The following is a 230,686-nucleotide window of genomic DNA, read 5'->3' as shown; positions in this document are numbered from 1 at the left end:
GGAGGGGCGGACCGCGTGTCCTCGCCGAGTTCGCGGGACGTCATCCGGCGGAGCGCCCGGCGCGGAGCCGTTGGCGCCGGCAGGCTGTCGGTCAGTGGGTGGGCGGCCCACTTCGGCTGTTCCAGATCGCCCGGCCGGGGCACGCGGAACGCGATGCTCAGGGAGTCCATCAGCGGCGTAATCCTCAAGGCGCTGGAGATGGCCGGAAACAGCTGCGGCGAGTAGACGAGGGTACCCCCGCGGCGCACTCGCTCGAGAAGGGCGTGGACCTCGACCGGGCTCGGTACGACGGCGGGCGAGAGCAGCACGAGCGCCCCCGGGACCGGATCGGCGTCGGCCAGCGGCGTGAGCCGGGGCGCGGTCGGGCGGCCGAACCGTTCGAGCCCGCGGGCGAACGCGGCCACGCCGTCCGGCGTCGTGCGGAAGGAACTCCGCCGCACGTCGAGCGCCGTGCGGCCCGCCGGCCGGGCGAGATACGCGGCGAGCCCCGCCACGAGCGCGATCGCGCCGACCCAGGCGAATGTCCTGAACCTGCCGCCGCTCACGATGAACCGAACTCCTCGTTCGGCGCGGATGGCGGGCAACCGGCGTCCCGCGCCAGATCCTCCAGGGCGGCGTAGCCTGCGGACGTGGGCGTGTCCTGACCGAAGGAAAGTCCCTGGAAATGACGGATGAAGTGGCGGCCGGCGGCGGTTTCCATCTCGAGGGCGTAGTCCCCGGGCGTCTTCGACGGGTGGAACGCGACCGTGCCGTTCCCATCGAGAGTGAGGAGGAGCCCCTGGTAGAGCGCGCTGGCCGCAGGCCGGAACTCCCCCGCGCCGGCGCGCGTCCGGGCGAGGCCGAGCCACTCGCGCGCCGAGGTGGGTACGCCGTCGTCCTCCCGACCCTCGTCCCCCCTCTCCCGCGTCCCCTGCACCCACTGCGGCCCGTGACGCAGCGCTACCGTCCCCAGCCCGATGAGCGCGGCCAGGACGACGACGATGGCCAGCACTTCCATGAGGCCGCCGCCCTCGTCGAACAGGAAGCGGCGCAGCCAGTCCCACGCATCGGAAAGCGCGTTGGCGATCCATTCGAGGATCCGCTGTCGGGGCGGCAGGGGCGGAGAGAGGAAGTCCGGCTGGGCGAGGATCTCCCTTAGCGCGTCGGACATTTCCCCCGGCGAGGGCAGGGGTTCGGCGGCGGATGACGGCTCCTGCCCGGCCTGGAAGACAGCGGGACCGGGGAGTCGGGTCACGGTCCGTCCGTCGCCATCGTGGCCGCGGCCGTCTCCAGATCAGCGGCCTCCAGGCGCACTCGCCGATCGTGGTAGAGGAGGAACAGCGTGGCCACCGCGAACGGCGTGATCAGCGATCCGAACAGCAGATCGAGCGTATTCTGCAGCGCCATGACGCCCGCGCTGACGGTGCCCGCCGTTGCGGGCGACGTGAACATTTCGAGGCCTCCGAAGAGCGCGAAGATCCCGAAGGAGGGACCGTCGCGGATGATCAGCACGACGAGCATGATCCCGAGGATCCGGAGCCGGGCCCCCTTGCTGAGCTTCAGCGAGCGGCGTACCGCCTCCGCGGCGGTCCGACCCTCCATGAGCACGGCCGGAAAGATCGCGAACGAGGTCCAGAACCAGAGCCCCAGGACCGCGAGCGCGGCCGAGAGCCCCACGATTCCGAAGAAAACCGCCGCTACGACGGCGTTACCCGACGCGGCGATCCCGATCCCCCCCAGAACGATGACCGGGATCATGGCGAGCGCGCTTCCGAGGAAAACGATGAGCAGGGCGAGCAGGTGCCCTCCGGCGGCGCTGGGGAAGGGCCTGAGCACGCCCCTGTACGCGTTCTCCAGCGACGCCGAACGCCCCTCCAGCCGTGCGCAGATGGCAACGGCGACGGCCAGCGTCGCGATCCACGAAATGGCCGCCGCCGGCAGCAGGATCGCGAACTCGAGTCCGAGGTCGCCGAAGGCGGGGTTCCCCGAGGAATCGACGCCCGTGCTGGGCACCCCGACCGCGAGCCCCATGGCATAGCCGGGGAGAGAGCCGACGAGGGCGATCAGGAAGTAGAGTCCGAAGTCGCGCCGGTAGAACTGGATCGCACCGTCCAGTATCTCGCCGAATCCCAAGGGTCTCTGTGGTATCACGGGCTACTCCAGAATCCGGTCCTCGATGATGTGGGTGGCCGTCTCCCATTCGTCCAGCGGCGCGGACCACTCGCGGTCACGGATGCGGCGCAGGTAGGTGATCTGCGCCAGGTGGTAAAGATAGTGCTGGGCGATATGGAGGACGGTCGCCCCCAACCGCAAGGTCCTTTCTCCGTCCGGAGACGTACGCTCGGCCACGAGGTCCGCGTCGCTCTCGCAGGCGTGCACCTCGGCGATGATCTGTTCCTGGATCGTACGCATGCGCGCGGCGATCTCCTCCGCCGGCCCGGGGGCGTCTTCGTGGATCCCGGGCGTGATGCCCAGTTGCTTCAGGAACCAGACGTCCACGCGATACATGTGGCGGCAGATCTTCCCGATCCCGCGCATCCCGTCCGCGGGCTGCCAGTCGAGATCCTCCCGCGAGATCCCGTCGAGCACGGTGAACAGGGGTTTACGCGCGGCCTCGAAGACCTCGATGGTGTGGGCGATCCGAGTCCTCATCCTTACGGGTTTCCTTTCGGTTGCAGTGCCTCGGCGATGAACTCGACCGCGCGGGGGATGGCCCCGGCCAGGGAGAGGAAATCGTGCCCGCCTCCCTCGTAGATGAACGCCTCGAAGTCGGGGGCGGTGCGGCCGAGCGCCGCCATCGTTCGCATCAGCGACTCCGCTTGGCTCACAGGCACGACGAAATCGGCCGTGCCGTGATGCACCTGGACCGCGGGGAGATCGGACGCGAAGAGGACGGAGGAGCGACGCACGAGCTCGAGGCGTGCCTCGGAGGTGGACAGCGTGCCCCGGACCAGCGGCTGCACGACGGTGGAGTCGAGGTGGACGAGGCCGGTCAGGTCCCAGGGGCCGTCGAGCGCGGTCTTCCACGCGACAACCCTGATCCAGTCATCGAAAAAGTCCGTCGGCCCGAAGAACGCGACGATCCGTTCCACCCGCTCGTCCCGCGCGCCCGCGAGCAGGGCGACGCCGGCCCCCCGGCTCCCGCCGACGATATGGATGGCGTCCGGCCGGGCCTCCGGCGTCGTCTCGAACGCGACGTTGGCGAGCGCGAGCGCGTCGTCGACGTCGTAGTCCCAGTGACCCGACGGACCCTCCGACACCCAGCTCCGGCCCGCGTGGCGGAGAGGCTCGCTGCGGAATGAGGGAATCACGTAGACGAAGCGACGGCTCAGCTCTCCGAGGGCCAGCGTCACGATCTGGATGTCGTCGACCGAGACTCCGCTGTCACCCCCGTGAGTGTACATCAGCAGGGGCAGGGTCTCGGGCGCCGCGCCGTCCGGCACGATGATGGCGCCGAAGTGACGGGCGCCCGCCACGACGTGCGAGACGATTCGCAGCGTAGCGGTCGACTCGCCGAGTGCGAACTCCTCGGTCAGTTCGACCGAGATCTGCGCCGCCGAGACGTCGCGCCGCGCCCAGTCGGCTCGCACGGTCGCCACCTCCGACGCCGACACGGGTGCGAACAGCGCATCGAGTTCGGCATCGAGGTCGATCGCCTCGACGCGCACGGTGACGCCGGCCCGGCCAGCCGTAACCGCGAGGCGCTGGGGGCCGGGAGTGGCCCCGAGCGTCCACGTCGTCGTCGCCTCGCCGCCTGCGTCCGCGACGGTCGAAGCCGGATCCGTGCTTCCGTGGCCGGGCTCTGGCTGGAAGGTGACGGTGCTGCCACGGACCGGACGCCCCTCGGCGTCAAGAACCCGTACGGCGATGGTTTCGGCCGGGGGCCGCGCGGGAACTCCGCGCTGATCCGCGCCCGCAAGGACGACGATGGATGCCGGACCCGTCTCGGTGGGCGCGGCAGTATCGGCTTCTCCGCAAGCAGCGGCCATGACGGCCAGGAGGACGAGCCGCCGCGGATCGAGCCGTCGCCCCCGGTTCACTGCGGACCTCCGGGGGCGCTGGGGCATGCTTCGGGTGTGAGGCTGACGTGCGCCCGTCGGACCGGGGCTGGCCACGCGATTTCGACGAGTTCTCCCTGGTCGATTTCCTCGAAGCCACGTTCGGACCGGGCCAACGTCACGATCCGCGTGCGCGACTCGTGCGACTCGCCCCCGGACGCCCTGGCTTCGACCCTCATGGGGTGCGCGAGCGGCAGGCGGGTGACGACCCGGCTGTCCGCGGGAAGGCCGGCCGCGCTCCAGTCGAGCGTCGCTTCGATCCTGCCATCGCCGTGAATGTCGAGCGTCTTGTCGAGGCGGGGGAGACCCGGTTCGGACTCGAGGCGGAGACGGATCCGGCCGGACTCGGAGCCGGGCTCGAGACCCGGTACGCCGGCGAGCCGGAACGGGTGGGGCCGCCAATCCACGATGACGGACCATTCACCCGTTTCGGGGCCGGTGAGCGGTGCGAGGGCGGCCTCCTGCAGCAGGGCCAGAGCGACACGGTCCGGCGCGGGTGCGATTGGCGCTTCGGATTCGCGGTGGTGGACCGAGGCGATGCCATGGTTCCGGTTTCGCGCCCGAGGGGTCACGCCTCCGTCTCTCTCTCTCGTCACGGCGGATTCCGTTGGATCCCTGTGGTAGGCCTCGAGGCGGCGGGAGAGGACGTCGACGTAGTTCACGCCGTCCACGAAGACCGTGAGAATCTCGGTCGCGCCGCCGCGTGCGGGGCTGATCACGGCGGAACTCCGGGCCGAATGAATCCAGATCTCGTCATGGCCGTCCAGGTCGAAGTCGAGAATCTCGAACGCGATGTCTTCTTCCTCGCGCAGTTGCTGTTCGGCCGCGGCGAGTTCGCGCCAGACCGCCCGGCGCAGGTGGGGAAGGTAGACCCCGCCGAACACGCCGTGCCAATACGCGTCGTTGCACTGCGCCCGCGCGATGGCACGGCGGGCCCCGGCGGCGTCTCCGCGATCCCGGCAGATCGCGGAGAGTCGGAGCGCCGTCTTGTGCATGCGGTTCGACTCCGGGTAGCGGCGAAGGAAGCCCTTCCAGTGCCCGCCGCGGATCAGCGGGCCGGGATCGGCATCGCTGGGGGCGGCGCCCGAAGTCGTCGCGGTGAGCCGGGCGAGGCGTCGAGCGGCGTGGTGGGGGAGCGTCCATTCCTCCATCTCTCGGTACGCGCCCGTTGCGGGGTAGACGAGCCCGCGGCTCGGACCGGCAGTCGCGTCGCTGGTTGTGACCAGCTCCAGTTCGCCCCGCCCGCGCGCCGCGCCCAGCGCATCGAGGAACGCTTCCAGCCAGCCGTCGCCGTAGACCCATTCGCGGGTGTCCGGCCACCCTCCGAACTTCTCGCCGTCGTCTCCGAGCACGATCTGGCGCTGCCCGGCCCGCCCCCGCCTGGCGATGAACTGCTCGATCTCCTCCACGGGCCGGAACGGGATCAGGTATCGGAGCCGCTCGTCGATCGGAAGGAGGCGGAGCCGCTCCCCGCCGCTCTCCGTCGTGAAGACGCCGTCCAGTTCCTCGCGCTCGAGTCCGCAGGCGAGGAAGTGACGGTCGTCGAGGAGGGTGTATTCGACGCCCGCCCGCGCCAGATCGGCGGCGAGATCGGGTTCCCACACGCGCTCCGTGAGCCAGAGGCCCGGGGCCTCCACCCCGAACCGGCGGCGGAGATCCGCCCGCATCCACTCGACCTGTTCCACGCGGTCCGCCGTGGAGAGCGCCGCGAGGATGGGCTCGTAGCGTCCGGAGGATAGGAACTCGATGTGGCCTTCCGCCGCCCGCTCCCCGAGGTCATCGAGGAAGTCCGGGGCGTGGCGCTCGATCCAGTCGAGGAGGGGACCGGAGAGGTGAAGCGAGATGGGGTAGGCGCCGTGCCGGTGGATCGCGTCGAGGAGAGGCCGGTACACGCCGGTCAGGTGATCCTCGAACACATGGTCGAAGTTCCCGACCGGCTGGTGAAGGTGAATCGCGAACGCGAAGCGGAGCGGGCTTCGGCTCACGCGTCCCCCGGGACGGGGCTGCCGGCGTCCGATTCGAACTCGCGCGCGTACACGACGGCGGCGTTCCCGACGTCGGCGTCGTTGGCCGGGGCCTTCGCGAGGTCCGCGACGAGGGCAGCCTCCAGAGCCTGCGCGCGTTCCGGCGCGAGCCGACGCAGGCGGTCGAGAGCGTGCGCGGCGTAGCCGAGCACCTGCTTCGCCTCGAGGCCCGCGATATCGTCGAAGAACCAGGCGCAGGACGTGAACATCGCCGCCCGGTCGCGGGCGACCTCGAGCAGCGCCAGCGCTTCGTCCCGGCGTTCTCCGCCGCCAGTTCCCGCGCCGGCGGCTCGCGCGGCGAAGTCCTCCAGCCCCGGCGGCGCGCCCAGAACTTCGCCAAGTGTCTCCATGGCCCGATCCGGGTCCGGCAACCGGCCCGGCGCCAACTCCACGTACGCCTCATCGAGTCCGGCCGCGAGCGACTGAAGCGCCTCGCGGAGCGGCCCCCGCCAGCGCTGTTGCAAGTCGAGGTGAGGCGCCATCCGGCAACCGCACTCACCGCGCCAGCGCTCCACCCCGTGCGCACAACTCCAGGAGGTGGGCTCCTGCAGGGTCACGGGCGGAACTTCACCGGCGGCGCCGAGCGCCGCGGCGAAGTTCCCGATATTCACTTCTCCGCTCTCGCCGGCCCGCGAGATCACCCGCATGAGCGTGCGGTCGGCGCCCCGATGGTGGTGCCCGAACGTCTCGCCATCCGTCGCCAGCGCGACGAAGGGAGTCTCACGGCCCGCAGCCGACCGCAGCGCCTCGAACCACGCGTCACTACCGTCGAGCAGCGCCCCGAACGCCACGCCGTGCGACAGTCCGCCGTCGTAGATGAAGACCGCGATCTCGCGGCCACCGGCGAGGCGGACCCGCCCAACGCATCCGGCCGGAACCTCCGCGACCTGGTGCGGAGCCAGGACCGTGAAGACCACCCCCTGCGCCGCCAGCACGTCGAGGGTCTCCATGTCGACGGCCGTCTCGGGGAGCCACATGCCCTCGGCGCACCGCCCGAAGCGCCGCTCGAAGTCCCGCAGCCCCCAGCGCACCTCCGTCTCCTTCTCGCGGCGGGAGGCGAGCGGCAGGATGATGTGGTGGTAGGGCTGCGCGATCGCGTTGCCGTGCCCCAGCCGCGCACGGCTCGCCCGGTCTCCGCGGACGAAGCCCTCGTGAACATCCGGGCGTTCCCCCTCGAGCCAGCGCGCGAGCGTCGGGCCGAGGTCGAAGCTCAGCCAGTCGAACGCCCCCGCCCGCGCCAGGGGCTCGTAACATTCCGCGGCGATCCGTTCGTTCCAGTTCTCGAACGGGGCCGCGCTCGGCTCGCGACGGACCCGGCCTGTCCACGGGTCCTCCCGCGGCGGCTGGTAGAAATGGCCGTGAAGGACCACCGTGGCGCGATCCACGGCCGACGAGAAGTTCAGTCGCCCGGAGCGTGCGCGGCCAACGCCCGCCGGTACACGTCCAGATAGCGGCCCGCGCTGGTCGCCCAGCCGAAATCGCGGGTCATCGCCTGGACCACGTGCTCGTTCCACGCCTCCGGACCCCCAGCGTACAGCGTGGCGGCCCGCCCGAGCGCGACCTCGAGGTCTTCCGATGTGTACCCGTCGAACAGGAAGCCCGTGACCTGATCCTCGATCGTGTCGGCCAGCCCCCCGACGCGCCGGGCGACCGGGAGCACGCCGTAAAGCTGCGCCCGCATCTGCGTAAGGCCGCAGGGTTCGTAGAGCGACGGCATCAGGAGGAGGTCGATTCCCGCCAGGAGGCGGTGCTCCTTGGGTTCGGCGAACTCGGTGTCCACGGCGATCCGGTCGGGATGCCGCCCGGCCAACTCGCGCAGCGCCGTTTCGTACCGTTCCTCGCCCTGGCCGAGAAAGATGAACTGCCCTTCGGCCCGCTCCAGCGGCCCGCCGTCGATGAGGAGGTCCAGCCCCTTCTGCCCGACGAGCCGCGCGGTCATCCCGTACAGCGGTTCGCGCGGCGCTTCGGTCAGCGAGTACTCCTGTTGCAGCGCCCGCTTGCACACGGCTTTCCCGGCCAGATCCGTGCTCGAGAACGTGGCGGCGATCTCATCGTCCGTCTCGGGATCCCAGACTTCCAGGTCGACTCCGTTCAGGATTCCGAGGAAACGGTCGCCCATCTCGATGAACGAGCCGTGGAGCCCGAACCCGCCGGTGGCGGTGCGAAGCTCGTGCGCATGCGTGGGACTCACGGTGGTCGCGTAGTCCGCGAATACGAGCCCCCCCTTGAGCAGGTTCACGTGGCCGTAGAATTCCATGAGCCGCCAGTGAAACAGTTCGCGCGGAAGCCCGATCTCCTCGAGCACTTCAGGCCCCTGAAGTCCCTGGTAGCCGGCGTTGTGAATGGAAAGGACGGCCGCCATGCGGTCGTGCGCCTCGCGTCCCGCGAACCGCGTTCGCAGGAAGACGGGGGCGAGGGCCGCATGCCAGTCGTGCGCGTGGACGACGACGGGCACGTTGGCGAGTTCCGGCAGAATCCGGAGCGCCGCGAGGTTGTAGAGCGCGAAGCGCAACGGGTTGTCCCCGTAGTCGGACCCGCCTTCCCCGTAGATCCCGTCCCGGTCGAAGCACCCGGGATGATCGACGAAAAGCACGCGCGGGTTCCGGCGCGGGCCGGGATGCTGGAGAATCCGGACTTCCTCCACGCGACGTCCCACGCGCACCCGGAAGCTGTCCGCAATCGGCTCCAGGTCGGGAAAGGCCTCGCGCACCGATCGGTAGAGCGGCATGAAGACCGTGACGGGCGTGCCCTGGGCGGCCTGGAAGGTCGCGATGCCGCGCACCGCCTCCGCGAGGCCGCCGGTGCGGGCGTACGGCCAGTACTCGGCGACGAGATGCACGACGGCAAGTTCCTCCGGGGGCTTGATCCCGGCCGGCGGTCGTGTCGGCGCTGGCTTGGCGATTGCAGGCATGCGGCTCATACTTCGTCGCGAGGTGGCGAACGGTGTGGCTGCAAGGGACCGCGCCCGGTCCGGGAGGGACACGCAGCGCAGAGGTGGCAGATCGAACACAAAAAAACTAGCGGCCCGCCCGGACCTCTCCAAACCCCGGGGCGCGATCCTTCGTTCCCGCTTGAGGCTTCCGACTTCGAGGCGTTCCACGCGGGACGGGAGTTCGCGCTCCACGGCCTCCTCGGTGCGCACCCGTGCGAGCGCGGCGGGGACGCGGGTACACGGTTCGCCGTATGGGCTCCGCGCGCCCGCGGCGTCAGCGTCGTGGGCTCGTTCAACGCGTGGGACGGAGTGACGCATCCCATGTCCCCGGTGGGCGACGCTGGCGTGTGGGAACGCTTCCTCCCCGGCGTCGGCCCCGGCGACCTGTACAAGTTTCGGGTGCGTCCCGGGGCGGATGGCGCGCCGGGCGGACTCTCCCACGCGGTGGACAAGGCCGATCCGCTCGGACGCGCCGCCGAAGTCAGGCCTGGCACCGCGTCACGCGTCGTGTCGGCCGCTCCGCATGACTGGACGGATGCCCCGTGGGTCGAGACTCGCCCGGCACGCGCGGCTCCCGAAGTTCCCATCTCCATCTACGAGGTCCATCCCGGTTCCTGGCGCCGGAACGCGGACGGCTCGTGGCTCGGGTATCGCGCGCTCGCGCGAGAGCTGCTGCCCTATGCCGCCGACCTCGGGTTCTCGCACGTTGAACTCCTCCCTGTCATGGAACATCCGTATGACGGAAGCTGGGGGTATCAGACGGTCGGGTACTTCGCCCCCACCTCCCGCTACGGATCTCCGGAAGACTTCGCGCATTTCGTGGATGAGGCGCATCGCCTGGGGCTCGGCGTCGTGCTCGACTGGGTGCCGGGCCACTTCGGCCCCGATCTCCACGGCCTGCGGACGTTCGACGGCGCGCCCCTCTACGAGGCGGGGGAGGAATCGCGGGCCCTTCATCCGGACTGGGGCACGCTCGCCTTCGATTTCGGCCGGCCGGAGGTCGTCTCCTTCCTCCTCTCGAGCGCGCGCTACTGGATCGAGCACTACCACGTGGACGGCCTGCGCGTCGATGCCGTGGCGTCGATGCTCCACCTCGACTATTCCCGTGACGAGGGAGAGTGGGAGCCGAACGAACTCGGGGGACGGGAGAACCTCGGCGCGATCGCCTTCCTCAAGCGGCTTTCGGAGATGGTCCACGGCGACTTTCCGGGGGTCCTCCTGTTCGCGGAGGAGAGCAGTGCGTGGCCCGGCGTGACGACGCCCGTGGCTGAGGGCGGGCTCGGCTTCGACTTCAAGTGGAACATGGGGTGGATGAACGACACGCTCCGGGTGCTGGCCGCTCCGCCCGAGCGGCGGCCGCGCCTCCACCGGCGCCTCACGTTCTCGCTCCACTATGCGCACATGGAGCGGCATCTTCTTCCCCTGTCGCATGATGAAGTCGTTCACCTCAAGCGTTCTCTCGTAGAGAAGATGCCGGGGACAGACGAGGAGAAGTTCGCCGGCCTGCGGCTCCTCCTCGGCTACATGTGGACGCACCCCGGAGCCAAGCTCCTCTTCATGGGAGGCGAGATCGGCGAGCGGCGGGAGTGGAACGAGGATCGTGCGCTCGATTGGAGTCTTCCGGATGCGGCGGCGAACCCGGCGCACCGCGGGCTCCGGCGCTGGGTGCGCGCGCTGAACCGTCTCTACGCCAGCGAGCCCGCCCTGCACGCCCTCGATCACGCCCCGGAAGGGTTCGAGTGGCTGGATGTGCACGACGCGCAGCGCAGCGTGCTAAGCTACATGCGGTGGCGGCCGGGGTGGGAGGGGGGCGTCATCGTGGTGGGGAATTTCTCCGCCACCGCGTGGCCGGGGTATCGGGTCGCCCTGCCCGAAGCCGGGCCGTACCGCGTCCTGTTGGACAGCGGCGACCCGGAGTTCGGGGGGAGCGGGTGCACCGCGCTTCCGGCCCGCGCGGAGGAGGTTCCCCGCCACGGGCGTCCCGCCTCGCTCGCGGTCGATCTCCCGCCGCTGGGTTTCCTCGTGCTCCAGCGCTCGGAAGCGACGGAGGAGTCGGACCCGGGCAGCTAGGCCGCGTAGAGTTGCAGCCGCGTCGCGAACTCGCCGGCGATCGTCTCCAGCGCGTCCAGGTCCGGGTGGCGGAGGAAGATCATCCCGTCGGAAACGAGCGTGGCCTGCCAGTTCCGCCGTGGCGACCCGACGGGGAGCAGATCCAGGCTGCACACCCGCTCGCCGTACTCCTGCAGCAGGGGGCCGAGTCCCTCGATGCGCTGGATCCGGCCCTGTCCGCGGGCCCGCTTCACGATCCAGCAGGCGTTGTACTTCCGTTCCACCGGCTGCGACCACGTCGCGTGCACGACGCCTTCGGCCCAGCCGCGATAGGTGTCGATGTCGCTCGCGAAGTTGATGAGGTCGACCGTCCGCACGCCGGGAGGCCGCGCGGCGATTTCGCCGAACACCGCCTCCCCGTCCGCCGTCCGGTACCACTCCATGTGCGTGTAGCCCGTCTCGAACCCGAGCGCGGCGAGCACGGCGAACCCCATCTCCCGTCCGGGGGCGAGGTCCTCCGCCTCCACGTCGCGCAGCGCGTACGTGATGGGGCTGAGCCACTCGTGGGTCTTCGACTCGAGCGCGCGGGGCCAGTAGCGGCAGATGTTGTAGTGCGCGACGACGCCTCCCACCGTGACCGTGTCGAAGGTCATGTCCTCGCCCTCGATGAACTCCTCGACCGTGACCTGGGGGACGTGCCGGAGGGCGGGAAGGACCCGCTCCAGATCCCGCGCCGAATCGACCCGGTGGGTGTCGGCCGAGCCGGCGCCGGCGACGGGCTTTACGATGAGCGGGAAGCCGACGCGCTCCGCGACCTCGCGGCATTCGGCGCTGCTCGTGGCCCGCCCGTGTCGGGGCGTCCGGATCCCGGCGCCGTCGAGGACGTCCTTCATCACTTCCTTGTCGCGGAAGGGCAGCGTCTGCTCGACGGTCGGCCCCGGGAGTTCCAGCATCTCCCGCAGCCGCGCGGCGAGGATCATGAAGGGTTCCCACAGACACTCCACGCGGTCGATCCGGGTCTTCGCGGCAAACGCGGCGACCTGCCGCATCACGTCCGCTTCATCCGCCAGCGATCTCACCTGCAGGTGGTCGGACAGGCTCGTCCGGGCGACCTCGGGCAGCGCAGCCGCAGGCTGATCGCCGAGGCCGATGACCGTGGCGCCCACTTCCGCGAGCCCGCGCGTGAAATACGTCATCTCGGCCGGGTAGCCCGGCGAAATCATCAATACGTTCATGGTTCCGTTGAGTTGTTCCGTTACGTGGCGAGTTCCACCCGTACGCGGGTGATGATCCGCCCCAGCGCCTCCTCGACGACCTCGGTGCGCGTATGGCGGACGATGATGTAGCCCTCTCCCTCGTAGGACGCGCTCTGCGCCTGTCCCGCGCGGGGGAGGCGCCACTCGACGCAGAGGGGCCCGAGGTCGTTCGCGATCTCCTCGATGCCGGCCACCCGTCGCACGGAGCCCCGGCCCTGCCCCCGGAGATAGGCAGCGCCGGCCGCGTAGGGGCGTGGCGGCGGATCGAATTCGTCGAAGACCAGGAGGTGGGCCCAGGCGCGGTAGAGGTCGAAGTCGTGCGCCTGCGAGATCAGCGTCACGAACTGGGCGCCCGGCGGCCGGGCCCCGACTTCGGAGACCGCCACCGAACCGTCGGGGCGCCGGAACCACTCCATGTGGCTCAGCCCCGTCTCCATCCCGAGCGCATCGAGCGCGGGGCCGGCGACGCGCCGGATCTCCTCGTACCGGGGCGAATCGACCTCGCGCGGGAGGAGGACGCACCACTGGATCCACGGCTCGCGCAGCACCTCGAGCGGCGAAGGCAGGTAGTGGTTGATCGAATGCCAGACGACGCGTCCCCCGACCGAGACCGCGTCGAAGGAGTGTTCCTCACCCACGACGAACTCCTCGACGAGCGTCGGCCGTTCGGCGCTCGGCCGCGACATCGCGAGTGCCGTGCGCAACTGGGCCGGCGTTTCGACGCGGAACGTGCCGCGGGCGCCGGAACCGGCCGGCGGCTTCACGATGAGCGGGAAGCCCGTCGCCTCCGAGAAGGCCGTCGCCTCGTCACCGTCCCGGACCAGGGCGTGCCGGGCGCAGGGCAGACCGTGCGCTCGGAGCACGTCCTTCATGCGGGACTTGTCGCGGAAGTTGTCCGCGGCTCCCGCGCCCATCCCCGGGATGCCGAGCGCATCACGCAGTTCCCCGAGCGGCACCTGAAGCTCCTCGAGCGCGCCCAGCAGACGGTCGATCCCCCCGAGCTCGGTGGAGAGCCTCCGCAGCCCGATGTGGATGCCCTCCGCCGACAGCGCGTCCTCGACCCGCACGTGCGCCGCGATGCTCCGCCGCAGGGAGGCGGGCGTTCGCTCGAGCGGTTCCTGCGTCACGACCCCGAGGCGCACGCCGGCGAGCCCCGCGGCGGCCTCCAGAAAGCGCAGCGTGGTAGGGAGATAGAACGGGGCGACGAATGCGACGTTCGGCATGGATCTTCCAGGTTGCCGCGGCGGGCCGGACGGCCGCCGCCGGACGGGCTGGCGTTCGAGCGCAGGGACTGTACTATGTCGGGCCCCCAAAGTGAAGTTTTTCCCACGAGTCGCTGGCGAAGTAATGCACGTCGTATTCGTCGAACCCCTGTTTCCCGGAAACCAGAAGGACTTCGTGCGCGGTCTGCACGAAGTCGGCGCCGACGTGTCCGCGGTGGGCGAAGCCCCGCTCGAGGCGCTCGGCTCCGACCTGCACGGGTGGCTCACCTGCTACGAGCAGGTCGGCTCCGTGTGCGACGAGGGCGCGCTCGCCCACGCGGTTCATGAGATCCACCGGCGGCGGCCCGTGGATCGCCTCGAGGCGACGGTCGAAGCGCACATCCTCCCGGTCGCCCGCGTGCGGGAAGCCGCTGGACTGGCCGGGACGTCGGTGAGGACCGCGCACCTTTGCCGCGACAAGCCGGCGATGAAGGACGCCCTTCGCGCCGCCGGGATCGCGACGGCGCAGTCGATGGGGGGAGGCGATGCGGAGGAGATCGCGGGTTTCGGCCGGAGGGTCGGTTATCCGCTCATCGTCAAGCCTCGCGCCGGGGCCGGCGCCTCGGGCACGTACCGCGTAGACGATGAGGCGCAACTCGCGGCGCTGCTTCCGCGCCTCGGCGTCGGGCACGGAGCCGAGGTCGCCGTCGAGGAGTTCGTGGACGGACACGAGGCCTTCTACGACACGCTGACGGTGGGCGGCGCGGTGGTCCACGATTTCATGACCCACTACTACCCGAACGTGCTCGAGGCCATGCGGACGCGGGAGGTGTCGCCCCAGTTCATCGCGACGAACCGGATCGACACCGCCGACGCCTACGCGGAAGTCCGGGAACTCGGACGGCGGGTCATCGCTGCGCTCGAGATCGAGACCTCCGCCACCCACATGGAATGGTTCTTCGGCGAGAAGGGACTCAAGTTCTCCGAGATCGGCTGCCGCCCGCCCGGCGTGAGGGCCTGGGACCTGTACGGCGCGGCGAACGAGATGGATGTGTACCGCGAGTGGGCGGCCTGCATCGTGCACGGCCGAAAGCTGCAGGACGCATCGCGCCGGTACTCCGCCGGGATCGTGACGCTGCGGCCCGACAACGATGGACGGATCGCGGGGTATGAGGGTCTGGATAAGGTGGAAGCCCGCTTCGGGGAGTGGATCATCGACACGCACCTGCCGCCGCCCGGTACGCCCACCCAGCCGGTGGAAGCCGGATACATGGCGAACGCCTGGCTCCGGCTGCGGCACCCGGACTACGACGAACTGCGTCGAATGCTCGACGCGGTCGGACGCTGGGTGAGAGTGCGCGCCGCATGAGGGTGTCGAGGAGGCATCGGGCCGCCGCCGACGCCGGATCCCGGTCGCCGCTCGTCCTTCTGGGTCCGCGCGGGGGCGGCCTCGCGCTCCGGGACGTGGTGCGGGAACTGGAGGCCGGGGGCGCGTTGTCGCCGGGCGCGCGCATCGCGGCCATCACGGCCGGGTGGCGGGACCGGGAGGCGAACGAAGGACTCATCGATCCCCGCCTCGCGGACCGCATCGTGGATCTCGAACTCTACCGGCGCTCCGACCGGATCGCCGAGGCGGACACGGAACTCGCGCGGGCGCACCGCGAGACACGGGATCGGCTGAAGGCCCTGCGACGCGCCTACAACCTGCGCCTCCACGGTCTCATCGAGGCACACCGGCGGCTGGCCGAACTGCGGGCGGACGCGTCGGTACTCGAGACCGAGCGCGGCGAAGCCCTCGAGGCCATTCGGCACCTGGATGCGCGACACCTGGACCGCGTGACCGAGATCCGGTCGGAGTTCGAGCGCCGCACGGCCCTCCCGGAGCGCGACGCGGTGCGGTCGCAACGGCGCGAGGTGGCCGCGCGGCTCGGGGGCACCGAGGCGATCGTGTTGGAGGGCGGGCACGTCGGGAACCTGCTGAGCCGCCTGCGCCTGTTCGGGGGACGGAAGCTCCTCGACGGACGCCCCGTGATCGGCCGGTCGGCCGGCGCCATGGTGCTGACGGAGCGCGTCGTGCTCTTTCACGATCGTCCGCCGTGGGGCGAGGGCCATCCCGAGGTCTTCGACGCGGGGCTCGGGATCGCCGAAGGGCTCGTCGCCCTGCCGCACGCTTCCGCGCGCCTCGCGCTGGACGATCGGACGCGGGGAGCGCGGCTCGCGGCCCGCTTCTCTCCCGACTCCTGCGTCCTCCTCGACCCCGGCCATCGAATCGATCGGGCCGGCGACGGCTGGAGCGGCGGCGAAAGTCTCGAGCGCCTCGACGCGGCGGGCCGGCGCGTCCCCTTCCGTACGGCGGCGTAGTCCGGCCATGCGGTTCGACCCCCACGCCCGGGTCCGGCGGCAAGACGAGTCCATGCCGCGTTCGTCCGCGATCGCGGCGCTCGAGAAGCGGCTCGCGTCCGGTTCCGGCGGGGTGGATTCAGTGGACGCGTTTCTCGATGCGAACGAGTTCCCGCTCGCCGAGCCTCCCCTCTACACCTTCGTGTATCGGGGCCACGCCGACGCCGTCCGGCTTCGACACTGGGTGCACGGACTCCAGACCTCGGCGCCCTTCCGCCGCCTGGAGGGAACGGACCTCTGGTGCTACACGCTCGAACTCCCCGACGAGTCACGGGTGGAGTACAAGATCGAAGTGGTCGCCCGTGGCCGCGTGGAGTGGATCGAGGACCCTCTGAACCCCCAGCGCGCCCGCGATCCGTTCGGCGCGAACTCCGTCGTGCAGGCGCGGGGCTACGAGATCCCCGACTGGGCTCGCGAGAGCGGGGAGGTCCGGCGCGGCGAGATGGACGAACTGGCGGTCGAGAGCGAGACGTTCGGGTCCGCGCGGCACGTGACCGTGTACCGTCCGGCGGAGTTCCGCGCCAACCGGCGCTACCCGCTGCTCATCGTGCACGACGGTGGGGACTACGTCGAGTACGCCGGCCTGAGGCAGGTGCTCGACCAACTGATCGATCGCTTCGAAATCCCCCGGATGATCGTCGCGCTCACGCATCCGGGCGACCGGATGTCGGAATACTCGGCGGATCCGGCGCACGCGCGGTTCGTCGCCGAGGAGCTGCTTCCGCGCCTCGAAAGCGACTATCCGCTCCTCCCGGACCCCGGGTCGCGCGGCCTCATGGGCGCGAGTCTGGGCGCCGTCGCCTCCTTCCACGCCGCGCTCGAACACCCCGGCCGCTTCGGCCGCATGCTGCTGCAGTCGGGCTCTTTTCTGTTCACGGACATCGGCGCCAACGAGAGCGGACCCGTTTTCGACCGCATCGTCGACATGATGAACGCGTACCGGGAGGCTCCGACCGCCATCGCCGAGAAGGCGTTCGTTTCGGTGGGCGTCTACGAACCGCTCGTCTCGGAGAATCGCGCCCTGATCCCCGCCCTCCGTCGCGGCGGCACGGACGTGCGCTTCGTCGAGTCGCGCGACGGCCACAACTGGGAGAACTGGCGCGACCGCCTGCGCGAGGGGCTGTCGTGGCTCTTCCCGGGTCCGCTCTGGATGGTCTACGAATGACGGTCGCCGAGGCGTCCTCGGGCGAGGTCACGCGCCGCATCGGCCTCTCGCTCGGCGCGGACCTCTGCTGGCCCGTTGCCTACCGCGCGATCCTCGAACGACTGGATCCCCGAATCCCCTCGTCCGGCGGCACGATCCGGTTCCATCTCGAGGATGTCACGATCGAGCCCTTCGACCTGCAGCAGAAAGGGAAGTACGACGTCGTCATCGACCGCCTCACGCACTGGTATTTTCCGACGCGGGAGTGGATCAAGAAGTCCGTGATCATGGACGGGCTCTACGTGTTCAACAATCCGTGGAGCGTCCAGTCGATGGAGAAGCACTCCAGCTACTGCGCGATGATGAGGCTGGGTCTCCCGGTTCCGCGCACGTGGCTCATCCCGCCCAAGTCCTACGACCCGCAGGACGATCTGGCGGTCACGCTGAAGCGCTACGCGCGGCTCTTCGACCTTCCCTCCGTGGCGCGCGATCTGGGCTATCCCGTGTTCATGAAGCCGTACGACGGCGGCGGCTGGCGCGGCGTGTCGCGGATCGACGACGATGATGCGCTCGGCGCCGCCTACGACGAGAGCGGCAAGTTCGTGATGCACCTCCAGCAGGGGGTGGAGCACGACCGTTTCGTCCGCTGCATCGGGCTGGGGCCCCAGACGCGTGCCGTCCTCTACGACCCCGGCGCCCCCGCGCACGACCGTTACACCGTCGAACGCGACCGCCTGGAGCCGGCCGATGCCGCCGCGATCCGGGACACGACGCTCACGATCAACGCGTTCTTCGGGTGGGACTTCAACTCGTGCGAGGTGTTGCGCAGCGGCGTCCGGTGGATGCCGATCGATTTCGCGAACCCCTGTCCGGATTCGCAGGTCACGTCGCTCCACTACCACTTCCCGTGGCTCATCAAGGCGAATCTCCGCTGGTCCCTCTTCTGCGCGGCGACTCGGCGCAGGATGCGCATCAACCTCGACTGGCAGCCGTTCTTCGATGCGTGCCATCCCGGGATGTCGGTGGGCGAGAGGGTTCGAGCCTGCGCCGAGATCGCGGAGGCCAGGTTCGAGACCGACCGCTTCGTGGAGTTCTGCGAGACGCATCTCGCGGAACTGGACGAAGTGGCCGACGAGTTCTTCGGCAGCGAGTCGGCCCACGACGCGGTGCGCGCGAAGGTGGCCTCGCTCTACCCCGATCACGAGGTCGAGGAGTTCACCGCCCTCTTCTTCGACCGCATACAGGCGGCCCGCCGGGAGGAACCCCCTGGCGCCGTGCAGATTCTCGCCTCATGAAACTCAACACCAGCTGGTGGTCGCATCGTCTCGACCAGGAGGTCAACGTCGCGCGCTGGGGCGAAGTCGGCGTGCCCTTCCTCATGTTCCCCACCGCCGGGGGGGATGCGGAGGAGATCGAGCGCTTCCTCGTCATCGACACGGTGGCGGACTATCTGACGGACGGCCGGATCAAGGTCTATTCGTGCGACAGCGTGGCGGGCCGCGTCATGCTCGGACGGGAGGGCACTCCCGAACACCGCATGGCGGTCCTGAACCGGTTTCAGGAGTTCGTCTACCGCGAGTTCCTCCCCATGATCCGGGAGGACTGCAACGACCCCGGGATCGAGGTCATCGTGGCGGGCTCCTCCATCGGAGCGTTCAACGCCCTCGCCATGCTGTGCCGGTTTCCCGATGCCTTCTCGCACGCCGTGTGCATGAGCGGCACGTACGATCTCCAGCGCTTTCTGAAACACGACACCGGGGTCGAAGCGAAGGCGACGGAAGACTTCCACCGCGCCTCGCCCGTGCACCATCTGCCGCAGCTCACGGGCGATACGCTCGACCGGCTGCGTCAGCGTTTCGTCCTCCTGGCTTCGGGGCGCGGGCGGGCAGAGGACATCGGAGAGTCCTGGCGCGCGGCTTCGCTCCTGGGGCGGAAGGGCGTGCCGAACCGGATGGACGACTGGGGCGAGGAGTGGCACCACGACTGGCCCACGTGGCGCAACATGCTCCTCCGCTACCTCGACGAGCTGCTCCCGGCTCCCTAGCCTCCGCTGCGTCGGGGTCAGTCGCCGCCGCGCAGCGACGGGACGTAGAAGTCCCGCGCGTAATCTCGCACCATGCGGCCCGCCGTGAAGCGCGCGCCGGCCACCTCGATCGCGCGCCGCGCATGGGCGACCCAGCCCGCCGGAGCGTCATCCGCGGACCCTGCCCCGGGCCGCTCGTAGTAGAGGGGGATGATGTCCTCCTCCAGGAGCCGGAAGAGGTGCTCGGCGTCGTGCTCATCCACTTCCTCCTCGCTCGCGTCGGCGGGCGCGGGCGGGATGATCCACCCGTTATCTCCCTCGAACCCCTCCTCCCACCAGCCGTCCGCGGTCGCGAGTTGGGGAACGCCGTTCAGGGCGGCCTTCATTCCGCTCGTCCCGCTCGCTTCCAGCGGGATCCGGGGGAGGTTGAGCCACAGATCGACGCCCTCGACGAGACCATGCGCCGCATGGAGTCCGTAGTTCTCGAGGAAGGCGACCCTCCCCTCGAACTCCGGATCTCGGGTATGCTCGTACACGCGCTGTAGGATGCGCTTGCCGTCGTCGTCCCGCGGATGCGCCTTCCCGGCAAAGATCAGTTGCACGGGACGGGCGGTGTCCGAGAGAAGCGCGAGGAGGCGGTCGCGGTCGCGGAAGATGAGGTCCGCGCGCTTGTAGGTGGCGAAGCGCCGCGCGAATCCGATCGTGAGCGGCCCGGGGCTCATGAGCGTGCCGGCTCCGGCGAGGTGCGCCGACTCCGGCCAGTGGCCGGGCCACCTGCGCCTGGCCTCGTCCCGCATGAGATCGAGGAGCCGGAGTTTCAGCCGCTGTCGCACCCGCCACAGCGCCTCCGCGGGAACGTCGCGCACCGCGCGCCACATGGCTTCGTCGCCCGGCCAGTGCCGCCACTCGCCGGGCAGCCACTCGTCCAGGAGGTCGGCGATGTCGTCGCTCATCCACGTGGCGAGGTGGACCCCGTTCGTCACGTGCCGGATCGGGACCTCTCCGGCCGCCCGGTCCTCCCAGAGGCCGCGCCAGATCTCCCGGCTCACCCGACCGTGCCGGGCGGAAACGCCGTTGACTCGCCGCGACAGCCGGATCGCCGCCGCCGTCATGTGGAACCGGTCCTGCGCCTCGTCGTCCGGATGGAGACCGAGTCCCAGCAACTCGTCGCGGTGAGGAATCTCTTCCCAGAACGTCTCGCCGATCCATTCGCGCATCTGCGCGTGGGAGAACACGTCGTGGCCCGCCGAGACGGGCGTATGCGTGGTGAAGACGGTCGACGCGCGGACCCGGGACACCGCGTCCTCGAAGGACCGGCCGTCCCGCATCAGCCGACGCACACGTTCCACCATCATGAACGCCGCGTGGCCCTCGTTCGCGTGCCATGCCCCGGGCTCGATCCCGAGCGCGGCGAGCACGCGCACGCCGCCGACGCCGAGGATGGCCTCCTGCCGCAGCCGGTGGTCCGCGCCGCCCGCGTACAACTGGTGGGAGAGCCCCCGGTCCGCGGGATCGTTCTCCTCGAGGTCCGTGTCGAGGAGGTACAGCGAGACGCGACCGACGCGAAGCCTCCAGACCCCGATACGGATGCGGCGCCCGCCGCCGCGGATCGAAGCGAGCCACGGGACGCCATCCGTGCCCCGCAGCCGCTCCAGCGGCGTCAGGTCGGGGTCGAGCGGGTCGTCCGCATCTTCCTGCCAGCCGTCCGGTCCAAGCGTCTGGTCGAAGTAGCCGTGCGCGTACATCAGCCCGACGCCGACGAGGGGGACTCCCAGTTCCGACGCGGCCTTGAGATGATCCCCCGCGAGCACGCCGAGTCCCCCGGAGTAGATGGGGATGGACTCGTGCAACGCGAATTCCGCGCAGAAGTACGCCACGGGGCTCTCGGCGAACTCCGGGTAGCTCCGGACGAACCAGGTGGACGCCGGGCCCGTCCCGCCGCCCCGCAGGCTGTCCAGCGCGTGGCACGCCGCGTCGTACGGGCGCAGGAAACCGTCGTCAGCGGCCAGTTCATGTAATCGCGCGTCCCCAACGGTTCGCAGCAGCGCCACGGGGTTGTGCCGCGTGCGGCGCCAGAGCGGCGGATCGATGGCCCGGAAGAGGGCCGGGGCCTCCGGGTTCCACGTCCACGAGAGGTCGTTCGCGAGTTCCCACAGCCGTCCGAGGCGGTCGGGGATTCTGTCGTCTGGACCCACGTCCGTCCTTGTCTCCTTGCTTCTACGGGGGTTCTCGTCGCGGCCGAAGGTTGGGGCGCAGCGGGGCTCTGGTGTCGTATCCCGGAGCGCGAACGAAGTTACCGCACCGGGCCATGCGGGACATACCCGCGAGCGCCCCCTGCCGGACCCGCGCCTGCCCACTCCGCGACGGCCACCCGTTGCAGCGTCAGCGGCTGGAGGCCAAACTCAGCCGGCCTCTCACGACACCGGCACACTCGTCGCTAACGGGGACAACGCATGGACTTCGCCACAATCGTAGACTGGCTCGACCGGAACGTCGCGCAGTTCGGGATCACGATCGGGGGAGAGCGCCTGACGCTTCAGGTTCTGCTCCTCCTCGGCATCGGGACCTACCTCACGCTCCGGCTCGGCCTGCCGCAGATCCGCAAGTTCGCGCACGGCGTCGCCGTGGCCACGGGCCGATACGACGATCCGAACGATCCAGGCGACGTGTCGCACTTCCAGGCGCTGACCACCGCGCTCAGTGCCACGGTGGGCATCGGGAACATCGCCGGCGCCGCGATCGCCATTCACCTCGGGGGTCCGGGGGCGCTCTTCTGGATGTGGATGACCGCCTTCCTCGGCATGGCGACGAAGTACAGCGAAGTCACGCTGGCGCAGAAGTACCGCGAGGTCGACGAGTCGTCGGCGAAATACAGCGGGACGGTGTCGGGCGGACCGATGTACTACATCGAGAAGGGACTCGGCCCGCGCTGGAAGCCGGTGGCGGCGTTCTTCGCGGTCATGCTGGGACTGACGGCGTTCATGACAGGGAACGCCAACCAGGCCAATACGGTCGCGGACGCCATGCTGGCCGAGTTCGGGATCGCGAAGTGGATCACCGGCCTCACGACCTCGACGATCGTCGCGCTCGTGATCCTGGGCGGCATCAAGCGCATCGGCCGCGTGACCAGCATCCTGGCTCCGTTCATGGCGATCGTCTACGTGACCGCCGCCATGATCATCATCATCCTGAACCTCGACCAGGTGCCGGGGACCTTCGCGCTCATCTTCAGCGAGGCCTTCAATCCGACCGCCGGCGTGGCGGGCACCGGCGTCGGCGCCTTCCTCGTGACGCTCATGTGGGGGGTGCGGCGCGGGCTGTTCTCGAACGAGGCGGGGCAGGGGTCCGCGCCGATCGCGCACGCGGCGGCGAAGACGGACGAACCGGTCTCGGAGGGCGTCGTCGCGCTGCTCGAGCCGTTCATCGACACGATCGTCATCGTCACGATGACCGCACTCGTCGTGATCATGACCGGCGCGTGGAACTCGCAGGTCCCGACCGCGATCCAGCTCGAAGGCGGGGACATCAGCTACGTGGTGCTCGACGAGGGCGGAAGCTCGGTGCCTACCGAGCCCACGGGGACGATCCGCTACACGATCGGACGGCCGGGCGTGACGAGCGAGCCGCACCTCGCGTGGCACGAGGTCTCCGTGCCGCAGTTGTTCGAGGATGAGGCGCAGACGCAGCCGTTCAGCGGGGCCGTCGATCCGGCGCGGGCGGTCGCGATCGCCGACGACGGGCGGGAACTGGCCGTCCTCTACGGGCAGGCCTACGAGACGGGCGCGCCGCTGACGCAGATGGGATTCCAGCGCGGCCTGTCGCCGCTCGGCGACTGGGGCCACTACATCGTGATCTTCTCCGTCTTCCTGTTCGCGATCTCGACGGCGATCTCATGGAGCTACTACGGCGACCGCTGCGCGAACTACCTGTTCGGGCCGAACGCGATCATTCCGTACAAGCTCGTATTCGTCGCGATGCACTTCGTCGGAGCGGTGCTGCCGCTCGCGGTGGTGTGGTCGCTTGGGGACATCTTCCTGGCCATCGTCATCATCCCGAACCTGATCGCGCTGATCTTCCTCGCGCCTCAGATCAAGGAGATGACGGAGTCCTACTTCACCCGCAGCCCGTGGGAGAGGCACCGCAGGCACTAGCACAGTCCGGGTTGGCGGCCGCGGGCGGTCAGCGCTCCGCGGCCAGCCTCCCGGCCTCGCCGTCCGAGCGCGGCGGGGCCGTGCCGCCCAGGCCCTGAAGCGCGGCGCCTTCGCTTCGCAGACGCCGTACTCCCTCCACGTACTCGGAGAAGCTGATCCGGCCCGCGACGTAGCGGCGCTGGAGTCGGGCGAAGATCCGGCTCTCCGCCCTCGCCGCGGCCTCGGTCGGCGCGGCGGTATCCGCCGCGGGCGCTCCCAGGCGAGAGCGCGGGGTCCGGATGGCGCGCGGCCTTCGGACCCGGACGACGCCGGTCACGTCGCGGACAAGGCTCTTCACATCGGCCGCGCACTGTCGCAGGAGACCGGGCCAGGCTTTCAACACGGTGGCCACCGCACGGTTCACCGCGCGACCCACGCCGAGGAGGACGCGGTGGAAGTCGCCCCGGTTCCAGTCGCCCGCGCGCACGCGCCTGCGGTAGATCACGGCCGCGATGCCTCCCAGGAAGACGATCTCGAACATCGCTCAACCCTCCCGTGAGGCCGCGGCCCCGGGTTCCGGCCACGCGCTCTCGATCTCGCGCGCCGCGCGGTCCAGGATCGACTTCACTCTTGCGAGCGTCTCGGGATCGCCCTGTCCCCCCGTCGCGCGCTCAAAGCTCACCTGGGCGAGGTGGATGAACGAGCGCGTCACATCGCGCATCGCGGATCCCGCGAAGCGCTCGCCCATGTTGACGAAGCGGCCGAAGATGTCGCGGGTGCGGGAGCGGTGCTCCTCGAGGAAGTCGCGCCCCGCGGACGTCAGCCGGTAGACGCGCTTCCCGTCTTCCTGCGTCGACGACACGTACCCCTGGTCCTCGAGCAACTGCAGGGTGGGGTAGACGGAGCCCGGACTCGGCGTGTAGAGGCCGCCGGACTCCTCTTCCAGCCGCCGCATCAGTTCGTAGCCGTGCATGGGTTCGTCCGAGAGGAGGCGGAGGAGGACGAACTTCAGCTCCCCCTTCCGGACGACGCGCCGGTTGCCCCCGAATCCCGCGCCGAAACGAAAAACGCCGGGGCCGCAGCAGTTTGCCCAGGCGCCGAATCCATCCTTGCTCGTGAACATCTACCCCCCCTGCTTCCGACCGGTCTCGATATATCGAAATAGTACCCGATATATCGGAACGATGCAAGGAGGCGGATGCGGCGACGTGTTATCCCGCGTCGCGGTGGAAGTGGTGTACGCTCCCCTGGGATTTCCCGAACACGACGACGTCGGCCAGGTTGATGCGGGGCGGGGCGTTCACGACGTAGGACACGACCTCGGCGACATCCGCCCCGGTGAGCGGCTCCACACCCTCGTACACGGCGCGCGCGCGGTCCTCGTCGCCCTTGAAGCGCACGAGCGCGAACTCGGTTTCGACGAGACCCGGATGGACGCCCGACACGCGGACGCCCGTGCCGAGGACATCGAGGTTCGTCCCCTCGGTGATCGCCTGCACGGCGTACTTCGTGGCGGCGTAGACGGCCCCGCGGGGATAGACCTGTCGGCCGGTGATGCTTCCGATGTTGACGACCTGCCCCGAATCGCGCTCGACCATCGCGGGGAGGAAGGCCCGCGTCACGTAGAGGAGTCCCTTCACGTTCGTGTCGATCATCCGGTCCCAGTCGTCGACATCGGCATCGTGAACGAGCGCCATGCCCCCGGCGAGACCGGCGTTGTTGACGAGGATGTCGGGGGCGCCGAGTGCGGCGATGAGCCGCTCCGCCTCCCCGCGGACCGCGTCCTGGTCGCGGATGTCGACGACGCCGACATCCACGGCGACCCCGCTCTGCGCCGCGATCTCTTCCGCGAGGCGAGCGAGCCGCTCCACCCTGCGCGCCCACAGCACGACGTTCGCGCCGTCGCCGGCCAGCCGGCGCGCGATGGCCTCGCCGATTCCCGAACTCGCTCCCGTGACGAGCGCGAGCTGTCCGGCGATGCGGGCGGTCACGGTCTCGCGCCTCCCGTGGCCGGGGTCCCTCGCAGGTGCGCGTCCATGAATTCGGCGGACCGCTCGAAGGCGGTGACCCAGTTGCGGTGCAGGAGGAAGCCGTGGACTTCGTCGGGGAAGACGAGTTGTTCGACCTCGACGCCCCGCCTTCGAAGCGACTCGATGAGGTCCACCGACTCCGAGAACGGCACGTTGCGGTCGTCGTCTCCGTGGATCAGCAGCACCGGCGAGCGCCAGCCGTCGATCCACGCCATCGGCGAGGATTCGAACGCGAGCCGGGCGAAGGCCTCGCGCGTCTCCGGCTGGTAGGACGGCACGAAATTCCGGATGACCATGTTCCAGTCGTGGACGCCGTGAATGTCGACGCCCGCGGCAAAGAGATCCGAATTCCGCGCGAGGCCGAGCGCCGTAAGGTAGCCGCCGTAGGAACCGCCCCACAGCCCGACCCGGCTCGCGTCCACGTCATCCCGTTCCGCGAGGAAGCGGGCCGCGGCGACGACATCGCGGTACTCGCTGGCGCCGCGGGCGCCGTAGTTCAGCGCCTCCCGGAACTCGAGCCCGTAGCCGGTACCGCTGCGATAGTTCACCGAAAGGACGACGTAGCCGCGGCTCGCCAGGTATTGGTTCAGCGCGTACGCGTTGTGGTAGTACCGCATGTAGTGCCAGCCGAGAAGCATCTGCCGCCTCGACCCGCCGTGGAAGAAGACCGCCGCTGGATGGCGTCCGCCCTCCACCGATACGGGCGGAAGGAAGAGTTGCCCGTGGATCAGGATTCCGTCTTCCGACTCGAACGTCACCTGCTGCGGCTCCACGAGGCTTTCGAACGGAAAGGCATCGGGCATGAATCCGTCCACGAAGGGACGCCGCTCGCCCCCCGCGTCCACCTCGGCGTGGGCCGGCGTTCGGCCGTCGGCGGCCAGGTATGCGAGCACCCCGTCGCGAGTGACCGCGGGGTTCCACTCGATGCCGTTTCCCGACGTCAGCGCCGCGGGCTCACCCTCGGCGGAGACCCGCCAGATGTGTCGCCGATCGATGTCGTCCGCATTAGAGGCGTAATAGACGGATTCTCCATCGGGGGACGGGAGTACGGACTCGACCTCGAACTCGCCCGGCGTGAGGTGCGTGGCGGGACCTCCCGCGACGGGGACCGAATAAAGCTGATGCCAGCCCTCGCGTTCCCACGGGAATACGAGCCGGTCCGACGCAAGCCAGATCAGCGAAGGCCCGGTCATGGCCTGGAACGCGCTCCCGCGGCCAGGTAGCGCCCGCCACACGTCGCGTGCCTCACCCGTGGCGGGGTCGGCCACCCGGATCGACCACGGCAGGGCACTGCGGAGCGGGGAGAAGGGCAACTGCGCCCCCTCGTTCGGGACGCGGATGAACGCGATGGCCGTCCCGTCCGGCGACCACGTGGGGCTGCCGTCGCGATCCAGGCTCGGATCGAGATAGCGGACCGATCCCTCGTCCAGCGAGAAGATGCCGACGAACGCGTGATCTCCGCGGTTGCTGACGAAGGCGAGCCGGCCCCCGTCGGGGGACCACGCCAGCGACCCCGCGCTCCCGCGGATGCGGAGCAGCGGGCCGGGGGGCGCCGAGCCATCGAGCGTGAGCGTGAAGATCTGGCCGCGGTTGAGGAAGGCGAGCGTGCGTCCGTCCGGCGCGATGGTCGGGGAACTCCCTTCGGCGAGCGGCCGCGAGGTCCCGTCGAGCCCCGCGACCCACACCATCTGCGTCGCGGGTTCGGGGTCGGAGCGCGGGTTCGGTATCTCGCCCGACCGGTTCGGCCCGCCTCCGCGCACGAAGATGAGCTGACGCCCGTCCGGCGTGAACCGGAGTTGGGACAGATCCTGGCCATCGTCCTCGGTCCAGTTCGTGAGCCGGCGGCCCACATACTCCGGGCCCTCCGCGACCCAGAGGTTGCGAACGCCCCGGTCGTATCGGACCCAGGCGAAGGCGGCCCCGGCCGGTGCGGCGATGAGATCCGTGGCGAAGGGGGCGGAGAGGATGTCCTCGACGGAATACGGGCTCTGGGCCGAGGCGGTGGATGGAGCAAGGGGGGCGAGGAGCCCCAGGATGCCGGCCGCCCACAGCCGGCCACGGGATGCCGAAACCGGCGGGCTCACGTCATCCGCTCCGGCGCAGGACATAGAAACACCGGTTCGCCGAGGGATTTCTGACAAGGCTCTCCACCGCATATCCCCTCCTGAGATAGGCCAGGAACGCGTCCCGCACCGTTTCGCGCCACCGAACGAGCGACCCGTCGGGTGGCAGCGATTCCACATCCGCCGGAACTTCGACAAACACCTCGTCGCCGCCGGGGAGTCCGCCGTCCGCCGTGCCTTGCTCTCCCGGCCGGGACACGACGCAGGCCGGATCCGGAAGCGGCACGTGGAGCCGCCGGGCCGAGCGCCGGGCCCCGTCATCGAGGGCCCGGCGGGTCTCTGGGCCGTCGAGATCCCAGCGCACGATGAACCGGTCGGTTTCGCCGCCGCCATGCAAGGGGCTCCCCGTATCGGCGCCGTACATGTTCGGTGCGTAGCGAAGCACCGTCGCGCCGAGCCGGTTCAGGTTCAAGTGCGCGTTGCGCGCGACCATTGGGTCGTACGTCCAGAAGATGGTCCGGATGCCGTCGGACCGGACAGACTCCCGCTGAAAGAGCTTCAAGTCGCGGCCCAGGCCCCGCCCGCGCGCGGACGGTTCGACGGCCAGCATGTGCGACCAGTGGGATGGGACATCTTCGAACCGTCCCAGAAGGGAATAGACGAAGCCGATCATGCGTCCGTCCTCGAACGCCCCTCCCGTAAAGCCGCCGATCTTCTGCGAAACCTGGAGGACGGAGGCGGGCACGATGTCGGAAAACCCCTTCCCCCACGTCATCTCCTGAAGCCGAACGCACGTACGCCACTCCTCGAGCGTCGCGAGCGCGCGAAACTCCGTCACGCCGGAACGCGGACGCCGCCGGCGGCGATCGTCTCGCTCCGCCGCGTGAGCGCTTTCACGCGCTCGATGTCCACGTCCACGCCGAGCCCCGGCCGGTCGCGCGGCACCGTCACGAAGCCGTCCGCGCTCATCGTCCATTCAGGGGTGACGATGTCGCGTTCCCAGTAGCGGGCGCTCGGCGACAGGTCGCCGGGAAGCCGGAAGTTCGGCATCGAAGCCAGCGCGACGTTGTACGCCCGCCCGATCCCGCTCTCGAGCATCCCCCCGCACCAGACCGGAACCCCGGCTCGTGCCGAGATGTCGTGGATCTCACGGGAGTTCAGGAATCCGCCAACCCGACCCGGCTTGATGTTCACGATCCGCCCGCTGCCGAGCGCGAGCATGTCCTCGCACGACGCCGGGTCCACGATCGACTCATCGAGGCAGACGGGCGTCGCGAGCCGTTCCTGGAGCCGGGCGTGGCGCACGAGGTCGCCGGCCGCCAGCGGCTGCTCGATCATGATCAGGCCGAAGGCGTCGAGTTCCGCGAGGCGGTCCGCGTCGTCCAGCGTGTACGCGGCGTTCGCGTCGACGGCGAGGTCACGGTCGGGCCCCAGCGCCTCGCGCACCGCCCCGACGTACTCGATGTCCTTCTCCGGACTGATCTTGAGCTTGACCTTGCCGTAGCCCTCGTCGACCGCCTGCCGCGCCTTCTCGACGAGCGCGGCGGGCGAGGGCTGGAGGCCGAGCGAGATGCCCGTCGCCACCCGACCGCGGGTCCCTCCGACGAGTTCGGACAGGGGGACGCCTCTCACTTCGGCGCTCAGGCCCCAGATCCCCATCTCGATCGCCGCCTTGGCCATCGGGTGCCCTTGAACGCCTTCATCGAGGAGGGGCCTGACCGTCTCCGGGCCCTCGAGTTCCCGCCCCAGCACCCGCGGCAGGAGCCAGCGCCGCAGCGCCAGCCGCGCGGTGTCCACGGTCTCGGGAGAATAGTTCGGCTGCTCCCCGCACACGCATTCCGACCAGGCCGTGGCGCCGCTCGCGTCTCGGAGTTCGAGCAGGAGGATCCGGCGGTTCTCGACCCAGCCGGATGAGATGATAAACCGCTCCCGGAGCGGGAGTTCGATCTCCCGAAGCGTCACTTTCGTCAGGTACAGAGGACTCGTCGGCAAGGCGTTCGTCTCCGCGGGGCGGGGGAGGTGGGACGTTAGCCGTTGCGACACCGGTCACGCCAGAATCCGGGGCGGACGGGATCGGTCGGATGGAGGAACCGGTCAGATGGAGAGGTAGTGGCTCACCTTGACGATAAAGACGTTCTCGGCCGGCGCCAGCCACAGCCCCTCGAGGTCCCGGTTGAGGTCGAAGTTGCCGAGCAGGACGCTTTCCCGGCGCGCATGCTGCCAGACGAGGAAGAGCTCGGAACCCGGACGGTACTCCCAACGGAACACCGCGTTGCCTCGCAACGAACGGATGTTGAAATCGCGGTCGCGCGTCGAGTAGTCCAGCGTGCCGTCGCCGTCGAAGTCGAAATAGCGCGAACCGTTGAAGGCGCACGTCGTCCCGCCCGTGCAGCCGGTGACGTCGCCGTTGAAGCGGTAGGCCCGTCCCTCGGCGTATTCGAGGAAGTCGAACGATCCGGGAGCTTCGAGCTGCCGGTAGCCGAGATAGTCGCCCGCCGACAGGAGCGGCTGCGCGTAGAGCTGGAGGCTGAGGTCGGGCGTGAAGGACACGTTCAACCGGGTCTCCATCGAGAACCCCGTCCGCTGGAGATCCCCGAACAGGTATCGCGTGCCGTACGTCGGCTCGTAGTCCATAACCGTCGACCGGGTCACGTACTGCGCGGCGTCCCGCCTGTTCGTGTAGTTCGGGCCCAGCGAGAACCGCCAGTTGGGGAGCGGCCGGTAGGAGATGTTCAGGCCCGTGTTGAAGTCGTGTCCCCGCCCCTGCGCCGCGACGCGGTACGAGAAACGCGGCGACACGTGAAACGACCGGCTCCGGTCCGTATTCGCGTCTACCCGGACGTTGAACTCCGCGGGCTCGGTCATGAGCGGGCCCCCGCGCGTCTGCGTGTCGGACTGGGACTCGGGCGAGTACGAGAAGTTGAGGTTGAAGGCCCAGTTGTTGAGGAACGTGAACCTTCCGCTCATCCACGCGGCGCCCGTGTCGTAGGACCGGCGGAAGTGGTCCGGCCCCCGCACCTTCTCGAGCAGCGAATGACGGAAATTGTGGTACGTGAAGAGGCTGATGTTGTAGTTGCGGAACAGATTGCCCGGTCTGATCTCCCGGTACCCGATCCGACCTCCCACGTCGAGCCGTTCGCCCGTGGTGAGGAAACCGAAGTCGTTGACCTCGAAGCCGGGGGTTTGCTGGCCCACCCATGTGCCCCACGTCCAGTGCTCGCCCTCCTTCTCGAGCTGCACGCGCCAGTCGCTCCCGAACATGGACGTGGCCGTGGAGTCGACCGCGAGGTAGGTGGCGTCGGGGCGCTGGTAGTAGTGGGTTGGATTGCGCTGCAGCCGGATCAGCGCCTCATTCGACCCCTGCACGAGGCTGCCCGAGTAGAAGCCCCACAGGCGGTAGTCGCGGCCGCGGCGTCCGCCCCACTGGTGTTCGAAATCGAGCCCGAAGCTGAACGCCTCCGAGGGGAGGAAGTCGAACGATCCGTCCCCGGGCAGTTCCCGCTTCAGCCCGGTGCCGATGACGCCGACCTTGCTCGCGCCCCCGCGAAAGTCCTGCTGCAGCCTCACGACCGCATGCTCGGCCTGGGGTTCGGCGACGAACCGTCCCAGCGAATCGGCCTGCGCGAAGTACGCCTGCCCCATCTCACGTCCGGTCACGGCCGCCAGCGCGCCGACGGAGAGACCGCTCCGCGTCCGGCCCGTGAGCTTCGCCGCCCCCAGGATCGACGTCAGGTGGGGCTCGGCGTGGAAGTCCGCGTCCCAGGGCCCGGACCCCCGCGGCTCCCGCCCGATCCGCCGGCTGAAGAAGAGCGCCTTGCCGCCGCCCATGCGGCCGCCGCGCGAGCCGGCGAAGGTGAAGATCTGCGCGTCGCGCACGAAGAAGGGGCGCTTCTCGGGGAAGAACGTCTCGAAGGCCGTGAGGTTGATGACCTCGGGATCCACCTCGACCTGCCCGAAGTCGGGGTAGACCGTCGCATCGAGGCTGAAGGCGGAGCCGATCCCCATGCTCATGTCGAGGCCGCCGCGCGGCTCCATCTCGGTGCCGTCGAACAGCGGGTTTCCCGCCGCCGCCGGGGCGGTGTGGTACTGGGACACGGCGAAAGGCCGAACCTCGAACCTCCGGCTCGACCGCGGGAGCTGCAATCCGTCGATCGTGCCGAACTGGCTCACCCGCCCCCGGGCCGTGCGCGACTGCAGGGCGAAGTAGTCCGTCTCGTTCGTCTCGAGCCGCCGCCGCTCGAAGTTGATTCCCCAGGTCTGCATGCCGGGACGCGCTTCGTAGCGGATCTGGGAGAGCGGGATCCGCATCTCCACGGTCCACCCCCGGTCGTCGACCTGCACGGCGGAGTCCCAGATCGCATCCCAGTTCACGTCCTCCTGGGTGTCGCCGAACAGGTACCGGTCCGTCTCCGCGCCCGCGGCGCTGACCTCGAACTCGTAGCCGGTCAGCCCGTCCCGATTCGGATCGAGGGAGAGTTTGAAGGAATCGAAGGAACCGCGCTCATCCCGACGGGTGAGGCGCGCCCGGATCACGTTCGGGTCGCTTTCGTACATCCGCGCGGCGACGTAGATCGCCGCGTCGTCGAACACGACCCGCACCTCGGTCGGCTCGGACGGCTCCGCGCCCTCCAGGGGCACGCCCTGGACGAAATCGGTGATGATGGGGGCCGGCTGCCACGCCTGATCGTCGAGGCGCCCGTCGATCGAGAGCGCCCCCTCGCGACGCACCGCGTCCACGGCCGCCGGCGCCACGCCGCCCCGGAAGACGGTCGCTTCGGGCCCTTCGGGCGGCGAGAGTCCCTCCTGCTGCCCGGAAAGCCCCCACCCCGCCCCGTCTATCGCGAGAGCCGCGAGGACGAACGCCGCGCGGCCCGCTCCATGTCTGCATCCCATATCAGCCGAAACACACCCCGCCGTCAGGTTGTTTAAGCGGACGCGCCCAAAGTTTCCCATTTTGTCGCGCGCGCGCTAGTTTCGATCTTCCGGAACGTACCGGACGTGGTGATTTGAGGCGGATTGCAGCCACGTAAAACAATCGCTAAAGAGCCACGCCCCGGGCGCGATTCTTTAGCGGCCGGGCTTTTTTTGGGGTGAACGCCGTGTCCGAAGGGCGAAGAAAGCGCGTCGCACAGATTCGGGAAGCGCTCGACCGGCGCATTCTCCTGATGGATGGCGGCACGGGAACGATGATCCAGCGGCTGGGCCTCGATGAGGCGGCCTATCGCGCGGGTCCGCTCGCGGATCATCCGCAGCCCCTGTTCGGGAACCACGACGTGTTGTGCCTCACCCGTCCCGACGACATCGAGTCCCTGCACCGCAGCTACCTGGAGGCCGGGGCCGATTTCATCACGACGAACACGTTCAACGCGCAGGCGATATCCCAGACGGACTACGGCATCTCGCCGGAGCACGGCAACGAGCGGCTGATCCACGAACTCAACGTGGCGGCCGCGCGGCTCGCGCGCCGGGCGGCCGACGACTTCACGCGCGACGCTCCGTCCCGCCCCCGCTTCGTGCTCGGGAGCCTCGGCCCGACGAACCGGACGGCGTCCCTTTCGCCGGACGTGGAGAACCCCGCCTTTCGCGCCGTCACGTTCGACGAACTGGCCGCGGCGTACCGCGCCCAGGCGGAGGGGCTGCTGGAGGGCGGCGCCGACGTGCTGCTCGTCGAGACCGTGTTCGATACGCTCAACGCGAAGGCCGCGATCTACGGGATCCTCGAACTCGGCGCGGAGCTTGGCGAGGCGCTCCCCATCGCCGTGTCGGGGACGATTACGGACCTGTCCGGGCGCACGCTCTCGGGGCAGACGGTCGAGGCGTTCTGGCTCTCGATCCGCCACGCGGACCCCCTCTTCGTCGGCCTCAACTGCGCGCTCGGAGCCGAAGAACTCGAGCCCTACGTCGCGGAACTCTCCGCCGTGGCCGACGTCCCCGTGAGCTGCCATCCGAACGCGGGGCTCCCGAACGAGTTCGGGGGCTACGACGACACGCCCGCCCAGGTGTCGGACCTGCTGGGCAATTTCGCCGACCGCGGACTCCTCAACGTCGTCGGCGGCTGCTGTGGGACGGAGCCGGACCACATCCGGGCCATCGCCGAGCGCATGGAGGGCGTGCCGGCACGACAGGTGCCCGTGATCGAGCCGCTGCCCCGGTTCTCGGGACTCGAGCCGCTCGCGATCCGGCCCGACACGCTGTTCGTGAACATCGGCGAGCGCACGAACGTCACGGGTTCGGCCCGCTTCGCGCGTCTGATCCGGGAGGACGACTTCGACGAGGCGGTCGAGGTCGCGCGCGACCAGGTCGTCAACGGGGCGCAGCTTCTCGACGTGAACATGGACGAGGGTCTCCTCGACTCCGAGGCCGCCATGACGCGCTTCCTGAACCTGATTGCGGCGGAACCGGACATCGCCCGCGTACCGACCGTCATCGACTCCTCGCGCTGGGAGGTCATCGAGGCGGGGCTGAAGTGCACCCAGGGAAGGGCGGTCGTGAACTCGATTTCGCTCAAGGAGGGGGAGGAGGCGTTTCTCGAGCAGGCGGCCCTCATCCGCCGCTACGGGGCCGGCGTCATCGTCATGGCCTTCGACGAGCGGGGGCAGGCGGACACGGTGGACCGCAAGCTCGAGATCTGTGCCCGCGCCTACCGCCTCCTGCTCGGCGCCGGCTTCCGTCCGGGGGAGGTCATCTTCGACCCCAACGTCTTCGCGGTGGGGACGGGCATCGCGGAACACGACGAGTACGGGGTCGCCTTCATCGAGGCCGTCCGCCGGATCAAGAGCGAACTCCAGGGCGCGATGACGAGCGGCGGAGTCAGCAATATCTCCTTCTCCTACCGGGGGAACGACGCCGTGCGGGAGGCGATGCACACCGCCTTCCTGTACCACGCGATCGCGGCCGGACTCGACATGGGGATCGTGAACGCGGGGCGGCTTCCGCTCTACGACGACATCGACCCGGAACTGCTCGAAGCGGTGGAGGACGTCCTGCTCGCCCGCCGGCCCGACGCTACCGAGCGGCTGACGGATCTCGCGGGCCGGATCCGGGACGAAGGGGTCGAGACCCGGGTGGACGACGCCTGGCGCTCGGAGGGCGTCGAGGCGCGGCTCGAGCACGCCCTCGTGGAGGGGATCGTCGAGCACATTGAGGAGGACGCCGAGGAGGCCCGTCTCCTGTACGGCAAGGCGCTCGAGGTCATCGAGGGGCCGCTCATGGCCGGGATGAACCGCGTCGGCGACCTGTTCGGCAGCGGGCGCATGTTCCTGCCGCAGGTCGTGAAGTCCGCCCGGGTCATGAAGCGGGCCGTCGCCTTCCTCGTCCCCCACCTGGAGGCGGAAAAGGCGGCAAACGCGACCTCGGCCGGAGCGGCCCGGAAGGGGAAGGGGACGATCCTCCTCGCGACGGTGAAGGGGGACGTCCACGACATCGGGAAAAACATCGTCGGGGTCGTGCTGCAGTGTAACGGCTACGACACCGTGGATCTCGGCGTGATGGTGCCGCCCGACCGCATCCTCTCGGAGGCGCGGACCCGCGGCGTGGACGTGATCGGGCTCAGCGGCCTGATCACGCCGTCGCTGGACGAGATGGTGCGGGTGGCGAGCGAGATGGAGCGGCAGGAGTTCGAGGTGCCTCTCCTGATCGGAGGTGCGACGACCTCGCGGAAGCACACCGCGGTCAAGATCGAGGAACGGTACTCCGGAGCGACCGTGCATGTGCTCGACGCTTCGCGGGCGGTCGGGGTCGTGGGAAAACTGCTCGGCGACGACGGCGGGGCGGACTTCGTGGAGCGGACGCGCGCCGAGTACCGGCGCGTGCGCGACGAGTACCGGGATGGGCGGCGCCCGCTGGCCACGCTCGAGCGCGCCCGCGCGAACCGGCTCTCGATCGATGCGGCGTTGGCGGTGCCGCCGCCGCGGGAACCCGGCGTGCACGTGTACGATCCGTTCCCGCTGGAGGAACTCGTCGACTACATCGACTGGACGCCCTTCTTCCAGACCTGGGAGATGAAGGGGCGCTTCCCCGGGCTGCTCGACCATCCCGAGCGCGGGCCCGCGGCGCGCTCGCTGTACGACGATGCCCGGCGGCTGCTCGACGAGATCATCCGCGACGGGTCCCTGACGGCGCGCGCGGTTGCGGGGCTGTATCCGGCCAGCGCGCGCGGGGACGACCTCGTCCTCTTCTCCCCGGATGGCGGCGGCCTCGAGTTGCTCCGGGTTCCGCACCTCCGGCAGCAGATGGACCGCTCCTCAGGCGCGAACGTCAGCCTGGCCGACTTCGTCCTGCCCGAGACGGCCGGCGCCACGGACTGGAGCGGCGCCTTCGCCGTGACGGCGGGGATCGGCCTCGAGGCGCTCTGTGCCCGCTTCGAGGCGGCGATGGACGACTACGGGAGCCTGCTTGCGAAATCGCTCGCCGACCGGCTGGCGGAGGCGCTGGCCGAACGCCTGCACGAGATCGTGCGCGTCGATCTCTGGGGGTACGCGTCGGACGAGGCGCTGGACAACGAAGCCCGGATCGCGGAGCGCTACGCCGGGATCCGTCCGGCCCCCGGCTATCCGGCGTGTCCCGATCACTCGCAGAAGGCGCTCCTCTTCGACCTGCTCGACGTGGAGCGTCGGCTCGGGATCACGCTCACGGAGAACTACGCCATGCACCCCGCGGCATCGGTGTCCGGCTGGTACTTCGCGCGGCCGGAAGCCCGGTACTTCGGTCTGGGCCGCATCGGGCTCGACCAGGTGGAGGACTACGCCGCGCGCAGCGGGATCTCCGTGGCCGAGGCGGAGCGGCGCCTCTCGCCCAACCTCGCCTACGACCGCGATCCGGTCCTGGAGGCGACCGCATGAGCGACCGGCTGCGGGAGTGGATCGAGGGAGACGGGGTCCATCTGATCGATGGCGCCATGGGGACGGTGCTCTACGAGAGCGGCGTGTTCGTGAACCAGTGCTACGACGAACTGAACCTCACGGAGCCCGACCGGGTGCTGGGCGTCCACGCCGACTACGTGCGGGCCGGGGCGCAACTCATCGAGACCAACACCTTCGGCGCGAACCCCGTCAAGCTCGAGCCGTTCGGCCTCGAACCGTCCGCGCACGAGATCAACGTGGCGGCGGCGCGCCTGGCCCGGCAGACGGCCGGCGGGCGCGCCGAGGTCCTCGGGGCCATCGGTCCGCTTGGCATCCGCATCGAACCGTGGGGCCCCACGTCGGTGGATGAGGCGGCCGACCTCTTCGGGAGACAGGTCGCCGGGCTCGCGGAGGGCGGCGTCGACGGTTTCATGCTCGAGACGTTCTCCGACCTCGACGAACTCCTGCAGGCGGTGCGGGCGGTGCGGAAGGTCGCGGGGGCGGCGCCGGTCTTCGCGCAGATGACGTTCGGAGACGCGGGCCACACGGAGTACGGTGCCACGATCGAAGCCGCGGCAGCCGCGCTGGAGCTGGCCGGCGCGGACGTCATCGGCCTCAACTGTTCGGTCGGTCCCTCCTCCATGCTGTTCGGGGTAGAGCGCATGGTGGCGGCCACGTCGCGGCCGGTGTCGGCGTTGCCCAACGCGGGGCTGCCCCGCGACATCGGCGACCGGAAGATCTATCTCGCGAGTCCCGAGTACATGGCCCGTTATTCCCGACGCATGGCGGCGGCGGGCGCGCGCTTCGTCGGAGGCTGCTGCGGCACGTCGCCCGAACACACGCGCCTCACCGCGACGCTGCTCGGGACCGACGGCCCAGGGCCGGCTCGCGTGTCGGTCTCCGCTCCGAGCGAGGCCGCCGGCCGGTCGGCGACCGAGCCGCCGCCGCTCGCTGGCCGCTCCGCACTCGGACGCCGTCTCGCGCTCGGCGAGTTCGTCGGGGCGGTTGAGTTGACGCCGCCCCACGGGTGGGATCCGAGTGATCTGGTGGCGGGAGCCGGCCGGCCCCGCGACGCCGGCGTGCACGCCGTCCACATCGTTGACGGCCCGGCGCACCGGAGCCGCATCGCCTCGCTCCCCGCCGCCATCGTCATCGAGCGCGAACTCGGCATGGAGACCGTCCCGCACTACAGCTGCCGCGACCGCAACATGCTCGGCATGCTGAGCGACCTCCTCGGCGCCGCCGCGGCCGGCGTCCGCAATGTCTTCCTCATCACGGGCGACCCACCGCGCGGCGGCCCCTACGACACGGGTGGCGTATACGATATCGACAGCATAGGACTCACGAACATCGTCCGGCAGTTGAACCTCGGGCTCGATCCGGGGGGGAGTTCGATCGGCGCCCCGACCTCGTTCGTGAAGGGGGTCGCCGCGAATCCGGGCGCCGTCGACCCGGAGGAGGAGATCCGGCGTTTCGCCTGGAAGGCCGAGGCGGGCGCGGATTTTGCCGTCACGCAGCCCATCTTCGATCCGGAGAAGTTCCTCGCCTTCGCGCGCGAGATCGAAGGCTTCGGTGTGCCGCTCCTCGTGGGTCTCTGGCCTCCGCTATCGCTGGAGAACGCCGAGTTCCTGGCGCACGAGGTGCCCGGAGTCGACGTACCGCTCGACTTGCTGGAACGCATGGCGGGCGCGCAGGCGCGAGGCGCCGAGGCGGCCGCGCGCGAAGGCGTCGCCGCCGCGCGCGCGGTGCTGCAAGCGGTGCGGCCTCATGCCGCGGGCGCCCTCATCAGCACCCCCGGAAACGACGTCGACCGCGCCGCCGCCGTGTTGCGCGACGCCTGATTCTCAGGTAGCGCGGAGGCGGCTCGCCAACGCGTTAGCGAGAGCTTCGCTGCCAGCGCAGGTCGGATCGCTCTCCTCCGACGCGTGGCGCGCCCGTCAGCCGGCCCCGTCGAGCGCCTGCAGCTTGGCGCGCGCGTCGCGGGCGGGTTCGAACGCTTCGTCGGCGGGTTCCCAGGCCGCGAGGGCGCTGCGCAGGTGTTCCACGGCGCCGGACATGTCCCCGCGTGCTTCGAGTACCCGCGCCATCTCGAGGTGGGCGTGCGGGTCCGCGGGTCGCAGGCGGAGCGCCTCCCTCAGTTCCGCTTCGGCTTCCTCCAGCCGGCCCGCCTTTCGGAGCGCGGATCCGGCCTGGCGGTGCATGTTCCGGTCGCCATCCAGGGCCATCGACTCCCGGTAGTTGAGGACGGCCGACTCGTAGTCGCCGGCGAGTTCGTCGATCCGGCCCAGATCGCCGGTCAGCATGGCGCGCTGCAACCCGACGTCGAGGGTCTCCATCGCGTCGAGAGCGGCGTCGTAGGCGGCCCGGGCCCGGCTCACGTCTTCCGCGCCGAGCGCGACGTGAATCCTGAAGTGGGGGACCGAGAAGTCGGCGATGGGCGGCTGAAGCGTGGCCTCCAGTTCCTCGAACAGGGCCTCGGCGTCGTCCTGCCGCCCGGCGTCGACGTAGAGGTCGATGAGTTCAAGCCGATCCTCCGCCATCAGCGCGGGCGTCATCACGGCAGCGAGCGCGTCGAACCGGGCGTCCGCCGTCCGGATCGCGTCTTCCATCTGCCCGCGGAAGCGGTAGTACGCGACCATCCCCTCCAGCGCCTCGGCCCGCTGCAGCGCGCCGCGCGCCAGGTCGAGCGCCCGGTCGTGTCCCGCCAAGGCCTCATCAAACCGCCCCACAACGAGATCGAGCGACGCGAGTCGACTCGCCAGTTCCGGTCGGACCGGTTCGATGATGATCGCCCGCTCCAGGTATTCCCGTGCGGTATCGTGCGCCCCGCTACGCCGCTCGAGCCCGGCCAGGGCCACGTAGCCAGTGTGATCCTCCGGGAACCGTTCCACGTATCGCGCGAGCGTCTCCCGCGCCTCGTCCTGCCTCCCGAGTTCGAGTTGAGCGTCGGCGATCTGTCTGAGAAGCGAGTGCTCGGCGGGGCTCACGCGGTACAGCCTTTCCAGCGTCCGGATCAGCCCCTCGAGGTCCCCGCGCAGCAGTTGAACGAAGCTGTAGTTGCGGAGCGCGTTTGGATCCTCCGGATGGAGTTCGACCCACATCTCGACGACAGCCCACGCCTTCTCCGGCTGCTGCGTGAGGAAGTAGTAGTCCGATTTCACGAGGAAGTGGAAGCGCTCCGGCAGCCGGTACAGGTGGTCGACCGCCGCCTGGATCGCGGGAACGGCCTCCGCGGGACGGTTGCTGGCCAGCAGCATGACGGCGAGCTGGTGCTGAGCCAGCGTGAACGTCGGATCGAGTTCGGCCGCGGCGCGCACTTCCCTGAGCGCGGCCCCCAGGTCCGGCGGCTCAACGAGTACTGCCGCCGTGCCACGCCCGTAGGCTTCCCATGCGGCGTCGGTCGCGGTCAACCGCTCACGCGCGGGGAGGTCTTCGACGCCGTCTCGATCCGGAATACCGAGACCCTCGGCGAGCGCGACGGACATCTCGTCGACGAGCCCCAGGATATCCGGCCCTTCGTGCACCGTCGCGCTGATCTGCGAGCCGCTCGCCGTCTCGTGCAGGGTCAGCGTGATGCGGTAGCCTCCCTCTCCGCGCTCGATCCCGCCGCTGGCGATGAAGGCCGCGTAAACCTCCTCCGAGACCTCGCGTTTGAGCGCCAGCGGTACGTCGAGCAGGCTGGGGAAGCCGCGTTCCCACAGGCGCGTGGTGAACAGGGCGGCAGGAATCGGTTCGAAGAACTCGTCCGCGCTCAGGTCCACCTGCATGGCCATCGGCGCCATGTAGGCGAGCCACGTCTCGTCCTCGCCCAGACCAGGACCGATGTCGAAAGGGAAGATCGCCGTCCGCTTCCGAAACTCGGCCTTCGGTATGACGCGCTCGAGGGTCTCTCCGTCCTCCGTTTCGACGGTCACGGACGTGGTCGCCGCCCCGAGGTCCCGTCCCCCGAAGACGAGCACGAGGACGACGAGCGCGACGACCAGATTGGCGGGAATCCCGATCTTCTCGAGCAGCGGAACCTCGTCCCGCCCCTGCCGGCCGTGGAACCAGGCGAGCAGGAGCACGCTCGGGAAGAGGAGCAGCACCAGGAGCAGCGCCACGCGCGTCCAATGCGGTGAGAGGAGGAATTCGTCGACCAGGAAGTTGACGACCTCCACGAATCCCCACGAGGCGCCGGCGTAGATGGCGAGAACATGGGGAACGCGACGTTCGAAGAGGTCCTTCGCCAGCCCCACCATGGACAGTCTCCTCGCGGAGGATACTCGGCCGGCAGCCACCGTCCGAGGTTCCGCAGTTTGTGTGCTCGAACGGTGCCCACGCAACTTGCGGCGCCCCCCGACCTTCCGAGGTCGCGGTATGCCCTGCGGTTGGACAAAGGAACGGAATCGATATGCTGGCTGAAGTACGTCCTCCAGCGGTGCGCCGGCTGCCTGGGCTGACGGCGTCGTGAACCGGCCGTCGCTTCAAGAGATCGCGGCGCAGGTGCGGCGCGGCGAAGGGCGCGCGCGCCGCGAGGCGGAGGCGGCGATCCGGCGCCAGGCGGCAAGCGATCTGGACGCGTACGTCGCCTTCGATCCCGCGGCGATCCGGGAGCGGGCCGCCACCGTCGACCAGGTAGCCTCGAGAGGTGAAGATCCCGGTCCCCTCGCCGGTGTCATGGTGTCCGTAAAGGATCTTTATGCACTCGACGGATATCCGCTGTCCGCCGGCACGAAGCGGCCGCTTCCGGCGTGGTCCGAGGGCTTCCTGGTCCGATCCCTCCGGCGCCGAGGGGCCGTGTTCACCGGCAAGACCCACACGGTGGAGTTCGCCTTCGGCGCCGTGGGTCTCAACCCCAACACGGGGACGCCCGTCAATCCGTGGGATCCCGATGAACACCGGGCCCCGGGGGGGTCGTCCGCTGGCGCCGGGGTGAGCCTCTGGGAGGGTTCGGCGCGCATCGCCCTCGGCTCCGACACGGGCGGCTCCATCCGCATCCCCGCCTCGGCGACCGGCGTGGTCGGCATGCGGCCGACGACCGGCCGCTGGCCGACCACCGGCGTCGTCCCCCTCAGCACGACGCTCGACACGGTCGGGTTGCTCACCCACACCGTGGGGGACCTTCGGCATGCCTTCCTCTCCCTCGACCCTCCGGCGGGATCCGACCGCGAGCCCGCGGGATCCCTGTCCGAGGGGGTATCCGGACTGCGGATCGGGGTCCCGGCATCCCGCCTGTGGACTGGCGCGGAGCCCGATATCGCGGCCGTCGTTCGGGGCGCGCTCGCCGAGCTCGAGGCCGCCGGTGCGACGCTCCTCGACATCGACGTGCCCGAACTCGACGAAGCAGGGGAGCGCTACTTCGACGGCCGGATCGTGCAGCCGGAGTTCCTGGGGTTTCTGGAACGTGAACTGCCGGAGTGGATTCCGCTGCTGCACTCGATCATCGGCAAGCGGCTGGGGGCGGCGGGCGACGTGCGGGCGGTCGACTACCTGGCCGCCCTTGACGCGCGCCGCCACCTGTCCGCGCGGGCCCACGCCCGACTGATCGCGGAGCGCGTGGACCTCCTGGCGACGCCCACCCTGCCGATCGCGCCGCCGCCGCTTGCTGCCCTGTCGCGCCTCGGCGCGTACCGCGACGCGAACCGGCTCATGCTTTCCGGCACGTGCCCGGCCAGCATGCTCGACATGTGCGCGATCTCGCTCCCGGCCGGGCTGGACGGAGAGGGCATGCCCGTCGGTCTGCAGCTGATGGGACCCTCCGGCGGGGACCTGAGGCTCCTCGCGCAGGCGGCCGCCGCGGAGGCGGTCCTCGGGACGAACCTGACGCGACTGGGAACGCCGCCGCGGGTCCCCTCATAGCGGATCCGAACGCTACGGGGCCCCGGAATCCTGCGGGGCCGGACCCTACTGGGCCGGATCGGACGCCCTGGGATAGGACCCCAGGATCTTGAAGGACGACGCGCGCTCCCTGATCCGGTCCAGGGCTTCCCCTACGAAGGGGTCCATACGGTGCCCCTCGAAATCGATGAGGAAGATGTACCGTCCCAGGCTGCTCTTCTCGGGGCGCGATTCGATCTTCAGCATGTTGATGCGCCGGTTCGCCAGCTCGCCGAGCGCCTGGTAGAGCGTGCCCGGACCGTCCGCCGCGAAGTCGAAGCAGATCGAGGTCTTGTCCTTCCCCGTCGGCTCGTGATCCCTGGGCGCCAGCACGACGAACCGGGTGCGGTTCCCCGGGACGTCCTCGATGTGGCCTTCCCGCACGAAGGCGTGGAGAACCTCGGCCGCGCGCCAACTCGATATGGCCGCCGCTCCCGGCCCTTCGATCTGCATGTCCTCCACGGCCCTCACCGTGCTCAGCGAGGCCATGGTTGCCGCATTCGGAAGTTTGCGCGCCAGGTAGTCCCGGCACTGGGCGATCGCCTGCGGATGGGAATAGACGATCCGTACTTCGTCGAAGTCGACGCCGCCCTCCGTCAGCAGACAAAGGTGGATCGGAAGGACGACTTCACGCCGGATCCGAAGGTCCGTCCGGTGGACGAGGAGGTCGGTCGTCGAGGTGACGGGGCCTTCCGTGCTGTTCTCCAGCGGGACGAGCGCCTCGTCGATCTCCTTTTCCTCCGCCGCACGCACGACGCTCTCGATGTCCCCGAACGGCACGTGACGCGCCATCGGATCGTAACGCCGCGCCGCCTGCTCGCTGAACGTTCCGGGAGGCCCGAGGTAGCCGACCCTGGTCCGTCCGCTCCCCGTTCCCCAGATCTCCGCGGCAACCTTCCGCGCACCACCACGCATCGCATTCATCCGGCAAGGTACACCGGTCACAAGGCCGGCGTGACCCGTGCGCCCCTGGATCGTCTTTGGAGGGAAGGGGAGCGGGTTCCCGTGAGGGGCGCATGACGCGAACCGCAGGGAAAGGTACTGCTGCAATGAACCGACTCGTCGCTACGATCATCGCCGCCTCGTTGTCCGCGGGCTGCGCCAGTTACCATGCAGTCGTGAAGACCGGCGTTGAACCCGGGCCCCGCAAGGTCGAGGACAAGTGGGCGGACAGTTGGGCCGGCGGTCTCGTGGCGCCGGACGCCGTGGACGCCGAGCCAGGGTGCGGCGAGGACGGCGTGGCTCTCATAGAGACAAAAATCTCCTTCCTGAACCAGCTGGTTTCGACGCTCACGCTCGGCATCTACTCGCCCATGGAGATCATTGTGACGTGCGGGAGCGCCGAAGAGACGGGCGAGACGCAGCCGGAGGATGGCTCGGACGGAGGCTGACGGGCCGCCTTCCGCTGCCCCCGAAGCGGCGTCTATCTTCGACGGACGATCAACCGTCGTCGTCGACTACGCCCCGGAGCCACGCCATGAACCGCATCCCGCGTCTGTTCTCTTCACCGCTGGCACTCTCTCTCCTCATACCGTTCGCCGGTCCCGGCGGCCCCGTCCCGCTGGAGGCGCAGGAGGCCGCCCCCGGGGCGGTGACGCTCGATTCCGCGTTCCTGGCGGGATACCGCTGGCGCAACCTGGGTCCCGACCGGGGCGGGCGTTCCATCGCTACGAGCGGGGTCGTGGGGCGTCCGCTGGAGGGCTACTTCGGCGCCACCGGAGGGGGACTGTGGAAGACGACGGACGGGGGCGAGAACTGGTTCCCGGTCACGGACTTCAAGATCACGTCGGCGTCGGTCGGGGCGGTCGCCGTTTCCGAGACCGATCCGGACCTCGTCTTCATCGGCATGGGCGAGACCTGCATCCGCGGCAACATCATGCCGGGGGACGGCGTGTACCGGAGCCGGGACGCGGGCGAGACGTGGGAGCACGTTGGCTTCTCCGAATCCGACGCCATCGCGAACATTCGCATCCATCCCACGGATCCGAACATCGTCTATGTCGCGTCGTTCGGGAAATACAGCGTGCCGAGCGAGGAGCGCGGCCTCTTCCGGAGCACGGATGGGGGCGATACGTGGGAGCGCATCCTCTTCCGCGACGAGCGCACGGGCGCCGTGGACATCGCCCTCGACCGCAACAACCCGGACGTGATCTACGTGGCGCTGTGGGAGGCCTTCCGCAAGGAATACACGATGTCCTCCGGGGGGCCCGGAAGCGGGATGTTCAAGAGCACCGACGGGGGCGACACGTGGACGGAGATCACCCGGAACCCCGGCATGCCGGAGTCGGGGGTCGTGGGGAAGATCGGGCTGGCGGTCTCGAGCGCGGATTCGGAGCGCGTGTACGCCATGTTCGAGCACGCGGACGGGGGGCTGTTCCGCAGCGACAACGGCGGCGACACGTGGGAGTTGGTGAACGATGAACGCCGCATCCGGCAGCGCGCCTTCTACTACACGCACGTGTTCGCCGACCACCACGACCCCGACGTCGTGTACGTGCAGAACACCTCGCTCTTCCACTCGATCGATGGAGGCGAGACCTACGAGGTCATCAACAACGGGACGCACGGGGACTTCCACGACTTCTGGATCAGCCCGGAGGATCCCGCGCACCTCATCGTGGCCAACGACGGCGGCGGCGCGGTCAGCTTCGACACGGGGCAGCACTGGACGGACCAGGAGTTCTCGACCGCCCAGTTCTACCACGGCGTAGCGACGGCCCACGTGCCCTTCCACGTCTGCGGTTCGCAGCAGGACAACAGTACGCTGTGCCTGCCCTCGGCCTGGAACGCGAACCGGTTCGGCTTCGGCGAGGCGCCCGGGTTCGGCGGCGGGCAGCCCGCGAGCATCACCGAGGGTTCGATGGAGGTCGCGTACCGCGCCGGGGGCGGGGAACCGGGCTACATCGCGCCGGACCCGAAGGATATCGACGTCTTCTTCTCGGGAACGAACAACGGACGCTACCTCGACCGCTACAACCGCCGCCTCGGCACGTCGCGAGAGGTGAATCCCTATCCCTGGTTCTACTCGGGCGAGCCCGCGAGCGAGATGGTGGAGCGCTGGCAGTGGACGTTCCCCATCATCTTCTCCCCCATCGACCCGAACGTTCTCTACACATCGTCGAACCGGCTCTGGAGGACGACGAACGGGGGCGACGACTGGGAGGCGATCAGCGGCGACCTCACCCGCGCCGACCCCATGACGCTGGGCCATTCCGGCGGACCGATCACCGGGGACATGAACGGGCCGGAGGTCTATGCGACGATCTTCTCGGTCGGGCCGGGCAAGGTGGACATCGACGTGATCTGGACGGGGTCGGACGACGGCCTCGTACACGTGACGCGCGACGGCGGCGCGACGTGGACGAACGTGACGCCGCCGGACATGCCGGACTTCGGCCGCGTGAGTCAGATCGACGCGTCGGCGTTCGAGGCGGGTCGTGCGTACGTCTCCGTGCGGAAGCCGCTCCTCAACGACGTCTCGCCCTACATCTGGAAGACGGACGACTACGGGAGGACGTGGACGAAGATCGTGGACGGGATCCGCGATGACGCCTACGTGCACGCGGTGCGCGAGGACCCGAACCGGGAGGGGTTGCTGTACGCCGGGACGCAGCACGGCATGTACGTGTCGTACGACGACGGGGCGAACTGGCAGGCGTTGAACCCGGGGTTCCCGGACCTGCCGGTCTCGGACGTCATCGTGGAGCACAACGAACTGGCGATCGCGAGCCACGGCCGCGGGTTCTGGGTGCTCGACAACCTCGCGCCGCTGCGTCAGGCGCGCCCCGGGCTGACGGAGGAGGCGGTCGCGCTGTTCGATCCGGCCACCGCGTACCGCTCCGCCAACGGCGTGACGCTGTCCTGGTGGTTCCGGGAGGCGCCGGAGGAGGCCCGGCTCGAGATTCTCGACGCATCGGGCGCCGTGCTGCGCACCTACGAGCCGGCCGCGCCTCCGGACCCGGCCGCGGAGGAAGATTCGACGGCCGTGGAGGGAGAGGCGCCGCCGACCCCGGCCCGCGACCGCTGGGCCGGACCTTCGATGCCGGCCGAAGCGGGGCTCAACATGCTGCAGTGGGATCTGCGGACCGCGCCCGCCGCGACCTTCCCCGGCATGATCCTGTGGGGCGTGCGTACGATGTCGCCCGCCGTGCCGCCGGGGACGTACACGGTGCGGCTGACCGCGGACGGCGACGTGCAAGCGACGGAGGTCGAGGTCGCCCGGCACCCGTGGATCGAGGACGTGACGGACGCCGATCTGCAGGAGCAGTTCGAGTTCGGGATGCGGATCCGGGCGCGGGTGGACGAGGCGAACTCGGCCGTGATCGCGATCCGGCGCGTGAAGTCGCAACTCGACGACCGGCTTGAAGCCTCGGACGACGCCGCGCTCGCGGAAGCGGCGGAGGCCCTGCGAACGGCGGCTTCCGCGGTGGAGGGCGACATCTACCAGGTGCGGAACCGCAGCAACCAGGATCCGCTGAACTTCCCGATCCGGGTGAACAACCGGCTCGCGAACCTGCTCTCGATGTCGGAGCGGGGCGATGGCCGGCCCGGGAGCGGCATGTACGAGGTGTTCGAGATCATGGTGGCCGAACTCGAGGGCTACACGACGCGACTCGACGAGGTATGGCGCGTGGAGTTGGCCGCGGTGAACCGCGAGCTGGAACGTCTGGGACTCGCCCCGGTGGATCCGGCCGACGAGACGGTCGAGCTCGTCTCCTGAAACGACTGAAGGCCAACGGCTGAAGGCCCGGGAAGGCGTTCCGGCGGGAACGTCCTCCCGGGCCTCCGTTCAAGCCGTCCGGACGTGTTCGTTCAGCCGGCCTCGGGGAGCTGGCTCACGAACTCGATCATGCGCTGCTGCTGGTCTTCGTCGGGCAGACGCCCCATCCCGCCGCCGAGGTTGTCCACCATGTGCTCCGCGCGGCTCGTAGCCGGGGTCACGACGGTCACGGCGGGGTGCGCGGCGGCGAACTTGATGAAGAACTGGGCCCAGGAATGGGCGTCGAACTCGCTCGCCCACTCCGGCACTTCGCGGTCGCCCACGCGCGACCACAGCCGGGAGCGTCCGAAGGGCACGTAGACGAGCACGCCGATCTTCCGCTCGGCCGCGAGCGGCAGGATCTCCTCGGCGGCGCTCACGTTGTCCACCGCGTAGTCGATGCCGATGAAGTCGAGGGGATAATCCTGCATGGACTGAATGAGCGCCGGGTACTGCCGCTTGCTCGTGGAGGTGATCCCGATATAGCGGACGCGCCCGGCCGCCTTCAGTTCCTCGAGGATCCCGACCTGCACCGGCGGATCTCCCAGGTTGTGGACCTGGATGCAGTCGATGACGGGGACGCCGAAGTATTCGAACGAGCGCTCGATCTGGGCCCGTGCAGCGTCCGGATCCGCGGAGCCCCCGCCCCGCCCGGCCACGTTCACCTTCGTCGCCCAGAAGATGCGGTCGGAGATCCCGAGCCTCCGGCAGATGTCTCCCGCCGCCCTCTCGGACGCCCCACGCCCGTAGCTGGGTGCGGTGTCGAACACCGAGCCGCCGCCGTCCACCAGCGCCTGCATGACGCCTTCGATCTGCGTGTGGTCGTCGCTGAGCGCCACGCGCTGAAAGGTTGCCGAACTCCCGAGGCCGACGATCGGCAGTTCCTCCCCGGTGGAGGGGATGGGCCGCGTGATCATCTCCTGGCTCGCGAACGCGCGCAGGATGCGGGGGTTGAGAGAGAGAGCCGCGCCCGCGGCGGCGGTGGAACGGAGCCAGTCGCGTCGAGTGAACATCTTCGGATCTTCCTCGTGCTGGGGTTGTGACCGAGGCACCAAACGTGCCCGTACCGCGCCGACGGTCGGGTAACACTTCACGCGGCTCAACCGCTGTCCCGCCTCGGGCGGCGTCTGGGGCATCGCCCCGGCGGCGGTTCTTCCGAAGCGAGCGGTGTACGTTTCAGCCTGCTCCGGCCTCCAGGGCGGCGACCTCGGCCATGATACGGTCGAACTGGGTGGCGGCGCGCTGCGGAGCGAGGTTGCACAGGTAGACGTGCGCAGCCCCCTGACGCCGGAGGGCGACGATGGTCTCTGCGCAGTGCCGCTCCGGAGTAACCCCGGCTTCAAAGGCCGAAGCCACCGCTTCAACCGGTACGGGGAAGAAGCGGGAAAGCCGCTCCAGTACCGTCCGGCGGCCGTTCCGGTAGTAGAAGACGCCGAACGAGCCGGGAATTTCCAGGCCCTCCCGCTCCGCACCCGCCAGCCAGCGCCCCACGAGCGGAAGGTCATGATGGGAAACCACTTGCGTGAGATAGTAGTCCGCCTCGAACTCCGGGTCCGTGGCGAAACCGATCTGCTCCGCGAGCGGGCGGTGGAGGTTGACCCAGCCACCGAGCGACAACCCCTTCGCCCGTTCCCGAAGCTGGCGCCGAAGCATGTAACCGTGCGGGACGCAACGGTCGGCTCCGCGCACGCGGTCGCCCCCCGTCACCGTAAGACTCTCGACGCCGCGGGCTCGCGCCCGGTCGCCGTAGCGCAGGCAGTAGTCGAGCGGGTGGAGACAGGTGAGGAAAGGCACCACCCGCCAGGGTTCGACCTCGGTTGCGAGGTTGGCCGTGAGGTGCTGGAGGTTCTCCTCCTCCTCCTCGCCCACCGCGCTGTCCGTGAGCATGAGGAAAGCGTCGCGCGCCGCGACACCTCTAATGGCGTGGGAGAGGTCGATCCACATGTCCATCGCGCCGCCGCGCGTGAGTCCGCTTCGCGGCGGCCGGAGTTCGATCGTCAGCGTCGGCTCTTCCCCACGCAGCCGCTTCACGAACCGGCTGGAGCCCGGTTCCCGGGAGGTGCGCTGGGGAGGTGTCGTGTCGCTCACGCCGGAAGATCTCGCCTGGTTCGTCGCGTGGCCCCATGGAACGGGGTTCGGAACGAAGGAGGATGCGGCGCCGGAGTTCCGTTGCAAAGGCGGCGGCCGAGGGTTCCGTTTCGGCGGGTCCCATGCACCGCGACCGGAGGAGTCCGGGTGACGGAAGAAACGACGAACGAAACGATCATCGCCGACAAGGCGTTGGCGGAGGACATCCTCACGCTCCTCGCGCGCACGCCCGGCACCGTGCGAGTGCTGCTCGAGGATCTGCCGCCGGATCTCCTGCACGCGGACGAAGGTGAGGGGACGTTCAGCCCGTTCAGCGTTCTGGGACACCTCATCCAGGGCGAAATCGACGACTGGATTCCGCGGACGCGCTGGATTCTCGAACACGGACGCGACCGGGCATTCCCGCCGTTCGATCGGTTCGCGCACGTCGAACGAACCCGCGACCGCTCGCTGGACGAGCTGCTCACCGAGTTCGAGACGCTGCGCGAGACCGGACTCGCGGTGCTGCGGGAGGTGGTTGAGGGCGAGGCCGATCTCGACGCGGGGGGACTTCACCCGGAACTGGGCGAGGTCACGCTGCGGCAGCTGCTCACCACCTGGGCCGTCCACGACCTGAATCACATCGCCCAGATCACGCGCGTGGTCGCCCACCAGTTCGAGGACGAGGTCGGGCCATGGAAGGCGTACCTCCCCATCCTCCAACACGACCGGTAGGCACATGGCGCCGGCCGAGCGATACGCCTTCGGCGGAAGCCAGCCGTTCCAGCGGGGCGGCTACGTCGGTCGGTCCCGTTGCTCCGCTTCGGCTGCTCGGACGGCGGCGGCGAGGGAGTCCGTGTAGGGCGGGCGGTGGATGCCGCGTTCCGTCACGATGCCGGTCACGAGTTCGCGGGGCGTGATGTCGAAGGCGGGGCTGTACACGCCGGCCTCCTCGGGGGCGAGGAGAGGGCCGAAGCCCCGGCGGACCTCGTCCGGGTCCCGGTGCTCGATCGGGATGTCCGCCCCGGTGGGCGTCCCGAGATCCACGGTGGAGGTCGGCGCGAGGACGTAGAACGGAACTCCGTGGCGGTGGGCCAGCACGGCCAGGGGATAGGTGCCGATCTTGTTCGCGACATCGCCATTGGCGGCGATGCGGTCGGAGCCGACGAAGGCGATGTCCGGCGGGTCCGAGGCAAAGAGCGACCCGGCCATGTTGTCGGCGAGCACAGTGACCTCGATGCCGGCGCGCGAAAGCTCCCACGCCGTGAGGCGGCTCCCCTGGAGGAGGGGGCGGGTCTCGTCGGCGAAGACGCGGACCCGGCGACCGGTCTCGGCCGCGACGTAGACCGGGGCGAGGGCCGTCCCGATGCCTCCCGTCGCGAGCGACCCCGCGTTGCAATGCGTGATCACGGACTCGCCGCCCGCAAGCAGCGCCGCCGCGTGCTCGCCGATCGCGCGGCACATGCGGCGATCCTCCTCGTGGATGGCGTCGGCCTCCGCCGCCAGCGCCGCGGCCAGTGTTTTCGCGTCGCCGTTGGCCGCCTCCAGCCGGGCACGCAGGCGTCGGACCGCCCACGCGAGGTTGACTGCCGTTGGCCGCGCGTTCGCGAGCCGTTCGGCCCAGCCGGCGAACCGGCTCCGCAAGTTGTCCGCCGAGACCCCTTCGGCGGCGGACTGCCGCGCCAGGGCGGCCAGACCGATGGCGGCCGTGATCCCGATGAGCGGCGCCCCCCGCACGCGCAGGCTGCGGATCGCCTCGATGAAGTCTTCGAGGGTCGAGAGTTCCTTCTCCTCGTGGACGCCGGGAAGGAGCGTCTGGTCGAGGATCAGCGCGCTCAGACCCCCGGGGGCCCAGCGGATCGTTTCCGGCACCGAAAACTCGCGCTCGTTCATGCCGCGCAACCTATCCGGCGGCGGGAAAGGCGCTACCTTGACTGCCACGGGACATCCCGCAGGGATCGAATGCAGTCCAGGAGGAATCATGACGTCGTCACGAGAACACAGGGTCGTCAGCACCGCGGTCGCCTTCCGGCTCGCCGCCGCCGCGCTCGCGCTCGCCATCCTCGCCCCCGCTGCACCGCTGGCCGGGCAGGAACGGGACCCGGATCACTTCGGCCCGGCGGACGTATTCGAACTCGAAGTCGCCGGCGATCCCCGGATCTCGCCCGACGGCTCCCGGGTCGTCTACGTGCGGTCCTCGATGGACATCATGACGGACCGTCAGCGCAGCAACCTGTGGATCGTCGACTACGACGGTTCGAACCACCGTCCGCTCCTCACCGGACAGACGAACTTCTCCTCTCCGCGCTGGTCACCGGACGGCACGAGGCTCCTCTACGTCGCGAGCGACGAGCACGGGAAGTCGCAGCTCTACCTGCGCTGGATGGACACCGGACAGACGGCCCTGCTCACGCAGTTGGAGCGAGGCCCGGGCGGGCTGTCCTGGTCCCCCGACGGGAGTATGATCGCCTTCAGCATGTTCGTCCCGGACACGCCGCCGCCCTTCGCGCAGATGCCGGCGAAGCCGGAAGGCGCGACGTGGGCGCCGCCCGCCACGACGTACGAGCGGCTCTACTACCGTTCCGACAGCCAGGGTTTCCTTCCGGTCGGGTACTCCCACGTCTTCGTACTTCCCGCGGAGGGAGGGACGCCGCGGCAGGTCACGCACGGCCCCTACAACCACGGGGGGACGCCCGAGTGGACGCCCGATTCGCAGCACCTGCTGATCTCGGCCACCCGGCGCGACGACTGGGAGTACGTGCGGGATTCCGAGATCTTCGAGTTCTCCGTCGCGGACGGGGCCGTCCGGCAACTCACGGACCGGCGCGGGCCTGACTCCGGCCCCGTGGTGTCACCCGACGGCGGGATGATCGCTTACACCGGCTACGACGACCGCTTCCTCGGGCACCAGGTGTCGAAGCTGTACGTGATGAACCGGGACGGATCCGGCTCGCGCCTCATCGCCGACGACCTCGACCGCTCGATCGGGAACGTGCACTGGGCAAGTGATGGGGCGGGGCTGTTCTTCCAGTATGACACCGAGGGGAACACGCGGCTCGCCCACGTCGACCTCGACGGGACCGTGACGGATGTCGTCTCCAGCGTTCAGGGGCTGTCGATCGGCCGTCCCTACGGAGGCGGCACCTTCTCCACCTCCGGGAACGACCGTTTCGCCTTCACCTACGGGACGCCGGACCACCCCGCGGACCTCGCGGTCACGAATCGCGGCGGCGATTGGCAGCGCCTCACGCATCTGAACGAAGACCTCTTCGCGCAGAAGGCGATCGGGGAGACGGAGGAGGTCTGGTACAAGTCCTCGCACGACGGACTCGACATCCAGGGCTGGATCGTGAAGCCGCCGGACTTCGACCCGAACCGCAAGTATCCGCTCCTGCTTGAGATCCACGGCGGGCCGTTCGCCAACTACGGCGACCGCTTCAGCGCCGAAGTCCAGCTCTTTGCGACAGCGGGGTACGTCGTCCTCTACACGAACCCGCGCGGCAGCACGAGCTACGGCGAGGACTTCGGGAACGAGATCCACCACGCGTATCCGAGCTACGACTTCGACGACCTGATGTCCGGGGTCGATGAGGTGATTTCGCGCGGATACATCGACGAGGATCAGCTCTTCGTCACCGGAGGGTCCGGCGGCGGAGTGCTGACGGCGTGGATCGTGACCCACACGGACCGCTTCGCCGCGGCCGCGTCGCAGAAGCCGGTCATCAACTGGTATTCGTGGGTTCTGACCGCGGACATGGGAGGCAGCGGAGGCATCAACTACTGGTTCCCGGGCGCGCCGTGGGACAACCTCGAGCACTACATGGAACGGTCGCCGGTTCACCACATCGCGAACGTGACGACGCCGACGATGCTCATCACGGGCGAGGTCGACTGGCGGACGCCGATGTCGGAGTCCGAGCAGTTCTACCAGGCGCTGAGGATCCGGAAGGTGCCGTCGGTGCTCGTGCGAATTCCCGAGGCGAACCACAGCATCGGCGCGCGTCCGAGCGGGCTGATCAGCAAGGTGCAGCACATCCTCGCCTGGTTCGAGCGCTACCGGACGAGCGGGACGACGACACAGTGAGGACGCGATGAGCCACGACCGGTCCGGCAGGTCGGACAGGGAACTCGGGCTCGACCGGGAGATCACGCGCCGCGACTTCGTCCAGTTGGCGGGGGCGGGGATCGCGGGCTCCGCGCTCCTCGGGTGCGGGACCGAGGCCCCCGGAGGCGGCAGCGGCATTGCGGTTCCGGGGATGGCTTCGGAGCCGTGGTCCGACGCGCTGGGGCCCGACTGGTACGGGCCGGGCGGAGTAGGGGACTACGCGCCCTCGCACGGAAACACGCCGGAGGTCGTCCGCTCGGCGCACTGGGTCCGCGACGGGCGGGCTCCGGGCGGGGGGGTGACGGACACCGGGGAGCGCTTCGACGTCGTGATCGTCGGAGGCGGGCTCGCGGGTCTCTCCGCCGCCCACCACTTCAAGCGGCACCGGCCGGCGGGGCGCTGTCTCGTCCTCGACAATCACCCTGTGTTCGGCGGCGAGGCGAAGCGCAACGACATCATGGTCGACGGCGTGCGCCTGGCCGGACCGCAGGGGTCCAACGACTTCGGTATACGCCCGCCCACCGGAGAGCCCGACGACTACTTCACGACGCTGGGCATCCCGCGCGAGTTCGAGTACGCCCCGGACGCGGGCCAGGTGAAGGCCCCGCTCGAGAACTACGGCTTCATGCACTGGGTCCAGGACCAGTTCTCCATCGGGCACTACTTCGGGGGGACGCGGCGAGGCGGGCGTCCCGGCTGGTCGGGCGGGTCGGGAGGCTGGGTCAACGGACTCTTCGGGGACACCTCCCGCGCGCCCTGGACGCCGGACGTACGGGAGGGCTTCGAGCGCTGGCGGAACGCGCGGGTCACGGATCACGTGCCCCCCGACGCCCCCGGGGGACCGGACAACCCCGGGCCGTGGCTCGACGGCATGACGCTCAAGGCCTACTACCAGGACGTGCTCGGCCTGCCGCCCGAAGTAACGGCGTACGTGGATCCGATCCTCGCCAGCATCATCGGGCTCGGCTGCGACGCGATCTCCGCCTGGTGGGGGATGCACTTCGATCTGCCCGGCTTCGGGCTGCCGTCCCGCTACGACGGCATGACCTTCCACTCCTTCCCCGGCGGGAACGCGGGGATCGCCCGCTATTTCGTGAAGGACGTCGTGCCGGACGGGATCGCCGGCGAGCGCACGCTGGGGGATGTCTTGAACGGGGCGATCGACTTCGGCGCCCTCGACCGGCCGGACCAGCCCGTGCGGCTGCGGCTGGGGTGCACTGCGATCGACGTGCGCCACGCGGGAACGGGCGATGGCCGCGTGCGCGTCACGTACGTGCACGGGGATCGCGCGTACTCCGTCGAGGCCGATGGAGTCGTGCTCGCGAGCGGGGGGTGGATGAACCGCTACATCGCGGCCGACCTGCCGGACGGGCACCGCGCGGCCTACGAGCACTTCCGCCACGGCCCGATCCTCGTCGCGAACGTGGCGCTCCGGAACTGGCGCTTCCTCGACCGCCTCGGGATCGCCGGCTGCTTCTACGAGGGCGACCTCGGCTTCTCGTGCAACATCCGGCGGCCCATGTACGCGGGCGACTACCGGCCGGTCCACGCGCCGGACCACCCGACGATGCTGACCTTCTACATCACCTTCGAGGCACCGGGTCCATCACCGGTCGATCAGGGGCTGGCGGGCCGCACGGAGATGCTGAGCACTTCCTTCACGGAATACGAGAGACGGCTGCGGGCCCAGATGGTGGAGCTTTTTGCGGAGGGTGGCTTCGATCCGGCGGAAGATATCGCCGGCCTCGTCCTCAACCGCTGGGGGCACGCCTACGTGGCGCCGGGTCCCGGCTTCTTCTTCGGGCGCGACGGGGCCCCGGCCCCGCCGGATGTGATTCGCGAGCCCTTCGGCCGCGTCGCGATCGGACATTCCGAACTGCGCGGGCACCAGAACTGGACCGGCGCGTCCGCCGAGGGTCGTCGAGCCGTCGAAGCCGTCCTCGATCTCATCTGATGCCACCGCGATGCAACGGGTAAAGCTGCGGGCGGGCTCCCGCGGCCTGTGGTCGCTCGCGCTTTGCGCGCTGGCGGGCTGTGCGTCGTCGGCCGTCCCGTCCATCGAGTACGAGATCCTGGGGACGTTCCCGCACGATCCCGCCGCGTACACGCAGGGCCTCCTCTTCCACGACGGAGCGCTCCTCGAGAGCACCGGCCGCTACGGCGAATCGAGTGTGCGACGCGTCGACGTGCCGACGGGCGAAATCCTGGCGAGCGTCGCGGTGGATTCGGCGCTCTTCGGGGAGGGACTCGCCCGAGTGGACTCCGAACTCGTGCAGCTCACCTGGAAGTCCGGCCGGGCCTTCGTCTACGATCTCGAGACCCTGCAGGTGCTCCGGGAGTTCACCTACGAGGGCGAGGGTTGGGGACTCTGCTACGACGGGGAGTCGCTCTGGATGTCCGACGGGTCGAACGCGCTCGAGCGGCGGAATCCGCAGGATTTCACGGTTCTCGCGACCGTCGAGGTCACGCGCGCGGGGTCACGGCAGGGTCGGCTGAACGAACTGGAGTGCGTGGACGACTGGATCTACGCCAACGTCTACCAGACGGACGTCATCGTCCGCATCGACAAGGCCACCGGCGAAATCCTCGGCGAAATCGACCTTTCGAGCGTCCCCCTCAGCGCCCGCCGCCCCGGCGACCCGGAAGCGGTGCTCAACGGCATCGCCTACGTCCCGGAGACCGGCGTCTTCCTCGTGACCGGCAAACTCTGGCCCAACCTGATCGCCCTACGGCTCGACGACTAGCAGGGCCGGGGCACCGACCGGACGCACCCGGTTTCGTCTCGCCCGTGTCGCTACAGGGCGCCGGCGAAGCGCTCGCCGAGGCTCTGGAGGCGAGCCACCGGTTCGTTGCTGAACACGAGGCGGAGTTGGTACTCCGCGTCCGGGCCGCCCCAGGCGTCCATGGGTGTGGCGGCGACGCCCGCGCGGGCGAGGAGCCGCTCGGAAAGCTCCCGGGCCGTAAGGCCGAGGGGCCGGGTGTTGACGAGCAGCGACCAGCCGCCCGCGGCGGGCCGGACCGGGTAGTCCCGAAGCGCCTCCAGCACCGCGTCGCGCCGGCGCTCCCAGCGCTTCACGCTGGCGGCCACATCCTCCGCTTCGTCGGCCGCGGTGAGCGCCGCCAGCGCGCCGGGCTGCCCGATTCCGACCCCCGTCACGACGTTGTAGATCCCCACCTTCGCGACAGCGGCCATGACGGCGGCCGGCCCGACGATCCAGCCGGTCCGCCAGCCGATCATGCGGTGCTCCTTCGAGACCGAGCCGACCGTGAGCGTGCGCTCCCGCATGCCGGGGAGGCCGGCCGGGTGCAGGTAGGAGCGGCCGTCGTAGAGGATGCGCTCCATCGCCGCGTTGTAGAGGAGCCACAGGTCGTGGCGCTCGCACAGTTCCGCGACGACGGCCCAGTCGTCGGCGCCGAGCACGCCGCCGGACGGCATCGACGGGTTCATGATGAAGAGCGCCCGGCTCCGGTCGCCGACGCACCCGGCGAGGGCGTCGAGGTCGAGTCGCCAGCCTCCCGCGGGATCGTACCGCCAGGGCGCGAGCCGGGGGCGCGCGCCGGCCAGCCGCGCGCGCTGGAGCATGCCGGCGTAGGTGGGGTCGGTGACGATCACCTCGTCGCCCGGGTCCACCGTGGCCAGCAGGGCGTTGAACAGGCCCTCCGTGCCGCCCGCGGTGATCACGCATTCGCGGGCAGGATCGTAGTCCCGTCCGGAGAGCCGGGCGACGTGCCGGGCGGCCGCCGCGCGGAGGTCGGCCCGGCCCGTGAAGGGCAGGTAGCTGTTGGCGGCCGGCGATTCGAGCGCGGCGCGGGTGGCGGCCACGGCCGCCGCGGGCGGGCGCAGGTCGGTGTCGAGGTTTTCGAGCCGGAGGATGTCGGGATCGCCCGCCGCCGCCCGCGCCACCCCGTCGATGTCGAAGCCCGGAATGTCGGCCAGCCGCCCGGGCGGTGGACGCGCGCTGCCCTCCGCGCCGCTCACCCGCCCATCCTCCGCTGCAGGGCATCGAGTGCCGCCATGAGGTCGGGCTCGTCCGACAACACGCCCAGCAGCGGGTCGGCGTCCAGTTCCCGCGCCCTCTCGGGCATCGTCCGAATCGTGAAGTCCTCCATGGAGAGCCCCTCTCCCACTTCGGCCCAGCCCAGTGGCGCCGACACCGTCGCCCCGGCCCTCGGACGGACAGAATACGGCGCCACCACGAGCCGCCCTCGGCCGTTCTGCACGTAGTCGATGTAGATCTTGCCGTCCCGCCCCGCCGGGTTCCGCACGATCGTGGCCCGGTCGGGAATCTCGGCCGCCACCGCCTTCGCGAGAAGGAGCGCGAGCGTGCGCGACTGCTCGTAGTCGAGTTGCCCGCCGAGCGGGATCATCACGTGGATCCCCGAGGACCCGCTCGTCTTCGGATAGCTCGGCAGCCCGATCTCCTCGCACATGTCACCGATCGTGCGCGCGACCTCCACGACATCCTCGAAGGGGGCGTACGCCTCCTCCCCGTCCCGCTTGTGTTTGGGGTCGAGGTCGAGGAGGCACCAGTCCGGGCGGTCCAGGCTCCCGATGCGGCTCGCCCACACGTGGAGCGGAATGGCCCCGAGATTCGCGACGAACACCAGCGTGGCGGGGTCGTCGGCGATGAAGTAGTGGATGTCGCGTTCGGAACCGTCGCTCCAGATCGCCTCCGTGCGCACCCACTCGGGCTGGAACCCGGGTGCGTTCTTCTGGAAGAAGGATTTTCCGTCGACCCCGTCCGGATACCGCGTCAGCACGAGCGGCCGGTCCTTCAGAAACTTCAGCAGCCACGGCGCGATGTCCCGGTAGTACGCGATCAGATCGCCCTTCGTGTATCCCTCCTCCGGCCAGAAAATCTTGTCGAGATTCGAAAGCGGCAGTTCCTCGACCGGCGGGGGCGAAGTGTCGACCCGCACCGGATCCGCGAGCGCCGCGCGCGGATCCCGCGGAAGCCGGCAGTCCGTGGGGAGCACGTGCTCCTCGTCCTCGGCCCCGGTCCGTTCCCCCGGCGCCGGAACGCGGCGCAGGAACACGGAGTGCCGGAGAAGGCCGCCCTCCGTGACTTCCTTGTAGCGGACTTCGGCGACGAGGCGGGGTTCGACCCAGGTGTGATCGTCTCCCGCGGGAGCGGGGGTCACGAACGCGGGGGCGTCCGACTTCAGGTCGTCGAGCCGGGTCCGGAGGTCGGCCAGAGTCTTGTCGTCGAAGCCCGTCCCGACGCGGCCGACGTAGTGGAGCGCGAGGTCATCGTCGCCCGCCGGCGCTCCCGAAGCGGAGTCGGCGGGGCCGTAGGCGCCGAGGTGGAGGGCCCCGAAGCCCGTCCGCGACCCGGCGGGACTCGTGAAGCCGACGATGACGAAGCGGTTCCGGCGGGCCGCGTGGATCTTCATCCAGTCGGGCGAACGGCCGCCGCTGTACCGGGACTCGGCGCGCTTGGCCATGATCCCCTCCAGACCCATGCCCTGAACCTGCCGGAGCAGGGCCTCCCCGCAGCCCTCGAAGTGTTCGCTGAAGCGGATCGGACCCGCTTCCGGCACCACGTCGCGCAGGAAGCGACGCCGCTCCGAGAGCGGGAGATCGCGCAGATCGCGGTCGTCGAATGCGAGCAGGTCGAAGGCATAGAAACTCGCCGGCGCCTCGAAGGAGGCGCGCCGGATATCGTGCGGACGCGAGAGCCGGGCGCGCTTCTGAAGGTGCCGGAAGCTGGGGTAGCCGGCGGCGTCGTGGACGACGACTTCGCCATCGAGGACGATTCGCCGGAAAGGGAGCTTGCGCAGGGCGCGCGCGATATCCGGGAAGGTCGGGAGCGCGTCGTGTCCGTTCCGGGTCAGAAGGCTCCCATCGCCCGCGACGGCCGAGGCCAGCATGCGGTAGCCGTCCAGCTTGAGTTCGAAGTGCCACGCGGGGTCGTCGAACGCGTCTTCGCGCGGCTGGGCGAGCATGAACTCCACCTCCGAAGGGTCGACCGGCCGCTCCGGCGCGCCCGCCGCCTCGAGAGCCGCGGCCACGTCGTTCCCCGGATACCAGCCCTCCTCCCGCCGCGCCATCTGCTCGACGGTGAGGCCGGACAGGATGGAACTCTCGGGAAGCGACCCATCCTCGAGAATCGGGTGTCCGCCGCGCCGCTCGCGGATGAGCAGCCATTCCCTGCCGGTCTCTCCCTTCGCGAGCCGCACGAGCGTCCACACGCCCTTGAGTTTGTGGCCCCGAAGCTCGAACAGGAGCTTGCCCTTTTCGAGTCCCTCCTCCGGATCTTCGAGCATGAGGCAGCGGCCGATATCCCATACGATCATCTCGCCGCCGCCGTACTCGCCGGCCGGAATCACGCCCTCGAACTCGATGTATTCGACCGGGTGGTCCTCGACGTGCATCGCGAGCTTCTTGTCGGCGGGATCGGCCGAGATGCCCTTCGGCACCGCCCAGGAGACGAGGACGCCGCCGATCTCCAGCCGCAGGTCGTAGTGCCGTCGGGTCGCCGCGTGCAACTGGACGACGAACACGCCGACGCCCGTCCCGGGCGCCCCGCCGAAGGGCTCCGGCGTGCGCTCGGAAGCTCGCTTGTCCCGGTACTCCTCGAGTTTCCCTCGGGGCATACTCGCGGCGCTGCCTCCCGACGTGGTCCGGCAGCCCGATTTTCGGTGCCGGTGTGCATGATCCGTCCCGAAACCTATAATTCGTCCCCCCGGTCCGGCATCAGACCCGGGGTTCGGCCGGGCGCCGGCATCGCGCCGGCGGTTCGGCGCGCACACGGAGAAGACACAGGATGGCTCCTCGACCCATCGCGACGGCGACGATCTCGTTCGGGCTCGTTTCGATCCCGTGCCAGCTCTATTCGTCCGCCGAGAACTCGCAGAAAGTTCGCTTCAACTTCCTCTCCCCCGAAGGCGCTCGCGTGAAGCAGCAGTACGTGGACGCCAAGACGGGAGAGCCGGTCGAGCGCCGGGATCTCATCAAGGGCTACCAGTTCGCGAAGGACCAGTACGTGACGTTCAAGCCGGAGGAACTGAAGGCGCTGGAGGCGGAGGCGACGCAGGCGATCGAGATCGTCGAATTCGTGCCGGTGGACCAGGTCGAGCGGGCGTATATCGGGAAGACGTACTACCTGGGACCCGCGCGCGGAGGGGACAAGGCCTACAGCCTCCTCGGAGCCGCGATGAAGAAGACGGGCTGGGCCGCGCTCGCGAAGTATGCGGCGCGGGGCAAGCAGTATCTCGTCCTCGTGCGGCCAGTCGGGGATCACCTCGTCCTGGAGCAACTCCACTACGCGCACGAGGTGCGGGACATCTCGGACGTACCGTCCGGAGAGGGCGAGGTCGTCGATGCGGAACTCGGTCTCGCGGTGCAGCTGATCGAGCAGATCGCCTCGGAGGATTTCGATCCGTCCAAGTACGAGGATGAGGTCGGACAGCGCATGCTCGAAGCGGTCGAGCGGAAGGTCGCCGACGGAACCGAGATCACCGCGCCCGTGGAGGAGGAGACGACGGCGCAGGTCATCGACCTCATGGCCGCCCTCCGGGCGAGCGTTTCCGGCGCCGACGAGACGGAGGCCGGGGCCGACGACCAGTCGGCGAGCGAGCCGCAGAAGAAGAAAGCCGCGGGGTCTTAGCCGGACTCAACGAGAAGAAGACCACCCAAGGAGAATCCGATGCGGGTTCGATCCGTCGCGCTGTTCGCGTCCATCCTTCTGTTGCCGGTGTGGCAGGGTTCCGGCAACCCTCCGCCCTCCGCCCCGACCGTCGACGATCTGCGGGCCGGCGTCCCGGACCGGATCGCCGCCTTCGATGCGGCCGACACGGAGACGCTGCGGGTCCCCGGGCTCGAGGCCGGCGTCGAGATTCTCAAGGATCTGTGGGGCGTCAGCCACATCTACGCCGAGACGGAGCACGACCTCTTCTTCGCGCAGGGATACAGCGCCGCTCGCGACCGCCTCTTCCAGTTCGAACTCTGGCGCCGCCAGGCCACGGGCACGGTCTCCGAGATCCTCGGTCCCCGGGAACTGGAACGGGACCGCGGCGCGCGGCTGTTCCGCTTCCGCGGCGACCTGGAAGCGGAACTGAACCACTACCACCCGCGCGGCGCGGAGATCATTCGGGCCTTCACGGACGGGATCAATGCGTACATCGCCGAGACGGAGCGCGACCCGGACCTGCTCCCGGTCGAGTTCGAGATGCTGGGCATCCGTCCGCAGCCGTGGACGCCCGACGTCGTCATCTCCCGCCACCAGGGCCTGCTCATGAACATCGGGCAGGAACTCGATCTCGGAATCGCCGTCGCGGCGGTGGGGGCGGAGAAGGTGAAGGAGGTCTCCTACTTCCATCCCGGTGAACCGGATATCGATCTCGACCCGGCGGTCGACGGATCGCTCCTGCGGCGCGAGATCCTCGACGTGTACCGGGCCTTCCGCGGACCCGTCCGGTTCCAGCCGGAGGACATCGATCCCCGCTTCCGTGCCACGGCGTCCGACGCGGAGGCCTTCGCTCTGCGGACGCTCCGGGAGGAAGCCGAGGCCGAGGCGTACGAAGCGGAGCGCCTCGAGGCGGAACGGATGGGGACGGGGAGCAACAACTGGGTCGTGGCGGGGAGCCGCACGCTGAGCGGACACGCGATCATGGCGAACGATCCGCACCGGGTGCAGGCGGCGCCCTCCTTGCGCTACCTGGTCCACCTCGTGGGGCCGGGCTGGAACGTGATCGGCGGGGGCGAGCCGGTCCTCCCGGGCATCTCGATCGGACACAACGGATACGGGGCGTGGGGCCTCACCGTCTTCCAGACCGACGCGGAGGACCTCTACGTCTACCGGACGCATCCGGAGGACCCGGACCGCTACCTGTACCGCGGCGACTGGGAGGCGATGCGCGTGATCGACGACGAGATCCCGGTCGAAGGGCGGGGGCCGGAGCGGGTGCGGCACAAGTACACGCGGCACGGACCCGTCGTGTACGAGGACCGCGGCAACGGCCTCGCCTACGCGGTGCGCGCGGGATGGATGGAGATCGGCGGCGCGCCCTACCTCGCCAGCCTGCGCATGAACCAGGCGAAGACGTGGGAGGAATTCCGGGACGCCTGCAATTACTCGAACATCCCCGGCGAGAACATGGTGTGGGCCGATGTGGACGGGAACATCGGCTGGCAGTCCGTGGGGATCGCGCCGATCCGCCGCAACTGGTCTGGCCTCGTCCCGGTGCCCGGGGACGGCCGCTACGAGTGGGACGGCTACCTCGAGATCGTGCACAAGCCACACGTGTTCAACCCGGACAAAGGGTTCTGGTCGACGGCGAACCAGAATCTCGTTCCGCCCGGCTACGAGCACCGCGACGCGGTGGGCTGGAGCTGGAGCGACCCCTTTCGGAGCGCGCGCATCGACGAAGTCCTCGCGACGGGAAGGCGCTTCACGATGGCGGAGATGATGCAGTTGGCGACGGACTACGTGTCGCTCCCGGCGCGCTCCCTGGTGCCGATGCTGCGCGGCGTGGACCTGCCCGCAGCGGCGGAGGCGGCCCGAGGCGAGTTGCTCGACTGGGATTTCGCGCTGGCCCCGGAGTCCCGCGAAGCCGCGATCTACGTGTCGTGGGAGCGTGAGATCCAGAGGCAGATGGTACCGCTCGTCGTTCCGGCCGAAGTCCGCGCGTCGCTCGGACGCCTGTCGATGAAGAAGATCATCGATTGGCTCGGCTCGCCGCCCGCGTGGTTCGCAGCGCTCGGAGACGGGGACCCCGTGGCGGGCCGCGACGTCTTCCTTGCCCGCACGCTGGCCGACGCCCTGGAGGGGCTGGAGGATCGCTTCGGCGGCGACCCCTGGCGCTACGGCGACGTGCGCTTCAAGCACGCCCGGTTCCGGCACCCGCTATCCGGAATCGTGAACGCCGACATGCGGGCGCGCCTCGAGGTGGGGCCGCTCCCGCGCGGCGGCAACGGCTTTACCGTGAACCAGACGGGAGGCGGGGACAATCAGACCTCGGGCCCCTCCTTCCGGATCATCGCGGAGGCGGGGGATTGGGACACGGCCGTGTTCACGAACACGCCGGGGCAGGGCGGAGATCCCGACGACCCCATGTACCGGAACCTGTTCGAGGGCTGGGCGAAGGACCGCTTCTTCCCCCTCTACTACTCCCGCGAGCGCGTGGAAGCGGCCGTCGCCGACCGCCTGATGCTGACGCCGAACTAGCGGCAGCAGATCGAACCGCCGCGCCCCGCTATCGGATTCGCAGGGCCCACACCGATATGTGTCGCGGAGTCCGGCCACCGCCGGGAGAAGAGACCTTGAAGCTCGTCGGGGCCAGGGCCCCCTTCGGACTCCAGCGAAGCAATGCGCCGGAGCCGGCACGCACGCTCCAATTGTGTTCGTGCGCCGACGCCGTCGAGGCGTACGGGCGGAGCCAGTTTTCCTCCGAGAACCGCCGCCAGATGTCCGCAAGATCCCAGGACCACAACCAGTTCGCGCCGTGCAGATCCATCCACAGCGACATGTAGAAGGCGGCCAACAAGTGCTCGACCCGCGTCTCGGCGACCTCCTCCAAAGAGGCATACCCGACATGGGGTGACTGCGTCAGACGGTGCATCAGCGCCTGTTCGCCTCCGGTGTAGTCGCCGCCGTACCGGTCCATGACGTACCGCAGGAGCATCGACGGTACATCGTATTGGGCTCTCGTGCTGCGGCACGGCCCGTCGTTGCCCTGCGACCGGCGCCCGACCCACGAACACTGTTCCGGGGCCCCCGACACCCGCCGGCCACGAGAGTAGCCGGGGTCCCAGCCGAAGAACCGGGCCAGCCCGCCGACCCACTCCGCATACCAGGCCTTCCCGCTGTTGTAGGCGTCCCACCCCCGGTCCGAGGTCGATTCGTGTCCGAAGAGCCGGTAGGCGACGAGCTGCTCGGCCAGCGTGGCCCCGCCTTCGGCCTCCCAGGTCGTCTTGTAACCTGCTCCGTTGAACACGTAGGCGCCCCTTTGCACGATGTGTGTTACTTCGTGTGTCAACAGGGACGGGTAGTAATCCAGTACCTCCTGCCTGGTCCACGCACGCCCGTGTACGCCGCTGGAGTCGGGAACGACACCGTAGAAGATCTCCGCTTCGTTGCTCGTCCATGCGGTCGATGCATAAAGGTCTCCCACCCAGACGAACCCGCCGATCCGCGTTGCATTGACATCCTTCGTCATGAGGACCAGGAAACGCTCGTTGCCGTCGACATCGGAGAGCCCGCCGAAGTACGCGTCATGCACCGGCTTCGTGTGCGACGTGTAGAACGCATCGAGCGTGGTCAGCTCGGAGGCCGTGAGCCCGCCGGGTGGATTGGCGAGATCCTCCAGCCAGATCCCGTTGGCACCCCTGAGACGGACGACGGCCCTCACCGTGTCGCGTTCGCTGCAATCGCCAAAGCAGCCGCCGAACAACGTCACCGTGTCACCGGTGGAGTACTGTCGTCCGTCCGCCGCGGTCGGCGATGCGATGGGGGTCCCCGGCCCCAGGCTGCGGAGCAGCTCGTCCTCCCTCTCCATAAAATGGTTGTGCACTTCCCAGTCTCGGCGTGAAGCCGGTTGGTGCGGATCGGATCCGGTGCCTCGGTCGGCCCCGGCCCCGGCGGTGCCCGGCGCGAACCCGTCCGGAATCGGACCCGCGAAGGCGACCCCTTCGCGGGCGGCGCGTTGAGCGCCTTCCTGCCTGGAAGCGGCGGCGGACACGCCGAGGCTCGTGAACACGTCCAGATCGCCGGGAATGCCGGAAACGGTGACCGGCGACAGGGACGACGGCTCATCGGCGGTCGACACCACCCCGATCAGCCACTCACCGCCCGTCGAGTCCCCCGGCAGCAGCAGGCATCCGTTACCGGCGTACGTATAGCGGTACCAACCGGGGTCGAGGTCGATGCGCTCGCGATCCGTCGGCGTCACGCTCACCGGCCGGGCGTCGCTCAAGCCCAGAACCGTCACGTCAAGTTCGGCCTTTCGCGGCGGAAGGCAGTCGCCGCGCGGGACGCGGATGGTGAGTTGCGTTGCGCTCGCAGCGGTCACCGGGGCGGGGACGCCGTCGACGAGGACGAGATTGTTCGCGATGGAAGTCGCGAATCCCCGTCCATGGATCGTCGCCTCCTCTCCCTCGAGCAGGACGGCGGGTTCCACCGTCCCGATCTCGACCCCGTCCACGGTGACCGAGAAGCTCTGGCTGACGCTCAGACCGCCGTGGTCGGTACCCGTGACCGTCACCTCCGACTTACCCCTCGCCACGGCGGTCACCGTGAGCCCGACGCCGGCGACGTGCACGGACGCCACGGTCTCATCCGAACTCGTCGCGGTGTAGGCGAGCGCCTCGCCGTCCGGGTCCCGCACATACCGTGTGAGAAGCACGGTCTCCGAAGCGCCCGACGCCAGATCCAGTGCGGGGACCGCCGTGACTTCGGGCGCCCGGTTGGGGACCGTCACGGCGAAACTCTGCGTCGCAGTCAGGCCTCCCGGGTCGACGGCGGTGACCGTGACATCCGCGACACCGGTCCGCGCGGCAACCAGCGTGAGTTCGCTGCCCGTGGCGGCGACGGTGACCACCTGACGGTTTGACGTGGTCGGGGTGTACGCGAGCGCAGTCCCGTCCGGGTCACTGAAGAATTCGTCCAGCGACATGGTCGCCGACTCCCCCGCCACTATCTCGCGCGGCGGGATCGTCCCCTCCGCGACCGGTGCCCGGTTGGCGGCGAGGGGCGCGGACGTCGGCAGGGCATCACCGCAGGCGCCGAACCATGTGGCCACCGCCAGCGTCAATGCGCCTGCGCAGGCGCTCCGCGTGCCGTCGTGTGGTGAGGCCGACGTCGATGATCTGCCCGCCTTGGGCAAGCGAACTCCCATCCTCCGGCGTTCCTTGGGCTGGAGGGGTGGAAACAGCTTTCAATAAGAAAATTTAGGTGAAGTCGAAGTGTGGCGCGCCACCAAAATGGGGGGGTAGATGTTCGGTTCTGGCGCCTGGCGGGGTCTCTGGATCGCCCGATACCGGTGCCGAACTAGCGCTCGAGGTAGAAGCCGATGAGGCCCTGGTGCCGGGGCGGGTCGGCGCCGAGCTGACGGAGCATCGTCGTCACCTGGCCCCGGTGGTAGGTGGCGTGATTGACGACGTGCTGCAGCATGTGCCAGAAGACGGCGTGCATCGGTTCGCCATCGAAGAACCGGTAGTCCATCACGCGGTGGATGTCCTCGGGGCCGAGTTCCGCGACGAAACGGCGGACCCGCGCCTCTTCTTCCAGCCAGCGCGCGCGAATGTCGCCTGCGGTCTCGAAGTCGGCGGCAGGCAGGTGCTCCGTCGGGAAGTGTCCCCGCCAGCGTGAGCACCAGACCCATTCGGCCGATACGACGTGGGCGAGCGTGTCGCGGATGGAGCCGAAGCTGCTCCCCAGGTCCCGGCGGAAATCTTCGGGCGCGATCCGCTCGACGGCATCGAGCGTCCCGTCGCGGGCCCAGTAGTGGAAGTCGAGAAGTGTGATCAGCGCATCGCGGGTCATGGGAGGAGTCTACTCGCCGCGACCGCCGGCTGCATCTCCCGGACGCACAGCCGGAAGTCCGTCTCGCGTTTGCAGCGGGCGCGGCGCTTCGGCTAGATTCCATGGCTGTTCCGCAGACGCCTCCGCCGGAGGCCGACAACCAGCGTGTGGGGAAGACATGAAAGCAGGCATACATCCGGAGTACGCACCCGCGAAGATCACCTGTGCGTGCGGCCGGGAGACCGAGACCGCGTCGACGGTGGGCGAGATCCACGTCGAGATCTGTTCGCACTGCCACCCCTTCTTCACGGGGCGGCAGAAGCTCGTTGACACGGCGGGACGCGTGGAACGGTTCATCGCCAAGTACGGCGATGGGAACACCCGCAGCGAGGAGAAGGACGCGGTGGAGAAGGAAGAGGCCGCGGAAGAGGAGGCAGTGGCGGCGGATGCCTGAGCCGGAGGCGTCCGGCGCTCGACACCGCATTTCAAGTGACGGGGTTCCTCGCGGACCCCGTTTTCATGTAGGGAACGAATGATGTCGGATCGGGACACGCTCGAGGATCGCCTGCGCGACGCCGCCGAGCGGCACGAGACGCTGGCGCGCCGGATGGCGGAGCCCGAAGTGCTGTCGGATATGGCGCTCCTGCGCGACCTGGCGCGCGAACACTCGGCGCTGGAGCCGGTGGCGCACGCGGCGACGCGCCACTTCAAGCTCCTCGACGATCTGCGCCAGGCGCGGGAAGTCGCGGTGGAGTCCGAGGGCGAGTTGGCCGAAATGGCCGCGGCCGAGGTTGCCGAGCTGGAGGCGGAGCGCGAGGCGGCGCGGGAAGAACTCCGCCGGCTCCTGGTTCCGAAGGACCCGCTCGACGACCGGCCCGCCGTGGTGGAGATCCGCGCCGGAACGGGCGGGGACGAAGCCGCGCTCTTCGCGGCGGACCTGTACCGGATGTACGCGCGCTTCGCCGCGGAGTCCGGCTGGGACGTGGAACTCATCAGTACGAGCGAGGGCGCGCTCGGGGGACTCAAGGAAATCGTCTTTGTCGTGCGCGGATCCGATGCCTATGGCCGCCTCCGCTACGAGTCCGGGGTCCACCGCGTCCAGCGTGTGCCCGAAACTGAAAGCCAGGGTCGGCTGCATACCTCCGCCGCGACGGTGGCCGTCCTCCCCGAAGCGGAGGAAGTGGACATCGAGATCGACCCGGCCGACCTCAAGATTGACGTGTTTCGCTCCTCGGGGCCCGGCGGGCAGTCCGTGAACACGACCGACTCCGCGGTGCGGGTCACGCACCGGCCGACCGGGCTCGTGGTGTCGTGCCAGGACGAGAAATCGCAGCACAAGAACAAGGCGCGGGCGCTGAAGGTGCTTCGGAGCCGGCTGCTCGACCGGCTGGTCGCCGAACAGGAGGCGGAGCGGGCCCGTGAGCGGCGCACGCAGGTGGGGACGGGTGACCGCTCCATGAAGATCCGGACGTACAACTTCCCCCAGAACCGCGTGACGGATCACCGCATCCACTTCACCACCCACCGCCTGGAGGCCATCCTCGCCGGCGACCTGGGAGAGGTTGTGGAGGCGCTGCGACTGGCCGGGACGGAGGAGCGGATGGCGGCGGGGGGCGGATGATCGATCCGCCGCCGGGCGGGGCGGCGCGACGCCCGGCGGGTCCGACGCGCCGAGAGATCGTGGAGGGCGTTCGGCGCGAGCTCGAGTTGGCCGGACTGGAGGCGCCGCGCGTAGAGGCCGAGCGACTCGTGGCCGCGGCGCTCTCGCTGTCCGTGAGCGAGCTTGGCGTCTCGGGCGGGGAACGCATCGATCCCGGCGGCGCCGCGGCTGTGGCGCGCGCCGTTTCCCGCCGTCTCGAAGGGCAACCGCTCCAGCACATCGAGGGCACAGTCGATTTCCGGCGCGTCCGCCTCGTGTCGGATGGCCGCGCTCTCATCCCGCGACCGGAGACCGAGCAGCTCCTCGACCTCGTCGCCGCCTGGCGCCGTGACCGGAGCGCACCCGTCGACGCACTCGATATCGGCGTCGGATCGGGCGCCATCGCGATCGCGCTCCTCGACGAGGGCATCGCCGCCCGCGTCGTCGGGCTCGACGTATCGGCGGACGCGCTCGACCTGGCCCGCGAGAACGCCCGCCGCGCGGACGCCGACGGACTCGAACTGCGCCTCTGCCCGCCCGACATCTGGTCCGCGCTCGAGACCGGCGAAACCTTCGACCTCATCATCTCCAACCCGCCTTACGTCACGACCTCGGAGTGGAACGGCCTCGATTCCGTCGTCCGGGACCACGAGCCCCGCGTCGCACTGGACGGCGGGGAGGACGGACTGGACGTGATTCGAACCGTCGTGTCCGGCGCCGCGGCCGGTCTCCGGGAAGGCGGCGCTCTCTTCCTTGAGATCGGGACGTCTCAGGGTTCCGCGGTGATGACGCTGCTCGAGGCGGAGCCGAGTCTCGCGGACCGCCGGGTGCGCATCGATCTCGCCGGCCGACCGCGATTCGCATCGGCGCGGAGGCGCAGCTCCGGCTAGCAATGTCCCCCGGTCGTTCAAGTCGCGTCGGGGTCGGGGCCGGGTTATACTCGGGCGTCGAATCGTCTGCCCGGGCCCGCGGATGGCGAACGGGGAGGGCACGGGAGATTCGCACCTCCGCCCGCTGTCGGCGTGACCTGCCGGCCCGGGGTGCTTCCTGATTCCGTTTCGAGCCGGAGACATGGACGAGCGAGACCGCATGCTGGAGAAGGCGCAGGAGGTAGGGCGGATCATCTCCCAGTTGCCCGAATACGCCTACCTGCGCGCGGCCCGCCGCGAGATCGACGAGGATCGCGACGCGACGGAGCTGCTCAACCGGATGCGCGACCTGCAGAGCGCGCTCATGGAAGCGGTCGGCCGCGGCGAGCAGCCGAGCGAGGAGCAGGAACGGGAGTTCGCGGAACTGCAGGAGAAGGTCCAGACGAACGCCCGCTACCAGGCCCTCATCTCCTCCCAGGCGAACTTCGAGAAGCTCATGGAGCGGGTGGATCGAGCGATCGGGGAGGGAGTCCGCAAGGGGGAGGAAAGCCGGATCATCCTCCCGACATGAAGGCGGTTCGCGACCTGGGGGAGCGCGCGTTGCGCGCGATCTTCGAGCCGGCCATGGCGTGGCTCACGAGACGCCGCGTCCACCCCAACGTCATCAGCACGCTCGGTTTCGTCATCACCTGCAGTTCGGGGTATTTCTTTCATCAGCATCATGTGAGCACGGCCGGCTTCCTCGTCCTCCTCGGCGGGGTGTTCGACCTGTTCGATGGCACGGTCGCCCGCCGCACGGGCCTGGCGTCGTCCTTCGGCGCTTTCTACGACTCGACGCTCGACCGGCTGTCCGAGATCGTCGTGTACCTGGGACTCCTCTCGCTGTACAACGACTACCGTCTCGAGCTGGGCGACGTGGGGATGATCTACTGGATCGTACTCGCGCTCGCCGGTTCGCTGATGATCAGCTACACGCGCGCCCGGGCCGAGGCACTCGGCATCGCCTGCTACGTCGGGCTCATGCAGCGCCCGGAGCGGGTCATCCTGATCGGCTTCGCCGCGCTGATCTTCGGCGAGACGACCATGTTCGGACACCAGGGTCTCGTACTCAGGGTCGTGATCATCGTTCTCGCGATTCTCACCAACCTGACCGCCTTCCAGCGGATCTGGTGGGTGTACCGGAATACGCGGCCCGACGGCGAGCCGCCCGGGAAGTCGAACTGAACCAGACACGGAGTGAACCGGCATCGTGGATTCGGATAGATCACCTGCAACCATTGCCTCCGCGGAAGGAACGCTCGGCGTTCTTCTCGTAGGGCTCGGAGCGGTCTCGACGACTTTCATCGCGGGCGTGGAAGCGGCACGCCGCGGGCAGAACCGGCCCATCGGATCGCTCACCCAGATGAATACGATCCGGCTCGGCAAGCGGACCGAGAATCGCACCCCGTTCATCCGCGACTTCGTGCCGCTGGCCGAACTGGACGACCTCGTCTTCGGCGCCTGGGACCCGATTCCCGACAACGCCTACGAGTCGGCCAAGGTGTGCGGCGTCCTCCGGCCGGAGGACATCGATCCGCTTGCCGACTTCATGCGGGGAATCGAACCGATGCCGGCCGCCTTCGACCGCGCCTACGTAAAGAAGCTCGACGGCTCGAACGTGAAGACGGGCGCGAACAAGCGGGAACTCGCCGAACAACTCCGAGAGGACATCCGCCGTTTCAAGGCGGAGAACGGCTGCGACCGCCTCGTGATGGTGTGGGCGGCTTCGACCGAGATCTTCATGAAAACGAGTCCGGTGCACGACAGCCCGGACTCCTTCGAGCGCGCGATGGAGGAGAACCACCCCGACATCGCTCCCTCCATGCTCTATGCGTGGGCCGCGCTCATGGAGGGCGTGCCATTCGCGAACGGGGCGCCGAATCTGACCTGCGACATCCCGGCGCTTCTCGCGCTCGCGGCCGAGCGGGGCGTCGCGATCGCCGGGAAGGACTTCAAGACCGGCCAGACGCTGATGAAGACGATTCTGGCTCCGGGTCTCAAGGCGCGCATGCTCGGCCTCAACGGCTGGTTCTCGACGAATATCCTCGGCAACCGGGACGGCGAGGTGCTCGACGATCCGGAGAGTTTCAAGACGAAGGAGGAGTCGAAGCTCGGGGCCCTCGAATATATCCTGCAGCCGGACATGTACCCGGACCTCTATGGAGACATGTATCACAAGGTCCGCATCAACTACTATCCGCCGCGCGGTGACAACAAGGAGGGCTGGGACAATCTCGACATATTCGGCTGGATGGGGTACGGAATGCAGATCAAGATCGATTTTCTGTGCCGCGACTCCATCCTGGCCGCGCCCATCGTTCTGGATCTGGCGCTCTTTCTCGACCTCGCGGCGCGCTCCGGACTGTCGGGAGTCCAGGAATGGCTGTCCTTCTACTTCAAGGCGCCGCAGACGGCTCCGGACCTGTATCCGGAACACGATATTTTCATCCAGCATTGGAAGCTCAAGAACACGTTGCGCTGGCTGAGGGGGGAGGAACAGATCACCCATCTCGGCGTGGAGTACTACGACTGAATGAAGGGGTGCTTCCTCGTATTCGAGGGACCCGAGGGAGCGGGGAAATCGCTCCAGCTCGAACGGCTGGCCGAACGGCTGGCCGCATCCGGGGTGCCTCACACGGTGACGCGCGAACCCGGCGGCACGGCGGCCGCGGAAGCGATCCGTAGCGTCCTCCTGGACCGGCCGGAACTGCGACTCGACGGGGTCGCCGAACTCCTGCTCTTTTCGGCGTCCCGCCGAGCCCATGTCGAGGACGTGATCCGGCCCGCGCTGGAGCGTGGCGAGTTCGTCCTCTGCGACCGCTTCGAGCTTTCCACCCGGGTCTACCAGGGCTGGGCGCGCGGAGTCGCCGCGAAGACGGTCGAACAGGTCACCCGCGCCGCGACCGGCGGTCTCGTTCCGGATCTATACCTCGTGCTCGACGTACCGGTGAAGGTGGGGCTGGGTCGCCAATGGCAGGATCAGGAAGACCCCGGCCAATTGGCCTTCTTCGGCCCCGCTCCCGATCGAATCGAACTCGAGAAGCGATCGTTCCGCGAACGCGTGCGGGAGGGGTACCGACAGTTCGCGGCGGAAGAGAAGAGGATCGTGCTCGTCGACGGCTCGGGGACCCCGGATGAAGTGGAGGGTCGGGTTCTGAGGCTTCTGGAGGAGAGATTCCCGGATCGTTTCTGAGCGCGAACTTTCCTCTTTGGCGGCACGGTGTGACATTGACGGTAGCGGCGGAGTGCCGCTCGAACGCGGCCCGACGCGGCCGCCACCACGGAGGCTGCATGAGACTGGAGCGATCCTGGACGACGGGAGTGCTGGTCGGCGCCATCGCCCTGGCGACCGGAGGCTGGCTGATAAATCAGAGCGGGGCCGCGAGCGGTGGCGAAAGCCGCCGGCTCCTGGATGAAATCCACCGTCTGATCTCCGCCCGCTTCGTTGACGAGATCCCGCCGGAGGAGTTGTACCAGATGGCGATCGACGGGATGCTCGAGAATCTGGGCGACCCGTATACGACCTTCCTTGAACCTCGGGATTCCGAGGATCTGCGTCTCACCACCACGGGCAACTACGGTGGACTCGGCGTCCGGATCGACGTGAAGGACGACTGGATCACGGTCGTTCAGGTGCTCCCCAACTCGCCGGCGCTCCGGGAAGGACTCGAGGTCGGCGACCGCATCATCGAGGTCGAGGGCGAATCCGCCGAGGGCTGGTCGGTGGACAAGGCCGTAGACACGCTGCGGGGGGAGAAGGGGGCGCCGGTCAACATCACCATTGCGAGGGTAGGCGTGGACCTGCCGCTCGCGATTCGCATCGTGCGCGACGTCATCCAGGTGGCGCAGGCGCAGGGCTTCATCCTGGACGACGATATCGGATACGTGACGCTGCGCGGCTTCAGCCGTGAGGCGAAGGAGGAACTGATCGCGACGCTGGACCGCCTCGTCAGTGAGGGGGCCGGCGGACTGATCCTGGACCTTCGGCGGAACCCCGGCGGCCTGCTGCCTGCGGGAATCGATGTCACGGATCTCTTTCTGGAGCGCGGCAGGCCCGTGGTGGAAACGCGTTCTCGACTGGAGGAACAGAATTACCTGTTCCGCGCCTCCACCGAGGATCGCTACGCGGATATTCCTGTCGTCGTCGTCGTGGATGGCCTGAGCGCGAGCGCGTCGGAGATCGTTGCCGGCGCCCTGCAGGATCACGACCGGGCGGTCGTGGTGGGCACGACGACGTTCGGCAAGGGTTCCGTGCAGACGCTGTACGGGCTCTCCGGGAACAACAGCATGAAGGTGACCACGGCCCGCTGGTATACTCCGGCGGGGCGCTCCATCACGAAGGACTTCGACCGCGAGAGCGCGCTCCGCAACCTGGCGGCGAGCGCCGTCGCGATTTCCGGCGAACCGATCGCGGCGCGGTCGGAGCCGGGAGACCGGGAGGAGTTCAGGACGACGGGCGGCCGGACGGTGTACGGAGGCGGCGGGATTACGCCGGACCTGATCGTCTACCGCGACACGCTCTCCACCGAGGAACAGGAACTGCGCCGCCTCGCGACGCGCTCGGGGGCGATTCCGCGGAACATCGTCTTCCGATGGGCCGTCGAGTATTCGAACGAGCACGATTTCAACGAGGGTTTCTCCGTCACGCAGGGGATGCGTGAAGAAGTCTGGACGGCGCTCGTGGAAGCGGGAGCCGAGGTCGAGAGGGAACTCTTCGACGAGTCGCAGACCTACGTCGATTGGCTCATCGCGGATGAGCTGGCCGGCGCGGAGTTCGGCGAGGTGCCGCAGCTCCGCAGCCGAGCGGTGCGTGACGCGCAGATAGGGGTCGCAATGGGCCTTCTGAGGGAGGCGGATTCGCCGGAAGCGCTGCTCACCGTGGCGGCGCGTGTCGCCGAGGAGCGGGGTGCGGACGGCGCGCAGAGCGAGGAGTCCGGCGGGGACCGCTAGCAGCCCGTGGCAAACCCCGCGTCAGCGCCGAGAGCGGTGAAGCGCTGGATTCAAAGATGTGAGGAGACGAGTTATGAGAGAGCGCACGCGACGATCGGCCGTGATTGCGACCACGATGGCTCTGATGGCGGCAATGGCGTGCGCCAGCAACCCTCGCCCCGGAACGTACACCCGGCTCATCATCACCGGCAGCGAGATCCGTGACGCCGGGTATCGGTCGGCCTACGAGGCGCTCACCCATCACCGGGAACTGATCATCTTCGAAGACCGGATCGGCTTCAGGGGTGGGAACGACAGCGCCGGTCTGTTCGGACGGCAGACGCAGGATTACTACGTGCCGCTGCTGGTCGTGGATGGCGACTTCAACCTGAATGACGCGGTCACCACGCTGCGACGGATTCCCGCGGAGGAAATCGTGTCGATCCGGCTGTACCACCAGAGCATGGTTCCGCCCCGCTACCGCCGGCCGGGCGCGGAGGGCGGAGTGATCGAGGTCAACACCCGCTAGTGCGGTGTCACTAGACGGCGGGTCGGTACGCGCCTGAACCCCCGCCTCCTCGTCTTCGGCCGCCTGCCCGAGCCGGGCCACGTCAAGACGCGCCTGTACCCCGAGCTGACCGGGGAGGGGAGCGCCGTCCTGTACGAGGCGTTCCTCGATGACGCCATGAAGCTCGCGCCGGACGGAGTCGCCGTGGAGTTGTGGGTTCCCGATCGTCCCGGAGCGATGGAGCGACTGGGCTCCCGGTATCCCGCGGCTCGCGTCCGCCTGCAATCCGGAGGATCGCTCGGAGACCGGCTTGAGATGGCGTTTTCCTGCACCTTCGACGAGGGCGTGGAGCGCGCGGTTGCGATCGGAAGCGACCATCCAACCCTGCCGCCCCGTTTCGTCGTGCGGGCATTCGAGGCACTGGCGGATAGCCCGATGGCGCTTGGCCCGAGCCTGGATGGCGGATACTACGCGATTGGACTGCACGGGTCGGCGTGGCCGGGCGCCCGCGGTCTCTTCGCCGGGGCTCCGTGGTCGACGTCGGGGCTGTTCGCCTGGACCCGGGCGCACGCCGCGTCGCTGCGGCTCGATTGCGTGGAACTGCCGCCCTGGTACGATGTGGACCGTCCGGCCGACCTGGCGCGCATGGCCGGCGATTTGACCGAAGGGAGCGCGACGGCCGGCGTCTGGGCCCGGCTCGCGCGGCCGACGGCGGAACCGGAGGGGTGATGGAACCGATCCGCGTCACGGTGGATCGGGCCGGCACGCGGGAATCGTCGCACCTCGTGTACGGCATCGTACACGAAGCCGGTTCCCCGGGTCGCCGCCACGCCTTCGGCGACCCGCCGCTGACGGCCTTCTGGCGTTCTTCGATGAAACCGCTCCAGATCCTTCCAGTGGTCCGAGACGGCGTGCTCGAGCGCCTCGGGCTCGGGGCGGAGGCGCTGGCGCTGGCTTGCGCTTCCCATCATGGCACCGCACGGCACCTGGAGGTTGTGCAGTCCGTGATCGACGCGGCGGAGCTGGCGCCGGAGATGTTCACCTGCGGGCCGCATCGACCGTTCGACGACGGGGCGGCACGAGGGATGGATCGGGCGGGACGCCTGCCGGGACGGATCCACAACAACTGTTCGGGTCAGCATGCGGCGTTGCTGGCGCTGTGTGTCGCCCGCGGCTGGCCCGTGGCGGGCTACCACGAACCGGAGCACCCGCTGCAGCGGGCGATTCGCCGTGAGCTCACGGCGTGGCTGGGTGAAGACTGCGAACGCCTGCCGTGGGCGACGGATGGCTGTGGCCTGCCGACGCCGGCCCTTTCTCTGCGGGATATGGCGCGGGTGTTCGCGGAGTTCGGCGCCTCGCCGGAGGCAGCCGTGCGGTCGGTTGTGACGGCGATGACGACGTACCCGACATTGGTTTCGGGTCCCACGGCGCTCTCCGCGAACCTGATGCAGGCGAGCTCGGGCCGGATTCTGGCCAAGGAAGGGGCGGAGGGAGTTTTCTGCCTCGCGAGCGCCGAGGGGGGGTGGGGCGCGGCCTTCAAGGTGATGGATGGGGCCACACGGCCGCTGGGGCCGGCGGTCGTGCACGCGCTTGCGACGCTGTCGCTGCTGGCGCCGGCGGAGCTCGGGCAGCTGGAGAGCTTCGCGCATCCGGTGGTCCGGAACACGTGCGGAAACGAGGTCGGCGTGCTGTCGGTGGAGGGGGAATCTTGTTCGTCGATGTAGCGAGAATACACGTAACCGGAGGGGCGGGCGGCGCCGGTGCCGTCGCCTTTCGGCGGGAGAAGGGCGTGCCCCGCGGGGGGCCGGCCGGCGGTCGCGGCGGGAACGGCGGCGGCGTGATCCTCGTCGCGGATCGCCGGCTCGACACGTTGCTCGACTACTCGTACCGCGCGCACTACAAGGCCGGGCGCGCCGGACACGGGGAGGGGAAAAACCGGGACGGCGCCTCGGGAGAAGACCTGCGGTTACCGGTACCCCCCGGCACGCTCGTGCGCGATGTCGAGACGGGAGAGCGGATCGGCGAGCTGCTCGAGGAGGGCGATGAACTCGTCGTGGCCCGCGGCGGCCGCGGGGGAAGGGGCAACGCGAGCTTTGCTTCGCCCACGCGCCAGACGCCGCGTGAATGGGAAGCCGGGGAGTGGGGGGAGGAACGGCACATCGAACTCGAACTCAAACTCATCGCCGACGTGGGTCTGGTAGGGGAGCCCAACGCGGGAAAATCGACGCTCCTCGCCCGCGTAACGGCGGCGAAGCCGCGGATCGCGGACTACCCGTTCACCACGCTGACACCCAACCTGGGGGTCGTGGGGCTGAGCGGGCATCGCTCGTTCGTGATGGCGGATATCCCGGGCATCATCGAAGGGGCGCACGAGGGGCGCGGTCTGGGCACGCAGTTCCTTCGGCACATCGAACGTACGCGCACGCTCGCGCTCCTCGTGCCGGTGGACGGCGAAGATCCGCAGGCGACGTACGATCAGCTGCGCGAGGAACTGCGGGCGCATGACGCGGCGCTGGCCGGCATCTCGCACTGCGTTCTCCTGACGAAGGCCGATCTGAATCCCGCTGCGCCGGGACCGCCGGTATCGGTCGATGCTCCGGGAAGCTGGGGCCAGTTCACGATCTCGGCCGTGACAGGGGCCGGCCTCGACCGCGCGCTCGAGGGTCTTTGGAGGCGTGTGCGGAGGGAGAAGGAGGCTGCGGCGGAGGAGGCCGAAGCGGACCCGTTCGGAGGCAGCGAAGCGTGGCGCCCGTGACGGAGAAGCGTTCGGCGGAGAGGCGAGCAGTGGAGGGGGAACTGGCGGCGCTCGTTGTCCTGACCCGTGCCCCCGGCATCGGGCTGCGCAGCGTCCGGCGTTTGATCGACCGCCATGGCGGAGCGTCGGAGGCGCTCACGGCGGCGCGGCGCGCCGCCCCGGCGGACTTGCGCGCGCTCCGCCGGGGCCAGCGGGTTCCGACTGCGAGGACGGTCCGCGCGCTCGGCCCCGACGGCGAGAAGGCGGCGCGGTCGCTGCTGCGAGAAGCGAGGGCGAAGGGGCTCCGCCTGGCGGGGTACACCGACTGCGGCGAGGCCGCATATCCCGAGGGGCTGCGCGATCTCCCCGATCCACCCCCCGTTCTCTTCAAGCGTGGCGCCGGGGCGCTGGACTCCGAGCGGACGATCGCCGTCGTCGGGACGCGGGCGTCGTCGTCCTACGGGTTGCGCACGGCATACGCCCTGGGAAGGGAACTCGGACGCTGGGGCTGGACGGTGGTGAGCGGCATGGCGCGCGGCATCGATGCGGCGGCCCACGCCGGCGCCCTCGACGCCGGTGGGCGGACCATCGGCGTTCTCGGAACCGGGCACGATCGCGAATACCCGGCGGACAACCGGGAGCTGTACCGGCGGATGCGTTCGCACGGCGTCCTGCTGAGCGAGTTCGAGCCGGGGGCGCCGCCGACGCGTTCGGCATTCCCGCGCCGCAACCGGGTGATCGCCGCCCTCGCCCGTGGCGTCATCGTCGTGGAAGCGGGCGGAAAGAGCGGGGCTCTGAACACGGCGGACCATGCCCTGGACCTGGGACGCGAAGTCCTCGCGGTGCCCGGGCGGATCGATGATCCGGGCGCGGCCGGGTGCCTTCGCCTCCTGCGCCAGGGCGCCGGGCTCGTGGCCGGCGTGCAGGACGTTTTCGACGCCCTGGGCTGGCTGTGTATCGAGTCGCAGGCCCCGCGATCGGCGGAAGGATCCGCCCGGGCGGTGGATGAGCCCTCCGGCGACACGCGTCTGCTCGGAGCGCTTTCGCGAGGACCCCGCTCGCCGGATGAACTTGCCGTCGGTCTCGAGATGCCCGTCACGAAGGTGCTTGGCGGACTGGGGCGGCTGGAACTCGAAGGGTGGGTCGAGCGCCGGCCGGGAGGAAACTTCGCCGCTGTCCGGCGGCGTGGCGGTCCCTGATGTCCGGCGAGCGCCCGCCACGCTCCCTGTACGTACACTTTCCGTTCTGCGCGCATCGCTGCCACTACTGCGATTTCTCCGTCCAGCGCGCCTCGGACCCGCCGGTGTCCCGCTGGCTCACTGCGATCGAGGTGGAACTCGCCTGGTGGTTCGAGCGCAACGGTTGGGATCCGGGAGACAGGCTCGACACGATCTTCGTGGGAGGCGGGACGCCTTCACTCATGGGGTCCGCTGGAATGGAGGGGCTGGCGTCGCGGATTTCCGCCTGGTTCCGGATCGACCCCGCGCACACGGAATGGACAGCCGAGGCGAACCCGGCGTCCTTCGATGCCCGTCTCGGCGCAAGCTGGCGGGCCACGGGCGTAAACCGGCTGAGTCTCGGCGTGCAGGCCCTCGACGATGCGGTTCTGACGTGGCTGGGCCGGCTTCACGACCGGCGCCGGGCCACGGAAGCCGTCGCGGAGGCGAGGGACGCAGGGTTCGAACGCGTGAGCGTGGACCTCATCTTCGGCCTTCCCCCGGAAGTGAGGCGGGACCTCGCGGCGGAAGTGGAAGCCGCGGCCGCGCTCGACGTGTCTCACCTGAGTCTCTATGGCTTGACCGTGGAGCCTCGCACGCCGCTGGCCGAGTGGATTCGCCTTGGCCGGGTGGGAGCGCCGGACGAGGAGCGCTACGCCGACGAGTACCGGCTTCTGTCGCGCGACCTGCGCGCGGCCGGATACGAGCAGTACGAGGTGTCGAACTTCGCCCGGCCGGGAGATCAGTGCCGCCACAACTGGTCGTACTGGAACCGAACATCGTATCTTGCCCTCGGCCCGTCCGCGCATGGATTTCTCCCACCGATCCGCAGTTGGAACGTCTTCCGCTGGGACCGGTATGAACGCGCGCTACAGGCGGGTCGCGGCCCGCTCGAAGGTTGGGAACGCGTGGGGCCGGAAGAGGAGGAACTGGAACGGATCTGGCTGGGTCTTCGTACGAATCGCGGATTGGCGCCCGATTTCGTGCAGAAGGTTTCGTCGGACGGACTTCGCCTCGACGATTGGGTCGCGGCCGGATGGATGGAAGAGCGGAACGGACGCTGGATGGCGACGATCGAAGGCTGGCTCCGCCTGGACGCGATCGCCGCCGAACTCGCCGGGGCTGAGAACGCATGACCCTGCCAACACTGACAGAGCGCGAACGGGCCGTCCTCGCGGCGGTCATCGACTCCTTCGTCCGCACGGCCGCCCCGGCCGGCTCGCGAAGGATCGGGAAGGAGTACGCGCTAGGCGTGTCGCCGGCGACGATCCGCAACACGATGGCGGACCTCGAGGGCAAGGGCCTCCTCACCCACCCCTACACCTCCGCCGGACGGCTTCCGACGGACCTCGCCTACCGCTACTACGTCGATGCGCTCATGCGCTGGGGCAGCATCCGCAAGCGGGATCAGGCAAAGATCGAACGCGAGCTGGGGGACTCGGACACCGGCGGTGTGGAAGACCTCATGGGCAAAGCGGCGCGCGTCCTCAGCCTCCTGACGGGGGAACTCGGCCTCGCGGTGGGGCCGACGCTCGCCACGGCCACGCTCGAGCGTCTCGAACTCGTACCGCTTTCGAGCGAGAAGGTGCTCCTGGTGTTCACGATCGAGTCCGGCGTGGTTCGCACCGTGTACGTGGACGTGGCGACGCGGGTACCGCGGGCGACGCTCCAGGCGGTGTCGCAGGCGCTGAACGAACGGTTGGCGGGCAGCGCCATCTCGGAGATTCAGGCGACGCTGCGCGAGCGGCTCGGCGACCTGAGTTTCGACAACCGCGGCGCCCAGGAACTGATGAACATCTTCGTGCACAGCGGTCCGGACATCTTCGAGTGGGCCCGCCGCGAGCGCGAGATCCATCTCGGGAGCGCCGCGGCGCTGACCGAACAGCCGGAGTTCACGACGAGCCGGCGCCTGCGCGAACTCCTGCTCCTCACGGAGCGCCGGGAGTTGCTTGCCTCCGTGCTGGGGGATCGCGGTGAATCGGATGGTCCCCACGTCACGATCGGAGCCGAGCACGGCCAGCCGGAGCTCGAGGATCTGACCATCGTCACGGCCAACTATGCCGTCGGAAGCCTGCAAGGCACGGTCGGCGTGATCGGGCCAACGCGCATGCCGTACGACAAGGTCGTCTCCATCGTCGACTGGACCTCGGATCTTCTCACGCGGCTGACTCCGTGAACGGGCACCGCGACTACTACGATCTGCTCGGCGTCTCCCGGGATGCGGATGCGGACGAACTGAAGAGAGCGTACCGGCGCCTCGCCATGGAGTACCATCCGGACCGCAATTCCGCGTCCGACGCGGAGGAGCGGTTCAAGGAGGTGACGGAGGCGTGGGAAGTGCTCCGCGACCCGGGGAAGCGGCAGCTGTACGACCAGTACGGCGAGGCCGGGGTGCGGCGCGGAGGTGGCGGCGAGGCGCCATTCTCCGGGTTCAACAACTTCTCCGACGCGTTCGACGTGTTCATGCGGGAGTTCGGAGGCGGTGGTTTCGGCGACCTTTTCGGAGACGCGCGATCTCCGAACCAGCCGCGTCGCGGCTCGACCCTCAAGGTCTCCGCCACGATCACGCTGGAAGAGGCGGCGGAGGGGGCACGGCGCTCCCTCCGCGTTTCTGCTCTGGGTCGGTGCGAGCGCTGCGATGCGACGGGGGCCGAACCGGGGAGCACGGCCTCGACGTGCGGAACGTGCCAGGGCGCCGGCGAGATTCGCATGGTTCAGCGGTCGATGCTGGGACAATTCGTCTCGGTGCGTCCCTGCTCCGCCTGCGGCGGCGAGGGCACCTGGATCGCGGACGAGTGCCGCGACTGCCGTCGAACCGGGCGCGTGCGCGTCGACCGGTCCGTCGACATCGAAATCCCCGCGGGTATTTCGTCCGACGACTACCTGAAGCTGCGCGGGCGCGGCAATGCGGGTCCGCGCGGCGGACCGGCGGGGGACCTCATCGTACAGGTGGAGGTCGAGCCGCACGACCGCTTCGAGCGCAGGGGAGATGACCTGCTCCTCGATCTGCCCGTCACGTTCTCGCAGGCGGCGCTGGGCGACGAACTCGACGTGCCCACGATCCTCGGACAGGCCCGGCTGAAAGTGCCGGCGGGAATCCAGGCGGGGCAGGTGCTGAGACTTCGTGGCCAGGGGATGCCGCGTTTGCGGGCGGCGGGCCACGGCGACCAGTTGGTGCGGGTACACACCTGGACGCCCAGCGAACTGTCCCGGCGTCAGCGCGACATCCTCGAATCGCTGCGGGAGGTCGAGGATGCGCCGCCCGAGCCGCGCCGGGGCGAGGATCCGAGCTTCTGGGAGCGAGTAAAAGCCGCGTTTACGGCGTAGCGGACCCCGACGCAACGGCCGCGGCGGGCTGCCGCGCCATCCGCTCCGCGAGGCTCGCGAGGAGCTGATCGAAGGGGACTGCGAACTTCTCCACGCCCTCCGCCAGAAGCTGATCCGTGACCTCGTCCAGATCGATCCCGACGGCCGCCAACTCCGCCATCGTGCGACGCGCCTCGTCGACGCCCCCGGTCAAGGTGCCCGCCGCGCGCCCGTGATCCCTGAAGGCGTCGATCGTCTTCTCAGGCAGCGTGTTGACAGTCAGGTCGCCGATGAGCGGCTCCACGTACATCACGTCGGAATACGCGGGGTTCTTTGTGCTCGTGCTCGCCCACAGCATGCGTTGCGGACGGGCGCCGAGCGCTGCCAGACGGGCCCAGCGGTCGGTCGCCAGCCGCCGCTGGAAGCCGACATACGCGAGTTTCGCGTTGGCGATCGCCGCCTTGCCGAGGAGGGCCTCGCAGCGAGCGGAGTCACCCCCCGCGGCATCGGCCAGCGCGCCGAGCTTCCGGTCCGTCAGCGCGTCGATCCGGCTCACGAAGAAGCTCGCCACCGAGGCGACGTCGTCGACGGAACGTCCTGCTTCGATCCGCTGCTCCAGCGCCTCGGAGTGTGCGTCGGCCACCGCCTCGTACGCGGCGATGGAGAAGAGGAGCGTCACGTTCACGTTCACGCCCTCGAACAGCGCCTGCCGGATGGCCGGAACTCCGGCCGGAGTCCCCGGGATCTTGATGAGGACGTTCTCGCGCGCCACCTCATCGTGGAGGCGGCGGGCCTCCCGCACCGTGCCCTCCGTATCGTTCGCCAGGTGGGGAGAGACCTCGAGGGAGACGTACCCGTCGACCCCTCCGGTGCTCTCCCAAACGCCCCGCAGGACATCGCAGGCGCCCTGGACGTCCGCGATCGTGAGCCGGTCGTAGACGTCTTCGACGCCGAGACCCCGGGCGGTGAAGCGGGCGATGTCTTCATCGTACTGCGCGCTGCCCGTGATGGCGTTGTGGAAGATTGCGGGGTTCGAAGTGACCCCTCTCAACCCTTCGGTCTCCACCCGGCGGGCCAGCTCTCCGTCGACCAGCATCCCGCGCGTCAGGTTGTCGAGCCAGTAGCTCTGGCCGTGCTCCTGGAGCTGAAGCAGCGCGCTCATCTCTCTCCCCTCCCCAGCGTGTGTCTCAGGTGTCCGATTTCAGGTGTCGGGCTTCGATGTCCAGAACTTTCTCGAGCCGGCGTCGATGCCTCGGCTCGGCCGAGAAATCCGCGGTCAGGAACGCGTCCGTGATCGCGCGAGCGAGGGCGATCCCGATCACGCGTTCCCCCATGCAGAGGACGTTCATGTCGTCGTGATCGACCCCCTGCGTCGCCGAATACGTGTCGTGGCAGACGCCCGCCCGCACGCCCGGCACCTTGTTCGCGGCGATACAGACGCCCACGGCGGATCCGCAGATGACGATGCCGCGCTCGACGTCGCCGCGTGCCACCCGCTCGGCGACGGCGACGGCGAAGTCGGGATAGTCGACGGAGTCCGTACCGTGCGTGCCGACGTCGACGATTTCGTGCCCCGCTTCGCGAAGCTCCGCGGCGAGAGTGTCCTTGTAGCCTACGCCCGCGTGGTCCGCCCCGACCGCGAGCTTCACCGCGGGCCCTCCGCCGCGAGCGCCTCCAGGGCTCGCGCGACGACGGCCTCCGCGGTGAAGCCGAAGCGGGCGAAGTTGTCCGCCGCCGACGCGGACTGGCCGAAGCGGTCGATCCCGACGACGGCGCCGTCCCGTCCCACCCATTCCGTCCACCCGAGCGTAGCTCCGGCTTCGATCGCGACCCGCGGCGCGCCTGGGGGAAGGACCTCGTCCCGATAGGACGCCGACTGCAAGCGGAAGAGTTCCCAGCTCGGGAACGAGACTACTCGGGCCGACACCCCTCCGGCCTCGAGGACTTCCGCCGCTTCGACCGCCACCTGCAGTTCCGAACCGGTGCCGAGGAGCACGACCTGAAGGGGGCCGGGCTCCGGCCTGAGGACGTAGGCGCCCCGTGCCACCCCATCGCGGGCGGCGCCGGCCTCGCGGGCGAGATGGGGGACCTTCTGGCGCGTGAGCACGAGAATCGTGGGCCCCGCGCCGCGCTCGATCGCCACGCGCCACGCCTGGACGGTCTCTTCCGGATCGGCGGGGCGCAGCACGACGACGCCGGGCATCGCCCGGAAGGAGGCGAGATGCTCGATCGGCTGGTGTGTCGGCCCGTCGGCCCCGAGGCCGATCGAGTCGTGCGTCATCACGTAGATGTTGGGCAGTCCCATCAGGGCGGCGAGCCGCATCGACGGCCGCGCGTAGTCCGTGAAGGTGAAGAAAGTGGCGATGTACGGCCGGACGCCGCCGTGGAGGACGAGTCCGTTCGCGACGGAAGCCATCGCGTGCTCGCGGATGCCCCACCGTAGGTTGCGGCCCTCGGGCGCGTCCCTCGAGAAGTTCGGCGAGTCGATCAACGTGTTGTTCGAGCCCGACAGGTCGGCGCTTCCGCCGATGAGTTCGGGGAGGCGGGGAGCCAGCGCGGTCAGGATCCGGCCCGAGGCGGCCCTGGTGGCGATCGGATCGTCGTCAGGGCCGAAGACCGGCAGGTCCTCATCCCACGTCGACGGCAGGTCCGACCGGACGCGGCGTTCGAGTTCCGCCGCAAGCTCCGGGTGCTCGGCGCGGTATCGCTCGAAGCGCTCACCCCACTCCGCGGCGAGCGCTTCGCCGTGTGCGACCCGCCGACCCATGTGGCTCCGGACGGCGTCCGGCACGAGAAACGGAGGTTCCGTCGGCCAGCCGTACACCTCCTTGGTGAGCCGGACCTCTTCCTCGCCCAGCGGCGCACCGTGCGCGGCGGCCGTGTCCTGCTTGTTGGGGGCGCCGTAGCCGATATGCGAGCGGACGATGATCAGGGACGGGCGGCCCTCCTCGCTCCGCGCCTCTTCGATCGCCGCGTCGAGCGCCGCCAGGTCGTTCGCGTCCCCGACGGAATGCACGTGCCACCCCAATGACTCGAATCGCCCGCGAACATCCTCCGAAAAGGCGAGATCGATGTCGCCATCGATCGTGATCCGGTTGTCGTCGTAGAGCCAGAGGAGCTTGCCGAGGCCCAGATGTCCGGCCAGCGAGGCGGCTTCGTAGGAGACGCCCTCCATGAGGTCGCCGTCGCTGCAGATGACGTACGTTCGGTGATCGACGATCGCGTGGCCCGGCCGATTGAACACCGCCGCGAGATGCGCCTCGGCGATCGCCATCCCGACGGAGTTCGCGACGCCCTGGCCCAAGGGGCCGGTCGTCGTCTCGACGCCGGCGACGTGGCCGTACTCGGGGTGGCCCGCGGTGCAGCTCCCCGCCCGCCGGAAATTGCGGATTTCCTCCAGGGGAAGATCGAATCCGGTGAGGTGGAGAACGGCGTACTGGAGGATCGCCGCGTGGCCGGCGGAGAGCACGAACCGGTCCCGGCCGAACCAGCCGGGGTCCCGCGGGCTGTACCGCATGTGGCGCATCCAGAGGGTGTACGCCACGGGTGCGAGCGCCATCGCGGTGCCGGGATGCCCGGAGCCGGCCCGCTGGACGGCGTCCATGGCGAGCGTGCGAATCGTGTCGATGGAACGGGATTCTACGGAAGGACCCGCGCTCGGAGCGGCGGACCCGGGAACGGCTTCGGCGGTCTTTGTCTCGTTCAATAGCCCCCTCGCGCGAGTTGAATCGCCCTTGGCTGGCCCAATGCCGGGAAGCCGGAGGCCGCGCGAGACAAATCATGATGGGCGGGCCGCTTCGGCGGAGCGAACATAAGGGTGCGAGGCCGTGCCGCAAAAGCCTTCGCCGCGAAGCGTGCGGAGGCTGGTGGCGATAGCCCGCCGACGACGGATACGTTGCCCCTCGTGAGCGATCAGATGTTCTTCGCCGACGGTCTTGCGGGCCTGGAACCCGGCGCCCGGACCGAACTCGCGAGCGACGAGGCAGGCCATGTCCGTGCCGCCCGGATCCGCCCCGGTCATCGTCTCGTGGTCATCGACGGCGCCGGAAGCCGCTGGGAGGCGGAACTCGTCGCGCTGGACCGGCGCCGCGCAAGCTGTCGGCTGCTCGTTCCCCTTCTGCCGGAACCCGCGCTCCCGCTCCACCTCTGGGCCCCCGTGGCGAATCGCGATCGTTCACTGTGGCTCGTGGAGAAGGTCGTGGAACTGGGCGCCGCGACGATAACGTGGATGGAGTGGGAGCGGTCGCGCTCCGTGGCCGATGCCGGTCGCTCCAAGGGCTTTCTGCGGCGGGCGGAGAACCGCGCCAGGGCGGCGCTGAAGCAATCGGGCCGCAGTTGGCTCCCTCGGCTGGAAGGCCCCGTGGCGCCGGAGGAGGCGTTCGACCGCCACGACGGAGCCGGGTGGCTCGCGGACGCGGAGGGGCGGCCCCGGCTCGCCGACGAGGTCGCCCGCGGCCGGGAGGGGCGATGCGCCGGTAGCAGACTGACGGTCGCGGTCGGGCCCGAGGGCGGCCTCACGGGTCCGGAGCGGCGTCGCTGCCTGGAAGCGGGTTTCGAACTCGTTTCCCTGAGCCTGGCGAACCTGAGGTTCGAGACGGCCGCGGTGGTCGCCGTCGCGGCGGCGGCGGCCATGCTGGCGGACGACGAAAACGAGGCAGACGACGAGAGGGCGACATGACGGACTGCGTGTTCTGCGGCATCGCTTCGGGGGCGATCCCGGCGGCGATCGTCGCCGAGGCGAACGACTGGGTCGCGTTCCGGGATCTCGAACCTCAGGCGCCCGTGCACGTGCTCGTCGTCCCGCGGGCGCACGTGTCGAGCCTCGCGGCCCTGTCGGAGGGGCCGCGAGGCACGCAACTCCTTCGAGCGTGCACGGCCGTCGCCGACTCGGAGGGGCTGGACGGCGGGTACCGCGTCGTTACGAATGTCGGCGAAGACGGCGGCCAGGCCGTGCCCCACCTGCACTTTCACGTGCTGGGCGGTCGCCGCATGGGCTGGCCGCCGGGGTAATCGCCGTGGATCACGCGCTCAGGGTGATCGAGTTCGACCGCGTGCTGGCGGCGGTCGGCGATCGCGCCGTGTCGGAAGCCGGCCGCTCGGCCGTGCACGGACTCCGGCCGCTCTCCGATGCGGCATCCGCGGTCCGCGCGCTCGCGGCGGTGCATGAACTTCGGGAGCTGCTCGAGAGCGGCGACGGATGGGCGCTGGATCCGATCGCGCCGCTCGACGGCGCCCTCCGGCGGCTCGCGATCGAGGACGCAGCCCTGGAGCCGCCTCAATTGCTCGCGTGCGGGAGCGTCATGGCTGTGGCCCGCGCCGTGCGGCGGTTGGAAACGGGTCTCGCTGCCGATGGTCTCCCGGCGGAGCACGTGAGCCGGTTGTGGGGGGAGGCGGCCCTCGAGAAACGGATTGCGCGCACCTTCGATGCCACGGGTGCGGTCGCGGACGGGGCTTCCCCGGAACTTCGGCGCATCCGCCGCGCGCTTGCGACGCGGCGCGGCCGGCTCGTCGACGAACTCACGCGCTATGCCGGCTCGCTTCCGGAACGCGTCCGCGTGCCCGACGCCTCGGTCACTGTCCGGAACGGCCGCTACTGCATCCCGGTACGCCGCGAGGGGAAGGGGATCGCCGGCGGTCTCGTACACGACGCTTCGGCCAGCCGCCGGACCCTGTTCGTCGAGCCGGCGCGCGCCATCGAGGCGATGAACGAGATCCGCGAGCTGGAACTCGGCGAGGCCCGCGAGGTGGACCGGATTCTGCGGGACCTGTCCTCTGCCGTCCGCGCCCGCGCGCCCGAACTCGCTGCCTCGTACACCGCCCTCGTGGAACTGGACTCGCTACGCGCCCGCGCGCTCTTCGCGGGGGAAATGGATGCGTCGCCCCCGGCCTTCGTCGAGTCGGCGTCCGAGGGGATCCGCATCCGCGGCGCCCGTCATCCTCTTCTCGCCCTCGATGCCGGCGGAGCCGTCCCGTTCGACCTCGATCTCTCGGCGGACGAGCGGGTTCTCCTCGTATCGGGCCCGAACGCGGGTGGGAAGACGGTGTTTCTCAAGACGCTCGGCCTGCTCTCCACGCTGTCGCAGAGCGGGATTCTGCCGCCGCTCGGCGCCGGGAGCCGGATCCCATTCTTCCACCGCTTCTTCGCGGTCATCGGGGACGAACAGTCGATCGATGCGTCGCTCTCCACCTTCGGCGCGCAGGCGCGCAACCTGGCCGAGATCCTGCACGAGGCCGGAGACCGGGACCTCGTCCTCTTCGACGAGATCGGCAGCGCCACGGATCCGGCCGAGGGGGGCGCGCTTGCGGCGGCATCGCTGCGGCGGCTGGCTCGGCAGGCTCGGCTCACGGTGGCCACGACGCACCTCGGCGACCTCAAACGCCTCGGCGACGAGAAGGCCGCGGCGGTGAACGCCTCGCTGGAATTCGATGGAACGCGGCTGGAGCCGACGTACCGCCTCGTGCGGGACCGGCCCGGCCGCAGCTACGCGCTCGTCATCGCGGCGCGCCTGGGGGTCCCCGAAGACGTACTCGCCGCTGCGCGCGACCGGCTCGGGCCGGAGCACGTCTCGGTGGACACGCTCCTCGCCCGGCTCGAGGCTGAACGGACCGAGGTCGAGGATCTCAGGACGCAACTCGAACGCCGGGCCGGGGAGACGGCCGAGCGCGAACGCGACCTCGCGTCCAGGGAGACCGCCCTGGCCGATTCGGAGCGCGCCGCCGCCCGCCGACGGGAGAAGGAGCGGCTCTCGGCGCTGCGCGAGGCGCGAGAGCGGGTGGAGGCGGCCATCTCACGCCTCGAATCCGAATTCGCCGCGGGGGACGAAGTGCGCCGCCGGGAGGCAAAGCGGGCTGCGCGGGGGGAGGTGGAGCGGGCGCTCCGGGCGTCCTCCCGCGCGCTCCGGGCGCTGGGCGGGTCCGCGCCTCCGTCGGATACACGAACGGTGCGCGCCGGCGACGCCGTCCGATGGAATGCGTCCGACCGGCCGGCTCGCCTCGTCGAGATTCGGGAAGATCGCGGCGTCATCGAGGTGGGGGAACTGCGCCTGACGGTACCGCTGCGGGACCTGACTCCCCATTCTGCACCGGAGTCCCGTTCGTCCGGACCGGCGGGGGTCCACGAAGTCGGCGGCCCCCCGCAGCGCCGACCGGATTTCGACGTCGCCGCGGAGGTCGACCTCAGGGGCCTGCGCGTCGACGAGGTGGAGGGAACGCTCAACCCGGCCGTCGACGCGGCCGTGGTCGGCGATCTCCCGTGGCTCAGGATCATTCACGGAAAGGGCACGGGCGCGCTGAGGGAGAGGGTCGGGCAACTGCTCGCCGGGGATCCCCGGATCCGGGTCTTCAGGGCCGGCGAATCGAACGAAGGGGGAACAGGCGTCACAGTCGTGGAATTCGAGTGAGTGCGAGTTGCGCGCGGTGCGCGGGATGATGGAGCAGGCGGGTCGCGGTTTCGGGGTGGGATCGTGGTGAGCGACGGCCTCGTAGAGGACATCCGCGCACGGGCGGACATTCTCGAGGTGGTGGGGGAGTACGTCCAGCTTCGGCGATCGGGGAAGAGCTACCGCGGACCCTGCCCGCTGCACGGCGGAGACGGCCCCAACTTCGCCGTCGACCCGCAGCGCCAGATCTTCAAATGCTTCGTTTGCGGGGAGGGTGGGGACGTCTTTGGCTTCATGATGAAACACCTCGGGTTCGAGTTCCCGGAGGCGGTGCGCCATGTGGGCGCGAGGGTCGGGATAGAGGTGCCCGACCGGGAGGAGCGGCGCGAGGATCCGTATGCGCCGCTGCGCGGCGTCCTCGCCTTCGCGGCCGAGTGGTTCCAGGGCCGGCTGCGCGAACCGGCCGGGGTCGGCGCGCGCGACTATCTCCAGGGGCGCGGACTTTCGCTGGAAGAAGCGCTCGACTTCGGGCTGGGCTACGCGGACGACGAATGGAGGGCGTTCCGTTCCGCCGCGGCCCGACACGGGATCGAGGAGCGGATGCTGCTGGAACTCGGGCTTCTCGCGACGAGCGAGAGAGCGGAGGAGCCGTACGACCGCTTTCGCGGGCGTCTCATGTTCACGATTCATGACCTGCGTGACAGGCCGGTCGGCTTCGGCGGCCGCATCCTCGATGCGACCTCCGATGCGCCCAAGTACATCAACTCGCCCGAATCCCCCGTCTTCCACAAGGGGGAAGAGCTATACGGACTCAACCGGGCCCGGCACGCCATGCGACGCGAGGGCCACGCCGCGATCGCGGAAGGATTCACCGACGTCATCGCGCTGCACCGGGCCGGCCTCGGCTTCGCGGTCGCCGGGCTGGGGACGTCCTTCACGGCGGACCAGGCGCGCCGCATCGGCCGATACGCGAAGCAGGCCTACCTGCTCTACGACAGCGATCTCGCCGGACTGCGCGCGACGTTCAGGACCGGCGACATCCTGTTGGCCGCCGGGGTCCATCCGATGGTCGTGTCGCTCCCATCCGGCGAAGATCCCGATTCCCTCATCCGCCGGGACGGCCCGGCCGCCATCCGGCATCTCCTGGACGATGCGGTGGATCTTCTCGAACGTAAGCTCCAGATCCTTCGCCGCGAGGGATACCTGGACCGCGTGGAGGGGCGGCGCCGCGCGGTGGACGGTCTGCTCAGCACCCTCAGGGCGGTCTCCGATCCGGCGCTCCGCGACATCTACGTGGACCGGGCGGTGGAAGGATTGGGGATACGGCGCGAGACGCTCGTGGATGAGATCGCTCGCCTCGAACGTTCGCGGCCTCGACGCCGTTCCCCGGCCGCCGGACCGGGACGCCCGCGTCGCGGACCATCCCCGGCCTCGCGGACGGAGCGCGATTTTCTTCTTCTGCTCGTTCGTGATCCGAGCCTCACGCGGCAGGCCGTGCGCGTCGGGCTCGCGCCCGATCACATGTCCGACCCGCGGGCACGCGAGCTGTTCGAGATCCTGTCGGCGGCATCGGACGAGGGGGTCGATTCTCCGGACTGGACTTCCGCCTCCGCTGCCGCCGCGGAACTGGCGAAGGCTCTGCGAGAGTCCGACCGGGAGCTTCCGGACGCCGCTCGGGTCTTCGACGCCGTCGTGCGTCGCCTCCTTTATCGGCGGCATCGTGAACGGATCGAGGAGATCGGCCGCGCGATCGAGCTTGCGGAGCCGGAGCAGCAACGTCGATTGTTGGGTGAGAAACAGGAACTCGTGCGCGAACTTCGCGCCGCGGGCGAGTCCGGGGCGTTCATGCCGGCCGCCGAAGGCGAGACGCCTCCAAAACCGACTACGGCCACGCAAGGATGACAGCCGGGGAGAGTATGCAAGCGAGCGATATCGTCGAGGAATTACTCACTCTTCAGGAAATCGATCACAAGATCCTGAAGATAGAAGAGGAACTCGAGAGTCTCGGCCACGAGGTCGCGGGACTCCGGGAAACCGTGGAGACGCTGGAGGCTCAGGTCACGCGGATCCGAGCCGAAGCGGAGGAAGCGGAAGGGCGCGTGCGGCAGTTCCACCGGGCCGTGGAAGCGGGCAGAGCGACGCTCAAGCGCCTGGAGGCGCGTTCCGTCGCCGTCGCGAACATGCAGCAGCATCTCGCGGTTCGGAGTGAAACGGATACGGCCCGGCGCAACCTGCGGGCGGCGGAAGATGATCAGCTCGACGCGATGCAGGATGTGGAGACCGCGCGCGGAGCGTTGAACGCGGCAGAAGCGGAGCTGCGAGAGGCCACCGCGCAACTGGCGGAACGGAGCACGGCCGTGGAAGAGTTGCGGGCGACGCTCGAAGGGGATCTTCAGCACTGCGGTGTCAGCCGGAGAACGCAGGAAAGCCGGCTGGACCGCCGGGCGCTGCAGCTGTACCGCACCGCGGGCGGAGGGGGGCGCCAGGCGGCGCTCGCCGAACTCACGGTCGATGGGGCGTGCGGCCGGTGCTATACGGCGATACCGAAGCAGCGGCAGGCCGAGATCCGGGCGCGGCGGCAGCTCGCCGTGTGTGAGGGTTGCGGGATCATCCTCTACCCGGGGTCTCTCGCCTGAAGCGCCCCGTCGTTTGAGGCTTCGCATCATCGCGGGAGACCTGGGCGGCCGCTTCATCGACGCCCCCCGTGGACGCCGCACCCGTCCGACGGCGGAGCGGGTGCGGGAGTCCTGGTTTTCCGCGCTCGCGGGCGACGTCGCCGGCGCCCGGGTCGCCGATCTCTACGCCGGCTCCGGAGCGCTAGGTATCGAAGCGCTGTCGCGAGGTGCGGCGCACGTCCATTTTGTCGAGTCGGATCGTCGGGCGGTGGCGCTGCTGCGCCGCAATGTCGCGATGCTCGATCTCGCGGACCGATCTCAGGTCGTGCGGGACGATGCCATCGCCTGGGTCGACGGTCTCGATGAACCGGCCGACGTGGCCGGCCCGGGCGCGCCTCTCGATCTGGTCTTCGCGGATCCACCGTACGCGTCCGCCGGCGGCGCGCGGCTGGTCGAGCGCTTCCGGGCCCGTCCGTTCGCCTCGCAACTGTGGGTCGAGCACCGTCCGGACGCCGAATGGGCGACGGCGGCCGACTGGACGAGGGAATACGGTGACACCTGCGTCAGCCGGTTCCGGGCTCCGGCCGACGCGTCAACCCGAACACTCTGACGGGGAACTCGATGAACAATGCCGTCGCCGTGTACCCGGGGTCTTTCGACCCGTTGACGGTCGGACACGAGGACATCGTACGCAGGAGCCTGGGGGTCGTGGACCGGCTGATCGTCGCCGTGGCGGAGACGGCCACCCAGGCAAAGTCGGGACTGTTCGAGATCGAGGAACGCGTCGATCTGATCCGCGAAGTGTTTGCCGACGAACCCCGGATCGAGGCGACGTCGTTCTCCGGCCTGCTCGTGGATTTTGCACGCTCCCGCGAGGCCCGGATCATCGTTCGCGGACTGCGGGCCGTGAGCGACTTCGAGTACGAGTTTCAGATGGCGCTCATGAACCGTTCGCTCTGGCCCGAGGTCGAGGTCCTCTTCATGGCGCCCTCCACGCGTCACACGTTCCTGAGTTCCTCGCTCGTGCGCGAAGTCGGACGTCTGGGCGGCGATGTGACGGACTTCGTGAGCCCGGCCGTGAAGGCCCGCATGGACCGCGCGTTCGGGCGCGAGCATAGGTGACGTCGCCGCCGACCCGACGCGGCTTCATCCACCGGCTGAGGACGCGGGCCGCCGCCCTCGAGCGGCGCATAGGCTTTCCGGAGGCGGACGAGACCCGCACCGCGCTCGCGATTCGCCGGCTGCGGGATGAGGGGTGGGTACGCCCCGTCGAGATCCGCGCCGGCGCCGATGGCCTCGTGAACGCCGCACAACGCCTCGCGGTGGGGGAACTGGACGGCGTCGTGGCGGGGGCCGCGCACCCGACGGCGGACGTCATCCGGGCCGGCCTGCGGGTCGTCGGCCTGGCCGACGGCGTGGAGACCGTCTCGGCCGCTTTCCACATGGTCTTCCCCGCTCCCGGCGAGCGGGTGCTCACGCTCACGGACGCCGCGGTCGTCCCGGCACCCACGCCGGCCCAGATGGCGGAGAGCGCTTCGGCGGCCTGCGGCGCGCACCGAGCCGTTACGGGGGAAGAACCGATCGTTGCGTTTCTCTCGTATTCCACCCTCGGCTCGGCCGCGGGGCCGGCGGTCGAACATGTGCGGGAGGCCATGGACATCTTCAGCCACGGTCGGCCTGAAATCGCGGCGGACGGGGAACTGCAGGCCGATACGGCGCTCGTACCGGACGTCGCGGCGCTGAAAGCTCCGGGATCTCCGGTCGCCGGCCGCGCGAACGTGCTCGTCTTCCCCGGCCTCGACGCCGCGAACATCGCGTACAAACTGCTCGAGCGACTCGCCGGAGCACGCGCGCTGGGCCCTGTCCTTCAGGGGCTGCGGCGACCGCTGAACGACCTCTCCCGCGGCGCGTCCGTCTCCGATATCGTGGATGTCGCTTGCATCACCGCCCTCATGTCACCCGGGAGCGAAGGATGACGTTTTCGATCGAAACGGTGGGAGCCACCACCCTCGTCGCCGTGGACGGCCAGCTCACGATCAACAACCGCGGCGAATTCAAGGAGCGCGTGCTCGCGCGCCTGGCGGATGGGGACACCGACTTCGTGATCGACTTCACCGAGGCCGACTACATCGACTCGTCCGGCCTGGGGGTGCTCGTCAGCCTCTCCAAGCACATCCGCGACGCGGGAGGGCGCCTTACGCTGGCGGGGCTGAACGAGGATCTTCAGCGGCTCTTCGCCCTGACCAGACTCGACTCGCTGTTCGAGATCGCCGAGTCCCGGGCAGCCGCGCTCGGCGAGTCCTGACCGGAGCCGCGGCTCCGGCATGAACGACGGCGACGCGGCCCGCATCCTGGTCCTTTCCAGCCGGCCGGACATTCTCCAGGCCGTGGCGGACGCCGCCGCCGAGATCGATCCGCCGCCCGAGGTGAGAGGCCTCTTCGGGCGCCCCCTGACGGTGCTCCCGACGGATCTCGTCCTCGTGGACATCGCCGAGCCGCGCGCGACGATGGCCTATCTGCACCGGCGCTTCGGCGCGACGTCGGCTCTCGTGGCGCTCATCGAGGGTGCATGGGTCGATCGCCTGGGTTCGGCGCTGGCGGAGGACTGGACCGACTACCTCTTCTATCCTCTCAACGCGGCCGAACTCGGGCTCGTGTGGCAGAAACACACCTCGCCCGCGGAAGCGCCCGACCTGAACCTGGACGTCGATGAGTCGGGGCGCATACGCGTCGTCTTTCCGTCGAGCGTGCGCTACCAGCGCGCCGTGGTGGAGAGGGTCGTCGTGGCATGCCGTCACCTCGCCGACCTGGACGGGGAGACGGCGTTCAGACTCCGGGTCACGCTCGGCGAGGCCGTGGCCAACGCGATCCTCTACGGGAGCGGGGACCGTCCCGGCGCCGTCGTGCGGGTTTCAGCGACAGCGGATGCGGACGGCCTGCGCGTGAAGGTTTCGGACGAGGGTAGCGGATTCGATCCCGATGCCGTGCCGGACCCTGTCTCGGGGGAAGGCATCGGCCGGCCCCGCGGGCGCGGCCTCTTTCTCCTGAGGCAGCTCGCGGATGACGTGACGTTCAACGAGACCGGCAACAGGGTCACGCTCTCGTTTCGGGGGGCGCCGGATCCGCTGGTGAGGATCGAACCTCTCCTGAGACGCTTCGCCGATGTCACCGGTCTGAGATTCCGGCTCGACCGGCGGTTCGAGGACGGTTTGCAGGTGCTGTTCGACAGCTGGGAGAATGACGGGGAGTCGAACGGCCAGCCGGAGGTTCGGGAGACGTGGCCTCTGGGCGATGCGGGACGGCTGCGGCTGATCCACGAGCCGGCGAGCAGCGGCGATGCCGCCGCGACGCTGCTCGCGGGCTGGATCGGCGCCGTGGCGGAGGGCGAACAGTCACGGGAGCGGCTCCTCGCACGACGGTTGCGCCGGGAGCGGGTGCTGGCCGAGCTGGAAATCGCCAGGGACCTGCAACTGAAGCTCCTGCCGCCCCCCGAGGATTTTCGCGATCTCGGACGGATTGCGGCCCGCTGCGATCCGGCGCTCTCTCTCGGCGGCGACTTCTATTACCTCGTCCGGCTCGCCGGCGGCCGTCTGGGGGTCATGCTCGGCGACGTGAGTTCGCACGGTCCCTCCGCCGCAATCATCATGGCCCGCACGCTGAGTGCCGTCGTCCTGGCGACGGGCGTGGAGACCGAACCCGCGGCCGTGCTGGACGCCATGCACGGGCAGCTCCGGGCGGCGCTCGACGCGACCGAGATGTACATGACGCTCTTCTACGGGGTCATCGATCCCGGGCGCGCGGAACTGCACTACGCGAACGCGGGCCACCCGTATGCGTACCTGGTCGGATCCGACGGAATACGCCGTCTCACCGCGCTGGATCCACCGGTCGGCGTGGCCGCGGTCCGGTCGTACCGGCAGACGCGGGTTCCGTGCGCCGGGGAAACGCTGTTGGCGTTCACCGATGGCCTGGCCGAACTCAGCGATCCTCTCGAAACACCGGATGCCCGGGTGCGGAGGCGTATCGACCGCGGGGACTTCGATCCCGAGGTGCTCGTCGCGGCTCTCTTCGCGGACAGCGATGACGAGATGAGACTGGACGACCGGACGGCCGTCGCGGCTTCCCTGTGACCGCCGGGAAGGCTGAACGCTCCCGGCCGAAGCGGGCGCTCGGCCAGAACTTCCTGGTCGACCCGAATATCCAGCGCAAGATCGTACGGGAACTCGACCCGCGGCCCGCGGACATCGTGCTCGAGGTTGGACCGGGGCACGGAGAACTGAGCCAATACCTCGTCGGCCAATGCCGTCGCCTCGTCCTCATCGAAAAGGACCGCAACCTTGCCCGCGGGCTCCGCGCCCGCTGGGGAGAGCGGCCGGACGTGGATGTGGTGGAAGGCGACGCACTTCGCATCGGGCTCTCGGGATTCGTAGGGGACGCTACGGCGGTGCGCGTAGTGTCGAACGTCCCCTACAACATCACGTCGCCTCTCGTCTTCACCTTTCTCGAACTCGATCCGGCCGCTGTCCGTATCGTGCTCACGGTGCAGAGAGAAGTGGCGGAGCGCATCGTCGCGCCGCCGGGCATCAAGGCGTACGGCGCGCTCTCCGTCGGGGTGCAGGCAATTGCCGATGCCTCGCTTGCCTTCCGGGTGGGCCGCCAGGCGTTCCGCCCCGTCCCCGCGGTCGATTCGGCGGTCGTTCGCCTCGAACCGCGGCCGGACGCCGCCGGCGTGGACCGCACGGCGCTCAGGACGCTGACGCGCGCGTGCTTCAACCGCCGCCGGAAGCAGCTGCAGAAGACGCTGCGCACGGCTTCGGAGCTGAGTTTCGCGGGAGATGTGGAGGCAATACTGGCGCAACTCTCGATCGATCCCGCGGTGCGGCCGGAGATGCTGGATCCTCCGACCTTCGTGCGCCTGGCGGCGGCGCTTCGGACGGGACGGGAAGGGGGCGCGTCGCGTTGAGTTGACAACGGGCCGGCCCTATCTTGGTTTGTGAAACCTTTCACAAGGGTGGGCATGAGCGGCAGAATTTCCGATTCGACAGTCCGGCGCCTCTCCCTGTATCTCCGCATGTTGCGCGACCTCGAGCGAGCCGGCGCGGAGTTCGTGTCCAGTTCGCAGCTTGCCGAACCCTCGGGGGCCACCTCGGCCCAGGTCCGGAAAGATCTGAGCCACTTCGGCTCGTTCGGGAAACGTGGGCGCGGATACTCGGTCGACGGGCTCGTGCGGGCGCTCGAGGAGATCCTCGGGCTTTCGCGCAGTTGGAGGCTCGCGTTGGTGGGTGTCGGCAAGATCGGGTCCGCTCTCCTGGGGTATGGCGGGCTTGCGGCGCGCGGATTCGACGTCGTCGCGGCCTTTGACGTCGACGAGACGAAGATCGGCACATTGGCCTACGGGCTCAGGATTCGTCCGATGACGGACCTCGGGCCGGTCATCGCGGAGTGCAGGGCGGAGATCGGGGTCGTCGCGACCCCCACGGAGGTGGCCGCCGAGATCGCCGCGGAACTCGAGCGTGCGGGCGTGGGCGCGATCCTCAACTTCGCGCCGATCGAACTTTCCGAGGTGAACGGCGTGCCGATCCGGACCGTGGACATCGTGCTCGAACTGGAAGGCTTGAGCTACCTGATGTCCGAGGCGGGTCGGCGTACCGGGAGCGATGCGTGACGGGCCTGCACTTCGCGCCCAACGGGGTGCTGGTGCGCAAGGCGTTGCGCCGGCTCGAGGGCGGTCCCCGCTCGTCCGTGGATCTCGCCGCCGACGTTCTCGGAATGCACGGGTGTCCGCCAGCCATGGCCGGCCGGCTGGTCGCGCAGTTGCTCGAGGGAATACCCGAGGTGGCGCGCGATGGGGAGGGCGGCGATGCCTGGCGGCTGGCCGGGGAAGGGCGGCGGAACCCGAAGCCGGCGGCCAAGGGGCTGCACGATCTCCGGTACGCGGTCGTAGACGTTGAGACGAACGGCGGGTTCGCCGAGGGGAACGGCCGGGTGGTGGAGATTGCGATCGTGGACGTGGATCGTGGCGCTATCGGCGGGTGCTATTCGACTCTCGTGGATGCCGGCGTAACGATTCCGCCGTGGATCACGCGCCTCACCGGCATCCGCACGGAGATGACGCACGGAGCACCGAGTTTCTCTCAGATCTGCGACCGGGTGCGCGAGCACCTCCGCGGCCGGGTTTTCGTCGCACATAACGCGGCGTACGATTGGGGTTTCCTGCGCGCCGAGATGCGGCGGGCCGGGGCCGGCCTGCCGCGCGGACCTCGTCTGTGCACGGTCCATCTGGCGCGCCGGCTGATACCGGGGCTCGAGCGTCGAGGCCTGGACTCCGTCGCCGACTACTACGGGATCGAGATCCGCGAACGTCACCGCGCGCGAGGCGACGCGGTCGCGACGGCCCGTATCCTCGTCCGCATGCTCGAGGACGCCGAGCGACGGGGCTGGACGACGTGGCCCGCGCTCCGAAAGGCGCTCGGGCCGGTTCCGCGGCGCGAGCGCGGCAAGCGGCGGGATCGGCGTACCGAACGGCAGGAACCACGCGAACGACGACATGAGTGATGGAACATGAGCGATAGCGACAGAATTCCGGTCATCGTCTCCGCCGCGCGGCTCCCCACGGGCCGCTTCATGGGCGGACTCTCCTCCCTCGCGGCCCCGGACCTGGGCGGCCTCGCGATCTCGGCGGCGGTCGATCGCGCCGGCATCGACCCGGAGGAGATCGATGACGTGATCATGGGGAACGTCGTGCAGGCGGGGGTCGGACAGGCGCCCGCCCGCCAGGCGGCGATCCGGGGCGGGGTGCCCGTGACCGTCCCCGCGGTGACCGTGAACAAGGTCTGCGGTTCCGGCTTGAAGGCCGTCATGCTGGCGGCACAGGCGATAAAGGCCGGTGACGCCCGGGTCGTGGTGGCCGGCGGGATGGAGTCGATGTCGAACGCCCCCTACCTCCTCCGGGGACACCGGGAGGGAGTGAAGTTCGGAGACCGGTCGCTCGTCGACGGCCTCATACATGACGGTCTGTGGTGCGCGTTCGGCACCTGCCACATGGGCGGCCACGCCGAGTACACGGCCCACAAGGCGGGCGTTAGCCGCGAGGACCAGGACGCCTACGCGCTCGGCAGTCACGAGAAGGCGATCCACGCGATCGACGGGGGGGAATTCGCCGAGGAAGTCGTCCCCGTCCACCTCGAGACCCGGAAGGGAACCGTGACGATCGAGGCGGACGAGCCTCCGCGTCGCGGCACGTCGCTGGAGGCGCTCGCGAAGCTGAGGCCCGCCTTCGCGGGGGATGCGCCCCCGGAAGTGACCGAGCCCAGCGTCACGGCCGGAAACGCGCCCGGCCTCAACGACGGAGGCGCGGCCACGGTCGTCGCGTCCGAGGCGTATGCCGCGGCGAACGGCCTCCCGATCCTCGCGCGGATCCGGGCCTATTCCGTGGGGGCGACGGCGCCCCGCGATCTCTTCTTCGCGCCCGTCACCGCCGTGCGGAAGCTCATGACGCTCGACGGCACGGTGGTCAACGACTACGGACTCGTGGAGATGAACGAGGCATTTGCCGTGCAGTGTCTCGCGGACGCCCGCGAACTCGGACTGGATCTCGATCGCGTGAACGTCCGCGGCGGGGCGATCGCACTCGGCCATCCGATCGGGGCTTCGGGCGCGAAGATCCTCACGACCCTCCTGTACGCCATGCGGGACCGTGATGTCGAGCAGGGGATGGCCACCCTCTGTCTCGGCGGGGGCAACGCCGTCGCGCTGAGCGTGGAGCGGCGATGAACGTGAAGCCCGAAGGCTGGGCCTGGGCCGGGAGGCTGGCGGCATTCGCGGGCCTTTTTGTCGCCTTCGGACTCGTGTTCGGGTTCGCGACCGCTGCCATCGCCGGCCTCCCGGATGCCGACGCGACGGAGTCCATCGACTGGTGGAACGTCACGCCCGTGCTGCTTGCGGCGTGCGCGGCCACATGGCTGCTGGCCGTCGGCATCGACCGGCGCCCGCTGTCCGCGCTCGGGTTGAGGCCCGGCCCGCCCGGCCTCGTGGAACTCGGTTCCGGCGTGCTGGCGGGACTGGCGATCATCGGCGCCGCCATTCTTGCCCTGGCGGCACCGGGCTGGGTCTCGTGGACCGCGTCGGCCGCACCGGTCCTTGCGGGCGTGAAGGTGTCGGCCCTTCTGCTGGGCGCCGCGTTCACGGAGGAACTCCTCTTTCGGGGCTATCCCTTCCGCGTCCTTCACCTCCGGTTCGGGCCCGTTCCCGCCCTGGTCGCGACCTCCGTGGCCTTCGGTCTCATGCACGGCGCCAACCCGGGGGTGACTCCGCTGGCGCTCGTCAACCTGACCCTGGCCGGCGTTCTCCTCGGCGTGGCCTACTGGCGTTCGGGCAGCCTGTGGTTCGTCACGGGGCTCCACTTCGGCTGGAACTGGGTGATGGCGGCGAGCGGTCTGCCCGTGAGCGGGCTCGACGTGTCGATCTCCGGCCTCGAAGCCGCCGTCACGGGTCCGGCACTGTGGACGGGCGGCGCCTTCGGGCCGGAGGGTGCGCTGTCGATCACGTTCGTGACCGTACTGGGAACCGTCTGGCTGTGGCGGGTTGCGGGGTCGCGAAGCCGCCCCGGCTCCGGGTTGTCGACGACGACGGGAAGCCCCGGTGACCCGCATGGGAGTCTCGATGCGGGCGGGTGAGGTGTCGCGAGTCGGCGTCGTCGGCGCGGGTACGATGGGAAATGGCATTGCCCACGTCTTCGCGCTTGCCGGCATCGAAGTCCGCCTCGTGGACGTGGCGCCGGAGGTGCTCGACCGGGCGCGGGCCTCCATCGAGCGAAACCTCGCGCGCCAGACCCGCCGGGACCTGATCTCCACCGACGAGGCCGAGGCGGCGCTCGGCCGGATCACGACGGAGCGGTCGCTGACGGCGCTCGAAGACGCGGAAGTCGTCGTGGAGGCCGCGAGCGAGGATCCGGCGCTCAAGTTCCGGCTCTTCGAGGAATTGTCCGCCGTCGTGAGTCCGGAAACGCTGCTTGCGTCGAACACGAGTTCGATCTCGATCACCCGCATCGCCTCACACGCCGCCGACCCGGAGCGCGTGATCGGGATGCACTTCATGAACCCGGTGCCGGTCATGCGTCTCGTCGAGGTCATTCGGGGGCTCGAGACCTCCGACGACGCAGCCGACCTTACCCTCGGCCTCTGCAGGCGGCTCTCGAAGACGGCGGTGCTGGCGAACGACTATCCCGGCTTTGTCGCCAACCGGATCCTGATGCCGATGATCAACGAAGCCGTGTATTGTCTCATGGAGGGAGTGGCGGAGGCCGAGGCGGTGGACACCGTGATGAAGCTCGGCATGAACCATCCCATGGGACCGCTTGCGCTCGCCGACCTCATCGGACTGGACACGTGCCTCGCCATCATGCGCGTCCTGCACACGGAACTCGGCGACTCCAAGTACCGCCCCTGCCCGCTGCTCGCGAAGTACGTCGCCGCCGGATGGCTCGGCCGGAAGACCGGGCGCGGCTTCTACGACTACTCCGCGGCATGATGACCGGCCGCCGCTCCTGGTCTGCCCTCGAACTCTCGTCCGAGGCGGAACAGATTCTCACGCTCGCCCGCCAGTTCGCCGAGGAACGGCTGCAGCCCACGGCGGAAGCCCGCGATGCGAATGAGGAGCGTTTCGATGCCGCGGTCCACCGGGAACTGGGCGAGCTCGGCTTCCTCGCCATGCGGGTGCCGGAGCGGTACGACGGTCTCGGGCTCGATCTCGTCACGTACCTCTACGTGCTGGAGGAACTCGGGTGGGGAGATGCCGGGGTCGCGGTCTCCGTCAGCATTCACAACTCGCTCGCCGTTTCGATCCTCCTCCGCCGGGGAAGCGACGCACAGCGGGAGGAGTGGCTCCCCAGGATGGCCAGTGGACAGGTGCTCGGCGCCTTCTCTCTCTCCGAGGCCGGCGCCGGTACGGATGCCGCGGCGCTCAGGACACAGGCCACGCCCACGGAAGGCGGCTGGATTCTGAACGGCGAGAAGATGTGGGTCACGAACGGCGCGTCCGCCGATGTCATATTGATGTTCGCCAGGACGGATACCGTGGATGACCGGCGCGGATCGCGCGGCATCAGCGCCTTTCTCCTGCCGGCCGGGACGGACGGATTGTCGGTCGGCCGGAAAGAGAGAAAGATGGGACAGCGAGGCTCGGAGACCGTCGCTTTGTCCCTGAAGGATGTGTTTTTGCCGCAAGGACTTATGATAGGAGAGGTGAACCGGGGCTTCAGCTACGCGCTCGAAGGTCTCGAGGCGGGCCGGCTCGGGATCGCGGCCGGGGCTCTGGGCATCGCCTCCGCCGCGGTGGACGCCGCGTTCGAATACGCGGATACGCGGCGCCAGTTCGGGCGCTCGCTGCGGGAGTTTCAGGGGATGGAATTCAAGCTCGGCGACATGGTGACCCGGCTTGAGGCCGCGCGGGGACTGCTCGAGCGTGCGGCCGCCGCCCACACATTGGGAGACCCGCGGGCGCGCCGCCTGTCCAGCGTGGCCAAGTTGTTCGCGAGCGAGACCGCGATGACGAACGCCCGCGAAGCCGTGCAGGTGTTCGGAGGCTACGGCTACTCGCGGGAATATCCCGTGGAACGTCTGTTCCGGGACGCGAAGGTCACCGAGATCTACGAGGGAGCCAACGAAATGCACCGCAGCCTGATCGCGCGGCAACTCTACAGAGAGAGAGGATACGTGTGAGTGCGACGGCGGAACCTGTAGCCATCGGCGCCCTGGACCCACGCCCGCTCCGCGAGACGGACCCCGCGGTGGCGGCCTCGATCGACCGGGAACTCGAGAGACAGCGCACCGGTCTCGAACTGATCGCGAGCGAGAACTTCGTGTCCCGGGGAGTCCTCGAGGCGACCGGCTGCGTGATGACGAACAAGTACGCGGAGGGCTATCCCGGGCGCCGCTACTACGGCGGCTGCGAGTTCGTGGACGAGGTCGAGAACCTCGCCCGTGAGCGGGCGCGCCGGCTGTTCGGGGCGGACCACAGCAACGTGCAGACGCACAGCGGCTCCGGTGCGAACATGACCGCGCTCCAGGCCCTTACCGAACCGGGAGCGACACTGCTCGGGATGGATCTCTCGCATGGGGGGCACCTGACGCACGGTTCGCACGTCAACTTCTCGGGTCTCTGGTACCGCGTCGTTCCCTACGGGGTGCGAGCCTCGGATCGGACGATCGACTACGATGCCCTCCGGGCGACCGCGCTGGACGTGCGTCCTTCCGTCATCATCGCGGGGGCCAGCGCGTACCCCCGACGGATCGATTTCGGGCGTTTCGCGGAGATCGCCGAGGAATGCGGCGCCCGCGTCCTCGTGGACATGGCCCATATCGCGGGTCTTGTGGCGACGGGACACCACCCGTCCCCGGTGCCGCACGCGGATGTCGTGACGACCACGACGCACAAGACGCTGCGCGGGCCGCGGGGAGGACTCATTCTGTGCCGCGAGGAGCACGCGAAAGCGGTTGACAAAGCCGTCTTCCCGGGACTCCAGGGCGGTCCCCTGATGCATGTGATCGCCGCGAAGGCGGTCGCGCTCGGCGAGGCCTTGCGCCCCGAGTTCGGCGAGTACTCGGATCTCGTCGTGTGCAACGCCCGCGCGCTGGGACGGCGGCTCGCCGAACACGGATATGATCTCGTGGCCGGAGGGACGGATACGCACCTCCTCCTCGTGGACCTCCGGACGACGGATCTCACGGGCAGGGATGCGGAGGCTCTTCTGGGTCGGGCGGGCATCACCGTCAACAAGAACACCGTGCCGTTCGAGACCCGCTCGCCGTTCGTGGCGTCCGGCATGAGGATCGGGACGGCGGCGGTTTCGACCCGCTCCATGGGCGAGAACGAAATGGTGAGAATCGCCGACCTCATGGACCGCGCGCTGCGCTCGGAGGGCGATGATGCGACGCTTTCGGCGGTGGACTCCGAGGTCCGGGCGTTGTGCGCGGATTTCCCGCTCTATCCGCAGAATGACGGCGTTCGCGGCGAGAGCGTAGCTTGACGCCAACTTTTTCCCCCGTCTAACTTTGCCGTTCATGTCCTTGCGGGCAGTGCGCATTGGCCGGGGAAGGGGCCTGGTACGAGGTGAGAAGGTGGACACAGCGGCCGTTCTGACGGGCATCAGGAAGGGCAACCCCAGGTATACGGAAGCCGCATACCTGTTTCTGCTCTCCGCCCTCCAGCGCCGGTTGTCCAGCCTCGACCTGCCTCGTCACATCAGCGGCGCTGAAGTCGCCGACGCGGTCCGGGAACTCGCGCTGGAGCGGTTCGGACCTCTGGCTCGAACCGTACTCGAGCATTGGGGTGTGCACGGCACGACGGACATCGGCGAGATCGTCTTCGCGCTGGTTGAATGTGGAGTGCTGATCAAACAACCCGACGATTCGCGAGAGGACTTCGAGGGGCTCTTCAGCTTCGACGAAGCTTTTGAGGACAGCTACCCCTGGAGCGCGTAGGGGGGGAACGGAAGGGGAGGGGGTGAACGCGTGGCCGATTCGGGGTCGTTCACGGAGTGCTTGAGTTGCACGAAGGGGGTCCTGCTCCCGCTTTCGGACTACGGACGCGACGGGGCGCCGATCCGGTACAAGGCATGGGTCTGCTCGAACCCCGACTGCGGGTTCAACATCCGGATCGACAACGGTGAGATCAGCTTCGGACGCAACGTCCAGCAGTCCTACAAGTAACCTTCCCGGCGGAGACTCCGTCGATGCCGCGCGGAGCCCCGCCAGCCGGGCTCCTGCCTTCTCGTCAGCGGACTGGTGGCGTTGTGCCGCCCGGGAGGTGTGGCTCCCCACCGCGGCCGAGATGGCGGAGATCGATCGCGTCGCCGTCGAATCGGGGGCGATACCCGAACGCGCGCTGATCGAAAACGCGGGTCGAGCCCTGGCGCGCCATGTGCACGAACGGTTCCCGGCCGGTCGTGTCGCGGTGCTTGCGGGAAGCGGGCACAACGGCGCCGACGCCCTCGTGGCCGGACGGACCCTTTCCGCCTGGGGCCGATCCGTCGGGTTCGTCCAGTGCGGGAGCCGCGCCCCGGATCCGGATGTCCTCGCGGGGTGGGATCTGAATCTCGAACCGACGGCAGCGCTGGATCGGGAACTCGCCGCGGCGAACGTCGTCATCGACGGCATCCTGGGGACCGGCCTGACGACGGCGCCCCGCCCGCTCCAGGCGGAGATCATCGAGCGCGTGAACGCGTCCCGGGCCGCCGTGGTCTCCGCCGATGGTCCCAGCGGCGTGGACTTTACGACGGGCCGCGTGCCGGGTGCCGCAATTCGGGCCGACCTCACCGTCACATTCGGGTGGCCCAAGATGGGCTTGCTGAGTTTCCCGGCTCGCGAACGCATCGGCGACCTGGTTTCGGTGGAAATCGGCTTTCCGCCGCCGGAGCCGCCGCCGTCGGCCCGGGCCGTGACGGCGGCGTGGGTGGCCAGCCTGCTCGGGGTGCGGCTCGCGGACGGCCATAAGGGGGACGCGGGCTATCTCGCGATCGTCGGCGGCGAGCGGGGTATGGCCGGCGCCGTGGTTCTGGCGGCCCGTGCCGCGATCCGGGCGGGGGTCGGCATCGTGCGCGTCGTGAGTGCCCCGGAGAACCGGAAGGTCGTGCAAACCAGCGTGCCGGAGGCCGTATTCGTGGACTGGTCCGAGTCCGAGGCGGTGCAGGCGGCGCTGAGCTGGGCACGCGCGGTCGCGGTCGGGCCGGGTCTCGGTACGGGGTCGGAGCGAGCAGCGTTGCTGCAAGGCGTGCTGGAGGCTGGGTCCGTCCCCCTGGTCATCGATGCGGACGCTCTGAACGTGCTCTCGGCGGCAGCGGCGGAGGCTGGTGCGCCGCTCGGTCCGCCGGTTCCGCTCCGACCCGTCCTCCTGACACCGCACCCGGGCGAGATGGCCCGGTTGCTCGGAACATCCGTCCGCGAGGTACGCGAGGATGCCCCGGCCGCGGCCCGGCGGCTGGCCGACGCGACGCAGACGACCGTGCTGCTCAAGGGTGCACCGAGCTGGGTGGCGCGGCCCGGGGGTGAGCTGCGCGCGACCACGCTCGTGAGTCCCGCGTTCGCGAGCGGCGGCATGGGCGACGTGCTGACCGGGGTCTGCGGTGCCTGCCTGGCGTCCGGCCTCGGCCCCGCCGACGCGGCGTCGGCCGCCCTGACGCTCACGGCTCTCGCCATTGTGCACGGCGTGGATGAGATCGGCGGATCCGCGGCGGACGTGCCGGATGCGCTGCCGGAGGCGCGCCGTGCGCTGCCAAGGTTGCGATCCGGAGCCTGGCCGGGGGTCAACCTCGCCCTCCCCGCGTTGCCCGCGGCCGCGACCGGAGACCAGGTCGGATGAACGTCACCGGTCCGGCGCTTGCGGAGGGGCCCGAAACCGCGCGCATTCGGGCCTTCCTGGACGGGGCCGGCGCGAACGCCGGCCGCAGGGACCCGGCGGTCGCCATCACGTTGCCGGTGGGGGATGACGCCGCGGCCTTTCGTCCTCCGGATGACATGCAGGTCGTGGTGAGCTGCGACGCGAGCGTGGAGGGGATCCACTTTCGCCGCGAATGGATGACGTGGGAAACGATCGGATACCGTGCGGCCGCGTCGGCGCTGAGCGACCTCGCGGCCATGGCCGCGACCCCCGTCGGCCTCACCGTCGTCGCGGCGCTACCGCCCGAGCTGGATGTCGAAATCGCCGCGGCACTGGGACGCGGCGTGGGAGAGATCGCCGGGCGGGTCGGCGCGGAAGTCCTCGGTGGCGACCTGGTCGCGTCGCCGGGTCCCGCCTTTCTCGACGTCACCGTCCTCGGCTACGCGGCGGCACCGATCACGCGGTGCGGAGCGCGTCCGGGCGACGAGCTGTGGGTGACCGGTGAACTCGGCGCGGCTGCGGCCGCCGTGCGCGATCTGGAGCGGGGACTGGAACCGGACCCTCGGGCGCGTCGGGCCTTCGACCGACCGTGCCCCCGGATCGACGAGATGCTGTGGCTCCGGGACCGGGTCCGAATCCACGCCGCGATCGACCTCTCGGACGGCGTGAACCGGGATGCGCGCCATCTCGCGGCGGCTTCCGGGGTCGCTCTGGAAGTCGAGGCGGACCGCCTCCCGGCCGCCCCCGCTCTCGACGGCTTTCGTCAGGCGCCGGCCGGGGAACGTCTCCTCCTCGCCGGCGGTGAGGATTACGAACTGCTCCTCGCCGTCCCACCCGGAGCCATGCAGGGGACGGAGCGGGCATTTGCCGTCGCGTTCGATCTGCCGCTCACAAGGGTCGGGAGCGCGCGGGAAGGGGAAGGGCTGACCGTGAGCGGGCGGTTGAATCCGGCGCTTCCGACGGGGTTCGATCATTTCGAGGGTGGGCATTGATCAGGACGGCGACCTTCTACGTCACGCTCGTGCTTGCAACGATCTTCTTCGGTGCCATGGCGGCGTTCGTTTCCCTCGTCGGAGGCGGTCGGGCCTGGATGGATCGGGCCAACCGGGGCTGGGCTCGCTCCATGCTCTCGGCCGCGGGCGTGCGCGTCACCGTCCACGGCCTCGAGCACCTCCACCCGTCGGGGGTTCAGATCATCGCCGCGAACCACCAGTCGTACTTCGATATCTGGGCGCTCATCGCGGGCCTTCCCGCGTCTGTGCGCTTCATCGCGAAGCGGGAGTTGGCGAACATTCCGATGCTCTCCGTGGGGATGCGTTCCGCGGGGCACGTGCTCATCGACCGCGACCGGCCCCGCAGCGCGAAGAAAACGCTCCGGGAGGCAGGCGACCGGATGCGGGCCGAGCAGTTGACTCTCGTGCTGTTCCCCGAGGGGACCCGGTCGCGGGACGGCCGACTGGGGCGTTTCCGGCGAGGTTCCTTCGCGCTGGCCCTGGAGACGCGGGCGTCCCTCGTTCCGGCGGCGGTCGAAGGCGGCCAGCATGTCTATCCGCCCGGCGCGAAGCGGGTGCGGCGCGGCCCGATCACCGTGCGGCTGGGGCCGCCGATTCGACTGGAAGGAGCGGAGCCGCCCGACCGGAAGACGCTGATGCTCAAGACCCGCGCCGCCATCGAGGCGATGCTCGCGCAGGGAGAATCGGGCGGCAGCGCGTCCGATTAGCCCGCACGCGACTTGTTCCGCGGCCGCGGGACCCTATTTTCCGGCACGGGTGGAGGAAGACGCGATCGTCCGGATCGCCGGGGGGAGGGGACTCGCCTGCATGTACCGCCCCAGACATCACCGAAGCCGAAGCGTCCCGTGACGGCCATCGTCCGGGTCGTGGGCCGCGAGATCGTCGATTCGCGGGGCAACCCTACGGTCGAAGCCGACGTGCATCTCGAGAGCGGCGCCGTCGGCCGCGCCGCCGTCCCGAGCGGCGCATCGACGGGAGAGCACGAGTCGGTCGAGCTGCGCGACGGCGACCCGGCGCGCTACGACGGCAAAGGCGTGCTACGGGCGGTCGCGCACGTCAACGGGGAGATCGCGTCGGCGGCGCGGGGCCGCGATGCCTCGGACCAGCGCGGGCTCGACTCCGCGCTCATCGCGCTCGACGGCACGCCGAACAAGGGCCGCCTCGGGGCGAACGCGATCCTTGCCGTCTCCATGGCGTCGGCGCGAGCGGCCGCGGCCTCGGCCGGGACGCCCCTGTTCCGACACCTCGGCGCCGGTGATCCGCACCTCCTCCCGGTCCCGATGCTGAACATCCTCAATGGCGGCGTGCACGCGAACAACACCGTCGACATTCAGGAGTTCATGATTCTGCCGCTCGGCGCGCAGAGCTTCTCCGACGGTCTTCGGGTCGGCGTGGAAGTGTTCCACGCGCTGAAACGCCGACTGTCGGACGCGGGGTACGCGACCGCCGTAGGGGACGAGGGTGGGGTGGCTCCGGATCTGTCTTCGAACCGCGAGGCCCTGAACCTCATCATGGCCGCGATCGTCGACGCGGGTTACGAGCCCGGCGCGGAGGTCGCGCTCTCACTCGACTGTGCCGCATCGGAGTTCTACGACGCGAGGGCCGGAGTGTACCGGCTCGAGAGCGCCGGTGAGGCCGGAGAACTCGACGCGCGGGACCTCGTGTCGCTCTACGAGAACTGGCTCGACGCGTATCCCATCGTCTCGATTGAAGACGGGCTCCACGAAGACGACTGGGAGGGCTGGGCGACCCTCACGTCCCGGATCGGAGACCGCGTCCAACTGGTTGGGGACGACCTCTTCGTGACCAACGTCCATCGTCTGGCGCGCGGTATCGAGGCCGGGGTCGGGAACGCGATCCTCATCAAGCTCAATCAGATCGGGACCGTGAGCGAGACGCTGGATGCGATCCGGCTGGCTGCGGAGGCGAACTTCGGCATCGTCATTTCGCACCGTTCGGGGGAGACGGCCGACACGTTCATTGCGGACCTCGCGGTGGCGACGAACGCCGGACAGATCAAGACGGGAAGCGCGTGCCGGTCGGAACGCGTCGCGAAGTACAACCAGCTGCTGCGGATCGAAGAACAGCTCGGCTCGAGCGCGAGCTATCCGGGGTCCGCCGTGTACGGAGGCCGGTGATGGCGGAGGCGGCCAACCGTCGACTCACGCGAGCCATCACGTTCGTTGCCCTCATCGGAGCGGGTTACTACTGGATGGTGGGCGGAGAATACACGAGGGCCGGCCTGATCCGACTCGAGAGGGAGATCGAATCGAGGCGAGCGGAGCTGACGGAACGCAAGGATGAACTCGAGTGGACCCAGGCCTGGGCCGACAGTCTCGTGTCGAACCCCTGGGCGATCGAGCGCGTCGCGCGGGAACGGTACGGGTTCGTCCGGCCCCGAGAGATCCTGGTGCGGTTCGTCGAGTTGGGTGACGTAACAGATCCTCCCGCGCCGCCCCCGCGAGCGAACGTTCCGCCCTGAGCCGCAACGCTTTCCCGGGGCCGGCGGCTTGCCCCGCGCGCCACGACGTGTAGGATAGCGGACCCACAAGCCTGGCAGGGTAGCTCAGCCTGGTAGAGCAAGGGACTCATAAGCCCTGGGTCGGGGGTTCAAATCCCCCCCCTGCCACTCTTTATGGCGGCGCAACATGAACTCGGAGCCGGGCCCGTGCGGGCCCTCGTACGGTTCTCCGGCGAGCTCTCGACCAAGGCGCGCCGGACGCGGTCGCGCTTCCAGAACCGGCTCGCGACCAACTTGCGCGATGCGTTCGACGCCGAAGGGATCGACGTCGTGCTCGAACCCGGCTGGAGCCGTTTCCACATCCAGGGTCCGACCCCGGCCTTTCTCGATCCGCTCCTTCGCACCTTCGGCGTGTCCAGTTGTTCCTTGCTGGCCGGCGAGTGCGAGGCCGACCTCGACACGATCGTCGCCACGGGCACGGACCTCTTCGCCGAGTCCGTGCACGGCCGCAGCTACGCGGTGCGGGCGCGCCGCTCCGGTTCGCACGGCTTTTCCTCCTCCGATATCCAGCAGCGTCTAGGGGCTGCCCTGAACCCCGGCGCTACCGTGGACCTCGGGGATCCGGACGTCACCGTGTTCGTCGAGGTCCGGGATGACAGGGTCTTCTTTCACGAGGACAGGGTCCGCGGACCATCCGGCCTGCCGCTCGGAGTGCAGGGACATGCGCTCGCCCTCATCTCCGGCGGCTTCGATTCGGCCGTAGCCGCCTGGATGGCGCTGCGCCGGGGGATTCGCCTCGACTACATCTTCTGCAATCTCGGCGGGAGCGCCTACGAGCGGATGGTGGTGGAGGTGACGAAGGTGCTGGCGGATCGCTGGAGCTACGGAACGCGGCCCCGGCTGCATGTCCTCGAGTTCGGCCCGGTCGTGGAGGCCATGCGCGCCCGCGCCAAGCCCGCATACCTGCAGGTCGTCCTCAAGCGGATGATGTATCGGGCCGCCGCGAAGATCGGGGAACGCATCGGTGCCGAGGCGATCGTCACGGGCGAGTCGGTGGGGCAGGTCTCTTCTCAGACGCTCCGCAATCTACGCGCGATCGAAAACGCCTCCTCGCTCCTGGTGCTCCGACCCCTGCTCGGGTTCCACAAGGAGGAGATTCTCGACCGGGCGCGGGAGATCGGCACGTACGACCTGTCCGCCCGTGTGCGTGAGTACTGCGACCTCGTGCCGCAGCGCCCGGTCACCGCGTCGTCGCCGGAGGCCGCCGAGGCGCAGGAGTCGGCTGTGGGCTTCGCGGAACTGGGCGAAGCGGTCGCTGGCGCGACGGTGCACAATGTGCGCGCCCTGCGTCCGGAATCGATGGTCGGGGCGTCTCTGTACGTGACCGAGGTGCCCGACGGAGCGGTCATCCTCGACACCCGCCCCCGCGACGCGTTCGAGGCCTGGCACTGGCCGGGGGCGACCCGCCGCGACCTCCCGCAACTCGAGCGGGATTTCGGCGAACTCGAACGCGACACGACCTACGTGCTCTGCTGCACGGAGGGCGTGCGAACGGCCTACCTGGCCGAGATCATGCAGCGTGCGGGATACGAGGCCTACTCCTTCCTCGGCGGGGCGCCCCGCATGCGGCGCGTCGCGCGAGGCCGGGCGGGGATCGACTGATCGCGGCCTTTTTTGACACCCCCGCCCGTGCGGGGCGAGCTTGGGCCGCATGAGCGGGGAGAAGAGCGGCCTGACGGCGGCCCTGGAAGCCGTGCGGCAGGGGGAAGTGCCGACCCATGTCGCCGTCATCATGGACGGGAACGGCCGCTGGGCGAGACAGCGTAGCCTGCCGAGATGGGAGGGCCACCGTGCGGGCATGACGGCGGTGCGCGAGATCATCGAAGGCGCGGTGGAGGCCGGCGTGGCCCACCTCACCCTGTACGCCTTCTCGGATGAAAACTGGTTCCGGCCTTCGACGGAGGTGGAAGCGCTGATGACGCTCCTCCAGGAGTATGTGAGGAGCCAGCGCGAAGCCCTGGTCAGGCACGGCATCCGGGTCACCGTGTTCGGTGACCGGCTGCGGCTTCCCGAGGAGGCCCGGCGGGCGATCTCGGAACTGGAGGCGTCGACGGAGGGCGGGACGGCTCTCGAAGTGCACCTGGCGATCAGCTACGGATCGCGCGCGGAACTCGCGGGTGTGGCGCGAGCGCTTGCACAGCGCTGCCTGGAAGGCGAGCTGGCCCCGGAGGAGATCAACGCCGAACTCTTCGCGGCCGAACTCCTGACGGGGGACTGGCCGGACCCCGACCTTCTGATCCGGACATCGGGGGAGCAGCGCATCTCCAACTTCCTCCTCTGGCAGCTCGCGTACGCGGAACTCTTCGTGACGGACGTTCTGTGGCCCGACTTCACCCGCGAGCACCTTTTCGGGGCCCTCGTCGACTATCGGCGCCGGGAGCGGAGATTCGGGTTGGTGAAGACGTGAAGCGGCCGCGGCCGGCATGAGTCCGAACCTCCGCAAGAGACTCGCGGTCGCGGGTGTCGGCGTCCCCCTCTGCGCGCTGGTGACCTACGCCGGTGGGGCGGTCTTCGTCACCGGGCTGGGCGCGGCGGCCGCGCTCGGGTACCGGGAATTCGCGGCGATGATGCGCGATACCGGGACGCGGGTCCTCGCCCTGCCGGGAGCGGTAGCCGCGTTTCTCTTCCCGTTCGTGGTCTTCGCGGGCGGTCTCGAGGGTGGCGGGTTCTATGCGGCGGGCCTGATGCTCGCGTTCCCCGCGCTCGCGCTCGCGACGGTCGACCTCTCGGAGCGGCCGATCCGGGCCGCCGCCTGCACGACGTTCGGTGTCTTCTACATCGGGGGGCTGCTCGCGCTGAGCCTCCCCCTGCGCGAAGGCGGACTCCTGCTGCAGGCCGATGGCGATGCGAACGCCGGGCGGATGGCCGGCACGCTTCTCTTCCTGTTCCCGGTCGTCATCACGTGGCTTGCCGACACCGCGGCGTACGTCGGCGGGCGAGCTCTCGGGAAACGCCCGCTCGCGCCGCGCGTGAGCCCCAACAAGACGGTGGCGGGGGCCGTGTGCGCGCTGCTGGCGGGCCTCGCCACCGCCGTCCTCTATCCGAGATTCCTCCTTCCGGAGATCTGGTCACTGGACCTGGCGTTCACGCTGGCCTTCGGACTGGTCGTGACGGGGTTTGCGGTCGTCGGCGATCTCGCGGAGTCCGCCCTCAAGCGCGAGTGCGGCGTGAAGGACTCTTCAGGCCTGCTCCCGGGGCACGGGGGCGTGCTGGACCGGCTCGATTCCATTCTGTGGGCGGTCCCGGCCGCGTTCCTCTTCCTCTTTCTCTTCGCGTGAAGCACGTCGCCGTCCTCGGCGCCACGGGGTCCGTCGGCGCGGGCACGCTCGAGGTGATCCGCCGCCACCCGGCGCGGTTTCACGCCGCCGTCCTGACGGCGAACCGTCGCTGGGAGGCGCTCGATGCGCTTGCGCTCGATGGGGATCCCGATTTCGTCGTTCTCGGGACGCCGCCCCCGGACGACTTCGCGCCGCAATGGGCCGGCGAGTGGCGGTTCGGCGCTGAGGCGCTCGCGGCGGCCGCCGGATCGTCGGGAATCGACATCGTTCTCAACGCGATCGTCGGGTTTGCCGGGCTCGACGCGACCTTGGCGGCGCTTCAAGCGGGGAAGCGGCTGGCACTCGCGAACAAGGAGTCGCTCGTGGCGGGTGGAGACCTCGTGATGCGTGCGCTGCGCCGCGGCGGTGGCGAACTCCTGCCGGTCGACAGCGAACACTCCGCGGTCCACCAGTGTCTGGCGGGGCGTCCGGTGTCGGAGGTCGCGCGCGTCACCCTCACGGCTTCGGGCGGTCCCTTCCGCGAGTGGCCGGCGCGACGACTCGCCACCGTAACGCCGGCCGATGCCCTGCGTCATCCCACGTGGTCGATGGGAGCCAAGATCACGATCGACTCCGCCACGCTGGCGAACAAGGCGCTCGAGGTCATCGAGGCGCACACGCTGTTCGACCTCCCCTACGAGAGTATCGAGGTCGTCGTGCACCCCACATCGATCGTCCATTCCGTCGTCGAATTCAAGGACGGTTCCTCGCTTGCGCAACTGGGCCGGCCCTCGATGGAGATTCCGATCCTGTGGGCGCTCGGCTACCCGGACCGCCTGGACGACGCACGTCGGGAGACGGGTTTCGACCCTGTGCGAGATGGTCCGCTGGAGTTCGAACCGGTGCGGGAAGAGGACTTCCCCCTCTTTCGCGCGGGGGTCGCGGCGGGGAAGGCGGGAGGCGAGTTTCCGGTGGCCTTCAACGCGGCCAACGAGGTGGCGGTCGAGAGGTTCCTGGCCGGGGACGTCGGCTTCAGGGAACTCGCCGACGTCGTGCTTCGTACGCTGGAACGGTTCTCGTCCCGCGCCATCGAATCGGTGGAGGATGCACGGCGCGTCGACACCCGGGCGCGCGCCATCGCCCGCGACCCACATGCGGAGTCCAAGTCGGGAGACGCTGAGTGATCGTAACGATTCTGGTAACCGTCATTGTCCTGGGCGTGCTCATTTTTGTGCACGAGCTGGGACATTTCGCCGCCGCGAAGAGCGTCGGGATCGATGTGCCGCGGTTTTCGATCGGCCTGGGCCCGAAGATGGTGGGGTTCCGGCGCGGTGGAACGGAGTATGTGCTCTCATGGATCCCGCTCGGCGGCTACGTCAGAATGGCGGGGATGGCGGACGAGGAAGTGACGTCGACCCTGGAGGGCGGCGGTACCCCGGAAGAGATGGCGCGGAGCGGGGCGGGACCGGGGCCCGGGGATTTCGACGGGAAGCCGCTCTGGGCCCGCGTTCTCGCCATCTCGGCCGGCGTCATCATGAACTGGATGTTCGCGGTCGTCGCCTTCGCCGCGATCGCGATGGGGCGCGGCGTGTTCGAGCCGCGGATCGGCGAGGTCGCGCCGGGGTCGCCGGCGGCGGAGGCGGGACTTCGGAGCGACGACTTGATCTTGCGTGTGGATGGCGCGGCGGTGCACGACCCCGCCCAGGTGACGATGCGGATCGAGCGCCGGGTCGGCGAACCGGTCGACATCGTCGTTGAGCGGGGAGAGGAGCAACTCACTTTTGTCGCGACGCCCGAGGCCGCCGAGCAATACTCGGACCTCACCGGAGAATCGAGGACCGTCGGGCGCGTCGGGATCACCATCGGCGCCGACGGAGGTCGAGCGGGCCCCATCGAGGCGTTGGGGCGCGGGTGGTCGAACGCAACCTACTGGGGCGGCGCGGTCCTTCAGTTCCTCGGAGACCTGGTCACCGGACGAAGTTCGGCGCGAGAGGTCGGCGGCCCCATCCTGATCGGCGAGATTTCCGGCCGCGCCGCGCGCGCGGGATTCTGGGAACTCCTGAGTTTCATGGCGATCATCAGCATCAATCTCGCCATCTTCAATCTGCTGCCGATTCCCGTCCTCGACGGGGGACACCTGCTCTTCCTCGGGATCGAGGCCATCCGCGGCCGGGCGCTCAGCGTCCAGGCGCGCGTGCGGTTCACGACGGTGGGGATGGTCTTCGTCCTCGCCCTCATGGTGTGGGCCGTGGGGAACGACGTGCTGAGGGTGCTTCTGCGATAGGCGGCGGGTGGCGCGCGCAGCGCCGACGTCAGATCGGGAGAGAGAGCTGCTCGGCGTCGGCACGGGCCCTCGCGAGCGCGACCACGTCGTAGCGGGGGCTGGGTTCCTCCTGCGCGGCGGCGTCCAGCAGTCCATCGTATCCCGCCGGCGCGAGGCCTTCCGCCACTCTTTCCAGCGCGAGTTCCCGGTCGTTGCACTCCTGGCTCAGGTGGGCGAGCAGAATCCCGCCCAGGCCGGGGTGCGCGAGTTCGCGCGCGAACTCGGCCGCGTGGCGGTTTGAGAGGTGTCCGCGACTGCCCCCGATCCGCTGCTTGACCCGCCAGGGATAGGAGGCGGCGCGGAGACGGTGTTCGTCGTGGTTCGCTTCCATGACGAGAAAAGCGCACTCCCGGAGCGCCACGCGGACGGGTGTCGTTGGTCTTCCGAGGTCCGTCGCTATCCCCACTCTCAGTCCCGTGGGTCGGTGCAGAACCGTGATGGCCACGGGTTTCGCGGCGTCGTGCGCGGTGGGGGCGGCCTCGATCGCGAGGTCGCCGATATCGAGTCCGGTGAGCGGCAGATCCTCGCATCGCTCCTGCCCGCGCAGGAGGGGAGCGCAGGCGCGGCGGGTAGGCGGGTTCATCGCGAGGCGCCAGCCCCAGCGGCGGGCTCCGATGCCGGCGCCCGCGGCGTGGTCCCGGTGTTCATGCGTGACGACGACGAGGTCGACGGCTTCCGGCTCCACGCCGAGTTCGGCGAGTCGGCGGGCCAGTTGGACCCCGGAGAACCCCGCGTCGACAAGCACGCGGCCGCGGCCGCCCTCGACGAGGAAGGCGTTGCCGCGGCTCCCGGAGCCCAGCGACGCGACGGTGAAGCTCATGAGGCGCGGGCCTCATCCCAGATATCGCCCAGCCAGTCGCGGAGCCCCGGGGTTGCTTCGAGTCCCCGGCGCTCGACGACCCGGGAGGCGGTGGAAAGGAAATCGTCGCGACGGTTCAGTTCCGGGCTCGGGCCTCCTCCCCACGAAAAGGGTTCTACCCACCGAAGCGGCGGCTCCGCTCCGAACAGGCTCGAGCCGGCGCCGACGACCGTGCCGGTCTCGAGTCGAGTGCCGACGCCGGTCTTCACGTGATCGCCGAGCAGGCAGCCGAACTTCAGGAGTCCGGTGTCGCGCCGCGCACCCGGCGGCCCAACCCGGATCGAGCCGTAGGTGTACTTGAGGTCGCTGTTCACCGTGGCCGCGCCCAGGTTCACCCAGCAGCCGAGGTACGCATGTCCGAGGAACCCGTCGTGCGCCTTGTTCGAATAACCCAGCATCGTAACGCGGTCGACTTCGCCCCGCACACGGGAGTGGGGGCCTCCCGAAAAGCGCGAGATGTGGCCGCCGAGGAGCTGCGAGCCGGGTCCCGCGTAGAGCGGCCCGCCGAGGCGCGTGCCGGCGCGGACCTGGACGCCGGGACCGAGTTCGATCGGGCCCTCGCGCGCATCGAACAGCACGCCGGGCTCCACGCGCGCCCCGTCGCCGAGTCGGACCGGGGCGTCGCCGAGGCGCCAGCAGCCGCTCGGCAGTTCCGGCGCCTCCGTGCCGGGGACGTCCGCCAGGTCGGCGGCCAGCTGGTCGGGCCCGGCGGACACGAGGTCCCACGGGTCTCGAAGCCAGGTGCCGGGTACGTCGCGATCCGGCAGCCCGGGCCGGGGGCGGGGAGCGGCGAACCAGTCCGCTCGCGGTAGCTCCGTATCGATGCCCAGGTGGACGCCCGCCAGCCGGTCGGCGACCCAGAGGTTGGCAGGCGTGTCGTTCCACGCCACTCCGAGCGAAGGCACGGCGCGGGCGTTCCAGACGGTACAGGGCGTGGACAGCCTGTCCGCGTCCAGGCAGCGCGGCGCTCCGGGCTCCGCGTATCGGCGCAGCCAGCGGCGCGTCACGTGACCGGCCACGCGCGTTCGCGCGACCCGCTCCAGCCGCTCGCGCAACGTCCAGCGGCCGAAGACGAGTTCTCCGCACGGCCGGGTGAGCGCGAAGGGAGCCCATCCGTCCGCCCGCTCGTCGTCGAACATGACCAGCGTCGTCAACGCGGCGGTTCGGAGGAGGAGGGGTCCGTGTCGATCTTTCCCAGACGAGCGTCGAGTTCCGTCGCCTCTTCGCGCGGCATCACCAGGAGTTCGCCGTTCGCCTCCACGATGACGAGGCCCGAAACCCCGATGACCGTGGCCCGGCGGGACTCCGTCCACACGACGTTGTCCGCCGCGTCAAGGAGACGGGTGGAGCCGACCGAGGCGTTCCCGGCCTCGTCCAGCTCCCGCGAGCGCAGGAGCGCGCTCCACACCCCGACATCGTCCCAGGCGAACCGGGCTTCGACGGCGGCCACGCGTTCGGCTCGCTCCATCACGCAGACATCGATCGCGACCGGCCGGGCCCGCGCGAAGAACCCCTCCGCGTCGCCGCGATCCAGGGCGGGCCACGCTCCCGCGAGTTCGCGGGCGAAGCGTCGGGCGGCCTCGAGCAGATCGGCCGCCCGCCACACGAAGATGCCGGAGTTCCACAGGAAGCGTCCCGACTTCAGGTACTCCCGGGCCGCGGCGGGCTCCGGCTTCTCCACGAAGCGCCGCACTTCCAGTGCGCCGGACGCGGTCTCTCGCCCGGTCTCCAGGTATCCGAATCCGGTCTCGGCGCGGTCCGGTCGCACGCCGACGCAGCAGAGGTATCCTTCCCGGGCCGCCTGGAGCGCTGGCTGCAGCGTCTCCCTGAGCGCCCCCGCGGGCTCGATTCGGTGGTCCGCGTGCATGGAGATCATCAGGGCTCCCGGCTGAGCCCGCTCGATCTCGGAGGCCGCCCAGACGAGGGCCGGTCCTGTCCCTCGCGCCTCGGGTTCGATGAGCGCATCGACGCCCGCCGCGTCCAGGCTCGGGCGCATGAGTTCCGCCAGGCGTGCGGCCGCGACGACCCGGACCCGCGGGGCGCCCACCAGCGCGACGGCACGGGCGAGCGTGTCGTCGATGAGCGGGTCGGGGCCCGCGAGAGGCAGGAGTTGCTTGGGACGGGCCGGGGTCGAGGCGGGCCAGAACCGGCGGCCGATCCCGCCCGCGAGGACCGCGCAGTACGCCTCGAGGTGCACCGACAGAGCCTCCCTCCCGTCCTCCGAACCGCCCTTCGCGTGCGCGGGATCTTCCCGCCGCGGGCCGGCCGCGACGCGGCCAAGCTACGGACGCCGCGGGTGCCGCGCCACGTTGCCGATGCGGCCGGCCGATCCCGCCTCATCCCGGCGATTTTTCTTGCCCGAGTCTCCCCCGGGCGACAGTTTTCGCGCCATGCTCCCCAGACACCGAATCCGCCGGCCCGCACGGCTCGGAGCGCTGGTCCTCGCGCTCGCCGCGACGGCCTGCGACGATCCGTTCGATGCCTTCCTCGGCGATGTTCCGCTCACGCCGACGGAGGTCACGCTGTATGACTACGTAACGGGTCGCCTCGAAGATCCTCCGGCCTTCGACATCGTACTCGCGGTTCCGGCCCGCGTGGACCAGACGCTGAACTGGGATTTCCTCTTTCAGATCCGGGACGGGGCGCCGGAGCTCGTCCCCTTCTCGGCGGTCGCGGACAGCGTAACGGACGCCGGTCTGCAGATCAGCGACGAACGCTTCGATGCCGTGCTCGAGGCCCCGGAGGGTGGGTACACCCTGAACGTGCCCCTCCAGGTGCAGCCGGGAGACGTGCTCATCGCCCGCAGTCGCGTCGACCCGAATAATTTTCTCGCCTGCAGCCGCTATGCGAAGCTTCAGGTTCTCTCCATCGATGCCGAAGAGCGAACGATCACGTTCCGCCACCTGGTGAACCCGAACTGCGGAGATGTCGTTCTCGAGCCGGGGACGCACGGTTCGCTGTGACGCCCCGTCCGTCCGATTCCGCCCCGCATCGACATGCTTGACCTCAAAACCCTCCGCGACGATCCCGACCTCGTCCGCGACGCCATGCGGAAACGCGGCGACGAGCACGCGGCGGGACTCGTGGAGGAGACGTTGCGGGCGGATGAAGTCCGCCGCCGCCTGATCCGGGAGGTGGAAGTCCTCAAGGCCGAGCGGAACACGGCGTCGAAGGCGATCGGCGCCGCGAAGGGCAGGGGTGAGGACGCAACGGCGGAGATCGATGCGATGCGCCGCGTGGCCGTCCGGATCAAGGCCCTCGACGCGGACCTCGCGCGCACCGAGGCGGAGCTGCGCGACCACCTCCTGCAGATTCCGAACATTCCGGACCCCCGCGTGCCACCCGGCGAGGAAGGGGAAGGGCCGACGGTGGCGGAATGGGGCGCGCCGCGGAAAGGCGAGGTGCCGCCGCACTGGGTCCTCGGGGCGACGCACGGCTATACGGATCCCGGCGGTTCCGCGCTGCCCGGAGGACGGACGCCGTCGCTGGATATCGAGCGCGGAGCGAAGATCGCGGGCTCGGGCTTTCCGCTCCTCGTCGGGGGTGGCGCCCGCCTGAGCCGCGCGCTCGTTCAGTTCATGCTGGACCTCCACGTACGCGAGCACGGATACCTGGAGATCCTGCCTCCCCTCGTCGCGTCGCGGGACTCGATGATGGGGACCGGGCACGTCCCCAAGTTCGAGGATGACGCCTACCGGACGGATCCCGACGACCTCTTCCTCGTGCCCACGGCCGAGGTGCCTCTGACGAATCTGCACCGGGGAGAGATCCTGTCCGCGGACGACCTGCCGCTCGCGTACGTGGCGCACACGCCCTGCTTCCGGCGGGAAGCCGGCGCCGCGGGTCGCGATACGCGGGGGCTCCTGCGGGTTCACCAGTTCGACAAGGTGGAAATCGTCCGCATCTGCCGGCCCGAGGAGTCGGAGGCGCAACTGGAGCTTCTGACCCGCCATGCGGAGCGGGTGCTGGAGCTTCTCGAAGTCCCGTACCGCCGGGTCCTGCTTCCGCTGGGAGACCTCGGATTCGCGAACGCGATCACGTACGACCTGGAGATCTGGGCCCCCGGCGTCGAGGCCTGGCTCGAGGTCTCCAGTTGTTCATCGTACGGGGACTTCCAGGCGCGGCGCTCCGATATCCGTTTCCGGCCCGAGAGCGGGGGGCGTCCGGCTCACGTGCATACGCTGAACGGTTCGGCGCTCGCCCTCGCCCGGCTCATCGTGGTGTTGCTCGAGACCGGCTTCCGCGAGGGCGAGGGGATCCTGCTGCCGGAGATTCTCCACCCCTATCTCGGGTTCGAGCGGCTCGAGTTCTGCCGGTGATCCGGCTCTGGAACCGGCGCGGCGGCGCGCTTCTGCTCGCGGTGCTGTCCACGGGCGTCCTCGTCTGGTCCGCGATCTTCTCGCGTCAGCAGGCGGAGGAACGACGGCTCGACGCCGCGGTCCTGGGGCAGTTGACGGCGATCAGCACCGCGGCCGCGGCGGGCAACCTGACGGTCGAGGAACAGAACGAACTCTGGAACCAGGCTTCGCAGCAGGTGATCGCCCAGGTCCGGCGGCTGCAGATCCCGATCGTGATCACCGACACGCTGGGCAACCCGAGCAGCTCCGCGCACCTGCCCGACGACTTCCCGCTCGGCCCGACCAGCGAACCGGACGACCAGGCGCTGCGTGAATTCGTGGCCGAACTCGACGCCCTGCGGCCGCCCTTCGAGGCGCCCGGCCTGCAGATCCACTTCGGCGATCCCGAGTTCACGAGCCGCCTCCGCCTGATCCCGTGGCTGCAGGCGGCGTCGCTTCTCGCCATCCTCGGCAGCGGCGGCTGGCTCCTCTTCCTCTCCTTCCGGGGCGAGCGTGAGCGTATCTGGTCCGCCATGGCCAGGGAATCGGCGCATCAGATGGGGACGCCGCTCAGTTCGCTCGTCGGCTGGCTGGAGGTGCTCGAGGCCCGGCCGCGCCCGCGTGAGTCGGAGGTGGGGCAGCCGGACCTCATCGACGAGATGGCGGCGGACGTGACGCGCCTGCAGAAGGTGTCGCGCCGCTTCGAGCTCATCGGCCACAAGCCGAAGCTCGAGCCCATGTCCATGCGCGCCACGGCGATCCAGCTCCGGCAGTACTTCGAAGCCCGCCTCCCCACGCTCTCCCGCACCGGCAAGATCGAGATCGCGGTGGAGATGGAACCCGAGTCGCCGGAAGTGCTCGGCAACGCGACGCTCCTGGAGTGGGCGTTCGAGAATCTCATCAAGAACGCGATCGACGCGCTGGCCCCGGATGGCGGCCGGATCGTGATTTCCCACCTCGGCCCGAACGGCAAGCGCTCCGTGTTCCGGGTGCTCGATACCGGACCGGGGATCCCCCCCGCGCTCCGGGACAAGATCTTCAACATCGGCGTCACGACGAAGAAGCATGGCTGGGGCGTCGGCCTGTCCCTCGTGCGGCGCATCATCGAAGACATGCACGATGGCTCCATCCGCCTCGAGGACACCGGCCGGGGTGCAAGCTTCCGGATCGAACTCCCGCGTTACCGGCCCGGGAAACGGGGGACGTGAGGGGACTCCGCCTCAACCCGGAGCAGCGGGACGCGGTCGAACACGGCGAAGGGCCGCTGCTGGTCCTCGCCGGCGCGGGCTCCGGGAAGACGCGCGTGCTCACGGCGCGGGCCGCCCGGCTCATCGGGGAGGGGCTGGAGCCGACACGCCTTCTCGCCGTCACCTTCACGAACAAGGCCGCCGGGGAGATGCGGGAACGGATCGAGGGGTTCATCGGCCGTTCCACGCGGGGCCTGTGGATCGGCACGTTCCACTCGGTCGCCGCGCGCATCCTTCGCATCGAGGCCCCGCACACGTCCCGCACGCGTGCCTTCACGATATATGACGAGGATGACTCCAATCGAATGCTGAGGGACGTGATGGAGTCGGTGGGCTACGACCCCAGGCGTTGGGCGCCCCGAGCCCTGCGCGGCCGGATCTCCAGCGCGAAGAACGCGCTCATGGGACCCGCCGAGTACGAGTCCGAGGCCTTCGACCTGCTTTCGGAGGTCGTGGCGAAGGTCTATCCGGCGTACCAGCGCGAACTCGCGCGGCGCAACGCCTACGATTTCGACGACCTCCTCTTCGAGACGGTGCGCCTGCTCGAGACCGTGGACGGCGTGCGGGATCGCTACGCCGCTCGCTTCGCCTACGTGCTCGTGGACGAATACCAGGACACGAACCACGCGCAGTACCGGATGGTGAAGGCGCTGGCCTCCAAACACGGCAACCTGTGCGTCGTGGGGGATGACGATCAGGCGGTGTACGGATGGCGCGGCGCGGACATCCGGAACATCCTCGACTTCGAGGCCGACTTCCGCGGCGCGCATGTCGTGCGGCTGGAGCGCAACTATCGCTCGACGGGATCGATCCTCGAGGTCGCGAACGCCGTCATCTCCCGAAACCTCGCGAGGAAACCGAAGCGGCTGCACACGGAGCGGGAGGCCGGCGATCCGATCGAGGTCGTCCGCTGCGATGACGAGCGGGCCGAGGCCGCGTGGGTCTCGTCGCAGATCGAGGCCGGCCGCGGCACGCGCGGTCTGAACGAGTTTGCGGTGCTGTACCGGACCAACGCCCAGTCGCGGGCATTCGAGGAGGCGTTCCGGCGAGCCGGCATTCCGTACCGGATCGTGGGAGGCGTTCCGTTCTACGAACGTCGCGAGGTGAAGGACGTCATCGCCTACCTGCGCCTTCTCGTGAATCCGGCGGACGACGCCGCGTTCCTGCGGGCCGTGGGGTGGCCTCGGCGCGGGGTCGGCGCGAAGAGTCTGGAGCGCCTGGAAGAGCTCGCCCGCGCCGGCGGTAACGCGGGCGAGACCCTGGAGCCCCTCGCCCTGGTCGCGGCCCGGGCGCGGCACGAGGACGGCCTTCCGAAGATGGCGGCACGCGGCCTGAAGCGGTTCGCCGACGGACTCGCCGACGTGCGGGCTTCGCTCCCCGCCTGCAGCGCCCGGGAAGCGCTCGAGGCATGCGTCGCCACCTTCGGCCTGGCTACGGCGCTGGCGGAGGAGGAGGACGGCGCAGACCGCCTCGAGAACGTGAGCGAACTGTTCGCCGTGGCGGAGGCGTTCGAGCGCGACGATGTGGAGGACGCCGTCGACGAGGCCACGGATCTCGAGCTGTTCCTGCAGTCCGTTTCGCTGCGGTCCGACCTCGATGAGGCGGACTTCGACGGCGAGGCCGTGACGATGATCACGCTGCACAACGCGAAGGGGCTCGAGTTTCCCGTGGTCTTTCTGGCCGGGCTCGAGGAGGGCCTCTTTCCCCTGTCGAGGGCGATGGAGGCGCCGGGCGGTTTAGAAGAGGAGCGGCGGCTGTTCTACGTGGGCGTCACGCGCGCGATGGACCGGTTGAGTCTGACGTACGCGGACCACCGCTGGCGGGCGGGGATGGCGAGCCGCTCGGCCCCCTCGAGCTTCATCGATGAACTCCCGGAGGAACACGTGTTACCGCGGCTTGCCGCGCCGCATTGGAGGCGGCGTCGCGCGCGGGACGGCCGCGGGATGGGCGGCCGTCCGCGGGGAGGAAGGGAGCCGGGTGCGTGGTCACGGGCCGGGGATGCGGCCGGAGGGGCAGGCGCGGTGGAGCCCGACCGCTCCTTCGCCTGGCAGAAGAGCGTGGGGCGTGGATCGGGCCGCGGCGGCGGGTCCGGCCGGGATGGCTCGTCGGGACCTCCCGGCGAACTCGAGTATGACTACGACGACTCACAGGTGCCGCTCGCGCTCGCCCCGGGTGTACGTGTGATACATCCACGCTTCGGGGTCGGCGAGGTGCTGCAGGTGTACGGTTTCGGGAGGGAGGCGAAGGCCGACATCGCGTTCGAGGAGGTCGGCCGGAAGAAAGTCGTCGTCGCGTTCGCCGGGTTACGCCCAGCCTAGCAGTCCGTGCCCCGCGGTCACTCCGCCCCGCGGTCCCCCAGCGCCCGAACCACCCGCTTCGCCGTCGAGACGTTGTCCTTCCCGCGGCGAAGTCCGCGCAGCAGAGAGGCCGTCGTGACGAACGTTTCCTCGGCCTCCTCCTGGACGACCGCGAGCAGCGCCGCGACCTCCACCACACGCTCCTCGACCAGATCGACCATGCGGCCGGTGGATTCGCTCGCGCTCTTCAGCGCCTCTCCCACGCCGTCAGCGTCGTCCCGGAGCCGCGTCGCGATGCGTCGAGCCTGGTCGCTCGCCTGTTCGACGTTGTGCAGCACCGGCTTGAGGCGGTCGCTCAGGTCGGTGACCGTGCCCGAGATCTGTCCCAGCGGCTGCCGGGTTTCGCGCAACAGGCGGATCGTGCGCAGGAGGACGATGAGAATCGCCAGCGCGACGACGAGCCAAACCGCCATGCCGGCGACGACCGCGATCTCGTATGTGGTCACTGCGGCTCCTTCGGACGACGGTCGGAAGGACTACGAAAGAGAGTATAGGCCCCCCTCCGTCCGCCGGCTACTTTGGCGCGGACTGCAAGGCCGGATGCGGGAACGGGCGGGAGGAGGCGTGATGTACTATCGGATCGAGGGTGGAAACGAGCTGAGCGGCGTATTCGCACCGGTCGGCAACAAGAACGCCGCCCTCCCGATTCTCGCCGCCACGCTCCTCACCCGCGAGCCGGTGCGAATCGAGAATGTTCCGCGCATCACCGACGTGGAGACGCTGCTCAACCTCCTCCGCAGTCTCGGCGTCGAGGGCGGCTGGACGGCGCCGGGCGTTCTCGAACTCGACGCCGCCGGCGTGAATCCGCAGGCGATCCCCGATGCGGATCTGGCTGGCCGTATCCGCGGCTCGGTACTGCTCGCGGGTCCCATGCTCGCCCGGCTGGGGACCTGCCAGCTCCCGCATCCCGGGGGGGACTTCATCGGGCGCCGCCGCCTGGACACCCACATGCTTGCACTGAGGGCGCTCGGCGCGACCGTCGATGTCGGAGACCGCTACTTCCTGCGCGCTCCCCGTCTCCGCGGCGCTTCCGTGTTTCTGGATGAGCCTTCCGTGACCGGGACGGAGAACGCCGTGCTTGCGGCGGCGACGGCGATGGGCACGACGGAACTTCGCAACGCCGCCACGGAACCCCACGTGCAGGATCTGTGCCGCTTTCTCGTCGCGCTCGGCGCCCGCATCGACGGCGTCGGGACCTCGCGGCTCGTCATCGAAGGCGTGGAGAACCTGGGAGGCGGGACCTATCGGATCGGGCCGGATCACATTGAGATCGGAAGCGTGATCGGCCTGGCGGCGGCGACCGGCTCGACGCTGGGGATCGCCGGGGTGGACCCGGCCCACTTCGATCCGCTACGCGTCGGATTCCGGCGCCTCGGCCTCGAATTCGCGTGGCGCGACGACCACCTCCTCGTGCACGGCGAGGGAGAACTCGAGATCCAGCCCGACCTCGGCGGCCAGATTCCGAAGATCGACGACGGGCCATGGCCGGCCTTCCCCGCGGATCTGATCAGCATCGCGCTGGTGGCCGCGACCCAATGCCGCGGTACCGTCCTCGTCCACGAGAAAATGTTCGAGTCGCGGATGTTCTTCGTCGACAAGGTGATCGCCATGGGCGCCCGCATCGTCCTCTGCGATCCGCACCGGGCCGTCGTCGTGGGTCCTTCGCCGCTGCGCGGGGCCACGCTCGAGAGCCCCGACATCCGGGCCGGCATGGCGCTCCTCATCGCGGCGCTGGCGGCGGAAGGCACGAGTCGCGTGCACAACATCGGGCAGATCGAGCGTGGCTACGAGCGCATCCACGAACGTCTCGCGTCGCTCGGCGCCCGCATCGAACGCGTGGGGCCGGAAGGCGCATGACCGAGGTCGTGGAGACTTCGAAGGATGGCTTGCTGCGGTTGTCGCAGTGGGAATCGCTCGACCCGAACGTCGTGTGCGGGATCACGACGGCGGAGCGCGGAGACCTGGCGGTCGCGGAGACCTCACCGGAGCGCGTGGCCGCGGTCTACTCGGATCTTGCCCGGGAACTCGGCTTCCGCCGGGTATCGGTGCCGACTCAGGTTCACGGTACGGATCTCCGGGAGATCACAGCCGATCCGGTCCCCGATTCGGGGGTCTGCACCGTCGACCGGGCGGGTCGCGTGGACGGCCAGCTCGTCGACGGGCCCGGCTGGCTCCTTGCCGCGACGGCCGCCGATTGCGTGCCCGTCTATCTGTGGTCGCGCGCACGCGGGCGCGTCGGGCTGATCCACGCGGGGTGGCGCGGGGCGGCGGCGGGCATCCTTCCGCGCGCGATCTCCCGGCTCGTTCGCGGTCCCGACCGCCGCATCCCAAACGCCGTCGGGGATCTCCGCGTCCACCTGGGGCCCGCGATCTGTGGGCGCTGTTACGAGGTCGACACGCCTGTGCTGTCCGCTTTCGGCCTCGGCGGCACGCGCGCGCGGCTCGATCTGAGGGGAATCCTCGCCGCCCAGGCCGCGACGGCCGGAGTCGGACCCGACGCCCTCTCGACCTCCCGCTTCTGCACGTCATGCGGCCCCGGCGACTTTCATTCGCACCGCGCGAGCGGCGGGACGGCGGGACGGATGGCCGCTTTCCTCGGGCTGCGGAGCGACTGAGCCGGCGGCGTCAGCGAGCGGTACGGCCTGTTGCAGCGGGTCGGACCCCGCCGTATGTTCCGGGTCGCATGTCCACATACGTCCGCGCGGGCCGGCGGACGATGGCGTTACTCGAAGTGGGGAAGCTGTACGGGCCCCACTTTTTTTTGCAGTAGGGCGAACCGGATTCGCCGAAAGGGTCGGCGATGCTGGACTCGGCGGACATCGAACGCGCGGTCGAAGCCCTCGGCTTCGAGGTCGTGCAGATGGAGCGGGGCGGAGGCCGTCGTCGGCCGTTGCTCAGGCTCCGGATCGATCGGCCGGGTCCGTCGTCCGCGCGGTCGGGCGTCACCGTCGACGATTGCGTCGCGGTGACCCGGGAACTGCGTGGCGCGCTTGAAGATGGGGCAGTCGAGGACTGGGTGCTCGAAGTGTCGTCGCCGGGAGTGGACCGGCCGCTGATCAAGGCCGCGGACTACGACCGCTTCGCCGGGTCCCGGATTCGCGTGCGGGGTTTCGGTCCCCTCGCCGATCGAGGCCGAAAACTGGAAGGGACGCTGCTCGGGATGGTGGACGGACTTCCCGGGACGTTCGCGCTGGAAATCGAAGGGGATCGTGTGGAGATCCCGCTGGAGCTCGTGGCCTCCGCCCGCCTGGTCTACGACTGGGACGCGGCCGGAGGCGTGGGTGGGAGATAGAGAGAGGCGATGAGCGATCAGATCCCGATCGTCGAAGCGTTCCGCATGATGGCGGCGAACAAGTCGCTGACGGAGCTGGAGTTGCATGATCTCATCCGCGAGGGGATCCATGCGGCGCTCGCCCGTCGTTTCGGCGGTCCGGTCGAAGCGGAAATCGACGTCACCGATGGAGGCGACATCTCGATCGTCGTCCTCAAGGAAGTCGTCGAAGAAGTCGAGGACGCGGCTCGGGAAGTGACGCTCGAGCAGGCTCGCTGGGATGACCCCGATTTCCAGGTCGGCGACCTCATGGAGATTCCCGTCGACTTCAGGGATTTCGGGCGCAGCGCGGTCATGGCCGCCAAGCAGAGGATCATCCAGCGCATCCGCGAGGGAGAACGCGACCGGATCCGCATGGAATTCAACGATCGGGTGGGAGACCTCGTGTCCGGCGAAGTGCAGGCGAGCGAGCGCGGAAAACTCGTCGTCATGCTGAACCGGTCCCGAGAAGCGGAAGCGATCATCCCGTGGCGGGAGCAGAATCCGCGGGAGCGTTTCCGCCAGGGCGAGCCGATCCGTGCCGTGCTGAAGCTGCTGGAGGAAACGCCGCGCGGTCCGCGACTCATCCTGTCGCGGGCGGATCCCCAGTTCGTCGCTTCATTGTTCGCCCTCGAGGTGCCGGAGATCTACCAGAATATCGTTGACATCAAGGAGATCGTCCGAGAGGCGGGCGGGCGCACGAAGGTGGCTGTCGCATCGCGCGATGAGTCCGTGGACCCGGTCGGCGCCTGCGTCGGTCTCAAGGGGTCGCGCGTCCAGGCAGTCGTGTCGGAGTTGAGCGGGGAACGCATCGACATCGTCCCGTGGCACCCGGACCCCGAGATCTTCGCCCGCCGAGCCCTGGCTCCGGCCCGGGTCGCCAAGGTGATCTCGGATCAGGAGCGGCACGTCATTACGGCGATCGTGGACGAGGACCAGTTGTCGCTGGCGATCGGGCGAAACGGGCAGAACGTGCGGTTGGCGTCACAACTTATCGGATGGCAGATCGACCTGTATTCCAGCCGCGACTGGATGGAGCGCGGCGGAGAGGCCGGCCTGTTCGGAGGCGATGAGGAATACGAGATGTCCGACTTCCCCCTCTCGGAACTCGAGGGAATCGCCCCGGCGACGCTTGCGGCGCTCGAGGCGGCCGGGGTCGGCAGCTTTTACGGACTCCTCGACATGGATCGGAGCGATTTCCTTCAGGTTCCGGGCATCGGACCCGACGAGGCGGATACGTTGGAAGCGCTCATCGATGAACTGACCGTCGTGGACGAGGCCCAGGCGGAGGGCGCTGCCGGGAAAGCGGCGGCCGAGGCGTCCACGGAGACCGAGGTCGCGGAGGCTGAGGTCGCGGAGGCTGAGGCCCCGGAGCTGGTGGCCCCGGAGCCGGCATCGGCGGATGCGGCCGATGCGATGAGCACGGCGGCCTCGGGCGAGGGGACCGCCTGAAGCGCGGCGGAGCGCGGGAACGGCCGGGAGGTACGCTGAGCCTGCTCGGGATCGCAACGCGCGCGGGCCGTGTCGCCCTCGGAACCCGGGCCGTGGACATCGCGGCCCGCAGGGGAAGGCTCGCCCTGCTCGTGGTCGCGGGCGACGCATCGCGGCATGCGCTGGGCCGCCTGACGCCACAGGCGCGGCGGGCGGCGCGTGTCACGGTGGCGAGTCGCAGGGCGCTCGGACGGGCGCTTGGACGAAACGACATAGCCGTGGTCGGCGTCACGGATTCGGCGCTGGCGCAGCGGATTCTCGAAGGGGAGCGCGCGCCCTCGCGGCGTGACGACAGCTCCGGGTCGCACGGCGATCCGGAAGGGCAGGTGCCTGGACAATGAAGCGTGTCTTCGAGGTCGCAGAGGAACTGAGACTCGACACGAGTCACCTCATCCAGTTGCTGCGGGAGATGGATGTACCCGTGCGGAGCCACATGTCGAGCGTGGACTCGGCGAGCGTGGCGCGTCTGCATGCGCGGCTCGAACGCGAGCGTCGCGGTGAGGCGGTCACCGGTACCGCGGCCCCCGTGCGGCGACGCCGTCGCCGGCGGAGGGCCGCTCCTGCGTCTCTCACGACCGCGACGCCGGAAGTCGAGGTCGAAGAGGGTGTCGAGCCGGCCCCCGAGACTGCGGAAGAGGACGTTGCCGCCGCCGAGCTGCCCGAAGTCGAATCTCCGGTCGAAGCCGGGATCGAGGTCGAACCTGAGCCCGAGCCGGAAGTCGGGATCGAGGCCCCGCAGGCGGAGGCCGAATTCGAGCCTGAGGCCGAAGTCGCTCCGGAGCCCGCCGAGGCGCCCGAGGTCCCGGCGCCCGAAGCGGCCGGACCTGCCGAGCCGGAAGCGGATGTCGAAGTCAGCGCGCCGACGGAGCCGGAGATCGCCGAACCCGAGGCGGAGCCCGCGGAAGCGGAGGCGGAGGTGCCGCCCGCTCCCACTCGACCGGCGCGTCGACCGAAGCCGGTCCGCCGGGACATGCCGTCGCCGGCGACGTCGCCCGCGCCCTCGGGCCCCAGGGCCTCGGCGGGTCCCGGCGGCAAGGTGCGAATCTCCGCCGAAGGCTACACGGTCGACGGTCGCAAGAAGTCTCGTGGCGGAGACGGGAAGAAGCGGCGGCGCGTGGATCGAAATGCCGTCCAGCAGAATTTCCGCAAGACGCTGGCCGCGATGGGACAGTCCTCGCCGCGAAAGCGGCGTCGCGAAACGCAGCAACAGCAGCGCGAAGCGGAGCGCGAGCAGCGCGAACTCGAACAGCGAACGGAGAAGGCGACGGTTCGGGTCAACGAGTTCCTCACCGTGTCTGAACTCGCCGATCTGATCGAGGTCCCGCCCCAGGCCATCATCACCTCGGCGTTCAAGAACCTCGGCCTCATGGTGACAATCAATCAGCGGCTCGACTTCGGTCAGATCGAACTCATCTGCGAAGAGGCCGGATTCACGGCGATCCGGGAGGAGGGGTTCGAGGCGGATCTCGCGAGCGACGACGAAGACCTGCCCGAGGACGAGAGCCAGTTGGTGCCCCGGCCGCCCATCGTGACCGTGATGGGCCACGTCGACCATGGAAAGACCTCGCTGCTCGACCGAATCCGGAGCACGAACGTGATCGCCGGAGAGGCGGGAGGCATCACGCAGCACATCGGCGCCTATCACGTGGTTCTATCGGAGGGTCGGACGATCACCTTCCTCGACACGCCCGGCCACGAGGCGTTCACGGCGATGCGGGCGCGCGGCGCGGAAGTCACGGACATCGTGATCCTCGTCGTGGCTGCCGACGACTCCGTGATGCCTCAGACGATCGAAGCGATCAGCCACGCCCGGAACGCGTCGGTGCCGATCGTCGTCGCGGTGAACAAGGTCGACCTCCCCTCGGCGGACGTGAATCGGGTCAAGAGGGAACTTCTCGCCCGCGAGGTCGTCCTCGAGGACTTCGGCGGCGAAATCCTCGGCGCGGACGTTTCGGCGAAGACGGGCGAAGGGCTGGACGACCTTCTCGAGAAGGTCCTTCTCCAGGCGGAGATTCTCGAGTTGAAGGCGAACCCGGAAAGAGAAGCCCGCGGTACGGTCGTCGAGGCGCAGCTCGACCGCGGCATGGGTCCGGTCGCGACCGTGCTCGTGGAGCGCGGAACGCTGGAGATCGGCGCCGACTTCGTATGCGGACTCCACGGCGGGCGGGTCCGCGCGCTCCTCGATGAGCGCGGTCGAAAGGTCACGAGCGCCGGTCCGGGGATTCCGGTGCGGGTGCTCGGGATCGAGGGCGTACCGCAGGCGGGCGATTCCCTCGTCGCCCTCTCCGCCGCAAGGGTCCGCGAGATCGTCTCACGGCGCCAGCAACTGGAGCGGGAGAAGGATATCCGCCGCAGGGCGACCGGAACGCGGCTCGAAGATGTCTTCGCCGCGGTCAAGGCAGGCGAGGGCGCGCGTCTGAACGTCGTCATCAAGGGCGATACGGACGGCTCGGTCCAGGCGCTCTCCGACAGCCTGGAGCGGCTGTCGACCGACGAGGTCTCGGTCGAGGTCATCCACCGGGCCGTGGGCGGCATCAACGAGTCCGATATTCTTCTGGCCTCGACCTCGGAGGCGATCATCGTCGGCTTCCACGTCCGACCCGACGCCGGGGCGGCGGCCGCCGCGGAACGCGAGTCGATCGAGATCCGGATCTACAACGTGATCTACGAAGCGGTCGAGGAGATCCGTCTCGCGCTCGAAGGCCTGCTCGCGCCCGAGCAGCGTGAGGTCACGGTCGGCATGGCCGAGATCCGCGAGCTCTTCCGCGTCCCGAAGGCCGGGACGATCGCGGGCTGCTACGTCCAGACCGGCACCATGCGGCGCAACCTCCCGATCCGCCTCCTGCGCGACCAGATCCAGATCTACCAGGGCCGGATCGACAGCCTGAGGCGGTTCAAGGAGGATGTGCGCCAGGTGAGAGATGGGTACGAGTGCGGCATCTCCATCGAGAACTACAACGATATCAAGGTCGGCGATGTGATTGAGTGCTACGAGGTGGTGGAGGTCGCGCGCACCCTCTCCGGAGCACCGGCGGGCTGATCTTCCGCGGGGCATCATGGCCGTCATCGGGGTGGGCCGCTGGGTGTTTCACCTCCCGGGCTGCCGGTCGCTCAAGGCGAAGCGTTCGGTGATCCGCGGTCTGCGTGAGCGCACGATTGTGAAGTTCCGGATTTCCGCCGCCGAGACCGGTCTGCGCGACCGGGCCTCGATGGCCGAGATCACGGCCTGCGTCGTATCGGGCGAACGCCGGCAAGCCGAATCCGTTCTCGGACGCGTCGACCGTTTCCTCAGGTCCGACCCGAGGGCGCATGTCGTCGAGTCGGAGACCGAGTTCCTGTGAAGGCCGGCTGTCCGGTGCGGGGGAGCGCGTGACCCATCGCCACCGGAGCGAACGGCTGGGCGAACTGTTCCGGCGCGAACTCACGCGCCTCCTTCTGGGGTCGCTCAAGGACCCGCGTCTCGATGGCGTGACCGTGACCGACGTGCGGGCGACCAGGGACCTCTCCTTCGCCACCGTCTACATCCGCTCGGACGAGGATGTGTCCGCGGGCATCGAGGGTCTGGAACACGCGGCGGGATTCATACGACGGGAACTCGGCCGGTCGCTCCGGCTGCGCAAGATCCCCGAATTCCGCTTCCTGCCCGACGAAACGCCCGAGCACGCGAGCCGGATCGAGGAACTGCTGCGCCAGGCTCGCGAGGACGAGGGACGGCGTGGCGACTGAAGCCGGCCTGCTCCTGGTCGACAAGCCGGCTGGAGGGACGTCGCACGACATCATCCTTCGGATCCGTCGGAAGCTCGGCGTGCGCCGGATCGGCCACACGGGGACGCTCGACCCGTTCGCGACGGGGCTCCTGCTGTCGCTCGTCGGGTCGTTCACGCGACTCGCCGATCTCTACCACGGACTCCCGAAGTCCTACGATGCGACGATGGCGCTCGGACGGGAGACGGACACGGACGATCTCACGGGGAAGACCGTATCGGAAGACGCCGGCTGGCGGGAGCTGGACGCGGAGGCGATCCGGGCGTCGCTGGCGGCTCGCGAGGGCGTCGGACGACAGGTGCCCTCCGTCTACTCGGCGCGCCGCGCCGGCGGCGAGCGCGCCCACGCGCTGGCCCGCCGGGGAGAGCGTCCCGACCTGGAGGCACGCGAGGTGACCATCCACGAGATCGCGGTCACGGACATCGATCTCCCTCGAGTTCGCTTCCGCGCGCGCGTCTCCACCGGTACGTACGTACGTGCGCTGGCCCGTGATATCGGGCGGGATCTCGGCCCCGGGGCGCACCTGACGGCGCTGCGCCGCACGGCGATCGGCCCCTTCGGGGTCGACGAGGCGACCTCTCCCGACGAGGCGGCGGAAGCGGTGGCTGCGGCGTCCACGGCCTGGCGTCCCGGGATGGCTGCGCTCCCGTGGGTGTGGCGGCGCGAACTGAACGATGGAGAGCGGAACGAGATCCGGTACGGAAGGTCGATCGAGCGCGGAGACGTGCTGCCGCCGTGCGGGAACGCGCCTGATTCGCGGGAGGGCACGGGGAACCCCGTCGCGCTGTACGCCTGCGACGACCTCTTCGCTATCGCCGAGGAGCGCGATGGCCGCCTCCATCCGAAGAAGGTGTTCGCCGCGTGAGCGGGCTCCCCCCGCACGTTCAGGGCACCGTCGTCACGGTGGGGACCTTCGACGGGGTCCACCTCGGACACCAGGCGATCCTGCGCGATGTTCGGCGCCGGGCGCGGGCGCGGAACGGCCGGGCCGTGCTCCTCACCTTCGACCCGCATCCCCTCAATATCGTGCGTCCCGAAGTCGCTCCCCCACTCCTCACGCTGCCGGACGAGAAGAAGGAAATCCTCGCCCAACTTGGCCTGGACTACGTTGCGTTCGTCTCCTTCACGCTCGAATTCTCACGTTACTCTCCCGACAAATTCGTGGAGGACATCGTCGTCCCGCGCTTCCGTCCGGCGGAGGTCGTGATCGGGTATGACCACGGGTTCGGGCGCGGACGTGCGGGAGACATCTCCGTGCTCGAACGGCTGGGCGGAATCCACGGGTTCGAAGTCTCCGTCGTCGAAGGCGTCGAAGCGGACGGATCGCACGTCTCATCCACCCGGGTTCGGCGGGCCGTGTCGGCGGGCGACATGGAGGGCGCCGCCGCCGGCCTCGGCCGCCCGTATTCGTTCCGCGGGACCGTGATCCGGGGACTGGGGCGCGGCCGGACGCTCGGTTTTCCGACCGCCAACCTCACGCATCCCGCTTCCGACAAACTCCTTCCGGCCGAGGGCATCTACGCCGTGCGCGCCACGCTCGGCGCCGACGAGGTCGATGGACTGCTGCACCTCGGCCCGCGGCCGACCTTTGCGGGCTCTCCGCCGGCCATCGAACTCTTCCTTATCGATTTCGAACGTGACATCTACGGCGAGCGCGTGATCGTGGATGTCCTCCACCGGCTGCGCGAGGTGCGGGGCTTCGAGTCGGGAGACGATCTCGCCGCGCAGATGCGCCGCGATCTGGCGGACGGTCGCGACTATTTCAGGAAGGTGCGGGCGTGAACGGCGGATGCACGGTACGAACGGGGCACGCCTGGCGGGTCGTGCTGGCGGTCTGCGCGGGCATCCCGGCACCTTCCCACGCCCAGTCGATCCTGGCGATTGCGGACGAAGCGGGCGAATGCGTGGTTCAACTCCGGGAAGTCGTTCGTCTCGGCGACCCCGGCGACGCCGGAACGATCGGAAGCCGTCCGGAGATCACCCGAACGGCGGCGGGTCGCTACGTGGTGGCGAGCGTGGAGAACCGCGGAGAGCTGCTCGTATTCGATTCGGACGGCGCGTTCCTGGAAACCCTTGGACGGAACGGCGACGGGCCCGGCGAGTATCGCGTCCCGGGGCGCATGCGTCCCGGATCCGATGGCAGCCTGCGGATCCTCGACCTCGTGAACCGCCGCATCACGCATGTGTCCCCGGATGCGGGACTGCTTGAAACGACGGAGATCCGAAGTCTCCACGGGCTCGATTTCGTGACCCTCGCCGCCGGGGAACGCCATGCCGTCTCGGGGTTCGGCCAGATCGACGATCGGCTGAGTGCGACGACGGAAGTGGTCGGCCGCGACGGAGTCACGCTTGCGAGCCTCGGTATCGTGCCCGTCGCCTCGTGGGTCGTGAACTTCTTCCGCGCCCCCATCGCCCTGGACGAGCAGGGCAGGGTGTGGACGACCCGGGCGGGGGAATACGGGTTCGAGGCGTGGGATCCGGAAGGGGGGAGCGAGCCGATGACGCGCCTGGCCGGGGACCCGGAGTGGTTTGACCCCGGGCCGCCACAGCCGGGCGCGCCCATCTCGGCACCGGCACCCTCCATCGTCATCAGTCTTCGTGTCGACCAGGATCTGTTGTGGGCGGGCACCTGGGTCGCCGACGAGGAATGGGAGACCGCGGCCGGTGCAACGCCATCGCCGCTTGAGCTCGACCGTCTCCTCGACACCATCCTGGATGTGATCGATCCTGCCAGCGGGGTACTCATCGCGCGGACCCGCCGCGATGAGGCGCTGCGGGGGACCGGGGATGACGCCCACCTGTTCGGCGTTCGCGAGGACGGCGGAATCGCCCGCGCCGTGGTCTTCGAGCCCGCCCTCGCCGGTCCGGACTGCCCGGCGGCGAACACGCCCGGCATGTGAGTGCCGGAGCGTACCTTTACAGAGACGCGTGCCGATTCTAGTTTTATGGACTGTATGTGAAGCGGCACGGCGGGGCTTCGCCATCTTGCCGATCGCTCCGCGGGCTGAAGCGGGGCGGCGGATCGAGGGATAACAGAGAGACGTGGAAAAGACAAAGAAGCAGGAAATCATAGAGGAGTTCTCGCGTCGCGAGAACGATCAGGGGTCGGCTCCGGTGCAGATCGCACTGCTCACGGCTCGCATCGAGGAGTTGACCGGGCATTTCCGGGACCATCCCAAGGATCATCACAGCCGTCGCGGACTACTGAAGATGGTTGGCCGTCGCCGTCGACTGTTGAACTACCTCCGCCGGACGGATCTCGACCGCTACCGAACGGTCATTGAGGAGCTCGGGCTACGCCATTGAGGCGCCGCTCCGTTCCGCAGACTTCCGCCTCCGCTTCCGCCGGCCCGCATGGTCGGGCCACCGCTTTCCTTCCCTCGTACCACGCCGGATCGCCCCAACCGGGGTGCTGAATCGAAGAAGCTGATGCAAGGCTGAAAAGAAACCATGAGCGTCCGGCCCGGTGAGAGGCCGGCGCGGCGCGCGGAATCCCGCAGCGCCACACTCGAAAGAAGAAGAGAAAAAAGAATGACACACCGAATCGAAACTGAATTCCACGGACGGCCCCTGATCCTGGAGACGGGCAGAATGGCCCGGCAGGCCGATGGCGCCGTCTATGTGCAGTATGGGGAGACCGCAGTGCTCGTCACCGCCACGGCGGACCGCAAGCCCACGCATCTCCCCTTCTTCCCCCTCACGGTCGAATACCGCGAGAAGACCTACGCCGCCGGCAAGTTCCCCGGCGGGTTCATCAAGCGGGAAACCCGGCCCGGCGAGAAGGAGACGATCTCGGCCCGGCAGATCGACCGGCCCCTCCGGCCGCTCTTCCCGGCAGACTACCGGAACGACACCCAGGTCGTCTGTTTCATCATCTCCGCGGACCAGGAGAACGACGCGGACGTCGTCGGCATGCTGGGGGCCTCGACCGCCCTCCTCCTGTCCCCGATCCCGTGGAACGGGCCCATTGCCGGCGTGCGGGTCGCCCGCCGCGAAGGCGAGTGGCTCGTCAACCCGACCTTCGATGACCTCGAGATGTGCGACCTGGAGATCGTCGTCGCCGGCTCCGAGGACTCGATCGTGATGGTCGAGGGCGCCTGTCTCGAAGCCACCGAGGATGAGTTCCTCGAGGCGATGCAGGTCGGGCAGAAGGCCATCGCCGATCTGATCGGGCTCCAGCGCGAGTTGGTTCGGCAGGCGGGCGCCCCGGAGACCTTCGAGTACGAGCCTGTCGGACCCGACCCGGAGGTCGTGGAAAAGGTCACGGAACTGGCGGCCGGGCAGGTGGGCGAAGCGCTCCGGATCGCGGACAAGGAGGAGCGCGGACGCGCCCTGTCCGCCCTCCGCGAAGAGCTCGCGGATCGGCTCGAGGCCGACCACCCGGATTGCTCGGGAGATGTCGGCGCTGCGCTCCGAAAGCTGGAGAAGGAGACGATGCGCCGGCGCATCCTCGAGGATGGGGAGCGCATTGATGGTCGCGGGATGAACGACGTCCGCGACATCACCTGCGACGTCGGTCTCCTGCCGCGAACGCACGGTTCGGCGCTCTTCACTCGAGGGCAGACGCAGGCGCTCGCGGTGACCACGCTCGGGACGGTGAGGGACGAGCAGCGAATCGACTCCGTGGACGTGCGCGAAGAGACCTCGAAGTCCTTCATGCTCCACTACAACTTCCCCGGCTTTTCGACGGGCGAAGTGCGGATGTTCCGGGGTACGAGCCGCCGCGAGACGGGACACGGCATGCTGGCCGAGCGCGCGCTTCAGGCGCTCCTTCCGGCATATGAGGATTTCCCGTACACGATCCGCGTCGTCTCCGACATTCTGGAATCGAACGGGTCGAGTTCGATGGCTTCCGTCTGTGGCGGATCGCTTTCCCTCATGGATGCCGGAGTTCCGATGCGGGCTCCGTGCGCGGGGATCGCGATGGGGCTCATCAAGGAGGGCGACAAGGTTGAGATCCTGACCGATATCCTCGGCGTGGAGGACGCCCTCGGCGACATGGACTTCAAGGTCGCCGGGACCGAGCGCGGGATCACGGCCGTCCAGATGGACATCAAGGCGGACGGACTCTCCGTCGACACGCTGCGGGAAGCCCTCGCCCGGGCGCGCGACGCCCGGCTGCGGATCCTCGCGGCGATGAACGAGACGCTCGAAGCGGCCCGCGAGGAAATGTCGCCGCACGCGCCGCGGATCGTCACGCTGCAGATCAACCCCCAGAAGATCGGCGAGGTCATCGGGCCGAAGGGGAAGACGATCCGGATGATCCAGGAGGAGACGGGCACCGAGGTCAACATCGACGACTCGGGCACGGTCACCATCGCCGCGCCCTCGGGTGCCGGTGCGCAGCATGCGCGCGAGATGGTGGAGGGCATCGTTCAGGAGCCGGAGGTCGGGCGGATCTACCGCGGTGTCGTGAAGAACACGACGGACTTCGGCGCCTTCGTCGAGATCATCCCCGGAGTCGAGGGCCTGTGCCACATCTCGGAGCTCGAGGAAGGCCGCACGGCCAAGACGGAAGACGTGGTGAGCCCCGGCGACGAGGTGAAGGTGAAGCTGCTCGCCGTGGATGACCGCGGCCGGCTCAAGCTCTCCCGGCGCGCGGCCCTCGCCCCCGCCGAGAAGGCCTGATCACGTCGCGTTCCGGCCCGCCTGCGCGCGGGCCGGCTCGGGACCTGCGGCCGCTTGACGACACGGGAGGCCGGCTCGACCGGGAGGTGTACCGAACGTGTCTCCCGGATGGTCCCACCGTGCTCAGCGAGCGCATGGATTCCGTGCGTTCCGTCGCCATCGGCCTCTGGGTGCGGCAGGGCCGCGTTCACGAGGATGCCGAGCACGGCGGCGCGTCCCACCTGCTGGAGCACATGGTCTTCAAGGGGACGCACCGGCGCTCCGCTCGCGATCTCGCCTGGGAGCTGGAACGGCTCGGCGGCACGCTGGACGCGTATACGACCCACGAGTTCACCGCATTCCAGGCGCGCGTGCCGGCGGGGGCGCTCGGCATCGCGCTCGACGTACTGTGCGACCTCGCCTTCTTTCCGCGGCTCTCCGCACAGGACCTGGAGGTGGAGCGCGAGGTCGTGCTGGAAGAGATCGCTTCCGCGGCGGACGTACCGGAGGACATCGTCTTCGAGGAGCACGCGCGCAGCCTCTATGGCGGGCATCCTTATGGCGAACCGATCCTGGGCACCCGCGAGTCGGTGCGGGGACTTTCCGTGTCCGCGCTGGCCGAGGTGCACGCACGCGCGTACCGGCCCGGGAACGTCGTCGTGGCGGCGGCGGGAGCCGTAGCGCACGAGGACCTCGTGGACGGACTGGCGCGCTGGCTCCCCGAGCCCGCCGCCGCCCCCACACTCGCCGATCCGCCGGCGCCGGTCGGCAAATCGGGCTTCCGGCGCATGCGACGCGAGGGCGGCCGGCAGACGCACATCGTGACCGGAGGGCTCTCCGTCCCGTACCGCGACCCCCTCCGCTACGCCATCCATGTGACGGCGACGGCCCTCGGGGGCGGAATGAGTTCACGGCTCTTCCAGAGAATCCGGGAAACGCGTGGTCTCGCCTACGCCGTGTACAGCTTCCACGGGTTCTATGCGCAGGCGGGTCACGTCGGCGCCTACGTCGGGACCCGGCCCGAGACCGCCAGGGATGCGCGTGACGCGCTGGAGCACGAACTGACCCTTCTGGCACGGGAGGGATTGACGCGCCAGGAGCTGGACGACACTCGCAGTCAGTTGAAGGGGCAGTTTCTGATCTCGCTCGAATCGCCCGCAAGTCGAATGAACCGGCTTGCGGGAGTCGCCCTGTACGACCACGAGTATCGCACCCTGGACGAGGTGGCGGCGAGAATCGACGCGGTCGACCGTGCGCAGTGTCTCGAAGCCGCCGCATACTTCTCACCCGAACGGCTCGCAACGCTCGAGTTGGCGCCCGGTCCCCGCGGGAGTGAATGAAGATGATCGTTGGCGTACCGAAGGAGATAAAGACGGACGAGAATCGAGTGGCCCTCGTTCCGGCCGGCGCGACCGCGCTCGTCGCGGCCGGACACACCGTGTGCGTCGAACGCAACGCCGGGCTGCGCAGCGGCTTTCCGGACGAGATGTACGTCGCCGCGGGCGCGCAGGTGCTCGGGACGGCGGACGAAGTATGGGACCGGGCCGAACTCGTCGTGAAAGTCAAGGAACCCATCGAATCCGAATACGCCCGGATGCGGACCGGCCAGGTCATCTTCACGTACTTCCACTTCGCGGCGGACGAGCGCCTCACGCACCGTACGCTGAAGAGCGAGTGCGTCGCGATCGCCTACGAGACGGTCCAGCTTCCGACCGGCGAACTCCCGCTCCTCACGCCGATGTCCGAAGTGGCGGGGCGCATGGCGATCCAGCAGGCGGCCAAGAACCTGGAGCGGATCGCGGGCGGGTACGGGATCCTTCTCGGCGGCGTGCCGGGGGTCCTTCCCGCCGAAGTCGTTATCCTCGGGGGAGGGGTCGTCGGCGCGAACGCCGCGACGATCGCGGCGGGTTTCGGCGCCCACGTGACGGTGCTCGATGTCAATCTCCCGCGCCTCCGGTATCTGGCGGAGGTCATGCCCGCCAACGTGGATACGCTCTACTCCAACCGCCACTCGATCCTGGAGCAGATCGAACGCGCGGACGTCGTGATCGGCGCCGTGCTCGTCCCCGGCGGAAAGGCGCCGAAACTCGTGCGGCACGACGACCTGCGGCGGATGAAGGACGGTTCCGTGATCGTCGACGTGGCCGTGGATCAGGGCGGCTGCGTAGAGTCCGCTCGCCCGACCACGCACAACGACCCCACCTACACCGTCCACGGCGTGATCCACTACTGCGTGGCGAACATGCCGGGGGCCGTCCCGAGAACGTCCACTCTGGCCCTGACGAACGCGACGTTCCCCTACGTACTGAACCTGGCGAATCGAGGGTGGAAGGCCGCCTGCGGCCAGGATCCGAACCTCGCCCTGGGAGTCAATATCGCGGGAGGACGGGTCACGTACGAGGCGGTCGCAGAGGCGTTCGATCTTGATTACACGCCCCTGGAGGCGCTCTCCGCGTGAGTCCGGGACACCGACCGCGAGAGGAGCCGCGCGGCGACTTTCCTGTGTCCGAAAGTACGTTTACATTTCGGCGTCCTTCACCCGGACTGGCTGTCTCCGGTACGATTCGCCGCCTTGGAGGAGTCCCACCCGTGTCCTTCAGCCCACCGATCTTGCGCCAGCCCGAAAGGGCGGCCTTCTAGATGGCAACCTGGTCGCTGCGGGGCAACTTCCTGCCGATCAGCAAGATCGGAGTGGATCTGGGGACCGCGAACACGCTCGTACACGTTGAAGGCGAGGGTATCGTTCTCAACGAACCGTCGGTCGTCGCGGTTCGAAAGGAAACCGGACGCATCGAAGGGATCGGCCTTGCAGCCAAGCGCATGCTCGGCCGCACCCCGAGCGGGATCGAAGCGGTTCGACCGCTGAAGGACGGCGTCATCGCCGACGTGGACATCACCGAGATGATGATCCGCTACTTCCTAAAGGAAGTGATGACCACGCGGTTCTTCAAGATTCGGCCGCTCGTCGTGGTCGGCGTGCCGTCCGGCATCACGGAACTCGAACGCCGGGCCGTCCGGTCCAGCGCACATGCCGCCGGCGCCAAGGAAGTCTACATGGTGGCGGAACCGATGGCGGCAGCCGTCGGCGTCGGACTGCCGGTGGAGACGCCGACGGGCAACATGATCATCGATGTCGGCGGCGGGACGAGCGAGATCGCCGTGATCGCGCTTTCGGGATCGGTCGCGGACACGTCGATCCGGGTCGGCGGCGACGAACTGGACTCGACGATCGTCTCCTTCCTCCGCAAGAACTACAACCTCCTCATCGGCGAGCCGACGGCGGAGGCCGTCAAGATCCAGATCGGATCGGCCTATCCCACGGACGACGACAAGGAGATGCTCGTAAAGGGCCGGGATCTCGTCTCCGGCATTCCGAAGACCGTCCGGGTCCATTCGGCCGAGGTCCGCGAGTGTCTGCAGGAGCCGATACAGCAGATCGTGGCGGCGGTACGGCGGGCGCTCGAGATCACGCCTCCGGAACTCGCGTCCGATATCGTGGATCGGGGGGTCGTGATGACCGGGGGCGGCGCCCTCGTGCGCGGGCTGGATACGCTGCTGGGCGAGGAGACGGGACTCCCGATCCACGTCGATGCGGAGCCGCTTACGTGCGTCGTTCGGGGCTGCGGGAAGATCCTCGAGGAATTCGGACGGTATCGTGGAGTTCTCACGAGTTGACGCCGAGCCCCTTCTGATTCGCCGCCTGTGAGTTACCAGGGCGTCCGGCCGCAGGGTCGCAAGCTGCTCGATGTCGTTTTCTTCTCCCTTGCCCTCATCCTCAGCGGCGTCGCCGCGGGCCTGTCCAGCGCCCATCAGAGCCAGGTGGAGTCCGCCGTCCGCGCCACCGCGCTTTATCCGTTTCTTCTGCTCCATCGCCTCGCAGCCGAGCGGGGCCAGATCGAGCGCCGCGTCGAGGGCCTGCTGGCGGAGCGGGACTCGCTCACGGAACTCCTGCTGCGCTACCGGGACCGGACGGCGCCGGTCGAGGAAGAGTCTTCCGCGCAGGCGCTCTCGGCTCTCCCCGCGGGGTCGGTCGCGCCGGCGGTCGTCTACCCGGGACGCCCCCACGTCGGCAATCCGGACCTGTTCGTCCTGTCGGGACCCGATTTTCGGGGTCGCGAGTTTCCTGTCGGCGTCGTCACCGGCATCGGGCTGGTCGGCGTCGTGAGAGCCGCTCACGGTCGGGGGGGGCGGGGCGAATTCTGGAGTCATCCCGACTTCCGGGTCAGCGTCCTGGCCGAAGGGGAGGGTGTGTCGGGGGTCGTCAGGCCACTGCGCGCGGACGGAGGGCAACCCGTGCTCCTGCTCGAGGGCGCGCCCTTCCAGGCGGACATCCCGCCGGGGACTCTGCTGGTCACGACAGGGATTGCCGGGGTCTATCCGCCGGGCGTACCGGTGGGACACATCCGCGAACCCGCCGAGCCGGAGGCGGGCTGGATGAAGCGCTATTTCGTGGAGCCGTCCGTGCGTCCGGAAGAGGTCAGGGACGTGTTCGTGTGGACCCGGCCCGAGTTGCCGGCGGGCGTCGAGGCGGACACGGCGTCCGCGCCGACGGAATCCGGGGCCGCGCCAACGGACACGGCTTCGGCCCGTCGATGAGTCCGGCCGGGAAGTGGTTCGTCGCCGCACTCCTGCTGGTCCTGCACTTCGCGCTGCATCCGCTCTGGAGCCGATGGCCGATCGCGCCGGATCTCGTCGCCGGGGGGTTGATCATGGGCTCGTTGCAACTCCGATGGGGACGGGCCGCGGGCTTCGGGTGCGTGATCGGCCTCATGGAAGCGGCGATCTCGCTGGGACCGATGGGGCTCACGATGTTACTCTTTTCGCTGACCGGGGCACTCGTGGGCTGGGCGCGGCGCCTGATCTACTCGGATTCGGGCAAGGTCACGCCGGCCTTCGTCTTTTTCGGGACGTGGCTTCTGCGGCTGGCGGTCGCGATCTTCGTCGTGGGAGACTGGTCGGCGGAGGCGCTGCTCGTCGACGGTGCCGGATCGGCCGCGCTGACCACGGCGGCGTGCTGGCTCACGGCACGACTGGTTTCGGCGGTCACGAGGTGAAGGGGAGGATGTGAACCGCGACAACGGACACCGCTCCATCCGAAAACAGCGAGGCCGCTGGGCCGCGGGTGCGATCTTTTTCTGCCTGTCGATCGTCGCCGCCGGGTTCGTCAACCTCCAGATCTTCAGCACCGAGTTGTATACGCTCCTTTCGAGCGAGAACCGGCTGCGGACCATCACGGTGCCGGCGCCGCGCGGGACCATCTACGACCGCTATGGACGGGCCATCGCGGACAACGTGCCGGGGTACGACGTGTCGATGCTGCCCGGGCCCCGCGACTCCATCGCGGCCGGACTCGATCGGCTCGCGGAGCGGCTGGAGTTGTCGCCCGAGCGGCGCGCCGCGTTGTTGTCGCGCAACCGGGACCGTCCCGGCGAAGCTCTGGTCGTGCGCGAGAACGCGAACTTCGAGCAGGTCGCGTTCATCGAGGAACGGAGACCCCGGTTTCGGCGCGTCGTCGTGGACCAGAGGCCGCACCGGCGCTATCCGGCGGGGCCCGCGGTCGCGCACGTGATCGGGTACGTGGGAGAGATCAGCCCGGAGGAACTGACTCGACCCGAGTATGCGGACTACGAATCCGGCCAGTCGATCGGGAAGACGGGGCTGGAGGAGCAGTACGAGCACAGGCTCGCCGGGCGGAACGGGATCCGTTACGCGGAGGTGAACGCCCTGGGTTCGATCGTGCGGGATCTGGGGGTCGCGCAGGCGCAGGCTCCGGTGCCCGGAGATGACCTGCATCTCGGCATCGATCTCGACCTCCAGGTGTACGCGGATTCGGTGTTTCCCGAAGGGATGCGGGGCGGCGTCGTGGCGCTGGACCCCGTCACGGGAGAAGTGCTGCTTCTCTATAGCCACCCCACGTTCGACCCCAACGCGTTCATCGGCGGCATTCCCCTGGATCTGTGGAACTCGCTTCGTGAACACCCGGACGAGCCTATGCTGGACCGGGTCTCGATGGCTTCCTACCCCCCGGGATCCACGTGGAAGCTCGTCATGTCCGCCATCGGGATGAAGACGGCGGACCTCGCGTTCGATACCTACCACGCGTCCGCATGCACCGGCGGGCTCTGGTACCACACCCGCCGCTTCCGCTGCTGGCTCCCGAGTGGACACGGTCGCCTGAACCTCTCCGAGGCGATCAAGCATTCGTGCAATGTCTGGTTCTATCAGGCGGGGCAGCGGATCGGTCTCGACCCGCTCCTTGCGGGGGTCGGAGAGTTCGGCTTCGGACGCCGGACCGGGATCGACCTCCCGTCCGAGACGCTGGGCCGCTTCCCGGACTCCAGACAGTGGTACGACGACTATCTGGGGCCGGGAGGGTGGACCGAGGCCGTCGTGTGGAACCTCTCGATCGGGCAGGGGGAAAACGCGCAGACGCTGCTGGCGATGGCCCAGTTCTACGCGGCACTGTCGACGGGGAAGGCGCCCGTCAGACCCCACCTCGTGCGGGATGAGATGCTCGCGCAGCAGCGCGCGGACTGGACGCTGGATCTCCCCGAGGTCCAGCGGCGCCAGCTCGTCGACGCCCTGGTGCGTGTCGTGAACGAGCCCGGAGGCACTGCCTACGGCAGCCGGCTGGCCCGCTGGACTCTCGCCGGGAAGACCGGCACGGCCCAGAACCCGCACGGCCCGCCCCATTCCTGGTTCGTCGGGTTCGCGCCCGCCTACAATCCGCGGATCGTGATCGCGGCGATCGTGGAACACGGGCACCCGGACGGAGCCCCGTCGCTCGCCGTGCCTCTCGCGGCCGGGCTCGTGAACCGGCACCTCGAGACGCTCGGGCTGCCGCCGGAGGACACGCCCGGCATCCGTCCGACAGAAGCGCTCCCGGCTCCGGCGGGTGGATGATCGACCGCCTGCGCATCTCCGGGGTGGGAGATCCGACGCTCCTCGCGCTGGTTCTGTTCATGACCGGGCTCGGAATCGCGATGATCTATTCGGCCGGGCAGGTCGACGTGCAGTCGCTGGCCACCGGAATCTGGGTTCGCCAGCTCTACTGGTTCGGTGTGGCGATCGCCGCGCTGGCCGTGACCTCCCGCTTCTCGCTCCGTTTCCTCGAATGGTTGGCGCCCTGGGTCTACGGGCTCACCATCCTCCTCCTCGTCCTCGTTTTTTTCGTCGGGACGGGCCCGAACGGTAGCTGGCTCGAACTCGGCCCCGGACGACTGCAGCCGGCGGAAGTCGCGAAGCTGGGGACGATCCTCATGCTGGCGCGGGTGATGGGAGGTGCGCCGGGCCCGTACGAGCGGCTCCTGGAGTTCTGGAAACCCGCCGTCATTACGCTCGTCCCGTTCGTGCTCGTGCTGCGGCAGCCAGACCTCGGCAGCGCCATGATCTTCGGAGCGCTCCTGCTCGCCGTGCTGTTCTGGAGCGGCGTGCCGCTGCCGAAGATCTTCCTGCTCACGTCTCCGGGACTCAGTCTCCTGCTCGGCTTCAACTGGATCGCGTGGGGCCTCGGGTTCCTCGTCGTCGCAGCCTGCCTGTACGTACACCGCCTCTTCATCCTGGAAGCGGTAGGCGTGCTCCTCGCAAACGTCTTCGCGGGCGCGCTCACGCTCCGCATATGGGATTCTCTCGCCGACTATCAGCGGAACCGGCTTCTCGTCTTCCTGGACCCGGAGATCGATCCGCTTGGTGCCGGCTGGCATCTCATCCAGTCGAAGGTCGCCATCGGCTCCGGCGGACTCATCGGCGCGGGCTTCGCCAACGGTCCGCAGAAGCGGCTCGCCTTCCTCCCGGAGCAGCATACGGACTTCATCTTCTCCGTCGTGGGGGAGGAGTTCGGGTTCATCGGCGTGATGCTGTTCCTGGTGCTCTTCGCTTTCCTCCTCTGGCGCGTGCTTCGGGTGGCCTCCGTGATGGACGACCGATTCGGAAGCCTGATCGCATTCTGCCTGTTCGCGGTCCTCCTGACGCACATCGCGGTGAACCTGGGGATGGCGGTGGGCATGATGCCGGTGACCGGACTGCCCTTGCCGCTCCTCAGCTACGGGGGGAGCTTTCTGCTCGTGCTCTACGCGGGCTTCGGGATCGTGCAGCGCGTGGCCTGGGAGGCCTGAGTGTCCTGGTTCAGCAAACCAAAGCGCAAGCTGGTCTCACAGAAGCGTGAGCTTCCGGGCGACGTGTGGGATCGGTGCGCCGGGTGCGGCGAGATTCTCTACAGCGGACGGCTGGAGGAGAATCTCCACGTCTGCCCGAACTGCGGCCATCATTTTCGCATCACCGCGGAGTCCTACGAGGCCATGCTGCTCGACGGCGGAGGTCTGGCCGAACTCCACGACGGGCACCTGCGCTCCGCCGATCCGCTCGGGTTCGTCGACTCCCGCAGCTATGCCGAACGCATCGCGCAGGCGGAGCAACGGGGCGGCGACCAGGATGCCATTCGGACGGGGCGCGGCGAGATCGGAGGCAGGGAAGTCCACCTCGGGACCATGGATTTCCGCTTCATCGGCGGGTCGATGGGGTCGGTGGTGGGCGAGAAGATCCGCCGTCTCGCCGACCGCTCCCTCGAACGGGGAGTGCCGCTCATCATCATTTCCGCTTCCGGCGGCGCGCGGATGCAGGAAGGGATCCTTTCCCTCATGCAGATGGGAAAGACGGCGGCCGCGCTCGAGCAGCTTGCGAGTGCCGGCATCCCCTACGTGAGCGTCCTCACGAACCCCACCACGGGCGGGGTGACGGCGTCATACGCGATGCTGGGGGATGTGATTCTCGCGGAACCCGGCGCCCTGATCGGTTTTGCCGGCCCGCGCGTGATCAAGGAAACGATCCGGCAGGATCTTCCGGAGGGGTTCCAGACCGCGGAGTTCCTGGAAGAGCACGGGATGATCGACCGCATCGTCCCGCGTCAGGAGATGCGCGGCGCCCTCGCGAGCCTCCTGGATCACATGTGCTGATCGGGGGCGGGGACGCCCTCGCGGCCCTGTTCGACTCCCGTCCGGCCACCAGGATCCGCTGGGGTCTCGACAGAATCGAAGCGCTCCTCACGGAGCTGGGTCGGCCGGAACGAACCTTCGACGCGCTCCACATTGCCGGCACAAACGGCAAGGGGTCGACCGCGTGCTTCGCGGCGTCGATGCTCGGAAGCGGCGGCACGCGCACGGGACTCTACACCTCGCCGCACCTCGAGGACGTTCGGGAACGGTTCCGGATCGACGGGGGGTGGGTGGAGGAGTCGGCGCTTCAGTCCGCCGCGGCTCGCGTCGCCGGCTGCGAGGCGGCCGAAAGCTGCACGTACTTCGAGTTGGCCACCGCGCTCGCCTTCACCTGCTTCGCGGAATGCGGGGTGCAGGTGGCGGTCGTCGAAACCGGTCTCGGCGGCCGCCTCGACGCGACGAACGTGCTTCGTCCCGCCGGCACGGCGATCACCCCGATCAGCCTCGACCACACGGAATGGCTCGGCGGATCTCTCGAGGCGATCGCGAGGGAAAAGGGCGGGATCTTCAAGAGCGGAGCGCCAGCCTGCCTGGGTCGAATCGAGCCACCTCCGCTCGCGGCGCTCGAGCGGGTCGCGCGCGGCGTCGGAGCGCCGGTCGCGCGCCTCGGAAGGGACGCGGAAGTATCGGAAATCGCGGTGCGAACCGACCCCTCCGGGACGCGCTTCCGATACGTTTCGGGGTCGCGTCCCGACGGCCTGCGGCTTGCCACGGGCCTCCCGGGCCGGCACCAGGCGGACAACGCGGCTCTCGCTCTCCTGCTGCTGGACTGCTCCGGCTATCCGCCGGACGACGGCGCCGCGCGGCGCGGGATCGCGCGCGCGCGGCTGGCCGGCCGCTTCGAGGTCCGGCCTCCGGGGGCGGGACGCCCGGGCTGCGTGTTCGATATCGCGCATAACCCGGCAGCGATCGCGGCGCTCTGCGAGACGCTGGCAGAACTGTCGGTGGCCCGCCCGCTCATCGCCGTGGTCGGAATGCTGGCCGACAAGGACTGGAAGAGCACGCTGGCCCGACTCGCGCTTGACAGCGACACTATGATTCTGACTCGATCCGCCGTCCCCGCGGAGAGGCGGTGGGACCCGTCGCGGGCGCAGGAGTGGCTGTCGCGCGAACGGGGCCTCGAATCGATCGTGTGCCGGAACGTGGCCGAGGCGGTCTCACGGGGGCTGACACTCGCCGGCGCGGGAACACTTTTGGTCACGGGATCCGCCTATACCGTGGGTGAGGCCCGGGCATTGCCGGAACTCGACGGCGTACGAACAGGAGATTAGAGATGCTGTACGATCCCAGACTGGTACAACCGATGAGGGACGAACTGACGCGCCTCGGCGTGCGTGAGCTCCGGACCTCCGATGAAGTGGACGAAGTCCTCGCGTCGGAAGGGGAGACGCTCGTCGTCGTGAACTCCGTCTGCGGCTGCGCGGCGCGCAACGCACGACCCGCGGTGGCGATGGCCATGGGTCACGGAAAGCAGCCCGACCGCGTCGTCACGGTCTTCGCGGGACAGGATGTGGAAGCGACGGCGCGCGCGCGGCAGTATTTCACCGGCGTGCGACCCTCGTCACCGTCTCTCGCGCTGCTCTCGGACGGGGAACTGCAGTTCATGCTCGAGCGGCACCAGATCGAGGGCCGCGAGGCGCGCGATATCGCGGCCGACCTCACAAAGGCGTACGACCGATACTGCGCGACGAGCTAGCCGCGCGGGGCCTCGGGTTGCCACCGCTCTTCGGGCCGTGAGTTCCGGCGGGATCCGCGGTCTGACCGGTTTTCGAGATTTCTTTCCCGAGGAACTCGCCCTTCGCCGACACATCTTTTCGGCCTGGCGCAGGGTTGGCGCCCGCTACGGATTCACGGAGTATGACGGACCTCCCCTCGAAGCGCTGGAACTCTACACGCGGAAGTCCGGCGAAGAGATCGTAGGCCAACTGTACGAGTTCGAGGACAAGGGGGGCCGGGCCGTGGCGCTGCGGCCCGAGATGACGCCTACCTTCGCGCGCATGATCGCCGCGCGCGCCGCCGGGCTCCCGAAGCCGGTACGCTGGTTCTCGATCCCGCAGCTCTTCCGCTACGAACGGCCGCAGCGCGGTCGGCTCCGCGAACACTTCCAGCTCAACATGGACATCGTCGGTGAAACGAACCCGCTCGCCGATGCGGAGATCATCAGCGCGGGCATCGACGCGCTGCGGGAACTCGGCCTGGGGGCCGCGGACATCGTGGTCCGCATCTCGGACCGACGCCTCATCGGCGCACTTCTCGACGCCCACGGGATCTCCGCCGAAGACCATGTCCCGGTGTTCGGCGCCCTCGACCGGCTCGAGAAGGAAGGAGAGGACGGGGTCCGCGGGCGGCTCGCGGAATACGGCGTGGAGAAGGAAGTGGCGACTCGTTTGCTCGCGGCCATCCGGCAGCCGCTCGAGGAACTGGCGGCCGCGCACGCGGGAGACGAAGCGGTCGCCGCGGCGGCCGACCGACTATCCACCGTGTTTGCGCATCTCGACGCGACGGGCTTCGCCGACTTCGTCAGGTTCGACGCGGGCCTCGTCCGCGGACTTGCCTACTACACCGGGACGGTGTTCGAGATCTGGGATCGCCGCGACGAACTGCGCGCGATCTGCGGTGGTGGCCGCTATGATGACCTTCTGAAGGCGCTGGGAGGCGTGGATCTCCCGGCTCTCGGCTTCGGCATGGGGGATGTGGTCCTCACGGAACTTCTCAGGGATCGGGGACTCGCGCCCGACGCTGCCCGTCGCGTGGACGACTACATCGTATGCGTTTCCGATGCGGAGCGCCCGCTTGCGCTCGGTCTGGCTCGCGCTCTGCGCGACCGGGGACGGCGAGTGCTCTACGACCTTCGGCCGCGCGGGGTCGGACGCCAGTTCAAGGCCGCCCACCAGGCCGGCGCCGGCCGCGCCATCGTACTCGGGCCGCAGGAAGTGGAGCGGGGCGTCGCGGTACTCCGCGACATGGCGTCCGGCGAGGAACGGGAAGTCGCGATCGAGACCCTGGCCGGACCACGCCCCGACGAAACGAGAGGGGAGGAAGTGCGGTGAGTCGCGTTCTCATCCTCGATTTCGGATCCCAGTTCACGCAACTCATCGCGCGACGCATTCGCGAGGAGGGCGTGTACTGCGAGGTGCACCCGCCGACGCGGACCCCGGCGTGGGTCCGCCGCTACGATCCGGCGGCCATCGTCCTTTCCGGAGGGCCGGCGAGCGTGTACGACGAAGGCGTCCCCACGGCCCAGCCCGAGACCCTCGCCATGGGCGTCCCGATTCTCGGGATCTGCTACGGAATGCAGCTCGTTGCGGATCTCGTCGGGGGCGAGGTGCAACAGGCCGAGCGCCGGGAGTACGGGCGGGCCGAACTCAGGGTTCGGGCGGCGGATCCTCTCTTTCGCGGGTTCGACGATGGCGAGCCCACCCAGGTCTGGATGAGCCACGGCGACTCCCTCCACGCGCTGCCGCCGGGTTTCGAGGTCTCAGCGACCACCGAGAACTCGATCGCCGCGATCCGGTCCGAGGAGCGGCGGATCTGGGGCGTCCAGTTCCACCCGGAAGTTGCCCACACGACGCGCGGCGGCGAGATGCTGCGGAACTTCCTGTTCGAGATCGCCGGCTGCGAGATGAGCTGGAACGCCGCGAACATCATCGACCACCAGCTCGCCACGGTGCGCGAGACCGTGGGCGATGGACAGGTGATCTGCGGCCTCTCGGGCGGAGTGGACAGCTCCGTGGCCGCCGCGCTCGTGCAGCGGGCGGTCGGGGACCGGCTCACCTGCATCTTCGTCGACACGGGCCTGCTGCGGAAAGGTGAACGCGACGCCGTGGAAGCGGTGTTCGGCGAACACATGGGGATGCGGCTTGAGGTCGTCGACGCGGCCGATCTCTTCCTCGACCGCCTCGCCGGCGTCGAGGAGCCTGAAGAGAAGCGGGTCATCATCGGCCACACCTTCATCGACGTGTTCGAGGAGGCGGCGGGCCGGCATGGCGACGCGCGTTTCCTCGTGCAGGGAACGCTGTACCCCGACGTGATCGAGTCCGTCTCGGTGTGGGGGCCATCGGTGAAGATCAAGTCCCATCACAACGTGGGCGGACTTCGTCCGGATCACCCGTTCGAACTCATCGAGCCCCTTCGTGAACTCTTCAAGGACGAGGTGCGCGCCGTAGGCCGCGAGCTGGGCCTTTCGGAGGAGATCGTGGGGCGTCACCCGTTTCCGGGACCGGGCCTGGGGATCCGAATCCTGGGCGACGTGACGCGGGAGAAACTCGCCACGCTGCGGGAAGTGGACGCGATCTACCTCGAGGGGATTCGCGATGCGGGGCTCTACGACGAGATATGGCAGGCGTTCGCCGTCTTGCTGCCCGTCCAGTCCGTCGGCGTCATGGGCGATGCGCGCACGTACGAGAACGTCGTCGTGCTCCGGGCCGTGACCTCGCTGGACGGGATGACGGCCGACTGGTTCCAGTTCCCCCACGACGTCCTGGGCCGGATCTCCAACCGCATCATCAACGAGGTGAAGGGAGTGAACCGGGTGACCTACGATGTGTCGTCGAAGCCCCCCGCCACGATCGAGTGGGAGTAGGCTCCGTGGAGGAATCCGGCGCCGGGAGCGGCCCGAACTGCCGGGAAGTCGCCGCCTGGCTCGATGATTTCCTGGACGTCGCCGGGATAGAGGATTATCCGTTCGCCCTCAACGGGTTGCAGGTCGACGGGCGCCGCGCCGTCATCCGCATCGGCGCGGCGACGGATGCCTGCCAGGCCACGATCGACCTCGCGGCCGACGCCGGGTGCGGGATCCTCCTCGTTCACCACGGACTGTTCTGGGGCGGCCTGCGTCCGTTCGTCGGCCCCGCGTACGAGCGCTGCCGCCGGCTCGTGGAGAGCGGGATGGGGTTGTACTCGGCGCACCTCCCGCTCGATGCGCATCCCCGGATCGGAAACAACGTCCTCCTCGCCGCCGAACTCCGCGTCGGGGATGTCGAACCGTTCGGGTCCTTCAAGGGGAATGAAGGGATCGGCGTCATCGGCACGGTCGACACCTCCCTCGGCGAGCTCGCGGCCCGGGCTCAGGCCGTGTGCGGGCGAGCCCCCTTCGTGATCGCCGGCGGCCCGGAACGCGTGTCGCGGCTCGCCATCGTCACGGGCGGCGCGGGTTCGATGATCGAGGCGGCTGCAACGGCCGGAGCCGACACCTTCCTCACCGGGGAGGGGAACCACCACACCTACCACGAGGCGATGGAACTCGGGATCAACGTGATCTACGCCGGCCACTACGGGACGGAGACGCTGGGTGTCCGGGCCCTGGCGAAGCGCGCGGCGGAGCATTTCGGGGTGGAGCACGCATTCTTCGACGTCCCCACCGGCCTCTAGCGCGGGTTCCGGCGTGTACCCTCGCGCCCCCGCCCTCCGCTAGAAGACCGAGACCTTGAGGTCGGTCAGGTAGCGGTCCGGCCGTTCACGAACATCCCGCAGGAGGAGGGCGAGTTCCTCGCCCGCGGCGCGCAGCGTGCCCAGCGTCTCCACCAGTTCATCGTGGACCGCGTCTTCGCGCAGGAGTCTTCCGAGCGTGCCCTCTCCGCCTTCGAGCCCCCGCGTGATCTCGGCGAGGGATCGGCCGGCGGCCGAGAAATCCGCGCTTGCGGCGGCGAGCCGCGTCGAGAGCGTGTCGAGGTTGGCCAGCGTGCGATCGGCTTCCTCGGACCCGGTCATCCCGGCGAGCCGATTCGACAGCGTATCCATATTGGCGAGCAGGCTGCCGATCGACGCGCGCTCCGTCTCGAGGATTCCGGCGAGCTCCCGCATCGCGAGCGTGAAGGCCTCGGACCCGTCGGCGACGTTTTCGGCCAGACCGCCGTCGAGCAGCGATTCCATCTCTCCGATCAGGGAACTCACCTCGTCCCCGAGGGTCGAGGCCAGCGACGTGAGATCGGACCGGCGGTCGAGCACGAGCGTGTCGCCTTCCGCCAGCGTCCGGGCACTGGTCCCCGGCGTCAACTCGACGAGTTGCTGGCCCAGGAATCCATCCGGCTGGATGGCGCCGCGCGTATCCGCCGGCAGCCGAACCCGCGTGGAGAGCGTCATCGCGAGGACGACATGCTCCGCCTCGAGCGCGACTTCGTCCACGGTGCCGACCTCCACGCCGCGCAACAGGACGGGCGACGCGGTCGCGATCCGGTTCGCGTTGGCCGCGATCCCCCACACGCGGATGGTGGGACCGCGGAAAGGCGAGCCCGATATCCAGAACAGACCCGCGACGACGACGGCCGCGGCAAGGATGACGAATACGCCGACCCGGACCTCGACGCCGCGGTCGCGCAGCCCCGGGTCCCTCACGCGGGACCTCGCGCAGGCCCCGCGTCGAGAAACTCGCGCACTGCCCGGTTGTCCGTCTCGCGCAACTGCTGTGGCGTACCCTCGGCCGCGACCACGCCCCCGGAAAGGAGGGCGATCCGGTCTGCCAGGAAGAAGGCGGACTCCACGTCGTGGGTCACGACGATACTCGTCGCATCGACTTCCTCGCTCACGCGCGCGATGAGGCGGTTGATGCGGGTGGCGTTGACGGGATCGAGTCCCGTCGTGGGCTCATCATACAGGACGTAGCGGCGCTTCCCGATGATGGCGCGCGCGATGGCGACCCGCCGCTGCATCCCCCCGGAGAGTTCGGCGGGCAGGAGCGTCAGTACTTCCGGCTCGAGGTTCACGTGATCGAGCGCGGTGCGGACCAGTTCCTCGCATTTGGCCGCACGGCCGCGACAGAAACCCGGTGGGAGGCCCATCAGCAGGTTCCCGCGCACCGTCATGGAATCGAAGAGGGCGGAATTCTGGAACACGTAGGCGGTCTTGGTGCGAACGGCGGCCATCTCGGCCCGATCGGCCGATGGGACCGAGATTCCATCGACGAGGATGTCTCCGGCGTCCGGATCGAACAGGCCGACGATGTGCTTGAGGAGGACGCTCTTTCCCGTTCCCGACGGCCCCATGATGGCGAGCGTTTCACCTTCCCGCACGTCGAGGTCGACGCCGCTCAGGACCGGACGTCCCCCGAGCCACTTGTGCACTCCGATGATCCTGATCACGTGAGCGTCTTGTACACCGGCCCCAGCACGGTGTCCAGGACCATGATGGAGACGATGATCGCGACGACCGCCCTCGTCGCCGTGCGGCCGACGCCCGCCGCCCCGCCGGTCGCGCGCAGCCCGACGTGGCTTGAAATGAACGTGATCGCGAATCCGTACGCGACCGCCTTCACGAGCGAGAAGATGAGCGCGCCGTGGTGATAGTACCCCTTCGCCCCATCCACGTACTCGGCCGTGCTCAGCCCGAGGATGCCGACCGATGTCACGTAGCCGCTGAAGACTCCCATCACGTTGGCGAGCATGACGAGCGGGATCAGAATGAGGGTTCCCGCGACCACCCGCGGGACCACGAGTTCCACGACGGGATCCCGACCCATCGTCAGAAGCGCGTCGATCTGGTTCGTCACCTTCATCGTGCCGAGTTCGGCCCCGATGGCCGCGCCCACGCGTCCCGCGAGGACGACCGCCGTCAGTACGGGTCCCAGTTCCGTGAGCATGCCGCCCACGACGCCGCCCGCCACGATCTCCCTCGGCAGTCCCGGGGAGAGCTGGTACATCGTCTGCTGGGCCATGACCGCACCCGAGAGGGCGCCCATCAGCAGCACCAGCGGGAGGCTGTCGAGACCGATGAACTTCGCGTGCTGAACCGTCTCCAGCGCGTACCGGCGCGGCTGGGCGAGCGCGCGAAGCGTCGCGACGCCGAGCATGCCCGCCCTTCCGGCGTGGAGCGCCGCGGCGCGGGCGGAACGGCCCGGCGCGGCGAGGAGGTTCGGTGCCCTCAACGGCTTTCGTGCCTTTCCTCGTCCGGCACCTCCACCTGCGATTCCGGTCGCGGAACGCCGTCGAGCACCTCCACTTCGAGCCGAATCGCCTCCCACAGCCGGTGCATGCGTCCGGGGTCGTCTCCGAACCGCGTGGTGAATTCCTCGAGTTGCTGTCCGGTCACGCCATGCTCGTCGAGCGTCGCGGCCCGCACCGAGTCGCCCTCCGCGGTGTCCGCGTACTTCGCGCGAGCCCAGGTGAGTCTGGCCATGACCTGAACGTACGTGTCTTCGTCCAGGCCGCCGCCGGACCCGCCGCAGCCGGCGGCCACGAGGCCTGCGACGAGCAGGATCGGTTTCACGATGGCTCCGTCGCGGCGCGGGCGCTTCATTCGGAAGCGCGAAGCGAGGCGCGGTAGAGCCAGACAATGAACCCGACGACGACCGCGGCGCCGATCCAGCGCGCGGCCGGATCGAAGCTCTCCGGCACGAGGCTCAGCACATCCGTGCTCTGTGAGAGGGCGAACGGGATCGCGAGGAAAATCCCGACGAGCGCCTCTCCGGTGATGAGTCCGGAGGAGAAGAGGAGCCCGCGGTGGTTCGCCTGCCGGACGGCCCCTTCGCCGCCCCCGCCTCGCAGCACGGTCCGGCCCACCAGCCACGCCACGAGCCCGCCCACGAAGATCGGAACTTCGAGTTCGATGGGCAGGTAGATGCCGACCGCGACGGCGAGGACTGGCACCCGCAGGCTGGAGCCGCGCGCCTTGAGAACCTGGTCGAGGGTGATCACGCACGCGGCGATGAGTGCCCCGATCCCGATCATCGCCCACGGGAGATTGCGCGAAAAGACGCCGTCGGCGACCGAAGCCATCAGCGTCGCCTGCGGCGCCTGCAGCATCTCCTCCGGGTCCATACCCTCTCGCGGCAGGACGCCGCCGAGCCCGTAGGCCTCGAACAGGAGGCCGAGGATCGGCGCGATGACGAGCGCGGCGGCCGTGACGCCGACGAGCTGCATGATCTGCTGCTGGCGGGGCGTCGCGCCGACGATCCGGCCCGCCTTCAGGTCCTGCATGTTGTCCCCCGCGATCGCGGCGGCACACGCGACGACGGCCCCCACGAGGATCGCGGTCGCCGCCGCCGAAAGCGCCTGGGGCGCCGAGACGGTGAAGTCGACCTGCAATCCCAGCAGGAGATAGAGGATGAGGGAGATCGTGAGGATCGTCGCGATCGTCACCCCCGAGATCGGGTTGTTCGAGGAGCCCACGAGTCCCGCCATGTAGCCCGCGACCGAGGCGAAGAGGAACCCCGCCAGGAGAGCGAAGACCGTCCCCAGCGCGAGCACGATCCAGTAGAGTCCGGGCGTGATGGCGAGCGCGCCGCGGTCGATGACGAGCACGAACACCGCGAGGATCGGCACCGCCAGCGCCACGGTCCCGATCCCGACGAAGTTGATCGGCATGTCGCGCTCGGTGCGGAGGATTTCCGGACCGCCGTCGGCCGCGCGCGCCGCGCGCAGCGCCGCGATGGAGGAGCGCACGCCATCCCGCACGTGGCCCAGGAGCGAAACGAGGGCCCATACCCCACCCACGACCATGGCGCCTACGCCCATGAAGCGGATCTGCGCGCTCCAGATCGCGGCGGCCGCGTCGTACCCGCTCGCATCCCCCGTGATGCCGGCGACAACCTGCGGATCCGTGATCGCCATGTAGATGGGGATCCCGGCGATCCAGGAGATCGCGCCGCCCGCGAGCACGAGGCTGCCGACGCGGGGTCCGACGATGTATCCGACGCCGAGCAGGGCGGGGGAGAGGTCGCTTCCGATCCCGAAGACGGACCGGCCGAACGCAAAGCCGTGTTCTATGGAGGAGCCCGCGACCTTGAGGCCCGTCTGCGAGAACTTCAGCAGGGCGGCCGCCACGCCCCCGAGCGCGATCAGCCTCGCTCCGGAGCCGCCGCTGGCCCCGGCCTTCAGCACCTCCGCCGTCGCCACACCCTCGGGGAAGCGCAGATCCGCCTCGACGATGAGGGCCCGCCTGAGCGGGATGGTGAAGAGGACGCCGAGAATCCCGCCGCAGAGGGCGATCCCCATCGTGGGCAGGAACGGAAACCCGGCCCAGTGGCGGAGGAGGATGAGGGCGGGCAGGGTGAAGATCACGCCGGCCGCCAGCGACTCGCCCGCCGAAGCGGCTGTCTGAACGATATTGTTCTCGAGGATATTGTGCTCGCGGAACATCCTGAGGATCGCCATGGAGATCACGGCGGCCGGGATCGACGCGGACACGGTGAGGCCCACCTTGAGGCCCAGATAGGCGTTCGCCCCCGAGAGGACGGCGGAGAGAAGGATGCCGAGGACGATCGCCTTGCCGGTGATCTCGGGCAGGGACTGCGACGCGGGAATATACGGCTTGTGCGCGCGCGATTCCGAGGCGCCGGCTGCTGTGTCCGACATGGGCATCCCTCCAGATTGTCCCGGGACCGACACGGGAGACGATCGAATCCTCATGGGGCGGGGTCGACCGATGGGACGCTAGTTGCGGGTCCGGCAGGGGTCAACACGGGAGCCCTGCCGAAGTGGCACCAGGTCGGGAGGCCGGTGGTACCCGCCACCGCCTGATCGGCGGTCATCCCGCCGTTCCGGCGGATCGGGATCCCGAACCCGGCGCCTGACGGGGCATGGGGATTGCTCATGAAGCGGGGAGCCGCAACCCGATGGCGGCGGTTCGACGCGAAGACGCACCCAGGGACTCCAAGGCAGCGAATAGAAGATGATCCCGAACGACAGACTCACGCTCAAGGCCCGCGAGGCCCTGAACGATGCGATGATCGCGGCGCGCCGGTCGGACAACCCGGCCGTCGAGGACGTCCACCTTCTCGCGGCGCTGCTCGCGCAGGAGGGTGGCGTCATCGTGCCGGTCCTGCAGACGGTCGGCGTCGATCTCCCCGATCTGGAGGCGCGCCTGGAAGGGGCCGTGCGCCGCCTGCCGAGGCAGAGTGGAGCGGCGCCGGGCTTCAGCCGCGAACTCGACCGCGTCCTCGACGCGGCGGATGCGCTCGCGGGGGAGATGGGCGACGGCTATGTGACGACCGAACACCTCCTCCTCGCCCTCGCCGGGGAACAGGCCTCCACGACGGGCCCGCTGCTCCGGAACGCGGGAGCGGGTCCGGAATCGACACGTCAGGCGGTGGAGGAAGTCCGGGGACCGCATCGCGTGACGGATCAGGATCCGGAAGGGAAGTATCGGGCCCTCGAGCGGTACGGCGTCGATCTCACGGCCGAGGCACGCGCCGGGAAGCTCGACCCGGTCATTGGCCGGGATGCCGAGATCCGCCGCGTCATGCAGGTCCTCTCGCGGCGAAGGAAGAACAATCCCGTCCTCATCGGCGAGCCCGGCGTGGGCAAGACCGCGATCGCGGAAGGGCTCGCGCAGCGCATCGTGGCGGGAGACATCCCGGAATCACTGCGGAACAAGCAACTCGTGCAGCTGGACATCGGGTCGATGCTCGCGGGCGCAAAATACCGGGGCGAGTTCGAGGAACGTCTGAAGGCCACGCTGAAGGAGATCACGGAATCCGGCGGCCGCTACGTCGTCTTCCTGGACGAACTCCACACGGTCGTGGGAGCGGGGGCGGCGGAGGGCGCCGTGGATGCGGGGAACATGCTCAAGCCCGCTCTGGCCCGGGGCCAGCTTCGCATGGTGGGCGCGACGACGCTCGACGAATACCGGATGCATATCGAGAAGGACCCGGCTCTGGAGCGGCGGTTCCAGCCGGTGCTCGTCGGCGAACCCGGGGTGGACGAGACCCTCGCCATCCTGCGCGGACTCAAGGAGCGCTACGAGGTGCACCACGGCGTGCGGATCACGGACCCGGCGCTCGTGAGTGCCGTGCGCCTGTCCGATCGCTACATCGGCGACCGGTTTCTGCCCGACAAGGCGATCGATCTCGTGGACGAGGCTGCGTCGCGGCTCCGCATCGAGATCGACTCCATGCCGGAAGAGATCGACGAACTGGATCGCAGGGTCACGCAACTGGAGATCGAGCGCGAGGCACTGCGCGAAGAGGACGACGCACGGAGCCGGGGGCGGCTCACGGAACTGGAGGGCGAGCTGGCCTCGGCGCGCGAGTCGCTCGCGGGATTGAACGCACGCTGGATCCGCGAGAAGGACACCATCCAGACGGTCCAGCGCTTCAAGCGCGAGATCGAGGAACTCGGCGTGGAGGCGCAGCAGGCGCAGCGGCGCGTGGACCACCAGCGCGCGGCCGAAATCCTGCACGGCGAGTTGCCGAAGCGGCGGACCGAACTCCTCGCCGCGGAAGCGAAACTGAGGGAGATCCAGGACGAGGGCTCCTTTCTGAACGAGGAAGTCGGACCCGGCGAGATCGCCGAGGTCGTGGCGAGCTGGACCGGGATTCCGGTGGCGAGGATGCTCGAAGACGAGAAGGACCGGCTCGCCACGCTGGAGGAGCACCTGCACCGGCGAGTGGTGAACCAGTCTCACGCCATCACGGCGGTGTCGGATGCCGTGCGCCGGAGTCGGGCGGGACTCCAGGATCCGAACCGTCCGATCGGGAGTTTCATGTTCCTCGGCCCCACCGGCGTCGGGAAGACGGAGACGGCGAGGGCGTTGGCGGAGTTCCTCTTCGACGAGGAGTCCGCCATGGTCCGGATCGACATGTCCGAGTACATGGAACGGCACGCGGTGGCACGTCTCATCGGAGCACCCCCGGGGTATGTCGGCTACGAGGAGGGCGGGCAGCTCACCGAGGCCGTGCGGCGGCGTCCCTACACCGTCGTGCTCTTCGACGAGATCGAGAAGGCGCACCCGGAGGTCTTCAACGTCCTCCTGCAGATCCTGGATGACGGGCGGTTGACGGATGGCCGCGGGCGCACGGTGAACTTTCGCAACGCCGTGCTCATCATGACGAGCAACATCGGCAGCTCCCGAATCCTCGCTCGTTCCGAGGCCGGCGAGTCGTGGGCGGGGACGGAGGCGGAGGTCGAGAATGCCCTGCGCAGCCGCTTCAAGCCGGAGTTCCTCAACCGCGTGGACGAGATCCTCGTCTTCCAGCCGCTGAGCCGGGAGCACCTCGAGTCGATCGTGGGGATACAGGTGGATCGGGTGGCCGGGATGCTGGCGGAACGGGATGTCCGGATCGAGGTGAGCGGACCCGCCAGGCGAAGAATCGCGGAAGTCGGGTACGACCCCGCGTTCGGGGCGCGCCCGCTCAAGCGCGCGATCCAGCGGCTCATCGCGAACCCGCTCGCCATGGCCTTTCTGGAAGGACGCTTTCGCGAAGGCGACGTGCTGCGCGTGGAAGTCGACGAAGACGGCGACGGGCTGCGCTTCGAGCCATCGGACACACCCGATTCAAGGGAGGGAGAGGAATGATGAGGGGGAGTCTTTGGGAGGGTGCAGGGGTCCGCGCCGGGGTCATGGTTGTGGCCGTGGCGGGGTTCGCGCTGATCGGCTGTGCGTCGCGCGGAAGTGCCGGGCCAGGGTACGGCGCGGACCTGTATGGAGCCGAGTCCGCCGAGGCGGCCATCGGACGGTTTCTCGATGCCGCGCGGCTCGGCGACTACCCTGCGATGGCGCGGCTGTTCGGTACGGACGAGGGCCCGGCGGAACGTCGCTGGGGGCGGGCCGAGACGGAACAGAGAATGTTCGTGCTTGCGAGCCTGCTCGCGCCGCGCGCCTGGAAGCTCCGCGCGAATCCCATCGCCGGGGCCGGCGGCGCCTCGCGCTGGATGGTGGATCTGACGGGGACGCGCAGCGGAGATGTGAGCGTCCCGTTCATCATCGTTTCGGACGGGAACCGCTGGTTTGTGGAGCGCATCGCGACGGAGGGACTCGGGACGCCGTGATCCCGGCCGGCCGTTCGTGGTACCGGCTGAGTCGCCGCGGATCCGCGCCGACGAGGAAGGCCGCGCGTAACGCCCAGTGCTTGAGGACCGTGCGGAGGAAACCGGCTTCCCAGCGCCGGCTCGAGGTGCACGCTACGAGGGGGAGAAGGCGAAAGCGGGTGACCCGCCGTACGGCCCGGACGAAGGTCACGTCTTCGAAAAGCGGAAGGTCCCTGAAGCCGTCGCATGCGTGGTAGGCGTCGCGCGTGACGAACAGGGCCTGATCTCCAGTGGCGGTGCGGAGTCGGCGCGTACGCCAGTTCACGCCCCATTCGAGCAGGCGATAGCGCCATCGTGGCGCGCTCGGCTGGAGGGCGAAGCGGAAACAGCCCGCCTCCGAGCCCGCATGGACGGCCGCGCGGATGGCCGCCGCGCCGCCGTCCGGAAGCCACGTATCGGCGTGAACGAAGACGAAGATCTCTCCGGTGGCGGCGCGGGCCCCGGCGGCGAGCTGGGCGCCGCGATTCCGGCGTGTCGACAGGACGCGGCCGTGGGGGGCCGCGATCTCCGTCGTGCGGTCCCGGCTGCCTCCGTCGACCACAATGACTTCCACCTCCGGGCCGAGAGCGGCTCTTGCGCGCCGGAGCGTCTCATCGAGCCGTGCCTCCTCATTGAGGGTCGGCACGATGACGGAAAACTCCGGCCCCGGACGCTCCGACCGTCGCGGCGACCCGGCGACGGGTTCCGGCTCCCGTGTCACCCGCGCTCGGGATCCTCCCGCATCTCCAGGAGAACTCCCTTCAGCGAGCGCGGATGCAGAAATGCGATGCGGGCGCCGCCGGCGCCGCGGCGGATCCGGGGCGGTATGGCTTCCGCGCCGGCCGCTTCGGCTTCGGCTAGGGCCGTCTCGAGATCGTCGACGCAGACGCAGACGTGGTGGATGCCGGGCCCGCGCCGGTCGAGGAAGCGGGCGATGGGAGACTCCGGGGTCAGGGGAGCGAGCAACTCGATCCGCCCGGAACCTTCGCCGAAGAAGGCGGCTCGAATGCCCTCCGAGGGAACGGTTTCCTCCCCGGACGGCGGCTGGCCCAGGATAGCGGACCACAGCCGGACGGCTTCCGGCAGCGAGTTGACCGCGATTCCCACGTGGTCGATTATGGGCGCGCCCGGAATACGGTTGCCTTGGTTCACTGCGGCCGGAAACCCTGTGTCGTTGCCCACGCGCGGGAACGTATTCCGGACCCGGCACCGGAGCCAGTGAGAAGAAGCGGTTCTTCCCGGTCGGTGAGCCGGGCGGCACAGGAACAGGAGATTCGAATGGCTGATGCTGCGAACGGAGGGCCCATCGAGATCACGGATGCGAATTTCGCGGATGCGATCGAGGGCGCGGACGGTCTGGCGATGGTGGATTTCTGGGCGGAATGGTGCGGCCCGTGCCGGCTCGTCGGGCCGATTGTCGATGAACTTGCGCAGGAGTATTCGGGGCGCGTCACCATCGGGAAACTCGACGTGGATGCGAACCCGCAAACCGCATTCCGCTTCAACGTGCGGTCGATCCCGAGCATCCTCTTCTTCAGGGATGGCGAGGTCGTGGACACCCTCGTGGGGGCGCACCCGAGGGATTCTCTCGAGAAGAAGATCCTCGAGCACGCCTGAGGGGCGGCGGCGCCACTGGCCACCCCCACCCCGCGCCCCCCGCCCCCCCGGGCCCGGGGGGGCGCGGGCGCATCGGGCCGCGAACGGGAAACGGGGACGCGTGTCGTGACGGGAACGCTCTACGTGGTCGGCACTCCGATCGGCAATCTGGACGACATGCCGCGGCGTGCGGTCGGGGTTCTCCGTTCGGTCGACGTGTGTTACGCGGAAGACACCCGGCGCACGGGCAGGTTGCTCGGGCGGCTGAAGGCGAACGTCCCGTTGCGGTCGCTGCACAGGCACAACGAGCGCGCGCGAGTGGAGGAGTTGCTCGCGGCCCTCGCCGCGGGACGCTCCGCGGCCGTGGTGTCCGACGCGGGAACGCCGACCGTGTCCGACCCCGGTTGCCGGGCCGTTGCCGCCGCCCGCGAGGCGGGGCATGAAGTGCTCGCCGTACCCGGTCCCTCCGCCGTACTGGCGGCGCTCTCGGTGTCCGGGTTTCCGGCGGACCGGTTTCACTTTCTCGGATTCGCGCCCCGGCGGGGCGGCGAACGTTCCGCCTGGATCGACGGCCTGCGCTCATGCGTGGACACCGCGGTCGTCTTCGAGGCGCCGGGGCGCCTGGTCGCGCTCCTCGACGAGTTGGCGGAAGCGGGCCTGGGCGGGCGAGCGGCCGTCGTCTGCCGGGAACTGACGAAGCTGCACGAGGAAACCACGGCCGGATCCGTGAGCGAGTTGGCGTCCGCGTTCGCGGGGCGCGAGGTCAGGGGCGAGGTGACGATCGTCTTCGGGCAGGGCAGGGCGGGCAACGATGCGCCCGATCTGGCGGTCCTGATGGAGGAGGCGCGACATTGGTCGCGCGATGGCCTGCGGCGGCGCGAGATTGCCGACCGTCTGGCTGCGGAGTTCGGTCTGAGCCGGAACGAGGCCTATCGCGTGAGCTTGCAGGTTCAAGAGGCGCCCTCGGAATGAGTGACGGATTCGGCTTCGAACGGCTGGCTGCCGCCTGCGCGGCGGCCCGAGCGCGTGCCGCAGGGACGGCGGCGGCTTCAGCCGTTACGCTGAGTGGAGCGCTGATCCTCGTCCTTTCCGTGCTCCCGGTTTCCGCTCGGGAAGGCCGCGGTTCGCTCGTTCCGCTCGCGCTCGCCCTCGCGCTGTGGACGGGCCTGGCCGGGCTCGCGTGGATTGCCCGCCGGGTCTGGCACGCGTTGCATCCGCAGGCGGTGGCGGAGGAGGCGGACGTTGCGGCGGGACTGGGAGCCGGCGATGTCCGCTCCGCGATCGAGCTGGAAGGGGCGGAGGCGGCCGCGGGCGCCGGATTGGCCGCTCTCCACCGCACGCGTGTATCCGAGGCGCTGGGGAACGCCGCATCGCGCGGGCTCCTGCCGGTCACCGGCCCGGGATGGAAGCGGCGGATTCGCCGTTCCGGCGTCGCCGTGGCGCTCATGCTCCTGGCGATCTCCGTCGCCGCGCTGCTGCGGCCGCAGCCTACGTTCTCCGCCGCCGCGGCGCTGGGAGCGCCCTGGCGCACCGCCTTTCCGGCGCCGCTCCCGCCCCTCGGCGTGACCGGCGAGACCGGCGTGCCGCGCGGCGATGCGGCGGTGGTGTCCATCTCGGCCGGGGGCCGCGACCGGATCGACCTTGTGTGGCGCGCGGCGGGCCGGGCGCCCGAACGGATCGCCCTCGATGTATCGGCGGCCGGTTCGGCGCAGGGCCGTACCGCCCCGATCATTTCTCCCACGGCGGTGTGGGTCGAAGACGGGGAGGGCTTTTCGAGCGACACCCTCCGCGTCCGTCCCCTCGAGCCGCTTCTGGTCCAGGATCTGCAGCTCACCGTCGAGTTCCCGGCTTATCTCGGGCGCGGATCGGAGCGCTACCGTGGCCGGATTCCACCGCTCGTGGCGCCGGAAGGCACGAGGTTGCGGTTGAGCGGGGAGACGAACCTCCCGCTCGATGACGGGGCCCTCGCGTGGGAGCCTGGCGACGGTGAACCCGGCGAGGCGGAAGCCCGAATTCCGCTCGAAATCGCGGGCTCGCAGTTCGCCGCTTCGTGGGTTCCCGAGCGGACGGGTGCCTGGGCGTGGGAACTGCGGGCCGAATCGTCGCTCGGCGCGCCCATCGCCCCCGACCCGATCCGGGTGCTCGTAGTTCCCGATCTTCAGCCGCGCATCCACCTCCTCTATCCCGCACCGGATACGACCCTGGGTTTCCAGCGTGTGATGCCGGTCATTGTGGACATGGAGGACGACATCGGACTCCGGCGCGCCTTCGTTCGCAGCTGGCGCTCGGGGCTGGGCAGCGAGAGCGCGGAGCGGCGGGAAGCGCTTTCACCCGACCCGGACGGGGCGGCGCGGGCCGTCTTCCGGCACCTGCTCGACCGCAGCGCGGAGTCCTTCCTCCCGGGGGACACGCTGTTCTACCGTTTCGAGGCCTTCGACGGACATCCCGCGAGGGGTCCCGCGCTTTCCGACATTTTCCTGCTTCGCGTCCCGACGTTCACGGAGATTCGGGATCGGCGCGCGGATCAGACCGAGGCCTTGTCCGAAGCCGCGCAGGCCCTGGAAGAGAATCTGGAGGCATTGGCCGAGGCGGCGGCCGACGCAGCGCGGCAGACGGATGCCGAGGGGGACGACAGCGAGGAGGTCCGGTTCGAGGCAACGGAAGAGGCGCGGAGCGTGCTCGATGAGGCGCAGCGGTCGGAGGCGGAGCTCGATGGCGTCGAGGAGCAGCTCCAGGCGCTTCGGGAGGAACTCGAAGCCTCGCCGCTCTCCGACCCCGCCCTGCAGGAGCAGCTGCAGCGCCTGGCCGAACGCTACGCGGAACTCGCCGAGAGCGGACTCGAGGAGCAGATCGAGGCGCTCGCGGAAGCATTGCGAGAGCTGGACCCCGAAGCGGTTCGGGAAGCGCTCGAACAGCTCGCCGGCGATTACGAGGATCTGCGTGAGCAGGTCGACCAGACGCTCGGCATGCTCGAGCAGGCTGCGCTCGAACAGGCGATGAAGTCGGCACAGGCCAACGCGGACGAGCTGGCGCGGGAGCAGAGGGAGGTCGCCGGGGAGACGGATTCCGAGGCGTTCCAGGAAGGTCAGGAGTCGCTCGTCGAAGAGGCCGAAGCGCTGGCGGAGCGCCTGGCGGAGTTGGAGGCGGAGCTCGCGGCGGCGGACCGGGAGGCGGCGGCGGATTCGGCCCGGGCCGCGGGAGAGCGCACGCAGGAGGCCCTTGGAAAGATGGCCGACGCGCAGAGCGGAGCCCAGCAATCTCCGTCCGAGGCGCCGGGCGAGGTGGGCGAAACGGAGCGGCAGGCGGCGGAGGAGGCTGCGGAGGCGCTCGAACAGGCGGCGGGCGCCCTCGGCTCGGCGCAGCGGGAGATGAGCGGGGAGCAGGGAGAGGCTGCCGTCGAGTCGCTGGCTCGCGCGCGCGGCGAGGCGCTCGCGCTGGCGGAAGAGGAGGGCCGTCTTTCGGAGGCGACGCGCGGCGAGAATACGGCGGATCCGGCATCCTGGCGTGCGCAGCAGGCCGCCGTGCGTCAGGGGCTGGAGAATCTCGTCGAAAGACTCTCGGAGGCCGGGAACGAGGCCGCCATGCTCGACCAGCGTACCGGGGCGGCGGCGGGCGAGGCGGCGGAACGGATGGATCAGCTGCTGGACCGGCTCGCGGGAGATGGCGCGCGGCGCCTCCCGTCCCGAGCGGAGGTCGAGGGCATCCAGGAGTCGCTGAACTCGCTGGCCCGACATCTGTTGGCGAGCGAGGAGGCGGCGCGGGCGGCGGGGCAGGAATCCGCCGGCCAGGACGCGGCGGATCAGATGAACCAGCTCGCGCAGCAGCAGCAGGCGGTGACGCAGGAGACGAGTTCGCTCCTCATGCCGGGGCCGCGGCCGTCCGGGGAGGAGCGGCGGCGCGAGGAGGTCGCACGGCGGCAGGAGGAGGTCGCCGAAGAGCTCGGAGAGCTGGAAGATCCGGAGGGCGATCTCCTGGGTCGTCCCGAGGAGCTGGCGGAGGAGGCGGCGGAACTCGCACAGCAGCTCGAGCTGGAGGGACCCACGCAGGAGACGCTTGAACGACAGCGGCAGCTCTTCCGGCGCATGCTCGACGCGGGGCGCTCGCTGGAAGATGAAGATCTCGATCCCAACGAACGTGAGTCGCGCGAAGCCACGGCCCCGCCGGAGATTCCACCGCCGATCGATCCGGAGTTGCTGCGGGGACGCCGTTACCCGGCACCCTCGGAGGCGCTGCTCCGGGAACTGCCCCTCTTCTATCGATCGCTGATCTTCGAGTACTTCGACCGGCTGAACCGCGTGCCTCCAGCAGGCGCCGAGGCCCGGCGGGAGCCCTGACGTGGACCGTCCCCGGTTCCGGTTCCCCGCGGGCGGGATCCGCGGCGCCCTGAGGATGGTCGCCCTCCTGGCGGGGGTTTGCGGCGCCCAGCTGCCGACGGGCTCCGAGGTGGCCGGCCAGGCATCGGCGGCCTCGGAGCAGCGCACGGTGGCGCGTGCGGAGCGCCTTCGCGCGAGCGGCCGGACCGCGGAAGCCGCATCCGCCCTGCGTGAGCACCTGGCGCGGGCGCCCGCGTCGCCCGGCGCCCTTGCGTTGCTCGGCGAACTGGCCCTGGAGTCGGGTGAATCCGCCGCGCTCGTGCCGTACGCCGAAGCGGCGGTTGTCGCGGCACCGGACGAGGAGGTCGTCCGGCTGTGGTGGGTGCGGGGGTTGGCCGGTGCGGGGATGCTCGATTCGGCACTCGCCGTGAGCGACCGCTGGCTGCAGGAAGCCCCACAACTTTCCGCGGCGCGGCTCGCCCGCGCGGACGTCCAGCTCGCGGCGGGGGACTCCACGGGGGCGATCCGGACCCTCGACGACGCGGCGGACCCCGGCGGGGAACTCCTCGTGCGCTTCGCCGACCTCCTCGTCGCTGTCGGTGACGGCGATCGTCTGGCTGAGGTCTGGGTCGGGCTTCTCGCCCTCACGCCGCCGGCGACGGACGAGGTGGAAACGGGCCTCCGGGTAGCTGAGGCCGATGGGTCCGGCGCCCATGCGGCCTCCTTCGAGCGGCTGCGCACGCGTCTGGCCGACCGGCGGGACCGGGCGTCCCGGGCGGGAGCCATCGTTGCGCTACGCTTGGGGCGTGCGGCGGCCGCCCGGGCGCTGGCGGAGGCGGCGCCAACGCCGGACGATCCCGAAGCTGCCGCGTTCCTGCGGGAGTACGTGCGCGAAGCGGAGGCGGCGGAGCTTCCCGGGGAGGTCGCCTGGTCCGCGCGGCGGCTCGTCGACCTGAGTGCGCGACCGGTAGACCGCCTGCGCTGGCTCGCGCTCTCCGGCGACCAGGCGCTGGCGGCGGGGGATACCGCCTCGGCGCGGCGGGTGCTCGAGGAACTGATGCGGGAGAGCACCCCGGGCGACGGTCCTCACCAACTCGCGTCGCGCCGCCTGTTCGGACTTCTCGCGGCCAACCCCGCTTCGCTCGAGGATGCGGCCTCGGTGCTCGACCACTATGTGAGGCAGTATCCCGACTCTACGGCGGTCGAAGCCGGGATGCGGGGAGACCTCGCGCTCGGCCACGCCCGGGCGGGCGATCTCGACACGGCCGAGGCGTTGGTCACCGACGCGCGGGAACGGATTCGCGTTGCCTCGTCGGGGCGGCTCGACGCCGCGGCGGCGCGGCTGGCGCTGTACGCGGGCCGGCCCGATTCCGCGCGTGAGCGGGCGAGCCGGAGCGTCCGGGAGGCGGAGATCGGGGCGGCGGAACGGACGCGCCGCCTGCGGCTGCTGACGCTGGTACAGGCCGCGGACACGGCGGAGATCCGCATCGTGGGCGCCGCCGCTCTCGGCCTCCTCGCCTCTCCGGAGGCGTTCGATCCCGGGCCGGCGCTGCGCGACCTGGCCGGCCGGCCGGCGTCGAGCGGCCGTTCCGTCGTGCTGGGCTTCCTCGCGGACGCGGCCGCCGCTGCCGGGCAAGCCCGCATCGCCGGCGCCCTGTGGCGCCAGATCGTTCTTCGGCACCCGGGAAGCCCCGAGGCCCCGGCAGCGCTTCTGGATCTCGCACGCGCGTCCGCTCCGGCCGACGCCGTTTCCTGGCTGGAACAACTGATCGTGGGGTATCCCCGGAGCGCCCTGGCGCCGGTCGCGCGCCGCATGCTCGCCGAACTTGATGGAGGAGGCCGATGAAGGCCGAGACGAAACGATGCCGCGTTCGGCGCCGCCTCGCCCACCGCCTCCTGCTGGCGGGCCTCGCCTCGCTGGCGGGCGCCTCGGGGCTCGGAGCCCAGCTTCTCGTGCCCATGGACCGCGAACAGGAGAACCACCTCAAGGCCTACGGGTATGTGTTCGGCATCCTCTCGGAGAGCCAGTCGGCAGAATGGCTCCTGAATTACCGCGCCGGGTCCTTTCTCGTGTCGGACGCACCGTCCAACCGTCGGCGAGCCGCGCTCATGGGTGTGACCGTGGAGACGCTCGACGGTTCCGACGTGGCGAGGATCCGCCGCGAGATCGAGACGCGGAACATGGAAACCGTACCCCTGGAAAAGGCGCCCACGATTGCGGTCTACACGCCGCCCAACAGTTCCCCGTGGGACGATGCCGTGACGATGGCGCTCGAGTACGCCGAAATCCCCTACGAGCGGGTATGGGATCGGGAGGTGCTTTCCGAGGAACTCGAGAACTTCGACTGGCTGCACCTCCATCACGAGGATTTCACGGGACAGTATTCGAAGTTCTATCTGACGTACGCTTCCGCGGCCTGGCTGCAGGAGGAAGTCGCCCGCAACGAGGCGATCGCCCGCGAACTCGGGTATCCGCACGTCCCGGCCCTGAAGAAGGCCGTGGCGGCCCGGCTCCGGAGCTACGTCGAGGGCGGCGGCTTCCTGTTCGCGATGTGCACGGCGACGGAAACGCTGGAACTCGCCCTCGCCGCGGCGGGGACCGACATCGCGGCCTCCTTCGCGGATGGATCGCCCCCCGATGCCGCGGCGAGCGAGAAGCTCCACTGGCCGGACGCGCTCGCCTTCCGCGATGCCGTGCTCGTGACGGACCCCACGCTCAGCGCCTTCAGCGATATCGACGGGCACCAGGTGAACACCCCGTGGAGGGTCGATCTCGGCAGCTTCTCGCTGTTCGAGTTCAGCGCCAAGTTCGATCCCGTTCCCGCCATGCTGACCCAGAACCACCGGCGCGTGCTGCCCGACTTCTACGGCCTCACGACGACGTTTCGGAGGGAACGCCTTCAGCCCGGGGTCACCGTGCTCGCGGAGGAGGATGCGCGCGGACGCGTGAAGTACCTCCACGGGAGCTTCGGCGAAGGCACCTTCACGTATCTCGGGGGACACGATCCGGAAGACCCGCGCCACCTGATCGGCGACGCCCCGACGGACCTGGATCTCCATCGGCACTCCGCCGGCTATCGGCTGATCCTCAACAATGTCCTCTTCCCGGCCGCGAAGAAGAAGAAGCTGATCACATGAAGGCTCCGCCCCGGGCGGCTGGCCGGTCCGTTGGCCGCGACACGAGACCCGTCAGGCGCGGGACTTCGGCCGGCAGGTAGATTTCGGTGTCCCGTACCGAATCCGCGGGCTTCGCCGCGCGGAGACGCGAACGCGAGCGCTCCCAGCGCCGGACGTTGGCGGCGGGGCTCCTCGCCTCGGTGTTCCTCCATGTCCTGCTCCTGATCCTGGCGGGCGGGGTCCGGGTCGAGTCGCTGCCCTTCACGCTCCCGTCCATCGAAACCGTGCCGGCGCCCGACGCGCTCGTCGTCGTCGAGATCGCGCCCACGCTTCCGGAGGACCTCCCCGAGGACCCTCGACCGGAGCCGTTGCCCCCCGAGGAAGATCTGCCCGAGGTGGAGCCCGAGCCGGAGGAGGAGGAAGAAGAAGCGGAAGAAGCGGAAGAAGAGGCGGCGGAGGAGGCAGGGCCGCTCCCTGGAGCGCCGGGGCTGATCGTCGCCGGCCAGCCGGCCCCGCCGGAGGGGCCCCGGGGCCGAACCAACGCCTCGCGACTCCGACTCCGCTTCAGCGATCCGCGGTTGTGGTTCGACCCGCAGTCCCCCCGGCTCATCGGCGAGCGGCTCGTCCAGTTCGCGCGGGCGGACAGCGCGGTGCGGGCGATCCTCCGCGATTGGCTCGACAGCCTCCAACTCGAGGAAGATGTGCGGCGTCGCGCGCGCGACTGGACCTTCGAACGCGACGGGAAACGGTGGGGGTTCTCCGAGCAGGGGATCCATCTTGGCGACGTCACGATCCCCATTCCCATCGGGTTCGCTCCCACGGGGCCCCAGAGGCGTGCATACGAACAGGCGATCCGCGACCTTACGGCCATCCAGATCCAGAACCTTCGGGACGACGTGGAAGCCGCGGCTGCCCAAGCGCGTGCCCGCATGCGCGAACGCTCCGAAGAGGAGGTCCGCCGCCGGCGCGGTGATACGCTGCGGGTCCGCGGCCCCCCCTAGCGTAGTGTCGCCGCGCCGCGCGGTTCCGAACGTGCGGCGCCTCCGTTAGACTGAGCCGCGGCATGGACGCCGGGGGCTCTCCCCGTCGCGCCGATGGTTCTCCCGACACTGCAAACCCGTCAGTCAGGAGCCGCCCCTTGGGTGACTCTCAACCATCCACCGAGCTTTCCGCCCGTTACGATCCCGCGGGGCTCGAACAGCCGATGTACGAGCACTGGGTCGACGCGGGCCTGTTTCACGTGCCGGCCGCGGACGTCGAGCGGCCCTATGTGATCGTGATCCCCCCGCCGAACGTCACCGCCGCGCTGCACATGGGTCACGGACTCAACAACACCCTGCAGGACGTCCTCATCCGTCGGCGGCGGATGCAGGGGTACGACGCCCTGTGGGTGCCGGGCACGGATCACGCCGGGATCGCGACGCAGAACGTCGTCGAGCGGCAGTTGCGCGGCGATGGGCTCACCCGCTTCGATCTCGGTCGGGACGAGTTCGTCGAGCGGGTCTGGGAGTGGGTCGACGAGTACGGAGGGCGGATCATCGACCAGTTGCGCACGATCGGGTGTTCCTGCGACTGGGAGCGGACGCGGTTCACGCTCGACGAGGGACTCTCCAACGCGGTGCGCGACGTCTTCGTCCGCCTGTACGAGAAGGATCTCATCTATCGCGGCCGCTACATCATCAACTGGTGTCCCCGCTGCCGCACCGCGCTCTCGAACGAGGAGGCGGAGCACCGCGACCTGGATGGGAAGCTCTACCGCCTGAAGTACCCCCTGGCGGCGGGCGGCCACGTAGAGGTGGCGACAACGCGGCCGGAGACGATGCTGGGCGATACGGGGCTCGCGGTGTCTCCGGACGATGCGCGCTACAGCGACCTCGTCGGCGGAGAGGCCGAACTGCCGCTGGTCGGGCGGCGTCTCCCGATCGTGGCGGACGAACACGTGGATCCGGAATTCGGATCGGGCGTGGTGAAGGTCACGCCCGCGCACGATCCGAACGATTTCGAGATCGGGCGGCGCCATGGGCTCGAGGCGCTGAACGTGATGACGGACGGCGGGGCGATGAACGACGCCGTCCCGGAGGCCTATCGTGGGCTCGACCGCTTCGAGGCGCGGGACCGCGTCGTGGCGGACCTCGAGGCGGGCGGCTGGCTCGTGGGCGTGGAGGATCACGCCCACGCCGTCGGGCGCTGCTATCGCTGCGACACCGTCGTCGAGCCGCGCCTGAGCCTCCAGTGGTTCGTCCGCATGAAGCCCCTCGCGGAGCCGGGGCTGGCGGCCTACGACAACGGGGAACTTCGCTTCCACCCTCCGCGGTTCGGCCGCGTGTACCGCAACTGGATGGAGAACATCCGCGACTGGTGCATCAGCCGGCAGCTGTGGTGGGGACACCGGATCCCCGTTTGGTATTGCGACGCCTCCGACTGCGGCGAGCTCGTCGTCTCCACCGAGGATCCGGACGACTGCCCCGCCTGCGGAGGTGAACTGCGCCAGGACGAGGATGTGCTGGATACCTGGTTCAGCTCGTGGCTGTGGCCCTTCTCGACGCTGGGCTGGCCGGAGCAGACCGGGGACCTCCGGTCGTTCTATCCCACGGCGACGCTCGTCACGGCGCCCGAGATTCTCTTCTTCTGGGTGGCCCGCATGATCATGGCGGGGTTCGAGTTCATGGGAGAGTTGCCGTTCACCGATGTTCTGTTGAACGGGACGGTCCGGGATCACCTCGGTCGGCGCATGTCCAAGTCACTCGGGAACGGGATAGACCCCTTGGAAGTGGTTGAACTGTATGGTGCTGACGCCATGCGCTTCACGCTCGTTCGAGGGTCGCCGCTCGGAACGGACATCCAGCTCGACTACGAGAATCTGGAAGCTGCGTTCCGGCCGGGACGCAACTTCGCGAACAAGATGTGGAACGCGGCGCGGTTCGCGCTGCCGCACGCGCGCTGGGACGGCGCGGAGGAGGCGCGGGCACCCACGGCGCTCGCGGACCGGTGGATCCGGAGCCGTCTCGCGCGGGTAGCGCACGAGATGGACGCGGCCTACGAGGGCTATCGTCTCCACGAGGCGGCGGAGGCCGGCCACTCGTTCGTGTGGGGAGATTTCTGCGACTGGTACCTGGAGTTGGCGAAGCACCGGTTGACGGGGGACCGTGAATCGGCCCGCGACGTGGGACACACGCTGACGCTTGTGATGCGCGGCTGGCTGTCGCTGCTCCACCCGATCGTGCCCTTCGTCACGGAAGCGATCGCGGCGAGGTTGCCGGATGCGGACGCCGCGGGTTCGCTCGTCGAGGGACCGTGGCCGGACTGCCCCGACGACTGGATCGATACGGAGGCGGATGCGGGGATCGAGGCGCTTCAGGAGTTTGTGGGGGCGGTTCGGGCGCTGCGCGCCGAATACGGCGTGGAGCCGGGAACCCGGGTGCGGGTCCGGGTGACGGGTGCTTCGTCGGCGCTGCAGTCGGCTCTGGCCGAGGAGGAGGGCAGCATCGGGCGCCTGGCGGGGTTGTCCGACGTGGAGCGGATCGCGGACGCGAGCACGGCTTCCGCGGACGGAGCCGGGGCGCATGCAGTGCTCCGCTCCGGGGGGGAACTCTTCCTCCCGCTGGAGGGTGTCATCGACCTGGAAACGGAACGCGGGCGCATCCGCGCGGAGCTGGAACGAACGGCCAATCTGCTCGCGCGGAGCCACGGAAAGCTCGAAAATGCGGGCTTCCTCGGTAACGCGCCCGAAGAAGTCATCGCGCGGGAGCGTGAGAAAGTGACGTCGCTCGGCACACAGCGAAACCGCCTCGAGGAGAAACTCCGATCGCTGGGGGCGGGGGTCTGACGCGCGCCGGGCCCGGAAGCTCCGGGCAGGGGCCGGGAGCCCGCGAACGACGTGTCGCTCTCGTCGGCGACGGGAGGCTCCTTTCCGGGGTCGCCGCTCTCCTGATCATGCTCGGATGCGCAAGGGAGATGCCTCCGCCGGGCGCGCGGCCGGACGAGATCCCGCCATCCATCGTCCGCATCCGTCCCGCGCCGGATTCGATCGTCGTCGACTTCGACGGCGCGCTCGAAATCCGTTTCAGCGAACCCGTGCGGATCCCGAACGGCCTTGCCAGGGAGATGTTCGTCACTCCGATGGAGACGTATGAGGCGGAGATGGGATTCTCGGACCTGCGTCTCCGGCCGGAGGACGGGTGGCGGGACGGCGTCGCATACTGCTTCACGATTCCGACCGATGGGATCAACGACCTCTTGCGCAACGGAATGGAAGATCCGGTCGAGTTCTGCTTTTCCACGGGAGGGGACATCCCGGACACGCAGGTCGAAGGAGAAGTGATCGACGCACTCACGGGGCAACCGCTGGAGGAGGCGAGGGTCATCTTCTGGGCGGGTCCGGATTCCATCCCGTACGGCGCGATCTCGGACAGCATCGGAAGGTTCGCGACGCGCGGGTTGCCGGCGGGCGAGTACCAGGCCTTCGGGTTCGTCGACCGCAATCGCAACATGATTCCCGATCGCGTCCTGGAGTCGTACGACAGTACGTCCGTGGCGGTCTCGCCGGAGACCCCGGCGGAGTTGCGGTTCGTCGTCGTGGCGCCGGATACGACGCCGCCCCTGCTCGCTCGCGCGCTCGTCGTGGGAAACGAGACCGTGCAGCTCGAATTCGATGACTATCTCCTCAATCCTCAACCGGAGGAACCCGGCATCGCGATTCGGGACTCCGCGACGAACGAAGCGCTGGAGATCGTGGCCAGCCTCATCGGTTCGGCCGACGCGGTGACGTTCCCGCTCGACTCCGCGGCGCTGGCGGACTCCATCGCGGCGGCGGATTCCGTCGCCGAGGCGGATTCCGCGGCCGTAGGCGACTCGACGGCGGTTGGCGACTCCGCGGCGGTGGAAGCTCCGAGCCCGGACTCGGTCGGCGCCGCGGCCTCCGACTCCGTCACGGAAGAGGATCCGGTGCTTCCGTCGAGGTTCATCACCGTGCGGCTCGCGGCGGCGCTCGACACCGGTACATACCACGTTTCGGTTACGGGCGTTGTGAACGTGCGCCGTCTCGCGGGAGGCGGCGATACGTCCTTCGTGGCTGAGCCGGAGCCCCCGTCCGGCGATTCCGCGGCGGCCGCCGACTCGGTCGCCCTGGCGGATTCGGCGGCGGTGGCGGATTCGGCCGCGGTGGCGGACTCGACCGCTGCCGAAGGCGATTCGGTCGCGGTGGAACAGGATTCGGTGCCACCGGTGCCCGACACTCTCGACATCCCGGGAGTCCCGCCGGACACCGTCGGGGCACCGCCGGACACCGTCGGAGCACCGCCGGACACGGTTCGAAGACGCGCCCCGGGCGGCGCGCGAAGGGCCTGGGCGCCCGGCGTCAGGGGGAAGAGGCGCCGCGCATGACGGACCCCCGCCGACAGCTCCCTTCCATGGACGCGCTCCTCAAGGAGCGTGAAGCCGTCGCCCTGATCGACCGCTACGGCCGCGAAACGGTGAAGGACTCGCTCCGCCGGGCCCTGGACCGCACGCGCGCGGAAGCCGGTCCGGAGCCGTCCGGCGCGGTCGATCTCCTTCGTGCCGCCGAACGCGATCTGGAGGCGCGATCCCGGCCCTCGCTGCGGCGGGCGCTGAACGGGACGGGCGTCGTGCTCCACACCAACCTCGGCCGGGCGCCGCTCGCCGACGCGGCGGGTCGCGCGCAGGCGGAGGCCGCCGGCTACGGGAACGTGGAACTCTCCCTCTCGACGGGCCGGCGCGGCTCGCGATACGACCACTGCAGCGATGTCGTCTGCGAACTGACGGGTGCGGCCGCGGCGATCATCGCAAACAACAACGCCGCGGCCGTGGCGCTCGTCGTAAACGAACTGGCACGGGGCCGCGAGGTACTCGTGTCCCGCGGGGAACTGGTCGAAATCGGAGGCTCGTTCAGGATCCCCGATGTCGTGGGGCGGAGCGGTGGCCGGCTGAGGGAAGTCGGCACGACGAACCGCACGAGAATCTCCGACTATGCGGCGGCCATCGACGAATCGACCGGCCTCATTCTGCGAGTCCACCCATCGAACTACCGGGTCGAAGGCTTCTCGGCACGCCCCTCTCTCGCGGCATTGGTGTCTCTCGCGCGGGAGCGCGGGGTCCCGCTCGCACACGACCTCGGCTCGGGGTTGCTGGACGCCGATCTCCTGCCCGGGTTCCCGGAGGGACCCACGGCGCGGGGATCGTTGGCCGCGGGCGTCGACCTCGCGACGTGGAGCGGCGACAAGCTCCTCGGCGGGCCACAGGCCGGTGTCATCGCCGGCGATGCGGCGTTGATCGGGCGATTGCGCCGAAATCCCCTGCTGCGGGCGTTTCGGGTGGACAAGACGACGCTCGCCGCCCTGGAAGCCACGCTGATGCTCTACCGCGACCCGGATCTCGCCGTCCGGCGCGTACCGGCGCTGCGGATGCTGCGCGAGCCGGCGGAGGCGGTCGAAGCCCGCGCGGCCGCCGCACGCCTCGAGCCTCCACCGCGAAGCCGGGCACGCGTGGACGTGATCCGGACCGAGGCCATGGTCGGAGGGGGCGCCTTTCCGGGGTTCACGATTCCTTCGGCCGGCTGGGCCGTAACGGGGATCGATGTCGAGCGGCTCGCGGCGGAGTGTCGCACCGGCCTCGTCCCGCTCATCGGCCGCATCGAGCGTGCCGCCTTCATTGTCGACGTGCGGACGCTGCCGGGCGAGGAAACGGCCCGGGCGGCGGAGACTCTGGCCTCGGCGCTCGACCGGCTCGCCGATGTCTGACGTCGTGCGGATCGCGGTCCTCGCGTCGGGAGGCGGTTCCAACTTCCAGGCGCTCGTCGATCGCTTCCAGCGCGCGGACGTTCCCGACCGGGAGATCGTCGGCGTGATCGCCAGCCGCGAGGGAGCCGGCGTTCTCGAGCGGGCGCGCCGGGCCGGAGTGGCATCGACGGTCCCGCCGCCGGCATCGACGAGTGAGGAGACGGCGACGTTCCTGCGCCGCACGCTGGACGAGTGGCGAAGCGAGATCGTGGTCCTGGCCGGCTACATGAAACTGGTGCCCGAGACCGTCGTGCGGGCCTGGTGGGGACGGATCCTGAACATCCATCCGGCGTTGCTGCCCTCGTTCGGGGGCCGGGGGATGTACGGGGCCCGCGTGCACCGCGCGGTCATCGAGGCCGGCGTCCGGATCACCGGCGCGACCGTCCATTTCGTCGACGAGGCATACGACCGGGGTCCGATCCTGTGCCAGTGGCCCGTACCCGTGCTCGCGGGCGATACTCCGGAGTCCGTCGCCGCCCGCGTACTGACGGTGGAGCACCGGATCCTGCCGGCGGCCGTCGAAGCGCTGGCTTCGAGGGCGGTTCGCCTGGAAGCGGACCGGCGGGTCCATTGGGTCCGCGAGTGGTTCGAGACGGAGACGTTCACCAACCGGGAAGGATGAGTGGGGATGCCGATTGCGCTCGTGAGCGTTTCGGACAAGACGGGCATCGAGGAATTCTGCGCGGGGCTCATCGCGCGGGGCTGGGAGATCGCGTCCACGGGAGGGACGATGCGGGCGCTGCGCGCGGCGGGGATCGAGGTCCGCGGCGTGAGCGACCTCACCGGCCATCCGGAAATGCTCGACGGCCGGGTGAAGACGCTGCACCCGAGCGTGCACGGCGGGATCCTGGCCCGGCGTGAGGTGCCGGACGACCTGGATCAACTCGCCGCGCACGGAATGGTGCCGATCGACCTCGTGGCCGTGAACCTGTACCCCTTCCGCGAGACGGTGGCCGGCGGGGACGTCACGCTCGGGGAAGCGCTCGAGCAGATCGACATCGGCGGTCCGACGATGCTCCGGGCATCGGCGAAGAACCATCCATCCGTCTGGTCGGTCTGCGACCCGGCCGACTACGGGCGCGTGCTCGAGGCCATCGATACCGGGGACGCGCCGGAGACGGCGGAGCTGAGGCGGGCGCTGGCGGTCAAGGTGTTCGGGCACACTGCGGCCTACGACGCGGCGATCACCCGCTACCTGACCCGGCCGGTCGGCGCGGGAGGTTCGCCCGACCTTCCGGCGGGGGAGACCGTCGTCTCGCTCGTACGCGTGCAGTCGCTCCGCTACGGGGAGAACCCGGACCAGGAGGCCGCCTTCTTCCGCGACGGGTCCGGTCGGCCGCGCGGGATTCCCGCGCTCGCGCAACTGCACGGCCGGGAACTCTCGTTCAACAACATTCTCGACGTGGACGGGGCTCTTACGGCGATCGCGCCCTTCGTGTCCGGGGAGCGCGCCGCCTGCGCGATCCTCAAGCACTCGACGCCATGCGGCCTCGCCGTGGGCGCATCCCCGCTGGAGGCCTACGAGAAAGCGCTCGCGTGCGACCCCGTTTCGGCGTTCGGCTCGGTCATCGCCTTCACGGACACGCTCACGGAGGCCGTCGCGGAGGCCCTCTCGCGGAACTTCGTGGAATGCGTCGTGGCGCCGGGATACTCGGAGGATGCCCTCCGCCTCCTGCGGGCGAAGAAGAACATTCGGATTCTGAAGCCGGAGGCGGGCGCGGCGCTGGACGCGGGCGGCCATCTGCGGGAAGGCGTCGAAGTGCGCGGCGTCCGCGGCGGGGTCCTGATGCAGGCGGCCCCCCGGCCGGCGCGCGATGTGGACCGGGAGGCTCACGTCCCGACGGCGCGGGCCCCGAGCGACGCGGAGTGGGATGATCTCGCGTTCGCGTGGTCCGCGGTGCAGAGCGTGAAATCCAACGCGATCCTGCTTGCGCGCGACGGGGCGTCGATCGGTATCGGCGCGGGGCAGATGAGCCGCGTAGACTCGGTGGAGATCTCGATCCGCAAGGCCCGGGCACAGGGGTTGGACGTGGCGGGCGCCGTCCTCGGGTCGGACGCGTTCTTTCCCTTTCGCGACGGCATCGATGCGGCGGCCGCCGCCGGCGTGACGGCGATCGCGCAGCCGGGCGGTTCCAAGCGCGATGCGGAGGTCATCGACGCCGCGAACGAGCACGGCATGGCGATGGTTTTCACCGGAAGACGGCTCTTCCGGCACTAGCGGGCCGCGGTCGGCCGGTCCGTGGCAAGGCCGTCCGTCGGGGGAAGGGTTGCGAAACGTGCGGCGCCGGAGCGGTTATACTTGAGCAGGTAACGCCGCAGGCGAAGCGGCCGGCGACCGGCGAGGACCGGAGGCCGAACGGCAAGGGAGAGTCTCCATGGCGAACATTCATATTCCGCCTGGCTGGCGGATCAGGGAGAGCGAGGCGACGCCGGAGTCGGTGTACCTCGACCGCCGACAGTTCGTGGCCCGCATGGGCGGGGGCGCGATCCTTGCCGCCGCCTCGCTCGCATGCCGGCCGGGCGGGGCGGCGGAAGCCCAGCAGCGCGGCCCCCTCGACAACATCCCGGACACTCCGACCGCGGATCTCTATCCCGTGGCAGTGAACGACCCGCGCTTTACGCCCGGCGATCGCCACAAGGAGGTCTCGCCGGAGGAGATCGTGGCCACGTACAACAACTTCTACGAGTTCGGAACGGACAAGGACGGGGTGTGGCGCAACGTCGGTCCGTTCGAGGCCCGCCCGTGGGAACTGGAGGTCACGGGCCTCGTCGAGAACCCGGGCGTCTACGACCTCGTGGAACTGGAACGCGCGTTCCCGCTCGAGGAACGGATCTACCGGCACCGCTGCGTGGAGCGGTGGTCCGTCGTCGTGCCGTGGATCGGGTTCCCGCTCGCCCGCTTGCTGGAGCGGGTGCAGCCGCGAAACGATGCCCGCTACGTGGGCTTCGTGACCTTCAACCGGCCGGAGCAGGCCTTCGGCCAGAAGACGCAGACCTGGTACAAGTGGCCGTACTACGAAGGGCTGCGCATGGACGAGGCGATGAACGAACTCGCCTTCGTCGCGACGGGCATGTACGGCCATCCGCTCCAGAAACAGAACGGCGCGCCGGTCCGCATCCATCTGCCCTGGAAGTACGGGTACAAGAGCCCGAAGAGCATCGTCCGCATCGACATCACGGACGAGATGCCGACGACCTTCTGGAACGACCTGCAGCCGTCCGAGTACGGTTTCTACTCGAACGTGGATCCGGACGTGCCTCACCCCCGCTGGTCCCAGGCGCAGGAGGAAATCGTCGGTACGGGGCAACGGGTTCCGACGCTCCCGTTCAACGGGTACGGCGAGTGGGTGGCGGAACTCTACGGCGGCCGCGTGACGCCGGTCGGAGACGTGCCGCACGCCCGCTGAGGCTCCGGCGGGCGGGGGCTCCTTGACCCGCCCGCCGTCCCCGGCTAGAGTCTCGCTGGCCCTGCGGAGGCGGGGCCTGCCCTGAATTCGAGACTTTCCCCGAAACACATATAGATACGCCCTTGAGACGACGCGCGATCGCAGCGCTCGTGCTTTTCCTGGGGGTTCTGATCAGCCAGGGTTGCGGCGGCGAATATCCGCAATCCGCACTGCACCCCAGTTCAGACTCCGCCACGCTCCTCGACCAGCTCTTCGACCAGATCTTCTGGTGGGCGGTCGGCGTGTTCGTCGTCGTAGAAGGCATCCTCATCTACGTGTTCGTCCGTTTTCGGGAGCGGCCGGGCGACGGGCGGCCGAAGCAGGTCCACGGCCACCTTCTCCTCGAAGTGGGCTGGACGCTGCTCCCGGCGCTCATCCTCGTGGCCATCGCGATTCCGACCATGCGGGCCATCTTCATCATCGACCGGTCCACGCCCGATCCGGAAGCACTCGTCATCGAGGTCATCGGCAAGCAGTGGTGGTGGGAATTCCGCTATCCGGAACTCGGGATCGTGACGGCGAACGAGGCACACGTCCCGCTGGGCCGCACCGTCGACCTGAGGCTCCGTTCCGCGGACGTCATGCATTCGTTCTGGGTCCCGCGCCTGGCCGGAAAGCGGGACCTCGTGCCGGGCATCGAGAACCAGCTCTGGTTCCGGCCGGATTCGGTCGGCGTGTACCACGGTCAGTGCGCGGAGTTCTGCGGCACGGCGCACGCTCTCATGGGCATGCGCCTGATCGTGGACGAACCCGAGGACTTCGACCGCTGGGCGCGGGCGAACGCGGCGCCCGCTTCGACGCCCGCGGCCGCGGAGGCACGGGCGGGGCAGGGCGTGTTCATGGCGAATGCGTGCGTGAGCTGTCACGCGGTGAGAGGGACGCCGGCGGCGGGGCAGTTCGGTCCGGATCTCACGCACTTCGGCAGCCGGCTTACGATCGCCTCGGGCGTGCTCGAGAACACACCGGCGAACCTGGCGCGCTGGCTGGATTCCACCCAGCACGTGAAACCCGGGAATCCGATGCCCGAGGTCGAACTGAGCGACGCGCAGCTTCGGCAGCTCGTCGCCTATCTCGGCTCGCTCCGCTAGCGCCGTGGCCATGACCGACGCGCATTCCACCGGGATCTGGAGCTGGTTGACGACGGTCGACCACAAGCGGATCGCAATCATGTATTTCGTGGTCGGGTTCGTCTTCCTGCTCATCGCCGGCGTCGAGGGACAGCTCATTCGGCTCCAGCTCGCCGCCCCCGAGCGCAGCTTTCTCGATCCGGACCTGTACAACCAGCTGTTCACGATGCACGGCACGACGATGGTGTTCTTCGCCGGCATGCCGCTTGTCGTCGCCTTCTTCAACTTCGTCGTGCCGCTGCAGATCGGGGCGCGCGACGTCGCCTTCCCGCGCCTGAACGCGTTCTCCTTCTGGGTTTTCCTCTTCGGTGGTCTCTTCCTGTACGCGAGCGTCCCCCTCCGGGTGATGCCCGACGGGGGCTGGTTCGCGTACATGCCGCTGACGAACCCCGAGTATTCGCCGGGTCCGGGCATCGATTTCTACGTCCTCGCGCTCCTGATTTCCGGCGTGGGGTCGATTGCGGGCGGGCTGAACTTCCTCGTCACGATCCTCAACATGAGGGCGCCGGGGATGACGTTCATGAGGATGCCGCTCTTCACCTGGATGGCGCTCATCGTCTCCGCGCTCATCCTGCTCGCCTTCCCGCCGTTCACGGTCGGCCTGATCTTCATGCTCTTCGACCGCAGTTTCGGAACGCACTTCTTCGATGCGGCGGCGGGCGCGGACCCCGTCCTCTGGCAGCACCTGTTCTGGGTCTTCGGCCACCCCGAGGTCTACATCCTCATCCTGCCGGCCTTCGGCATCGTGTCCGACGTGATCCCGACGTTCTCGCGGAAGATCCTGTTCGGGTATCCCGTCGTCGTCTTCTCGGGCGTTCTCATCGCCTTCCTCGGCTTCGGCGTCTGGGTCCACCACATGTTCTCGGTCGGACTCGGGCCGGTGGTGAACGCGGTGTTCGGTGGGGCGACGATGCTCATCGCGATTCCCACCGGGATCAAGATCTTCAATTGGATCGCGACGATGTGGGGAGGTCGTTTACGCTTCCGAACGGCGATGCTCTTCGCGGCCGGACTCGTGGCGACGTTCACGATCGGCGGGCTGAGCGGCGTCATGCACAGTTCGCCGCCGGCGGACCTGCAGCAGACGGACACGTACTTCGTGGTGGCGCACTTCCACTACGTGCTCATCGGCGGGACCGTGTTCGGCCTCTTCTGCGGCTTCTACTACTGGTTCCCGAAGGCGACGGGGCGGATGCTGCACGAGGGCCTGGGGAAGGCCCACTTCTGGCTCTCCTTCCTCGCGCTGAACGTGACCTTCTTCCCGATGCACTTCTCGGGGCTGCTCGGGATGCCGAGGCGTACCTACACGTACGCGGAGGGACTGGGTCTGGAGGTGTTCAACCTGATCTCGACCATCGGAGCCTTCATCTTCACGCTGTCCTTCGTGCCGCTGATCTGGAATCTGTGGCGCACGTGGCGGCGCGGAGAGGCGGCCGGGCACAACCCGTGGGACGCGTCGACGCTCGAATGGACGGTGGCCTCGCCGCCGCCGCACTACAACTTCGCGGAGATCCCCACCGTGGACCGGCGGGATCCGCTCTGGCATCCCTACATCGCGCCGGAAGCGCGCGGGGAGGGCGATGAACCCGGGGGCGCCGTGCCGCGGCGGCAGCCGGACGAGCCGCCGGCGCCGGTGGTCATGCCGAATCCGTCGTACTGGCCGCTCGTACTCGCCGTGGGGATGCTGTTCATGACGATCGGCGGGCTCGGGTCGCTCGGGCTGACGCTCTTCGGTCTGTTCGTGACCGCGGTAGGGCTCTTCGCGTGGGCCTTCGAGCCCCCGTTCGGCGAGGAGACGCACTGATGGAGGGGCCGACCTCGACGGGGATCCCGAACCGCAAGCTCGCGATGTGGACCTTCATCGGGTCGGAGTGCATGCTCTTCGGCACCCTGATCGCCACGTACATGATCTATCGCGGCCGGAACCTCGTTCCGCCCTATCCGCACGACCTCCTCAACATCCCGTTCATCACCGTCACGACCTTCGTGCTCCTGATGAGCAGCCTCATGATGGTGCTCGCGCTGGCGGCGGTGCAGAGGAACGATCTGCGGGCGACCAAGCTGTGGCTCGCCCTGACGGCGCTGTTCGGCCTCATCTTCCTCGGCGGCCAGTACTACGAGTTCAGCCACTTCGTTCACGAGGGGCTGCCGCTGTCGAGGAACCTGTTCTCGTCGACCTTCTTCGTCCTGACGGGGACGCACGGCGCCCACGTCGCCGGAGGCGTCATCTGGCTGAGTACGCTCCTCGTGAGGACGGTGCAGGGGAAGCTCGACGCCCGCCATGCGGAGACGGTGGAAATCGCCGGTCTCTACTGGCACTTCGTAGATGTCGTGTGGATTATCCTCTTCACCCTCATCTACCTGCTGGTGTGAGGCACACGTGAGCCGCCACTCCGCCGAATCGCACCCGAGCACGCGACTCTACGTCGCCATCGCGGTGATCCTCGCCGCGCTGACGGCGCTCGAGGTGATGGTGTTCTACATCGAGGCGCTCGCGCCGGTGCTCATCCCGATCCTGCTCGTGATGATGGCGGCGAAGTTCGCGCTCGTCGCGATGTTCTTCATGCACCTGAAGTCCGATGGTCCGGTCCTCACCGCCATCTTCGCGTGGGGGACCTTCATCGCCACCGCCATCGTGGTCGGATTGATGGCGATTTTCGGCAAGTTCGGCGCCTAGCGGCAGGGCTCCTGCCGCGGCCTCCCGAGCTGCCGGGGGGTGTCGGTCCGTCAGCGGGCCGGGGTCGCGGAGAGCGCGTAGAGGAAGAGGTTCACGCCCATCCTGATCGCGGACTCCCGTACCTCGGGCGCGTCCCCGTGCACGCCCTCGTCCTCCCAGCCGTCCCCCAGGTCGGATTCGAAGCTGTAGTAGACCGCGAGGCGGCCATCGAGGAAGATGCCGAACCCCTGGGCGGGATTTCCGTCGTGTTCGTGGATCTTGGGCAGGCCGTCCGGCATCTCGTAGAAGATCCCGTAGATGCTGTGCTCGAGCGGCACTTCGGCGAGGGGCATGTCCGGGAAGAGGCGGGCGATCTCACGGCGAAAGGACTCGTCCAGGCCGTAGTTGTCATCCACGTGCAGGAAGCCGCCCCCGTACAGGTACGCGCGCATGCGTTCGATCTCGAGCTCGGTGAAGGACATGTTCCCGTGTCCCGTCGCATACAGGTACGGATGGTCGGCGAGGTCGGGATCCGCGGCGCCCACCTCCGCGGGCCGGTCGGCCACCGGAATTCCGGTTCGGAGCCGGATCTGCTCGAGGAGGTTGTCGAGGCTCGAGGGATTCGCGTACCAGTCGCCCCCGCCGTCGTAGCGCAGGCGGGTGATCGTCGGCGGCTCCGTCCCCGCCGCACCGCCCGGCGGCTGGCCGGCGAGGCTCGGACAGGAGCCGAGCGCGGCCAGTGCGGCCGCGGCGACCGTGACGAAACCGATCACCATCTGCGGCGTGCGGTCGCCGCGCCGCTGTGTGGCGCGGCAATGCGGACAGGTTTGCGTCGCGTCCGGCACGCTGCACTTGCAGCGCCGGCACGGCTTCATTTGCCTGGGTTCATTGCGGCGCCTCGGTCGCGTGGCGCGGCACCCTGACCGCGCCGTGACTCACTAGCTTATCGGTTCGCGCGCCCCGTGGCGAAGGCTTAGGATGTGCCGCGCGACGGGCCGCTTTCCGGCCTGCCGGACCACGAGGACCTGGACGATGCGTCGATACTCGGCCTACGACCCCCCTGAGTACGTTTCCTGGCAGCCGGACCCCGAACTCCTGGAGGAGTACAGGTCACGCATCCGGGCCGACGACGCCCGCGCGCGGGAGATCGCCGCGCTGCCTCCCGAAGCGTACATCGCCCTGTATCGGGGACTCCTCCGATTCCGCCTCAGCGACATCGCCCTCACGAGGTGGGTGAAACAGGGCGTGATCTCGAAAGCGTGGCTCGGGACCGGAGAGGAAGCCGTGACCGTGGGGGCGGTGAACGCGCTCGACCGCCGCGGTGCCGACGGGGATGTCGTGGGTCCCATGATCCGCAACCAGGGCGCGAATCACGAGATGGGCATGCCGATGGCGGAGGTGTTTCGCACCTACCTCGGGACGGCGGACGCCCCCGCGGAGGGACGGGACCTGCACCTGGGAGATCTGCGCTACGGCGTCTGTCCGCCCATCAGCATGGTCGCGACGCTGTCGACCGTCATGAACGGGTTTGCCCTCGCGTTCCGGATTCGCGGAGAGCCCCGGGTGGCGCTGACCTGGGTCGGGGACGGGGCGACGAAGCACGGCGAGGCGCACGAGGCGTTCGCGTTCGCGGCATCGCTCGGGCTGCCGATCGTTTTCATCATCCAGAACAACCAGGTCGCGCTGGGGACGCGGCTGGACCAGCACCACGTGCCGCCCGATTTCTCGGACTGGGGCGCGGCGTATGGGATCCCCTCCGAATCGGTGGACGGGAACCACGTGCTCGAGGTCTATGCGGCAACCCGCGTGGCCGCGGAACGCTGCCGGCGGGGGGAGGGTCCGCAACTCATCGAGGCGCGAACCTTTCGCATGGGAGGGCATGCGACGCACGACGTGCGCGAGGCCCGGGCAACCTTTTCGCGCGAGTTGTTCCGGTACTGGGGACGGCGCGACCCGATCGGACTCTATGAGGAGTACCTGGCGGGGATCGACCTCGGCGTCGCCGGCGCCGGCAACCTGCGGGACCGGAACCTCCGGAAGCTCGCCATGGTCGAGCGGGAAGTGGAGGCGGAGATCGAGGAGGCCGCAAGCGAAGCTCTGGCGAGCCGTGAGAGGGCCGCCCCCCGCGGCGAAACGGTGACGCTCGGCGTCTACGGCGAGGTGTCGGCATGACGGGCGTCGGCGCCCGCCCGCGGCGGTCGGGCACGATCGATGGCGCATCCTGGACGTTGTATGACGCCGCCCGGGCGCCGTCCGGCCTCGGTCTCGGCTACTTCGTTTGCGACGACCCGAAGATCGCGGACCGACGGACGGCGCTTTCCGACGAACTGGCCCTCTCCGATCTCGATGACGAAGCCTTCCGTGCGTTGTGGGAAGCGGGACGACCGCTCACGCCGACCGAGCGCCGGATCGTCGATGGCAGCGGAGCGATCTGGCTTGCCCAGAGCACGGGGCCGGTCTGGGCGGAGGGGGGGAGCGCGGCGGGCACCGTGGGCCTCCGCCTGTGCTGCATCAGCGAGCATCGCGCCGCGGTGGAGCTGCACGGCGCCACGCTCTCCGAGATATCGGACGCGGAACTGATCGCGCGCGTCGGCGCCCCCGAAGGAGTCGCGCCATCCTCCGACTGACGTTTCTCGGAACGGCTTCCTCGCGGCCGACGGTGTCGCGGAACGTTTCGTCTCTCGCCCTGAAGCGCGAGGGGCGGTTGTTCCTCCTTGACTGCGGCGAGGGGACGCAACGGCAGATGATGCGGTACGGGGTGGGCTTTTCCCTCGACGATATCCTTATCACGCACCTCCACTCCGACCACTACCTGGGCCTTGCCGGCCTGCTCCGCACGATGAGCCTCCAGGGGCGCCATGAGCCGCTCCGGATCTGGACGCCACGCGGCACGGGAGAGACGCTCCGCGCGCTCCGGGATCTGGGAGGGGATCGTCTCGCGTTCGACGCGACCGTGCACGAGCTCGGGGCCGGCGAGGCGGTCGAAGGAGAAGGCTTTCGAGTGGAGGCGTTCGCGACCGAGCATACGCGGCGTTCACTCGGATACGCGCTCATCGAGGATGCGCGTCCCGGAAGGTTCGATGTGGCGGCCGCCCGCGAAATGGGTGTCCCCGAAGGTCCGCTCTTCGGCCGTCTCCATCGGGGGGAGAGCGTGGATCTCGAGGACGGCCGGCGCGTCCATCCCGCCGAGCTCGTGGGTCCTCCGCGGCCGGGCCGTAAGGTCGTGTACACCGGGGACACGCGTCCCTCTCCTGAAACGGTCCGGATTTCGAGGGACGCGGACGTCCTCGTGCACGAGGCGACGTTCACGGAGGAGGAACGGAATCGGGCCCGGGAGACCGGCCACTCCACCGCCGCCGCCGCTGCCGGGGTCGCGCGCGAGGCGGGCGTGCGGCGGCTCGTGCTGACGCACATCAGCGCGCGCTACGCCGAGCGGCCGGCGCAACTGCTCGAGGAGGCGCGCGCCGTCTTCCCCGGGGCGGAACTCGCGCGCGACGGCTGGTCCACCGATGTCTCCTTCGATGACGCGGACCCGGGAGCTCTGGACCCTTGATCCGGGTGCGCGTACCCGGGGACAAGTCGATCTCCCACCGCGCCGCGCTCATCGCGCCGCTCGCATCGTCGGCGTCCGTCGTGCACGGCCTCTCGGACGGCGCCGATGTGCGTGCGAGCGTGCGAGCGATGCGGCGACTCGGCGCCGCCGTGGAGTGCGAGGAGGGGGAGCGCGGTCTCACGATCCGTTGTGCGGGCGGGGGGCTCGACCTCACCTCGGCTCCGCGGCTCGATTGCGGGAACAGCGGGACGACGGCACGCCTCCTCGCCGGGATCCTGGCGGGTTCCGGCGTCGCGGCGGTCCTGGACGGCGATCCATCGCTTCGCAGCCGCCCCATGCGCCGCGTCATCTATCCGCTGCAGGCCATGGGGGCGCGCATCGAGTACGACGGGGAGCCGGAGCGGCTTCCCGTGCGGCTCCGGGGGCGAGCCACGGGGACGTTACGGACCTTGCGCCACCGCGGCCGGGTCGCCAGCGCCCAGGTCAAGTCGGCCGTGCTCCTGGCGGGTGTGCTGGCCCGCGTGCGGGTCGAAGTCAGCGAGCCCGCTCTTTCCCGGGACCACACGGAGCGCATGCTGGCCGAGATGGGCGTGCCGCTCGCATTCGATCCCGCGCGGACCGGGGCGGGGGAGGTGAGTTTCGATCCATCCGATTGGGAGGGTGCGCTCAGGGGTCTCCGCATGACCGTTCCCGGCGACCCGTCCTCGGCTGCCTTTCTGATCGGGGCGTCGCTCCTCTGCGGCCGAACGGTGAGGGTCGAAGCCGTGGGCGCCAATCCCGGACGCATCGGTTTTCTTTCCGTGCTCGAGGAAATGGGGGCCCGCGTCGACCGGGATCCCGCGTCGGCCGAGGGCGGGGAACCGCGCGAGACGTGGACCGTCCATCCCCCGGACGGCCTGCGGGCGTTCTCGATCGGCGGCGACCTGATCCCGCGGGTGATCGACGAGATTCCGCTCCTCGCCGTCCTTGCCGCCCGGGCGTGGGGCCGTTCGGAGATTCGCGACGCGGCCGAGCTGCGCGTGAAGGAAAGCGACCGCCTCGCCGTGCTGGCCCGGACGCTCGAGGGACTAGGCGTCGCCGTGGAGGAAAAGTCCGACGGTCTCACGATCCAGGGCCGTGCCGGACGGCTGCGCGGCGACGTCGAAACACGCGGCGACCACCGGATCGCCATGGCGTTCGGGGTTCTCGACGCGGCGGGGGATGCCGACCTGCGGATCGACGACCGCGCGTGCGCGGACGTCTCGTATCCGGATTTCTGGGGCGCGCTCGAGCCCTTCCGCCGCGGCTCCCGCCGCAGGCCGCCTTCTCGGGCGGGACGAGTGATCGCCGTGGACGGTCCCGCCGCTTCCGGCAAGAGCAGCACGGCCGCGAGCGTGGCCCGGCGACTCGGCTTCGTGCATGTGAACTCCGGACTGCTCTACCGGGCGATCACCTGGTGGGCCCTCGACCGGGGCATCGCGGAGGACGAGCCGTCGATCGAGGCCGCGGTGTCCGGGCTGGACGTCGGTCTCGTCCCCGCGCACGGCGGATTCGATGTATCCGTCGCCGGGACCCGGCCCGGCCCCGACCTCGAATCGCCCGAGGTGACCGCGCGTGTGTCCGCCGTTTCGGCGCTTCCGGCGGTTCGGGAGGTCGTGCTGGATCGTCTGCGCCGGGCGGGCCGCCACCATGCGATCATCTGCGACGGACGTGACATCGGCACCGCCGTATTCCCCGACGCGGACCTGAAGATCTTCCTCGTGGCGGATGCCGGCGAGCGAGCCCGCCGTCGACTGCGCCAGCGCGCCGTTTCCTTCACGGAGGGCGACATCGAGCGCGAGACCCGGCGGCTCGAGGCACGCGACCGGCGGGATCGATCGCGTCCGTTGTCCCCGCTGCGACGAGCTCCCGACGCGATCGAGATCGATACGACCTCCATGCCCCCGGACCACGTCGTGGACGCGATCCTCGAGCTTGCGGCCTCCGCTTTCCGTTGACGCTTCCACAGCCTGAATCTAAGTTAGCGTACTGTTCGAGGACCGTGGCGGAAAAAGTGGCGCTTCGCCCCGGATCCTGTGGAGACCCGACACCAGGGGATCGGCCGGCGGCTGGGCGGAGATGGTGAAGCTCGGTTGGGGTCGATTCTTTTTTGCCACGAGGCCCGGCGGGACGCACCGTTGGCCCCGCGCGGGAGCTTGATTCCCTATGCCCGACGACACGAACCCTCAGACCGACGTCCCCGAGACCGACATCCCCGAAGCCGCGGACGCGTCGCCGGAAGTCGACGACGCCGCTCAGGAAGAGCCGGAGGTCGCCGTCGCGACACCGGTCGCCTTTGAGCCCAGCGCCATTGATCTGGATCTGGATGCGGATCCCCGGGATGACTCCCAGCACGATCAGGCGGAGTACGCCGAACTCTACGCGCTCTACGAGGACACCCTCAGTCGTATCACGGAAGGCGAGATCGTCTCCGCGCAGGTCATCGGAAAAACCGAGACCGACATCATCCTGGATGTCGGCTTCAAGTCCGAAGGAGCCGTTCCGCTAGAAGAGTTCGCGGATCCGGACGAAGTGCAGATGGGCGATTCCGTCGATGTCCTCCTCGAGAGCCTCGAGGATGAAGAAGGCGTCGTCGTCCTCTCGAAGAAGAAGGCGGATTTCCTCCGCGTGTGGGAGAAGATCAAGGATGCCTTCGACAACAACCGTCCCGTACAGGGGCGTATCAAGCGGAAGATCAAGGGTGGAGTGACCGTCGACCTCATGGGGGTCGACGCTTTCCTGCCCGGGTCCCAGATCGCGCTTCGCCGCGTGCCCAACGTCGACGACCTCCTGGGCGACGAGTACGACTTCAAGATCCTCAAGCTCAACAAGCGCCGCCGGAACATCGTGGTGAGCCGTCGCGTCCTTCTCGAGGAGGAGCGGGCGGGGAAGCGCGAGGAACTCAAGAAGGAGCTGTCGGTGGGCGACGTGCGCCCCGGAATCGTCAAGAACATCACGGACTTCGGCGCTTTCATCGACCTTGGCGGGATGGACGGCCTCCTCCACATCACGGACATGTCCTGGGGGCGCATCGGCCATCCGTCGGAAGTCTGCGAGATCGGCCAGTCGCTCGAGATCAAGATCCTCGACATCGACTGGGACCGGGAGAGAATCTCGCTCGGCCTCAAGCAGCTTCAGGAGTACCCCTGGAAGAACGTGGCGGAGAAATACCCGGTCGGGACACGCGTGCTGGGCCGGGTCGTCTCCATCACGAACTACGGCGCCTTCGTGGAACTCGAGCGCGGTATCGAGGGGCTCGTCCACATCTCCGAGATGTCATGGACCCGCAACGTCCGCCATCCCTCTCAGCTCGTCGGCATCAACGACAAGGTCGAATGTGTCGTGCTGCGCGTCGATGAGGAGGCGCAGAAGATCTCGCTCGGGATGAAGCAGGTGGAGGAGGACCCGTGGCTGGCGCTCCCGGCGCAGTACCCGCCGGGGACGAAGATCCGCGGGCTCGTCCGCAACCTCACGTCCTTCGGCGCCTTCGTGGAGGTCGAGGCGGGAATCGACGGTCTCGTCCATATCTCCGACATGAGCTGGACGCGGCGGGTGCAGCATCCGGCCGAGGTGCTCCGCAAAGGGGAGGAGGTCGATGTCGTCGTTCTCTCGATCGATCCCGACCAGAAACGGATCTCCCTAGGCTTGAAGCAGGTGCAGGAAGATCCGTGGTATCAGCTCGCGCAGGCGTACCAGCCGGGGCGGGAAGTGGCGGGCTCGATCACGAGGCTGCTCGAGAAGGGCGTCGTCGTGGACCTCGGGAGCGATCTCGAAGGGTTCGTGCCGATCTCGCAACTCGGCGTGGACGCGCCGACCACCGAGCCGGCCGACCACTTCGACGAGGGGCATCAGCTGGAACTGCGCGTACTCGAGACGGACCCGATCAACCGCCGCATCGTTCTCGCCGTCGTGGACGCGCCCGATGTCCCGTATGACGCCGAGGAAGTAGAGTACGAGAACATGGCGGCGTCGAAGTCCGGTTCCGCGGCGGATGACACGGACGAGGGAGAACAGTCCGATTCCGGTGGTGAGGCAGGGGAGTAGCCCCTTCCACGAGCGGCGTAGAGCAGCGCGGAGACGCGTAGCCCTCGGTTGCGGCGCCGTGCTGGTCGCAGCGGCGGGCTGTGCGTTCATCGCCGGCAACCCACCCATCGAGACGGCCGCGCCGAGCACCGTGGACCCGGAAGGCGCGGCGGCCGCGCTCCGCCTCGCCGAATCCGACTACGAGCAGGGGCGCTTCGCCGCCGCCGCGGCGCGCGCGGATTCCCTCGACGCGGCTTGGCGTGAGCTGGAACATCTCCGAGCCTTCGCGGACCGCGCCCTCTCCGTGGCGGGCCGGGCGCTGGAGGCGCAGAGGCTCCCGGGCGCCGCGGCGGATCGTTATGGCAGGCTCCTCGCCCGGACGCCCGCCGCCCCCCTTGGAACGGCCACCCTGGAGCGGCTGGTCCGGATCCTGTCGGATACGGGCCGTGAGCCCGAGGCGGTGGCTGCGGTCCTCTCCGCGCCCGGGGGGCTGGAGGCGATCGGCGCGGAGAACCTGCGCCGGTTGACCGCCGCGCTCACGGTCCAGGAATTGCGCCCGTTGACGGAGACCTTCCCCCCCGAGACGGCCGCGGCAGCGATCGTCCATACGCAACTCGTCCGCCTTCTCATCGTCGAGAGAGAGGGGGACGAGGCGAGGCGCCTGGCCGCTCGCATCCTGGACGGAGAACCCGCCGAACCGGAGCGGGTCACGGCGGAGATGATCGCTTCGGCGGAAACGGATCTCGACAGTGGCAGCGCACGCATCGGCGCGATCCTGCCGCTCACGGGCGACCTCGCGGAGGTCGGCCTGGTGCTGCGCGAGGGGATCGAGCTCGCGGTCGAGCGGTACCGCGGCGAGCGCCCGGCCGGCTTCGATGTCGAACTCATCTTCCTCGATGACGAATCGGATCCGGAGAACACGGCGGACCTCGTGCGGTCGCTCGAAGGAAGGGATGTGATCGCGATCGTGGGTCCCCTTCGCTCCGAGTCGTTCGCGGCGGCTTCCCGCGCCCGGGCGAATCCGCGGTTGCCGGTCATCAGCCCCACGGCTACGGAAGTGCTGAGACCCGGGTCGGCGACCTATACGCTCTACGATGCGGTTACGCGCGTCTCGGATGTGGCGGAGGAACTCGCGCGCTGGACGCTGGAGGACCTGCGGCTCCGGCGGGTCGCCGTTCTGGAGCCGGACGGGGTCGGACTCACGGGCGCCGTCAACGCGTTCACGCGAACGATCCGGGAGAACGGCGGCTTGCTCGTAGGGCACGAACGCTACGATCCCGGAGTCACCACCTTCCAGGGACCCATCGAAGCCGTCGCGGCCTCGGAGCCCGATGTCGTCTTCGCGCCGGCGGCGTCCGTGTCCGGCGTCCTCGCCGTCGCACCTCAGCTCTTCTATTACGGGCTGTACAACGTGATCGTGCTGGGGAGCGGGGCCTGGGCCGAACCGGCCGCGTTGCGTCGCCTCGAACGGTTCGCGACGGACCATCGGGTGATCGGGCTCGCGACGGACCGCGTCAGCCCGGGTACGCCGTGGCAGCGATTTGTGGCAGATTATGAGAGAAGATACCGAAAGACGTTGCGAGACAACATTATGCCGGCTCTGGCACACGATGCGACGCTCCTCGTGCTCTCCGCTCTCGATGCGGCGAGACTGCCGATCCCGGCCGCGCTCGCGGCATATCTCGAGTCGGGACCGGAAGTCGAGGGCGTGACGGGCCGGCTGCGTCCCGATGCCGGAGGATCCGTCGTACGGCGTTCCACCGAGATCCGCATGCTGGTGGACGGTTCGCCCGTCGAGGCGGACAGAGAGGAACTTCTCACTTGGCTGGCCGAGGTCCGGGCGGCGCCGTCTCCCTTCGCGCCGCGTGATTCGGTGCGCGTGGACACGCTGCGCACGGAAACGCGGCGCCGGGCGCGGACGACGAGCATCCGGTGAGCATGCGCGAGAAGCTGGCCGAACTCGAGGCCCGGTCCGAGCGGGCCGCCCGCGGAGATCCCGACCGGCTGGCCCGCCAGCACGCGCGCGGAAAGCTCGGCGCCAGGGAGCGCCTCGAGATTCTCCTCGACGAGGGGAGCTTCGTCGAGTTCGACCGTTTCGTCGAGCACCGCTGCACCGATTTCGGGCTTGAGGACCGGCGCATTGCCGGCGACGGCGTCATCACGGGCTACGGCCGCATCGACGGGCGAATCGTCTATGTATTCAGCCAGGATTTCACGGTCTTCGGAGGCTCGCTCTCGGAAGCGCACGCCGGGAAGATCGTGAAGGTCCTGGACCTCGCGACGCGGAACGGCGCCCCCTTCATCGGGATCAACGACTCGGGTGGCGCGCGAATTCAGGAAGGGGTCGCGTCGCTCGGCGGCTATGCGGACATCTTCCTCCGCAACACGCTGGCCTCGGGCGTGATTCCGCAACTGAGCGCGATCCTGGGGCCATGTTCCGGAGGGGCGGTCTACAGCCCCGCCATCACGGACTTCGTGTTCATGGTGGACGGGGTGAGCCACATGTTCATCACGGGCCCCAGCGTCGTGAAGACGGTGACGCACGAGGATGTGACATTCGATGAACTCGGCGGCGCGGCCGTCCACGCGAGCCGGTCCGGCGTGGCGCACTTCCGTTCGGCGACCGAAGTCGAGGCGCTCGGCGCCGTACGCCGCCTCCTTTCCTATCTGCCCTCGAACAACCAGGAGACGCCGCCGTGGCGGGAGACGACGGATCCCGCGGACCGGGCCGACGAAGCGCTGCTCGAAATCGTGCCGGACGACCCGAAGCTTCCGTACGACATGCTCGACATCATCCGTCGGGTCGTCGACGCAGAAAGCCTGATGGAAGTCCACGCCGACTATGCCCGCAACATCGTCACCGGCTTCGCCCGGCTCGGAGGGAACGCCGTGGGCATCATCGGGAACCAGCCCGCCGTCCTCGCGGGCGTCCTGGACAGCGATGCGAGCATCAAGGCGGCGCGTTTCGTCCGCTTCTGCGATGCGTTCAACGTTCCGCTCGTGACCTTCGAGGATGTGCCCGGCTTTCTCCCGGGACTGAGGGAGGAGCACGAGGGCATCATCCGAAACGGCGCGAAGCTCCTTTTCGCCTACTGCGAGGCGACGGTGCCGAAGCTCACCGTCATCACGCGCAAGGCCTACGGCGGCGCGTATGACGTCATGTCTTCCAAACACATCCGGGGCGACCTCAATCTCGCCTGGCCCAGCGCGGAAATCGCCGTGATGGGCGCGAAGGGTGCGGTGGAGGTTCTGTTCCGGCGCGAGATTTCCGCGGCCGAGGACCCCGTGGCGCGCACGGCCGAACTCGAGGCTGAGTACCGGGCAAAGTTCGCCAACCCCTACCTGGCGGCCGAGCGCGGGTTCATCGACGATGTGATCGACCCCCGCGAGACGCGCGCGCGCCTCGTGTCGGGACTCGAGGCCATGGCGGAGAAGCGCGACCGCAATCCGCCCAGGAAGCACGGCAACATCCCGTTGTGACCTCCTCCGAGGCCGGATGTTCGACAAGGTCCTGATCGCGAACCGCGGCGAGATCGCGGTTCGGGTCATCCGCGCCTGCCACGAGGAAGGCCTCCAGACGGTCGCGGTCTACTCCGACGTGGATCGGCGGGCCCCCCACGTGCTTCTCGCGGACGAGGCGATCCGGATCGGCGGGGCTGCCGCGGCGGAGAGCTACCTGTCGATCGACACGCTTCTCGCCGCCGCGGAGGACACGGGGGCGGGGGCGGTCCATCCCGGGTACGGTTTTCTGGCCGAGAACGCCGGTTTCGCCCGTGCCGTCGAGACCGCCGGGCTCGTTTATGTCGGGCCTCCCGCCGACGCGATCGAGGTCATGGGGGACAAGACGCGGGCCAGGGCGCGGATGGTGGGGGCCGGGGTTCCCGTCATACCGGGCAGCGCCCCGCTCGATTCGGTGGCCGACGCCGTCCGCGAAGCTGAACGGATCGGGTTCCCCGTCCTCCTGAAGGCGGCGGCGGGAGGGGGTGGCAAGGGTATGCACGTCGTCTCCGAGGCGGAGGAAGTGGCGGCGGCGTTCGGGCGCGCGACGCGGGAAGCCCGGAGCGCCTTCGGGGACGGACGCGTGTTCGCGGAGCGTTTCCTGCGTTCCCCGCGGCACATCGAGATCCAGGTACTCGCCGACGACGAGCGAACCGTGGACTTCGGCGAGCGGGAGTGTTCGATCCAGCGGCGACACCAGAAACTCATCGAGGAAGCGCCGTCCACGGCCATCGATGACCCGCTCCGGCGCCGGATGGCGGAGGTCGCCGTTCGGGCGGCGGAGGCGGTGGGCTACCGTGGCGCCGGCACGATCGAGTTTCTCGTCGAAGGGGGCGACTTCTTCTTCCTCGAGATGAACACCCGGATTCAGGTCGAGCACCCCGTAACGGAACTCGTCACCGGCGTGGACCTCGTCCGTCAGCAACTGCGCGTCGCCCGGGGGCTTCCCCTGCTCGGCGGCGGAGAGCCGCCCGCGGCGCGCGGGCACGCGATCGAATGCCGGATCAACGCGGAGGATCCCGCCGCCGGATTCCTCCCATCCATCGGTCGAATCGACCGTCTCGAGATCCCGTCGGGGCCCGGGGTGCGCTGGGACGGCGGGATCCGGAAAGGGTCGGAGGTCGGCCCGCACTACGACTCGCTGCTCGGCAAGCTCGTCGTCCACGCCTCGGACCGGGAGGCCGCGATCCGGCGCATGCGGTCCGCGCTTGAAGGGCTCGTCATCGGCGGCGTCGAGACGACAGTCCCGTGGCACCTCGCGGTGATGGACGAAGCCGACTACCGGGCGAACGATCTCTCCATCCGGTACGTGGAGGAACACCCCGGACTCGGAGAGACTGCGGATCCGGGACTGCGCGATGTGGCGATGGCGACCGCCGTCCTCCTCGCGGACCAGGACCGGCCACGGGTCGTTTCGGGCGGTGCTCGGCGCTCCCGCGACGGAGGGAACGGACTGTCGGCCTGGATGCGGGCGGACGGGGAGTGGTGAAGCCGGCATGAAGTACCACGTCGAGGTGGACGGCGCGAGCTTCGAGGTCGAACGGCTGGTCTCCGGGCTGCGTCTGAACGGTTCGGAGCGGGCGGCGGAGTTCGCGTGGCTGGCGGATGGCGAAGTCCAGCTCACCCTGGATGGGGCGAACCATCGCGTGTTCGCGCGCCGGACGCCCGGGGGGTGGCGGCTGACTGTGCGCGGCCGGACGTTCGACGTCACGGTGGAGGACGAACGCACTCGGACCCTCCGTGCACTGGCTGATCGAGGCGCGGGGGCGCGGGGACCGCGAGAGCTGCGCGCGCCGATGCCGGGGCTGATCACCCGCGTCCTCGCGGAGGCCGGGCAGCGCGTGAACGCCGGCGAAGGACTGGTCGTGATCGAAGCGATGAAGATGGAGAACGAACTGCGCGCCCGCGAGCCGGGAACGGTGGCCGGAATCGCGGTCCGCGCCGGTGACGTCGTGGACCGGGACCAGGTTCTCGTGACGCTCGAAGCAGAGCCCTCGTGAACGCGCGGCGGCCGGTCTTTTCCACCGCGAGCGGGATCGAGATCGACCCGGTCTACGAGGCGGGCGACGCGAACCCGGATCCGGCTTTGCCCGGCGAGTTCCCCTATACGCGCGGCGTGTACCCCACGATGTATCGGGGACGGCTGTGGACGATGCGCCAGTACGCCGGTTTCGGGACTGCCGCGGCGACGAACGCCCGCTTCCGCTATCTGCTGGACTCCGGACAGACGGGGCTTTCCGTCGCCTTCGACCTTCCGACCCAGATGGGCTACGACTCCGACGATGCCAGGGTGCAGGGGGAAGTCGGACGGGTCGGCGTCGCGATCGATTCGATCGAGGACATGCACCGGCTGTTCGAGGAGATCCCGCTTGAACGCGTCTCGACGGCCATGACGATCAACGCCACGGCGCCGGTGCTCCTGGCGATGTACGCAGGCGTGGCTCAGGAACGGGGCATCGATCCGGCCGTCCTCCGGGGCACCGTCCAGAACGATGTGCTGAAGGAGTTCATCGCGCGGGGGACGTACATCTATCCGGTGGAGCCCAGCGTTCGGTTCGTGACGGACGTGTTCGACTTCTGTTCCCGGGAGATGCCGCGCTGGCGCTCGATTTCCATCAGCGGGTACCACATTCGCGAAGCGGGCGCGACGGCGGCCCAGGAGCTGGCCTTTACGATCGCGAACGGTCTCGAATACGTGCGCCGCGCCATCGAGCGGGGGCTGGAGATCGACGACTTCGCTCCCGGGCTCAGCTTCTTCTTCTCGGCCGACCGCCTGTTCTTCGAGGAGGTCGCCAAGTTCCGCGCCGCCCGCCGTATGTGGGCCCGGCTCATGCGAGACCGTTTCGGAGCCGCGGAAGAGAGCTGTCGACTGAAGTTCCACACCCAGACGTCGGGGGCGGCGCTGACCGCCCAGCAGCCGCTGAACAACGTGGTGCGCGTCGCGATTCAGGCGCTCTCTGCCGTTCTGGGAGGGACGCAGTCTCTGCACACGAACAGCTTCGACGAGGCGCTCTCGCTTCCCGGAGCGGACGCGGCCCGCCTCGCGCTCCGGACACAGCAGATCCTGGCGGCCGAGACAGGTGTCGGAGACACCGTCGACCCCCTGGGGGGCTCCTACTTCGTGGAGTCGCTCACGGACGACCTCGAGGAGCGGGCCCGGGAGTATCTGGCGCGCGTCGAAGAGCTGGGCGGTCCCGTGCAGGCGATCGACTACATGAGAGAGGAGATCCACCTCGCCGCCCGCCGGCATCAGGAGGCGGTCGAGAGCCGCGAACTCGAGGTTGTCGGCGTGAACGTGCACGCGGATGCCGAACCGGTCGAGATGCCGAAGGCGCCGGATTTCGCTCGTCTTGCGGATGAGCAGCGCCAGCGGCTTACGCGGCTCAGGGCGGAGAGGAGCGGCGCGGACGTGGAAGCATCGCTGGCGGGGATCCGGCGAGCGGCGGCCGGAGATGCTAACCTCCTGCCCGTTCTGATCGATGCCGTCAGGCGCCGCGTGACTCTGGGCGAGATCAGCCACGCGCTGCGCGAGGTGTGGGGGGAATACCGTCCCGGCTAGCGGATTGCCGGGCCTCGGCACGCTGCGGGCATTCGCGCGGACGCGTCCGGCGTTCAAGAGACTGATCCGAGGGCACGAGTGCCAACGTACGAATACAGATGTCGCGATTGTCGACACGATTTCGAGCAGTTCCAGCGCATGTCGGACCCGCCGGTCCGCGTTTGTCCGTCGTGCGGGGAGGAGGAGGTGGAACGGCTCATCTCGGCCGGAGGCGGGATCGTCTTCAAGGGGCCCGGTTTCTACGCCACCGACTATCGGCAGGCGACGGACAATGGCGGGAAGTCCGCCGCCACGAAAACGTCGGGCGATGCCTCGTCCGGTTCGCCGGACAGCGCTTCATCCGGATCCGATGCCGCCTCATCCGGATCGCCGGAAGGCGGCTCCGGCTCGTGACGGGCGACGCCGGCCCGGCCCGGCTCGCCGCGGCGCTCGAATCCGCCTTTTCGGCCGCCGGGGCTCCTGAGGGCTTTTCGCCGAGCCTGGAGCGGCCCCGGGATCCGACGCACGGAGACTGGGCGTCCAACGCGGCGCTCGTGCTCGCGAAGCGCCTGGGCCAGCCTCCGCGCGCGCTCGCGGCGCGGGTCTGCGAACTGATCGACCCCGCGGCCGCCGGCATCGCGGCGGTGGAAGTCGCGGGCCCGGGATTCCTGAACTTCCGGCTCTCCGATCAGTCCATCTGGCCTCGGTTGACGGGGGTCATCGAGGCGGGCCGCGACTGGGGACGGACACAGGCCTCGCCGGCGCTCCGCGTCAACGTGGAGTTCGTCTCCGCCAATCCGACGGGGCCGCTGCACGTGGCCCACGGTCGCGGTGCGGCGCTCGGCGACGCGGTCGCGTCGCTGCTGGAGTGGGCCGGTCACGAGGTGACGCGCGAGTTCTACGTGAACGACGCCGGACGGCAGATCGAGCTCCTCGGCGAATCCGTCGAGGCACGCTACGAGGAAGCGGCCGGCCGGCCGGCGGCGATTCCCGAAGGCGGGTATCACGGCGAGTACGTTCGAGAGGTCGCGATGACGATTCGAGACACCGCCGGCCCGGGGTTTCTCGCCTCGCTCGCGCCGGGAGAGCGCCAGGCCCACTTCCGGCGCGAAGCGGTGCGGCTGCTCCGCGAGGAGCAGGCGGAGGATCTGTCGCGGTTCGGCGTCGACATGGATCGGTTCTACTCCGAACGCTCGCTCTACGAGTCCGGAGCCATAGACCGCCTCCTGGAGGCGCTGGAAGGCGGCGGCCTGATCTATCGTTCGCAGGGGGCGACCTGGCTTCGGACATCAGACTACGGCGACGAGAAGGACCGGGTCCTGACCAAGAGCGACGGCTCCTTCACCTACTTCCTGCCGGATCTCGCCTATCACCTCGACAAGGCGCGGCGCGGCTTCGAACTCGCGATCGATGTCTGGGGCGCGGATCACCAGGGCCACGAGAAGCGCATGCTGGCGGCCCTGCGCGGCCTGTCGCACGCGGACCTGCTCGAGGTCCTGATCATCCAGCTGGTCACGGTGCTGCGCGACGGCAGGGAAGTCCGGATGAGCAAGCGCGCCGGACGCTTCGTGACGCTGGGCGAGCTCGTGGAAGAGACGGGCCCGGATGTGGCGCGGTATTTCTTTCTCATGCGCCGGGCCGAGGTCCATCTCAACTTCGATCTCGACCTCGCCCTGGATACGTCGGACGCGAATCCGGTGTACAAGATCCAGTACGCGCATGCGCGCATGTGCAGCGTGTTCCGCAAGGCGGGAGTCGTGGCCGACGAGGTTCCGGCCACGCTCGAGGTTCCGGACAGCTTCGGCACCCCGGCGGAGCGCGAGGTCGCACTGTCGGTCCTGAGGCTTCCCGAGGTCATCGCGACGGCCGCCGGGAGCAGAGCTCCGCACCTGGTCTGCGCATACCTGGAGGAGACGGCGGGGCTCGTCAACGCGTGGTATCACCAGGGGAACCTGGACCCGGCGCAGAGAATCCTGGCGGACGTGCCGGAACGGGCCGCGAGAATCCGGCTCGCCCGCGCGGTGCAGCTCACACTGCGCAACGGACTGCGGGCGCTCGGCCTCTCGGCCCCCGAAACCATGACCCGGGACGCGAAGTGAACGTCCGCCCCCCCGGCAACGGCGCCGGCCGGAGCGAAGCGGGGCCGATCCTCGTCGTGGGCAGCGTCGCACTGGATGACATCTCGACCCCGGCCGGACACCGGGAGGGTGTGGTCGGCGGGACGGCCGTCAACTTCAGCGCCGCGGCCTCCCTGTTCGCGCCGGTCCAGCTCGTCGGGGTCATCGGCGACGACTATCCGATGGACGAACTCGACTTCCTCCTCCGCAGGGGCGCGGATCTATCGGGGCTCGAGCGGCGGCCCGGCGGCAGCTTCCGGTGGGGCGGCTTCTATCACCGGGACATGAATACGAGGGACACGACGTTCACGGAGCTGGGGGTTTTCGCCGACTTTCACCCCACGATTCCCGACGCGTTCCGAAGCGCGCCCTGGGCCTTTCTGGGCGCCATCGACCCCGCCCTGCAGCTCGAGGTTCTGGATCAGATCGAATCGCCCGTGCTCGCGGCGTGCGACACGATGAACTACTGGATCGAGGGGACGCCGAAGCGTCTCGCGGAGGTCATCGCGAAGATCGACCTGATCACCCTGAACGATGAAGAGGCGAAACAGCTTTCGGGGGAGTACAACCTGGCCCGGGCCGCGCGCTGGATTCAGAGCCGGGGCCCCCGCCACGTCGTGATCAAGAAGGGGGAACACGGAGCCGTGCTGCTCACGAGCGACGGTTTCTTCCTCACCCCGGGCTTTCCGCTCGACGATGTGCTCGACCCCACCGGCGCCGGCGATGCGTTCGCGGGCGGCTTGCTCGGATATCTGGCGCGCTGCGGTTCGATCACGGGACCGGCGTTGAAGCGTGCCGTCGTGTACGGTTGCGCTCTCGGCTCCTTCGCCTGCGAGGCCTTCGGCGCGCGCCGCCTGGTGGAACTCACCATCGCAGAAGTGGAGGACCGTGTGCGAAGCTTCGGAACGCTCACCAGATTCGATGTTCCAGCAGGCCGTGGGGCGGAAGCGTGAAGGAAACATGAATGACGGATTGACGTACCGGGACGCCGGCGTGAACCTCGAGGCGGCTCGCGCGACGAAAGCCCGACTCTCCCGGCTCGTCCAGGGGACGCGCACGGATGCCGTGAGTTCGGACTTCGGCTCGTTCGGAGGGCGGTTCCGGGCCACGCCCGGCCGGGAACTCGTGGCGAGCGCCGACGGCGTGGGGACGAAGCTGAAGATCGCCTTCATGGCGGACCGGCACGACACGGTGGGCGCCGATCTCGTGAACCACTGCGTCAACGACATCCTCGTCGAAGGCGCCCGGCCTCTCATCTTCATGGACTACGTCGCCTGTGGCGTGCTGGACCCGGACACCGTGACGAGCGTCGTTTCGGGACTCGCCGCCGCCTGTCGCGCGAACGGCTGCGCGCTGCTCGGGGGAGAGACCGCGGAGATGCCGGATTTCTACGCGACGGGGGAGTATGACCTCGCCGGATTCGTGGTGGGCGAGATCGCCTACCCCGAGTTGTCCCGCAGAGATCTGGAGCCCGGGGATCGTCTCATCGGACTCGCGTCGAGCGGCTTCCACACGAACGGCTACAGCTTCGTGCGCGCCCTCTTCTTCGACCGCCTCGGACTCGGGGCCGGCGACACCTTCCCGGGGGCGGAGAGTTCCGTGTCGGACGTCCTCCTGCGTCCCCACCGAAGTTACCTGTCGATCCTCGAGCGCAGCCTCGAAGCAGGCCGCGTGCGGGCGCTCGCCCACATCACCGGGGGTGGAATCCCGGGGAACGTGGACCGGGTCATCGGCGGGAGTCTCGATGCGGTCGTGCACTGCGACAGTTGGCCGCGCCCGCACGAGTTCGACGTCATCGCGCGCGAGAGCGGGGCGGACGAGGCGGAACTCTTCTCTACCTTCAACATGGGCGTGGGGATGGTCGCGGTCGTCCGGGAGGACGAGGCGGGGCGGGTGCTCGAGGAGATTCGCGACTCCGGGTGCGAGGCGTTCCCATGCGGTGAACTCGTCGCCGGCAGTGGCAGAGTACACCTGGAGAGTTCATGACGGGGCGGGGATTCGACCCCATCGCCGGGGCGCCGCCGAGCCGTACCGAGGACCTGCGGCACATGCGCGAGGCGCTGGCCGTGGCGCCGCGCGGGCAGGGCCGCGTGTCGCCCAATCCGCTCGTGGGCGCCGTCGTGGCCCGCGGGAATCAGGTCTTCGGCACGGGGTGGCACGCCGAGTACGGCGGCGACCATGCGGAGGTCATGGCGCTGCGGGAGGCGGGGCCGCGCGCGGAGGGCGCAACGCTTTACGTCACGCTCGAGCCGTGCCGCCATACCGGGCAGACGCCCCCGTGCACCGCCGCCATCATCCGCTCCGGCGTGCGGCGCGTCGTAATCGCCTGCCGAGATCCCAATCCGGAGGCGCGCCAGGGGGCGGAGGAACTGCGGCAGGCCGGACTGGACGTCGAAATCGGGATCGAGGCGAACGCCGCGAAACGGCTGAATGCGGCCTTCCTCTGGTTTCACCGGCAGTGGGTGCCCTTCGCTTCGCTCAAACTCGCGCTCTCGCTCGACGCGAAGCTCGGAGAGGAAAGCGTTCGCACGCCGGTGACGGGGATACGGGCGCTGGACGAGGTCCACCGTCTCCGCTCCTGCCACGATGCCATCCTGATCGGCTCAAACACGATCGCGATCGATGACCCGCTGCTCACGGCCCGCGGCGAGGTCGTGCCCCGGGTACCGCCGGTACGGGCCGTCCTGGACTCCACCCTCAGACTCCGCCCTTCGAGCCAGCTCGTGCGGACGGCTGCTCAGGCCCCCGTGTGGGTCTTTGCCGATCCCGACTCGGACGGATTCGAGGAGCGCGCGGACCCGCTCCGCGAAGCGGGCGTGGAAGTCATCGGAGTCGCGCGGAGCGAGGACCACAGACTGGACCTCAGCGCCGTCTGGAACGAAATGGCCATCCGCGGCGTGATCTCGGTGCTTGTCGAGGGTGGGGGTCAGGTCGCCGCATCGTTGCTTCGCGGGGGACACATCCAGAGGATCCATGCCTTCATCGCCCCCATGTTCTACGGACGGGACGGCGTGCCGGCGTTTCCCGGCCTCGAGCCGTCGACGCAGGGCGACTGGCTGCCCATGCAGCGAGAGTCGCTGGGGCAGGATACGCAGATCGTGTTCGAGCACCGCCAACTCCAGGAAACCCTGGACAACCTCTGAGCGATCGGACTCGTGTTCACTGGAATCATACGGGCGGTCGGCGAGGTCGCGGGCCGGGAACACCGGCAGGCGGCACTCCGGCTGACGATCGCCCGCGTCCCGTTCCTCGACAGCCTCCGCGACGGGGATTCGGTGTCGCTTGCGGGCGTGTGCACGACGGTCGTCGCTCTCCGGGAGGAGACGTTTGATGTCGACATCGTCGAGGCCACCCTGGAGCGAACCACGATCGGGAGCTGGCGGGTCGGGGATCCCGTGAACCTCGAGCCCGCGCTGTGCGCCGGGGATCCGCTGGGCGGGCACATGGTACAGGGACACATCGATGGGGTGGGAACGGTGGCGGCGGCGAGGTGGGAAGGCGAGTCGGGCCTGCTCGAGATCGAACTCCCCGACGGCCTCGAGAGCGTGACCGTGTCGCAGGGCTCCTTCGCGGTCGATGGCGTGAGTCTCACGGTCAACCACCTGACGGGGACCATCGCGCGTTTCGCCATCATCCCATATACATGGACCCATACCACCCTGGGGCGCCTCGCGTCAGGCGCGAGAGTCAACCTCGAGGCGGACCTGATCGGCAAGCACGTGGCTCGTGCCCTCCGACCGCACGTGGCCCCCGTGGACTCCTGAGTCGGCTCCGTTCGAATGGAAACCGAAAAAAGACTTCGGCTGGCGGACATGCCCACAGACACGGTGGAAGCCGCGATCGAGCGCATCCGCAGCGGTGGACTCGTGATCATCGCTGACGATGAGGATCGCGAGAACGAGGGGGATCTCGTCTGCGCGGCGGCGCTCGCGACGCCCGAGGCGATCAACTTCATGGCGAGGCATGCCCGGGGGCTCATATGCCTCACGATGCCCGATGAGATGGCCGACCGCCTCGATCTCCCGCTCATGACGGACGACCGGCTGGCGGACCCCAACAAGACGGCGTTCACCGTGTCGATCGACGCCCGCCAGGATTTCGGCGTGTCGACCGGGATCTCGGCGCAGGATCGCGCCCGCACCATCCGGGTCGCGGTGGATCCACAGACCCGGCCGACGGACCTCATGCGCCCGGGACACATCTTTCCGCTCCGCTCCCGGCCCGGCGGCGTGCTGCAGCGCGTGGGCCAGACGGAGGCTTCGGTCGATCTCGCCCGGCTGGCCGGGCTCACTCCAGCGGGTGTGATCTGCGAGATCCTGAACGAGGACGGGACGATGGCGCGCCGCCCGGAACTCGAGAAATTCGCGGCGGAGCACGACCTCCCCTTCATCACGGTGGCCGCCCTCGTCTCGTACCGCTTGCGCACGGAGAGTCTTGTGCGGCGCGTCGCGGAAGCGGATCTCCCCACGCCGTGGGGCGATTTCCGCATCGTCGGGTACGCGAACGAGGTGGATGGACGCGAACACGTCGCGCTCGTGCGCGGCGACGTGGCGGGTGCGGAGGATGTCCTTGTCCGCGTTCACTCCCGTTGCCTGACCGGCGATGTGTTCCACTCCCATCGCTGCGATTGCGGCAGCCAGCTCGAGGCCGCGATGCGGATGGTCGTGGAAGCCGACGCCGGGGTCATCGTCTACCTCGACCAGGAAGGGCGGGGGATCGGACTCCTGAACAAGCTCCGAGCCTACGAACTGCAGGACGAGGGCCACGACACGGTCGAGGCGAACGAGGCGTTGGGGTTTCCGCCGGACCTCCGGAACTACGGCATCGGGGCCCAGATCCTGGTTGATCTCGGGCTGCACTCGATCCGGATCATGACGAACAATCCGAAGAAGCTCGCGGGGCTGGAGGGGTTCGGCCTCGTGATCCGCGACCGTGTGCCGCTTGAGCTCGGCGAGATCGATGATCGGTTGATCCGCTATCTCCGCACGAAGCGGGAGAAGCTCGGGCACCTGACCGGATCCGCGTGAGAAGCGGGTCGGACACGCCACGAGGCGATGGCCCGGAGGGGTTCACGCAGGGGCGCGCGACGACGTACGAGGGCGCGGCCGCGGGGGGTGGCCGGACGGTGTGCATTCTCGTCAGCCGGTTCAACTCCGGGGTTACCGAGCGTCTGCTGGCGGGCGCCGCGCGCACGAGCCTCGAATGCGGCGTGGCCGAGGAGGACCTCGATATCGTGTATGTCCCCGGTGCCTGGGAACTTCCGCTTGCCGCGCGAAGAGCCGTCGCGCGCGGGTACGCCGCCATCGTCGCGCTGGGCTGCGTGATACGCGGGGAGACCGCGCACTTCGACCACGTGAGCCGCGCGGCGACCGACGGGCTCGCGAAGGTACAGCTCGACTCGGGCGTGCCGGTCGGTCTCGGCGTGCTCACGCCCGACACGCTGGAGCAGGCGCTCGCGCGGGCCGGCGGCGAACTCGGAAACGCCGGCTCGGAGGCGGCCCGCGCGGCGCTCCGCATGGCCGACCTTCATGGACAGCCGGACCCGTGACCCCGGTCGCCCGGACACACGTCCACTCGCGAGCCCGGAGCTGGGCGTTGAACCTCCTCTATGGGTGGGAAGTGGGCGGACAGGGCACGCCGCTCGAACACGCGGCACAGAGCCTCGTCCACCGTCGCATGTCGGGACGCTACCGCCCTCACGTCCGGCGCCTGCTCGAAACCGTCACCCGACATCTCGCCGAGATCGACGCGGCGATCGCTCATCACACCTCCAACTGGCGGATCGAGCGCCTGCACGCCATCGACCGCAACATCCTGCGGATCGGGATCGCGGAACTGCTGTGGTTCGAAGATGTTCCGCCGAAAGTCGCGATCCATGAAGCCCTGAAGCTGGCGCGCCGGTATGGCAGTCCCGGCAGTCCGCGCTTTCTCAACGGCGTGCTCGACGCGGTGCTGAAAGCCCGCGAGGCAGGGTCCTGAGCGGTACCGTGGCGCGGCCGCTCCGGATCCTCCTCCTCAACTGGCAGGACCGGGAGAACCCCGAGGCCGGCGGTGCCGAAGTGCACCTGCACGAGATCTTCGGCCGTCTCGCCGCCCGCGGACATGCGGTGCGAGCCGTCGTGAGCGGCTGGCGCGGTGCGGCCCCGTCAGCGACGCTCGATGGCATCGAGTTCGAGCGGGTCGGAAACCGGCACAGTTACGCATGGCGCGCCCGGAGCCAGGCGCGGAGGACCGTGGACGGCTTCGCCCCGGACGTGCTCGTCGAGGACATCAACAAGGTCCCGCTCTATTCGCCCCGGTGGGCCGGCGTCCCCGTTGTTGCACTCGTCCCGCACCTGTTCGGGGCCACGGCGTACGCGGAGGCGTCCATCCCGCTCGCGACGGCCGTGTGGGCCGCGGAACGGGCGATCCCCCGCGTCTATCGCGACTGTCCGTTTCAGGCGATCTCGGAGAGCACGGCGCTCGACCTCACGAAGCGAGGCCTGCTCGCCCGCGACATTACGGTCATCCCGCCCGGAATCGATCACGACACCTATCGTCCGGGCACCGAGACGGAGCGTGCGGCGGCGCCGACACTGCTCTATGTGGGTCGCCTCAAGCGGTACAAGGGCCTCGACGTCCTGTTCGAGGCGCTATCGCGGCTGAACGATAGGCTGCCGGACGCGAAGCTCGTCCTCGCGGGCCGCGGCAGCGACGAACGTCGCCTCAAGAAACTCGTCCGCCGCGCCGAACTCTCGCACCGGGTACGCTTTCTGGGGTACATCTCCGAGGCGGAGAAGGTCGCCTGGCTGCGTCGGGCCTGGGCTGTGGTATATCCCTCCCCGAAGGAGGGGTGGGGGATGACGAACGTGGAGGCGGCCGCGTGCGGCACGCCGGTGATCGCGAGCGACTCCCCGGGGCTGCGCGAGTCGGTGGCGGCGGGGGCGTCGGGAGTGCTCGCCCCTCACGGGGACGCCGCCGCGTGGGCCGCCTCGATCTGCGAGGTTCTCGAGGAGCCGTCGGTGCGCGAACGCCTCGGAACGTGCGGAGTCGCCCACGCCGCCCGGTTCTCGTGGTCGCGTGCAGCGGATGAGACGGAAGCGCACCTTTACCAGTCACTCGAACCCTGATGAGGACCGATGAGAACCATCGTCACCGCGCGTAACACCGATGTCTCCGACATTCGTGAGATCATCGAGGCGCGCTTTACGAATCTAACGCGCTTCGAGCCGCGCGCGTCGAAGGCGGAGGTCGTATTCACCGGAGAGAAGACGCAGGTACGCGCGGCGGCCGTGGTCAGCGTCGACCGCGCCCGCCCGGTGCACGGGGAAGCGGCGGGTCCCGACCCCCGCACGGCGCTCGACCGGCTGGCGGACAAGCTGGGAAACCAGCTCCGCCGCAACCATGACCGGTACAACGAACACTCCGCGCCGCCGATGGATGAACTGTTCGGGAGTCCCTTCGAGGCGGACGGAGAGGCCGGGTGACCCTCACGGTCGCGTCGCTGCTTCGGCGCAAGCGGGAAGCGTTTTCGCTCACGGTCGTAGCCGGCGAGTCCGGCCTCGAGCGCAGCATCGAGGTGCCCGAAGTCTCGTCGCCGGGACTCGCGCTGGCCGGCTACAGGGAGCGCTTCGTCTCCCAGCGGGTGCTCATCTTCGGCGAAACGGAGATCGCCTATCTCAAGAGCCTCCGCGCGTCGGAACGCGCCGCCGCCCTCACGTTCGTGTTCGAGTCCGGCGTTCCCTGCGCGATCATCACCAAGAATCAGACGCCGCCGGACGAACTCGTGTCCGCGGCGGAGGCGGCCGGCGTGGCGGTGCTCGAAACGCCTCTGAAAACCGGCGACTTCTACCGGCGGCTGCAGCCCTATCTCGAGGAAGAGTTCGCACCGCGCACTTCCCTCCACGGATCTCTCGCGGACGTGTACGGGATCGGTCTCCTCTTCATCGGGCCCTCCGGTATCGGCAAGAGCGAGTGCGTGCTCGATCTCGTGGAGCGGGGCCACCGCCTCGTCGCCGACGATCTCATCCTCGTACACCGCCGCCAGAGCGACATCCTTCTCGGGCGCGCGCACGAACACCAGCGCCACCACATGGAGATACGGGGCGTCGGCATCATCGACGTGCGCGCCATGTTCGGCATCCGGGCCGTGCGCCAGCAGAAGCGGATCGAAGTCGTCGTCGAACTCGAAGTCTGGGGAGAGCGCGACGACTACGATCGAACGGGTCTGGAGGCGGAGGAGTGCGAGATCCTGGGCGTAGAGCTGCCGAAGGTCCGCATCCCCCTGAACCCGGGAAAGAACATCACCGTCATCGCCGAAGTCGTGGCCATGAACCATCTCCTGCGCTATTCCGGGGAAGATCCGGCGGCGGCTTTCGAGCGCGACCTCATCGAGCGCATGCGGCCGGTGCGGGACTACCTCGAGTCCGATGACGAATAGCCGGATCCGCGGCGTCGTCGTGGCGCACGCGGAACTGGCACAGGCCCTCGTGTCCGCCGTCGAGACCATCAGCGGCGTCAGAGGCGCCCTGCGTGCCGTGAGCAACGAAGGCCTGGGACCCGACGAACTCGCCGAGATCATCGGAGAGGCGGCGGGGGAGGCGGAGGCGATCCTTTTCGTGGATCTTGCGGGCGGCAGCTGCGGCCTGGCGGGCCTTCAGCACGTGCGGGAGAACCGGGACAGCGCATGGATCACCGGCGTCAACCTCCCGATGCTGCTCGACTTCGTCTTTCATCGGGACATGCCGGTCGAGACGCTCGTCCCCCGACTTCTCCGAAAGGGACAGGCCGGGCAGCGCGCGCACCCGCCTTCGCCCGCCGGGACCGACTGAGCGGGGCTCATGCCGCTCGAACTCCTGCGGATCGATGAGCGTCTGATCCACGGGCAGGTGCTCGTGGGGTGGGGACGGCCTCTGAACCTCGACTTCTACATCGTCGTCGATGAGGCTCTCGCTTCGAGCGAGTGGGAGCAGGAACTCTGGTCCAGCGCGCTCGCCGGCGAGGAGAATGCGGAATTTCTGGGGGTGGACGAGGCGGCGCGGCGCTTCGGGGAACTGGGCGCCCGGGTGGAGCGCGGTGCGCTCCTGACGCGGGATACGGCGACGATGCGGGCGCTGGCCGAGCGTGGCTGCCTCGACGGGCGGACCGTAAACGTCGGGGGTGTGTATCCCGCCGACGGGCGGAAGAAGATCCTCGACTACGTCCATCTCTCTCCGGAGGAAATCGAGGACCTGCAGGTGATCGGTGCGCATGCTTCCGTGAGCGCACGGAACCTCCCCACCGCCCGCGAGGTTCGTCTGGACGCGCGAAAGCTCCGATGACGGGGATCGAGCTTTCGGCCGGCGGCTGGGCGCTGGCCTGCCTGTGCGGCGCGGCCATCGGTCTCGACGGGGTGTCCTGGCCCCAGGCGATGTGGTCCCGGCCCATCGTGGCGGGCACGCTGGGCGGGATGCTCTTCGGGGCGCCCGCCGCGGGATGTCTGGTCGGAGTCTGGCTGGAAATCGTCCTGTCGCGGCATCCCCCGTTCGGCGGCGCGCGGCACCCGGAGACCGGGCCCGCCGCCTTCACGGCCGGGGCGGCGTACGCGGTCGCCGGCGGAGACGCCCCCGCCGGAATCGTCGCCGCCGTCGCGGTCGGGTGGGCGATCGGCTGGACAGGTGCCTACTCGGTAACCCTCCTCCGGCGCCTGACGCCGAGACTTGTCTCGCGGCCCGATGGCTTCCGCGGAGGCGCGGCCGCCCTCGCGCGACGCCACCGGCTGGCGATCGCTCTGGACGCGTTACGCGCCGGACTCCTCGTCTCCGCGCTCCTCGTACCGTCCGCGCTGTTTGTTCGCCTGCTGTCGACACAGCCTTCCGGCCCGCCGGGCGCCGCGTGGTGGCCCGTTCTCGCCGGGCTCGGCCTCGCCGGCGCCGCGGGCGTCGCGGCGCGCGGGCTCGGCGGGCGAGGCGGCCAATGGCCCGCGCTGGCTGCGGGGTGTCTCCTGGGAACCCTGCTCGTGCGGGTGCTCGCGTGAGGCCGCGCCGGAGGGATTTCGTACGCGCCATCTTGCGCAGTTTCTCCATCCAGGGTTCATGGAACGACCGGACGATGACGGGACCCGGGATGGCGCATGCGCTCGCGCCGCTGCTGGCGCGCATTCACGCGGACGACCCCGCCGCTTTCCGGCGGGCCGTCCAGCGCCACTCGCGAGCCTTCAATGCGCATCCGTATCTGGCTCCCGTGGCGATCGGGGCTCTCGCTCGCCTCGAATTCGATGGCGATGATCCCGATACCCGGTCGCGCTTCCGTTCCGCACTCCGCGCGCCGCTGGGGGCGTTGGGCGACGGGATCGCGTGGGCCGGATGGCGGCCCTTCTGCGCGTCCGCCGCGGCGATCGGGTTCGTACTTGGACTCGACCCGCTGTTCGCCGCCGGCGCTTTCCTCGTCGTGTACAATGCCGGCCACCTCGCGCTCCGCATCTGGGGACTGCGCTGCGGCTGGAAATCGGGCCGGTCCGTGGCCTCCGCGTTGAAGCGCGCGCCTCTGCGCCGAATCGAGAGAGCGCTCGCGCCGGCAAACCGGGTGCTCATCGGGGCCCTCGCCGCGCTGCTCGCCGGCCAGCTTCCGGGAACCGACCCGGCCCTGTGGAGGGACGGCGGTGCAGTCATCGCGGCGCTGATGGGTTACCTTGTCCCACGACACATCTCGGCGGTCGCCATGACGAGCCTGCTTGCCGCGTGCGCGGTGTGGCTCCTGTGAACGTCCCGACAGGCGGGCCAGCCTGCGGTGACGCCCGGCCCGACGCCGATCGTTCGCTCGACCGGAGCGGAAAATTTCTGTGACGATGCGACACGAAGCAGCGGTACGTATTCAGAACCGGCTGGGGCTGCACGCCCGCCCGGCCGCGGAGTTCGTTAAGCTGGCGAGCCGGTTCCGGGCCGAGGTGTGGGTGGAGAAGGATGAGATGGAAGTGAACGGGAAGAGCATCATGGGCGTGATGATGCTCGCGGCTGAGGCCGGCGCCTCCATCCGTATCCGGGCCATGGGGTCCGACGCGGAGAACGCCGTCGATTCTCTCACCGAACTCGTCCTGTCCGGGTTCAGCGAGGAACTCGACCCGGACGCGGACATGGATGGGTTTGCGTGAGCGAGGTCATTCACGGGATCGGGGCCGCGCCCGGGCGCGCTCTCGGCGTGGCTCGGCGGCTCGAGGGTCATGAGTGGCGGCCGGAGCACCGGACGATCCCGTCCGACGCCGTCGAGCGCGAAGTCGCGCGTTTCGAGGAGGCCCGGGCCTGGGCCGCCGACCGTGTCCGGGACACGCGCGAACAGGCCGCTCGTTCGCTGGGCGAGGTGGAAGCGAACATCTTCGACCCGCAGATCCTCATCCTCTCGGACCCCGACCTCGTCGCGGGCACCATCCGTTATATTCGCGAGAACTTTCTCTCCGCGGAGCGTGCCTTCGACTGGCGTCTGACCGAACTTCGGACGGCGATCATCGATGCGGGACACTTCATGGTCGTCGACCGCCTGGCCGACCTGCGGGACATTCGGTCTCGAGTCCTCGCGCGGCTCACCGGGCGCGATGAGGATCCGCTCGCTCTTCCGCAGGAGCCCGGGTTGATCGCCGTCGACGACCTCACGCCCAGCTTCGCGGTGCGCCTCGACCCGGAACTCGTCCTCGGCGTGGCGAGCGGATCCGGGTCCCGGACTTCGCACAGCACGCTCGTGGCCCGTTCTCTGGGTATCCCGGCGGTCGTGGGACTCGGTGCCGACCTCGCGAAGATCGAGAACGGTACGACCGTTCTCCTCGACGGAGGCAACGGTCGCGTCCTGATCGAGCCCACCGAGGCCGAGAAGGCGGCGCACCTGCAGATGGTCTGCCGCCTTTCCGGTCGCCCCGCCGCCGATCTCACCCGCGAACCCGCGCCCCTGCTGACCGCCGACGGGGTCCGTGTCCATCTTCGCGCCAACATCGACCAGCCGCACGATGTGCCCGCGGCCCGGCGCGTGGGCGCCGAGGGGGTCGGACTCTTCCGGTCCGAATTCCTCGTCATCGGACGGAGAGTGATTCCGAGCGAAGAGGAACAGTACGAAGCCTACCGCGAAGTCGTGGAGGGGTTTCCGAGCCAGCCCGTGACGCTCCGAACGTTCGATATCGGCGGCGACAAGTTCCCGCTCTTTCTCGACCTTCCTCCCGAGGAAAACCCCTACCTGGGCTGGCGCGCGATCCGCGTCTGCCTGGACCGGCCCCAGCTCTTCCGCAACCAGTTGCGCGCTGCGATCCGGGCCGGCGGACCGGAGGCCCGCATGCGGATCCTCGTCCCGTTCGTCATCTGCGAGACCGAGATCCTGCGCACGAAGAAAATCGTGGCCGAAGTCGCAAGCGAGCTGGGTCAGGCGGAACCGGTCTCCTTCGGCGTAATGGTGGAAACGCCCGCGCTTGCGGACACGCTCGATCTCGTGGGAGGGCACCTGGACTTCATCAGCCTCGGCACGAACGACCTCACGCAGTATTCCCTGGCCGTCGACCGCGGGAACGCCAGGCTCCAGCATCTTTCGAACCCGATGCATCCGGCGCTCCTCCGCAGCTACGAGCGGATCTTCAACACGGCCAGCGCCCTCGGCCTCGACATCGGCGTTTGCGGAGATCTTGCCGCGGAACCGGTGGGGCTCGCCCTCCTGCTCGCCCTCGGCTACCGGGACTTCAGTCTCGCGCCCGCGTCGATCCCCGAGGTGAGGGAACTTGTGGGGCTCCTTTCCGTGGCGGAACTGTCGGAACTGTGGAGCCGAGCCGGCTCCCTCTCCGGGATGCCGCGGGAACTCCTCTCACGGCTGGAGGACGCGATTCCCGTGGAGCCGTCACCGCTGTACATCTCCTGACGCCGGGTCGGCGACGTTGCCTCCGCCCGGTCGGGCGGCCACTATCTTGGCCGCTACGCCTCCCGCGGCGTTCCGCCGCAAACCTCCAGGTGGGAGAATCAGCCTCGTGAAGGGGATACAACCGTTTTCCTCCGAGTCCGTGACCGAGGGACATCCGGACAAGATCGCGGACCAGATCTCGGACGCGGTCCTCGACCGCATCCTCGCGGAAGACGACCGGGGCCGGGTCGCATGCGAGACACTCGTGACGACGGGCCTCGTCCTCGTGACCGGCGAGATCACGACGGCCGCCCGGATCGACATTGCGGCCATCGCCCGGGAAGTGCTGCGCGACATCGGCTATACGCGCGCGGAGCACGGGATCCAGTGGGACACGTGCAGCGTGCTCACCGCTATCGACGAGCAGTCGGCGAACATCGCCCAGGGCGTGGATGTCGGTGGCGCCGGAGATCAGGGGATGATGTTCGGATACGCGACCGACGAGACGCCGGAGCTGATGCCCCGTCCCATCATGCTGGCGCACGCGCTGGTGAAGCGCCTCGCCGACGTGCGGCGATCCGGCGGCATCGCCTGGCTGCGGCCGGACGGGAAGGCGCAGGTGTCGGTCGAATACCGGGACGGGGAACCGGCCCGGATCACTGCGGTCGTCATCTCGGCCCAGCACGACGGGGACGTCGCACCCGATGACATCGAGGCGGCGATCCGCGAAGAAGTCATCGGGCCCGTGCTTCCGGACGAGCTCTACGACGAAGACCGGGCACAGTGCCACATCAACCCCACGGGCCGTTTCGAGATCGGCGGACCGCAGGGCGATGCGGGCCTCACGGGGCGGAAGATCATCGTGGATACGTACGGCGGCGTGGGACGGCACGGCGGCGGCGCCTTTTCGGGGAAGGATCCATCGAAGGTCGACCGGTCCGCGGCCTACGCGGCGCGCTGGATCGCCAAGAACATCGTCGCTGCGGAACTCGCGCGGCGGGCGGAAGTCCAGCTTGCCTACGCCATCGGGGTCGACGAGCCCGTCAGCGTGATGGTCAACACCTTCGGCACCGGGCGCCGTCCGGACGACGAACTCGCCCGCCGGGTGACGGAGGTCTTCGATCTTCGGCCGCAGGCGATCATCGAACAGCTCGGACTCCGCAAGCCGATCTACCGCCGGACGGCCGCCTACGGGCATTTCGGCCGCGAACCCGACGGCGATGGGTTCACATGGGAGAGGACCGATCGGATCGATGCCCTGGCCGGCTAGTTCGGAAGGAGTCCGAAGGGGGCCGGAATGACGGAGTCCGGGATGCGGGAGGTTGCAGTGGCCAGCCTCGGGCTCGACAAGACGACGGGCGCTCCCGTCGTCATCCTCAAGGAAAAGAACGGCGAGCGTTTCCTCCCGATCTGGATCGGACCGGGCGAAGCCTCGGCGATCGCGATGGAACTCGCTGGAGTCCAGTTCACGCGTCCCCTCACCCACGACCTCTTCAACGCCGTGGTGCGCGGGTTGGACAGCGCCTTCGTCCGCGTGCTGATCACGAAAGTCGTCGACAACACGTACTACGCGTCGCTCGTGTTTCGGCGCGAAGGCGAATTCATCTCCATCGACGCCCGTCCCAGCGACAGCATTGCGCTGGCCCTTCGCGCCGGGGTCCCGATTCACGCGGCGGAGAGTCTCCTCGAAGCGAGCGCGTTCGAGATCGAGGAGACCGGGGTAGGGGGGGACGAAGCGCTGCCGCCCGAGACCGGGCCGTCCCGCGCCCCGGACGAACCGCTGAGCGACTACCTGAAGGGGCTGGACCCCGAAGACTTCGGCCGCTTCGAGCCCTGAAGGGCACGGGAAGCCGCCCGCCCGTGGCGCGGTTTCTTGCGCGCCGCGGACGGCGACGCTCATCTTGGCGGCGACGCGCGGACATGGAGGGGCAAACGGAAGTCGGTGAGAATCCGACGCGGCCCCGCCACTGTGAGAGGCCCTACCGAGCGGACGGCCTCGAGCCAGGAGACGTGTTCCTCCATGCCCCCGGCAGCCCGTTGCTGCCAACGCATGCTCTTCGCGGGAAGAGCGGGGTCCTCCGTCGCGCCGGATCCCGGCGCGCTCCCCCGTTCGGACTGGAAGCGGGGGATAGATGTCGGACAACATGGCCCGGTCGCTCGCCGTCCTCTCCGTGGTGCTCGCCACGGCCTGTGGCGCTCCCGGCACGGCGGGCGGGGATCGGGGCGACGCTACGGAGGACGTGGCTGCGCGGTTCGAACCGCGACGCATCGTCTCTCTCATTCCGACGGTGACGGAGATCCTCTTCGACCTCGGGGCCGGCGACCGGCTCGTGGGCCGCACTCGCTGGGGCGTTCATCCGCCCTCGGCACGTCGAATCCCCGACGTCGGCGACGGTATCCGCCCGTCGCTGGAGGCCGTGCTCGCCCGTGACCCCGATCTCGTGATCCTCTACGACGGGGAAACGAACCGGGAAAGCAGGGAGAGGCTGCAGCGCCTCGGCGTGCCGACACTGGCTCTTCGACACGATACCCTGGAGGACCTGCGCCGCAACGTCCTCCGCCTCGGCGAACTTGTGGGCTGTCCGGAGGGCGGGAGCGCGCTGGCCGACCGGATTGCGCGTGGGCTTGCCGCCGTCTCCCGGGCGACGGAAAGTCGTCCGCGCGTGCGCGTCTACTACCACGCCTGGCCCGACCCGCCGATGACGATCGGCGGCGGCAGCTTCATCGACTCGCTGCTCACGATCGCCGGCGGAGCGAATGTGTTCGGGGACATCGAAACGGCCGCGCCGCGGGTGAGTCTCGAGGCGATCATCGACCGCAATCCGGAACGGATCCTCGTCCCGGTTGCCCGGGAAGCCCTCACCCGCCGCCCGAACCTCGCGACGCGCCGCGGGTGGGAACGGATCCCCGCGGTCGCGGCCGGTCGGATCTCCACGCTGGATCGCGATATCGTGAGTCGCCTCGGCCCGCGCGTAGCGGAGGCGGCGTGGTCGATCGCGGAGGAGCTGCATGGGGAACTGTCGGCCACCGCCCCGGAGCCCGTCGCGACCTCCTGCTCGCCGTGAGGGGAACCGGCCGTGGGGCGCTCCTGCTCATTCTGCTTCTCGCCGCCGCGGTGGTCTCCGGCCTCTTGCTGGGGGCGGCGAACGTCGCACCCGCGGAGGTGTGGCGCGCGCTCACGGGCCAGGAAACGGATCCGTCGGCGCGGGCCATCGTCCTCTCGCTTCGCCTGCCCCGTGTCACGGCAGCCGCGCTCACGGGCATCGCGCTCACGATCTCGGGAACCCTGTTCCAGGCTCTGCTCCGAAATCCGCTCGCCGAACCCTATCTCCTCGGTGTTTCCTCGGGGGCTGCGCTCGGCGCGGTGCTCGCGCTCACCGCGTTCGGAGGCGTGTTGGGATATCTCGGCACGGTCGGCTTCGCCCTCGCCGGAGGCTTTGCCGCCATTGCCATCGTATTTCGCGTCGCGCTCGCCGTGGGTCGCCTCGACACGCACGTTCTGATCCTGGCCGGAGTCGTTGTGGCGGCATTCTTCGGGGCCGGCGTGATGCTCCTTCTCTCGCTCGCCGAACCGGACGCCACGCGCGCCGCGGTATTGTGGACGATGGGGAGTCTCGAGCGGGCGGGGTGGGAGTCCACGCTCGCCCTCGGCCTCGTCGCCGCGGTGGGTGGGACGGTGGCGTTTGCGCTTTCCCGTCACCTGAACGCGCTCGCACTGGGAGAGGAAGCCGCGGCCTATCTGGGAGCGCGGGTGGAGCTGGTCAGGCGCTGCGCGTACTTCATCGCCTCGCTGCTCGCGGCCGTGGCCGTAAGTACCGCGGGCGTCATCGGTTTCGTAGGTCTCGTCATTCCTCACGGCGCGCGCATGATCTGGGGCAGCGACCACCGACGCCTCCTGCCGCTCGGTGCGCTTGGGGGCGCCGCCGCCCTCGTCCTCGCCGATACCGTGGCCCGGATCGCGCTCCGGCCCCTCGAACTGCCCGTAGGCGTGGTGACGGCGCTGCTCGGCGTGCCGCTTTTCCTCGTACTCCTGAGGAGGAGTTATGCCTGAGTCGTCCGGTGACCGGGGGGACGCGGCAGCCTATCGGCTCGAGAACGTCACATTCCGCTATCCGTCCGCTTCCAGCCCGGCCCTCAAGGACCTGTCTCTCGAGTTCGGGGTGGCCGCCTTCACCGCGGTCATTGGGCCGAACGGAGCGGGGAAGAGCACCCTCGTGCGTCTGCTCGGGGGCATCCTCGACCCATCCGAGGGGTCGGTGCGCCTCGATGGCAGACCGCTCGTCTCCTGGGATCGCTCGGCGCTTGCCCGGCGCACGGCCGTCGTATCGCAAGACGCTCCCCCGGAGGCCCTTCGAGTAAGTCTCCATGGTTACGTCGAGCTGGGCCGAAACCCCTACGTGAGTCCGTGGGCGCCCCTCGCCCCGCGGGATCGGGAAGTGATCGGCAACGCGCTGAGGTGGGCCGGCCTCGAGCACCTCGCGCGCCGACCGCTCGCCGAGCTTTCGGGCGGAGAACGCCAGCGCGCCAAGCTTGCCCGCGCCATCGTACAGGAACCCGGAGTGCTGATCCTGGACGAACCCTCCGCCCACCTCGACTTCCGGCACGCGCTGTGGATCTTCGATGCGCTCCGCGAGCGCGTGCGGGACCGGGCCCTCACCGTCATCTGCATCACGCACGACATGCAGCTTGCGAGCCGCTACGCCGATCGAATGATCCTGCTCGCGCAGGGAGAGGCGGTGGCGGCCGGACCACCGGGCGACGTACTCGGATCGCCGGCCCTGGCCTCGACCTACGGCTGCGAAGTCCGGGTCGAATCGCTGGGAGATCTCGGGCACTCCGTGCTTCCGGTTCGGGCCCGTTCGCGGGGGGCGACAAGCGGCGCGTCGTCGCCGATACAGGTCCTCTAAACGTTGTTCTGACGGAAGCTCGCCGGACCGGGACAGGCGGCGCGGCGTCCGCTTGCCGTCCACGACCCGGGAGCGGACCTTGCCGGGAAGCACCCAACCGGTGGGCGCTGCCGCCGCCCGGGCGGCGACAGGTCGCGGACTCGAGCAGGTTGGGCATCACAGGAGCGGATCATGCGGAGACGTAGCTGGATACGGATCGGAGCACTGGCGGTCCTCCTCGGCGGGTGCGGCGGTTCGGACGGGACGGGACCGGATGGCCCCGACGTCGTATCTCCCGACCGGTCGGAATTCGCCGTTCTCAACTCCATCTCCGGAACCCTGCAGCAGTTCAACCGGATCGACGGCCGGATCGTCCCCTTTGGGCGGGACATCCAGATGGGGGCGGGGTTCAGGGGCCAGACGGTGGATTTCATTCAGGACCTGTGGGTAACGGCGTGGGACGCTCCGGAGGGAAGTAAGGTCCTCTTCGGATCCTTCTCGACCGACGAACAGACGACGGCCGTCTTCCCGAACAACGCCATCGTGGACCCCGGTAAACCCACCGTGATCTTCGATGCCGGCGGTACCGTTGGCGCACTCATCCCCGCTCGGGGGCTGGATGCGGTGTTCGTGGCCTTCCCGGGCACTCCGATGGCGCAAATCGCCGTCGAGGGTGTGGGCACCTTCGTGGAGAGGGCGATCCCGGCCGGGCAGTTCGTCGTCTCCGTCGATGCCAACCTCGATGACGAGGGGGACGGACGAGAGCCCCTCGGCCCTCCCCGCATCGCCCTGCACGAGTTCATCAGCGGCAGTTACTTCGACGAGTTGAGACTCCCGGAAGGCACGGTCGGGGCGACCGAGGCCATCGTGCTCGAAGACAAGATGCTCCTGCTGGCCGGCGGGGGGGTTGATCCGGCGACCTCCGCCCCGCTGGGGGACGGGAATCTCGTCGAGATCGACATGACGGCCCGGAGCGTGCAGGACGTGAACTCCCTTGGCGGCAACGGAATCTCCATGGAAGCCGGGCGGGACGGGCTCGTCTACGTCGTGCGAACGAAGGGCGTCGAGGCGACGGAGACGGACGTGCTGGCGTTCAGCTTTGCGATTCGGGCATGGATCAACGGGCCGGAGAACCCGATCCAGCCGCGCGACCGCGACGGTTCGAATCTCAGCTGCCGGGTCGCGGCCGCGTTTCTCGACGGCCAGATCCTCTGCGCCACCTACGTGACCGCGGGCCAGGGACGTCTTGTTCTCCTTTCGGCCGAGGGCGAGTTCATCGACGAGGCGCCGATCGGGGCGGGAACGACCGATATCCTGCTTCGTCCCAGCTGACCGCCGGGGCTGGCAGTCCGTGGCAAGAGCTCTGCGACGAGCACCTCACCGGGGGGCCAAGTGGGACTCGTAACGACCCGGGCGGTGGTCCTCCAGACGTACCGGTACAGCGAAACGAGCAAGATCCTGCGCCTGATGACGTGGGAGTTCGGCCCCTGCTCCGCGCTCGCCCGCGGTGCGCTGCGCCCTCGAAGCCGCTTCGGCGGCCTGCTGGAACCCTTCGTGGAAGGGGAGGCGACATTCTACCGACGGGAGGGACGCGACCTGCATACCCTCTCCAACTTCGAACTCCTCCATGACCGGCGTGGACTCGACCGTTCGATCGAACTCTTCACGATCGCGTCCGTCCTCTGCGAACTCGTGATGCGCCTCGCCCCTGAACACGACGATGCGGAGCTGTACCGCACGCTGTCGGAGGGTCTCGACGGACTCCACGGCCGAATCCGCGAGAGCGCAGCGGCCGGCGGACTCGAGTACGTCTGGGGTGTGGTCAACGCCCTGGGCTTTCGACCGGAGATTGAACGTTGCGTCGGCTGCCGGAATCCCATCGGAGCGACGGGCGCGCGCTTCGACTTCGAGGCGGGCGGGCTTCGCTGTGGTTCGTGTGGTCCCGTGGGGCCTGAACTCGATCCGGGCGAACTCGACGCCCTTCGGATCCTCGTGTCGGGCGGGCAGGCGGAACGGAACCGCGCCAACGGCCGCCAGGGCCGCTGGCTGGCGGAGTTCATCCGGCACCACGTGGCGGAGGGGGCACAGCTGAAATCCCTGCCTTTCCTGAGCCGGCTCGACTGAAGCCCCGTGAACGACCGGTGAGCATGCTGCGAGCGACGGCGTGAGCGATCGGCGCGGGATCGTTATCGGGACCGCCGGCCACGTGGATCACGGCAAAACCGCCCTCGTGAGGGCGTTGACGGGGGTCGAGACGGACCGCTGGCTGGAGGAGCGGAAACGCGGGCTCACGATAGACCTGGGCTTCGCGCGGCTCGACCTCGATCCCGACCTGGAAACGGGAATCGTCGACGTCCCGGGGCACGAGGACTTTCTCAAGAACATGCTTGCCGGGGCCACGGGCATCGATGTCCTCCTCCTCGTCGTGGCGGCGGACGAGGGTCCGATGCCGCAGACCCACGAGCACCTCGCGATTGCGCGCCTCCTGAACATCCGGCGCGGAGTCGTCGCGCTCACCAAGAGGGACCGGGTGGATGGGGACTGGCTCGACCTCGCAAGCGAAACGACCCGGGAACTGCTGGACGAGGATTCCGCCCGGGCGTCATGGGAGATCGTGCCGGTCTCCGCCCTGACGGGCGAGGGGATGGAGCCGTTGCGGGAAGCGCTGCGCAGGTCGACGGTGGGGATCCGCGCGCGCGGCGTGGACGACCGCTTCCGGCTTCCGGTCGACCGGTCGTTCTCGATCCGGGGCACGGGCACCGTGGTGACCGGCACGGTGTGGAGCGGGTCCGTGGGCGTGGGTGACACCGTGAGCGTCTTTCCGGGAGGGAACTCGGCCCGCGTGCGCGCGCTCCAGGTGCACGAAGATCCTCGTCCCCGCGTCACCGCCGGGCGCCGCTGCGCGGTCGCGCTCGTCGGCGTCGCGCCGGCCTCCGTGGAGCGCGGGAGCGTGCTCTTCGACGGGTCCGAGTGGAAGCCCAGTGAACGTCTCGGCGTCCGGGTGCGGGCGCTTGGGGGGCGCGACCGGCCCCTCCGTCACGGGCAGCGTCTCAGGGTCTACCTCGGCACCCGCGAAGTCATGGCCCGACTGCAAACGGCGGATCGCCGGCCCATCGCGCCCGGGGCGACCGCCTGGGCCGTGCTCGTCCTCGAGGCGCCGCTCCTCGCCCGGACCCGCGATCGGGCCATCCTCCGTTTCTACTCGCCGGTGACGACGATCGGCGGGATACGCGTGGCCGAACTGAACCCGCCACCCGCGTGGCCGGCGCGGACGGGAGCCTGGCGGCAGATTCTGGATGGCACCCCGGAGGAGGCGATCGCCGAGGCCGTGGCTCTGAGGCGTCTGCGCGGCCTCCCCGTTGCGACGTCATCGATCCTCCTTGGGCGGCGCAGGTCCTCGCTCGAAGCGGCCGCGGAGGAGGCCGACTGCGTGCGCATCGGCGACCGCTGGTTCGCGGCCGCGGCGACGACGGAAGCGATGGCGGCTGTGGAAGAGAGCATGGCCCGTCTCCACGCCGCGGACCGCCGAGCCCCCGGCGTGTCGAAGGAGGCCGTGCGTTCCGCGATGGCGCCGTTTTGCGATCTCGAACTGGCGGAGACCGCCGTCCGCCGACTCCTCGCTGATCGCCGGCTCGTCGAGAGCGGGCCGCGGCTCGCTCTTCCGGACCACGCACCCCGCCTCACTCCCCAGGAGGAAGAGGGGCACGCGCAACTCGTCCGGACGATAGAAGCCGCCGGACTGCAGCCACCGCTCGTCACCGAACTGGGTAGGACGCTGCGCTTGGACCGGGCCGTGCTCGACGACCTCCTGCGGCTACTGCAGGAATCCGGCACGACGAAGGCGGTCACGCCGGAACTGCACGTCGCCGCCGTCGCGCTTGAGGCCATGGAAGCGCGAGTAAGGGATCTTCTCGCCGATGGCGCGCCGGCCCCTCCCGCACGGTTCAAGGAAACGTTCGGGCTCTCGCGGAAGTACCTGATCCCGCTCCTCGAATACCTGGACCGGAAAGGCGTAACCCGGCGAACGGCGGAAGGAAGAGTGCTCTGCTAGACGACGTGATAGAGGAAACAGCCGCAGTATTCGCACGACTCGACGCGAAGATTGCGATCCGCTTCCGAGGCGCGGGCCGTGGAAACCGCCACGAAGCAGCCGTAGCAGATGCCGTTGATGACCGGCGCGACGACTCGCGGCGCCTTGTCGGCGATGCGGCGGTACCGCTCTCGGACCCCCCGCGTCAGCCTCTGCGCCAGTTCTTCGACTTTCTCATCGAGCGATCGGATCGCGTCTTCGATCTTGATGTCGAAGACCTCCGCCTCGAGGTCCGTCAGCGTTCCATCCGTGAGCTCCCGGCGCTGCATTCTCAGGTCCTGGATCTCGAGAAGCAGTTCGAGTTGCTGGTCCACTAGAGATCCTTCGCGTCGAGCAACGCGATGAACTGTTCCGGGGTTGAGATTTCCGCGAGCGCTTCCGGCACGTCGGCCTCCTTGCCGAACTGCGCAATCTTGCCCAGCACCGGAAGATACTGATTCGAGACTTCCAGCGGCGGCGCGACGATGAGAAAGACGTACCGAACGGGTTTCTCGTCGATCGCCTTGAAGTCGAGGCCGGACAGCTTTCGGCCGAACGCGACCCTCAGTCGGGTCACGACGAGGGAGCGGCAATGGGGGATCGCGATGCCGCGGCCGATCCCGGTCGAACCGAGATTCTCCCGCCGCTTCAACATCTTGTAGAGGATTCCTTCGGACTTTCCGTCGAGGCCCAGACACGATACAAGCTCCTTCAGGGCCTCATCCTTCGTCTCGGCCGCCAGGTCGAGGTTGATGGCGGACGGGACGAACAATTCACGAAGCTGCACTTGGATCTATATCTCCTCCCCGCGAACGCGGGGCGCATATCGAATCAACGGGAACCGACTCCGCGGGACCCGGCAAACCTCCGAGTATACCCGCGCCGGTTTCCGGCTGTCAAAGAATCTCCGGAGCCGCTCCGGGAACTTGCGCTGCCCGCCAGGATGAACGACCGTATAAGGCAGCCTTTGCGAGTATCAGGGGGGCGACACGGCTTCGACGCGTGAACCGGAAGCCGCGGAAGCGTGCCGAGGTGCCCGGGGCCTCGTTAAACACCGGGAAACCTTTAGATGCCAACGATGGTTTGGCTCTGGCTGCGTAACTCTACGTAGCCCGTCCCCGAGAGATCCGGGCCCGAGGACCTCCCGACGGACGTCGACGAATCGGGCTGGTTGCCCAGGCGCGCCGTGAGCCGCGGGTGACGAGAGCACGGCGAGAGCCGCGCAAGACGGCTGGTTTCGTAAGGGGTTGTTCGTGAGCCCTCGCGGGACGAGACTTGATCACGAACTACGCACGTAGATGCCGTGGCGGATGGGCTCGCGGACGCGGGTTCGATTCCCGCCGCCTCCATCCATCCGGGGCGCCTCCCTTTCCGGGAGCGCCTCGGCTTTTTTTGCGGCCGGCCCGTCGACGGGTCGAGGAGGTTCCGGATGATCGAAGAACTGCAGCGCAAGATCGGGGACGAAGCTGAGACGCTCCTCCACGAGCTGAACGTCATCCTTCCGAAAGAGATCGAGAAGGCCGTCGCCCAGGGCGATCTGCGAGAGAATTCCGAGTACACCGCCGCCCTGGAGCGGCAAGGTTTCGTGCGGGCGCGGCTCGATTATCTGGCGCGCCGAATGTCGCAGCTCGGGGAGCTGGATATCGAAAACATCCCGACGGACCGGGTCGGGTTCGGATCGAAAGTCGCCGTGCGTGATCTGGAGGATGACGAGATCGAGTCCTTCAACCTCACGATCGGCGACGACGTCGACATCGAGAACAACGACATCTCGATGGAATCCCCCATCGGCCGCGCGCTCCTCGGGAGGAGGAAGGGCGAACTCGTGAGCGTGAGACTCCCCGCCGGCGCGCGAGAGTTCGAAGTCGTCGATTTCGAGACGCTGCACGACCTCTAGCGGTTTTGCCGGCGGGCCGGGGACTAGAAAACCCGGATCGGCGGGATGAACTTGCCGGGGTTGGCCCGCACCTCGGCGAGGAACGCGTTCAGGTCCACCACCACCTTGAGCAGTTCCTCGTAGAGTGTCTCGTCGCTAACGAGTTGCCCGACCACTCCTTCGCCGCCCTCAATGAGATCCAGGATGGAATTGGCGCGGGTCGCGGATGAAGCGATCGCGCGATACAGGGAGTCCGACGCCAGCAGACGCCCGAGCGTCCCCTCGCCGGCCGCCAGCGCCCCCGTCACCGTGTCGAGGCGGGCGGTGGAGGAAACGAGGCGATCGTACAACTCCGGATCCTCGAGCAGACGGGCCAGCGACCCCTCCCCGTCCGCGATCGGTCCCAGCACGGCCGCGAGGTTTTCGTTGAGGTCGACGAGACCGTCGTAGAGCGCCTCGTCGACGAGGAGGCGTCCCAGTGAACCCTCGCCGCTCGACACCCGGGCCAGCGTCGCGGAAAGATCGTTCGAGAGCTGCGTGAGACCGAGGACGGCATCGGCCGCCTGGCCGAGGAGTTCGTCGTAGCTCAGCGCCGGCGCCGTGCCGATGGTATCTCCCGGGACGAGGATCGCCGAATCCGGAGATCCCGGTTCGATGTCGATAAGGCGGTCGCCGAGCAGTCCCTGCGTCCGCACGCGCGCTCGCGAGCCGCGCCGAATCTGCTCTCGGACGTCGACGTTGACCCCTAGCCAGACCGCGATCGCCGCTTCCGAGTCACCGCGCTCCTCGGGGGCGATGAACTCCACGCGCTCGACCTGGCCGACGCCCCGCCCGGCTACCTGGACGGGCGCTCCCGGGCGGAGCCCGGAAGCCGATTCCATGAGTGCCACAAGCTGATAGCGCTCGCCGAACACGTCCCCGATCCGGCCCACGAGCACTGCGCACAACGCGAGAAGGACGAGAGCGACGATGATGACGAACCCCACGCGCATCTGGTCCCATGTGATCGGCTCCGATCGTCGCATCGTATCCTTTCGCCCCCGGTTAGCCGCGGAAGGCCCGCACGTAGCGGTCTTCGGTGGCGTGCATCTCCTCCGGCGTTCCGCTGAAGATAATCTCCCCGTCCTTCAGGAGCGCGGTCTCGGTCGCGATTCTCGATGCGGACCGCACATCGTGGGTCACTACGACCACGCAGACGTTGAGTTCCCGCCGCAGCTTCAGGATCAGTTCGTCGATCCGCCGCGTCGTGATCGGATCGAGGCCGCTCGTCGGTTCGTCGAAGAGGAGGATCGGCGGTCTGTGCACGATCGCCCGCGCGATAGCGACGCGTTTACGCATGCCTCCGGACAGCGCGGACGGCAGCAGCGGGAGCACCATGGTCGGGTCGAGGTCCACGAAGGACAGCACCTCCTCGACGCGCTCCCGGATTTCATCATCCCTCAGCGTCGTATGCTCATAGAGCGGGAAAGCCACGTTGTCGAACACGTTCAGGGAATCGAAGAGCGCCGATCCCTGGAACACCATCCCCATCCGCTCCCGCAGGGCCAGAGCCTCCGGGCGCGAAACCGCGCTGATGTCACGCCCCTCGATGAGGACCTCGCCGCGGTCGGGGAGGAGGAGCCGGAGCATGAGGCGCAGGATCGTCGATTTCCCGACGCCCGACCCGCCGAGGATGCAGAGCGTCCCGCCCCGCGCGACGCCCAGCGAAACGCCGCGCAGTACCTCGTGATCTCCGAACGAGAGCCACACATCGCAAAGCTCGACGATTTCGGGTCCCCCGGACCCGCTCCCGTGGGTTTCCAGCTCGCGGCGAATCTCGTCGCGCAACTCCGCCTCGAAGGCCTCGCTTCCCGGCTGCGGCGCGCCGGCCGGCGTGTGGTCGCTCATCGTGGATCCTCGCTCACCATTGGAACATGGCGAGCAGGATCTGGGTGAGGAAGTAATCCGCCGCAAGGATGAGGATGGACGAGGTCACCACGGCCCGGGTCGTCGCCCGCCCGACGCCTTCCGTGCCGCCCTCGGCCCGAAGTCCGTGGAAGCAACTCGTGAGCGCGATGATCCCGCCGAATGTGAAGGGCTTGACCAGTCCCTGAATCAGGTCGATGGGGACGACCCTGAGCACGAAGCCGCTCTGGGCGAGGGTTTCCCACACGGAGTTGATATACAGCTGGGCCGTGAAATCCAGCGTCAGCACCGCGATGAGGAGCCCGCCCAGGATGGCCACGGCATCGCCGATGATCGTGACCACGGGAAGCATGACCAGAGCGGCGAGAAGACGCGGCACGACGAGTTTCCGGATCGGGTCCACACCCATCGTGCGGAGCGCGTCGACCTGCTCCGTGACGCGCATCGCACCCAGAGCCGCCGCCATGCCGGCTCCTGCGCGGCCGGTGACGATGAGCGCCGTGAGCACGGGGCCGAGTTCGCGAATCGTGCTCGCCCCCACGAGGCGGCCGATGTAGACCGTTGCCCCGAAACGTTCCATTTCCACGGCGGCCTGGAGGGCGAGGACCATCCCCGTGAAGAGGCCCGTCAGCATGACGATGAAGATCGAGGCGACGCCGATCGTGTCCATCTGCTGAACGAGGTCGCCGCGATAGAAGGGCTGACTCAAACAGGCCTTCGACACGCGCACGAGAAGCCTGCAATAGGCCTCGACCGCGAAGGCCATGCGGAACACGGCATCGCGAGCAAGTTTTGCGGCGGAACGGCGGGCGGAGCCGTTGGGCACGATCTTTGGCACTCTCCGGGGGATCGAAGTATGTTCGCCCGACCGCCAGAACGCGTTCGAACGCAACGACCCGCCTCCAGCGATGAGGCGTACGGGCGAGGTTACCGGCTCCCACCGACCCGATGCAAGGCAACGGCAACCCGCGGGTATTCCGCGCCATGCCCGGTGGCAGCGGCCGATCGTCCGCCCCTGAAAGGAGCCTCGAGCCATGCAGACCGGACCGGTCCACACCGACCATGCACCCGCCGCCGTCGGCCCCTACTCCCAGGGATACTGGGCCGGTGAGCTGTTCTACTCCGCAGGGCAGGTGGGGTTGGTGCCGTCCACGGGCCAACTGGTGGGCGCCGACGTCGTCTCCCAGGCGGAGCGTGTAATGACGAACCTCGCGGCCGTGCTGGACAAGGCCGGGCTCGCCTTCGGAGATGTCGTGAAGACGACGATCTTCCTCGCGGACATGGGCGATTTCGGTGCCGTGAACGAGGTCTATGCCCGCCACTTCGAGCCGCCGTATCCCGCGCGCTCGACCGTCGCCGTGGCCGCGCTGCCCCTGGGAGCCCGGGTCGAGATCGAGGTGATCGGCCGAGCGCGGTCGGCCACCTGAGATCGATCGGACCGGAATGACGACGACAACGGATGTTCGGGAGCGGATGGTGACTGGTGTCGCCTGCGGTCTTCAAAACCGTTACGGGGCGTTCGCGCGTCCCGGGTGGGTTCGATTCCCACACGTTCCCGCCACCTTCGCGCTCGCGGCCGTGCTTCTGCTCGGCCACCTTCCGGACCCGTCGCCGCTGCGGGCGCAGGATCCTCCGCCTCCCGAGGCGATCGCCGATTCGGCCTCCGCCGAAACGGGCGCCGTGGCCGACACGACGGGCCGGCCTCCCCCCATCTCTCCGCTTGACGCCTTCGGCCGCTCCCTGATTCTCCCGGGTTGGGGGCAACTGGAGGTCGGACGACCGGCGCGCGGCGCCTTCTACTTCGCCGCCGAGTCCATCTTCCTGTTCATGGTCTTCAAGTCCGACGCGCGGCTCTCTGCGGCGAAGGAGGAGCTGCCGCTGAACGAAGAGCGGATCTCGAACCGGTCGGGGCAGCGCGAAAACTGGATCGTCCTCGCCGGGTTCATCGCGTTTCTGAGCGGTCTCGACGCCTGGGTGTCCACCCAGTTCTGGGACTTCGAGCCCTCCATCGGCCCGCCCGCCGACGGGTCCGTCGGGATCGCCCTCGGCTTCAAGGTGAATTTCCCCTAGCCTTCGCCGGGTCCCCGGTATGACTCCAGGCGGATCTCGTCCGGCGTCACGACGGCGAAACTGTTGTGATGCAGCCAGTCCCCGGAGTTGAGATAGAATCTCCCCGGTGCGAGTTCGGCGACCTCCGGCCGGTGCGAGTGTCCGAACACGACGAGGTCCACGTCCTCGTGAGCGGCCAGCACCTCGACCGCGTGCCGAGCCAGGAGTGAAGCCCGGGGCGACTCGTTCCGGGCCCCTCCCGCCTGGGCCCGCCGGGTCCCGCTGGCGAGCCGGGCGAGGGGGAGTCCGAGATCGGGGTGAACCCACCGAAAGAGTCCGCGTCCGACCGAACTGCGGGCGGCCCGGCGGAGAATTCGGTAACCCCAGTCCGCGGGGCCGAGTCCGTCGCCGTGCGCGATGTACGCGCGCCGCCCTCCGATGCGTCGTCGCGCCGGCTCCGCGAGGACTTCGATCCCGACCTCGTCGCGGAGGAAACTTCCTCCCCATGCGTCGTGGTTGCCGCCCATGAACAGGATCCGCATGCCGCCTTCCACGAGCCTCCGCAGACGGACAAGGACGTCGAGCTGACCGCGCGGGATCACCTGACCGTACTCGAACCAGAAGTCGAACAGGTCGCCGTTGATGAGGAGTTCGTCGCCCCAGCGGTCGGCCTCGTCGAGAAAGGCGAGGAACGCGCGCGCGTTCTCCTCGGCGACGGCCCCGAGGTGGATGTCGGACACGACGACGGTGCGTTCGGGCATGGGGCCGAAGCTCGGCGCGCCGGGCGCGGTGCGTCAAACCCGCCAGCGGGCCGCGGCGCACCCATGGCGGAAAAAAGTTCGACACCCGGCGCGTCGCGGGAGCATATTGGGGGCATGGAAGACGCAAACGGAGTCGGAACGACGGAAGTGCGCGTGCGGTACGCCGAGACCGATCAAATGGGTCGTGCGCACCACCGCCACTACCTGGTGTGGTGCGAACTCGGGCGGACGGCGCTCATGCGCGAGCGCGGCGTGTCGTACGCTGAACTCGAGCGCGGAGGTCTGTGGCTCCCGGTTTCCCGGGTCGAAGTCGAATACCGGATCCCGGTCGAGTACGACGAACTCATCCGGATTCACACACGCGTGGAACGCGTCCGAAGCCGTGAAATCGTGTTCGCCTACCGGATCGCGCGCGCGTCCGACGACGCGACGCTCGCGCGCGCCCGCACCGCCCTCGTGTGCACCGACGCGCGGGGCCGTCCCCACCGGTTTCCGGAGGCGGTGAAGCGGCAGTTGGAGACCCTTCCGACCGCCGCTGCCCCGCATTCCGCCGCATGAACCGCGCCCCGGCCCGCCTCGCCCTCTGGCCGCTCCTCCTGCCGTTCGCCGCCTGCGGCGGGGGGGTGGAGCGCGGGGCCCCGATGCCCGATGCGGAAGAGGTTGCCCGCCGGGCGCGCGCGAGTTCGGGTACGGAACAGCCGATGCACGTCATCTTCCGGTGGGACTACACCGGCGAGCGCGGGAGCTTCCGCGGCGATGGCGCCGCCCGCGTGAACCCGCCCGACCGCTTTCGCCTCGACCTCTTCTCGACGGGTGAGGGAAGCCTCCAGGCGACGCTCGTCGACGGGGTCCTGGCCACGTCCGGCGACCTCGAGGGCGTCGAACTGCCCCCGACCGTCTTCCTCTACGCGATGGCGGGGGTGTTTCGGCCCGGCGACGTGCCTCCCGCCCGCGGGTTCGAGGTCTCCGGGCTCAGGGTCCTCGAGTTCGCGGTCGAAGGAGGCGGGACGCGAAGCTATTATCTTGGAGAGGGACGGATCACCCGCCTCGAGGAGCGACGGGCCGGCCGCCGCGAGCGGTGGATCGAGCTCGAGTGGGGGAACGACCCCCGTTGGCCCCGTGAAGCCCGTTATCGGGACATCGTGGACGCGAGCGGGGTACGTTGGGAGCTACAGAGCGCTACGGCTCAATCACAACCATATGATGAGGAACACTATGTCCTGCCGATTCCGCGCGGGAGCGATGGCCGCGATCGTGATGCTCACGGCGCTGGCGGGGTGCTACAGCTTCTCCGGCGGCGGCGGGCTGCCCAGCCACATGCGCACCGTCTGGGTCGCCCCGATCGAAAACGAGAGCACCCAGTTCGGCATAGCGGAGTCCCTGATGGACGAACTCCTCACGGCGGCCCGTCAGCGGCTGGGGCTGCGGCTCGCGTCCGAGGAGGAAGCGGATGCGGTCATCACGGCGCAGATCCGGCGCTACGCCGATGAGGCGGTCAACTTCGACGCCGTCGGGGGCGTCGGCGCGGACGTGTTCCAGCGTCGCGTGACCGTCAGCGTTTCCGTGGAAATCCTGGACGTGGCGGAGAACCTCATCATCTGGGGCAATCAGAGCCTGACCGGAACCGGGGAATACGAACCCGGAAACGAAACCGAAGACCAGGCGCTGATCGTCGCGCTCGAGAACCTCGTCCAGCAGATCGTCGACGGCGCGCAATCGCAGTGGTAGACTGACCGGCG

Annotated in this window: 201 protein-coding genes, 2 tRNA genes, 1 other RNA gene and 2 riboswitches (1 of these 206 cut by a window edge); of the genes, 156 read left to right on the top strand and 48 right to left on the bottom strand. The window is 69.2% G+C overall.

The features are described 5' to 3' along the window. The 8 genes in view from RN901_RS13360 to RN901_RS13325 are tightly spaced (at most 14 nt apart) and all read right to left on the bottom strand, a layout consistent with a single transcriptional unit that may run on beyond the window. Nucleotides 1-545 carry the start of a DUF4350 domain-containing protein gene (locus RN901_RS13360; protein ID WP_310758786.1) on the bottom strand. Its footprint begins 673 nt before the window's first position, so only the first 545 of its 1,218 coding nucleotides appear in the window; its start codon is at nucleotides 543-545; its stop codon lies off the left edge, out of view. Continuing rightward, entirely contained in the window at nucleotides 542-1,234 is a 693-nt protein-coding gene (locus tag RN901_RS13355; RefSeq protein WP_310758785.1) for a hypothetical protein, read from the bottom strand. The genes RN901_RS13360 and RN901_RS13355 overlap by 4 nt, the downstream gene beginning before the upstream one ends. Next, entirely contained in the window at nucleotides 1,231-2,130 is a 900-nt protein-coding gene (locus tag RN901_RS13350; protein ID WP_310758784.1) for a hypothetical protein, read from the bottom strand. Before RN901_RS13350 ends, RN901_RS13355 begins: the two co-directional genes overlap by 4 nt. A gap of 3 nt (nucleotides 2,131-2,133) precedes the next feature. Beyond that, entirely contained in the window at nucleotides 2,134-2,631 is a 498-nt protein-coding gene (locus tag RN901_RS13345) for a DinB family protein (RefSeq protein WP_310758783.1), read from the bottom strand. A 2-nt stretch (nucleotides 2,632-2,633) separates the two neighbouring features. Beyond that, nucleotides 2,634-4,019 carry a hypothetical protein gene (locus RN901_RS13340; RefSeq protein ID WP_310758782.1) on the bottom strand — a complete coding sequence of 462 codons (1,386 nt, stop codon included), beginning with the start codon at nucleotides 4,017-4,019 and terminating at the stop codon, nucleotides 2,634-2,636. Further along, nucleotides 4,016-6,022 (bottom strand): alpha-amylase/4-alpha-glucanotransferase domain-containing protein, encoded by a 2,007-nt coding sequence (locus RN901_RS13335; protein ID WP_310758781.1) that lies wholly within the window; start codon nucleotides 6,020-6,022, stop codon nucleotides 4,016-4,018. The genes RN901_RS13340 and RN901_RS13335 overlap by 4 nt, the downstream gene beginning before the upstream one ends. After that, nucleotides 6,019-7,446, bottom strand: a complete 1,428-nt coding sequence (locus tag RN901_RS13330) for a DUF3536 domain-containing protein (protein ID WP_310758780.1) — start codon at nucleotides 7,444-7,446, stop codon at nucleotides 6,019-6,021. The genes RN901_RS13335 and RN901_RS13330 overlap by 4 nt, the downstream gene beginning before the upstream one ends. A gap of 14 nt (nucleotides 7,447-7,460) precedes the next feature. Then, nucleotides 7,461-8,972: a glycogen/starch synthase gene (locus RN901_RS13325; RefSeq protein WP_310758779.1), complete on the bottom strand. Its 1,512-nt coding sequence runs from the start codon at nucleotides 8,970-8,972 to the stop codon at nucleotides 7,461-7,463. Between RN901_RS13325 and glgB the strand changes: the two genes are divergently transcribed. Beyond that, complete coding sequence (gene glgB, locus RN901_RS13320; protein ID WP_310758778.1) at nucleotides 8,895-11,063, top strand: 1,4-alpha-glucan branching protein GlgB; 2,169 nt, start codon at nucleotides 8,895-8,897, stop codon at nucleotides 11,061-11,063. The two genes, RN901_RS13325 and glgB, sit on opposite strands and share 78 nt — an antisense overlap. Here the strand turns inward: glgB and RN901_RS13315 are convergent. Beyond that, nucleotides 11,060-12,277 (bottom strand): ATP-grasp domain-containing protein, encoded by a 1,218-nt coding sequence (locus RN901_RS13315; RefSeq protein WP_310758777.1) that lies wholly within the window; start codon nucleotides 12,275-12,277, stop codon nucleotides 11,060-11,062. The genes glgB and RN901_RS13315 overlap by 4 nt on opposite strands. Before the next feature lie 20 nt (nucleotides 12,278-12,297). Further along, entirely contained in the window at nucleotides 12,298-13,521 is a 1,224-nt protein-coding gene (locus RN901_RS13310; protein ID WP_310758776.1) for an ATP-grasp domain-containing protein, read from the bottom strand. Nucleotides 13,522-13,645: 124 nt separating this feature from the next. On the opposite strand from RN901_RS13310, the gene RN901_RS13305 reads away from it, so the two are divergent. From RN901_RS13305 to RN901_RS13285, 5 genes are read left to right on the top strand one after another with little or no spacing between them, the layout of a single operon-like run. Continuing rightward, a complete protein-coding gene (locus tag RN901_RS13305) occupies nucleotides 13,646-14,869 on the top strand; it encodes an ATP-grasp domain-containing protein (protein WP_310758775.1) in 1,224 nt (407 codons plus the stop codon). After that, a complete protein-coding gene (locus RN901_RS13300) occupies nucleotides 14,866-15,861 on the top strand; it encodes a Type 1 glutamine amidotransferase-like domain-containing protein (protein ID WP_310758774.1) in 996 nt (331 codons plus the stop codon). Before RN901_RS13305 ends, RN901_RS13300 begins: the two co-directional genes overlap by 4 nt. Before the next feature lie 52 nt (nucleotides 15,862-15,913). Next, entirely contained in the window at nucleotides 15,914-17,065 is a 1,152-nt protein-coding gene (locus tag RN901_RS13295; RefSeq protein ID WP_310758773.1) for an alpha/beta hydrolase-fold protein, read from the top strand. Next, the gene (locus RN901_RS13290) at nucleotides 17,062-18,339 is read left to right on the top strand and encodes a hypothetical protein (RefSeq protein ID WP_310758772.1); all 1,278 of its coding nucleotides are present in this window, start codon (nucleotides 17,062-17,064) and stop codon (nucleotides 18,337-18,339) included. Before RN901_RS13295 ends, RN901_RS13290 begins: the two co-directional genes overlap by 4 nt. After that, complete coding sequence (locus tag RN901_RS13285) at nucleotides 18,336-19,088, top strand: alpha/beta hydrolase-fold protein (protein WP_310758771.1); 753 nt, start codon at nucleotides 18,336-18,338, stop codon at nucleotides 19,086-19,088. Before RN901_RS13290 ends, RN901_RS13285 begins: the two co-directional genes overlap by 4 nt. Nucleotides 19,089-19,105: 17 nt before the next feature. Here the strand turns inward: RN901_RS13285 and glgP are convergent, their stop codons facing one another. Next, nucleotides 19,106-21,262 (bottom strand): alpha-glucan family phosphorylase, encoded by a 2,157-nt coding sequence (gene glgP / locus RN901_RS13280; protein WP_310758770.1) that lies wholly within the window; start codon nucleotides 21,260-21,262, stop codon nucleotides 19,106-19,108. A 258-nt stretch (nucleotides 21,263-21,520) separates the two neighbouring features. Between glgP and RN901_RS13275 the strand changes: the two genes are divergently transcribed. Beyond that, nucleotides 21,521-23,218: a sodium:alanine symporter family protein gene (locus RN901_RS13275; protein WP_310758769.1), complete on the top strand. Its 1,698-nt coding sequence runs from the start codon at nucleotides 21,521-21,523 to the stop codon at nucleotides 23,216-23,218. Nucleotides 23,219-23,246: 28 nt separating this feature from the next. Here RN901_RS13275 and RN901_RS13270 read toward each other — a convergent pair whose 3' ends face one another. The 7 genes from RN901_RS13270 to RN901_RS13240 form a co-directional block, all read right to left on the bottom strand. Next, a complete protein-coding gene (locus RN901_RS13270; protein ID WP_310758768.1) occupies nucleotides 23,247-23,738 on the bottom strand; it encodes a hypothetical protein in 492 nt (163 codons plus the stop codon). Between the two features lie 3 nt (nucleotides 23,739-23,741). Next, nucleotides 23,742-24,320, bottom strand: a complete 579-nt coding sequence (locus tag RN901_RS13265) for a PadR family transcriptional regulator (RefSeq protein WP_310758767.1) — start codon at nucleotides 24,318-24,320, stop codon at nucleotides 23,742-23,744. Nucleotides 24,321-24,408: 88 nt separating this feature from the next. Beyond that, on the bottom strand, nucleotides 24,409-25,188 hold the full coding sequence (locus RN901_RS13260) for an SDR family NAD(P)-dependent oxidoreductase (RefSeq protein ID WP_310758766.1): 780 nt from the start codon (nucleotides 25,186-25,188) through the stop codon (nucleotides 24,409-24,411). Then, nucleotides 25,185-27,311, bottom strand: a complete 2,127-nt coding sequence (locus tag RN901_RS13255; protein ID WP_310758765.1) for a prolyl oligopeptidase family serine peptidase — start codon at nucleotides 27,309-27,311, stop codon at nucleotides 25,185-25,187. The genes RN901_RS13260 and RN901_RS13255 overlap by 4 nt, the downstream gene beginning before the upstream one ends. Before the next feature lies 1 nt (nucleotide 27,312). Next, nucleotides 27,313-28,128, bottom strand: a complete 816-nt coding sequence (locus RN901_RS13250; protein WP_310758764.1) for a GNAT family N-acetyltransferase — start codon at nucleotides 28,126-28,128, stop codon at nucleotides 27,313-27,315. Next, nucleotides 28,125-29,282: an o-succinylbenzoate synthase gene (menC, locus tag RN901_RS13245; protein ID WP_310758763.1), complete on the bottom strand. Its 1,158-nt coding sequence runs from the start codon at nucleotides 29,280-29,282 to the stop codon at nucleotides 28,125-28,127. The genes RN901_RS13250 and menC overlap by 4 nt, the downstream gene beginning before the upstream one ends. Before the next feature lie 102 nt (nucleotides 29,283-29,384). Then, nucleotides 29,385-32,183 carry a DUF5916 domain-containing protein gene (locus RN901_RS13240; RefSeq protein WP_310758762.1) on the bottom strand — a complete coding sequence of 933 codons (2,799 nt, stop codon included), beginning with the start codon at nucleotides 32,181-32,183 and terminating at the stop codon, nucleotides 29,385-29,387. 95 nt (nucleotides 32,184-32,278) lie between these two features. Beyond that, nucleotides 32,279-32,352, top strand: a riboswitch (SAM riboswitch). Nucleotides 32,353-32,389: 37 nt separating this feature from the next. On the opposite strand from RN901_RS13240, the gene metH reads away from it, so the two are divergent. Beyond that, complete coding sequence (metH, locus tag RN901_RS13235; protein ID WP_310758761.1) at nucleotides 32,390-36,130, top strand: methionine synthase; 3,741 nt, start codon at nucleotides 32,390-32,392, stop codon at nucleotides 36,128-36,130. Continuing rightward, nucleotides 36,127-37,971: a bifunctional homocysteine S-methyltransferase/methylenetetrahydrofolate reductase gene (locus RN901_RS13230; protein WP_310758760.1), complete on the top strand. Its 1,845-nt coding sequence runs from the start codon at nucleotides 36,127-36,129 to the stop codon at nucleotides 37,969-37,971. The genes metH and RN901_RS13230 overlap by 4 nt, the downstream gene beginning before the upstream one ends. 96 nt (nucleotides 37,972-38,067) lie before the next feature. Here the strand turns inward: RN901_RS13230 and RN901_RS13225 are convergent, their stop codons facing one another. Beyond that, the gene (locus RN901_RS13225) at nucleotides 38,068-40,368 is read right to left on the bottom strand and encodes a tetratricopeptide repeat protein (protein WP_310758759.1); all 2,301 of its coding nucleotides are present in this window, start codon (nucleotides 40,366-40,368) and stop codon (nucleotides 38,068-38,070) included. A gap of 208 nt (nucleotides 40,369-40,576) precedes the next feature. On the opposite strand from RN901_RS13225, the gene RN901_RS13220 reads away from it, so the two are divergent. Beyond that, the gene (locus RN901_RS13220) at nucleotides 40,577-41,968 is read left to right on the top strand and encodes an amidase (protein ID WP_310758758.1); all 1,392 of its coding nucleotides are present in this window, start codon (nucleotides 40,577-40,579) and stop codon (nucleotides 41,966-41,968) included. A gap of 45 nt (nucleotides 41,969-42,013) precedes the next feature. Here the strand turns inward: RN901_RS13220 and pheA are convergent, their stop codons facing one another. Then, the gene (gene pheA / locus RN901_RS13215; RefSeq protein WP_310758757.1) at nucleotides 42,014-42,901 is read right to left on the bottom strand and encodes a prephenate dehydratase; all 888 of its coding nucleotides are present in this window, start codon (nucleotides 42,899-42,901) and stop codon (nucleotides 42,014-42,016) included. A 134-nt stretch (nucleotides 42,902-43,035) separates the two neighbouring features. Here pheA and RN901_RS13210 point away from each other — a divergent pair, with 134 nt between their 5' ends. Both RN901_RS13210 and RN901_RS13205 read left to right on the top strand, forming a co-directional pair. Continuing rightward, entirely contained in the window at nucleotides 43,036-43,377 is a 342-nt protein-coding gene (locus tag RN901_RS13210) for a hypothetical protein (RefSeq protein WP_310758756.1), read from the top strand. Between the two features lie 86 nt (nucleotides 43,378-43,463). Then, nucleotides 43,464-46,706 (top strand): hypothetical protein, encoded by a 3,243-nt coding sequence (locus tag RN901_RS13205; protein WP_310758755.1) that lies wholly within the window; start codon nucleotides 43,464-43,466, stop codon nucleotides 46,704-46,706. Between the two features lie 92 nt (nucleotides 46,707-46,798). Here RN901_RS13205 and RN901_RS13200 read toward each other — a convergent pair whose 3' ends face one another. After that, complete coding sequence (locus RN901_RS13200) at nucleotides 46,799-47,758, bottom strand: aldo/keto reductase (protein WP_310758754.1); 960 nt, start codon at nucleotides 47,756-47,758, stop codon at nucleotides 46,799-46,801. 163 nt (nucleotides 47,759-47,921) lie between these two features. Continuing rightward, entirely contained in the window at nucleotides 47,922-48,833 is a 912-nt protein-coding gene (locus tag RN901_RS13195; RefSeq protein WP_310758753.1) for a hypothetical protein, read from the bottom strand. Nucleotides 48,834-48,980: 147 nt separating this feature from the next. On the opposite strand from RN901_RS13195, the gene RN901_RS13190 reads away from it, so the two are divergent. Beyond that, nucleotides 48,981-49,547: a DinB family protein gene (locus RN901_RS13190; RefSeq protein WP_310758752.1), complete on the top strand. Its 567-nt coding sequence runs from the start codon at nucleotides 48,981-48,983 to the stop codon at nucleotides 49,545-49,547. Between the two features lie 60 nt (nucleotides 49,548-49,607). Here the strand turns inward: RN901_RS13190 and mtnA are convergent, their stop codons facing one another. Then, complete coding sequence (gene mtnA / locus RN901_RS13185) at nucleotides 49,608-50,705, bottom strand: S-methyl-5-thioribose-1-phosphate isomerase (RefSeq protein ID WP_310758751.1); 1,098 nt, start codon at nucleotides 50,703-50,705, stop codon at nucleotides 49,608-49,610. Nucleotides 50,706-50,793: 88 nt separating this feature from the next. On the opposite strand from mtnA, the gene RN901_RS13180 reads away from it, so the two are divergent. The 3 genes from RN901_RS13180 to RN901_RS13170 are packed head-to-tail and all read left to right on the top strand — an operon-like array spanning nucleotide 50,794 to nucleotide 55,661. Further along, nucleotides 50,794-52,896: a S9 family peptidase gene (locus RN901_RS13180; RefSeq protein ID WP_310758750.1), complete on the top strand. Its 2,103-nt coding sequence runs from the start codon at nucleotides 50,794-50,796 to the stop codon at nucleotides 52,894-52,896. 7 nt (nucleotides 52,897-52,903) lie between these two features. After that, complete coding sequence (locus RN901_RS13175; RefSeq protein ID WP_310758749.1) at nucleotides 52,904-54,871, top strand: NAD(P)/FAD-dependent oxidoreductase; 1,968 nt, start codon at nucleotides 52,904-52,906, stop codon at nucleotides 54,869-54,871. A 10-nt stretch (nucleotides 54,872-54,881) separates the two neighbouring features. Then, a complete protein-coding gene (locus RN901_RS13170) occupies nucleotides 54,882-55,661 on the top strand; it encodes a glutaminyl-peptide cyclotransferase (protein WP_310758748.1) in 780 nt (259 codons plus the stop codon). Nucleotides 55,662-55,711: 50 nt separating this feature from the next. Here the strand turns inward: RN901_RS13170 and RN901_RS13165 are convergent, their stop codons facing one another. Both RN901_RS13165 and ligD read right to left on the bottom strand, forming a co-directional pair. After that, nucleotides 55,712-56,896, bottom strand: coding sequence for a pyridoxal phosphate-dependent aminotransferase (locus RN901_RS13165; protein ID WP_310758747.1), 1,185 nt, complete (start codon nucleotides 56,894-56,896; stop codon nucleotides 55,712-55,714). Then, nucleotides 56,893-59,514: a DNA ligase D gene (gene ligD / locus RN901_RS13160; RefSeq protein WP_310758746.1), complete on the bottom strand. Its 2,622-nt coding sequence runs from the start codon at nucleotides 59,512-59,514 to the stop codon at nucleotides 56,893-56,895. Before ligD ends, RN901_RS13165 begins: the two co-directional genes overlap by 4 nt. 170 nt (nucleotides 59,515-59,684) lie before the next feature. Here ligD and RN901_RS13155 point away from each other — a divergent pair, with 170 nt between their 5' ends. Then, nucleotides 59,685-60,527 (top strand): Ku protein, encoded by an 843-nt coding sequence (locus RN901_RS13155; RefSeq protein ID WP_310758745.1) that lies wholly within the window; start codon nucleotides 59,685-59,687, stop codon nucleotides 60,525-60,527. A gap of 39 nt (nucleotides 60,528-60,566) precedes the next feature. After that, nucleotides 60,567-63,086 (top strand): penicillin acylase family protein, encoded by a 2,520-nt coding sequence (locus tag RN901_RS13150; protein WP_310758744.1) that lies wholly within the window; start codon nucleotides 60,567-60,569, stop codon nucleotides 63,084-63,086. Nucleotides 63,087-63,114: 28 nt separating this feature from the next. Here RN901_RS13150 and RN901_RS13145 read toward each other — a convergent pair whose 3' ends face one another. Together RN901_RS13145 and RN901_RS13140 are read right to left on the bottom strand one after the other, a co-directional pair. Beyond that, nucleotides 63,115-65,670, bottom strand: coding sequence for an IPT/TIG domain-containing protein (locus RN901_RS13145; RefSeq protein WP_310758743.1), 2,556 nt, complete (start codon nucleotides 65,668-65,670; stop codon nucleotides 63,115-63,117). A 236-nt stretch (nucleotides 65,671-65,906) separates the two neighbouring features. Then, the gene (locus RN901_RS13140) at nucleotides 65,907-66,401 is read right to left on the bottom strand and encodes a DinB family protein (RefSeq protein WP_310758742.1); all 495 of its coding nucleotides are present in this window, start codon (nucleotides 66,399-66,401) and stop codon (nucleotides 65,907-65,909) included. A 157-nt stretch (nucleotides 66,402-66,558) separates the two neighbouring features. Between RN901_RS13140 and rpmE the strand changes: the two genes are divergently transcribed. The 16 genes from rpmE to dnaJ all read left to right on the top strand — a co-directional run bounded on the left by rpmE (nucleotide 66,559) and on the right by dnaJ (nucleotide 81,642). Beyond that, complete coding sequence (gene rpmE, locus RN901_RS13135) at nucleotides 66,559-66,834, top strand: 50S ribosomal protein L31 (RefSeq protein WP_345782392.1); 276 nt, start codon at nucleotides 66,559-66,561, stop codon at nucleotides 66,832-66,834. An 81-nt stretch (nucleotides 66,835-66,915) separates the two neighbouring features. After that, nucleotides 66,916-68,001: a peptide chain release factor 1 gene (gene prfA, locus RN901_RS13130; protein WP_345782399.1), complete on the top strand. Its 1,086-nt coding sequence runs from the start codon at nucleotides 66,916-66,918 to the stop codon at nucleotides 67,999-68,001. Further along, entirely contained in the window at nucleotides 67,998-68,909 is a 912-nt protein-coding gene (prmC, locus tag RN901_RS13125) for a peptide chain release factor N(5)-glutamine methyltransferase (protein ID WP_310758740.1), read from the top strand. The genes prfA and prmC overlap by 4 nt, the downstream gene beginning before the upstream one ends. 181 nt (nucleotides 68,910-69,090) lie before the next feature. Next, the gene (locus RN901_RS13120) at nucleotides 69,091-69,459 is read left to right on the top strand and encodes a YlbF family regulator (RefSeq protein ID WP_310758739.1); all 369 of its coding nucleotides are present in this window, start codon (nucleotides 69,091-69,093) and stop codon (nucleotides 69,457-69,459) included. Beyond that, nucleotides 69,456-70,112, top strand: coding sequence for a CDP-alcohol phosphatidyltransferase family protein (locus tag RN901_RS13115; protein WP_310758738.1), 657 nt, complete (start codon nucleotides 69,456-69,458; stop codon nucleotides 70,110-70,112). Before RN901_RS13120 ends, RN901_RS13115 begins: the two co-directional genes overlap by 4 nt. A gap of 22 nt (nucleotides 70,113-70,134) precedes the next feature. Further along, nucleotides 70,135-71,460, top strand: coding sequence for an inositol-3-phosphate synthase (locus tag RN901_RS13110; RefSeq protein WP_345782398.1), 1,326 nt, complete (start codon nucleotides 70,135-70,137; stop codon nucleotides 71,458-71,460). Then, nucleotides 71,461-72,120 (top strand): dTMP kinase, encoded by a 660-nt coding sequence (gene tmk, locus RN901_RS13105; RefSeq protein WP_310758736.1) that lies wholly within the window; start codon nucleotides 71,461-71,463, stop codon nucleotides 72,118-72,120. It begins immediately after the preceding gene. Between the two features lie 98 nt (nucleotides 72,121-72,218). Continuing rightward, the gene (locus RN901_RS13100) at nucleotides 72,219-73,877 is read left to right on the top strand and encodes a S41 family peptidase (protein WP_310758735.1); all 1,659 of its coding nucleotides are present in this window, start codon (nucleotides 72,219-72,221) and stop codon (nucleotides 73,875-73,877) included. Between the two features lie 73 nt (nucleotides 73,878-73,950). Further along, nucleotides 73,951-74,385, top strand: a complete 435-nt coding sequence (locus RN901_RS13095; protein ID WP_310758734.1) for a hypothetical protein — start codon at nucleotides 73,951-73,953, stop codon at nucleotides 74,383-74,385. Between the two features lie 33 nt (nucleotides 74,386-74,418). After that, on the top strand, nucleotides 74,419-75,093 hold the full coding sequence (locus RN901_RS13090; RefSeq protein WP_310758805.1) for a TIGR04282 family arsenosugar biosynthesis glycosyltransferase: 675 nt from the start codon (nucleotides 74,419-74,421) through the stop codon (nucleotides 75,091-75,093). Next, a complete protein-coding gene (locus RN901_RS13085) occupies nucleotides 75,093-76,088 on the top strand; it encodes an asparaginase (protein WP_310758733.1) in 996 nt (331 codons plus the stop codon). The genes RN901_RS13090 and RN901_RS13085 overlap by 1 nt, the downstream gene beginning before the upstream one ends. Then, nucleotides 76,031-77,119, top strand: coding sequence for a GTPase ObgE (gene obgE, locus RN901_RS13080; RefSeq protein ID WP_310758732.1), 1,089 nt, complete (start codon nucleotides 76,031-76,033; stop codon nucleotides 77,117-77,119). Before RN901_RS13085 ends, obgE begins: the two co-directional genes overlap by 58 nt. Then, nucleotides 77,107-78,297: a DNA-processing protein DprA gene (gene dprA, locus RN901_RS13075; protein WP_310758731.1), complete on the top strand. Its 1,191-nt coding sequence runs from the start codon at nucleotides 77,107-77,109 to the stop codon at nucleotides 78,295-78,297. The genes obgE and dprA overlap by 13 nt, the downstream gene beginning before the upstream one ends. Next, nucleotides 78,297-79,451 carry a radical SAM family heme chaperone HemW gene (hemW, locus tag RN901_RS13070; RefSeq protein ID WP_310758730.1) on the top strand — a complete coding sequence of 385 codons (1,155 nt, stop codon included), beginning with the start codon at nucleotides 78,297-78,299 and terminating at the stop codon, nucleotides 79,449-79,451. The genes dprA and hemW overlap by 1 nt, the downstream gene beginning before the upstream one ends. Next, nucleotides 79,448-80,491 (top strand): heat-inducible transcriptional repressor HrcA, encoded by a 1,044-nt coding sequence (gene hrcA / locus RN901_RS13065; RefSeq protein ID WP_310758729.1) that lies wholly within the window; start codon nucleotides 79,448-79,450, stop codon nucleotides 80,489-80,491. Before hemW ends, hrcA begins: the two co-directional genes overlap by 4 nt. Next, a complete protein-coding gene (dnaJ, locus tag RN901_RS13060; RefSeq protein WP_310758728.1) occupies nucleotides 80,488-81,642 on the top strand; it encodes a molecular chaperone DnaJ in 1,155 nt (384 codons plus the stop codon). Before hrcA ends, dnaJ begins: the two co-directional genes overlap by 4 nt. Here the strand turns inward: dnaJ and tal are convergent. From tal to tkt, 3 genes are read right to left on the bottom strand one after another with little or no spacing between them, the layout of a single operon-like run. Continuing rightward, the gene (tal, locus tag RN901_RS13055) at nucleotides 81,632-82,783 is read right to left on the bottom strand and encodes a transaldolase (protein ID WP_310758727.1); all 1,152 of its coding nucleotides are present in this window, start codon (nucleotides 82,781-82,783) and stop codon (nucleotides 81,632-81,634) included. The genes dnaJ and tal overlap by 11 nt on opposite strands. Before the next feature lie 25 nt (nucleotides 82,784-82,808). Next, nucleotides 82,809-83,270: a ribose 5-phosphate isomerase B gene (gene rpiB / locus RN901_RS13050; protein WP_310758726.1), complete on the bottom strand. Its 462-nt coding sequence runs from the start codon at nucleotides 83,268-83,270 to the stop codon at nucleotides 82,809-82,811. Continuing rightward, the gene (tkt, locus tag RN901_RS13045) at nucleotides 83,267-85,327 is read right to left on the bottom strand and encodes a transketolase (RefSeq protein WP_310758725.1); all 2,061 of its coding nucleotides are present in this window, start codon (nucleotides 85,325-85,327) and stop codon (nucleotides 83,267-83,269) included. Before tkt ends, rpiB begins: the two co-directional genes overlap by 4 nt. A gap of 198 nt (nucleotides 85,328-85,525) precedes the next feature. Between tkt and RN901_RS13040 the strand changes: the two genes are divergently transcribed. The 31 genes from RN901_RS13040 to rseP all read left to right on the top strand — a co-directional run bounded on the left by RN901_RS13040 (nucleotide 85,526) and on the right by rseP (nucleotide 115,063). Next, a complete protein-coding gene (locus RN901_RS13040) occupies nucleotides 85,526-86,299 on the top strand; it encodes an RsmE family RNA methyltransferase (RefSeq protein ID WP_310758724.1) in 774 nt (257 codons plus the stop codon). Next, nucleotides 86,296-86,631 (top strand): HIT domain-containing protein, encoded by a 336-nt coding sequence (locus RN901_RS13035; RefSeq protein ID WP_310758723.1) that lies wholly within the window; start codon nucleotides 86,296-86,298, stop codon nucleotides 86,629-86,631. The genes RN901_RS13040 and RN901_RS13035 overlap by 4 nt, the downstream gene beginning before the upstream one ends. A gap of 23 nt (nucleotides 86,632-86,654) precedes the next feature. Continuing rightward, nucleotides 86,655-89,021 (top strand): Smr/MutS family protein, encoded by a 2,367-nt coding sequence (locus tag RN901_RS13030; protein ID WP_310758722.1) that lies wholly within the window; start codon nucleotides 86,655-86,657, stop codon nucleotides 89,019-89,021. Nucleotides 89,022-89,087: 66 nt separating this feature from the next. Then, nucleotides 89,088-90,902 carry a DNA primase gene (gene dnaG, locus RN901_RS13025; RefSeq protein WP_310758721.1) on the top strand — a complete coding sequence of 605 codons (1,815 nt, stop codon included), beginning with the start codon at nucleotides 89,088-89,090 and terminating at the stop codon, nucleotides 90,900-90,902. Nucleotides 90,903-90,916: 14 nt separating this feature from the next. Continuing rightward, nucleotides 90,917-91,636: a hypothetical protein gene (locus RN901_RS13020; RefSeq protein WP_310758720.1), complete on the top strand. Its 720-nt coding sequence runs from the start codon at nucleotides 90,917-90,919 to the stop codon at nucleotides 91,634-91,636. Nucleotides 91,637-91,649: 13 nt separating this feature from the next. Further along, a complete protein-coding gene (gene rsmD / locus RN901_RS13015; protein ID WP_310758719.1) occupies nucleotides 91,650-92,225 on the top strand; it encodes a 16S rRNA (guanine(966)-N(2))-methyltransferase RsmD in 576 nt (191 codons plus the stop codon). An 11-nt stretch (nucleotides 92,226-92,236) separates the two neighbouring features. Then, nucleotides 92,237-92,737 (top strand): pantetheine-phosphate adenylyltransferase, encoded by a 501-nt coding sequence (gene coaD / locus RN901_RS13010; RefSeq protein WP_310758718.1) that lies wholly within the window; start codon nucleotides 92,237-92,239, stop codon nucleotides 92,735-92,737. Beyond that, a complete protein-coding gene (locus RN901_RS13005; RefSeq protein WP_310758717.1) occupies nucleotides 92,734-93,591 on the top strand; it encodes a phosphate acyltransferase in 858 nt (285 codons plus the stop codon). The genes coaD and RN901_RS13005 overlap by 4 nt, the downstream gene beginning before the upstream one ends. Next, nucleotides 93,588-93,920: an STAS domain-containing protein gene (locus RN901_RS13000; protein WP_310758716.1), complete on the top strand. Its 333-nt coding sequence runs from the start codon at nucleotides 93,588-93,590 to the stop codon at nucleotides 93,918-93,920. The genes RN901_RS13005 and RN901_RS13000 overlap by 4 nt, the downstream gene beginning before the upstream one ends. A gap of 19 nt (nucleotides 93,921-93,939) precedes the next feature. Next, nucleotides 93,940-95,745, top strand: a complete 1,806-nt coding sequence (locus RN901_RS12995; RefSeq protein WP_310758715.1) for a SpoIIE family protein phosphatase — start codon at nucleotides 93,940-93,942, stop codon at nucleotides 95,743-95,745. Next, on the top strand, nucleotides 95,742-96,578 hold the full coding sequence (rsmA, locus tag RN901_RS12990; RefSeq protein WP_310758714.1) for a 16S rRNA (adenine(1518)-N(6)/adenine(1519)-N(6))-dimethyltransferase RsmA: 837 nt from the start codon (nucleotides 95,742-95,744) through the stop codon (nucleotides 96,576-96,578). The genes RN901_RS12995 and rsmA overlap by 4 nt, the downstream gene beginning before the upstream one ends. A 54-nt stretch (nucleotides 96,579-96,632) precedes the next feature. Then, nucleotides 96,633-97,280: a redox-sensing transcriptional repressor Rex gene (locus RN901_RS12985; protein ID WP_310758713.1), complete on the top strand. Its 648-nt coding sequence runs from the start codon at nucleotides 96,633-96,635 to the stop codon at nucleotides 97,278-97,280. Beyond that, nucleotides 97,277-98,170, top strand: a complete 894-nt coding sequence (locus RN901_RS12980) for a 3'-5' exonuclease (protein WP_310758712.1) — start codon at nucleotides 97,277-97,279, stop codon at nucleotides 98,168-98,170. The genes RN901_RS12985 and RN901_RS12980 overlap by 4 nt, the downstream gene beginning before the upstream one ends. Before the next feature lie 6 nt (nucleotides 98,171-98,176). Beyond that, nucleotides 98,177-99,388, top strand: coding sequence for an acetyl-CoA C-acyltransferase (locus RN901_RS12975; RefSeq protein ID WP_310758711.1), 1,212 nt, complete (start codon nucleotides 98,177-98,179; stop codon nucleotides 99,386-99,388). Then, nucleotides 99,385-100,290: a type II CAAX endopeptidase family protein gene (locus RN901_RS12970; protein WP_310758710.1), complete on the top strand. Its 906-nt coding sequence runs from the start codon at nucleotides 99,385-99,387 to the stop codon at nucleotides 100,288-100,290. Before RN901_RS12975 ends, RN901_RS12970 begins: the two co-directional genes overlap by 4 nt. Continuing rightward, nucleotides 100,265-101,143 (top strand): 3-hydroxybutyryl-CoA dehydrogenase, encoded by an 879-nt coding sequence (locus RN901_RS12965; RefSeq protein WP_310758804.1) that lies wholly within the window; start codon nucleotides 100,265-100,267, stop codon nucleotides 101,141-101,143. Before RN901_RS12970 ends, RN901_RS12965 begins: the two co-directional genes overlap by 26 nt. Then, on the top strand, nucleotides 101,140-102,333 hold the full coding sequence (locus RN901_RS12960; protein WP_310758709.1) for an acyl-CoA dehydrogenase family protein: 1,194 nt from the start codon (nucleotides 101,140-101,142) through the stop codon (nucleotides 102,331-102,333). Before RN901_RS12965 ends, RN901_RS12960 begins: the two co-directional genes overlap by 4 nt. After that, entirely contained in the window at nucleotides 102,330-103,640 is a 1,311-nt protein-coding gene (gene glyA / locus RN901_RS12955) for a serine hydroxymethyltransferase (RefSeq protein ID WP_310758708.1), read from the top strand. The genes RN901_RS12960 and glyA overlap by 4 nt, the downstream gene beginning before the upstream one ends. Nucleotides 103,641-103,731: 91 nt before the next feature. Then, nucleotides 103,732-104,094, top strand: a complete 363-nt coding sequence (locus RN901_RS12950; protein WP_310758707.1) for a Minf_1886 family protein — start codon at nucleotides 103,732-103,734, stop codon at nucleotides 104,092-104,094. 30 nt (nucleotides 104,095-104,124) lie between these two features. Continuing rightward, nucleotides 104,125-104,322 (top strand): hypothetical protein, encoded by a 198-nt coding sequence (locus RN901_RS12945; RefSeq protein WP_310758706.1) that lies wholly within the window; start codon nucleotides 104,125-104,127, stop codon nucleotides 104,320-104,322. A gap of 121 nt (nucleotides 104,323-104,443) precedes the next feature. Next, nucleotides 104,444-105,970, top strand: a complete 1,527-nt coding sequence (locus tag RN901_RS12940) for an NAD(P)H-hydrate dehydratase (protein WP_310758705.1) — start codon at nucleotides 104,444-104,446, stop codon at nucleotides 105,968-105,970. Beyond that, nucleotides 105,967-106,980: a thiamine-phosphate kinase gene (gene thiL / locus RN901_RS12935; RefSeq protein WP_310758704.1), complete on the top strand. Its 1,014-nt coding sequence runs from the start codon at nucleotides 105,967-105,969 to the stop codon at nucleotides 106,978-106,980. The genes RN901_RS12940 and thiL overlap by 4 nt, the downstream gene beginning before the upstream one ends. Then, nucleotides 106,977-107,708 carry a lysophospholipid acyltransferase family protein gene (locus RN901_RS12930; RefSeq protein ID WP_310758703.1) on the top strand — a complete coding sequence of 244 codons (732 nt, stop codon included), beginning with the start codon at nucleotides 106,977-106,979 and terminating at the stop codon, nucleotides 107,706-107,708. The genes thiL and RN901_RS12930 overlap by 4 nt, the downstream gene beginning before the upstream one ends. 138 nt (nucleotides 107,709-107,846) lie before the next feature. Then, nucleotides 107,847-109,139, top strand: coding sequence for a phosphopyruvate hydratase (gene eno, locus RN901_RS12925; protein ID WP_310758702.1), 1,293 nt, complete (start codon nucleotides 107,847-107,849; stop codon nucleotides 109,137-109,139). Next, nucleotides 109,139-109,483, top strand: coding sequence for a septum formation initiator family protein (locus RN901_RS12920; RefSeq protein WP_310758701.1), 345 nt, complete (start codon nucleotides 109,139-109,141; stop codon nucleotides 109,481-109,483). Before eno ends, RN901_RS12920 begins: the two co-directional genes overlap by 1 nt. Nucleotides 109,484-109,556: 73 nt before the next feature. Continuing rightward, a tRNA-Met gene (locus RN901_RS12915) sits at nucleotides 109,557-109,630 on the top strand. Nucleotides 109,631-109,669: 39 nt separating this feature from the next. Further along, nucleotides 109,670-111,124: a tRNA uracil 4-sulfurtransferase ThiI gene (thiI, locus tag RN901_RS12910; RefSeq protein ID WP_310758700.1), complete on the top strand. Its 1,455-nt coding sequence runs from the start codon at nucleotides 109,670-109,672 to the stop codon at nucleotides 111,122-111,124. Nucleotides 111,125-111,173: 49 nt separating this feature from the next. After that, nucleotides 111,174-111,929 (top strand): polyprenyl diphosphate synthase, encoded by a 756-nt coding sequence (gene uppS / locus RN901_RS12905; RefSeq protein ID WP_310758699.1) that lies wholly within the window; start codon nucleotides 111,174-111,176, stop codon nucleotides 111,927-111,929. A gap of 16 nt (nucleotides 111,930-111,945) precedes the next feature. After that, the gene (locus tag RN901_RS12900) at nucleotides 111,946-112,800 is read left to right on the top strand and encodes a phosphatidate cytidylyltransferase (RefSeq protein ID WP_310758698.1); all 855 of its coding nucleotides are present in this window, start codon (nucleotides 111,946-111,948) and stop codon (nucleotides 112,798-112,800) included. Further along, a complete protein-coding gene (gene dxr, locus RN901_RS12895) occupies nucleotides 112,797-113,963 on the top strand; it encodes a 1-deoxy-D-xylulose-5-phosphate reductoisomerase (RefSeq protein ID WP_310758697.1) in 1,167 nt (388 codons plus the stop codon). Before RN901_RS12900 ends, dxr begins: the two co-directional genes overlap by 4 nt. Beyond that, nucleotides 113,960-115,063 carry an RIP metalloprotease RseP gene (gene rseP / locus RN901_RS12890; RefSeq protein WP_310758696.1) on the top strand — a complete coding sequence of 368 codons (1,104 nt, stop codon included), beginning with the start codon at nucleotides 113,960-113,962 and terminating at the stop codon, nucleotides 115,061-115,063. Before dxr ends, rseP begins: the two co-directional genes overlap by 4 nt. Nucleotides 115,064-115,091: 28 nt before the next feature. Here the strand turns inward: rseP and RN901_RS12885 are convergent, their stop codons facing one another. From RN901_RS12885 to RN901_RS12875, 3 genes are read right to left on the bottom strand one after another with little or no spacing between them, the layout of a single operon-like run. Continuing rightward, nucleotides 115,092-115,922 carry an MBL fold metallo-hydrolase gene (locus RN901_RS12885; RefSeq protein ID WP_310758695.1) on the bottom strand — a complete coding sequence of 277 codons (831 nt, stop codon included), beginning with the start codon at nucleotides 115,920-115,922 and terminating at the stop codon, nucleotides 115,092-115,094. Further along, nucleotides 115,919-117,115 (bottom strand): putative sugar nucleotidyl transferase, encoded by a 1,197-nt coding sequence (locus RN901_RS12880; protein WP_310758694.1) that lies wholly within the window; start codon nucleotides 117,113-117,115, stop codon nucleotides 115,919-115,921. Before RN901_RS12880 ends, RN901_RS12885 begins: the two co-directional genes overlap by 4 nt. Further along, on the bottom strand, nucleotides 117,112-118,158 hold the full coding sequence (locus RN901_RS12875) for a sugar phosphate nucleotidyltransferase (protein ID WP_310758693.1): 1,047 nt from the start codon (nucleotides 118,156-118,158) through the stop codon (nucleotides 117,112-117,114). The genes RN901_RS12880 and RN901_RS12875 overlap by 4 nt, the downstream gene beginning before the upstream one ends. A 193-nt stretch (nucleotides 118,159-118,351) precedes the next feature. Here RN901_RS12875 and RN901_RS12870 point away from each other — a divergent pair, with 193 nt between their 5' ends. From RN901_RS12870 to RN901_RS12855, 4 genes are read left to right on the top strand one after another with little or no spacing between them, the layout of a single operon-like run. Then, nucleotides 118,352-118,924 carry a hypothetical protein gene (locus RN901_RS12870; RefSeq protein WP_310758692.1) on the top strand — a complete coding sequence of 191 codons (573 nt, stop codon included), beginning with the start codon at nucleotides 118,352-118,354 and terminating at the stop codon, nucleotides 118,922-118,924. A gap of 33 nt (nucleotides 118,925-118,957) precedes the next feature. Then, nucleotides 118,958-120,280 (top strand): serine--tRNA ligase, encoded by a 1,323-nt coding sequence (gene serS, locus RN901_RS12865; protein ID WP_310758691.1) that lies wholly within the window; start codon nucleotides 118,958-118,960, stop codon nucleotides 120,278-120,280. Beyond that, nucleotides 120,277-121,506: a HAMP domain-containing sensor histidine kinase gene (locus RN901_RS12860; RefSeq protein WP_310758690.1), complete on the top strand. Its 1,230-nt coding sequence runs from the start codon at nucleotides 120,277-120,279 to the stop codon at nucleotides 121,504-121,506. The genes serS and RN901_RS12860 overlap by 4 nt, the downstream gene beginning before the upstream one ends. Continuing rightward, complete coding sequence (locus tag RN901_RS12855; RefSeq protein WP_310758689.1) at nucleotides 121,503-123,863, top strand: UvrD-helicase domain-containing protein; 2,361 nt, start codon at nucleotides 121,503-121,505, stop codon at nucleotides 123,861-123,863. Before RN901_RS12860 ends, RN901_RS12855 begins: the two co-directional genes overlap by 4 nt. Nucleotides 123,864-123,880: 17 nt before the next feature. On the opposite strand, the gene RN901_RS12850 is transcribed toward RN901_RS12855, so the two are convergent. Then, nucleotides 123,881-124,348, bottom strand: a complete 468-nt coding sequence (locus RN901_RS12850) for a hypothetical protein (RefSeq protein ID WP_310758688.1) — start codon at nucleotides 124,346-124,348, stop codon at nucleotides 123,881-123,883. A gap of 121 nt (nucleotides 124,349-124,469) precedes the next feature. Here RN901_RS12850 and murA point away from each other — a divergent pair, with 121 nt between their 5' ends. The 26 genes from murA (at nucleotide 124,470) to RN901_RS12720 (ending at nucleotide 152,435) form a co-directional block, all read left to right on the top strand. Further along, nucleotides 124,470-125,759, top strand: coding sequence for a UDP-N-acetylglucosamine 1-carboxyvinyltransferase (gene murA / locus RN901_RS12845; RefSeq protein WP_310758803.1), 1,290 nt, complete (start codon nucleotides 124,470-124,472; stop codon nucleotides 125,757-125,759). Then, the gene (locus RN901_RS12840; protein WP_310758687.1) at nucleotides 125,756-126,517 is read left to right on the top strand and encodes a polyphenol oxidase family protein; all 762 of its coding nucleotides are present in this window, start codon (nucleotides 125,756-125,758) and stop codon (nucleotides 126,515-126,517) included. The genes murA and RN901_RS12840 overlap by 4 nt, the downstream gene beginning before the upstream one ends. A 185-nt stretch (nucleotides 126,518-126,702) precedes the next feature. Further along, on the top strand, nucleotides 126,703-127,194 hold the full coding sequence (gene rimP / locus RN901_RS12835; RefSeq protein WP_310758686.1) for a ribosome maturation factor RimP: 492 nt from the start codon (nucleotides 126,703-126,705) through the stop codon (nucleotides 127,192-127,194). A 9-nt stretch (nucleotides 127,195-127,203) separates the two neighbouring features. Then, nucleotides 127,204-128,664 carry a transcription termination factor NusA gene (gene nusA / locus RN901_RS12830; RefSeq protein WP_310758685.1) on the top strand — a complete coding sequence of 487 codons (1,461 nt, stop codon included), beginning with the start codon at nucleotides 127,204-127,206 and terminating at the stop codon, nucleotides 128,662-128,664. Nucleotides 128,665-128,756: 92 nt separating this feature from the next. Next, the gene (locus RN901_RS12825; protein ID WP_310758684.1) at nucleotides 128,757-129,044 is read left to right on the top strand and encodes a hypothetical protein; all 288 of its coding nucleotides are present in this window, start codon (nucleotides 128,757-128,759) and stop codon (nucleotides 129,042-129,044) included. Further along, the gene (infB, locus tag RN901_RS12820) at nucleotides 129,041-131,743 is read left to right on the top strand and encodes a translation initiation factor IF-2 (protein ID WP_310758683.1); all 2,703 of its coding nucleotides are present in this window, start codon (nucleotides 129,041-129,043) and stop codon (nucleotides 131,741-131,743) included. Before RN901_RS12825 ends, infB begins: the two co-directional genes overlap by 4 nt. A gap of 16 nt (nucleotides 131,744-131,759) precedes the next feature. Next, the gene (locus RN901_RS12815; RefSeq protein ID WP_310758682.1) at nucleotides 131,760-132,044 is read left to right on the top strand and encodes a DUF503 domain-containing protein; all 285 of its coding nucleotides are present in this window, start codon (nucleotides 131,760-131,762) and stop codon (nucleotides 132,042-132,044) included. A 28-nt stretch (nucleotides 132,045-132,072) separates the two neighbouring features. Continuing rightward, entirely contained in the window at nucleotides 132,073-132,429 is a 357-nt protein-coding gene (gene rbfA, locus RN901_RS12810; RefSeq protein ID WP_310758681.1) for a 30S ribosome-binding factor RbfA, read from the top strand. Continuing rightward, complete coding sequence (gene truB, locus RN901_RS12805; protein WP_310758680.1) at nucleotides 132,419-133,333, top strand: tRNA pseudouridine(55) synthase TruB; 915 nt, start codon at nucleotides 132,419-132,421, stop codon at nucleotides 133,331-133,333. The genes rbfA and truB overlap by 11 nt, the downstream gene beginning before the upstream one ends. Then, the gene (locus RN901_RS12800) at nucleotides 133,330-134,250 is read left to right on the top strand and encodes a bifunctional riboflavin kinase/FAD synthetase (protein ID WP_310758679.1); all 921 of its coding nucleotides are present in this window, start codon (nucleotides 133,330-133,332) and stop codon (nucleotides 134,248-134,250) included. The genes truB and RN901_RS12800 overlap by 4 nt, the downstream gene beginning before the upstream one ends. Continuing rightward, on the top strand, nucleotides 134,247-135,368 hold the full coding sequence (locus RN901_RS12795) for a 6-bladed beta-propeller (protein ID WP_310758678.1): 1,122 nt from the start codon (nucleotides 134,247-134,249) through the stop codon (nucleotides 135,366-135,368). Before RN901_RS12800 ends, RN901_RS12795 begins: the two co-directional genes overlap by 4 nt. Before the next feature lie 142 nt (nucleotides 135,369-135,510). Next, nucleotides 135,511-135,774 (top strand): 30S ribosomal protein S15, encoded by a 264-nt coding sequence (rpsO, locus tag RN901_RS12790; RefSeq protein ID WP_310758677.1) that lies wholly within the window; start codon nucleotides 135,511-135,513, stop codon nucleotides 135,772-135,774. 225 nt (nucleotides 135,775-135,999) lie between these two features. Next, nucleotides 136,000-138,096 carry a polyribonucleotide nucleotidyltransferase gene (locus RN901_RS12785; protein ID WP_310758676.1) on the top strand — a complete coding sequence of 699 codons (2,097 nt, stop codon included), beginning with the start codon at nucleotides 136,000-136,002 and terminating at the stop codon, nucleotides 138,094-138,096. 119 nt (nucleotides 138,097-138,215) lie between these two features. Next, nucleotides 138,216-139,415, top strand: coding sequence for a pitrilysin family protein (locus tag RN901_RS12780; protein ID WP_310758675.1), 1,200 nt, complete (start codon nucleotides 138,216-138,218; stop codon nucleotides 139,413-139,415). A gap of 2 nt (nucleotides 139,416-139,417) precedes the next feature. Further along, on the top strand, nucleotides 139,418-140,533 hold the full coding sequence (ald, locus tag RN901_RS12775) for an alanine dehydrogenase (protein ID WP_345782397.1): 1,116 nt from the start codon (nucleotides 139,418-139,420) through the stop codon (nucleotides 140,531-140,533). 182 nt (nucleotides 140,534-140,715) lie between these two features. Beyond that, complete coding sequence (locus RN901_RS12770; RefSeq protein ID WP_310758673.1) at nucleotides 140,716-141,750, top strand: rod shape-determining protein; 1,035 nt, start codon at nucleotides 140,716-140,718, stop codon at nucleotides 141,748-141,750. Nucleotides 141,751-141,777: 27 nt separating this feature from the next. Further along, nucleotides 141,778-142,671: a rod shape-determining protein MreC gene (locus RN901_RS12765; RefSeq protein ID WP_310758672.1), complete on the top strand. Its 894-nt coding sequence runs from the start codon at nucleotides 141,778-141,780 to the stop codon at nucleotides 142,669-142,671. Then, nucleotides 142,668-143,129 (top strand): rod shape-determining protein MreD, encoded by a 462-nt coding sequence (gene mreD / locus RN901_RS12760; protein ID WP_310758671.1) that lies wholly within the window; start codon nucleotides 142,668-142,670, stop codon nucleotides 143,127-143,129. The genes RN901_RS12765 and mreD overlap by 4 nt, the downstream gene beginning before the upstream one ends. A 10-nt stretch (nucleotides 143,130-143,139) precedes the next feature. Continuing rightward, nucleotides 143,140-144,978 (top strand): penicillin-binding protein 2, encoded by a 1,839-nt coding sequence (gene mrdA / locus RN901_RS12755; RefSeq protein WP_310758670.1) that lies wholly within the window; start codon nucleotides 143,140-143,142, stop codon nucleotides 144,976-144,978. Beyond that, nucleotides 144,975-146,189: a rod shape-determining protein RodA gene (gene rodA / locus RN901_RS12750; RefSeq protein ID WP_310758669.1), complete on the top strand. Its 1,215-nt coding sequence runs from the start codon at nucleotides 144,975-144,977 to the stop codon at nucleotides 146,187-146,189. Before mrdA ends, rodA begins: the two co-directional genes overlap by 4 nt. Further along, nucleotides 146,190-147,026 carry an acetyl-CoA carboxylase, carboxyltransferase subunit beta gene (accD, locus tag RN901_RS12745; RefSeq protein ID WP_310758668.1) on the top strand — a complete coding sequence of 279 codons (837 nt, stop codon included), beginning with the start codon at nucleotides 146,190-146,192 and terminating at the stop codon, nucleotides 147,024-147,026. Then, entirely contained in the window at nucleotides 147,020-148,336 is a 1,317-nt protein-coding gene (locus tag RN901_RS12740; protein WP_310758667.1) for a folylpolyglutamate synthase/dihydrofolate synthase family protein, read from the top strand. The genes accD and RN901_RS12740 overlap by 7 nt, the downstream gene beginning before the upstream one ends. A gap of 2 nt (nucleotides 148,337-148,338) precedes the next feature. After that, a complete protein-coding gene (locus tag RN901_RS12735) occupies nucleotides 148,339-148,761 on the top strand; it encodes a BrxA/BrxB family bacilliredoxin (protein ID WP_310758666.1) in 423 nt (140 codons plus the stop codon). A 37-nt stretch (nucleotides 148,762-148,798) separates the two neighbouring features. After that, complete coding sequence (gene hisS, locus RN901_RS12730; RefSeq protein ID WP_310758665.1) at nucleotides 148,799-150,115, top strand: histidine--tRNA ligase; 1,317 nt, start codon at nucleotides 148,799-148,801, stop codon at nucleotides 150,113-150,115. Continuing rightward, on the top strand, nucleotides 150,112-151,647 hold the full coding sequence (guaA, locus tag RN901_RS12725) for a glutamine-hydrolyzing GMP synthase (protein WP_310758664.1): 1,536 nt from the start codon (nucleotides 150,112-150,114) through the stop codon (nucleotides 151,645-151,647). Before hisS ends, guaA begins: the two co-directional genes overlap by 4 nt. Nucleotides 151,648-151,652: 5 nt before the next feature. Further along, nucleotides 151,653-152,435, top strand: coding sequence for a Nif3-like dinuclear metal center hexameric protein (locus tag RN901_RS12720; protein ID WP_310758663.1), 783 nt, complete (start codon nucleotides 151,653-151,655; stop codon nucleotides 152,433-152,435). 39 nt (nucleotides 152,436-152,474) lie between these two features. On the opposite strand, the gene RN901_RS12715 is transcribed toward RN901_RS12720, so the two are convergent. The 5 genes from RN901_RS12715 to RN901_RS12695 are packed head-to-tail and all read right to left on the bottom strand — an operon-like array spanning nucleotide 152,475 to nucleotide 157,351. Then, complete coding sequence (locus tag RN901_RS12715; RefSeq protein ID WP_310758662.1) at nucleotides 152,475-153,398, bottom strand: MlaD family protein; 924 nt, start codon at nucleotides 153,396-153,398, stop codon at nucleotides 152,475-152,477. After that, nucleotides 153,395-154,141 (bottom strand): ATP-binding cassette domain-containing protein, encoded by a 747-nt coding sequence (locus tag RN901_RS12710; RefSeq protein ID WP_310758661.1) that lies wholly within the window; start codon nucleotides 154,139-154,141, stop codon nucleotides 153,395-153,397. Before RN901_RS12710 ends, RN901_RS12715 begins: the two co-directional genes overlap by 4 nt. After that, entirely contained in the window at nucleotides 154,138-154,923 is a 786-nt protein-coding gene (locus RN901_RS12705) for an ABC transporter permease (RefSeq protein ID WP_310758660.1), read from the bottom strand. Before RN901_RS12705 ends, RN901_RS12710 begins: the two co-directional genes overlap by 4 nt. After that, nucleotides 154,920-155,264 carry a hypothetical protein gene (locus RN901_RS12700; protein ID WP_310758659.1) on the bottom strand — a complete coding sequence of 115 codons (345 nt, stop codon included), beginning with the start codon at nucleotides 155,262-155,264 and terminating at the stop codon, nucleotides 154,920-154,922. Before RN901_RS12700 ends, RN901_RS12705 begins: the two co-directional genes overlap by 4 nt. 26 nt (nucleotides 155,265-155,290) lie before the next feature. Further along, complete coding sequence (locus tag RN901_RS12695) at nucleotides 155,291-157,351, bottom strand: oligopeptide transporter, OPT family (protein ID WP_310758658.1); 2,061 nt, start codon at nucleotides 157,349-157,351, stop codon at nucleotides 155,291-155,293. A 316-nt stretch (nucleotides 157,352-157,667) separates the two neighbouring features. Between RN901_RS12695 and clpB the strand changes: the two genes are divergently transcribed. Further along, nucleotides 157,668-160,292: an ATP-dependent chaperone ClpB gene (gene clpB, locus RN901_RS12690; RefSeq protein WP_310758657.1), complete on the top strand. Its 2,625-nt coding sequence runs from the start codon at nucleotides 157,668-157,670 to the stop codon at nucleotides 160,290-160,292. Next, nucleotides 160,292-160,765, top strand: a complete 474-nt coding sequence (locus tag RN901_RS12685) for a hypothetical protein (protein ID WP_310758656.1) — start codon at nucleotides 160,292-160,294, stop codon at nucleotides 160,763-160,765. Before clpB ends, RN901_RS12685 begins: the two co-directional genes overlap by 1 nt. Here the strand turns inward: RN901_RS12685 and RN901_RS12680 are convergent. Both RN901_RS12680 and mce read right to left on the bottom strand, forming a co-directional pair. After that, the gene (locus RN901_RS12680; RefSeq protein ID WP_310758655.1) at nucleotides 160,698-161,504 is read right to left on the bottom strand and encodes a TIGR04283 family arsenosugar biosynthesis glycosyltransferase; all 807 of its coding nucleotides are present in this window, start codon (nucleotides 161,502-161,504) and stop codon (nucleotides 160,698-160,700) included. The genes RN901_RS12685 and RN901_RS12680 overlap by 68 nt on opposite strands. Next, nucleotides 161,501-161,935, bottom strand: a complete 435-nt coding sequence (gene mce, locus RN901_RS12675) for a methylmalonyl-CoA epimerase (protein ID WP_310758654.1) — start codon at nucleotides 161,933-161,935, stop codon at nucleotides 161,501-161,503. The genes RN901_RS12680 and mce overlap by 4 nt, the downstream gene beginning before the upstream one ends. Nucleotides 161,936-162,061: 126 nt before the next feature. Here mce and trxA point away from each other — a divergent pair, with 126 nt between their 5' ends. From trxA to RN901_RS12595, 16 genes are all read left to right on the top strand, one after another. After that, nucleotides 162,062-162,400, top strand: a complete 339-nt coding sequence (trxA, locus tag RN901_RS12670; protein ID WP_310758653.1) for a thioredoxin — start codon at nucleotides 162,062-162,064, stop codon at nucleotides 162,398-162,400. Between the two features lie 105 nt (nucleotides 162,401-162,505). Further along, a complete protein-coding gene (rsmI, locus tag RN901_RS12665) occupies nucleotides 162,506-163,351 on the top strand; it encodes a 16S rRNA (cytidine(1402)-2'-O)-methyltransferase (protein WP_310758652.1) in 846 nt (281 codons plus the stop codon). Beyond that, complete coding sequence (locus RN901_RS12660; protein WP_310758651.1) at nucleotides 163,348-166,713, top strand: hypothetical protein; 3,366 nt, start codon at nucleotides 163,348-163,350, stop codon at nucleotides 166,711-166,713. Before rsmI ends, RN901_RS12660 begins: the two co-directional genes overlap by 4 nt. Before the next feature lies 1 nt (nucleotide 166,714). Further along, nucleotides 166,715-168,538, top strand: a complete 1,824-nt coding sequence (locus RN901_RS12655) for a hypothetical protein (protein ID WP_310758650.1) — start codon at nucleotides 166,715-166,717, stop codon at nucleotides 168,536-168,538. Further along, nucleotides 168,535-169,830 carry a hypothetical protein gene (locus tag RN901_RS12650; RefSeq protein WP_310758649.1) on the top strand — a complete coding sequence of 432 codons (1,296 nt, stop codon included), beginning with the start codon at nucleotides 168,535-168,537 and terminating at the stop codon, nucleotides 169,828-169,830. Before RN901_RS12655 ends, RN901_RS12650 begins: the two co-directional genes overlap by 4 nt. Nucleotides 169,831-169,916: 86 nt before the next feature. After that, on the top strand, nucleotides 169,917-170,810 hold the full coding sequence (locus tag RN901_RS12645) for a hypothetical protein (protein WP_310758648.1): 894 nt from the start codon (nucleotides 169,917-169,919) through the stop codon (nucleotides 170,808-170,810). Between the two features lie 137 nt (nucleotides 170,811-170,947). After that, a complete protein-coding gene (locus RN901_RS12640) occupies nucleotides 170,948-173,635 on the top strand; it encodes a valine--tRNA ligase (protein ID WP_310758647.1) in 2,688 nt (895 codons plus the stop codon). Nucleotides 173,636-173,763: 128 nt separating this feature from the next. Then, on the top strand, nucleotides 173,764-175,191 hold the full coding sequence (locus RN901_RS12635; protein ID WP_310758646.1) for an Ig-like domain-containing protein: 1,428 nt from the start codon (nucleotides 173,764-173,766) through the stop codon (nucleotides 175,189-175,191). Further along, complete coding sequence (selA, locus tag RN901_RS12630) at nucleotides 175,188-176,564, top strand: L-seryl-tRNA(Sec) selenium transferase (RefSeq protein ID WP_310758645.1); 1,377 nt, start codon at nucleotides 175,188-175,190, stop codon at nucleotides 176,562-176,564. The genes RN901_RS12635 and selA overlap by 4 nt, the downstream gene beginning before the upstream one ends. After that, nucleotides 176,557-177,225 carry a phosphoribosylglycinamide formyltransferase gene (gene purN / locus RN901_RS12625; protein ID WP_310758644.1) on the top strand — a complete coding sequence of 223 codons (669 nt, stop codon included), beginning with the start codon at nucleotides 176,557-176,559 and terminating at the stop codon, nucleotides 177,223-177,225. Before selA ends, purN begins: the two co-directional genes overlap by 8 nt. Before the next feature lie 6 nt (nucleotides 177,226-177,231). Continuing rightward, nucleotides 177,232-178,821 (top strand): bifunctional phosphoribosylaminoimidazolecarboxamide formyltransferase/IMP cyclohydrolase, encoded by a 1,590-nt coding sequence (gene purH, locus RN901_RS12620; protein ID WP_310758643.1) that lies wholly within the window; start codon nucleotides 177,232-177,234, stop codon nucleotides 178,819-178,821. A gap of 157 nt (nucleotides 178,822-178,978) precedes the next feature. Then, nucleotides 178,979-180,010 carry a protein-methionine-sulfoxide reductase catalytic subunit MsrP gene (gene msrP / locus RN901_RS12615; protein WP_310758642.1) on the top strand — a complete coding sequence of 344 codons (1,032 nt, stop codon included), beginning with the start codon at nucleotides 178,979-178,981 and terminating at the stop codon, nucleotides 180,008-180,010. Nucleotides 180,011-180,132: 122 nt separating this feature from the next. Next, a complete protein-coding gene (coxB, locus tag RN901_RS12610) occupies nucleotides 180,133-181,137 on the top strand; it encodes a cytochrome c oxidase subunit II (protein WP_310758641.1) in 1,005 nt (334 codons plus the stop codon). Nucleotides 181,138-181,147: 10 nt separating this feature from the next. Next, complete coding sequence (gene ctaD, locus RN901_RS12605) at nucleotides 181,148-182,980, top strand: cytochrome c oxidase subunit I (RefSeq protein WP_310758640.1); 1,833 nt, start codon at nucleotides 181,148-181,150, stop codon at nucleotides 182,978-182,980. Further along, nucleotides 182,980-183,549 carry a cytochrome c oxidase subunit 3 gene (locus RN901_RS12600; protein WP_310758639.1) on the top strand — a complete coding sequence of 190 codons (570 nt, stop codon included), beginning with the start codon at nucleotides 182,980-182,982 and terminating at the stop codon, nucleotides 183,547-183,549. Before ctaD ends, RN901_RS12600 begins: the two co-directional genes overlap by 1 nt. A gap of 7 nt (nucleotides 183,550-183,556) precedes the next feature. Beyond that, nucleotides 183,557-183,853 (top strand): cytochrome C oxidase subunit IV family protein, encoded by a 297-nt coding sequence (locus tag RN901_RS12595; protein WP_310758638.1) that lies wholly within the window; start codon nucleotides 183,557-183,559, stop codon nucleotides 183,851-183,853. Between the two features lie 50 nt (nucleotides 183,854-183,903). On the opposite strand, the gene RN901_RS12590 is transcribed toward RN901_RS12595, so the two are convergent. Further along, nucleotides 183,904-184,677, bottom strand: coding sequence for a DUF4159 domain-containing protein (locus RN901_RS12590; protein WP_310758637.1), 774 nt, complete (start codon nucleotides 184,675-184,677; stop codon nucleotides 183,904-183,906). 187 nt (nucleotides 184,678-184,864) lie between these two features. Here RN901_RS12590 and RN901_RS12585 point away from each other — a divergent pair, with 187 nt between their 5' ends. The 36 genes from RN901_RS12585 to selB all read left to right on the top strand — a co-directional run bounded on the left by RN901_RS12585 (nucleotide 184,865) and on the right by selB (nucleotide 222,338). Further along, nucleotides 184,865-186,004, top strand: coding sequence for a thiamine pyrophosphate-dependent enzyme (locus RN901_RS12585; RefSeq protein ID WP_310758636.1), 1,140 nt, complete (start codon nucleotides 184,865-184,867; stop codon nucleotides 186,002-186,004). Beyond that, nucleotides 186,001-186,459, top strand: coding sequence for a hypothetical protein (locus tag RN901_RS12580; protein WP_310758635.1), 459 nt, complete (start codon nucleotides 186,001-186,003; stop codon nucleotides 186,457-186,459). Before RN901_RS12585 ends, RN901_RS12580 begins: the two co-directional genes overlap by 4 nt. Continuing rightward, nucleotides 186,447-187,385 (top strand): ribonuclease Z, encoded by a 939-nt coding sequence (gene rnz, locus RN901_RS12575; protein WP_345782396.1) that lies wholly within the window; start codon nucleotides 186,447-186,449, stop codon nucleotides 187,383-187,385. Before RN901_RS12580 ends, rnz begins: the two co-directional genes overlap by 13 nt. A gap of 5 nt (nucleotides 187,386-187,390) precedes the next feature. Further along, complete coding sequence (aroA, locus tag RN901_RS12570) at nucleotides 187,391-189,361, top strand: 3-phosphoshikimate 1-carboxyvinyltransferase (RefSeq protein WP_310758802.1); 1,971 nt, start codon at nucleotides 187,391-187,393, stop codon at nucleotides 189,359-189,361. A 208-nt stretch (nucleotides 189,362-189,569) separates the two neighbouring features. Further along, the gene (locus RN901_RS12565) at nucleotides 189,570-191,447 is read left to right on the top strand and encodes a 30S ribosomal protein S1 (protein ID WP_310758633.1); all 1,878 of its coding nucleotides are present in this window, start codon (nucleotides 189,570-189,572) and stop codon (nucleotides 191,445-191,447) included. A gap of 58 nt (nucleotides 191,448-191,505) precedes the next feature. Continuing rightward, nucleotides 191,506-193,362, top strand: a complete 1,857-nt coding sequence (locus RN901_RS12560) for an ABC transporter substrate-binding protein (RefSeq protein WP_310758632.1) — start codon at nucleotides 191,506-191,508, stop codon at nucleotides 193,360-193,362. Between the two features lie 2 nt (nucleotides 193,363-193,364). Then, complete coding sequence (locus tag RN901_RS12555; RefSeq protein WP_310758801.1) at nucleotides 193,365-194,906, top strand: acyl-CoA carboxylase subunit beta; 1,542 nt, start codon at nucleotides 193,365-193,367, stop codon at nucleotides 194,904-194,906. 16 nt (nucleotides 194,907-194,922) lie between these two features. Further along, complete coding sequence (locus RN901_RS12550) at nucleotides 194,923-196,413, top strand: acetyl-CoA carboxylase biotin carboxylase subunit (RefSeq protein WP_310758631.1); 1,491 nt, start codon at nucleotides 194,923-194,925, stop codon at nucleotides 196,411-196,413. Nucleotides 196,414-196,420: 7 nt separating this feature from the next. Beyond that, nucleotides 196,421-196,924, top strand: coding sequence for a biotin/lipoyl-containing protein (locus RN901_RS12545; RefSeq protein ID WP_310758630.1), 504 nt, complete (start codon nucleotides 196,421-196,423; stop codon nucleotides 196,922-196,924). After that, the gene (locus RN901_RS12540; protein WP_310758629.1) at nucleotides 196,921-198,483 is read left to right on the top strand and encodes a methylmalonyl-CoA mutase family protein; all 1,563 of its coding nucleotides are present in this window, start codon (nucleotides 196,921-196,923) and stop codon (nucleotides 198,481-198,483) included. The genes RN901_RS12545 and RN901_RS12540 overlap by 4 nt, the downstream gene beginning before the upstream one ends. Before the next feature lie 78 nt (nucleotides 198,484-198,561). Next, complete coding sequence (locus RN901_RS12535; protein WP_310758628.1) at nucleotides 198,562-198,876, top strand: zinc ribbon domain-containing protein; 315 nt, start codon at nucleotides 198,562-198,564, stop codon at nucleotides 198,874-198,876. Next, nucleotides 198,873-200,561 (top strand): arginine--tRNA ligase, encoded by a 1,689-nt coding sequence (gene argS / locus RN901_RS12530; protein ID WP_310758627.1) that lies wholly within the window; start codon nucleotides 198,873-198,875, stop codon nucleotides 200,559-200,561. The genes RN901_RS12535 and argS overlap by 4 nt, the downstream gene beginning before the upstream one ends. After that, nucleotides 200,558-201,532, top strand: coding sequence for a PfkB family carbohydrate kinase (locus RN901_RS12525; protein ID WP_310758626.1), 975 nt, complete (start codon nucleotides 200,558-200,560; stop codon nucleotides 201,530-201,532). The genes argS and RN901_RS12525 overlap by 4 nt, the downstream gene beginning before the upstream one ends. 7 nt (nucleotides 201,533-201,539) lie before the next feature. Beyond that, entirely contained in the window at nucleotides 201,540-202,565 is a 1,026-nt protein-coding gene (gene purM / locus RN901_RS12520) for a phosphoribosylformylglycinamidine cyclo-ligase (RefSeq protein ID WP_310758625.1), read from the top strand. Further along, the gene (ribD, locus tag RN901_RS12515) at nucleotides 202,562-203,722 is read left to right on the top strand and encodes a bifunctional diaminohydroxyphosphoribosylaminopyrimidine deaminase/5-amino-6-(5-phosphoribosylamino)uracil reductase RibD (protein WP_310758624.1); all 1,161 of its coding nucleotides are present in this window, start codon (nucleotides 202,562-202,564) and stop codon (nucleotides 203,720-203,722) included. The genes purM and ribD overlap by 4 nt, the downstream gene beginning before the upstream one ends. Nucleotides 203,723-203,734: 12 nt before the next feature. After that, the gene (locus tag RN901_RS12510) at nucleotides 203,735-204,343 is read left to right on the top strand and encodes a riboflavin synthase (protein WP_310758623.1); all 609 of its coding nucleotides are present in this window, start codon (nucleotides 203,735-203,737) and stop codon (nucleotides 204,341-204,343) included. Nucleotides 204,344-204,391: 48 nt separating this feature from the next. Then, nucleotides 204,392-205,606 (top strand): bifunctional 3,4-dihydroxy-2-butanone-4-phosphate synthase/GTP cyclohydrolase II, encoded by a 1,215-nt coding sequence (locus RN901_RS12505; RefSeq protein ID WP_310758622.1) that lies wholly within the window; start codon nucleotides 204,392-204,394, stop codon nucleotides 205,604-205,606. A gap of 98 nt (nucleotides 205,607-205,704) precedes the next feature. Then, complete coding sequence (ribH, locus tag RN901_RS12500) at nucleotides 205,705-206,127, top strand: 6,7-dimethyl-8-ribityllumazine synthase (protein ID WP_345782395.1); 423 nt, start codon at nucleotides 205,705-205,707, stop codon at nucleotides 206,125-206,127. Beyond that, on the top strand, nucleotides 206,124-206,558 hold the full coding sequence (gene nusB / locus RN901_RS12495; RefSeq protein WP_310758620.1) for a transcription antitermination factor NusB: 435 nt from the start codon (nucleotides 206,124-206,126) through the stop codon (nucleotides 206,556-206,558). The genes ribH and nusB overlap by 4 nt, the downstream gene beginning before the upstream one ends. An 8-nt stretch (nucleotides 206,559-206,566) precedes the next feature. Then, on the top strand, nucleotides 206,567-207,688 hold the full coding sequence (locus tag RN901_RS12490; RefSeq protein WP_310758619.1) for a glycosyltransferase family 4 protein: 1,122 nt from the start codon (nucleotides 206,567-206,569) through the stop codon (nucleotides 207,686-207,688). A 9-nt stretch (nucleotides 207,689-207,697) separates the two neighbouring features. Further along, nucleotides 207,698-208,045 (top strand): HPF/RaiA family ribosome-associated protein, encoded by a 348-nt coding sequence (locus tag RN901_RS12485; RefSeq protein WP_310758618.1) that lies wholly within the window; start codon nucleotides 207,698-207,700, stop codon nucleotides 208,043-208,045. Next, nucleotides 208,042-208,998 carry an HPr(Ser) kinase/phosphatase gene (gene hprK / locus RN901_RS12480; protein WP_310758617.1) on the top strand — a complete coding sequence of 319 codons (957 nt, stop codon included), beginning with the start codon at nucleotides 208,042-208,044 and terminating at the stop codon, nucleotides 208,996-208,998. Before RN901_RS12485 ends, hprK begins: the two co-directional genes overlap by 4 nt. After that, nucleotides 208,988-209,389 carry a hypothetical protein gene (locus tag RN901_RS12475; protein WP_310758616.1) on the top strand — a complete coding sequence of 134 codons (402 nt, stop codon included), beginning with the start codon at nucleotides 208,988-208,990 and terminating at the stop codon, nucleotides 209,387-209,389. Before hprK ends, RN901_RS12475 begins: the two co-directional genes overlap by 11 nt. A gap of 9 nt (nucleotides 209,390-209,398) precedes the next feature. Next, on the top strand, nucleotides 209,399-209,878 hold the full coding sequence (locus tag RN901_RS12470) for a PTS sugar transporter subunit IIB (RefSeq protein ID WP_310758615.1): 480 nt from the start codon (nucleotides 209,399-209,401) through the stop codon (nucleotides 209,876-209,878). Next, a complete protein-coding gene (locus tag RN901_RS12465) occupies nucleotides 209,875-210,573 on the top strand; it encodes a PTS sugar transporter subunit IIC (RefSeq protein WP_310758614.1) in 699 nt (232 codons plus the stop codon). Before RN901_RS12470 ends, RN901_RS12465 begins: the two co-directional genes overlap by 4 nt. Further along, complete coding sequence (locus tag RN901_RS12460) at nucleotides 210,513-211,298, top strand: PTS system mannose/fructose/sorbose family transporter subunit IID (RefSeq protein ID WP_310758613.1); 786 nt, start codon at nucleotides 210,513-210,515, stop codon at nucleotides 211,296-211,298. Before RN901_RS12465 ends, RN901_RS12460 begins: the two co-directional genes overlap by 61 nt. An 85-nt stretch (nucleotides 211,299-211,383) precedes the next feature. After that, entirely contained in the window at nucleotides 211,384-211,686 is a 303-nt protein-coding gene (locus RN901_RS12455; protein ID WP_310758612.1) for an HPr family phosphocarrier protein, read from the top strand. Then, a complete protein-coding gene (gene ptsP / locus RN901_RS12450) occupies nucleotides 211,683-213,422 on the top strand; it encodes a phosphoenolpyruvate--protein phosphotransferase (RefSeq protein ID WP_310758611.1) in 1,740 nt (579 codons plus the stop codon). Before RN901_RS12455 ends, ptsP begins: the two co-directional genes overlap by 4 nt. Nucleotides 213,423-213,528: 106 nt before the next feature. After that, the gene (gene metK, locus RN901_RS12445; RefSeq protein ID WP_310758610.1) at nucleotides 213,529-214,671 is read left to right on the top strand and encodes a methionine adenosyltransferase; all 1,143 of its coding nucleotides are present in this window, start codon (nucleotides 213,529-213,531) and stop codon (nucleotides 214,669-214,671) included. Nucleotides 214,672-214,713: 42 nt separating this feature from the next. After that, the gene (locus RN901_RS12440; RefSeq protein WP_310758609.1) at nucleotides 214,714-215,238 is read left to right on the top strand and encodes a bifunctional nuclease family protein; all 525 of its coding nucleotides are present in this window, start codon (nucleotides 214,714-214,716) and stop codon (nucleotides 215,236-215,238) included. 93 nt (nucleotides 215,239-215,331) lie between these two features. Next, nucleotides 215,332-215,413: riboswitch (cobalamin riboswitch) on the top strand. A gap of 120 nt (nucleotides 215,414-215,533) precedes the next feature. Beyond that, the gene (locus RN901_RS12435) at nucleotides 215,534-216,466 is read left to right on the top strand and encodes a cobalamin-binding protein (RefSeq protein WP_310758608.1); all 933 of its coding nucleotides are present in this window, start codon (nucleotides 215,534-215,536) and stop codon (nucleotides 216,464-216,466) included. Further along, on the top strand, nucleotides 216,463-217,452 hold the full coding sequence (locus tag RN901_RS12430) for an iron ABC transporter permease (protein ID WP_310758607.1): 990 nt from the start codon (nucleotides 216,463-216,465) through the stop codon (nucleotides 217,450-217,452). Before RN901_RS12435 ends, RN901_RS12430 begins: the two co-directional genes overlap by 4 nt. Continuing rightward, nucleotides 217,445-218,308 (top strand): ABC transporter ATP-binding protein, encoded by an 864-nt coding sequence (locus tag RN901_RS12425; RefSeq protein ID WP_310758606.1) that lies wholly within the window; start codon nucleotides 217,445-217,447, stop codon nucleotides 218,306-218,308. Before RN901_RS12430 ends, RN901_RS12425 begins: the two co-directional genes overlap by 8 nt. A 171-nt stretch (nucleotides 218,309-218,479) precedes the next feature. Beyond that, on the top strand, nucleotides 218,480-219,619 hold the full coding sequence (locus RN901_RS12420) for a hypothetical protein (protein ID WP_310758605.1): 1,140 nt from the start codon (nucleotides 218,480-218,482) through the stop codon (nucleotides 219,617-219,619). A gap of 60 nt (nucleotides 219,620-219,679) precedes the next feature. Continuing rightward, nucleotides 219,680-220,411, top strand: coding sequence for a DNA repair protein RecO (gene recO / locus RN901_RS12415; protein WP_310758604.1), 732 nt, complete (start codon nucleotides 219,680-219,682; stop codon nucleotides 220,409-220,411). Nucleotides 220,412-220,451: 40 nt separating this feature from the next. Then, nucleotides 220,452-222,338, top strand: coding sequence for a selenocysteine-specific translation elongation factor (gene selB / locus RN901_RS12410; RefSeq protein ID WP_310758603.1), 1,887 nt, complete (start codon nucleotides 220,452-220,454; stop codon nucleotides 222,336-222,338). Here the strand turns inward: selB and RN901_RS12405 are convergent. Further along, a complete protein-coding gene (locus RN901_RS12405) occupies nucleotides 222,335-222,691 on the bottom strand; it encodes a hypothetical protein (protein WP_310758602.1) in 357 nt (118 codons plus the stop codon). The two genes, selB and RN901_RS12405, sit on opposite strands and share 4 nt — an antisense overlap. After that, the gene (locus RN901_RS12400; RefSeq protein WP_310758601.1) at nucleotides 222,691-223,143 is read right to left on the bottom strand and encodes a PTS sugar transporter subunit IIA; all 453 of its coding nucleotides are present in this window, start codon (nucleotides 223,141-223,143) and stop codon (nucleotides 222,691-222,693) included. The genes RN901_RS12405 and RN901_RS12400 overlap by 1 nt, the downstream gene beginning before the upstream one ends. Before the next feature lie 193 nt (nucleotides 223,144-223,336). On the opposite strand from RN901_RS12400, the gene ssrA reads away from it, so the two are divergent. Together ssrA and RN901_RS12390 are read left to right on the top strand one after the other, a co-directional pair. Next, nucleotides 223,337-223,708, top strand: a transfer-messenger RNA (tmRNA) gene (ssrA, locus tag RN901_RS12395). 77 nt (nucleotides 223,709-223,785) lie between these two features. After that, nucleotides 223,786-224,253: a GreA/GreB family elongation factor gene (locus tag RN901_RS12390; protein WP_310758600.1), complete on the top strand. Its 468-nt coding sequence runs from the start codon at nucleotides 223,786-223,788 to the stop codon at nucleotides 224,251-224,253. 23 nt (nucleotides 224,254-224,276) lie between these two features. On the opposite strand, the gene RN901_RS12385 is transcribed toward RN901_RS12390, so the two are convergent. From RN901_RS12385 to RN901_RS12375, 3 genes are read right to left on the bottom strand one after another with little or no spacing between them, the layout of a single operon-like run. Next, nucleotides 224,277-225,257, bottom strand: coding sequence for an MlaD family protein (locus RN901_RS12385; protein WP_310758599.1), 981 nt, complete (start codon nucleotides 225,255-225,257; stop codon nucleotides 224,277-224,279). Between the two features lie 19 nt (nucleotides 225,258-225,276). Further along, nucleotides 225,277-226,119, bottom strand: coding sequence for an ATP-binding cassette domain-containing protein (locus RN901_RS12380; RefSeq protein WP_310758598.1), 843 nt, complete (start codon nucleotides 226,117-226,119; stop codon nucleotides 225,277-225,279). Nucleotides 226,120-226,132: 13 nt separating this feature from the next. Beyond that, nucleotides 226,133-226,903: an ABC transporter permease gene (locus RN901_RS12375; protein ID WP_310758597.1), complete on the bottom strand. Its 771-nt coding sequence runs from the start codon at nucleotides 226,901-226,903 to the stop codon at nucleotides 226,133-226,135. A 268-nt stretch (nucleotides 226,904-227,171) separates the two neighbouring features. On the opposite strand from RN901_RS12375, the gene RN901_RS12370 reads away from it, so the two are divergent. The 3 genes from RN901_RS12370 (at nucleotide 227,172) to RN901_RS12360 (ending at nucleotide 228,207) form a co-directional block, all read left to right on the top strand. Continuing rightward, nucleotides 227,172-227,564: a RidA family protein gene (locus RN901_RS12370; protein ID WP_310758596.1), complete on the top strand. Its 393-nt coding sequence runs from the start codon at nucleotides 227,172-227,174 to the stop codon at nucleotides 227,562-227,564. 38 nt (nucleotides 227,565-227,602) lie between these two features. Further along, nucleotides 227,603-227,698: transfer RNA gene (locus tag RN901_RS12365), tRNA-Sec, on the top strand. 17 nt (nucleotides 227,699-227,715) lie between these two features. Next, nucleotides 227,716-228,207 carry a hypothetical protein gene (locus tag RN901_RS12360; RefSeq protein WP_310758595.1) on the top strand — a complete coding sequence of 164 codons (492 nt, stop codon included), beginning with the start codon at nucleotides 227,716-227,718 and terminating at the stop codon, nucleotides 228,205-228,207. Here RN901_RS12360 and RN901_RS12355 read toward each other — a convergent pair. Then, complete coding sequence (locus RN901_RS12355; protein ID WP_310758594.1) at nucleotides 228,204-228,947, bottom strand: UDP-2,3-diacylglucosamine diphosphatase; 744 nt, start codon at nucleotides 228,945-228,947, stop codon at nucleotides 228,204-228,206. The genes RN901_RS12360 and RN901_RS12355 overlap by 4 nt on opposite strands. A 114-nt stretch (nucleotides 228,948-229,061) precedes the next feature. Here RN901_RS12355 and RN901_RS12350 point away from each other — a divergent pair, with 114 nt between their 5' ends. Together RN901_RS12350 and lptE are read left to right on the top strand one after the other, a co-directional pair. Continuing rightward, complete coding sequence (locus tag RN901_RS12350) at nucleotides 229,062-229,505, top strand: thioesterase family protein (protein ID WP_310758593.1); 444 nt, start codon at nucleotides 229,062-229,064, stop codon at nucleotides 229,503-229,505. A 657-nt stretch (nucleotides 229,506-230,162) separates the two neighbouring features. Beyond that, nucleotides 230,163-230,675 (top strand): LPS assembly lipoprotein LptE, encoded by a 513-nt coding sequence (gene lptE, locus RN901_RS12345; RefSeq protein ID WP_310758592.1) that lies wholly within the window; start codon nucleotides 230,163-230,165, stop codon nucleotides 230,673-230,675. The last annotated feature ends 11 nt before the right edge of the window (nucleotides 230,676-230,686 follow it).

This window comes from Candidatus Palauibacter soopunensis, from assembly GCF_947581735.1.
Taxonomy (GTDB): Bacteria; Gemmatimonadota; Gemmatimonadetes; order Palauibacterales; family Palauibacteraceae; genus Palauibacter; species Palauibacter soopunensis.
Note: the sequence above shows the minus strand (reverse complement) of the source record. Positions and strands in the feature narration are given on the sequence as shown.

Bases quoted from the DNA above. Each gene is read 5' to 3' on its own strand.
- purM (WP_310758625.1), top strand. From the start codon at position 201,540: ATGAATGACGGATTGACGTACCGGGACGCCGGCGTGAACCTCGAGGCG.
- RN901_RS13210 (WP_310758756.1), top strand. From the start codon at position 43,036: ATGAACCGACTCGTCGCTACGATCATCGCCGCCTCGTTGTCCGCGGGC.
- RN901_RS13295 (WP_310758773.1), top strand. From the start codon at position 15,914: ATGCCGCGTTCGTCCGCGATCGCGGCGCTCGAGAAGCGGCTCGCGTCC.
- RN901_RS12900 (WP_310758698.1), top strand. From the start codon at position 111,946: ATGAGTCCGAACCTCCGCAAGAGACTCGCGGTCGCGGGTGTCGGCGTC.
- RN901_RS12375 (WP_310758597.1), bottom strand. From the start codon at position 226,903: ATGGCCTTCGCGGTCGAGGCCTATTGCAGGCTTCTCGTGCGCGTGTCG.
- tal (WP_310758727.1), bottom strand. From the start codon at position 82,783: ATGAGCGCGCTGCTTCAGCTCCAGGAGCACGGCCAGAGCTACTGGCTC.
- RN901_RS13310 (WP_310758776.1), bottom strand. From the start codon at position 13,521: ATGCCGAACGTCGCATTCGTCGCCCCGTTCTATCTCCCTACCACGCTG.
- RN901_RS12970 (WP_310758710.1), top strand. From the start codon at position 99,385: ATGAACGTGAAGCCCGAAGGCTGGGCCTGGGCCGGGAGGCTGGCGGCA.
- RN901_RS12380 (WP_310758598.1), bottom strand. From the start codon at position 226,119: ATGAGCGACCACACGCCGGCCGGCGCGCCGCAGCCGGGAAGCGAGGCC.
- ctaD (WP_310758640.1), top strand. From the start codon at position 181,148: ATGACCGACGCGCATTCCACCGGGATCTGGAGCTGGTTGACGACGGTC.
- RN901_RS13095 (WP_310758734.1), top strand. From the start codon at position 73,951: ATGAGAGAGCGCACGCGACGATCGGCCGTGATTGCGACCACGATGGCT.
- RN901_RS12975 (WP_310758711.1), top strand. From the start codon at position 98,177: ATGAGCGATAGCGACAGAATTCCGGTCATCGTCTCCGCCGCGCGGCTC.
- RN901_RS12870 (WP_310758692.1), top strand. From the start codon at position 118,352: ATGCTCCCCAGACACCGAATCCGCCGGCCCGCACGGCTCGGAGCGCTG.
- clpB (WP_310758657.1), top strand. From the start codon at position 157,668: ATGATCCCGAACGACAGACTCACGCTCAAGGCCCGCGAGGCCCTGAAC.
- mtnA (WP_310758751.1), bottom strand. From the start codon at position 50,705: ATGAACGAGCGCGAGTTTTCGGTGCCGGAAACGATCCGCTGGGCCCCC.
- uppS (WP_310758699.1), top strand. From the start codon at position 111,174: ATGAGCGGGGAGAAGAGCGGCCTGACGGCGGCCCTGGAAGCCGTGCGG.
- RN901_RS13035 (WP_310758723.1), top strand. From the start codon at position 86,296: ATGACGGACTGCGTGTTCTGCGGCATCGCTTCGGGGGCGATCCCGGCG.
- RN901_RS12455 (WP_310758612.1), top strand. From the start codon at position 211,384: ATGCGACACGAAGCAGCGGTACGTATTCAGAACCGGCTGGGGCTGCAC.
- thiL (WP_310758704.1), top strand. From the start codon at position 105,967: ATGAACGTCACCGGTCCGGCGCTTGCGGAGGGGCCCGAAACCGCGCGC.
- RN901_RS12425 (WP_310758606.1), top strand. From the start codon at position 217,445: ATGCCTGAGTCGTCCGGTGACCGGGGGGACGCGGCAGCCTATCGGCTC.
- RN901_RS12920 (WP_310758701.1), top strand. From the start codon at position 109,139: ATGGCGGAGGCGGCCAACCGTCGACTCACGCGAGCCATCACGTTCGTT.
- glgB (WP_310758778.1), top strand. From the start codon at position 8,895: ATGCACGACGGCAAGTTCCTCCGGGGGCTTGATCCCGGCCGGCGGTCG.
- RN901_RS13140 (WP_310758742.1), bottom strand. From the start codon at position 66,401: ATGACCCGCGATGCGCTGATCACACTTCTCGACTTCCACTACTGGGCC.
- RN901_RS12555 (WP_310758801.1), top strand. From the start codon at position 193,365: ATGCGCGAGAAGCTGGCCGAACTCGAGGCCCGGTCCGAGCGGGCCGCC.
- RN901_RS13275 (WP_310758769.1), top strand. From the start codon at position 21,521: ATGGACTTCGCCACAATCGTAGACTGGCTCGACCGGAACGTCGCGCAG.
- RN901_RS12940 (WP_310758705.1), top strand. From the start codon at position 104,444: ATGGCGGAGATCGATCGCGTCGCCGTCGAATCGGGGGCGATACCCGAA.
- RN901_RS12960 (WP_310758709.1), top strand. From the start codon at position 101,140: ATGATGACCGGCCGCCGCTCCTGGTCTGCCCTCGAACTCTCGTCCGAG.
- RN901_RS12995 (WP_310758715.1), top strand. From the start codon at position 93,940: ATGAACGACGGCGACGCGGCCCGCATCCTGGTCCTTTCCAGCCGGCCG.
- RN901_RS12475 (WP_310758616.1), top strand. From the start codon at position 208,988: ATGACGAATAGCCGGATCCGCGGCGTCGTCGTGGCGCACGCGGAACTG.
- lptE (WP_310758592.1), top strand. From the start codon at position 230,163: ATGTCCTGCCGATTCCGCGCGGGAGCGATGGCCGCGATCGTGATGCTC.
- RN901_RS13085 (WP_310758733.1), top strand. From the start codon at position 75,093: ATGGAACCGATCCGCGTCACGGTGGATCGGGCCGGCACGCGGGAATCG.
- RN901_RS13205 (WP_310758755.1), top strand. From the start codon at position 43,464: ATGAACCGCATCCCGCGTCTGTTCTCTTCACCGCTGGCACTCTCTCTC.
- RN901_RS12785 (WP_310758676.1), top strand. From the start codon at position 136,000: ATGACACACCGAATCGAAACTGAATTCCACGGACGGCCCCTGATCCTG.
- trxA (WP_310758653.1), top strand. From the start codon at position 162,062: ATGGCTGATGCTGCGAACGGAGGGCCCATCGAGATCACGGATGCGAAT.
- RN901_RS13270 (WP_310758768.1), bottom strand. From the start codon at position 23,738: ATGTTCGAGATCGTCTTCCTGGGAGGCATCGCGGCCGTGATCTACCGC.
- RN901_RS12660 (WP_310758651.1), top strand. From the start codon at position 163,348: ATGAGTGACGGATTCGGCTTCGAACGGCTGGCTGCCGCCTGCGCGGCG.
- nusA (WP_310758685.1), top strand. From the start codon at position 127,204: ATGAGCGATCAGATCCCGATCGTCGAAGCGTTCCGCATGATGGCGGCG.
- RN901_RS13315 (WP_310758777.1), bottom strand. From the start codon at position 12,277: ATGAACGTATTGATGATTTCGCCGGGCTACCCGGCCGAGATGACGTAT.
- RN901_RS12440 (WP_310758609.1), top strand. From the start codon at position 214,714: ATGCGGGAGGTTGCAGTGGCCAGCCTCGGGCTCGACAAGACGACGGGC.
- RN901_RS12485 (WP_310758618.1), top strand. From the start codon at position 207,698: ATGAGAACCATCGTCACCGCGCGTAACACCGATGTCTCCGACATTCGT.
- RN901_RS12840 (WP_310758687.1), top strand. From the start codon at position 125,756: ATGACCGAGGTCGTGGAGACTTCGAAGGATGGCTTGCTGCGGTTGTCG.
- RN901_RS13100 (WP_310758735.1), top strand. From the start codon at position 72,219: ATGAGACTGGAGCGATCCTGGACGACGGGAGTGCTGGTCGGCGCCATC.
- RN901_RS12635 (WP_310758646.1), top strand. From the start codon at position 173,764: ATGCCTCCGCCGGGCGCGCGGCCGGACGAGATCCCGCCATCCATCGTC.
- RN901_RS12965 (WP_310758804.1), top strand. From the start codon at position 100,265: ATGGGAGTCTCGATGCGGGCGGGTGAGGTGTCGCGAGTCGGCGTCGTC.
- RN901_RS13200 (WP_310758754.1), bottom strand. From the start codon at position 47,758: ATGTTCACTCGACGCGACTGGCTCCGTTCCACCGCCGCCGCGGGCGCG.
- RN901_RS12565 (WP_310758633.1), top strand. From the start codon at position 189,570: ATGCCCGACGACACGAACCCTCAGACCGACGTCCCCGAGACCGACATC.
- RN901_RS13240 (WP_310758762.1), bottom strand. From the start codon at position 32,183: ATGGGATGCAGACATGGAGCGGGCCGCGCGGCGTTCGTCCTCGCGGCT.
- hemW (WP_310758730.1), top strand. From the start codon at position 78,297: ATGTCCGGCGAGCGCCCGCCACGCTCCCTGTACGTACACTTTCCGTTC.
- RN901_RS12600 (WP_310758639.1), top strand. From the start codon at position 182,980: ATGGAGGGGCCGACCTCGACGGGGATCCCGAACCGCAAGCTCGCGATG.
- RN901_RS12390 (WP_310758600.1), top strand. From the start codon at position 223,786: ATGATCGAAGAACTGCAGCGCAAGATCGGGGACGAAGCTGAGACGCTC.
- RN901_RS12735 (WP_310758666.1), top strand. From the start codon at position 148,339: ATGCTGTACGATCCCAGACTGGTACAACCGATGAGGGACGAACTGACG.
- ligD (WP_310758746.1), bottom strand. From the start codon at position 59,514: ATGCCCCGAGGGAAACTCGAGGAGTACCGGGACAAGCGAGCTTCCGAG.
- RN901_RS13020 (WP_310758720.1), top strand. From the start codon at position 90,917: ATGCAAGCGAGCGATATCGTCGAGGAATTACTCACTCTTCAGGAAATC.
- RN901_RS13170 (WP_310758748.1), top strand. From the start codon at position 54,882: ATGCAACGGGTAAAGCTGCGGGCGGGCTCCCGCGGCCTGTGGTCGCTC.
- RN901_RS13305 (WP_310758775.1), top strand. From the start codon at position 13,646: ATGCACGTCGTATTCGTCGAACCCCTGTTTCCCGGAAACCAGAAGGAC.
- rimP (WP_310758686.1), top strand. From the start codon at position 126,703: ATGCTGGACTCGGCGGACATCGAACGCGCGGTCGAAGCCCTCGGCTTC.
- purN (WP_310758644.1), top strand. From the start codon at position 176,557: ATGTCTGACGTCGTGCGGATCGCGGTCCTCGCGTCGGGAGGCGGTTCC.
- murA (WP_310758803.1), top strand. From the start codon at position 124,470: ATGTACTATCGGATCGAGGGTGGAAACGAGCTGAGCGGCGTATTCGCA.
- RN901_RS13225 (WP_310758759.1), bottom strand. From the start codon at position 40,368: ATGGTGGGGCTGGCGAAGGACCTCTTCGAACGTCGCGTTCCCCATGTT.
- infB (WP_310758683.1), top strand. From the start codon at position 129,041: ATGAAGCGTGTCTTCGAGGTCGCAGAGGAACTGAGACTCGACACGAGT.
- serS (WP_310758691.1), top strand. From the start codon at position 118,958: ATGCTTGACCTCAAAACCCTCCGCGACGATCCCGACCTCGTCCGCGAC.
- RN901_RS13175 (WP_310758749.1), top strand. From the start codon at position 52,904: ATGAGCCACGACCGGTCCGGCAGGTCGGACAGGGAACTCGGGCTCGAC.
- RN901_RS12505 (WP_310758622.1), top strand. From the start codon at position 204,392: ATGCCCACAGACACGGTGGAAGCCGCGATCGAGCGCATCCGCAGCGGT.
- msrP (WP_310758642.1), top strand. From the start codon at position 178,979: ATGGCGAACATTCATATTCCGCCTGGCTGGCGGATCAGGGAGAGCGAG.
- RN901_RS12385 (WP_310758599.1), bottom strand. From the start codon at position 225,257: ATGCGACGATCGGAGCCGATCACATGGGACCAGATGCGCGTGGGGTTC.
- RN901_RS13345 (WP_310758783.1), bottom strand. From the start codon at position 2,631: ATGAGGACTCGGATCGCCCACACCATCGAGGTCTTCGAGGCCGCGCGT.
- coaD (WP_310758718.1), top strand. From the start codon at position 92,237: ATGAACAATGCCGTCGCCGTGTACCCGGGGTCTTTCGACCCGTTGACG.
- RN901_RS13115 (WP_310758738.1), top strand. From the start codon at position 69,456: ATGAAGGCGGTTCGCGACCTGGGGGAGCGCGCGTTGCGCGCGATCTTC.
- RN901_RS12695 (WP_310758658.1), bottom strand. From the start codon at position 157,351: ATGTCGGACACAGCAGCCGGCGCCTCGGAATCGCGCGCGCACAAGCCG.
- RN901_RS12770 (WP_310758673.1), top strand. From the start codon at position 140,716: ATGGCAACCTGGTCGCTGCGGGGCAACTTCCTGCCGATCAGCAAGATC.
- RN901_RS13290 (WP_310758772.1), top strand. From the start codon at position 17,062: ATGACGGTCGCCGAGGCGTCCTCGGGCGAGGTCACGCGCCGCATCGGC.
- prmC (WP_310758740.1), top strand. From the start codon at position 67,998: ATGATCGATCCGCCGCCGGGCGGGGCGGCGCGACGCCCGGCGGGTCCG.
- RN901_RS12545 (WP_310758630.1), top strand. From the start codon at position 196,421: ATGAAGTACCACGTCGAGGTGGACGGCGCGAGCTTCGAGGTCGAACGG.
- RN901_RS12550 (WP_310758631.1), top strand. From the start codon at position 194,923: ATGTTCGACAAGGTCCTGATCGCGAACCGCGGCGAGATCGCGGTTCGG.
- RN901_RS12435 (WP_310758608.1), top strand. From the start codon at position 215,534: ATGTCGGACAACATGGCCCGGTCGCTCGCCGTCCTCTCCGTGGTGCTC.
- RN901_RS13155 (WP_310758745.1), top strand. From the start codon at position 59,685: ATGGCTCCTCGACCCATCGCGACGGCGACGATCTCGTTCGGGCTCGTT.
- purH (WP_310758643.1), top strand. From the start codon at position 177,232: ATGCCGATTGCGCTCGTGAGCGTTTCGGACAAGACGGGCATCGAGGAA.
- prfA (WP_345782399.1), top strand. From the start codon at position 66,916: ATGTCGGATCGGGACACGCTCGAGGATCGCCTGCGCGACGCCGCCGAG.
- rpmE (WP_345782392.1), top strand. From the start codon at position 66,559: ATGAAAGCAGGCATACATCCGGAGTACGCACCCGCGAAGATCACCTGT.
- RN901_RS13300 (WP_310758774.1), top strand. From the start codon at position 14,866: ATGAGGGTGTCGAGGAGGCATCGGGCCGCCGCCGACGCCGGATCCCGG.
- mreD (WP_310758671.1), top strand. From the start codon at position 142,668: ATGAGTCCGGCCGGGAAGTGGTTCGTCGCCGCACTCCTGCTGGTCCTG.
- RN901_RS13285 (WP_310758771.1), top strand. From the start codon at position 18,336: ATGAAACTCAACACCAGCTGGTGGTCGCATCGTCTCGACCAGGAGGTC.
- tmk (WP_310758736.1), top strand. From the start codon at position 71,461: ATGAAGGGGTGCTTCCTCGTATTCGAGGGACCCGAGGGAGCGGGGAAA.
- selA (WP_310758645.1), top strand. From the start codon at position 175,188: ATGACGGACCCCCGCCGACAGCTCCCTTCCATGGACGCGCTCCTCAAG.
- RN901_RS12650 (WP_310758649.1), top strand. From the start codon at position 168,535: ATGAAGGCCGAGACGAAACGATGCCGCGTTCGGCGCCGCCTCGCCCAC.
- RN901_RS12350 (WP_310758593.1), top strand. From the start codon at position 229,062: ATGGAAGACGCAAACGGAGTCGGAACGACGGAAGTGCGCGTGCGGTAC.
- RN901_RS12355 (WP_310758594.1), bottom strand. From the start codon at position 228,947: ATGCCCGAACGCACCGTCGTCGTGTCCGACATCCACCTCGGGGCCGTC.
- RN901_RS13120 (WP_310758739.1), top strand. From the start codon at position 69,091: ATGGACGAGCGAGACCGCATGCTGGAGAAGGCGCAGGAGGTAGGGCGG.
- RN901_RS13265 (WP_310758767.1), bottom strand. From the start codon at position 24,320: ATGTTCACGAGCAAGGATGGATTCGGCGCCTGGGCAAACTGCTGCGGC.
- RN901_RS12585 (WP_310758636.1), top strand. From the start codon at position 184,865: ATGCGTCGATACTCGGCCTACGACCCCCCTGAGTACGTTTCCTGGCAG.
- RN901_RS12885 (WP_310758695.1), bottom strand. From the start codon at position 115,922: ATGAGCTTCACCGTCGCGTCGCTGGGCTCCGGGAGCCGCGGCAACGCC.
- RN901_RS12815 (WP_310758682.1), top strand. From the start codon at position 131,760: ATGGCCGTCATCGGGGTGGGCCGCTGGGTGTTTCACCTCCCGGGCTGC.
- ald (WP_345782397.1), top strand. From the start codon at position 139,418: ATGATCGTTGGCGTACCGAAGGAGATAAAGACGGACGAGAATCGAGTG.
- RN901_RS13230 (WP_310758760.1), top strand. From the start codon at position 36,127: ATGAGCGACCGGCTGCGGGAGTGGATCGAGGGAGACGGGGTCCATCTG.
- hrcA (WP_310758729.1), top strand. From the start codon at position 79,448: ATGACCCTGCCAACACTGACAGAGCGCGAACGGGCCGTCCTCGCGGCG.
- RN901_RS12420 (WP_310758605.1), top strand. From the start codon at position 218,480: ATGCGGAGACGTAGCTGGATACGGATCGGAGCACTGGCGGTCCTCCTC.
- pheA (WP_310758757.1), bottom strand. From the start codon at position 42,901: ATGCGTGGTGGTGCGCGGAAGGTTGCCGCGGAGATCTGGGGAACGGGG.
- RN901_RS12370 (WP_310758596.1), top strand. From the start codon at position 227,172: ATGCAGACCGGACCGGTCCACACCGACCATGCACCCGCCGCCGTCGGC.
- rodA (WP_310758669.1), top strand. From the start codon at position 144,975: ATGATCGACCGCCTGCGCATCTCCGGGGTGGGAGATCCGACGCTCCTC.
- RN901_RS12460 (WP_310758613.1), top strand. From the start codon at position 210,513: ATGGCCCGCGCTGGCTGCGGGGTGTCTCCTGGGAACCCTGCTCGTGCG.
- RN901_RS12465 (WP_310758614.1), top strand. From the start codon at position 209,875: ATGACGGGGATCGAGCTTTCGGCCGGCGGCTGGGCGCTGGCCTGCCTG.
- RN901_RS13000 (WP_310758716.1), top strand. From the start codon at position 93,588: ATGACGTTTTCGATCGAAACGGTGGGAGCCACCACCCTCGTCGCCGTG.
- RN901_RS12470 (WP_310758615.1), top strand. From the start codon at position 209,399: ATGCCGCTCGAACTCCTGCGGATCGATGAGCGTCTGATCCACGGGCAG.
- RN901_RS12985 (WP_310758713.1), top strand. From the start codon at position 96,633: ATGAGCGGCAGAATTTCCGATTCGACAGTCCGGCGCCTCTCCCTGTAT.
- ribD (WP_310758624.1), top strand. From the start codon at position 202,562: ATGACGGGGCGGGGATTCGACCCCATCGCCGGGGCGCCGCCGAGCCGT.
- RN901_RS12685 (WP_310758656.1), top strand. From the start codon at position 160,292: ATGAGGGGGAGTCTTTGGGAGGGTGCAGGGGTCCGCGCCGGGGTCATG.
- RN901_RS13150 (WP_310758744.1), top strand. From the start codon at position 60,567: ATGCGGGTTCGATCCGTCGCGCTGTTCGCGTCCATCCTTCTGTTGCCG.
- RN901_RS13325 (WP_310758779.1), bottom strand. From the start codon at position 8,972: ATGCCTGCAATCGCCAAGCCAGCGCCGACACGACCGCCGGCCGGGATC.
- RN901_RS13180 (WP_310758750.1), top strand. From the start codon at position 50,794: ATGACGTCGTCACGAGAACACAGGGTCGTCAGCACCGCGGTCGCCTTC.
- RN901_RS12580 (WP_310758635.1), top strand. From the start codon at position 186,001: ATGACGGGCGTCGGCGCCCGCCCGCGGCGGTCGGGCACGATCGATGGC.